The organism is Cardinium endosymbiont of Philonthus spinipes, from assembly GCF_964030745.1.
Lineage (GTDB): Bacteria > Bacteroidota > Bacteroidia > Cytophagales > Amoebophilaceae > Cardinium.
The window spans coordinates 807,398-1,038,083 of sequence record NZ_OZ034918.1 but is presented as its reverse complement, the minus strand read 5'-3'; the positions used below and the strand labels follow the sequence as shown (position 1 = coordinate 1,038,083).

At 39.4% G+C, this 230,686-nt stretch carries 187 protein-coding genes, 5 tRNA genes, 1 rRNA gene and 2 pseudogenes (2 of these 195 cut by a window edge); 83 read left to right on the top strand and 112 right to left on the bottom strand.

Annotated elements, in window-relative coordinates; all coding sequences use genetic code 11:
* The 4 genes from AAHM81_RS04415 to AAHM81_RS04400 all read right to left on the bottom strand — a co-directional run.
* On the bottom strand, nucleotides 1–1,036 hold the 5' portion of the coding sequence (locus AAHM81_RS04415; protein WP_342265291.1) for an AAA family ATPase. Its footprint begins 635 nt before the window's first position; 1,036 of the gene's 1,671 nt are visible here — the first part of the coding sequence; its start codon is at nucleotides 1,034–1,036; its stop codon lies off the left edge, out of view.
* 107 nt (nucleotides 1,037–1,143) lie between these two features.
* The gene (locus AAHM81_RS04410) at nucleotides 1,144–1,740 is read right to left on the bottom strand and encodes an integrase core domain-containing protein (protein ID WP_342265290.1); all 597 of its coding nucleotides are present in this window, start codon (nucleotides 1,738–1,740) and stop codon (nucleotides 1,144–1,146) included.
* 68 nt (nucleotides 1,741–1,808) lie between these two features.
* Nucleotides 1,809–2,165: an ankyrin repeat domain-containing protein gene (locus tag AAHM81_RS04405; protein WP_342265289.1), complete on the bottom strand. Its 357-nt coding sequence runs from the start codon at nucleotides 2,163–2,165 to the stop codon at nucleotides 1,809–1,811.
* Nucleotides 2,166–2,182: 17 nt separating this feature from the next.
* The gene (locus AAHM81_RS04400; protein ID WP_342265288.1) at nucleotides 2,183–2,710 is read right to left on the bottom strand and encodes an NUDIX domain-containing protein; all 528 of its coding nucleotides are present in this window, start codon (nucleotides 2,708–2,710) and stop codon (nucleotides 2,183–2,185) included.
* A gap of 35 nt (nucleotides 2,711–2,745) precedes the next feature.
* On the opposite strand from AAHM81_RS04400, the gene truB reads away from it, so the two are divergent.
* Complete coding sequence (gene truB / locus AAHM81_RS04395) at nucleotides 2,746–3,420, top strand: tRNA pseudouridine(55) synthase TruB (protein ID WP_342265287.1); 675 nt, start codon at nucleotides 2,746–2,748, stop codon at nucleotides 3,418–3,420.
* Between the two features lie 534 nt (nucleotides 3,421–3,954).
* Here the strand turns inward: truB and metK are convergent.
* Nucleotides 3,955–5,106 carry a methionine adenosyltransferase gene (gene metK / locus AAHM81_RS04390; protein WP_342265286.1) on the bottom strand — a complete coding sequence of 384 codons (1,152 nt, stop codon included), beginning with the start codon at nucleotides 5,104–5,106 and terminating at the stop codon, nucleotides 3,955–3,957.
* A gap of 224 nt (nucleotides 5,107–5,330) precedes the next feature.
* Nucleotides 5,331–6,125, bottom strand: a complete 795-nt coding sequence (locus tag AAHM81_RS04385) for a biotin--[acetyl-CoA-carboxylase] ligase (protein WP_342265285.1) — start codon at nucleotides 6,123–6,125, stop codon at nucleotides 5,331–5,333.
* Nucleotides 6,126–6,232: 107 nt separating this feature from the next.
* Between AAHM81_RS04385 and radA the strand changes: the two genes are divergently transcribed.
* Nucleotides 6,233–7,570 carry a DNA repair protein RadA gene (gene radA / locus AAHM81_RS04380; protein ID WP_342265284.1) on the top strand — a complete coding sequence of 446 codons (1,338 nt, stop codon included), beginning with the start codon at nucleotides 6,233–6,235 and terminating at the stop codon, nucleotides 7,568–7,570.
* Between the two features lie 503 nt (nucleotides 7,571–8,073).
* Here radA and AAHM81_RS04375 read toward each other — a convergent pair.
* The 4 genes from AAHM81_RS04375 to AAHM81_RS04360 form a co-directional block, all read right to left on the bottom strand.
* Nucleotides 8,074–8,145: transfer RNA gene (locus AAHM81_RS04375), tRNA-Glu, on the bottom strand.
* A 100-nt stretch (nucleotides 8,146–8,245) separates the two neighbouring features.
* Entirely contained in the window at nucleotides 8,246–8,983 is a 738-nt protein-coding gene (locus tag AAHM81_RS04370; RefSeq protein WP_342265283.1) for an outer membrane beta-barrel protein, read from the bottom strand.
* A 184-nt stretch (nucleotides 8,984–9,167) separates the two neighbouring features.
* A complete protein-coding gene (tsaB, locus tag AAHM81_RS04365) occupies nucleotides 9,168–9,836 on the bottom strand; it encodes a tRNA (adenosine(37)-N6)-threonylcarbamoyltransferase complex dimerization subunit type 1 TsaB (RefSeq protein ID WP_342265282.1) in 669 nt (222 codons plus the stop codon).
* A 58-nt stretch (nucleotides 9,837–9,894) separates the two neighbouring features.
* Complete coding sequence (locus AAHM81_RS04360) at nucleotides 9,895–10,791, bottom strand: DUF3822 family protein (protein ID WP_342265281.1); 897 nt, start codon at nucleotides 10,789–10,791, stop codon at nucleotides 9,895–9,897.
* A 152-nt stretch (nucleotides 10,792–10,943) separates the two neighbouring features.
* Here AAHM81_RS04360 and AAHM81_RS04355 point away from each other — a divergent pair, with 152 nt between their 5' ends.
* The 4 genes from AAHM81_RS04355 (at nucleotide 10,944) to AAHM81_RS04340 (ending at nucleotide 13,996) form a co-directional block, all read left to right on the top strand.
* Complete coding sequence (locus AAHM81_RS04355; protein ID WP_342265280.1) at nucleotides 10,944–11,297, top strand: DUF4296 domain-containing protein; 354 nt, start codon at nucleotides 10,944–10,946, stop codon at nucleotides 11,295–11,297.
* A gap of 25 nt (nucleotides 11,298–11,322) precedes the next feature.
* Entirely contained in the window at nucleotides 11,323–11,619 is a 297-nt protein-coding gene (locus tag AAHM81_RS04350; protein WP_342265279.1) for a Smr/MutS family protein, read from the top strand.
* 64 nt (nucleotides 11,620–11,683) lie between these two features.
* Complete coding sequence (gene gyrB, locus AAHM81_RS04345; protein WP_342265278.1) at nucleotides 11,684–13,633, top strand: DNA topoisomerase (ATP-hydrolyzing) subunit B; 1,950 nt, start codon at nucleotides 11,684–11,686, stop codon at nucleotides 13,631–13,633.
* Between the two features lie 156 nt (nucleotides 13,634–13,789).
* Nucleotides 13,790–13,996 carry a hypothetical protein gene (locus tag AAHM81_RS04340; protein WP_342265277.1) on the top strand — a complete coding sequence of 69 codons (207 nt, stop codon included), beginning with the start codon at nucleotides 13,790–13,792 and terminating at the stop codon, nucleotides 13,994–13,996.
* 986 nt (nucleotides 13,997–14,982) lie between these two features.
* Here AAHM81_RS04340 and AAHM81_RS04335 read toward each other — a convergent pair.
* On the bottom strand, nucleotides 14,983–15,750 hold the full coding sequence (locus AAHM81_RS04335) for an ankyrin repeat domain-containing protein (RefSeq protein WP_342265276.1): 768 nt from the start codon (nucleotides 15,748–15,750) through the stop codon (nucleotides 14,983–14,985).
* Between the two features lie 264 nt (nucleotides 15,751–16,014).
* Between AAHM81_RS04335 and AAHM81_RS04330 the strand changes: the two genes are divergently transcribed.
* On the top strand, nucleotides 16,015–16,326 hold the full coding sequence (locus tag AAHM81_RS04330; RefSeq protein ID WP_342265275.1) for a DUF167 domain-containing protein: 312 nt from the start codon (nucleotides 16,015–16,017) through the stop codon (nucleotides 16,324–16,326).
* 7 nt (nucleotides 16,327–16,333) lie between these two features.
* Here the strand turns inward: AAHM81_RS04330 and AAHM81_RS04325 are convergent, their stop codons facing one another.
* Nucleotides 16,334–17,086, bottom strand: coding sequence for a hypothetical protein (locus tag AAHM81_RS04325; RefSeq protein WP_342265274.1), 753 nt, complete (start codon nucleotides 17,084–17,086; stop codon nucleotides 16,334–16,336).
* Nucleotides 17,087–17,129: 43 nt separating this feature from the next.
* Nucleotides 17,130–18,530: a sodium:proton antiporter gene (locus AAHM81_RS04320; protein ID WP_342265273.1), complete on the bottom strand. Its 1,401-nt coding sequence runs from the start codon at nucleotides 18,528–18,530 to the stop codon at nucleotides 17,130–17,132.
* A gap of 306 nt (nucleotides 18,531–18,836) precedes the next feature.
* Between AAHM81_RS04320 and AAHM81_RS04315 the strand changes: the two genes are divergently transcribed.
* The 4 genes from AAHM81_RS04315 to AAHM81_RS04300 all read left to right on the top strand — a co-directional run bounded on the left by AAHM81_RS04315 (nucleotide 18,837) and on the right by AAHM81_RS04300 (nucleotide 23,247).
* Nucleotides 18,837–19,310, top strand: coding sequence for a YcxB family protein (locus AAHM81_RS04315; RefSeq protein WP_342265272.1), 474 nt, complete (start codon nucleotides 18,837–18,839; stop codon nucleotides 19,308–19,310).
* A 113-nt stretch (nucleotides 19,311–19,423) separates the two neighbouring features.
* Nucleotides 19,424–21,190 carry a SurA N-terminal domain-containing protein gene (locus AAHM81_RS04310; protein WP_342265271.1) on the top strand — a complete coding sequence of 589 codons (1,767 nt, stop codon included), beginning with the start codon at nucleotides 19,424–19,426 and terminating at the stop codon, nucleotides 21,188–21,190.
* Between the two features lie 71 nt (nucleotides 21,191–21,261).
* A complete protein-coding gene (locus AAHM81_RS04305; RefSeq protein WP_342265270.1) occupies nucleotides 21,262–22,266 on the top strand; it encodes a DHH family phosphoesterase in 1,005 nt (334 codons plus the stop codon).
* A 9-nt stretch (nucleotides 22,267–22,275) separates the two neighbouring features.
* Nucleotides 22,276–23,247 (top strand): FKBP-type peptidyl-prolyl cis-trans isomerase, encoded by a 972-nt coding sequence (locus AAHM81_RS04300; RefSeq protein ID WP_342265269.1) that lies wholly within the window; start codon nucleotides 22,276–22,278, stop codon nucleotides 23,245–23,247.
* A 60-nt stretch (nucleotides 23,248–23,307) separates the two neighbouring features.
* Here the strand turns inward: AAHM81_RS04300 and AAHM81_RS04295 are convergent, their stop codons facing one another.
* From AAHM81_RS04295 to AAHM81_RS04285, 3 genes are all read right to left on the bottom strand, one after another.
* A complete protein-coding gene (locus AAHM81_RS04295) occupies nucleotides 23,308–24,996 on the bottom strand; it encodes an ABC transporter ATP-binding protein (RefSeq protein WP_342265268.1) in 1,689 nt (562 codons plus the stop codon).
* A gap of 138 nt (nucleotides 24,997–25,134) precedes the next feature.
* Complete coding sequence (locus tag AAHM81_RS04290) at nucleotides 25,135–26,148, bottom strand: NAD(P)H-dependent glycerol-3-phosphate dehydrogenase (protein ID WP_342265267.1); 1,014 nt, start codon at nucleotides 26,146–26,148, stop codon at nucleotides 25,135–25,137.
* Entirely contained in the window at nucleotides 26,123–27,748 is a 1,626-nt protein-coding gene (locus tag AAHM81_RS04285) for a 1-acyl-sn-glycerol-3-phosphate acyltransferase (RefSeq protein ID WP_342265266.1), read from the bottom strand. The genes AAHM81_RS04290 and AAHM81_RS04285 overlap by 26 nt, the downstream gene beginning before the upstream one ends.
* 99 nt (nucleotides 27,749–27,847) lie before the next feature.
* On the opposite strand from AAHM81_RS04285, the gene ybeY reads away from it, so the two are divergent.
* Entirely contained in the window at nucleotides 27,848–28,288 is a 441-nt protein-coding gene (gene ybeY, locus AAHM81_RS04280; protein ID WP_342265265.1) for an rRNA maturation RNase YbeY, read from the top strand.
* A 4-nt stretch (nucleotides 28,289–28,292) separates the two neighbouring features.
* Here the strand turns inward: ybeY and AAHM81_RS04275 are convergent, their stop codons facing one another.
* A complete protein-coding gene (locus tag AAHM81_RS04275; protein ID WP_342265264.1) occupies nucleotides 28,293–28,436 on the bottom strand; it encodes a hypothetical protein in 144 nt (47 codons plus the stop codon).
* A 98-nt stretch (nucleotides 28,437–28,534) separates the two neighbouring features.
* On the opposite strand from AAHM81_RS04275, the gene rnr reads away from it, so the two are divergent.
* The gene (rnr, locus tag AAHM81_RS04270; RefSeq protein ID WP_342265263.1) at nucleotides 28,535–30,682 is read left to right on the top strand and encodes a ribonuclease R; all 2,148 of its coding nucleotides are present in this window, start codon (nucleotides 28,535–28,537) and stop codon (nucleotides 30,680–30,682) included.
* A gap of 18 nt (nucleotides 30,683–30,700) precedes the next feature.
* Here the strand turns inward: rnr and AAHM81_RS04265 are convergent, their stop codons facing one another.
* On the bottom strand, nucleotides 30,701–31,447 hold the full coding sequence (locus AAHM81_RS04265) for a YebC/PmpR family DNA-binding transcriptional regulator (protein ID WP_342265262.1): 747 nt from the start codon (nucleotides 31,445–31,447) through the stop codon (nucleotides 30,701–30,703).
* Between the two features lie 416 nt (nucleotides 31,448–31,863).
* Between AAHM81_RS04265 and AAHM81_RS04260 the strand changes: the two genes are divergently transcribed.
* Nucleotides 31,864–32,298, top strand: a complete 435-nt coding sequence (locus tag AAHM81_RS04260; protein WP_342265261.1) for a hypothetical protein — start codon at nucleotides 31,864–31,866, stop codon at nucleotides 32,296–32,298.
* Between the two features lie 121 nt (nucleotides 32,299–32,419).
* On the opposite strand, the gene ruvB is transcribed toward AAHM81_RS04260, so the two are convergent.
* Nucleotides 32,420–33,442 carry a Holliday junction branch migration DNA helicase RuvB gene (gene ruvB / locus AAHM81_RS04255; protein WP_342265260.1) on the bottom strand — a complete coding sequence of 341 codons (1,023 nt, stop codon included), beginning with the start codon at nucleotides 33,440–33,442 and terminating at the stop codon, nucleotides 32,420–32,422.
* A 253-nt stretch (nucleotides 33,443–33,695) separates the two neighbouring features.
* On the opposite strand from ruvB, the gene AAHM81_RS04250 reads away from it, so the two are divergent.
* Both AAHM81_RS04250 and murD read left to right on the top strand, forming a co-directional pair.
* The gene (locus tag AAHM81_RS04250; protein ID WP_342265259.1) at nucleotides 33,696–34,502 is read left to right on the top strand and encodes a type II CAAX endopeptidase family protein; all 807 of its coding nucleotides are present in this window, start codon (nucleotides 33,696–33,698) and stop codon (nucleotides 34,500–34,502) included.
* Nucleotides 34,493–35,806, top strand: a complete 1,314-nt coding sequence (gene murD, locus AAHM81_RS04245; protein WP_342265258.1) for a UDP-N-acetylmuramoyl-L-alanine--D-glutamate ligase — start codon at nucleotides 34,493–34,495, stop codon at nucleotides 35,804–35,806. Before AAHM81_RS04250 ends, murD begins: the two co-directional genes overlap by 10 nt.
* A gap of 17 nt (nucleotides 35,807–35,823) precedes the next feature.
* Here the strand turns inward: murD and AAHM81_RS04240 are convergent, their stop codons facing one another.
* The 6 genes from AAHM81_RS04240 to AAHM81_RS04215 form a co-directional block, all read right to left on the bottom strand.
* Nucleotides 35,824–36,138 carry a hypothetical protein gene (locus tag AAHM81_RS04240; protein WP_342265257.1) on the bottom strand — a complete coding sequence of 105 codons (315 nt, stop codon included), beginning with the start codon at nucleotides 36,136–36,138 and terminating at the stop codon, nucleotides 35,824–35,826.
* Nucleotides 36,139–36,182: 44 nt separating this feature from the next.
* Nucleotides 36,183–36,338 carry a hypothetical protein gene (locus AAHM81_RS04235; protein ID WP_342265256.1) on the bottom strand — a complete coding sequence of 52 codons (156 nt, stop codon included), beginning with the start codon at nucleotides 36,336–36,338 and terminating at the stop codon, nucleotides 36,183–36,185.
* A gap of 60 nt (nucleotides 36,339–36,398) precedes the next feature.
* Nucleotides 36,399–37,817, bottom strand: coding sequence for a sodium:solute symporter family protein (locus tag AAHM81_RS04230; RefSeq protein ID WP_342265255.1), 1,419 nt, complete (start codon nucleotides 37,815–37,817; stop codon nucleotides 36,399–36,401).
* Between the two features lie 22 nt (nucleotides 37,818–37,839).
* Nucleotides 37,840–38,202 carry a phage holin family protein gene (locus AAHM81_RS04225; RefSeq protein ID WP_342265254.1) on the bottom strand — a complete coding sequence of 121 codons (363 nt, stop codon included), beginning with the start codon at nucleotides 38,200–38,202 and terminating at the stop codon, nucleotides 37,840–37,842.
* An 85-nt stretch (nucleotides 38,203–38,287) separates the two neighbouring features.
* Nucleotides 38,288–39,010 (bottom strand): rhomboid family intramembrane serine protease, encoded by a 723-nt coding sequence (locus tag AAHM81_RS04220; protein WP_342265253.1) that lies wholly within the window; start codon nucleotides 39,008–39,010, stop codon nucleotides 38,288–38,290.
* 51 nt (nucleotides 39,011–39,061) lie between these two features.
* The gene (locus AAHM81_RS04215) at nucleotides 39,062–39,622 is read right to left on the bottom strand and encodes a transposase family protein (protein ID WP_342265252.1); all 561 of its coding nucleotides are present in this window, start codon (nucleotides 39,620–39,622) and stop codon (nucleotides 39,062–39,064) included.
* A gap of 508 nt (nucleotides 39,623–40,130) precedes the next feature.
* Between AAHM81_RS04215 and AAHM81_RS04210 the strand changes: the two genes are divergently transcribed.
* From AAHM81_RS04210 to AAHM81_RS04170, 9 genes are all read left to right on the top strand, one after another.
* Nucleotides 40,131–40,847, top strand: a complete 717-nt coding sequence (locus AAHM81_RS04210; protein WP_342265251.1) for a hypothetical protein — start codon at nucleotides 40,131–40,133, stop codon at nucleotides 40,845–40,847.
* 733 nt (nucleotides 40,848–41,580) lie between these two features.
* Nucleotides 41,581–41,958, top strand: a complete 378-nt coding sequence (rpsL, locus tag AAHM81_RS04205) for a 30S ribosomal protein S12 (protein ID WP_342265250.1) — start codon at nucleotides 41,581–41,583, stop codon at nucleotides 41,956–41,958.
* 20 nt (nucleotides 41,959–41,978) lie between these two features.
* On the top strand, nucleotides 41,979–42,449 hold the full coding sequence (gene rpsG, locus AAHM81_RS04200) for a 30S ribosomal protein S7 (RefSeq protein ID WP_342265249.1): 471 nt from the start codon (nucleotides 41,979–41,981) through the stop codon (nucleotides 42,447–42,449).
* Complete coding sequence (gene fusA, locus AAHM81_RS04195; RefSeq protein WP_342265248.1) at nucleotides 42,450–44,591, top strand: elongation factor G; 2,142 nt, start codon at nucleotides 42,450–42,452, stop codon at nucleotides 44,589–44,591. It begins immediately after the preceding gene.
* 26 nt (nucleotides 44,592–44,617) lie between these two features.
* Nucleotides 44,618–44,923, top strand: coding sequence for a 30S ribosomal protein S10 (gene rpsJ, locus AAHM81_RS04190; RefSeq protein WP_250238908.1), 306 nt, complete (start codon nucleotides 44,618–44,620; stop codon nucleotides 44,921–44,923).
* Nucleotides 44,924–44,976: 53 nt separating this feature from the next.
* Nucleotides 44,977–45,900, top strand: a complete 924-nt coding sequence (locus AAHM81_RS04185) for an Rpn family recombination-promoting nuclease/putative transposase (protein ID WP_342265247.1) — start codon at nucleotides 44,977–44,979, stop codon at nucleotides 45,898–45,900.
* Between the two features lie 18 nt (nucleotides 45,901–45,918).
* A complete protein-coding gene (gene rfbD, locus AAHM81_RS04180; RefSeq protein WP_342265246.1) occupies nucleotides 45,919–46,809 on the top strand; it encodes a dTDP-4-dehydrorhamnose reductase in 891 nt (296 codons plus the stop codon).
* A 303-nt stretch (nucleotides 46,810–47,112) separates the two neighbouring features.
* A complete protein-coding gene (gene der, locus AAHM81_RS04175) occupies nucleotides 47,113–48,423 on the top strand; it encodes a ribosome biogenesis GTPase Der (RefSeq protein WP_342265245.1) in 1,311 nt (436 codons plus the stop codon).
* A 298-nt stretch (nucleotides 48,424–48,721) separates the two neighbouring features.
* Complete coding sequence (locus AAHM81_RS04170; protein WP_342265244.1) at nucleotides 48,722–49,645, top strand: MlaD family protein; 924 nt, start codon at nucleotides 48,722–48,724, stop codon at nucleotides 49,643–49,645.
* Between the two features lie 41 nt (nucleotides 49,646–49,686).
* On the opposite strand, the gene AAHM81_RS04165 is transcribed toward AAHM81_RS04170, so the two are convergent.
* Nucleotides 49,687–51,375 (bottom strand): ABC transporter ATP-binding protein, encoded by a 1,689-nt coding sequence (locus AAHM81_RS04165; RefSeq protein ID WP_342265243.1) that lies wholly within the window; start codon nucleotides 51,373–51,375, stop codon nucleotides 49,687–49,689.
* A 365-nt stretch (nucleotides 51,376–51,740) separates the two neighbouring features.
* Here AAHM81_RS04165 and AAHM81_RS04160 point away from each other — a divergent pair, with 365 nt between their 5' ends.
* Together AAHM81_RS04160 and AAHM81_RS04155 are read left to right on the top strand one after the other, a co-directional pair.
* Nucleotides 51,741–51,992, top strand: a complete 252-nt coding sequence (locus tag AAHM81_RS04160) for a hypothetical protein (protein ID WP_342265242.1) — start codon at nucleotides 51,741–51,743, stop codon at nucleotides 51,990–51,992.
* Between the two features lie 235 nt (nucleotides 51,993–52,227).
* Nucleotides 52,228–53,034, top strand: a complete 807-nt coding sequence (locus AAHM81_RS04155; RefSeq protein WP_342265241.1) for a glycogen/starch synthase — start codon at nucleotides 52,228–52,230, stop codon at nucleotides 53,032–53,034.
* A 164-nt stretch (nucleotides 53,035–53,198) separates the two neighbouring features.
* Here the strand turns inward: AAHM81_RS04155 and AAHM81_RS04150 are convergent, their stop codons facing one another.
* The 7 genes from AAHM81_RS04150 to AAHM81_RS04120 all read right to left on the bottom strand — a co-directional run bounded on the left by AAHM81_RS04150 (nucleotide 53,199) and on the right by AAHM81_RS04120 (nucleotide 64,135).
* Nucleotides 53,199–53,375, bottom strand: coding sequence for a hypothetical protein (locus AAHM81_RS04150; protein WP_342265240.1), 177 nt, complete (start codon nucleotides 53,373–53,375; stop codon nucleotides 53,199–53,201).
* 728 nt (nucleotides 53,376–54,103) lie between these two features.
* Complete coding sequence (locus AAHM81_RS04145; protein ID WP_342265057.1) at nucleotides 54,104–54,247, bottom strand: hypothetical protein; 144 nt, start codon at nucleotides 54,245–54,247, stop codon at nucleotides 54,104–54,106.
* A 130-nt stretch (nucleotides 54,248–54,377) separates the two neighbouring features.
* Nucleotides 54,378–57,023, bottom strand: coding sequence for an alanine--tRNA ligase (gene alaS, locus AAHM81_RS04140; protein ID WP_342265239.1), 2,646 nt, complete (start codon nucleotides 57,021–57,023; stop codon nucleotides 54,378–54,380).
* A gap of 299 nt (nucleotides 57,024–57,322) precedes the next feature.
* Complete coding sequence (locus tag AAHM81_RS04135; protein ID WP_342265238.1) at nucleotides 57,323–59,440, bottom strand: hypothetical protein; 2,118 nt, start codon at nucleotides 59,438–59,440, stop codon at nucleotides 57,323–57,325.
* A gap of 234 nt (nucleotides 59,441–59,674) precedes the next feature.
* Nucleotides 59,675–62,416: an excinuclease ABC subunit UvrA gene (gene uvrA, locus AAHM81_RS04130; RefSeq protein WP_342265237.1), complete on the bottom strand. Its 2,742-nt coding sequence runs from the start codon at nucleotides 62,414–62,416 to the stop codon at nucleotides 59,675–59,677.
* Between the two features lie 78 nt (nucleotides 62,417–62,494).
* Entirely contained in the window at nucleotides 62,495–62,854 is a 360-nt protein-coding gene (mscL, locus tag AAHM81_RS04125; RefSeq protein ID WP_342265236.1) for a large conductance mechanosensitive channel protein MscL, read from the bottom strand.
* 156 nt (nucleotides 62,855–63,010) lie between these two features.
* Nucleotides 63,011–64,135 carry a Fic family protein gene (locus AAHM81_RS04120; protein WP_342265235.1) on the bottom strand — a complete coding sequence of 375 codons (1,125 nt, stop codon included), beginning with the start codon at nucleotides 64,133–64,135 and terminating at the stop codon, nucleotides 63,011–63,013.
* Nucleotides 64,136–65,015: 880 nt separating this feature from the next.
* On the opposite strand from AAHM81_RS04120, the gene AAHM81_RS04115 reads away from it, so the two are divergent.
* Entirely contained in the window at nucleotides 65,016–65,510 is a 495-nt protein-coding gene (locus tag AAHM81_RS04115) for a hypothetical protein (protein ID WP_342265234.1), read from the top strand.
* 72 nt (nucleotides 65,511–65,582) lie between these two features.
* Here the strand turns inward: AAHM81_RS04115 and AAHM81_RS04110 are convergent, their stop codons facing one another.
* On the bottom strand, nucleotides 65,583–65,747 hold the full coding sequence (locus AAHM81_RS04110; protein WP_342265233.1) for a hypothetical protein: 165 nt from the start codon (nucleotides 65,745–65,747) through the stop codon (nucleotides 65,583–65,585).
* Nucleotides 65,748–66,185: 438 nt separating this feature from the next.
* A complete protein-coding gene (locus AAHM81_RS04105; protein WP_342265232.1) occupies nucleotides 66,186–66,365 on the bottom strand; it encodes a hypothetical protein in 180 nt (59 codons plus the stop codon).
* A gap of 379 nt (nucleotides 66,366–66,744) precedes the next feature.
* Here AAHM81_RS04105 and AAHM81_RS04100 point away from each other — a divergent pair, with 379 nt between their 5' ends.
* From AAHM81_RS04100 to AAHM81_RS04090, 3 genes are all read left to right on the top strand, one after another.
* Nucleotides 66,745–68,022: a hypothetical protein gene (locus AAHM81_RS04100; RefSeq protein ID WP_342265231.1), complete on the top strand. Its 1,278-nt coding sequence runs from the start codon at nucleotides 66,745–66,747 to the stop codon at nucleotides 68,020–68,022.
* 740 nt (nucleotides 68,023–68,762) lie between these two features.
* Nucleotides 68,763–70,280 (top strand): hypothetical protein, encoded by a 1,518-nt coding sequence (locus tag AAHM81_RS04095; protein ID WP_342265230.1) that lies wholly within the window; start codon nucleotides 68,763–68,765, stop codon nucleotides 70,278–70,280.
* A gap of 242 nt (nucleotides 70,281–70,522) precedes the next feature.
* Complete coding sequence (locus AAHM81_RS04090; RefSeq protein WP_342265229.1) at nucleotides 70,523–71,605, top strand: hypothetical protein; 1,083 nt, start codon at nucleotides 70,523–70,525, stop codon at nucleotides 71,603–71,605.
* A 346-nt stretch (nucleotides 71,606–71,951) separates the two neighbouring features.
* On the opposite strand, the gene ruvX is transcribed toward AAHM81_RS04090, so the two are convergent.
* The gene (gene ruvX, locus AAHM81_RS04085; protein ID WP_342265228.1) at nucleotides 71,952–72,380 is read right to left on the bottom strand and encodes a Holliday junction resolvase RuvX; all 429 of its coding nucleotides are present in this window, start codon (nucleotides 72,378–72,380) and stop codon (nucleotides 71,952–71,954) included.
* A 12-nt stretch (nucleotides 72,381–72,392) separates the two neighbouring features.
* Nucleotides 72,393–73,505, bottom strand: a complete 1,113-nt coding sequence (gene lpxB, locus AAHM81_RS04080) for a lipid-A-disaccharide synthase (RefSeq protein WP_342265227.1) — start codon at nucleotides 73,503–73,505, stop codon at nucleotides 72,393–72,395.
* Nucleotides 73,506–73,801: 296 nt separating this feature from the next.
* On the opposite strand from lpxB, the gene AAHM81_RS04075 reads away from it, so the two are divergent.
* The 5 genes from AAHM81_RS04075 (at nucleotide 73,802) to gltX (ending at nucleotide 81,395) form a co-directional block, all read left to right on the top strand.
* On the top strand, nucleotides 73,802–74,764 hold the full coding sequence (locus tag AAHM81_RS04075; protein ID WP_342265226.1) for a hypothetical protein: 963 nt from the start codon (nucleotides 73,802–73,804) through the stop codon (nucleotides 74,762–74,764).
* 19 nt (nucleotides 74,765–74,783) lie between these two features.
* Nucleotides 74,784–77,504: a DNA polymerase I gene (gene polA / locus AAHM81_RS04070; protein WP_342265225.1), complete on the top strand. Its 2,721-nt coding sequence runs from the start codon at nucleotides 74,784–74,786 to the stop codon at nucleotides 77,502–77,504.
* A gap of 792 nt (nucleotides 77,505–78,296) precedes the next feature.
* A complete protein-coding gene (locus AAHM81_RS04065; RefSeq protein ID WP_342265224.1) occupies nucleotides 78,297–79,136 on the top strand; it encodes a phosphatidate cytidylyltransferase in 840 nt (279 codons plus the stop codon).
* A 48-nt stretch (nucleotides 79,137–79,184) separates the two neighbouring features.
* Nucleotides 79,185–79,841: a phosphatidylserine decarboxylase family protein gene (locus tag AAHM81_RS04060; protein WP_342265223.1), complete on the top strand. Its 657-nt coding sequence runs from the start codon at nucleotides 79,185–79,187 to the stop codon at nucleotides 79,839–79,841.
* 30 nt (nucleotides 79,842–79,871) lie between these two features.
* Nucleotides 79,872–81,395, top strand: coding sequence for a glutamate--tRNA ligase (gltX, locus tag AAHM81_RS04055; RefSeq protein WP_342265222.1), 1,524 nt, complete (start codon nucleotides 79,872–79,874; stop codon nucleotides 81,393–81,395).
* Between the two features lie 17 nt (nucleotides 81,396–81,412).
* On the opposite strand, the gene AAHM81_RS04050 is transcribed toward gltX, so the two are convergent.
* Genes AAHM81_RS04050 through metG form a run of 3 tightly spaced genes read right to left on the bottom strand, consistent with a single transcriptional unit; the run spans nucleotide 81,413 to nucleotide 87,774 of the window.
* Nucleotides 81,413–83,260, bottom strand: coding sequence for an AAA family ATPase (locus AAHM81_RS04050; protein WP_342265221.1), 1,848 nt, complete (start codon nucleotides 83,258–83,260; stop codon nucleotides 81,413–81,415).
* 36 nt (nucleotides 83,261–83,296) lie between these two features.
* The gene (gene ppdK, locus AAHM81_RS04045; RefSeq protein WP_342265220.1) at nucleotides 83,297–86,101 is read right to left on the bottom strand and encodes a pyruvate, phosphate dikinase; all 2,805 of its coding nucleotides are present in this window, start codon (nucleotides 86,099–86,101) and stop codon (nucleotides 83,297–83,299) included.
* Nucleotides 86,095–87,774: a methionine--tRNA ligase gene (gene metG, locus AAHM81_RS04040; RefSeq protein WP_342265219.1), complete on the bottom strand. Its 1,680-nt coding sequence runs from the start codon at nucleotides 87,772–87,774 to the stop codon at nucleotides 86,095–86,097. Before metG ends, ppdK begins: the two co-directional genes overlap by 7 nt.
* Before the next feature lie 569 nt (nucleotides 87,775–88,343).
* On the opposite strand from metG, the gene AAHM81_RS04035 reads away from it, so the two are divergent.
* Nucleotides 88,344–90,338, top strand: coding sequence for an ankyrin repeat domain-containing protein (locus AAHM81_RS04035; protein ID WP_342265218.1), 1,995 nt, complete (start codon nucleotides 88,344–88,346; stop codon nucleotides 90,336–90,338).
* 175 nt (nucleotides 90,339–90,513) lie between these two features.
* On the opposite strand, the gene AAHM81_RS04030 is transcribed toward AAHM81_RS04035, so the two are convergent.
* Nucleotides 90,514–91,722 (bottom strand): FtsX-like permease family protein, encoded by a 1,209-nt coding sequence (locus AAHM81_RS04030; protein WP_342265217.1) that lies wholly within the window; start codon nucleotides 91,720–91,722, stop codon nucleotides 90,514–90,516.
* Between the two features lie 198 nt (nucleotides 91,723–91,920).
* Here AAHM81_RS04030 and AAHM81_RS04025 point away from each other — a divergent pair, with 198 nt between their 5' ends.
* The 6 genes from AAHM81_RS04025 to AAHM81_RS04000 all read left to right on the top strand — a co-directional run bounded on the left by AAHM81_RS04025 (nucleotide 91,921) and on the right by AAHM81_RS04000 (nucleotide 95,475).
* Nucleotides 91,921–92,142 carry a DUF2795 domain-containing protein gene (locus AAHM81_RS04025; RefSeq protein ID WP_034576849.1) on the top strand — a complete coding sequence of 74 codons (222 nt, stop codon included), beginning with the start codon at nucleotides 91,921–91,923 and terminating at the stop codon, nucleotides 92,140–92,142.
* 85 nt (nucleotides 92,143–92,227) lie between these two features.
* The gene (locus AAHM81_RS04020) at nucleotides 92,228–93,757 is read left to right on the top strand and encodes a hypothetical protein (RefSeq protein ID WP_342265216.1); all 1,530 of its coding nucleotides are present in this window, start codon (nucleotides 92,228–92,230) and stop codon (nucleotides 93,755–93,757) included.
* A 24-nt stretch (nucleotides 93,758–93,781) separates the two neighbouring features.
* Nucleotides 93,782–95,086 carry a UDP-N-acetylmuramoyl-tripeptide--D-alanyl-D-alanine ligase gene (locus AAHM81_RS04015; protein ID WP_342265215.1) on the top strand — a complete coding sequence of 435 codons (1,305 nt, stop codon included), beginning with the start codon at nucleotides 93,782–93,784 and terminating at the stop codon, nucleotides 95,084–95,086.
* Between the two features lie 101 nt (nucleotides 95,087–95,187).
* A tRNA-Ser gene (locus AAHM81_RS04010) sits at nucleotides 95,188–95,276 on the top strand.
* Between the two features lie 22 nt (nucleotides 95,277–95,298).
* A tRNA-Pro gene (locus AAHM81_RS04005) sits at nucleotides 95,299–95,373 on the top strand.
* A gap of 29 nt (nucleotides 95,374–95,402) precedes the next feature.
* Nucleotides 95,403–95,475: transfer RNA gene (locus tag AAHM81_RS04000), tRNA-Arg, on the top strand.
* 180 nt (nucleotides 95,476–95,655) lie between these two features.
* Here the strand turns inward: AAHM81_RS04000 and AAHM81_RS03995 are convergent.
* The 10 genes from AAHM81_RS03995 to hemW all read right to left on the bottom strand — a co-directional run bounded on the left by AAHM81_RS03995 (nucleotide 95,656) and on the right by hemW (nucleotide 105,724).
* Complete coding sequence (locus AAHM81_RS03995; RefSeq protein WP_342265214.1) at nucleotides 95,656–95,808, bottom strand: hypothetical protein; 153 nt, start codon at nucleotides 95,806–95,808, stop codon at nucleotides 95,656–95,658.
* A gap of 82 nt (nucleotides 95,809–95,890) precedes the next feature.
* Nucleotides 95,891–96,187 (bottom strand): hypothetical protein, encoded by a 297-nt coding sequence (locus tag AAHM81_RS03990; protein ID WP_342265213.1) that lies wholly within the window; start codon nucleotides 96,185–96,187, stop codon nucleotides 95,891–95,893.
* Nucleotides 96,184–97,725, bottom strand: a complete 1,542-nt coding sequence (ltrA, locus tag AAHM81_RS03985) for a group II intron reverse transcriptase/maturase (protein ID WP_342265212.1) — start codon at nucleotides 97,723–97,725, stop codon at nucleotides 96,184–96,186. Before ltrA ends, AAHM81_RS03990 begins: the two co-directional genes overlap by 4 nt.
* A 395-nt stretch (nucleotides 97,726–98,120) precedes the next feature.
* Nucleotides 98,121–98,303: a hypothetical protein gene (locus tag AAHM81_RS03980; RefSeq protein ID WP_342265211.1), complete on the bottom strand. Its 183-nt coding sequence runs from the start codon at nucleotides 98,301–98,303 to the stop codon at nucleotides 98,121–98,123.
* Nucleotides 98,284–98,895 carry a hypothetical protein gene (locus AAHM81_RS03975; protein WP_342265210.1) on the bottom strand — a complete coding sequence of 204 codons (612 nt, stop codon included), beginning with the start codon at nucleotides 98,893–98,895 and terminating at the stop codon, nucleotides 98,284–98,286. The genes AAHM81_RS03980 and AAHM81_RS03975 overlap by 20 nt, the downstream gene beginning before the upstream one ends.
* Nucleotides 98,896–99,157: 262 nt before the next feature.
* On the bottom strand, nucleotides 99,158–100,186 hold the full coding sequence (locus AAHM81_RS03970; RefSeq protein ID WP_342264943.1) for an IS5 family transposase: 1,029 nt from the start codon (nucleotides 100,184–100,186) through the stop codon (nucleotides 99,158–99,160).
* 130 nt (nucleotides 100,187–100,316) lie between these two features.
* The gene (locus tag AAHM81_RS03965) at nucleotides 100,317–101,141 is read right to left on the bottom strand and encodes an AAA family ATPase (protein WP_342265209.1); all 825 of its coding nucleotides are present in this window, start codon (nucleotides 101,139–101,141) and stop codon (nucleotides 100,317–100,319) included.
* Between the two features lie 481 nt (nucleotides 101,142–101,622).
* The gene (locus AAHM81_RS03960) at nucleotides 101,623–102,555 is read right to left on the bottom strand and encodes a hypothetical protein (protein WP_342265208.1); all 933 of its coding nucleotides are present in this window, start codon (nucleotides 102,553–102,555) and stop codon (nucleotides 101,623–101,625) included.
* A 145-nt stretch (nucleotides 102,556–102,700) separates the two neighbouring features.
* The gene (locus AAHM81_RS03955) at nucleotides 102,701–104,539 is read right to left on the bottom strand and encodes an ABC transporter ATP-binding protein (protein ID WP_342265207.1); all 1,839 of its coding nucleotides are present in this window, start codon (nucleotides 104,537–104,539) and stop codon (nucleotides 102,701–102,703) included.
* Between the two features lie 24 nt (nucleotides 104,540–104,563).
* Nucleotides 104,564–105,724: a radical SAM family heme chaperone HemW gene (hemW, locus tag AAHM81_RS03950; protein ID WP_342265206.1), complete on the bottom strand. Its 1,161-nt coding sequence runs from the start codon at nucleotides 105,722–105,724 to the stop codon at nucleotides 104,564–104,566.
* A gap of 516 nt (nucleotides 105,725–106,240) precedes the next feature.
* Here hemW and AAHM81_RS03945 point away from each other — a divergent pair.
* Both AAHM81_RS03945 and AAHM81_RS03940 read left to right on the top strand, forming a co-directional pair.
* On the top strand, nucleotides 106,241–107,941 hold the full coding sequence (locus AAHM81_RS03945) for a hypothetical protein (RefSeq protein WP_342265205.1): 1,701 nt from the start codon (nucleotides 106,241–106,243) through the stop codon (nucleotides 107,939–107,941).
* A gap of 870 nt (nucleotides 107,942–108,811) precedes the next feature.
* Nucleotides 108,812–109,294 (top strand): hypothetical protein, encoded by a 483-nt coding sequence (locus AAHM81_RS03940; RefSeq protein ID WP_342265204.1) that lies wholly within the window; start codon nucleotides 108,812–108,814, stop codon nucleotides 109,292–109,294.
* A 632-nt stretch (nucleotides 109,295–109,926) separates the two neighbouring features.
* Here AAHM81_RS03940 and AAHM81_RS03935 read toward each other — a convergent pair.
* The 3 genes from AAHM81_RS03935 to AAHM81_RS03925 form a co-directional block, all read right to left on the bottom strand.
* Nucleotides 109,927–112,542: a valine--tRNA ligase gene (locus tag AAHM81_RS03935; protein ID WP_342265203.1), complete on the bottom strand. Its 2,616-nt coding sequence runs from the start codon at nucleotides 112,540–112,542 to the stop codon at nucleotides 109,927–109,929.
* A 136-nt stretch (nucleotides 112,543–112,678) separates the two neighbouring features.
* A complete protein-coding gene (locus AAHM81_RS03930) occupies nucleotides 112,679–116,215 on the bottom strand; it encodes a sodium:solute symporter family transporter (RefSeq protein ID WP_342265202.1) in 3,537 nt (1,178 codons plus the stop codon).
* 277 nt (nucleotides 116,216–116,492) lie between these two features.
* Complete coding sequence (locus AAHM81_RS03925; protein WP_342265201.1) at nucleotides 116,493–116,891, bottom strand: hypothetical protein; 399 nt, start codon at nucleotides 116,889–116,891, stop codon at nucleotides 116,493–116,495.
* Nucleotides 116,892–117,598: 707 nt separating this feature from the next.
* Here AAHM81_RS03925 and AAHM81_RS03920 point away from each other — a divergent pair.
* From AAHM81_RS03920 to AAHM81_RS03825, 20 genes and pseudogenes are all read left to right on the top strand, one after another.
* The gene (locus tag AAHM81_RS03920) at nucleotides 117,599–118,441 is read left to right on the top strand and encodes a lysophospholipid acyltransferase family protein (RefSeq protein WP_342265200.1); all 843 of its coding nucleotides are present in this window, start codon (nucleotides 117,599–117,601) and stop codon (nucleotides 118,439–118,441) included.
* A 330-nt stretch (nucleotides 118,442–118,771) separates the two neighbouring features.
* Entirely contained in the window at nucleotides 118,772–119,488 is a 717-nt protein-coding gene (locus AAHM81_RS03915; protein WP_342265199.1) for a hypothetical protein, read from the top strand.
* Nucleotides 119,489–119,719: 231 nt separating this feature from the next.
* Complete coding sequence (locus tag AAHM81_RS03910) at nucleotides 119,720–120,868, top strand: hypothetical protein (protein WP_342265198.1); 1,149 nt, start codon at nucleotides 119,720–119,722, stop codon at nucleotides 120,866–120,868.
* Between the two features lie 59 nt (nucleotides 120,869–120,927).
* Nucleotides 120,928–122,016, top strand: coding sequence for an IS481 family transposase (locus tag AAHM81_RS03905; RefSeq protein WP_342265051.1), 1,089 nt, complete (start codon nucleotides 120,928–120,930; stop codon nucleotides 122,014–122,016).
* 35 nt (nucleotides 122,017–122,051) lie between these two features.
* Nucleotides 122,052–122,822: pseudogene (locus AAHM81_RS03900) on the top strand (Rpn family recombination-promoting nuclease/putative transposase); the annotation flags it as partial.
* Between the two features lie 340 nt (nucleotides 122,823–123,162).
* The gene (locus AAHM81_RS03895) at nucleotides 123,163–123,543 is read left to right on the top strand and encodes a hypothetical protein (RefSeq protein ID WP_342265196.1); all 381 of its coding nucleotides are present in this window, start codon (nucleotides 123,163–123,165) and stop codon (nucleotides 123,541–123,543) included.
* Entirely contained in the window at nucleotides 123,527–124,501 is a 975-nt protein-coding gene (miaA, locus tag AAHM81_RS03890; RefSeq protein ID WP_342265195.1) for a tRNA (adenosine(37)-N6)-dimethylallyltransferase MiaA, read from the top strand. The genes AAHM81_RS03895 and miaA overlap by 17 nt, the downstream gene beginning before the upstream one ends.
* Nucleotides 124,502–124,614: 113 nt before the next feature.
* Complete coding sequence (locus AAHM81_RS03885; protein WP_342265194.1) at nucleotides 124,615–125,292, top strand: ATP-dependent Clp protease proteolytic subunit; 678 nt, start codon at nucleotides 124,615–124,617, stop codon at nucleotides 125,290–125,292.
* Between the two features lie 19 nt (nucleotides 125,293–125,311).
* Nucleotides 125,312–126,577: an ATP-dependent Clp protease ATP-binding subunit ClpX gene (gene clpX / locus AAHM81_RS03880; RefSeq protein WP_342265193.1), complete on the top strand. Its 1,266-nt coding sequence runs from the start codon at nucleotides 125,312–125,314 to the stop codon at nucleotides 126,575–126,577.
* 37 nt (nucleotides 126,578–126,614) lie between these two features.
* A complete protein-coding gene (locus AAHM81_RS03875) occupies nucleotides 126,615–128,009 on the top strand; it encodes a hypothetical protein (protein WP_342265192.1) in 1,395 nt (464 codons plus the stop codon).
* A gap of 266 nt (nucleotides 128,010–128,275) precedes the next feature.
* Nucleotides 128,276–128,695, top strand: coding sequence for a single-stranded DNA-binding protein (locus tag AAHM81_RS03870; RefSeq protein WP_342265191.1), 420 nt, complete (start codon nucleotides 128,276–128,278; stop codon nucleotides 128,693–128,695).
* Nucleotides 128,696–128,848: 153 nt separating this feature from the next.
* Complete coding sequence (locus AAHM81_RS03865; protein ID WP_342265190.1) at nucleotides 128,849–130,336, top strand: leucyl aminopeptidase; 1,488 nt, start codon at nucleotides 128,849–128,851, stop codon at nucleotides 130,334–130,336.
* Nucleotides 130,337–130,412: 76 nt separating this feature from the next.
* Nucleotides 130,413–131,597 carry a prolipoprotein diacylglyceryl transferase gene (locus tag AAHM81_RS03860; protein ID WP_342265189.1) on the top strand — a complete coding sequence of 395 codons (1,185 nt, stop codon included), beginning with the start codon at nucleotides 130,413–130,415 and terminating at the stop codon, nucleotides 131,595–131,597.
* A 144-nt stretch (nucleotides 131,598–131,741) separates the two neighbouring features.
* Nucleotides 131,742–132,269 (top strand): translation initiation factor IF-3, encoded by a 528-nt coding sequence (gene infC / locus AAHM81_RS03855; RefSeq protein ID WP_342265188.1) that lies wholly within the window; start codon nucleotides 131,742–131,744, stop codon nucleotides 132,267–132,269.
* Between the two features lie 258 nt (nucleotides 132,270–132,527).
* The gene (gene rpmI / locus AAHM81_RS03850) at nucleotides 132,528–132,728 is read left to right on the top strand and encodes a 50S ribosomal protein L35 (protein WP_342265187.1); all 201 of its coding nucleotides are present in this window, start codon (nucleotides 132,528–132,530) and stop codon (nucleotides 132,726–132,728) included.
* Nucleotides 132,729–132,821: 93 nt separating this feature from the next.
* Nucleotides 132,822–133,166: a 50S ribosomal protein L20 gene (rplT, locus tag AAHM81_RS03845; protein WP_342265186.1), complete on the top strand. Its 345-nt coding sequence runs from the start codon at nucleotides 132,822–132,824 to the stop codon at nucleotides 133,164–133,166.
* Nucleotides 133,167–133,336: 170 nt separating this feature from the next.
* Nucleotides 133,337–134,410 carry a peptide chain release factor 1 gene (gene prfA / locus AAHM81_RS03840; RefSeq protein ID WP_342265185.1) on the top strand — a complete coding sequence of 358 codons (1,074 nt, stop codon included), beginning with the start codon at nucleotides 133,337–133,339 and terminating at the stop codon, nucleotides 134,408–134,410.
* Between the two features lie 426 nt (nucleotides 134,411–134,836).
* Nucleotides 134,837–134,909 (top strand) — tRNA-Lys (locus AAHM81_RS03835).
* A 124-nt stretch (nucleotides 134,910–135,033) separates the two neighbouring features.
* A complete protein-coding gene (locus AAHM81_RS03830; protein WP_342265184.1) occupies nucleotides 135,034–137,538 on the top strand; it encodes a bifunctional UDP-N-acetylmuramoyl-tripeptide:D-alanyl-D-alanine ligase/alanine racemase in 2,505 nt (834 codons plus the stop codon).
* A gap of 220 nt (nucleotides 137,539–137,758) precedes the next feature.
* Nucleotides 137,759–137,908, top strand: a complete 150-nt coding sequence (locus AAHM81_RS03825) for a hypothetical protein (protein WP_342265183.1) — start codon at nucleotides 137,759–137,761, stop codon at nucleotides 137,906–137,908.
* Between the two features lie 165 nt (nucleotides 137,909–138,073).
* On the opposite strand, the gene dnaB is transcribed toward AAHM81_RS03825, so the two are convergent.
* The 10 genes from dnaB to AAHM81_RS03775 all read right to left on the bottom strand — a co-directional run bounded on the left by dnaB (nucleotide 138,074) and on the right by AAHM81_RS03775 (nucleotide 149,890).
* Entirely contained in the window at nucleotides 138,074–139,513 is a 1,440-nt protein-coding gene (dnaB, locus tag AAHM81_RS03820) for a replicative DNA helicase (protein ID WP_425286268.1), read from the bottom strand.
* A gap of 64 nt (nucleotides 139,514–139,577) precedes the next feature.
* The gene (locus AAHM81_RS03815; protein ID WP_342265181.1) at nucleotides 139,578–140,033 is read right to left on the bottom strand and encodes a SufE family protein; all 456 of its coding nucleotides are present in this window, start codon (nucleotides 140,031–140,033) and stop codon (nucleotides 139,578–139,580) included.
* Nucleotides 140,014–141,264 carry a SufS family cysteine desulfurase gene (locus AAHM81_RS03810; RefSeq protein ID WP_342265180.1) on the bottom strand — a complete coding sequence of 417 codons (1,251 nt, stop codon included), beginning with the start codon at nucleotides 141,262–141,264 and terminating at the stop codon, nucleotides 140,014–140,016. Before AAHM81_RS03810 ends, AAHM81_RS03815 begins: the two co-directional genes overlap by 20 nt.
* 35 nt (nucleotides 141,265–141,299) lie before the next feature.
* Nucleotides 141,300–142,571 (bottom strand): SufD family Fe-S cluster assembly protein, encoded by a 1,272-nt coding sequence (locus AAHM81_RS03805; protein WP_342265179.1) that lies wholly within the window; start codon nucleotides 142,569–142,571, stop codon nucleotides 141,300–141,302.
* Nucleotides 142,568–143,317, bottom strand: coding sequence for a Fe-S cluster assembly ATPase SufC (gene sufC / locus AAHM81_RS03800; RefSeq protein WP_342265178.1), 750 nt, complete (start codon nucleotides 143,315–143,317; stop codon nucleotides 142,568–142,570). The genes AAHM81_RS03805 and sufC overlap by 4 nt, the downstream gene beginning before the upstream one ends.
* Before the next feature lie 101 nt (nucleotides 143,318–143,418).
* A complete protein-coding gene (gene frr, locus AAHM81_RS03795) occupies nucleotides 143,419–143,979 on the bottom strand; it encodes a ribosome recycling factor (protein ID WP_342265177.1) in 561 nt (186 codons plus the stop codon).
* Between the two features lie 47 nt (nucleotides 143,980–144,026).
* Nucleotides 144,027–144,668, bottom strand: coding sequence for an outer membrane lipoprotein carrier protein LolA (locus tag AAHM81_RS03790; RefSeq protein WP_342265176.1), 642 nt, complete (start codon nucleotides 144,666–144,668; stop codon nucleotides 144,027–144,029).
* Nucleotides 144,669–144,830: 162 nt separating this feature from the next.
* The gene (locus tag AAHM81_RS03785) at nucleotides 144,831–145,352 is read right to left on the bottom strand and encodes a gliding motility lipoprotein GldH (protein WP_342265175.1); all 522 of its coding nucleotides are present in this window, start codon (nucleotides 145,350–145,352) and stop codon (nucleotides 144,831–144,833) included.
* Between the two features lie 126 nt (nucleotides 145,353–145,478).
* Nucleotides 145,479–146,102, bottom strand: coding sequence for an ankyrin repeat domain-containing protein (locus AAHM81_RS03780; protein WP_342265174.1), 624 nt, complete (start codon nucleotides 146,100–146,102; stop codon nucleotides 145,479–145,481).
* 236 nt (nucleotides 146,103–146,338) lie between these two features.
* Nucleotides 146,339–149,890, bottom strand: coding sequence for a sodium:solute symporter family transporter (locus AAHM81_RS03775; protein WP_342265173.1), 3,552 nt, complete (start codon nucleotides 149,888–149,890; stop codon nucleotides 146,339–146,341).
* A 539-nt stretch (nucleotides 149,891–150,429) separates the two neighbouring features.
* On the opposite strand from AAHM81_RS03775, the gene AAHM81_RS03770 reads away from it, so the two are divergent.
* The 3 genes from AAHM81_RS03770 to AAHM81_RS03760 all read left to right on the top strand — a co-directional run bounded on the left by AAHM81_RS03770 (nucleotide 150,430) and on the right by AAHM81_RS03760 (nucleotide 152,693).
* Entirely contained in the window at nucleotides 150,430–151,167 is a 738-nt protein-coding gene (locus AAHM81_RS03770; protein WP_342265172.1) for an FAD-binding oxidoreductase, read from the top strand.
* Nucleotides 151,168–151,238: 71 nt separating this feature from the next.
* Nucleotides 151,239–151,874: a site-2 protease family protein gene (locus tag AAHM81_RS03765; protein ID WP_342265171.1), complete on the top strand. Its 636-nt coding sequence runs from the start codon at nucleotides 151,239–151,241 to the stop codon at nucleotides 151,872–151,874.
* 57 nt (nucleotides 151,875–151,931) lie between these two features.
* A complete protein-coding gene (locus AAHM81_RS03760; protein ID WP_342265170.1) occupies nucleotides 151,932–152,693 on the top strand; it encodes a hypothetical protein in 762 nt (253 codons plus the stop codon).
* Here AAHM81_RS03760 and AAHM81_RS03755 read toward each other — a convergent pair.
* A complete protein-coding gene (locus AAHM81_RS03755; RefSeq protein WP_342265169.1) occupies nucleotides 152,668–154,194 on the bottom strand; it encodes a tetratricopeptide repeat protein in 1,527 nt (508 codons plus the stop codon). The two genes, AAHM81_RS03760 and AAHM81_RS03755, sit on opposite strands and share 26 nt — an antisense overlap.
* 268 nt (nucleotides 154,195–154,462) lie before the next feature.
* On the opposite strand from AAHM81_RS03755, the gene AAHM81_RS03750 reads away from it, so the two are divergent.
* On the top strand, nucleotides 154,463–154,609 hold the full coding sequence (locus tag AAHM81_RS03750) for a hypothetical protein (protein WP_342265168.1): 147 nt from the start codon (nucleotides 154,463–154,465) through the stop codon (nucleotides 154,607–154,609).
* Between the two features lie 37 nt (nucleotides 154,610–154,646).
* On the opposite strand, the gene gyrA is transcribed toward AAHM81_RS03750, so the two are convergent.
* Nucleotides 154,647–157,178 (bottom strand): DNA gyrase subunit A, encoded by a 2,532-nt coding sequence (gene gyrA, locus AAHM81_RS03745; RefSeq protein ID WP_342265167.1) that lies wholly within the window; start codon nucleotides 157,176–157,178, stop codon nucleotides 154,647–154,649.
* Between the two features lie 254 nt (nucleotides 157,179–157,432).
* Here gyrA and AAHM81_RS03740 point away from each other — a divergent pair, with 254 nt between their 5' ends.
* A complete protein-coding gene (locus AAHM81_RS03740; protein ID WP_342265166.1) occupies nucleotides 157,433–157,969 on the top strand; it encodes a hypothetical protein in 537 nt (178 codons plus the stop codon).
* 725 nt (nucleotides 157,970–158,694) lie between these two features.
* Entirely contained in the window at nucleotides 158,695–159,126 is a 432-nt protein-coding gene (locus AAHM81_RS03735) for a hypothetical protein (RefSeq protein WP_342265165.1), read from the top strand.
* 455 nt (nucleotides 159,127–159,581) lie between these two features.
* Here the strand turns inward: AAHM81_RS03735 and aspS are convergent, their stop codons facing one another.
* From aspS to AAHM81_RS03645, 18 genes are all read right to left on the bottom strand, one after another.
* Nucleotides 159,582–160,982 carry an aspartate--tRNA(Asn) ligase gene (gene aspS, locus AAHM81_RS03730; RefSeq protein WP_342265164.1) on the bottom strand — a complete coding sequence of 467 codons (1,401 nt, stop codon included), beginning with the start codon at nucleotides 160,980–160,982 and terminating at the stop codon, nucleotides 159,582–159,584.
* A gap of 34 nt (nucleotides 160,983–161,016) precedes the next feature.
* Nucleotides 161,017–162,006: an oligopeptide/dipeptide ABC transporter ATP-binding protein gene (locus AAHM81_RS03725; RefSeq protein ID WP_342265163.1), complete on the bottom strand. Its 990-nt coding sequence runs from the start codon at nucleotides 162,004–162,006 to the stop codon at nucleotides 161,017–161,019.
* Nucleotides 162,007–162,013: 7 nt separating this feature from the next.
* On the bottom strand, nucleotides 162,014–162,997 hold the full coding sequence (locus AAHM81_RS03720; protein ID WP_342265162.1) for an ABC transporter ATP-binding protein: 984 nt from the start codon (nucleotides 162,995–162,997) through the stop codon (nucleotides 162,014–162,016).
* Nucleotides 162,998–162,999: 2 nt separating this feature from the next.
* Nucleotides 163,000–163,860 carry an ABC transporter permease gene (locus AAHM81_RS03715; protein ID WP_342265161.1) on the bottom strand — a complete coding sequence of 287 codons (861 nt, stop codon included), beginning with the start codon at nucleotides 163,858–163,860 and terminating at the stop codon, nucleotides 163,000–163,002.
* A 7-nt stretch (nucleotides 163,861–163,867) separates the two neighbouring features.
* Nucleotides 163,868–164,809, bottom strand: a complete 942-nt coding sequence (locus AAHM81_RS03710; RefSeq protein WP_342265160.1) for an ABC transporter permease — start codon at nucleotides 164,807–164,809, stop codon at nucleotides 163,868–163,870.
* Nucleotides 164,810–164,936: 127 nt separating this feature from the next.
* Nucleotides 164,937–166,679: an ABC transporter substrate-binding protein gene (locus AAHM81_RS03705; protein WP_342265159.1), complete on the bottom strand. Its 1,743-nt coding sequence runs from the start codon at nucleotides 166,677–166,679 to the stop codon at nucleotides 164,937–164,939.
* Between the two features lie 186 nt (nucleotides 166,680–166,865).
* The gene (locus AAHM81_RS03700) at nucleotides 166,866–168,050 is read right to left on the bottom strand and encodes a hypothetical protein (protein WP_342265158.1); all 1,185 of its coding nucleotides are present in this window, start codon (nucleotides 168,048–168,050) and stop codon (nucleotides 166,866–166,868) included.
* Nucleotides 168,051–168,315: 265 nt separating this feature from the next.
* Nucleotides 168,316–169,086, bottom strand: a complete 771-nt coding sequence (gene lpxA, locus AAHM81_RS03695; protein ID WP_342265157.1) for an acyl-ACP--UDP-N-acetylglucosamine O-acyltransferase — start codon at nucleotides 169,084–169,086, stop codon at nucleotides 168,316–168,318.
* Nucleotides 169,073–170,497 carry a bifunctional UDP-3-O-[3-hydroxymyristoyl] N-acetylglucosamine deacetylase/3-hydroxyacyl-ACP dehydratase gene (locus tag AAHM81_RS03690; RefSeq protein ID WP_342265156.1) on the bottom strand — a complete coding sequence of 475 codons (1,425 nt, stop codon included), beginning with the start codon at nucleotides 170,495–170,497 and terminating at the stop codon, nucleotides 169,073–169,075. The genes lpxA and AAHM81_RS03690 overlap by 14 nt, the downstream gene beginning before the upstream one ends.
* A gap of 16 nt (nucleotides 170,498–170,513) precedes the next feature.
* Nucleotides 170,514–171,515, bottom strand: coding sequence for a UDP-3-O-(3-hydroxymyristoyl)glucosamine N-acyltransferase (gene lpxD, locus AAHM81_RS03685; protein ID WP_342265155.1), 1,002 nt, complete (start codon nucleotides 171,513–171,515; stop codon nucleotides 170,514–170,516).
* A gap of 69 nt (nucleotides 171,516–171,584) precedes the next feature.
* The gene (gene thrS, locus AAHM81_RS03680; protein ID WP_342265154.1) at nucleotides 171,585–173,489 is read right to left on the bottom strand and encodes a threonine--tRNA ligase; all 1,905 of its coding nucleotides are present in this window, start codon (nucleotides 173,487–173,489) and stop codon (nucleotides 171,585–171,587) included.
* Between the two features lie 9 nt (nucleotides 173,490–173,498).
* Nucleotides 173,499–173,963 (bottom strand): PD-(D/E)XK nuclease family transposase, encoded by a 465-nt coding sequence (locus tag AAHM81_RS03675; protein WP_342265153.1) that lies wholly within the window; start codon nucleotides 173,961–173,963, stop codon nucleotides 173,499–173,501.
* A gap of 117 nt (nucleotides 173,964–174,080) precedes the next feature.
* On the bottom strand, nucleotides 174,081–175,910 hold the full coding sequence (locus tag AAHM81_RS03670; RefSeq protein WP_342265152.1) for a hypothetical protein: 1,830 nt from the start codon (nucleotides 175,908–175,910) through the stop codon (nucleotides 174,081–174,083).
* Between the two features lie 20 nt (nucleotides 175,911–175,930).
* Nucleotides 175,931–176,707: an aspartyl/asparaginyl beta-hydroxylase domain-containing protein gene (locus AAHM81_RS03665; protein WP_342265151.1), complete on the bottom strand. Its 777-nt coding sequence runs from the start codon at nucleotides 176,705–176,707 to the stop codon at nucleotides 175,931–175,933.
* A gap of 319 nt (nucleotides 176,708–177,026) precedes the next feature.
* Nucleotides 177,027–177,686: a CPBP family glutamic-type intramembrane protease gene (locus tag AAHM81_RS03660; protein WP_342265150.1), complete on the bottom strand. Its 660-nt coding sequence runs from the start codon at nucleotides 177,684–177,686 to the stop codon at nucleotides 177,027–177,029.
* Between the two features lie 149 nt (nucleotides 177,687–177,835).
* Nucleotides 177,836–178,027, bottom strand: a complete 192-nt coding sequence (locus AAHM81_RS03655) for a hypothetical protein (protein WP_342265149.1) — start codon at nucleotides 178,025–178,027, stop codon at nucleotides 177,836–177,838.
* Nucleotides 178,028–178,183: 156 nt separating this feature from the next.
* Nucleotides 178,184–178,828 (bottom strand): CPBP family glutamic-type intramembrane protease, encoded by a 645-nt coding sequence (locus AAHM81_RS03650; protein ID WP_342265148.1) that lies wholly within the window; start codon nucleotides 178,826–178,828, stop codon nucleotides 178,184–178,186.
* 60 nt (nucleotides 178,829–178,888) lie between these two features.
* Nucleotides 178,889–179,548 carry a CPBP family intramembrane glutamic endopeptidase gene (locus tag AAHM81_RS03645; protein ID WP_342265147.1) on the bottom strand — a complete coding sequence of 220 codons (660 nt, stop codon included), beginning with the start codon at nucleotides 179,546–179,548 and terminating at the stop codon, nucleotides 178,889–178,891.
* Nucleotides 179,549–179,661: 113 nt separating this feature from the next.
* Here AAHM81_RS03645 and AAHM81_RS03640 point away from each other — a divergent pair, with 113 nt between their 5' ends.
* Nucleotides 179,662–180,750 (top strand): IS481 family transposase, encoded by a 1,089-nt coding sequence (locus AAHM81_RS03640; protein ID WP_342265051.1) that lies wholly within the window; start codon nucleotides 179,662–179,664, stop codon nucleotides 180,748–180,750.
* Nucleotides 180,751–180,827: 77 nt separating this feature from the next.
* Here the strand turns inward: AAHM81_RS03640 and AAHM81_RS03635 are convergent, their stop codons facing one another.
* A complete protein-coding gene (locus tag AAHM81_RS03635; protein WP_342265146.1) occupies nucleotides 180,828–181,025 on the bottom strand; it encodes a hypothetical protein in 198 nt (65 codons plus the stop codon).
* Between the two features lie 246 nt (nucleotides 181,026–181,271).
* Between AAHM81_RS03635 and AAHM81_RS03630 the strand changes: the two genes are divergently transcribed.
* Nucleotides 181,272–183,077: an AAA family ATPase gene (locus AAHM81_RS03630; RefSeq protein ID WP_342265145.1), complete on the top strand. Its 1,806-nt coding sequence runs from the start codon at nucleotides 181,272–181,274 to the stop codon at nucleotides 183,075–183,077.
* Nucleotides 183,078–183,277: 200 nt separating this feature from the next.
* Here the strand turns inward: AAHM81_RS03630 and AAHM81_RS03625 are convergent, their stop codons facing one another.
* Complete coding sequence (locus AAHM81_RS03625; protein WP_342265144.1) at nucleotides 183,278–184,498, bottom strand: IS256 family transposase; 1,221 nt, start codon at nucleotides 184,496–184,498, stop codon at nucleotides 183,278–183,280.
* 61 nt (nucleotides 184,499–184,559) lie between these two features.
* Complete coding sequence (locus tag AAHM81_RS03620; protein WP_342265143.1) at nucleotides 184,560–185,069, bottom strand: AAA family ATPase; 510 nt, start codon at nucleotides 185,067–185,069, stop codon at nucleotides 184,560–184,562.
* Between the two features lie 364 nt (nucleotides 185,070–185,433).
* On the opposite strand from AAHM81_RS03620, the gene AAHM81_RS03615 reads away from it, so the two are divergent.
* The 3 genes from AAHM81_RS03615 to AAHM81_RS03605 all read left to right on the top strand — a co-directional run bounded on the left by AAHM81_RS03615 (nucleotide 185,434) and on the right by AAHM81_RS03605 (nucleotide 191,100).
* Nucleotides 185,434–186,009, top strand: coding sequence for a recombinase family protein (locus AAHM81_RS03615; RefSeq protein WP_342265142.1), 576 nt, complete (start codon nucleotides 185,434–185,436; stop codon nucleotides 186,007–186,009).
* A gap of 96 nt (nucleotides 186,010–186,105) precedes the next feature.
* Nucleotides 186,106–187,134, top strand: a complete 1,029-nt coding sequence (locus AAHM81_RS03610; RefSeq protein WP_342264943.1) for an IS5 family transposase — start codon at nucleotides 186,106–186,108, stop codon at nucleotides 187,132–187,134.
* 414 nt (nucleotides 187,135–187,548) lie between these two features.
* Entirely contained in the window at nucleotides 187,549–191,100 is a 3,552-nt protein-coding gene (locus tag AAHM81_RS03605) for a sodium:solute symporter family transporter (RefSeq protein ID WP_342265141.1), read from the top strand.
* Between the two features lie 15 nt (nucleotides 191,101–191,115).
* On the opposite strand, the gene AAHM81_RS03600 is transcribed toward AAHM81_RS03605, so the two are convergent.
* The 18 genes and pseudogenes from AAHM81_RS03600 to AAHM81_RS03515 all read right to left on the bottom strand — a co-directional run bounded on the left by AAHM81_RS03600 (nucleotide 191,116) and on the right by AAHM81_RS03515 (nucleotide 210,421).
* Nucleotides 191,116–191,367, bottom strand: a complete 252-nt coding sequence (locus AAHM81_RS03600) for an endolytic transglycosylase MltG (protein WP_342265140.1) — start codon at nucleotides 191,365–191,367, stop codon at nucleotides 191,116–191,118.
* 136 nt (nucleotides 191,368–191,503) lie between these two features.
* On the bottom strand, nucleotides 191,504–192,949 hold the full coding sequence (gene tnpC / locus AAHM81_RS03595) for an IS66 family transposase (RefSeq protein ID WP_342265139.1): 1,446 nt from the start codon (nucleotides 192,947–192,949) through the stop codon (nucleotides 191,504–191,506).
* 395 nt (nucleotides 192,950–193,344) lie between these two features.
* Nucleotides 193,345–194,319, bottom strand: coding sequence for an IS110 family transposase (locus AAHM81_RS03590; protein WP_342265138.1), 975 nt, complete (start codon nucleotides 194,317–194,319; stop codon nucleotides 193,345–193,347).
* 259 nt (nucleotides 194,320–194,578) lie between these two features.
* On the bottom strand, nucleotides 194,579–196,150 hold the full coding sequence (locus tag AAHM81_RS03585) for an RING finger domain-containing protein (protein WP_342265137.1): 1,572 nt from the start codon (nucleotides 196,148–196,150) through the stop codon (nucleotides 194,579–194,581).
* 256 nt (nucleotides 196,151–196,406) lie between these two features.
* Entirely contained in the window at nucleotides 196,407–198,176 is a 1,770-nt protein-coding gene (locus AAHM81_RS03580; protein ID WP_342265136.1) for an AAA family ATPase, read from the bottom strand.
* Between the two features lie 362 nt (nucleotides 198,177–198,538).
* Complete coding sequence (locus tag AAHM81_RS03575; RefSeq protein WP_342265135.1) at nucleotides 198,539–199,198, bottom strand: division plane positioning ATPase MipZ; 660 nt, start codon at nucleotides 199,196–199,198, stop codon at nucleotides 198,539–198,541.
* Nucleotides 199,199–199,320: 122 nt separating this feature from the next.
* On the bottom strand, nucleotides 199,321–200,004 hold the full coding sequence (locus AAHM81_RS03570; protein ID WP_342265134.1) for a VapE domain-containing protein: 684 nt from the start codon (nucleotides 200,002–200,004) through the stop codon (nucleotides 199,321–199,323).
* A gap of 460 nt (nucleotides 200,005–200,464) precedes the next feature.
* Nucleotides 200,465–201,733: pseudogene (locus AAHM81_RS03565) on the bottom strand (IS5 family transposase); the annotation flags it as partial.
* A gap of 103 nt (nucleotides 201,734–201,836) precedes the next feature.
* On the bottom strand, nucleotides 201,837–202,367 hold the full coding sequence (locus AAHM81_RS03560) for a CPBP family glutamic-type intramembrane protease (RefSeq protein WP_342265133.1): 531 nt from the start codon (nucleotides 202,365–202,367) through the stop codon (nucleotides 201,837–201,839).
* Between the two features lie 265 nt (nucleotides 202,368–202,632).
* A complete protein-coding gene (locus AAHM81_RS03555; protein ID WP_342265132.1) occupies nucleotides 202,633–202,833 on the bottom strand; it encodes a hypothetical protein in 201 nt (66 codons plus the stop codon).
* 156 nt (nucleotides 202,834–202,989) lie between these two features.
* On the bottom strand, nucleotides 202,990–203,649 hold the full coding sequence (locus AAHM81_RS03550) for a CPBP family intramembrane glutamic endopeptidase (protein WP_342265131.1): 660 nt from the start codon (nucleotides 203,647–203,649) through the stop codon (nucleotides 202,990–202,992).
* Nucleotides 203,650–203,817: 168 nt separating this feature from the next.
* Complete coding sequence (locus AAHM81_RS03545) at nucleotides 203,818–204,009, bottom strand: hypothetical protein (RefSeq protein ID WP_342265130.1); 192 nt, start codon at nucleotides 204,007–204,009, stop codon at nucleotides 203,818–203,820.
* Nucleotides 204,010–204,251: 242 nt separating this feature from the next.
* A complete protein-coding gene (locus AAHM81_RS03540; protein ID WP_342265129.1) occupies nucleotides 204,252–206,012 on the bottom strand; it encodes an ABC transporter ATP-binding protein in 1,761 nt (586 codons plus the stop codon).
* A gap of 14 nt (nucleotides 206,013–206,026) precedes the next feature.
* Complete coding sequence (locus AAHM81_RS03535; protein ID WP_342265128.1) at nucleotides 206,027–206,329, bottom strand: hypothetical protein; 303 nt, start codon at nucleotides 206,327–206,329, stop codon at nucleotides 206,027–206,029.
* Complete coding sequence (locus AAHM81_RS03530) at nucleotides 206,313–207,605, bottom strand: GNAT family N-acetyltransferase (protein WP_342265127.1); 1,293 nt, start codon at nucleotides 207,603–207,605, stop codon at nucleotides 206,313–206,315. The genes AAHM81_RS03535 and AAHM81_RS03530 overlap by 17 nt, the downstream gene beginning before the upstream one ends.
* Before the next feature lie 3 nt (nucleotides 207,606–207,608).
* Nucleotides 207,609–208,139, bottom strand: a complete 531-nt coding sequence (locus tag AAHM81_RS03525) for a hypothetical protein (protein WP_342265126.1) — start codon at nucleotides 208,137–208,139, stop codon at nucleotides 207,609–207,611.
* A gap of 178 nt (nucleotides 208,140–208,317) precedes the next feature.
* Nucleotides 208,318–208,653: a hypothetical protein gene (locus tag AAHM81_RS03520; protein ID WP_342265125.1), complete on the bottom strand. Its 336-nt coding sequence runs from the start codon at nucleotides 208,651–208,653 to the stop codon at nucleotides 208,318–208,320.
* Nucleotides 208,654–208,896: 243 nt separating this feature from the next.
* A 16S ribosomal RNA gene (locus AAHM81_RS03515) occupies nucleotides 208,897–210,421 on the bottom strand.
* Nucleotides 210,422–211,045: 624 nt separating this feature from the next.
* Between AAHM81_RS03515 and topA the strand changes: the two genes are divergently transcribed.
* The 3 genes from topA to tsaE all read left to right on the top strand — a co-directional run bounded on the left by topA (nucleotide 211,046) and on the right by tsaE (nucleotide 216,075).
* Nucleotides 211,046–213,367, top strand: coding sequence for a type I DNA topoisomerase (gene topA, locus AAHM81_RS03510; protein WP_342265124.1), 2,322 nt, complete (start codon nucleotides 211,046–211,048; stop codon nucleotides 213,365–213,367).
* 122 nt (nucleotides 213,368–213,489) lie between these two features.
* Nucleotides 213,490–215,652: a MutS-related protein gene (locus tag AAHM81_RS03505; RefSeq protein ID WP_342265123.1), complete on the top strand. Its 2,163-nt coding sequence runs from the start codon at nucleotides 213,490–213,492 to the stop codon at nucleotides 215,650–215,652.
* Between the two features lie 6 nt (nucleotides 215,653–215,658).
* On the top strand, nucleotides 215,659–216,075 hold the full coding sequence (gene tsaE / locus AAHM81_RS03500; protein WP_342265122.1) for a tRNA (adenosine(37)-N6)-threonylcarbamoyltransferase complex ATPase subunit type 1 TsaE: 417 nt from the start codon (nucleotides 215,659–215,661) through the stop codon (nucleotides 216,073–216,075).
* A 56-nt stretch (nucleotides 216,076–216,131) separates the two neighbouring features.
* Here tsaE and AAHM81_RS03495 read toward each other — a convergent pair whose 3' ends face one another.
* Entirely contained in the window at nucleotides 216,132–217,679 is a 1,548-nt protein-coding gene (locus tag AAHM81_RS03495; RefSeq protein WP_342265121.1) for a hypothetical protein, read from the bottom strand.
* 869 nt (nucleotides 217,680–218,548) lie between these two features.
* Here AAHM81_RS03495 and AAHM81_RS03490 point away from each other — a divergent pair.
* Nucleotides 218,549–219,946, top strand: coding sequence for a sodium:solute symporter family protein (locus AAHM81_RS03490; protein ID WP_342265120.1), 1,398 nt, complete (start codon nucleotides 218,549–218,551; stop codon nucleotides 219,944–219,946).
* 23 nt (nucleotides 219,947–219,969) lie between these two features.
* Here the strand turns inward: AAHM81_RS03490 and tilS are convergent, their stop codons facing one another.
* Nucleotides 219,970–221,298, bottom strand: coding sequence for a tRNA lysidine(34) synthetase TilS (tilS, locus tag AAHM81_RS03485; RefSeq protein ID WP_342265119.1), 1,329 nt, complete (start codon nucleotides 221,296–221,298; stop codon nucleotides 219,970–219,972).
* Between the two features lie 175 nt (nucleotides 221,299–221,473).
* Here tilS and AAHM81_RS03480 point away from each other — a divergent pair, with 175 nt between their 5' ends.
* From AAHM81_RS03480 to rsmG, 3 genes are read left to right on the top strand one after another with little or no spacing between them, the layout of a single operon-like run.
* Nucleotides 221,474–222,721, top strand: a complete 1,248-nt coding sequence (locus tag AAHM81_RS03480; protein ID WP_342265118.1) for a dihydrolipoamide acetyltransferase family protein — start codon at nucleotides 221,474–221,476, stop codon at nucleotides 222,719–222,721.
* A gap of 22 nt (nucleotides 222,722–222,743) precedes the next feature.
* On the top strand, nucleotides 222,744–223,304 hold the full coding sequence (gene hslV / locus AAHM81_RS03475) for an ATP-dependent protease subunit HslV (protein WP_342265117.1): 561 nt from the start codon (nucleotides 222,744–222,746) through the stop codon (nucleotides 223,302–223,304).
* 20 nt (nucleotides 223,305–223,324) lie between these two features.
* On the top strand, nucleotides 223,325–223,963 hold the full coding sequence (rsmG, locus tag AAHM81_RS03470; RefSeq protein ID WP_342265116.1) for a 16S rRNA (guanine(527)-N(7))-methyltransferase RsmG: 639 nt from the start codon (nucleotides 223,325–223,327) through the stop codon (nucleotides 223,961–223,963).
* A gap of 7 nt (nucleotides 223,964–223,970) precedes the next feature.
* Here the strand turns inward: rsmG and AAHM81_RS03465 are convergent, their stop codons facing one another.
* The 5 genes from AAHM81_RS03465 to AAHM81_RS03445 form a co-directional block, all read right to left on the bottom strand.
* The gene (locus tag AAHM81_RS03465) at nucleotides 223,971–226,577 is read right to left on the bottom strand and encodes a UvrD-helicase domain-containing protein (RefSeq protein WP_342265115.1); all 2,607 of its coding nucleotides are present in this window, start codon (nucleotides 226,575–226,577) and stop codon (nucleotides 223,971–223,973) included.
* Between the two features lie 18 nt (nucleotides 226,578–226,595).
* The gene (locus tag AAHM81_RS03460) at nucleotides 226,596–227,774 is read right to left on the bottom strand and encodes a hypothetical protein (RefSeq protein WP_342265114.1); all 1,179 of its coding nucleotides are present in this window, start codon (nucleotides 227,772–227,774) and stop codon (nucleotides 226,596–226,598) included.
* A 3-nt stretch (nucleotides 227,775–227,777) separates the two neighbouring features.
* Nucleotides 227,778–229,547 carry an ABC transporter ATP-binding protein gene (locus AAHM81_RS03455; RefSeq protein WP_342265113.1) on the bottom strand — a complete coding sequence of 590 codons (1,770 nt, stop codon included), beginning with the start codon at nucleotides 229,545–229,547 and terminating at the stop codon, nucleotides 227,778–227,780.
* Between the two features lie 34 nt (nucleotides 229,548–229,581).
* Nucleotides 229,582–229,908 carry a thioredoxin gene (gene trxA, locus AAHM81_RS03450; protein ID WP_342265112.1) on the bottom strand — a complete coding sequence of 109 codons (327 nt, stop codon included), beginning with the start codon at nucleotides 229,906–229,908 and terminating at the stop codon, nucleotides 229,582–229,584.
* Nucleotides 229,909–230,148: 240 nt separating this feature from the next.
* Nucleotides 230,149–230,686, bottom strand: the 3' portion of a protein-coding gene (locus tag AAHM81_RS03445; RefSeq protein WP_342265111.1) for a CCA tRNA nucleotidyltransferase. It continues 860 nt past the right edge of the window; the window shows 538 of its 1,398 coding nt (coding positions 861–1,398); its start codon lies off the right edge, out of view; the stop codon is at nucleotides 230,149–230,151.

Here is a 230,686-nt window from a genome sequence, read left to right as displayed (position 1 = left end):
CTCTAGCGGCCTCTATTTGGAGGCTTTCCATATTAATATCAAACCTATCAGGATCTGTTAGCATCTGATTAATGAGTAAGCTTGGACTGCCTGACTCGTACCAGTAGTTGGCTAGTTCGCCATGCTTAAGAAATTTTAAAGTAGACCAAGGATTATAAACAGATACGCCATCCTTATGAAATCTATATCCATTGTAATAGGTTGCTATGCGGTTCATAACTTCTAGATCTGTTACTTGTCTACCCTCTTCTTTACTCCATTGTAAACCAATAGTATCTATATTATCTGAAAAAGTGGATAATATTTCTTCTTGCGTATAGCCAAACATGGCATCAGCATCTTTGGAAATAGTAATATCGTCTAAATGATTGGCACCTGAAAATACATCAGATAAACTGAATTTGCTTACGCCAGTGATAAAAGTGAGTTGAAAGTAGTCATTTAGTGACTTCAAAGTCATAAAGAAATCTTTCATGACTTTAATATTGGATTGCTCTAGATCGGAGCCTTTGGTTAGATGAACAATAGGGGCATCATACTCGTCTATTAATACTACTATTTTGGAGGCATAATTAGATGATCTGATCTCTTTATTGGAACTAGTGCGGGTTAAATTAACCAACTGCAAGACTAAATTCTCTAAAGTGTCTTTTATAGTATGGTCCTCTATTTCTAGTGCATATAGTAATGCTATTTTTTTTAGGGCGCCTTTGATGGAGGTTTTTAATTCCTCTGGTGTGTCGTTGGTCAACCTAGATAGGTCCAGCCTAATAATAGGATATTTCTTCCACTCATATCCGTTTTTTGGCTTACCTATATGATAATCTTTAAATACTGCTTCTTCTCCATTGCATATGGTAGCTAGTGTATTGATAAATAGAGACTTGCCAAATCGCCTAGGCCGGGCTATGAAGATAGGATTTCTTTTTTCTATTAAATCTTGTGCATACCTGGTTTTATCTACATAATAACCTGTTTCAATCACTGATTTAACATCTGAGTAGCCAATCGGTAGTGCATCTATCTTACGCATCATTTTATATCATTATATTGATCATTTGTTATAAAACAAACTATACCAAGACGAATATAGGGTAAAATTTAGATGTATGAATTTTTAGATCGGTATATCGTTGTGAAGTTTCAACAGAAGTGAGACATTTTTCTTTTCCATTTTAGGTATTTGCTAGACCTTGGTAAAATATGCTCATTACTATCCCAGTACATTTGAGTGACATCTGGTTGAATAGATGTTTTTGGTTCTAGTTCTTTAAATTTTTCCCAAGGAGTTTTGCCTCCTAACGCGGAGTGCGGCCGTTTATGATTGTAAAAATATTCCCATTCTGCAAGAAGTTTTGGTAAGTTAATCGCAGCATCTTTAAGATTTAGCAAATTATAAAACTCTACTTTATCGGTTTGTTGTGATCTTTCTACCTTTCCGTTTAGGTGCGGACTGCTAGGTTTAATGGGTCTGAACTTTATAAAGTGAACCATTAACTCTTCTTGAAAGGAAGCATTAAAAAATTCAGTTCCCCAGTCAGATTGAACACGCTGAATCGGGAAAGGAAAATGCCCTAAGATTTCATGCAAAAATAAAACTGAATTTTTAGCGGTTTTATTAGGATATAGCCTTAACACTCTAAGTCTTGTACAATCATATACAGCAGTAAACTGATAGCACTGATTACCCACCTTTGTCACATCAACTACTACATATAATTTTATATTTTTATAAATCACTTGTTGTAGCGTTTCTGTTGAAACTTCACATGGGCTAAAGAACTGCCCTGCAGCTATAAACAGTGCTTTTATATTTTATTATAATTATCAAGCCACTCGACTACTTCTTCATGATATTGATCGTTTGCTAGATCACGTGGTGTGTCGCCGTCTTTATTTTTCTCATTGTGTAAAATCCCTGGGAATTTCATTAATGCTTCCACTACGTTTGTAAGCGCATTAAAGGCTGCTGTCATATGAAGCGGGGTATTACCATTATTATTTTTCAAATTGACTAAAATGCCTTTGGCACTTCGTAACATATTTATTATGGTTGTAAAACCATATTGCGCTGCCAAATGCAACGCAGTATATCCTTCATCATTCAGTTGATTGATTACTATCGGACCAGACTTTTTATCGAAGGAGATATGGGGACCAGCCACAGGTGTGAATAGATAACCTAATGGTGGTGCTGCATGTATTCCAATACTTCATAACCACCTGGTATTAGGTTGAGTTGCTTTGCTGCTTGTAGATCAACCCATAGGTAATCAGTATGTTCCTGATTTAGGGTAACTTTATAGTCAGATGGTTCTGATCCAGAGAAAACTGCCTTGAATAGATGCAGTATATAATCCTGTTTTGATGCAAAGATCCTTATATAGATGGTTTGAATAAAAGCAACCTGCTCTGGAAGGAGTATAATACCTACTTCTTCTGCGACCTCTCTTATGACCGCTTGGAGTGGCGTTTCGTTTTTTTCTAATTTTCCACCAGCCATGCACCACCTATTGCCTAAAATTGCGCCATCCTCTCTTTTCAATAACAAGACTTTTTCATTACATACCATGTAGCATGTGGCTATTGCGTTGGTAGGGCTAAAATGGTCTATGAACAATGGATCAAATGCAAACATGCCTTCTTCAAATAGAACTGTTCTCATTTTTAATTTAAAATAGGTAAATTGAGCCAATGTATGGTTATACATTTTTACTATGCTAATAATATAGATTTTTTAACAATATGCATGGACCACAAGGTGACTTTTCTGAAGCCATTTTCATGGTAAACAAGCCTTTGGGTTGGACTTCCTTTGATGTGGTCAAAAAGGTTCGCTATGGCTTACAAATAAAAAAAATAGGCCATGCGGGCACCTTAGATCCTCTGGCTACAGGATTGCTTTTGCTATGCAGCGGCCGGGAAACTAAAAAAATCAGTAGCTTGCAGGCATTGGATAAGGTCTATACGGGTCAAATTGTAATTGGCAAGACAACGCCGTCTATGGATTTAGAAACACCTTTTAATAGTCTATCTAGCTATGAGCACATCACTGAAGAGATGGTAAAGGCTGCTGCAGCTACCTTTGTAGGACCTCTGATGCAAATACCCCCTATCTATTCAGCGGTTAAAGTGGATGGAAAAAGGGCATATAAAATGGCTAGGAAAGGAGAAGAAGCTAGGCTTCAGCCGCGCTCGATTACAATTCACGATTTTTCGATTATGTCAATAGCACTACCCTCCATCACTTTTAAGGTAGTTTGTAGCAAGGGAACCTATATTCGGCGGCTTGCCTATGACTTGGGAGAAAAATTAGGTGTTGGGGGGTACCTCCATGGCTTATGCCGCACTCAAATAGGTAGTTATTGTTTGGATAATGCTTATACTTTAGAGGGATTGCTAGGCACCAATAGCCGATAGACTGCTCTGGCAACTCTACTTCTGCTGGTAATTTGCAGATCGACCCCGGTGCTCAAATCTTCACGGTACCTATTCACGCCTGTGGTTGGGTCCCCTTATCTCCTTCGATAAAAAGTCTGGCCCGATAGTAAATAGATGAATCGATATGTTTTTTAGCGGGAAAATCGTAAACTCAGCCCGCAAGCGGGCTTCAAACAGACGATTTTCTAATCCGCTAAAAATATATCGCTCACCTGTTAGTGTTTTACTAGACCTCTTGCAAAACCTATTTCTAATGGAAATTTTGGTGTCGAAGCTTGTCTATGCTCCTCAAATACATTAAGTATTCTGCGGTGCTCGACTACACTTCTCCTAAAAATTGCTCATCACAAAGTAGGTTTTACAAGAGGTCTACTAGAGCGCCATTTTTTATCGAAGGAGACGCGGGGCTGACAATGATAAGAAAAGCTATTGTGGCCGCCGATAAAGGAATGCGACGCTTCAGTAAAGCGGAAGTTTTTAAACAACCTGTTTTTCATATGCAAACACCTTGTTTTAAAGGGCTGAGCGTAATAGTTCTATTTTGTCTGTTGTTTCCCAAGGAAAATCTCCCTGCTCACGTCCAAAATGACCATAGGCTGCCGTTAGTTTATAAATAGGTCTTAGTAAATTAAGCATTTCAATAAGTCCATACGGTCTCAAATCAAAATGTTGATGAATCAGTTCAATAATGCGCTCATTCGACAGTTTACCTGTGCCAAATGTATTAATGGTAATAGATGTCGGTTGCACAACACCAATCGCATAGGAAATTTGCAATTCACAACGATCGGCTAAACCTGCGGCAACGATATTTTTTGCAACATAACGTGCCGCATACGCTGCAGAACGATCCACTTTACTGGGATCCTTACCCGAGAAACAGCCACCGCCATGTCTAGCCATGCCGCCATAAGTGTCCACAATAACTTTACGCCCAGTCAACCCTGTGTCTCCTAGCGGTCCGCCAATAACAAAACGTCCAGTTGGATTGATATGGAAAGTCGTTTTCGTTAACCATTCCACTGGAAATACAGGTTTTATAATTTCTTCAACAATAGCCTCTTTTAATTTAGCATAGGAAATCTCAGGCGCATGCTGCGTAGAAACCACAATGGTTTCAGCTGCAATAGGCTTCCCATCTCTATAACGCAGTGTCACTTGGCTTTTTGCATCAGGCCGCAACCAATCTACAATCTTATTTTTTCGCAGCGCTGCCTGTCGCTCCATAAGCCTATGCGCATAGGTGATAGGTGCTGGCATTAGTACATCCGTCTCATTACTCGCATACCCGAACATCATACCTTGATCACCCGCACCTTGCTCCGCTTTATCTAACTTATCTACGCCTTGTGCAATATCAGATGATTGCTTACCAATCGCTAATATAACAGCACAAGATTCCCAATCAAAACCTATAGAAGAGCTGTTGTAACCAATTTCTTTCACCGTTTCTCTAACAATTTGCTCTATATCAACCCACGCCTCTGTCGTCACTTCACCAGCAACTAATACCATTCCGGTTTTAACAAGTGTTTCACATGCAACACGTGCATATTTATCTTGTGCTAAAATCGCATCGAGAATCGCGTCAGAAATTTGGTCCGCCATCTTGTCAGGATGTCCTTCAGATACAGACTCAGAAGTAAATATCGTGTAATTATCCATTTTTAGTCTCAATTATAATAAATGACGCAACATAAATAGACCCTATAGTAGCGACTATTATCCAAAGTAAAATAGGTAAGGCACCTACTAACGCAACAAACAAATTTTCCAAGTTTAAAACTTTATCTAGTATAAAACAAATTTTACTTCTACATGCAGTAGTAGATAGCCTTAAGGAAACTACAAACGACCTATAACACCTATGCCCTTACCTCCAGACTGTACTATACAAAAGCAATCTCTTTAGCTTTGTAGCAATACTGTCTACCATTGCGGGTCGCTATCACCAACTCCCCTAGCCTATTCACGGTTACAATACGCGCTTCTAATGGGCCATGTATGGTTGCAAAGGTGTGAAATCCTCTGTTGCGGTAGAGTACATCGGTATACTTTTTCCAAAGCAAGTTTAGACTATTTTGCAACTGCGCATAATAGCCACCAAAAGCATCCATGATATGAGCAAGCAGCAGTGGTCTATTCAAGGAAGCTCCCCTTTGTATGGCTAAAGAAGTGCATGTTGAAGATTCAAAATGGAGCTGATTGACGTTTAAACCAACACCGATTACCGCTGCCTTTATGGTATGGCACGCTCCTATTTGGGTTTCAATCAATATACCACCCAGTTTCTGATCTGCATAATAGATATCATTGGGCCATTTTATAGAAAGTTCCTTGGGCAAATAGGCTACTACTATATCATAAATGGTTAAACTAGTAATAATGTTCAAGGCAAACACTGCATCTACTGTTAACCATTCTGGATATAGGATAAACGAAAAAAGAAGATTTTTGCCCGCTTCAGATGTCCAACTGTTGCCCCGTTGTCCTCGCCCCTTATACTGATGTTCTGCAATAAAAAGGGTTCCTTCTGCTGCATGTAGCAGCTGTTTTTGAGCCATGTCATTGGTAGAAGAGCAGCTTTTATAGTAAAATGAAGCCCTGTCAAATAGTGGATTAGGCTGAATAGAACTGGTGAATGGGTCGAATGCATCATCCATGGGAATATGATCTATAAACATTACTTTTATGGATAGACCCAAATATAGTGCATGCAGTTGGGAAAAAGTTATACAATAGCGCCCCTAACACATCATAAATACCTAAAAATCTAAACAACATTTATTATATGGCATATGTCTGTACAAACTGTGGGCTTGAATATGTTAAATGGCAAGGAAAGTGTGACGGATGCAAGGAATGGAATCGGCTAACCCTATTTACTACAAAAAGCAGCACTAAACGGGGTATAATGGAAAATCAGCCAGCTGCCAACCAACCTAAAAGATTAGATGAGATTCAACCGACTACTAATAAACGACTGCTATCTGAAGATGCCGAATTCAATAGGGTGCTGGGTGGAGGCATTGTGCCCGGTTCGTTGGTGCTATTAGGCGGTGAACCTGGCATTGGCAAATCAACGCTTTTGCTCCAAATAGCGCTACAGTTAAAAGAGGCTAAAGTATTATATGTATCTGGAGAAGAAACAGAAAGTCAAATTAAAATACGTGCTTCTCGTCTAGGGTTATCCTCAACCAATTGCTTTCTAGTACAGGAATGTGCACTGGTACAGATCCTCAACCATGCAAATGATTTGGAGCCCACTTTATTGGTTATAGACTCCATTCAAACCCTATATGCTGAGGAAGAGGAAGGTGGAATAGGTAGCATCAACCAGATTAAAGCTTGTACCACACGATTGTTGCATTACGCCAAAAGTTCGGGCGTGGCTATATTTTTAATAGGCCATATCAATAAGGATGGAGCTTTAGCAGGCCCTAAACTATTGGAACACATGGTAGATACGGTATTGCAATTTGAGGGAGATAAACCATGTTTATACCGAATGGTTCGGACAATAAAAAACAGGTTTGGTCCTACATCAGAATTAGGCATATATGAGATGAAAGTCAGTGGCCTCCATGGTGTAAAAAACCCCTCTTCTATACTGCTTTCTGGGCAAGACTATGCTTTAAGTGGCATAGCAATTGGTTCCTGTTTAGAGGGAACCAGACCCCTAATGGTTGAAATTCAAGCATTGGTAACAGCGACCAGATATGGCCATCCTCAACGCAATGCTACAGGTTATGATCCTAGACGCCTCAACATGTTGCTGGCTGTATTAGAAAAGCGCACAGGCTTGCGTCTGCATGACCGGGATGTATTTTTAAATATTACAGGAGGGCTTAGGGTAGATGATACTGCACTAGATTTAGCCATCTGTATGGCAGTTGTAAGCGCTTTAAAAGACAAGGTGCTCTCAAACCTGAAATGTTTTATAGCAGAAATCGGGCTAGGCGGTGAGCTTAGGAACGTACAAAGAATGGAATATAGAATAGCAGAAGCAGCAAAACTAGGGTTTAAAGAGGTATTTATAGCGCCCCATCCCCAACAACTTGCCCAATCCTTTGATATAAAAATCACCCTAATGAGCAACCTCAAAGAAATGGTAGGCCAGCTAAACTAAAAAGAATCGCTTCTGTTTTTAGGAAAGCGCCTTGAATAAGTTAAATGGGCAGCAATGGTGGTATCCATTCACGCCTCTGGCTGTCCGCCTTATCTCCCTCGATAAAAAATCTGGCCCGATAGTAAATAGATGAATCGATATGTTTTTTAGCGGGAAAATCGTAAACTCAGCCCGCAAGCGGGCTTCAAACAGACGATTTTCTAATCCGCTGAAAATATATCGCTCACCTGTTAGTGTTTTACTAGACCTCTTGCAAAACCTATTTCTAATGGCAATTTTGGTGTCGAAGCTTGTCTATGCTCCTCAAATACATTAAGTATTCTGCGGTGCTCGACTACACTTCTCCTAAAAATTGCTCATCACAAAGTAGGTTTTGCAAGAGGTCTACTAGAGCGCCATTTTTTTATCGAAGGAGACGCGAGGCTGGTACTTGGTTAGCTATTTGCTTTTTCAGAAAAACGTAACCACAGTGATGAATGGATACCAATGGTGAGTTGAAAACGTAGCCCGTAGGGGAATCGAACCCCTGTTTCCAGGATGAAAACCTGACGTCCTAACCCCTAGACGAACGGGCCATATCAAGCAATAGCTAGCTGCTTAAATATTCAATCAGCTAGCTGCTGCTAAAGCCAGGTAAAAGAAGGCCTTGCAAACGCTACACCTCCTTTACTGAGCTTACTCTGATAACAAAGAGGCAAAGTTATAACCTAGAGAAAGCATAGCATTATGGATATGCACCTCCTTTAACCCCTCAATACCAGTATTGCCCGCTGTCAATATTTGTTGGTCTGCTTTAAACTTATTCATAATACCATAACGATATCCAGCTTCAACAACAAGGCCCATAGGGAATTCATATCCAACACTACCCAGTGCAGCTACATCAAAAGATGCTTCCTTGGTTTTTTGCTCAGATGTAAGTGTTAAATCTGTACTCCCTTTTTTATAAGTTGTATGGAGTGGGACATAAGCAACAGCGCCTAGCTTAACTTTCAAAATACCTTCACCCTCTTCACGACCTAGTGGGTAGATGCATAGATTCAATCCAGCAGCAATATTGTGGCTAGCCATGCTAACAGATGAGTCGGTAGAGTTGCTGGTCTCACTTGCCTCTTTCCCTGACTCTGGCTCTAAACTAGCTCCTTGCCTGATCCACCCAAGCTCTCCCCCAATACCTACATAACCTGTAATTGGACACTCACCATAAAAATTAGCACCATAAGCCATGTCACTAAAGAAACTCCCCTCTGCTTTTTTACCACCAATCTTAGCATCATTATCATACCCTATAGCAGAAGAAGTGCCTCCACTAACATGGATACCATAACCCCATGAACTAACCTCCGCGCGTGCTCCTTCAACCCCAGCGAAAGCCAATAAGCCCGCCATTAAAGTTTTTTTGATTCCTTTCATAATAATATTAAAAAATTGTGTGTGTTATGAACTCCTTTTATTTACTTACTATAAACTTCTATTAATTATATGTGAAAAACAAGCTGGTCTTAAATTACAAGGCCAAACCGCCCCACCAAATGACTTAATAGCAGCAATATTAAGGTTAATCTAAAAAAAAACCAAATAAATATTACATATTCCTTTATTTTTCTTGAAACTGGCTTAAATAATAAGGTGTATAGCTGGCAATATTTTTCCAAAGCTGTTGCTGAAACTGCTCAAAGGCTAAATAACCTATCTGTATAGCAGAAGGGACTACCTGTTCTATAAATTGAATATGCTGATAGTCGACCAGGAATGGTTTACATTTTAATACCCCATCCCCAAAAAAAAGCAAAGGGCCACCCGGAAGTGCAGCATGATATTCCTTACTATCCAACAACGCCACATGTGCAGGTCGTTGCAGCTTCCCTGATTGGTCAGCTATAAGGGTATAAATAGCGTTGCGTCGCGCATCAATAGTCGGGCATAATAGCATATTCCCATCAACAAATGGACGCATGCCATAGGCCATAGCTTCTAGCGTGCCAACCGAGATAAGTGGAATATCTAGTCCATAGCAAAGGCCTTTAGCTACTGCAGTACCAATCCGCAACCCAGTGAAGGAACCAGGTCCACTAGAAATGGCTATAGCAGCCAGCGATTTACGATCATAACAGCTATTTTTTAGTAAATCTTCTATAATGGACACTAAATACTCCGAATGAGATCGTTCCATGAAAAGTTCGGTATGCGCTATAAGCTTACCGGCGTCATGCAATGCAACAGAGCAAACAGCTGTAGCGGTTTCAATGCTTAAAATAAGGGACATACAGACATATTTGTCTAAATATAATAGATTTTACCGACAATCGAGTTTTGCAAGCGCACTATTGCCATGCGCTACTATGGGTATGACAAAGAAAACTGCTGATCAGATCAAAATACAACATAGGCGAGGTACCACTTTTTTTAAAAACATATGGATTTGCGTGTAAGAAATTAATCTTAGTTTTTAAGGTGGTCTTGGGAATATATGCCTTTAACTGACGATAGGCAGGTGACCCTTTTTCAATGCATCCACCTACCAATAAGGCACAAGAGGTGCGTTCTAAGTGCATAACCTGGATGACAGCCGATAAATAACTTAAAAAATCATCAGATGATTTATAAGTAAAAAGGTTACAGTAAAGTAATTTTTTTTTGTTATGGACAATGATATACAAATAGTCCTCCGCCAACCAAACAAATAATTCTGGCTTAGATACGCATTCTATTTGGTATCCCTCTATAATGGCATTAACCTGATGGATAATATGAAAATTACTACCAGTGTAGCGCTTTCTAAACCAATCCAAGACAGCAGCATTTTCTGCAAATACAACAGACACTTTTGCCAATGCATGGGTAAAAGAGATGACTTCATCAGTGGGGTCTACACCACAAGCAACATGCATATAGGTAAATAAATCCTTTGTACTGAGCAACAAATGGGGCAAAATGGTAAACTTTTGATTGGAGATAGATAAGGTAACAGAACGCCAATTCTTTTTAATCAAAAAAAAATCTTGATTATAAAATTGCTCCAAACTTTTGATATAGCTGACGTGGTTTTTATCCAACGGAAGTGCATATATACCCAATAGCAAGCATTCTTGTGTCGTCCGTTCTATGCAACATATTTTAATAAAGCCATAGCCTATATTAATAGACAAGTGGTAGTTGATGCTTTTATCAAAGTTGAATTTGTGAATAACAGAAAGAATTTTTCTTGGGAAAACTTCCATAATCAATCTTTATATGCGCTATCATTCCTTATATACAAACATGTAATGAGGCTCCTGAAAAACCTAGTTACCTTCTAGGGAATAGTATGGCCAATATAGGGGTTTTTACTTAACTTTACATGAAATACATTATCATACCTCTTGTTTACAGCATGAACAAAATAGCTACTATTCTTTTAGCCTCATTGGTATTATATGGGGTAGGTAAGGCCTCATTTACAATGATCTCTACCAAACATCCACCCACTACGATCATCCATGAAGAAGTTTTTATCCATGTGGTAAGAGATCTAGAGCTACTCAATAATTGGTTGCTACATAGCTCCTATCCTCAAAAAGAGCAAGATATATTGCGCCACCAACACCATCAAAAAATACTAGCACTATACGCGGTAGATCCGCAAGCTTTTAAGGAGAGTGTAAAATATTATCTAGAAGATTCTTTAGAGAGGTCACTTGAAGTATATGAAAAAGTATATCTAGATTTAGAAGCACACGCTCTTTAGTTTTTAACAACAATTTCCTCCATCTATGCAGAAAAAAGCTAAGTCATCGAATGCTATTACGATGCGTCTGCCATCTAAACAAGCTGATCCAATACTTGATCTGCATGGTCTCAACAAAGCCCAAGCACTGTTGGCATTGGAAAAATTTCTAGATCGTTCCTTGTTATTGGGCCACAGCCGATTAAAAATCATCCATGGGCAGGGAAAGGGGATTTTGCGTAGCGCCATACGGGACTATTTACACCATCACCCCTTGGTAAAAGAGATAGTCCTCCAAAGCCCCATATACTGTATGGCTGGCATGACAATAGTTGAAATATAGTGTTCCTTTCGGCTAAACCTATTATCTTCGTATATACATTTTTTGTTTAAACCAGCTTTTAAAGATGACCCGAACCGTTAATGACTATTCAGCAGATAACATCCAAATCCTAGAAGGGCTAGAGGCTGTTCGCAAGCGTCCTGCCATGTATATTGGAGATGTAGGCATCAAGGGGTTGCACCATCTTGTTTGGGAGGTAGTAGATAACTCCATTGATGAGTCTTTAGCAGGCTATTGTAGTAAAATTGGCATTATTATTCACGAAGACAATGCAATTACCGTATGGGATGATGGTCGTGGTATCCCTACTGAGATACATCCCAAAGAGCAAAAATCTGCTTTGGAAGTGGTCATGACGGTATTGCATGCAGGTGGTAAATTTGATAAGGATACCTATAAAATTTCTGGAGGCCTACATGGTGTAGGGGTTTCCTGTGTGAACGCATTATCGGCCCACCTAGAGGTCACCGTATACCGAAATGGAAAGATCTACAAACAAGCATATGCCCAAGGCATTCCTGCTTATCCTGTTAAAGAAGTAGGGGATACAGATCTACGCGGTACTACTGTCCATTTTGTTCCAGATAGCTCTATTTTTACCACTACGGTCTATAACCTCCATACCATTGTAGGCAGGTTACAGGAGCTGGCCTATTTAAATATAGGGCTAAAGATGGAGTTAGAAGATCGCCGTGAACGAGATGAGCAAGGCAATCCTTTTCAGCAAACCTTCCATTCTGCAGGAGGGTTACTGGAATTTGTCGCCCACTTAGACAGTACTAAAGTGGCCATTATGCCTGCTCCCATTCTTGTAGAAGGAGAAAAAAATAATGTAGTGGTGCAGGTCGCCATGACCTACAATACAGGCTATTCTGAAACAGTAGTCTCCTATGTCAATAACATACATACCATTGAGGGGGGCATGCACGTCACTGGATTTAAAAGAGCCCTGACCCGTACTTTAAAAAACTATGCAGATAAATCTGGTTTATTAGAAAAAGCCAAAATAGAGATTATTGGAGATGACTTTCGAGAAGGGCTAACCGCTGTAATCTCTGTAAAGGTGGCAGAACCGCAGTTTGAAGGACAAACCAAAACCAAACTAGGTAATGCAGAGGTGCAGAGCGCCGTAGAAAGCTGTGTAGCCGAAGTATTACATTACTACTTAGAAGAACATCCCAAGGAAGCCAAATTGATTATCAATAAAGTGATCATAGCGGCCCAAGCCCGCCAAGCTGCTCGAAAAGCACGTGAAATGGTACAACGTAAAAATGTGCTCATGAGTAGCAGCTTGCCTGGTAAATTAGCAGATTGCTCCGAACGAGACCCTGCCCTTTGTGAACTATTTTTGGTAGAGGGTGATTCTGCTGGCGGTACAGCTAAAATGGGTAGAAACAGAAGATTCCAGGCTATTCTTCCACTAAAAGGTAAAATTCTCAACGTAGAAAAAGCTCAAGCATACAAAATATATGAGAATGAACAGGTCAGAAATATGATCACCGCACTAGGCGTAGCCATGGGCACCGATGGGAACGACCAAGCCATTCATCTAGATAAATTACGCTACCACAAAATTGTGATTATGACCGATGCAGATGTAGATGGCAGCCATATTCGCACCCTTATTTTAACTTTTTTCTTTCGCTACATGCGAGACATTATAGAAAAGGGATACCTTTATATTGCCTCTCCCCCACTCTATCTAGTGAAGCGCGACAAAGAAGCACAATATTGCTGGACAGAGTCAGAAAAAGAAGCATGCGTAGCCCAATTTAGCCTGAAAGATGGAAAAGCAGATGCCGTATTTGTACAACGTTATAAAGGTTTGGGTGAAATGAATGAAATCCAACTCTGGGACACCACCATGGATCCAAACCGCCGAAACCTAAAACAGGTAACCATAGCCTCTGCGCTGGCTGCAGAACATCTTTTCTCTATGTTAATGGGCGATGAAGTACCACCCCGCAGGGAGTTTATAGAACGGTATGCTAAATATGCTAAATTAGATGTTTAGTTTTCAACCAATTTTGCACATAGGGATCTATTAGAGGCTACTATATTTTATCTTTTTATAGTATATTGGTATGGTTTCATTGCATTGAGTTGTCTCAATTCAATAAATTGTTTCATATATATTTAACGATTCAACGCTTTATATCAAAGTAAAATTATGTCTAAAAATGTATATTACCTAGGATTTGGCCTAGTATTAGGCGCCATATTGGGGGTGTTGGTCTGCGACGACACTAAAAAAAGAGTAACCAAAACAATCCAAAATAAGGCTAAGCAGTTTTCTGGTTGTGTGCAATCATCTTCTAAAAAAGCTGAAGAAGCAATTGATGCTGTTAAAAGCACAGTTAAGGACTATTTGCATTAGGCTAGTGGAATGCAATAGGGAAGCACAGGGGATCCATCGTTCTTTGTGTTCCCCTGAGCCCCTATATTTAATTTCTATAACTTATGTCTAATAAATTATTACTATGTGGCGGAACACTTTTTGGTGGACTTTCCCTATGGTGCTTTTTTAAAGCTAAAAAAGAAGTCAAAAAAGAGTTATATGGTTCTGTGCAGGGGGGCTTCTTAGCTATGCTAATGAAATTTTTATTGAAGCCTTTGATAAAAAAGGCTATTCCGCTGCTGTTTTAGTAGCTGAGTAAGGATTCAGGTTTCATTGTTTCCAAATTAAGTACAAAGAGATAACGTATTGAATGGAAACTATTTTTTAGTATCTACTCACGTCACTGGTTAGTAATGAATTGTATTCCACTTTTTTCTTGATAAAGAAGTGGACAAAAATCAAGCCCTCGGTAAAAAGTGGGGGACCTCACCGCCATAGCATTGAACACACAATAGCGTCAACTTAAGAGTGATATATTATTGACTATTAAATAGAACAGCATTTTTTACATGGAGTATTGGTATATGCAGTACTTTTCGCCACCGATAAAAGATTTGGCGCGCAGTAAAGGCAATGAAACAATCTATTGTTCAGCGGGAAAAACAGAACTTGCCCACTTTGTGGGCTGCAAACAGACTGTTTTTCTAATCCGCTGAACAATAGATTGTTTAAAAACTTCCGCTTTACTGAAGCGCCGCATTCCTTTATCGGCGGCGACAATAGATTTTCTTATCATTATCAGCCCCACGTCTCCTTCGATAAAAAATGGCGCTCTAGTAAAACACGAACACCTGAGCGATATCTTTTTCAGCGGATTAGAAAATCGTCTGTTTGAAGCCCGCTTGCGGGCTGAGTTTACGATTTTCTCGCTGAGAAAGATATCGATTCAGCTATTTACTATCGGGCCAGACTTTTTATCGAAGGAGATAAGGGGCCCCAACCACAGGCGTGAATAGATACATTTTTTAAAGCCATATTTGAACTTTTAACTGTCCATCCTGATTATTCGATGTAGCACCATAGGCCAATAGTAGCTGAACTACTTCCTCCCGGTTACAATTTTCTGGGTTACACATTTTTACTAGATCTAAAACAGTAGCCCCGTTCTGATCTGGAGCATTTACATCAGCACCACCATCCAGTAACATCTTAACCAGTTCTAGGATATGTGGACGAAACGATGCTAAATGCAAAGGCGTATCTCCCTTGGAACTTTTAACATTTACACCAACACCTTCAGCCAATAACAAACTATATGCTGTAATTAACAGCTTAAAAAGCTTCGCTTCACACGGCTCTTTTACATTAAAAGTTTCCACTCCCCAATGTACAGGGGTATATCCAGATTCATCTAATATAGATAATGATCTCCTGTGATTATAAATAAACTTAGAAAGCCATAAGGTATATTGGACACATAGATCGAACCACTCCTTCTCCTCATATAAGAGTTTCAACCCTTCTCGATAAGCGCCTATATTTTTGCACAACCCATGTAAAAATAGATGCTTCTTATGCTTATATCGCTTACTAATATCCATAATAGGAGACAAAAAAGTATGCTTTAGTCTTTCTACCCTTTCAAAATTGCCTGGCACGGATGTTTTGGGAGTGCCATACTGCACAGGCAACTTGCTACAGCCTAAAATCGTGCATAAACCACTTGCCCACATAAGGACTAGCAAACTGACAGACTTAATGCTCTGTATATCTATATTTTTTATGAAGCGCATATTGATCAACGGTTGAAAAAAGAGGGAGAAGAAGCAATACTATAATCATACCTATATAAAGAATAAGTCTTTTTTTAACTTATAACTTAATATGAATACTTAACCCTAATAGCCAAATGCATTTGTATTTATCCTATAATATAGTTATATTTATAGATATGGTGCAAGAGAATGCATCAACTTTTTACTGTTCTTTTATTAAAGAAAACACACTTTAGCCTATCACTTTTCTGAATAGCGCTCCTTTACCAGGTTATAGATTTGATGGATAACTTGCACTCAGCCTATTTTTTGCATATCTATGCAAAGCCTAAAAGCCACCAGGACAAAATTGAAGGCTGGATACAAGAAGGAGGGAAATATATACTAGAACTTCGTGTTATGGCGCCTGCTCAAGAAGGTAAAGCCAATAAGGCGATTATAGCGCTATTGGCCAAAACATTGAATATAGCCAAAAGCAATATTACCTTAGTAGGTGGTGCTACTGCGCGTCATAAAATTTTTAAGATAGCATCCTGGTCTGACCGATTGGCTGAAAAACTACCGAGGAAAACCCCACTCCTTACCCTTTTTTAATATCGATTCAGGTACAAATCAATTGGCCTTCAAAGGCTACATTTACACAACGGTAAGCTTTCCACCCCTTATAAGGAATAACCTGGCTATAGAAAAGCCATAATTTCTCAAATTTTTCCTCTATGCGCGCTGCCTTTCCAAATATTACTTGATGCCCCCCTACTTGTGTGCCAAGTATGATTTTGCCAGTAGCATCTACCTGCAAACTTGTAATCTGACCCCTCCAAAATGGATCCTGATAAATATATTGCAACAATACCAACAAGTCGTGATCGTATAACCTTTTGTGCGCTGCAACTATATGGTCATCGGTTACAACAAGTAGTCGAAGTAGGGGCAGTCCTTTGGCTGCTATCAAGCCACCTTGTTCATCCAGGTAGCAGGGTATATCATTAGGGTTTGAAAGAGGTCTAACAATACGAGCAATCAAACATTTGGTTGCCAACCAAATGGTTAAAGTACCACGCCAAGTTTTATAGACCAATACCTTTTTTACAAGCGGGTGGCTTTTAAGCTGCTGTTGTATGGCATACGCATCAATATTTTTGAGCAGTGTTTTTTGTAAAGAAATGGTATGGGTGGATTGCAACAGATCTATTATCTCTTTGGAGCGTATCAAAGACTGGCCTGCATGGTCCTTGATAACGATTGCTATCTCCTGGCATACCAAAGCAGCATGCTTTTTTTGCGCCCATAATAGCGATAAGCATAGACCAATCGTTAAAAACAAAGCGACCATCCTGCGCACTATTTTCCCCATTTCGATGATGTATAGCTATGATCCCAGAAAGACCCTTATTGGTTTACAATGCAAAGAAAAAGACCCAAATCATAAAAAGCAAAGGAAGCAAAATAGGCATAGAAAACCGAAAGATATACTTCCCAAAAGAAGGCATGGTGATGCCTGCCTGCTCAGCAATCGCTTTAACCATAAAGTTAGGACCATTGCCAATATAGGTCATAGCACCAAAAAAAACAGAAGCCAAAGCAATTGCGCTTAATCGAATGACTGAATCAGGATAGATGCCTCCTGCTGCATATGCTTGCACATTGGCCACCACTTCAATATTGGCCCCTTGTGCCGCCATACTAGCCGCTACAAAGTTGAGATAGGTAGGTGCATTATCCAAAATAGAGGAAAAGATCCCCGTCCCCCAGTATAAAGTAGTAGGCGTAATCAACTGTTTGCCTATTTCAGATGCAGCAAAGCTACCAATTAATTCCAGTGCTGGGATCATGGTACCAAAAATACCTATAAAGATTAAACAAACCTCATTTAAAGGGGCAAAACTAAATCCATTTGCCAGCAACAGCTCCTTGTTGGTAGTATAATAAGCAATGGTGGCTATGCTTAGCATGATCAACTCACGTATACAAGAAATGGGATGGCCATGGTAATTAATAGTAGGCAACCAAGGAAAAATCGTTGGATCTAAAAAGACCGCGCCAATAATCATCACCAACCAAATAATGTTTTTACTGCCTGCAATAGAAATGCGTCCTTGGTAAGGATTACCATCCAAGGCCATCTTATTGTTGCGCTCAAAAAAGTAAAAAATAGATAACAGCATCAAAAGCATCACCATCCAAGGGAGGCTATTGTGTAACAAAGTCCATTTAAAAGGGACCCCTTTAAGAAAGCCCAGAAACAAGGGAGGATCTCCAATAGGGGTTAATGCGCCTCCTATATTACTAACTATAAAGATAAAAAAGACAATATGGTAAGCCTTAATACGACCTTTATTTAAGCCTAAATAAGGTCGGATAAAAAGCATAGAAGCACCCGTTGTACCAATTACGTTAGCAGATAAGGCTCCTAAAAAGAGTAAAATCATATTGGCCAGCGGGGTAGCACGTGCATCTACTTTAATAGCAATACCACCAGTTGCAATATACAAGGCAGTGATTAAAGCCATAAACTGTATATATTCGGCCGCTGCTTCTATAGGCTTCATCGTGTTTTTTAACACGATACAATAGTAACCCATTACAAATGCAGCCAACAATATGGCTATTTTAGGGTAATGCTTATGCCAAAAATCAGCAAAAAAAAGGGGAGCAGTAGCAATCATCAATAACAAAAGTATAAAAGGCAACGCGAGCCAAAATGGAGGAGCCATTGGGCTACTAGCTGCAGCAATGCCATGATGACCTCCATTGGATAGGATATCCATAGCAGGTTTATGGGATAATAATGGTAACATAGCAAACATAGATTCTAGACTTTATGGTCAACTCATCGTGATAACTAAACGCAGGCAATATAGTTAAGTTATGGGTAAAATCACTATATTCATCGGGTGTTTTAAGCAAAAAACAATAGCCCCTTTTCGAAACCTATTTCTAATGGCAATTTTGGTGTCGAAACTGGTCTATGCTCCTCACATACATTTAGTATGCTGCGGTGCTCGACTGCGCTTCTCCTAAAACCTGCTCATCACAAATAGCTTTCGACAAGGGGGCTAATCGTCTAGCCAACCAGGCTTTTATAAAATTAGCATTCAAATATTATGATTGTCAAAACAAAAAAGTATAAAATGTCGAGCAGCCTGTATGTAAAATTAGGCATGCAAAATATTTTACGCATGCAATGGTGGATTTTTCCCATTCTGGCGCTTTTTATGAGCAGCACCTTCTTTATAAGAACGATCTGGTTTGTGGTAATTGGTATAATAGGTTTGATCTGTTATCTAATTTTTTGGGTGATTCAATTCTATGGACTCACCCAGCTAGATAGCAGTCGTCCTATGTTTGAGCGCGTAGCTTATGAAATCAATAATCAACATATAATGATGCAGCTCAATACCAAGCAAACGATGCCCATACCATGGATAGAAATTACAAAGGCCTATAAAAAAAAGGGATATTTTCTATTGGTATTATCTAAGGTGCAGTTTTTTTACCTTCCATTTAAAATCTTTCATGGAGATAATGAGATCAAATTTTTTACAACTGTACTGCAACGCAAGGGACTATTGAAGTAACCACCACTGGCCAGGTAGCCGCTATTTTGATTCTATCTCATTAGGCGGTAAATTCGTAGTTATGCTGGGTGCAGCTTACCCAGATTAGGTCTAAATTTAAATGATGTATATAAATGGCAATTCTTGGAAATATTAGAAAAAGTGGCAATACTTTTGTAGTGATAGTCATAGCCTTTTTGGTGATCATGTTTTTAGGTGGTGAACTGGCACGTGTAGTGCCCTATCTTTTTAGTAGTAAAGGTACAATTGGCAAATTATCTGGTAAAAAAATCAGTTATATCGATTACCGTAAAGTTTATGAAACCATCCAGCATAATCTCTCCAGGCAAAATAATCAACAAGCAACAGAAGACCAAATTCGTGACTATGCATGGTCTAAATTAGTTGAAAACATGCTTTATATCAGAGAAATAGATCAAGCCGGCCTTACGGTAGGCACCCAAGAACTAATCGACTTGGTACAGGGAGAACATATTGATGCAAAACTTAAGCATGCTTTTAAAGATCCCAAAACAAATGCGTTTGATAAACAAAAATTATTGACTTACCTGAGCAATTTATCTAAAAGTCAACAAGAGTGGTGGTGTCAAGTGGAAAAAGAACTTGCACTAGAAAGAGCCAAAGAGAAATTGCGTCAACTTATGATACAAAGTTGCTTTACGACCACATTAGAAACAGCGCAAACTGCAGTACATGCCAGTCTGTTTTGTAATGTGGATTATCTACACATTCCTTTTCATTCCATTAAAAATGATGTAGTGCGGCTGACCAACCAGCAACTACTGGATTACATGGTTGCCCACAAAAGCCACTATACAGCTTTATCAGAAAGCAGAACCATTAAGTATATTACTTTCCCCATTCAACCAGATGAAAAGGATAATGCAGATTTTCAAAAAGCACTCACCTCCCTTACAGCGCAATTTGCCACTACTACCGATCCTTATGCCTTTGCCAAACAACATACAGATGGCAATCTTTCAGCTACCCGCTTGGTCTGCACAACGGAGACACTTCCTACTGCTTTTACCACTATAAAGCACACCTTAAAAAAAGGGATGGTGGTAGGCCCCATTGCTGGCGATTCCTTTCATATCATCTATAAGTTGGTTCAAGAAGAGAAAGGTAATTATGAAATTGCAGTCATTGAGAAAAAGGCTATGGTTAGTGACCATACACGAAATAAGCATTTTAGGAAGGTACAACAGCTTACTGGTAGCGTAAAAAAAACAGTTGACTTCGATAGATTAGCTACCGATGCGAACCTATCCATTCAACAAGAAACTGTTGCACCATCTGATGGCTCTATCGGATCCCATACAAATGGCCGAAAGGTAGTACGCTGGTTGTACAATGAGGGACGTATAGGTAAAATTTCTCCGCTTTTTGACTTAGGGAATGTTTATCTATTGGCTGTTATGGTAGACCAAGTAAAAGCAGGTGATTTGGTTCCTTTAGATTCAGTTTTTCGAAAAGTATATCAAAAAGTACTCCATCAAGAAAAATCCAAAATTATTTTGGATAAGCTAAAACAAATTGAAGCTACTACCCTCCAGGGTATAGCAGAACAATATGGTCAAGATATAACCGTACAATCGATAGAACGGTTACACTTTTTAGAAAATGATGCCCCTCATCTCAAAAAAGCTCATGCCTTTATAGGTAAATGTTTTGGCTTAGGCTTAAATATAATCAGTGATCCGATTATTGATGATACAGGCATTTACCTTGCTTATGTAAAAAGCAAAGATCAAACAGCCATTCAAGAAAATCATCACACCCAGATAGGTCAGATAGAACGATGGATGCAAACCTATTACATCAGTACTGCTATGGAAGCATTGGCAGAAGTTAGGGATGAAAGGTATAAGATCGAATAAGCTGATTGGTCCATGTTGGTAGAGATACGCTCATTTTTCCATATCATAAATTTTTATTAGATTGCCTGTATATGTACGATATATCTATTCTAAAAGAACAATTAGCTAGTCCTAAGCAGATTGCAGTGGTCATGCATGCCAGACCTGATGGGGATGCACTTGGAACTTCGTTGGCTTTGGCTTTATTTCTAAGGGCACAAGGACATTCCGTTCATGTAATTGCGCCAACCGAATATCCTACTTTTCTATCGTGGCTACCGGCAATAGATACTGTAGTAGTAGCTGCCCACCACACACAAGAAGCCCTATTGGCGCAAATAAAGGACATGGATCTGCTTTTTTGTGTAGATTTTTCTACTGCTAGCCGTTTAGATGAATGGGCATATATCTTGAAACAACCTGATCTGTTTAAGATTATCATTGACCATCACACAGAGCCGGAAAATTTTGCCAATCTGTTATTATGGGACCCTAAAGCAGCTGCTAGTGCAGAGGTATTGTTTCAAATTTTTGAAGCATTAGGCCAAAAAGACAAAATAACCCTACCCGTTGCCACTTGTTTGTATACCGGTCTTGTAACCGATACCAACTCCTTTAAAAATCCAAATACCAGGCCTATAACCCATCGTATTGCAGCAGATTTAATAGAATATGGCGTAGATGCCTTTAGCATACAACGGCTTATTTATGACAACAAACCACTCAATAGGCTTCATTTTTTTAGCTTTGCAGTGAGCCAGCGTTTGGTTGTACTACCAGCACTACGCGTAGCCTACTTTGTTATTCAAAAAGACGATTATAAAAGGTACGATTTAAAGAGTGGCGATACAGAAGGGTTAGTAGACTATGCACTTTCGCTAAAAGGAATATCGCTAGCTGCTGTGTTAAAGGAAAAAGATGATATGGTATATCTTTCCCTTCGATCTGTTGGTGAGCTGCCAGCTAACTTAATTGCAAAAAAATACTTTAATGGTGGAGGGCATAAAAATGCTGCAGGAGGTATTTCCCATTTAAGTTTAACTGAAACAGTAGACCGTTTTGAAAAAATATTAAAAGAGCTTCCATTCAAATTCTAACTAAATCATATGAAACGTAAAATAATATACGCTTGGATATTGCTAGCACTAGCCATAGGGCTGGCCTGGTACAATCATCAATACCATTCTTATGGCTATCCTTTTCTAACCACCCCATCTGGTCTTTCTTATAAGTCGATAGGTAGGCAAGGCAATGGACGCACCGTCAAGGAGGGTGAATGGATCGGGCTCTCTCTTATCATGAAAGCAGTACCTAAAAAAAGGGCAAAAGACAAACAAAATAGCCAAAAGGAATTAGTGTTCATCAACAAACCGGAGCCTTTCTTCTTGCGATTTGACAAAACCTTTCAATCCAAAAGTAAGCAGATCGCTCATATGGTTGGTATGATGCAAGAAAAGCAACGCATGCTCTTTAAATGCACACCTCAATACTACCTAGGAGAAGAAAATCTAGAACAGTTGGAGCAAACTTTAAAAGCACTGAATTTAAATAAAGAAGACGAACTAGTAATGGATATTAAATTAGATAAGATTATGACCGATGAAGCATACAACCAAATGATAGAAGCACGTCGTACTACACAACTAGCTAAGGATAAACAGCTCATTACCGACTATTTAGCCAAGCATCACATTGAGGCATCTTCCACAGATTCTGGTCTTTTTTATATTATTGACCAGCCTGTTAAAGAGGCTACACCTGTTCTTGAGGGCAAGACCATTAAAGTTCATTATACCGGTAGGCTATTAGATGGTACTATTTTTGATACCAGCGTAGAGGAGGTTGCCAAAGCGCATAACCTGTATAATCCAAAAAGACCTTATCAGCCACTTGAGTTTCAGGTAGGTGTGGGTTATGTTATTAAAGGATGGGACGAGGGTTTGTTATTACTCAAAAAAAATGAAAAAGCACGTTTTTTTATACCATCTGCTTTAGCCTATGGTCCAGATGCTATAGGCAATCTTATTCCTGCAAATTCCATTCTATTATTTGAGGTTGAGGTCATAGATGTGCGCTAATGCAATCGTCTTGCTTATGGCCGTTTATAAAAATTTCTTCTATAAACGGCCATACTATTTTCACACCCCCATTCCATCCACCTGGTGCTCCCAAAGCAGCTTAAATTTACCATCTGGAATGGCCAATAAGTCCAAAAAACTTCCATCTTCAACAACCCTTCCCCCTTCCATAACCACAATTCTATCCAAATGTTTGATAGTCGAAAGACGATGTGCTATGGCAATAACGGTTGCATGATGTAGTTCCAAGATGGCATGAATAGACCTTTGGATTTCTTGTTCCGTATCGCTATCAAGCGCAGAAGTAGCTTCATCTAAAATCAAAATAGGCGCATTTTTTAGCATAGCCCTGGCTATGGCAATGCGTTGACGTTGCCCACCGCTTAGTTTAACTCCCCTTTCCCCTACCAGGGTATCATATTGATCAGGAAGTGTTTCTATAAAGGCATGGATGCCCGCTACTTCTGCCGCATGCACAATTTCAGCTTGTGTAACATCGGCTTTAGCATACCCAATATTTTCTCCAATAGAACGATGGAATAACATGATATCTTGCGGAATGAGTGCTATCTGCGCACGCAAACTATCGGAAGAAACATCATAGATACTCTGGTTATCAATAATAATGTTTCCACTTTTTGGTTTAAAATTTTTAAGCAACAAAGCCATTAAGGTAGACTTTCCAGCTCCAGAAGCTCCAACCATACCAACCTTTTGACCAGCTTGGATGGAAAGATTCAGTTCTTGAAAAATAAGATGGTCATCACTGTAACCGAATGATAGATTCTGGAATAAAATCGCACCTTTTGAAACCTTTAATTCCACTGCATCAGGCTTATCAATGGTATCTTTAGCCATTTGCATAATGGTAAATGCCGAACGAAAAGCAGCAATATCTTCCAAAAAATCTTTAAGTTGACAGGTTGTATCCCAAGAATTTTCACTAAATGAAAAGGTAAGCGAGATAATAAAAGCAATATCTCCAACGGAGATTTGGCCACTATTACGCAAGCAAATCACATAACAAAATAGCCCAATCAAAAATATCCAATAGAATAAACTTAATATAATAGATACAATTAAATCATATTTATAATATTTGATGAGTAATGGTTTGTGTATATCATTATAATAATCTTGAATTTTTTGTAACTCACGCTTTTTAGTAGCAAAAGAAAAGATCGTGAAGATGTTAATCATACGATCAGCAACTGTTCCAAATAGGTAGTACCAAGAATTTTGTTTTGCTTGCTCCATTCTAGCAAGTTTTGTAAAAAATCCACAGGCTATTGGTGCATAGATAATAATAAATATGAGTACAAAAAAGAATATTTTTATATTGGTAAAGGCTAGTGCCATTCCAGAAAATAATGTAACCAACAACGGTTTACTAAACTTATATTCAACTGCCTGATGCAACTTAAAGTAGTTATCAGCAATCCCCTTCATCTTACCTACAATAGAACCTGAAAGATTTGTTTGAAAATAATTATAAGGCAGATCAAAACAGTGGGTACAAACCTGATATAGAATACGCTGTACAATGCCAGGCATACATTTTAATTGAGCCCAATTATGTGCACGCCATCCACCATCAAGAATCACTTGGGCCCCTAGAAACCAGGCTATGGGTCTGTAACTATTTTCAATAGTAATCTGTTCATGTTGAGTAAATAAATCAATTAATAGCTTGACAGCGTAGCTGTAGATAATCGGATAGATGCCACTACTAAATGGCGCAATAAACATGATGAGATATTGGTATTTATATGGCTTTATAATCGACCATAAAAATGAAAATGGATTCGTCTGCATGGAGATAATGTATGTTACTACAGAGGTTGATTTTTCAGCTACTGCTTGCTCAGGAAACCCAGTACCTTACAATTACAGACCAAGCAGCCCATCAACTCCTTGCTTCAATGAAAATTCCTCAAAAAGCATGCGGTAGATAGTTTCCGTTATAGAAGCCTTGCTTCCATAAGATTGCATCAAATGGTAAATGGCTTTAACCGTTTGCACCCCTTCAGAAACCTCTTTTGTAGTAGTTAAGATATCGGTTAGCCTTTCTCCTTGTGCCAAACGGTAGCCAATGGTATAGTTCCTACTAGCTACACTACCACAAGTGGCCAACAAATCTCCTAGACCCGCTGGTCCCAATAACGCACACTTACCAATGCCCATCGTGTCCATGATAGAAGACATTTCTGAGATAGCCTTGGTAATGAAAAAAGCATAGGTATTAGCCTGATAACCCATACCTCCTATTATACCCGCACCAATGGCAAAAATATTTTTCAGCACACTACCTATTTCTACACTGAGCAGCTCTTGACTCGTGTAGACGCGAAACCAGTCACTGGTTAAAAGCGCGCTTCCCACAGATAAAACCTTAGGCGTAGTACTGGCAACCACTGTAACAGCTGGGTGCTTTTTCACCAACTCTGTAGACAAATTAGGGCCAGCCAGACAACCAATTTGTCGCACTACCGTTTCTTGAAAGATGACTTCACTCATAGTAGTCACCCCCCTATTGGGCAACAGGACACCATCTTGGGAAAAATCCAATCCCTTAGTACCATGTATCAATATATGATCTGTGCTAAGATCTGAGGCAATCTGCCGCATCAATCCACGAAACTTAGCAGCAGGTACTACTGGAAAAACAACAAAACAAGTATGTAAGGCCATAGCCAAATCATTCGTAACCACCACATTAGCCGCCAACGGTTGCCCCGAACTGGTCCGGTTCATTTGTGATGCAAGGGCACGTTCCGCTTTATGGTCATAGAGCCATACACACTTTGCATTGGGTGCCACTAAATTTGCAACGGCAGTGCCAAATTTCCCTGCCCCTAAAACCGCTACCATTTTACTAGGAAAAAATTGCTTCGAGTCCATAGCCAGTCAGCCTATTATGATAATAATATAATGTCAAAAGATCTTGAATCACCAAATCGCCACTTTCTGTTGCCACCAATGGCCTTCGCGCATGGTATACCCCCAATTTAGCCAATCCATCTTTGGCAATATCCTCCAACGAACCATTTTGTAGAATAGGGGTAAAATCGATTTTTTTTGACATATAAAGCAATTGCAATGCCTGATAGGTATGCTCAAAAGCCACCATAAAATCAGTATAATGAACTGTGATATGGGGCAGGTCCATTGAAAACCCTTCGCGCTTTTGCGCCAATTCATAAGCAACAAAAGCTACTAGATGGCTGCTAAGCACCGTATTAATAGCGTAATAAGCTGCTACAATTTTACGACTAAGCGTTTTAACACAATCATCTGAACGCTTTCTAGCAGCCGTCTTTATAGGAAGATCAAGAAACTGCTGGTATAAATCTATTTCTTGGCCCTGATCATCATAACTACGCCCTTGGCTATCTACCCTATTTCCCATTACATCTAAGGGGGCGCCTATATTAACAAATATTTCCGAACCCTTAAGTAATATATTTTTACTAAACAGTAAGTTAGTAGCACAACAACCTTGCTGCACCAGAGAAGAGGCCACATGCTCCATTTGCACCGATTCACGTATCAATTGATAGGCTTCTAAGACACAATGGTAATTGAGTACCATTGGAACAATAAACAGCTTCCTAGCAGTTACCCCTTGGTTGTGAAAGTTACCTTCTTGTGCCTCAAAAGGAGTACCTAACAAACCTAATTTTAAATCAGCCTCTATAGCCCCCAAGCGGCTACGGGTGCCACCCGGATAAAATAATGTATGACAGCCCCATTCCAGCGTCAAACAAGCATAATCTTTCTGTGCTTGTAAGTAGGGGATGGTCTTTTTACGTCGATCTACCTTATACGTACCTAGCTTATTAAAAACATAACGAAACCCCTTATTATTAAACAAATTCAGTCCCGCACCCCAAGTCAAGGGCGGCAACCCCAATTGCTTCATAGCCAATCCTATCACAACAGAGTCCCAATTGCTCGTATGAGTAGGTACGATCACAATCGTACCTATTTGCGCCAATGCACGCATCATATGCGTCTGCCCCATCAAATGAAACTTTTCCTGTAACCCTTTGTGGCGCAAATTCCAACGTTCTGGTCCAAAGCCAACACAATGAGGCTTAAGCAGGTGCATAAAGGTATGGTGTACCCCTCTAGCGATACACTGATAATGACGCACACTAAAATGGCTACAAATCTCCCTTACATAGCGTTCTATAACCATTCTTAAAAGCTTAGTAGCTTCTATTTTATTTTCAATGGAAGTTACCATAGCCTCCCAAAAGGAACGGTCATCCTTAGGGTCACAGCTCCATGGATCTGACTCCATTCTAGCCAATTCTCTAGAAGCTGTTTGCGCCAATATTCGGTAAAGTTCCCCATCCATTGGGTAGCGTGCATACAAAGATTGAAAAGTTTTGTCCACCACCTCCCTTAAAAAGGCTTTTTGGTTTTGATGGAGTATGGTAATAGGCCAACGACTGGCTTGCGGCTCAATAGGCATAAACTGATCTTGGGTAGACATATTGTATCTTTTGAACAGAATAAGCCGTAATTTACGGCCAAATGGATTACATGAAAGGGTTTACCTGATCATTTGGTATTGCAAGATAATAAGATCATAATGAATATTTATTATTTTTCAGAAGAAATTAATTTTAGGCTAAAACAAAAAAGAAAAATCTCTGCTTGGTTACAAGACGTCATCTGGCAAGAGGGGTACGGGCTAGACCAGCTCAACTTTATTTTTTGTACAGATAACTATTTATATGGTAAAAACATCACCTACTTGAGCCATGACACCTTAACAGATGTCATTACATTTCACTACGCCACAGGTACAAAAACCATCTTAGGGGACATCTATATAAGCATTGAACGGGTTCATGAAAATGCTAAGACCTATAACCGAAAAAAAACAGAAGAACTCTATATGGTCATGGTACATGGGTTATTACACCTACTGGGCTATAATGATCATAATTCAGAAGAAAAATTGATTATGAGATCAAAAGAAGATTTTTACCTCAACCAACTCAGACCAATTTTAGCGTTAAAGGGTTAAAGGGTTAATGAAAATAACCATCTCTATTAACTGTAAAATTTTTACGAGGCATCACCTGAAAATTGTTTGTATCATCCTTTTCATGCACTTCAACAGCTGCCTCTGTCATATTGAGCTTTGTAGCATCACAGGTTAGGCCGATAAGCACCTTTTTACAACATGTGCCATAAGGATAGTATACAATTGGTTTTTGAAAAAAATATGTAAATCCCGTATCTTACGAAACACTTTTTTATCTTCAAAATTATGCCTATACACACCTCCACCCCTAAGACCAAAAACACCATGGAAGTGCAAGACTATACTAAGTCTATTATAGACACCTTACAACAAGATTCCAACCAATCCTATACGCTACAACAACTCTGTATGGCACTAAAGGTCAAGGAAAAATCAGATAAAGCAAAAGTAAAAAAAGCTTTATCAGCCCTTTTGCATAAAGGTAGCATTAAAAAAATAAGCAGAGGGCGCTATCTGCATGCCAACGCGCCTACTTGTTATGTAACAGGCCGAGTAGATTATGTCCGTCCTGAATATGCTTACATTGTAGCACCGGATCAACCCAAAGATGTATTGGTACAGCAAAAAAACCTATTATCTGCATTAGATAAGGATTTGGTTAAAGTGCGTTTGCTGCCAACTGGGCGTCGTAAGCGACCAGAGGGCATTGTAGTGGAAATTATTGAGCGCAATACGGCACCGGTAATCGGGCGCATCATCGCCACTGGAGAGCAGCCCCAAGCAGTGGTTGAACAAAAACGGATGACCTACACTGTTTTATTAAAAGAAGCAAAACAGGCTATACTTAAAAAAAATGATAAAGTGGTCATTGCATTGACCTCGTTTACCAACCTCAATAATCAATTGACTGGTAAAATAGTACAGCATCTTGGTCAGGCTGGTCTGCATGAAGTAGAGATGCATGCCATTATGGCGGAGTTTGGTTTAAAAGACACTTTCCCAGAAGAGGTGCTTTCGAGTACTAAAAATATACCTAGAGTTATTCCAGAGGAAGAAATAACCAAAAGAAGAGACTGTCGAGGCATACCCACCTTTACCATAGATCCAGCAGATGCCAAGGATTTTGATGATGCCCTCTCCTATCAACCATTAGCCAATGGCCGCCATCAAGTAGGCATTCATATTGCAGACGTAAGTTATTATGTATTGCCAGACAGCTTGCTAGATAAAGAAGCCTATGCCCGTAACACTTCTGTCTATCTCGTAGATCGTTGTATTCCGATGTTGCCAGAACTCCTTTCTAACGAGCTATGTTCTCTACGTCCAAACGAAACCAAGTTAACTTTTTCAGCAATTTTCGAATTGGATGCAGCAGGAAAAATCTATGACAAATGGTTTGGGGAAACCATTATTTATTCGAACAAAAGATTTGCTTACGAAGAAGCCCAAGCAGCAATAGATAACCAAACAGGAGATTTTCATCAAGCACTTACCCTATTGAATAATCTAGCCAAACAACTGCGGGCAAAACGGCTTGAAAAAGGAGCCATTAATTTTGAAACCAGAGCACTGGTATTTCAGCTAGATGCCGATGGCAAACCACTACAGGTGATACCAAAGGTCCGTACAGATGCCCATAAACTCATTGAGGAGTTTATGTTACTGGCCAACAAAGAAGTAGCCACCTATGTAGCCAAGCTAAAACAAAAACAGGAAAAACTAGGGCCTACTTTTATATATAGAACCCATGATCATCCAGATCCAGATAAGCTCAATGAGTTCTTTTTATTTGTAAAGCAACTAGGATATAAAATAAAGGTAGGTAAAGCACCTATATATAAAGCCATGCACGCATTAGAAAAGGCTATTCAGGGCAAGCAAGAAGAAAACATCATCCAGTCACTGGCCATTCGCTCTATGGCCAAAGCGCTTTACACCACAAAACCTGATCCTCACTTTGCCCTAGCCTTTGCCCATTATAGCCATTTTACCTCACCCATTAGAAGGTATGCAGACCTATTGGCACACCGTCTTTTGAAAAAATATTTAAAAGGCGAACGCATTTATGACATAGCATTTTACGAACAAAAATGTCAATACGCTGTAGAACGGGAATGCCTTGCTGTAAATGCAGAACGGGCCTCTATAAAGTATAAGCAAGTAGAATTTATACAAAATTTAAAAGACGAAATATTTGAAGGCATCATTAGTGGCATAACAGAATGGAATATGTATATAGAAATTATATCTAATGCATGTGAAGGCATGGTACGTTTATCAGACCTTACCGATGATACCTATATCTTTGAAGAACACAACTTTCAAGTAGTAGGACAACACTCCAAAAAATGTTACCGCTTAGGGGATATGGTCAAGGTAAAAGTAAAAAGTTGCGATTTAGATAAGCGCTATATTAATTTTTGGTTATGTTAGCAGCGCAATGTATACCTTCTATTCCCATAAAGCTTCCTGCTCTGGCTGAATATCAATGTTATGGTAAACCATTTGCACGTCGTCATCATCCTTTAACGCATCTATAAGCTTGATCAGTTTAAGCAATGCAGCATCATTGACCTGCACCAGGGTATGAGGAATATATTGTAACCCTGCAGCAATTGGTGCCACAGCAACTGCTTCCAACTGTTTTTGGACTTTTCCAAAGTCTTCTACCGCACAAATCACATGGGTAGATGCGCCATCATTTTCCAATGCTTCTGCCCCTGCATCTATCAACCCCAATGTAAAATCATCCAGATCTTTAATATCTGCTGTAGGAATGGTAAACACTCCTTTATAGTCAAACAAAAAAGTAATCGAACCACTTTTTTCCAAACTGCCACCATATTTAGCAAAAATAGCCCGCACATTAGCCACCGTTCTAATCATTTTATCGGTCATACAAACCACCATGATGGCCACACCATGGCTACCATATCCCTCATAGGTGACTTCATGATAGGCTGCTACATCATTCCCACCAGCCTTACTAATGGCACGCAGTATAGCCTCTTTAGGCATATTGGCTCCCTTGGCATTTTGAATCGCCAAACGCAATCGCGGGTTAAGTTCTGGTTCAGCCCCTCCACTTCTGGCAGCCACCGTTATCTCCTTAACCAGTTTTGTAAAAATTTTACTTTTTTTTGCGTCATTTACACCTTTTTTACGCTTGATATTAGACCACTTACTATGTCCTGCCATTGTATTGCTTCAATATGAATAAAATAAAGAATAAGCTGCACCAGCAGCCCAGATAAGCTGCATGCAACCGTTACTATAATGGATATTATATACAAATATATAATATCCATCGGTAGTATGGACAGCAAACTAAATGAATGCATATGCATTTGATATAATGGGCTGAAGCATTCGGACATTTTTTTCTTACTTTTCTTTCCTGTTTTTTCCCATTTGCTATGCTGCTATTTTTAAACTATTTTTTATACAAGTAATCCAGAACGCACATTAGTAAAGCATACTATTCAAGGGAAGTTAGATTGGAATGGAAGGTTATAATTTGCTTATTACAGAATAATTTAGGACATCTGCAAAACGTTATTTGTAAGATACACAATATACATGTCTTGCATATTTTTATTCAAAATAAATCTATCATGAACATAAAAAAATATTTAGTTGTTTTGCCTTTCCTGGCATCTTGTAGTGGGGTCGGTCAGTCTAATATGGGGTTGACTTCTTCTAAGAAGAAGAAAGATATAAATAAAGAAAAACCCACGAAACCACCTCAGAAACCAGAAAAAGAAATTGGAACTGGGGCATATATGATTGATGGGGAAATTAGGGTATTTGAAAATGGAATAGAATATCCGAAGGAAGCAAAAAAAGCATCTGAGACATATCAATTTGATCTTTTCAACAAACGCGTTAAACGACTAAATCCGGAAGAAGAAATTGAAACTGGGATATATATGATTGATGGGAAAATGATGAAATTTAAAAATGGACTAGAATGTTGGATCGAAGAAGAAGAAAAAGAACCATCTGGGACATATGTAGTAGTTGATAAGTCTTTTGACAAGATTGTGTAAAACATATCAGTGATTTAAATTCTTCCTTCAAATTTGATCATAAAATGTGGCATAACGCTATTTCAATTGTGAACTGGGTGCCCCCACTTATCAAGGCAAAAAACGCCATAAAAACTCCTTTTTATTTCTCAAAAAGATCAGCCGTATAAGGCAACCCTAGATGTTTATAAGCCGCCTCTGTTGCGACCCTTCCCCGTGGGGTACGTTTGATATAGCCTTCTTGAATAAGAAATGGTTCATATACCTCTTCTATCGTTTCTGCCTCCTCCAAACAAGCGGTTGCAATAGTAGTAAGGCCTACAGGCCCCCCCTTGAATTTTTCAATAATATTGGTCAGAATACGTTTGTCCATTTCATCTAGCCCATGCTCATCTACATTCAAAGCTGCCAAGCTTACTGCAACCATATCCTTGGTAATCCGTCCATCCCCTTTAACCTGAGCAAAATCGCGTGTACGTTTCAGCAGATTATTGGCTATACGGGGCGTCCCTCGACTTCTCCTGGCAATTTCATAAGCAGCCTCTTGGTCAATAGGCGCACCCCATATACCACTGGCACGCTGAACAATTTTGGTCAACAAAGTAGCAGGATAATAATCTAACCGCGCATTAATACCAAAACGGGCCCGTAACGGTGCAGTAAGCAAACCAGAACGGGTAGTAGCCCCAATCAAGGTAAAAGGGTTCAACGCCAACTGTACACTACGTGCATTGGGACCAGCATCCAACATAATGTCTATTTTAAAATCTTCCATAGCTGTATATAGATATTCTTCCACTATCGGATTAAGACGATGGATCTCATCTATAAAAAGCACATTGGTAGGTTCTAAACTAGTCAACAACCCCGCTAAATCCCCAGGTTTATCCAATACAGGACCAGATGTAACTTTTATATTAGTATTCAACTCATAAGCAATAATATAAGCCAATGTCGTTTTGCCTAAACCAGGCGGGCCATGCAACAATACATGATCCAACGCTTCTTTTCTTTGCTTGGCAGCTGCTACAAATATTTGAATATTCTCCACCAGCTTTTCTTGTCCAAAGAAGTCATTGAATTGAAGCGGACGTAGCGCTTTATCAAGTTGTTCTTCTGGTTTCTTCAGCACACCGAAGGGACCATTGATCAGATCATTCTCCATTTTTTCTATCTTTACTAGGCCAAAATATACGCAAAAAAATAAGACCTTCTGCAAAAGCTATTTGTGATCAGTAATTTTTAGGAGAAACGCAGTCGAGCACCGCAGCATACTAGATGTATTTGAGGAGCGTAGACAAGCTTCGACACCAAAATTGCCATTAGAAATAGGTTGTGCAGAAGGTCTATAGACTTCTTTCGAAAGAGGCTTATGCTCAGGAATTTGTAGGAAACCTCAAAAAGAGCTAATATCAACCATGAGATCAAACATTAAACTACTGATGCTATTGACCCTATCATCCATAGGGCTTTACCTAGGGTTTTCCACCATGTTGATAGAGCCGACCATTCGTTACCTACTGCATCGCTCTGTGCTGAGAAGCTTTATGGCACGGATCATCATTTGTTCCGCTGCTTTGGGCTACTATGTACAGCTACAGAAACAACAAAGCATGCAACACTCCATAGCGCCACCTGCACCTCTCTATAGGTTAACCATTGGCACGATACTGGCTCAACTGATGATGACATTTGCCTTAACATTGCTCAGCAGCATTAAAGAAGCATTATGGCATCCCAGCGTACAGCCCATATTACATTTTAGTAGCAACATCGACTTTGTATACCGTGGCATTGTAGAAATAAGCTGTCTAACGGCTATTCTAGAAGAACTACTCTTTCGAGGTATTTTAGAAAAACTACTCAGCAAAATCACCTCAAGCAGACGATGGATCACCGTGATCAGTGCCATAGCATTTAGTTTAATGCACTGCAATATGAGCAATAACCTATTGTATTTTGTAATGGGCTGCTTTCTCAGCTACCTATACCACCAAACCAACCATATTATCTACCCTATGCTCGCTCATGGACTACATAACTTATGTGCCACATCCATCATCTACCTCGCATTAGATAAAAGATTAGATGTAGCCATCAATAACTTACCTATTGTAACACGTGGCCTATTAGCTATTGGAACACTCCTAGCAGTTTATACCTATGTAACCCATATGTTCGTCAGTCAAAAAACAAAAAAAAGCACTAAACAAAGATGCGATTAGCAATATTAGGTGGCGGAGAAAGCGGAACCGGTGCAGCCCTCTTGGCCAAACAACAAGGAATAGATGTCTTCCTGTCAGATGCTGGCATCATTAAAGCAGACTATAAACATTTACTGACCACCCACCAGATTCCATTTGAAGAGGGAGGCCACACCATAGAAAAAATACAATCAGCAGATGAAGTCATCAAAAGCCCCGGGATACCCCATACAGCCACAATCATCAGGAAACTCCAAAATATACCCATCATAGATGAAATAGAATTTGCAGCACGCTACGCAAAGGGAAAAATTATAGCTGTAACAGGCTCAAATGGCAAAAGCACAACAGCCCACCTGATTTACCATTTGCTCCATGCAGCAGGGTACCAGGTCGCTTTAGCTGGGAATATAGGATATAGCTTTGCTAAGTGCCTCACACAATCAACCTATGCCTACTACGTATTAGAGCTTTCCAGCTTTCAACTGGAAGCAATCAAAGATTTTAAGCCAGCCATTGCTTGTCTACTAAATATTACACCTGACCACCTAGATAGATACCATAGCTCCATAGAAGCCTATGCCCAAGCCAAGTTGAACCTATTGCGCAACATGACCCCATTAGACCACTTTATTTACAATAAAGCCGATCCAATCACCACACAATATCTGCCAAAACAGAAGATTTTACCACAATTACATCCTATATCTCCTATTGATAATCCTAACAACCTATTGCACCTTAATGGGCAGGACTACACCCTGTCTACTAGCAGGGAGCAAGTAGCCTTACTAGGCAGGCATAACCAGTATAATGCTATGGTTGCGGCTACAGCAGCGGCTTTAGCAGGCCTCTCTTCTGAAACAATTGCTACTGCTTTACCTACATTTTGTGGGTTACCCCATCGACTGGAATGGTGTGGCGCACCCCAAGGCATAGATTGTTACAACGACTCAAAATCGACCAATGTAGCCTCTACAACAGCTGCATTGCTTAGCTTTAGCCAACCCATTATCTGGATAGCCGGTGGCATAGATAAAGGCAACAACTATGCCCCCCTCCTACCCATTGTACAAGAGCAGGTCAAAGCAATCATCTGTTTGGGAAAAGATAACAGCGCTATTATCAAATCCTTTCGCCCGCTAGGTCTGCCTATAAAAGAGACCGATAACCTCTCTTCAGCCATAGACAACGCCCTATCTATTGCATTACCGGGGGAAGTCATCCTCTTATCCCCTGCATGTGCCAGCTTTGATTTATTTAAAAACTTTGAAGATCGAGGCAATCAATTTAAAGAACAGATAAACGCACGGATTCAAAAATAAAGCCATATTTACCCCTTTTATTCTAAATCAGTCCTTTTATTAAAACGCTTAAATAGGCCAACAAGCTGCTTAAGTCGTTTTTGTTGCGGATTTAGCCCAATCCACCCCATACCGGGTGATTGAGGCAATAGGTAATGCGCAGCCATCATACCCAAACCATTAGTGGCGGCCGATAGAGAGGTAATAACTTCTTTTAAAGAACTATTGTTAGCGGTTAATACGGCAATCTCTCCACGCAATGCGGCATTATCTGCCTCTAGCACGCTAATACTCGATTTGAGAAGGCTAATTTCTGATTGTAAGGAAATAACTATCGAGGATAAAGAATCCATCTCTTTGATGTGGAATGAAACTAAAGAAAACTAAACTTAAAAAGTTATTTGAGATTTTGCAACCCTAAAAAACCACACCGCTGAATCGTTACGAAAAATGCCCCTGTAAAAAGTTGGGAAATAGGCCTCATCCCTTGCAGATGATTAGGAAAAACAGATTCCTTTGAAGCCCGCGCAGCGGGCGACTTCTGTTTTTCCATCTGTAAGGGATGAGGTCCCCAACTTTTTACCGAGGGCTTGATTTTTTGTCCACTTTTTTATCAAGAAAAAAGTGGAATACAATTCATTATTAACCAGTGACGTGAATAGATACAACCATTAGCTACCATAGAAGCTACACAAGCAGGAATACCTATTAAAAACCTAAATTTTTTACAAGCCAAACTCATCAATATAGCCATCGCCATCCCTACTAAAGCAGTTCGAGCACTACCTCGAAAGCCAAAGCAAGCTAAGATAAAAGGGGCAGAAACTACAACGTTATAAAGTGTATACACGTAAAAAACAATACTACTAAAACTCTTCCATAGATCATTGGAATAAATAGCCATGATCATAGAGAATAGCCCGATACCTAGTATCGCCAATCTAGCCACCCGAATCTGAAGTCTATCCACAATTGGCTTTACCCCCGGAATGCTTGCCATCAGATCATGAACCACTATAATAGAACAAAGATGTAAATAAGAATCAGCTGTAGACGTGGCCATAGCTAACACACAAGTGACAATAGCACCTTGTAAAAAAGATGGCAGACTGGTAACTATATAACCCCAAATTTCTTCCATCGATAAAGTTGAATTGCTTGAAAAAACAAATAGACCAATCAGGCATATAAAAAGCATTATAAGCACATATAAAAAGCTACCATACAAAAAAACCTTTTTTACCTGAATAGGACCAGAGCACATGTACATCCTCTGTATAATGGCAGGATCAACAATACTCAAAAGGCAAAATAGAAAATATACAATACAATCCCATAGATGGCTATCAGGATAGCATAAGCTGCTAAGTTTAAACTTTTCTTGTTTTCGTGCAAACCATATAATTTCCAAAAAAGATTTACCTGTTTTTACAAACATAAGTTTAGCAACAATAATAATTATAATAATAAAAGTTATAAATTGAAGCACATCTGTATTGGTAACAGAACGAATTCCTCCAAAAGCAGCATAAGTAATAATCACCAAAGCTGCCAATACGATCATGCTATTAGGATCAACCGAATGTAAACAGGCAGTGACAATATAGGAAATCGCATTGATTTGAAAAATAAGAGTAGAAATAGTATACCATATACTCAACAAAGCAGTAATAATCCTTGGATAGTTTCCATATACGCTACCTATTGTTTCTGCAATAGAAAGGTGATGCATAAATGGAGCCATCCGCACCCATGCCAAGCTAGTCAACCACAAAGCGATAGCATTAACAAACATTAAACAAAACTGCAATAAACCATAGCTATAACATACTTGTACAGGAGACACAAGTACTACCCCACAAAAAGAAGTAGCCAGTAGTGTAGCCAGCAACTTAACCGTAGAAAATCGCTTGTCATCCACAGCATAGGCTCGAAAGGTGGTTGCTTTTCTGCTCGCTAAGCCTACCCCTAGGTTTAATAATAAAAATGAGGCTATCAAGAAGTATGGTATAGAAAATGAAGATGATAACATAACACAGTTGCAATAAAAACAGCTACGCACCATCCTTCATATGACCCTGGTCCGCTTCCTGGCTACTGATTTTATTGCGCAACATAAGGACCATAAACATAACCATTAAAAAGCAAAAAATTGAAACCAAAAAAAAGCCAAGATAAGCACTAGAGAAAACAGTATTTAACCAGTAAGCCAAACCAAGTAATAAAAAACGCAGCCCCAAACCAAGTAATATAAAAACCAGGGAACCAAGTAAAAATATTTGGATTATTTTCTTAGCCTTCGTCTGAAGATTATGCTGGAATGTATGGGCAAATACACCTAGTTTTTCTCTTACTATGCCCACTATACAAGCCATTCCAAATAGTTTGCATAGCATCTTTATCATTCTAAAAAACATTTCGTTCAGGTATGGTAAAATAAAAATTAATACTGGCCAACTTAGCTGCACCACTATAAGCAGCGATTAAGATAATACAATTATCCTATGTTTTAGTAACACGAAGCGTCATCTTGCTGCTGCGAACACCATGCAAGCTAAAAAAAGAATGGTTAATATCCAGATCATTTTTACAAAACCTAGCATAGACATATCCAGCCAATGCACCACCCAACTGTGCCAAGTAATATCCCGCATGTTGGGTAGGCAAATGCATAAATGCTATTGCCAGCAAAGCAACCACAACATATTTTAATGGTAAAGAGAAAAAGAAGCAATATAGCCGCAAATTAGGCATCAACACACAAACCGCTACCATGATAGCATAAATAGCCGCTGAAGGCCCTGCAAGCTCAGTGGCAACACCTTTAAAGGGAGGTGAGAATTGGTAGAGGATAAAAAAAAGAATCCCACCTACGGCTTGCCCTAAACAATAAAGCCGCAATATATGTTTGGAGCGTGCAATGGCCCGTATTCTTTGACCAAAAACGTATAAGACAAGCATATCCCAGAATAAATCTACAATACCCTTATGGACAAAAGAGTAGGTAATAATGGTCCACGGCTGCTTTATGAATAATGGGTAAAGAGAAGGAAGTGCCAATTTTCTATAAAGCCATGTACTATATGCTTCATAACCGCAAATATAACATCCAGTACTAAACAAAAACAGCAATAGAAAACTTAAAATATGGAGCAAAATAAGTTGCACAAACCCATTCCCAGGCTGTTTAAAATGATTGCGAATATAAGCGTAAACACTATGCATAAGACAAAAAAAATGATTTAAGAATTACTTGTAAGCCTCGCCATGCTAAGCTTAAACCAAGCTTAATTTATAAAAACTGATTTTATATTTAAAATAGTACGCAGAACAACGCCTACTACACTGTTTGCCTGCACTAGACCCTCTTCGAATCGGATGGAAAGCATGAGTGAGGAAGTGTTCACTTGATTCCATAACAATTTCTATTTTCATGGTGGTCATTTGCTTCTTACTAAAATAGCTTTTCTTACATTTTAGGCTCTCTTGGAGACGCTGGGTCGGTTGCTCTGTGGCACCTACTAGAAGCCCTAAAATCTTATCAGAAGTCATGGATCTATCTTTCTTAATTTTTATTACTTTTTGCCAGTAAAGGTTCCATTTTTTTAGCAAGCGGCAGATATTAGAATTGTGTAAATTGAATAAATAACCCCAAAATATGTGTATGAGATACGTTCTGTAGTATATCAGTACGCATAAAACCCTGTCTTGAAGCGTTGCTACATGAGACTTTCTTCCATGACATTTCTTCTGTTCTACAATTTTTTCCCAAGCTGGAGCTAATCTCTTAACAACTTCTGAGAATTCTATAACTGCCCAACCTGTAAGACATGACATGGGGTATTTTCGATAAGCCTTTGAAATCTATTGCCATCTTATGGTAAGATAAAATTTCAATAGTACACCTTTTATTACAATCATGCAACTACTTTTTAGCATTTCGCAGAGGGTCTAAAGTCTAATCCAGAACTGACGTTCATACATTAGTTATGTCTCTAGCATACAGAAAACAAAATTGGTTAAACAATTTTGTATCATCAGGCGCACATTGGGGCCATTGTGATAGATTGATAGTATAGTTTTTTACTACGCTTCTAGGGTTATTTTTGATACTCTTGTGGTACAAATCCTATTATTTGTTGATTTTCAGGCTAATTTTAGTCTATTTTGGATAGATCATCCCCATAAACACCTCTTAATATTATGGTATTTGGCACCCCATATAAGTTATACGTTATATTAACGTAACTATTTATATATTCTGTAATATGGGTTAATGCTAATTTCTTAAAATTAAAATCATAATAGCAAAAATTAGCTTAATTTTAAATTAAACTAAATAAAAATGAACAAGAATAAATTTAAAGTTCTATTATGTTGTTATATAATGGGAATAGCTGGGTGTAACAAAATAGACAATCCAGGTTATGCGATTAATCCTTATCAAAAATTTTTTGCGTGGTTCAGAACTAGTTTTGCGTGGTTCAGAACTAATAATGATCCGTGTAAGAATTCTCAAACTAATGTTGATATGGCTGCCACTAAAGCTGCGAGAGCACGATGTGTATATGATCACATTAATTGTATAGCTGATGGTATCGATAGCCTTGTTGAAAATTATAAGTCTCATAAAGAAGACGTTCTGACTAACGTACAAGATGCAGTAGCTTCGCATAGTAAAGAGTCAGAACGTTTTAAAAAACTTGTGCACATGGTCCGTTTTGATAGTTTTGAAAAATTTTCAAACAAGGCCTATCGTATTAAGTTTGCTGCTAACAATGCTTATAATCAATGTAAAGATGCTGAAAAGATGGTTTGTGATAAACATAATGAGATTCTGAAAATAGCAAGCCCAATGAATCAACCGAATATTAATTTCCGTTTACCATATATTCAACATATTCAACAGCATCAAAAGGATGCTTATACCAAACTTTGTAATCAAGTTGAGCTAATTGATCAGTCTTACAAAACTATTTATTTACTACGTAATATCCTTCAATATCGAGTTGAAGAAGAACTCGAACTTCTGGAAGAAATCATTAAGCTGAGCCGTTCCTAGATAAGAAAGCGCTAGAATTGCGCTAAAGAGGAAAAGATATGTGTGCCCAGTGAGACTAGTATGTGCCAGTAGGTGAAAGTTCTACTAGGTCAAAAGTTAGAAGCCTACAGCTCGCATAGCAGTATCACAAGAAATCAAGATGCTGAAACCTATTGACGGGCTTATCTAAAGGGTAAAGCTCAGATGATCAGGCCGCAGCGCAAACGAACAGTCAATAGCGTCCATTTAAGACATAAATATTATTGACTATTACATAGAACAGCATTTTTTACATGGAGTATTGGTATACACAGCACTTATGGAAACCGATAAAAGATATTGAAAACTTCCTATACTTATTGCAAATCAGTCATATATATAGAAAATCTGCGAAAGAATATATTGGTTACGGATGATGACTATAGGAAAAATTTTTAGTGTGTTTTTAAGGAAAATGGTTACAAAATCTGAACTTATAAGCTTAAAAAATGACCCCAAAAAGCCTAAGAAGCATATGTTTCTTGGGCATGTAAATGGGCCTCAAGTTTCGCAGAGAGTCTACTGTTGCTAGAAATGGCACACCACAAACAGCTTTCAAAAGGGATCTAATATTAGAAATAATCAATATTAATGCCTAAATTTATATAATAGACCGGTAGCAGACCGCAAATAGCGATCCAAGCTTTTGATAAAGGTCCATAAATTTTTTAAATTTGCACACCTCTAGGTGTAAAACAAAAATTATAAGTAGTACATGTTAACCATACAACAGCTCGTAAGAAAAGGTAGAAAAAAACCCTCTTCTTCATCAAAATCTCCAGCGCTTTCCTCCTGTCCACAACGGCGGGGCGTATGCGTCAAAGTTTATACTATGAAGCCAAGAAAGCCAAACTCCTCTATGAAGAAAGTAGCTAGAGTGCGCTTAACAACAGGGAAAGAAATCAACACCTACATTCCTGGAGAAGGCCATAACCTACAAGAGCACTCTATCGTCCTGATTAGAGGAGGAGGTGTAAAAGACTTATCAGGCGTCAGCTACTCTATTATTCGTGGCGTGTTGGATACTTCAGGTGTTAGTGGAAGGTGTCAAGCAAGGTCCGTATATGGAACCAAGAAGCCTAAGAAAAAATAAATTTAATACCAAGGAATAATATGAGAAGGAAACAAGCTATAAAAAGAGTATTAGCACCTGACTATAAATATGGAGATCCGTTAGTAACTAGATTTGTAAACGGATTGATGCAACAAGGAAAGAAAAGCCTTGCTTTCAGTATTTTTTATGATACCATTGCCTCGGTCTCCCAAAAGACACAAGAAGAAGGTTTAGAAGTTTGGCGCAAAGCGCTGCATAATGTAACCCCCACTTTAGAGGTCAAACGGAGGCGTGTTGGAGGGGCTACCCTTCAAGTTCCTATTGAAATACGGCCAGACAGAAGGATATTTTTAGGCATGAAATGGCTGATTGACTATGCAAGATCCCGTGGAGAAAAGACTATGAAAGAAAGACTAACCAACGAAATTATTGCAGCTGCTAAGGAAGAGGGAGGTGCTTTCAAACGTAAAGTAGACACCCATAAAATGGCAAGTTCAAACAGAGCCTTCTCACATTTTAACTTGAGATAAATGGCAAACGAACTAACCTTTTTAAGAAATATAGGCATCATGGCCCATATTGATGCTGGTAAAACAACCACCACGGAGCGCATTCTATATTATACCGGTCTAACCCACAAAATAGGGGAAGTACATGACGGAGGAGCTGTAATGGATTGGATGGCTCAAGAGCAAGAACGGGGGATTACCATTACCTCTGCTGCCACCACTACATTTTGGAAATATCCAACCATACAGGGCAAAGCAAATGACAAGACTCAAACCTATAAAATCAACATCATCGATACACCAGGCCACGTAGACTTTACCGTAGAGGTAGAGCGTTCTTTACGTGTATTGGATGGTGCCATTGCTTTATTTTGTGCTGTATCTGGTGTAGAGCCTCAGTCTGAAACTGTTTGGCGTCAAGCCGATAAATACAGGGTACCCCGCATCTGTTTTGTAAACAAAATGGATAGAGCTGGTGCCAACTTCTTTAATGCGCTGAATGAAATCAAAGAAAAACTAGGTACCAATCCCGTTCCATTACAAATTCCTATTGGCAGTGAAACAGCCTTTAAAGGGGTAGTAGACCTGATTACCAATGAAGCGATCGTTTGGAACGAAAATGACTTAGGTATGACCTACCAAGTAATACCTATTCCCGAAGATTTGGTAGAAACGGTTGCAGAGTGGCGTCAAAACCTCATTGAGAGTGTAGCCAGTTATGACGAAGCATTAATGGAAAAATTCTTTGATCATCCAGATACCATTACACCAGATGAAATCAGAGCAGCCATTCGCAAAGCGGTTATCGACCTCTCTTTTTCCCCTGTCCTCTGCGGTTCTGCTTTTAAAAACAAGGGTGTTCAAGCACTCTTAGATGCAGCATGTGCCTACCTACCTTCTCCACTAGATCTACCTCCAGTAGAATGCACCCATCCAGATACGGGAGCAGTCATGCTTAGAAAGCCAGAGAACAGTGAACCCTTTACCGCACTAGCCTTTAAAATTGCAACTGATCCGTTTGTAGGCAGGCTAGCCTTTTTGCGTGTCTACTCAGGCAGCCTAGATGCTGGATCTTACGTTCACAACAATAGAACCGGCAAAAAAGAGCGCATTGCCCGTTTGATGCAAATGCATGCCAACAAACAAAATCCTATTAACGCAGTACAAGCAGGAGACATCTGTGCAGTAGTAGGCTTCAAAGAGATTAAAACCGGCGATACATTAACCAATGAAAAGCAAAAAGCCATATTAGAAGCCATCACCTTTCCAGAGCCGGTAATCGGGTACTCTATTGAGCCTAAAAAACAAGCAGACCAGGATAAATTAACCCTATCCATTGCCAAGCTCATGGAAGAAGACCCAACCTTACGCATGGAAACCAGCCATGAAACTGGGCAAACCATTCTAAAAGGCATGGGTGAGTTACACCTAGAAATTATTATTGACCGGCTTAAGCGCGAATTTAAACTTGAAATCAACCAAGGCGCACCACAAGTTGCCTATAAGGAAGCGCTTACCGCTACTGTAGAACACAAAGAAGTTTATAAGAAACAAACAGGTGGTAGGGGTAAATTTGCAGATATTGTTTTTGAGATAGGACCTAGAGAGCTTGTGGAGGGCGAACCCGTTAAGCCAGGATTGGAATTTGTGAATAAGATTGTTGGAGGGGTTATTCCCAAAGAGTTTATTCCAGCCATTCAAAAAGGATTTACAGCAGCTATGGAGAATGGACCACTGGCAAACTATCCTGTAGAATCGATGCGGGTTAAAATCTTTCATGGCTCCTATCATGACGTTGACTCAGATTCTTTATCTTTCGAATTAGCCGCCAGAGCTGGTTTTAGGGCTGCCGCGCAGAAGGCTTCTCCTGTACTTTTGGAACCCATTATGTCTGTAGAAGTAGCTACCCCTGACGAGTTTACAGGTCCGGTAACAGGAGATCTTAATAGAAGAAGAGGTATTATGAAAGGCATGCATGGAAAAGGCGGCGCACAAATTGTTAAAGCAGAGGTGCCATTAGCAGAGCTATTTGGCTATGTTACCGACCTTAGAACCATTACCTCAGGGAGGGCGTCTGCTTCATTAACTTTTTCGCATTATGAGCCAGTCCCTAAAAACTTAGCAGAAGCTGTTATCAACAAGGCAAAAGGCATAACGGTATAGTATTCTAAATATAGCAACCAAACATCATGAACCAAAAAATTCGAATCAAGCTTAAATCATTTGATGCTGCCCTCTTAGATAAATCGGCAGATAGCATTGTTAGGGCTGTAAAAGCTACCAAAACAGTAGTAAATGGTCCCATTCCACTTCCAGGTAAAAAAGAGGTATATACGGTACTACGTTCTCCACATGTAAATAAAAAGTCGCGCGAGCAATTTCAGCTTTGCACGCATAAAAGGTTGATCGACATTTATTCCAGCAGTTCAAAAGCGGTAGATGCATTAACCAAGCTAGAGCTGCCTAGTGGCGTAGAGGTTGAAATTAAAGTGTAAACCTTATATTGCAACCGCCGATAAAGAAATTTGGCACGCAGTAAAATTAAGCTATGGAAAAAATTACCCCAAAAGTAGATTTAGCGTTCAAAAAAATATTTGGTGTAGAAGAAAATAAGGATCTACTGATTGCCTTAATAAATGCGACTGTTGCACCGGAAGATCAAGTGGTGGATGTTACCCTATTGAACCCCTATAATCCAAAAAATTTTAGAACAGATAAACTATCTATATTAGATATTAAAGCAGTAGGAGAAACAGGAAAAAGATTTAATATAGAAATTCAAATCACAGATGAATCAGATTATGATAAGCGGGCTTTATATTACTGGGCCAAGTTGTATACAGAACAATTACAATCTGCTCATAGTTATGGTAGTTTGAATAAAGCAATAGGCATTCACATTCTTAATTTTATTTCTATCACAGATAATAAGAAGTATCATAATGTATTCCATATCACAGAAAAAGAGAGTGGACTGCCTGACTTTACCGATTTAGAATTGCACACCATAGAACTGAGTAAGTTCAGTAGCGACCCCAATGAAGATCTAAAAAGCTTATTGAGAAAGATACAAAACGGACTAGATATCTGGACCGCTTTTCTTACTAGAAACGATTTACTCAACAAAGACAATTTGCCTGAGTTGCTAAATAATAATAGCCTAAAAAAGGCTTTGTATGTCTTAGAGACGATGAATTTTACTGATGAGGAAAGGATGGCTTATGAAGACCACTTGAAGTGGCTCAGAATAGAAGCCAATACATTAGAAAAAGTTCAAAGGGAAGCAAAAGAACAAGGCATCCGAATAGGGGAAGAAAAAGGTAAACTAGAAGGCATCCAAATAGGGGAAGAAAAAGGTAAACTAGAAGGCAAGCTAGAAATAGCCAGACTACTTTTATCAGAAGGAGAATCGATAGAACGGGTTCTTCAGTTAACTGGTCTATCTCATTCTTATATTGCGCAACTCAAGTAGATCATTAGGACAGCACCCATGTCTATCCCCACTGTTTTAGTGACCGGTTCAGAAGGTCTGTTGGGTAGTGCATTACAAGCAACCTTTCCGACCTATTCCTTGCTTAGGCCGCTCTTTTGCAGTAAGTCCATGATGGATATTACTGATCCAGACCAAATAGAAGCCTACATCCAGACACATGCCATCCGATACATCATCAACTGTGCTGCCTATACAGATGTGCAGCGAGCAGAGCAAGCAGCCGAGCACTGTTTTAAAGTAAATAGCATAGGAGCAGGCCAGTTGGCGGCATTAGCTGCAAAACACCATGTTGTACTCTTTCATATCTCAACAGACTATGTTTTTGGCGCTACTACAGGGCGTCCATTAAAGCCAGACGACCCTACTGGTCCATGCAATACCTATGGCCGGTCCAAACTAGCCGGAGAGCAACAAATAGCTGCATATGCTGCCCAATTTTACATCATTCGAACAGCCTGGCTGTATGGCGAAACAGGGAATAATTTTTTTACAAAAATAGTGGCATTGGCCCAGAGCGGCCAGACCATTCAAATGGTTGATGACCAAATAGGTAGCCCCACCTATGTCTATGACCTAGCAACCGCCATTTGGAAGATCATTGAAAAAATAGACAACCATGGCCCAGCGCACTACCCACCCGGTATCTATCACTATACCAATGAGGGAGTAGCCAGTTGGTATGACTTTGCCCATGCTATTCTAACTACTGTGCCCAGTCGTTGCGCCTTAGTGCCCATTTCTTCCCCTGCAATAGCGCCTAAAAGACCCTACTACAGTGTATTAAGCAAGTCCTCCTTTCGAGCAGTATTTCAGATTAAAATCCCCCATTGGTTGGATAGTCTTGCCATCTGCTTGCAAAAATGGCAAGCCCTCGAAAGCTATTTCTGATGGCAATTTTGGTGTCGAAGCTAGTCTACGCTCCTCAAATACATCTAAGTATGCTCCGGTGCTCGACTGCGCTTCTCCTAAAAATTGCTCATCACAAATAGCTTTGGCAAGAAGGCTATTACAGCCAACTTTTGCTTTTAGCTATTATTTATTCTAAATTTAGACAATCTTTCTGGCATCTACTACACCCTTACGCCCCACAAAAAGGTACCACATCATGTAGGTTATAGGATGATCCACTAGAAGTACCAGGTTATTTAGGCGCCATGGTCGCCTTCAAATTACTTATTTTAACGCTTTTTTATGGCAAATGTTGTTGCAATTGTAGGAAGATCCAATGTGGGTAAGTCTACTTTTTTTAACAGATTAATCGAAGCAAGGAAAGCCATTATGGATGGATCTGTTCATACGACCCGTGACCGCCATTATGGTTATGCACAGTGGGGGGATAAATCCTTTACCGTTATAGATACCGGTGGTTATATGTGTGGTACAGACCATACCTTTGAACATGGCATTCGGGAGCAGATTGAACTCGCATTGGGTCAAGCCAATGTAGTACTCTTTATGGTGGACTGCATAGAAGGCCTAACCGATACAGATAAGGAATTTGCAACTATCTTACGCAAAATCAATAAGCCCGTTTTTGTAGTAGCCAATAAAGCCGAAAATGTACTGGCTGCAATGGTTGCACCCAGTTTCTATGCCTTAGGCTTTGGCACACCCTTTCCCATAGCTGCCATCAATGGTTCTGGAACCGGTGATTTGCTAGATGCTTTATTGCCTTACTTAAAAGAATCAGTCCCTGTTGATGCAACAGCAGATAAGCTGCCTAGGCTCACCATTTTAGGCCGGCCAAACGTAGGCAAGTCATCTTTTTTAAATGTGCTATTAGATGAAAATAGAAGCATGGTAAGCCCTGTCTCTGGCACCACGAGGGATGCGATAGATACGGAGTACAATCGTTATAATAAAAGGTTTATCCTTACCGATACAGCAGGCATACGCAAAAAGTCCAGGGTAAAAGATGCCATTGAATTTTATTCCGTGTTGCGTGCTGTAAAAGCGATGCAAGACGCTGACATCTGTGTCATCATGATAGACGCCCAGCATGGCATAGAAGCACAAGACATTTCGATTATTGCACTCGCACATCGGTATAAGAAAGGCATGGTATTGGTAGTCAACAAATGGGATTTGATCGATAAGGAAGCAACAACCGCTGACGCCTACAGAAAACATCTCTTGCGCAAGCTAGCTCCTTTAGACTATCTACCCATTCTCTTTGTTTCAACCATAAAGAAACAAAGAGTCTATCAAACCCTTGAAAAAGCACTTGCTGTTTATCAAAATAAAATAAAAAAAATTCCCACTTCTGAATTAAACAAAGTGATCTTACCCGTTATTGAAAGAAACCATCCACCCGCTGTAAAAGGCAAATATATTCAAATTAAATATTGCACACAGGTTAGTGGCAGTGCCCCCACATTTGCTTTCTTTTGCAACCATCCAGCCTATATTCAACCCAATTACAAAAGCTACTTGGTCAATCAACTTAGGGCTCATTTTAACTTCGAAGGCGTCCCTGTTCAAGTAGTCTTTAAGAAAAAATAGTCTGGTTGTATAGATTCGCTATTAAAAAACAGGGGATGGCTCCAACTCATTAACTTATTTTGTAAATTGCACACGATAAAGCAGTAGTAACGTTTCGAAAGAGGTCTATTAGACCTCTTTCGAAAAGGGTTTATTAGACCTCTTTCGAAAGCGATTTGTGGTGAGCAATTTTTAGGAGAAGCGCAGTCGCGCACCGCAGAATACTCAGATGTATTTGAGGAGCATAGACCAGCTTCGATACCAAAATTGCCATTAGAAATCGAATTTCGAAAGAGGTCTAATATCAAAATATACCAATATGCAAATCAATAAGAACTACATGATCGGCTTATTAGCCTTAACCTCCATGGGTATTTTATATTATGGTTTTTTATTCCTGAAAGGCCACAATATATTTTCTAAATACAACGATTATCGGGTTTCTTATCCTGTGAATAAGAACCTATATGTTTCTGCCCCTGTGAAACTAAAAGGCCATATAATAGGGATGGTTACCAAAGTAGAAATTAAGCCTAAACAAAATTACAGTACATTGGTGACCATTGAAGTAGACAAGCAATTTCCTTTGACCCATACCAGTAAAGTTTTATTGAACAATGCAGGTATGATGGAAGGCAACGCTTTAGAAATTGAGCTGCACAAAGGCCGTCCTATTAGCAAGCATGATATTATCACGGGCCAACTCCATCCAGATTTTAATGATATTGATCTTAAAGCGATGACCACACAAGTGGCAACGGTTACACAAAACCTTATCAAGACAACAGAGGGAGTGAATGCCATTCTGGTCAATCTTGAAAAAACCAGTTCCACCTTAAACACTGCTATTCACGGCCTCGAGCACAACATAAATGCCATTGCACAAAATATCATTACCATTTCTTCGGTATTGGCAGATTCCAAAAAGGGTATTCCAGCCATATTGCCTACAATGCACAGCCTGCTTTTAGAAGTAAAATCTATTCCTTTTCAGGATATTACTTGTAGAGTTACCAACATGTTGCAAGAGATAGAAAAATTGATAGCGCATACCTGCAGCAATCATGGAAGCTTTGGGCTATTCATACATGATCCAGCACTCTATCATAACCTCAATGATAGCGTAGCCAACTTGAACGCATTAATTTGTGATTTAAAGAGCCGGCCATCACGCTTTCTAAAGCTAGGATTTTCTTTTTTGGAGTTAAACTTAAATAAGCAAAAAAAACTAACCAATCGTTAAACCAGCTATTCGATCACTATTTTTATTTCAAAAGCCTAGTCCTATTCTGGCAAAAACCCACCCGCTTGCATATGCCAAAGTTTGGAAAAATGTCCTTTTTGCGCTAAAAGTTCTGACACTGTACCATCTTCAACAATTTTCCCCTTATCAAAAACCAAAATCCGATCCATATAGTTTAAGGTAGATAAGCGGTGTGCAATCACCAGTGTAGTGGCATGCTCCATCACGCTTTTCAAGCTCGTTTGAATAAACTTTTCTGTAATGGAGTCCAACGCAGAAGTAGCTTCGTCCATAATAAGAATAGGCGCATCTTTTAAAATAGCACGTGCAATCGCAATACGTTGCCGTTGGCCTCCTGAGAGCTTTACACCACGCTCTCCCACCATCGTTTGGAGCCCCTTATCGAGCTGTTCTATAAAATCCATACAATGGGCCAATTTCGCTGCTTCCACCACTTCTGCTACTGTGGCATCCAAACGTCCATATTGGATGTTTTCAAAAATCGTACGGTGGAAAAGCAAGGGATCCTGCGGAATCATAGCAATCTGGCTATGCAAAGATGCTTGTGTGACTTTTGAGATATCCTGACCATCAATAGCTATCTTTCCACCATCTAGGTTATACAAACGCAATATCAGATGGACAAAAGTAGTCTTTCCTGAGCCAGACAAACCGACCAAACCAACCCTTTCCCCCCCCTTAACCTGAACAGAAATTTGGCTAAAGACCCTAGATAGTGGTTTATAATGAAACGTAACCTTATCCAAACAAATGGCCCCTTCCTGAACCATTAGCTCAGTTGCATCAGGGTGATTGCAGATCTCATGTGGCTCACTTAAAAGAGAAAGCGCTGCTTTAGAAACCCCCACTTCCTTAGCAATTTGCGTGATATGCAAAGAGCTATGCCAAATCAACCCCATAAGGTTAAAGAAAGTCATGGTAATAAGCGAACAATCCCCTATGGTAATCCAACTGTTATTCCACGCATATACCAATGTCAAGAAGGTAATAATCAGAAATAGCAAAGTAAGCAATCCCTTATAAAAGCTAGCTTTTTCAATAGCCCAAGAAGCCTTTTCAGATTTTTTTATTTCATCTATTTGGTATCTATTCAAATATTTTAGTTCATAGGCCATACGGGCAAACAGCCGCACCGCCAACATACAGCCCAGACTATCTACAATTTGGCCATCCAATGCAGAGATCGCTTCTGCATGTATTTTAGCGGTTTGGTTGATATTACCAATATTCAAAATGGTTAAGATCACAAAGGTAGCTACAAAAACAAACAATATCAGACCAAAAACAGTACTTACCTGAAAGACCAGCCCCAATGAAATACAAAAAGTAAGCATGGTGCAGCAAAAATTACCGATTAAAATATCTAAAATATGTTCACACGCGCGGGGTAATTCTGCAATTTTATTGGCCAATCCTCCTGTAAAATGGTCAGAAAAATAGCCATGCGATTGCCTTTGGGTATAGGCAATTACACTTTCTCGAATAGCTTTTCGAAAGCCAGGCCAAACATAAATAGATACAACACCATAAGCTCTAATGGAAATTTCCATAAGCAGCCAAGATGTTAACAACCCCACCAACGGAAAAGCCAGTGCACGAAAAGGCGTATCGATAGCTGGTTGAAGCTGTACAAGCCTATTGATTAATATTTTAACAAAGTAAGGACATAATGCCTCATGCAGTGGCCAAAATATAATGGCAAAGAACATAAAACCGAAACCGACTGGTTGCCGTTTTACGAAATAGAAGATAAAAGCGAAAAGGGTTCGGGGTAAAGCGTTTATTTCTTTAGCCATTGTAATAATTTTATGGTTCCCTAGTAGCCAAAAGGGATGCGCATGCTACTTTTATGGAAACCATATATTAAAATGAATATCGTTAAACGCATCACGAAAGCAAGGCAGCAGATTCATCTTATGGCTATACATAATTTTTTTACACAACACACCTCTTGGTTTTTTTTTCAAAAAGTACTATTATATAGAAGCTCAACAAGCAATTTAAACCTTTTAAAGGATAAGATATAAAAAGATCAAAGATATTACCCATATAAATAACCCACAAATAAGAAGATATGTTCTTAAACATTGGTACCATGTGTACAGTATTGTTGTTATTCCTCAATTGTAACTGCCTACGGTTAGGAAAAAAAGAGGAAACAAGAAAGGTTCCAGTAGTGCCAATAGCACCATCGACTTCCCCTTATAAAGGTGCTAACGCGCCGCCGCTTCCTTCTACACAAGTTGCCCTCCCTCCTACTTATGAAAAAGCTATCGAACCACCTCCTTCTTATGAAGAAGCCATGGCAGACCAAAACTACCCTTAGCAAAAATAAAGGAACCAATCAACGCAGTTGCCTACACATGTAAAGGCAGATTTTCCACCTTTAAGCATAGGTTTGCAGTGATTTTTTAACCAGCCCATCTATAGCTATATAAAGGCATTAAAGCAAAAAAATATTGATCATGAGTATCTTTTAAAAAAGAGAAAAAATGATTATATTTAGAGTCTGTTTGCTAAGGTGCCTATATTAAATTATTAAAAAAAAAGTATCTTCCATCATGTCTTTACAAAGGATACTATATGTTGCAAGTGAAATATCTCCTTTTTTGGAGACCTCTCTTGTATCAAATTGTGTACGCAAGCTACCTGAAGCCATGCAAAGCAAACAGATTGATGTACGGATTGTAGTGCCTAAGTTTGGTACCATTAACGACCGTATGAATAGGTTACACGAAGTATTGCGTTTGTCAGGCTCTATTGTTTCCATAAATGATGCAGACCATTCTATTTCTGTAAAAGTAAGTACCATACCCAGCACACGGCTACAGGTTTATTTTGTAGACAACGATGATCTATTTGGGCGCAGGAGGTCGGTTTTTGAAGACCACAACAATAATTTTTTTGAAGACAACGACCTGCGTATGATTTTTTTCTGCACAGGTGTAATGGAAACGCTTAAAAAATTAGAGTGGGAAGCAGACATTGTACATTGTCATGATTGGATAACTGGTCTTATACCTATTTTTTGGAGGAAGCTCTATCAGGACCATCCACTGTTTAGAAAAGCCAAGTTGGTTTTTACCATTTATAATAATGCCTTTTCGCATCATTTTCCTTGTCTGGCAGAAAAAATAGTAAAGGCAGGAATTGCCCAAGAAGATGTAGTATGGTTAACCCCTGGTGGTTTTCGCAACATCATTCAGCTTGCTATGGACCATTCGGATCTGGTATTACGCGGCGAACCACTTGATGCAGTTGAGTTCGAAGATTTATTCAAAGAAAACGAGCTGCCATGGGTTGAAAACGACGATCAATATCACGAAGGATACTGGGCCGTTTACAACCGACTGCTCTCTGCTACATAACGGATCCGCATATTACTTACTGGCCCCACTACACAAATCGTATCTATTCGCGCCTGTGGCTGGGTCCCCTTATCTCCTTCGATAAAAAGTCTGGCCCGATAGTAAATAGCTGAATCGATATCTTTTTCAGCGGGAAAATCGTGAACTCAGCCCGCAAGCGGGCTTCAAACAGACGATTTTCTAATCCGCTGAAAAAGATATCGCTCAGGTGTTCGTGTTTTACTAGAGCGCCATTTTTTTATCGAAGGAGACGCGGCGGCTGGTAATGGATTAGCCACTTGCTTTTTCAGCCAAACGTAGCCATAGTGATGCATGGATACCATTTTTCTATCGGCGGACATAAGCTGGAGTGGTGTATCCATTCACGCCTGTGGCTGGGCCCCTTATCTCCTTCGATAAAAAGTCTGGCCCGATAGTAAATAGATGAATCGATATGTTTTTTAGCGGGAAAATCGTAAACTCAGCCCGCAAGCGGGCTTCAAACAGACGATTTTCTAATCCGCTAAAAAACATATCGCTCAGCTGTTAGTGTTTTACTAGAGCGCCATTTTTTATCGAAGGAGACGCCGGACGGGTACTTGGTCAACTATTTGCTTTTTCAGAAAAACGTAATCACAGTGATGAATGGATACTCACGAAAAGCTAGAAAAAACGTATTTTCTGCCACAGTGGTGAATAGATGCATTTGTTATTCTGAATAAAACGTTAAATAGTTTACTAATGTTCTTTAAAAAGTTAGTATTGGACTGGTCAAGATTTTGCCTGAAAGAAGTATAGAAAGACCCGAATCTCTAGCCTAAATAGACTACAAGAAATATCACTTAATCCTTAACTTGACGCATATGGTTTAGTGAACACTTCCGATTCAGCAATGGAATAATCTCCTAGCCACTCTTTCATTCTAACAATAATGAACCGAGAGGCTAAATAAAATCTAAGTGGACTACCTAGACTTAGTATTAACATATATAATCCTTGATAGTAATAACCGGTTAGTTGAGTATGTAAAAAATTCCCTCCATATATGGTAGTATACTGGACTGAATAATTCGGACAAAAATTTTTCACTTTATTTTCGTATCTGTTCAACACTATGGCCATAGTGATAAAATGCCCCTGTAAAAAGTTTCGAAATAGAAGCCACCCCTTGCAGATGATTGGGAAAAACAGATTCCTTTGAAGCCCGCGTAGCGGGCGACTTCTGTTTTTCCATCTGTAAGGGGTGGGTTCCGGAACTTTTTGCCGAGGGCTTGATTTTTTGTCCACTTTTTTATCAAGAAAAAAGTGGAATACAATTCATTATTAACCAGTGACGTGAATAGATACGGAGTGGTAGTTGGGTTTTATGCAGTTGGCATGGTAAGCATGCTGCTTGCTGCTTTTAATGCAGCTGATATACCTGCAGGATTATTGCCTTTTGCAGTGGCAAAAAAAGGTTGACCGCCTCCCTTGCCTCCAATAAGCGGCGCAATGGATTGCATCATCTCATGGGCGTTGTATTGTTCTAATCGCTCTGATACCATCAACATCAGGTGGGCCTGCTGTTCAAAGGTAGTAGCCAACAGTATAACTATTTTTTTATATTGGTTTTTATAGTGCCTTGCAATCTGTTGCAGTGCATGGGGATGGGGCAACTCCACAGCTTGTACCACCAGATAAACATCACCAACCTGTTCCAATTGGAGTGCCTTCGTGGCCTCTTCTATAGCTCTGGCCTGGTAGGCCATTAATTGCTTCTGTAGCTGTTTTTTTTCATGGACCAGCTTGTCTACTGCCTGCACCAAATCTTTAGGCTGTTTGAGTAATGCAGCTATACTGGTTAAAGTAGTAGATTGTTGGGTTACAAACTGGTGGGCACTACTAGCCGTTAACGCTTCTATTCTGCGTATGCCGCTACCTATAGCGGTTTCATGGATGATCTTAAAAAAACCAATTTGTCCTGTAAAAGGCAAATGGGTACCCCCACAAAGCTCTATAGAGTAAGCTGGGTCAAAAGTAATCACCCGTACTGCCGCACCATATTTTTCACCAAATAGCGCCGCTGCACCCATCGCTTTGGCTGCTTCGAGTGGCACATCACGTTGTTCTATACAGGCAATATTTTCCCTAACCTTTTGATTGACAATAGCTTCCACCGCTTCTATTTGTGCAACAGACAACTTAGTAGGATGGGCAAAATCAAATCGCAATAGGCTTGGTGTTACCAAAGAACCCTTTTGGACCACATGGTCCCCAATCACCTGTTTTAAAGCAGCCTGAAGCAGATGTGTGGCAGTATGGTTAGCCGTTGCCAAAGTACGTTTGACCGGATCCACACGCGCCTCTATAGGCGCTTTCAGATCAGCAGGCAACCGTTGAACGGTATGCACGATTAGCCCATGTTCTTTTTGTACATCTGACACCTCAATGGCCTGGTCACCAGATAGATCCGAAAGAGGTCTAATTATCCCTGCATCCGCTACTTGCCCTCCCCCTTCTGGATAAAAAGGAGTTGCTTCCAATACCAATTGGTAAGCAGTTCCCTGTTTGTTGGTAATGGTGCGCCATTGTACAATAGAGGTGGTTACAACCAATTGATCATAGCCTACAAAACGGGGTTGAACCGCTGTGTTGACCAGTTGCCAATCTCCTTGGCTGACGGCAGCATCTTTTTGAGAGCGTCTTTTTTGTTCTTGGAGTGCCTCTTGGAACCCCACTTCATCTATCATGAGTCCCTTCTCTTTAGCCATCAATAGGGTAAGGTCTAAAGGAAAGCCATAGGTATCATAGAGTTCAAAGGCTACACGGCCATCTATGACTCCTTGATGGATCTTACTTGGGTCAAGCTGATTAAAGAGCTGCAACCCAGTAGCCAATGTCTTTAAAAAAGCAGTTTCTTCAGCTTGAATGCATTGTGCAATATAGTGTTGTTGCGCAGTCAGATTTGGATAGACTCCTTCCATTTGTGCCACCAAGACAGGAACCAATTGGTGCATAAAAGGGGTTTGTATGGCCAAATGGCTATATCCATAGCGAATGGCCCTACGTAAAATACGGCGTATCACATAACCCGCTTTGACATTCCCAGGGGCTTGTCCATCCGCAATGGCAAAGGCTACTGCGCGGAGGTGGTCGGCGATCACGCGCATGGCTATTGAATTCGGAAGAGGTCTATTAGCTTCATTTTGGTCGTAGGCTTTACCAGAAATCTCTTCTATTTTTGCTATCAGGGGCGTAAAAATATCGGTGTCATAGTTGGATGTTTTGCCTTGCAATACCATTGCCAACCGTTCAAAGCCCATACCGGTATCGATATGTTTATGCGGCAGGTCAACCAATTTACCAGAAGCCTGTCGGTTGTATTGCATAAATACTAGGTTCCAGATTTCTATGACCTGGGGGTGGTCTTTGTTTACCAATTGGGCAGCCGGTAGCGCTTCGCGTTCGGCATCCGAACGAATATCTATATGGATCTCAGAAGAAGGCCCACAAGGCCCCTGTTCACCCATTTCCCAGAAATTATCTTTCTTGCCACAGGAAAGGATATGGGTTGCAGGAAGGTATTTTGTCCAAATAGCCGCAGCTTCATTGTCTTGTTCCAAGCCATCCTGCTGATCCCCTCCAAATATGGTCACATAGATACGCTCCTTAGGCAGCTGATAGACCTCTGTGAGCAATTCCCATGCCCAGGCTATGGCCTCTTCTTTAAAATAGTCCCCAAAGGACCAATTGCCCAACATTTCAAAGAAAGTATGGTGGTAGGTATCCACCCCCACCTCTTCCAGGTCATTGTGTTTACCAGATACACGCAAACAAGGCTGTACGGTAACCACACGCGGCGTAGCAATCGGTTGATTGCCTAGAATGATATCCTTAAAGGGATTCATACCCGCATTCACAAAAAGCAAAGAAGGATCCTCTTTGCCTACAATAGGCACTCTGGGTTGATGCCCGTGCCCTTTTTGTATAAAAAACTGGAGAAATTTTTCTCTTATAAGTTTGGATTGCATTGATAACTTACGGGAAATAAGGGCTTGATTGTGGAAATAGCTATATGATCACCATATAGGATAGAATGGCTGCTTGAGTCAGATCCATCTTGCTTACAAGTCATAGAGCGCAGCCTCGAGACTCACTAAAATAGAAGCAACCAATAAGGTTAGAAACCTAGTTGTATCATTTAATACAATTTACAAAAGAATAATATCTTATTGTGTTTAGCTTAATATAAAAAAAATGGGAGCCAGCAAAAGCTAGCCCCCATTTTGGAACACTTAATCTAAAAAGATAGAATAAAAACCAAAAGATTTTACTTCCCTTCTTTATTATGATAATTTTTCCTTACTTCATCAAGATTTGAATAATAAGCTTCAGAAAGCCCCTGTACATCAGGGAGCTCAGCTATATAATTTACTTTCTGATTAAGAGGTCTCTCAATAAGAGGTTCCACACGAGCTGCAATAACACCTTTAAGTGCTTTGCAATCACTTATGAAACATTGACGAACTTGCTCAATTTGAAAACCTGTAGCAGCCTTTTCAAGGTCGTGATAAGAAACAGAAGCACTATTATTCTTTATCTTTAGTTGCTCATCAAATTTATGAATAGCTGCGGCGATCAATTTAGTATTTTGAGTAGGAGCATAGGTCCCTGATTTAGATACCAGAATTGCATAGCTTGATGCCGCTTGAATGAAGGCAGTTACATTATCTACAATATTTTTTGCTGATCCATCGCTAGTATCAGTAAGGAATGATGCTGATTGGATATTCTTAGCAAGGCCAATGCAGACTCGCTGCTCAAAAGTCAAATCTGCCCCTAGTGCTTGTGAATTCTGATCCAGCTTCGCCAATTCGCCAATTTTTTGCAACAATTGAGCTGGGCTTCCAGTAGTTATTTGATTGCTCGAGAAAACACTCAAAATATTCTCCAACAACTGCACGGATTGACTACTTTGACCCAGTGTTCCTGGCTTACCCTGAACTACAACTGCTCCAGTTGAATCCTTTACATCCTGTGTTGCTGGTACAGCGCCGAAGCCACTATTTGCTGGCTTATCAGGGAATATACCATTTAGTAGGTTATCCTCAAGGCGACTAACATCAGGAATAACAAATAACTCTTTTAGTTCATTATTCGAATTAATATGTTTACCCAAACAATCAGCAAAATAACCTAACTCTTTCTGAGATGCATCTATCCAATACTGGTATTTTTCATTATCGGTAGTAACCTTTACAGTGTCGTCTGCGTGAGAAGAAGGTTCTAGGAGAACGCAATCTCCCTTCGAATTCCCCTTAAAAATCGAAAAGAAAAGCTGACCAAAACTTATATTCTCTTTCACTATAGCAGCTTGTGAGTTAAATCCAGAGTTATTAGTAGGGGTAGCAATCGTTTCAAAGCAGTCATTTGGTACAATATCCGTATCGGTACCAGCAACATGCTTGAACTTTTGCTTCAATACATTATCAGCACCATTCATGTGATTAGCAATAGCGACAACTGGAAGCATAGTATCTTGATTCTCACCACCTTCTACTTTCCATGTTAGTATAGCAGCCCCTCTTTTATTTAAAACATCACCTGCACGAGCATTGTCTAGATCCGGTTTAGGAAACTCTTCTGGTTTAAACTTAACCCACAACTTGGATAATGTCGGCTTGTTGAATAAGATAGGAACTTCAGGATAAGAACTGCCTTGTCTACTTCTACCATTCAACAACCTAACAAATCTAGGACCTTTAAGGAGTTCATGTTTTTTTGTTGGATTATCTGCAAATTCTTTAGAAGACACAAAAATTTCATTTGCACTTTTCATTAATGCATCGACTTTTTCGATTAAAAAACTCAAGCTATCCTGTGGCATACAACTGGTAATTTTTTTCACCATATCCGAATAAATACCATGTAGCCCCCCCCAGTGTACAGGAATTTCTCGGATAGACAGAGCATATGCATAAGGATATTTAGCATAGGCCTTCTTCTTAACAAGCTCCTGTAGAGCAGCAAAAGCACTCTTCAAGCCCTTAGGATAAGCCAATGCGGCAACATTCTCATCATGGAGACTAATCAATAGACCCTTAGCTTTTTCAGCCATCTCCTTATTATCCTTGCCTTTAAAGTCAACTAGATCATAAGACAATGGTTTTTTCTCACCTGCTAAGTGACTTAAACCTGAACAATTGATAAGGGCCCTTTTAAACGCTTGAACTGCCTCTGCAAGATGCGAACTAAGCTTTTGACCAGTATTATCAGCTTCCTCTTGTTTGCCTGCAGGCTTAGAAGTATCACCTTCTAACATACTCGGATCGTCCTTAACCCCAGAGTCAGGGTCACCACTCTTACATTTACCAGCAGTAAACAATGCTCCAGCCAAGAGCAGGCTGGATAAAGAAGGAATTTTATCTCCAATTTTTTTATAAACCATTTTTACTCAATTTATTGATTAAGAAACTACTTATTAAGTTAACTATTTTTAACCGTTAAAACACTTAACGATACACTGCTACAATGGGCTTTTACACAAAAATAACATATAACCAAACACCATCCAAATATACCACCTTAGCTGCAGTTACCTACACACCTATTGGTAGCTTTGTAGGAAGCCTTTAAATTTGCTACAATAATAACATAAAAAAAAATAACATGCAACTATTTATTACATTTTTTGTTTTAAATAATGGGCGGTATGGTTCCCATCTTCTTGGATCAATGCCTCTGGCGTGCCGGTAAATACGACTTTACCGCCTTGCTTGCCCCCATCAGGGCCCATATCAATAAGCCAATCTGCACTTTTCATTACATCGGTATTGTGTTCAATAACGACTACGGTATGGCCTTGATGGATTAAAGCATGCATCGCCTTTAACAACTGCGCTACGTCATGCATATGGAGCCCAGTAGTGGGCTCATCAAATATAAACAATATGGATTGATCTGCCAGCTCTTTTTCTAAATAATAGGCCAACTTAAGCCGCTGCCCCTCTCCGCCACTTAATGAACTGGAAGATTGACCCAATTGTATATAGCCCAATCCTACTTGTTGCAATACCTTTAACTTATGTAAAATAACAGGATGGCCGCGAAAAAATACCAACGCCTCGTCTACAGTCATGCTGAGTACTTGGGCTATGTTCTTGCCAGAATAGGTGACATCGGCTATCTCTGCCTTAAAGCGGCTTCCCTTGCAGCCTTCACAGGGCAGATAAATATCTGCCATAAACTGCATTTCTATCTTGCACTGACCCTCACCGCGACAAATGGGACATTGGCCTTTTTCTGAGTTAAAAGAAAAGTGACCGGTCTGGTAATGGCGGGAACGGGCTAGATCGGTTTGGGCAAAAAGCTCTCGAATAGGATCATAAATGGCTAAATAGGTGGCTGGATTGGAACGGGAAGATTTTCCTAACGGGTTTTGATGGACCAGCTCTACGGCGCAAATACAACTGAGGTCACCCTCGAGCAGCGTAGCGGCAGCAACGGGTAACCCTAAAACGGCTGAGGGCTTGGTCAACTGTTGCACCAAGGCGGGATAAAAGACTTCTTTGATTAAAGTGGACTTGCCGGATCCGCTGACTCCTGTGACAACAGTTAATACATTGAGCGGAATGGTAACGGAAACTTGCTGGAGGTTGTGGAGGCTAGCTTCTTTAATACGCAAACTATGGCGCCAAGAACGTCTGCGGTTGGGCCATGCAACGGAAGCGGTGCCATTAAGATATTGTGCTGTATGGGTAGTAGTTCGCAACAATGATGGAAAGGTTCCCTGAAAGACCAATCTACCACCACCAGCACCTGCTTGGGGCCCTATCTCAATAAGTAAATCAGCAGCACGCATGACCAATTCTTCATGCTCTACAACAATAACGGTATTGCCCTGGTTTTTTAAATCTAAGAGGAGCTGCACCAATCGATCGGTATCACGGGGATGGAGCCCAATGGTAGGTTCATCCAAAATATAAATGGTGCCAAAAAGGGGGCTCCCTAAGGCAGTGGCCAATTTAATCCGTTGATGCTCACCGCCAGATAAGGTGGTAACAGGCCTACTAAGGGTTAAATAGCCCAATCCTACCTGGACCAGGTAACGAAGCCTGTTTTTAATTTCTACTAGAATTCTTTGGGCAATAGCTGCCTGCCGGGCTGTAAGGGATAATTGATCAAAAAAAGGAATGAGATCCTGAATGGGCATCAACAATAGGTCAATGATAGAATGGTGGTCTATTTTAATATAATGGGCATCTGAACGCACACGGCTGCCCCGACAAGCAGGACATGGGGTTTTACCCCGGTAACGGGATAGCAAAACCCGATATTGTATTTTATCAGTTTGACTGGCGCAAAAATCAAAAAATCGATCAATGCCTATAAAATCGCCACTGCCCTGCCATAAAAGTTTTTGCTGGTCGGGAGTCAAGCTACTATAGGGGACATCAATGGGGAAATGAAAGGTTTTATGTGCAGCCAAAAGAGGGGCCAACCACCTAGACATAGTAGGTCCATTCCAAGGGGCTATAGCGCCTTCTATTATAGAAAGTGCTGGATTGGGTACTACTTTATGGGGATCTATGCCAATCAGCTTGCCTAACCCTGAACAGGCTTTACAAGCACCATGGGGGGTATTAAAACTAAAAAAAGAAACGGTAGGCAAGGCAAACTGCATGCCATCTAGCTCAAATCGATCTGAAAAAGACTGCTGGCCTAACCCAACCAGCTCTACAACAGCATGGCCCATCCCTTCAAAAAAGGCTACTTGAACAGAATCGGCTATTCTATATTGGTTGTCCCGGTCTTCTTTTTTTACTATAATGCGGTCTACCAATCCATAAATAGGCTGGTCTAAGGACAACACTGCTTTGCCGGCTAATAGCTCCTCGATATAAAAGAGAACGCCGCCCTGCATGACTCTGGTAAACCCTTTGCCCTGCTCAACTTTTAACTTCTGTCTTAAAGCCTCTTGATCGGCTACTGTTATGGGATAAAGGATCAATGTCTTAGTGCCATCCGCCTGTTGTTGAATGTAATCCACTACATCAGAAACGCTATGTTTTGTTACTTGTTGCCCACTGATCGGAGAATAGGTGGTACCGATGCGGGCATAGAGCAGATGGAGATAGTCACAAAGCTCTGTGAGCGTACCTACCGTAGAGCGGGGATTTTTGTTGGCAACATTTTGCTGAATGGCAATAGCTGGAGAAAGGCCTTGAATAGAATCGACCGCGGGCTTTTCCATTTTACCTAGAAACTGCCGCGCATAGGCGCTGACACTCTCTATATACATACGCTGGGCTTCTACAAAAAGGGTATCTAAAATCAAAGAAGACTTTCCAGAACCAGATAACCCAGTCACTACTACCAGCTGATTGCGTGGAATGGCTACATTGATGTTTTTAAGGTTGTGCATTTTAGCACCCCTTATAATAATAAAATCTTTGGGATTGAGGCTATCTAAGTTTAAAAAGTGCATGAATGTTATCTCCTACTATTTTTTTAGTGCATCCCTTATCTCTATCAAAAGCTTTTCAGTAACGGTAGGAACTTCAGCTTTTGCCTCTGATTTTTTCAGTCTATGTATGAGCCGTATCATGGCAAATATGATCAAGCTAATTACTAAAAAGTTGAGCACAGCTGCAACAAAATGGCCAATTTTAATACCAGGACCAATTTGTATGGATTGCCAATTCCGCTCGGTTATCAATAATGGATTGATCATAGGCATAACCAAATCTTCTACTATAGAAGTAACAATCTTACCAAATGCACCACCCATAATAACCCCTACAGATAAATCTACTACATTGCCCCTCATAGCAAATTTTTTAAATTCTTTTATAAAGCTCATGACCCGATTACAATTAGTGTGATTATGTCACTTTCAACCAACTAGATGGAATATAGTGGTATTGCATCATAGATACAACATTAGACCTTTTTCAAAACCCATTTCATAATAGCCATGCTGGTATCGAAGCTGGTCTATGCTCACTTAAATCATAAACTAGACATATTCTTTTTCCAAAAGTGTAAGATAGGGTTGAAAGCGATAGATTTTATTCCTTTTATACACGGTTTCTTCCACTAGAATACCCAATGCGACAAATGGCTTAAATATATTACTGATTGTGTTGTATGCTTTATCTGTAGCTTGGCTCATTTCAACAATCGTAGTAATAGGTTGTATAAACAAAAAGTTTAAAACAGTAGCTGCTGTTTCTCTGATTTTTACAAATCTTGCATCTTGTTGAATAGTCTTTTGTAAGCTGATTTCCAATTGCTCTATTGCCTTGGCTCTTGTATAGCCATCTCTGGCACTATCTCTTATAGCTTTTAAATAAAAGACCATCCAACCTTCAAAATCACCAGCTGTTCGCACTCGATCTAACTTTTGGTAGTAGTCCAAATGGTATTTTTTAAAATAATAGGAAGGATAGAGAATAGGTAAATGTAGGAGATCTTGATCCATTAACATCAATACAATCAATAATCTTCCTATTCGTCCATTTCCATCTAAAAAGGGGTGAATCATTTCAAATTGTACATGAACCAACCCTGCTTTAATAAGCGCTGGTATGCCATCGACTTCATGGATATACGCTTCTAACGCAGCCATAAGATTGGGCACTTCTGAGGCAATTGGTGGAATCAGACTGCCAACCTGTACTGCTTGCTTACGGTAGCAACCTGGAGCAGCTTTATCTCCCTCTCCGTTGGAGAGCAGCAGCCTATGTGCAGCCAAAATAACCCGAGTAGCCAACGGGAACCCTTCCTTGGTTAACATCGTTAATGCCTTATCCAAAGCTTTGGTATAGTTCAGCACAAGTTGAACATTCTTGTCTGGCTGTGATGGATTTAAAGAATGGGTTAAGACATCTATAAATGTAGTATGAATCCCCTCAATAGCAGAAGACAAGAGTGCCTCCTTGATGACATAAGCTTTTATAAATCGATTGATATCGGGCAAACGCTGACTCATTTCATTGAGTTGCCCTAAGGCAAAACTAGCCTCCCCATATAACACCATGATAGCTGCATCAAATGTTAGGGGCGGATCTTTAGGTGGCAATGGATGGGGCATAAAATAATCTAGGCCGCCCAATGACTGATATATACCTATTGTGCGCATGATCTTTGTTGCTTGGGTAATTTGGCTAAATAACTTATTCAGTATAGAGCGGTATCTTGAAATAAATGGTGCAAAATAATGAATTTATTTCAGCTTAACCTGCTATTTTGAAATATGGGTAGTCCATATACCTCCCCGTGTATGACTGGCGATAAGAGATTGGGCGCGCAGTAAAGGTATTGAACGTGCACTCAATGGCGCGGGCTTAAGAGATAAATATTATTGACTATTAAATAGAACAGCATTTTTTACATGGAGTATTGGTATACGCAGCACTTATGGCCACCGATAAAAGATTTGGCGCGCAGTAAAGGCAATGAAACAATCTATTGTTCAGCGGGAAAAACAGAACTTGCCCACTTCGTGGGCTGCAAACAGGCTGTTTTTCTAATCCGCTGAACAATAGATTGTTTAAAGACTTCCGCTTTACTGAAGCGCCGCATTCCTTTATCGGCGGCCACAATAGCTTTTCTTATCATTACCAGCCCCGCGTCTCCTTCGATAAAAAATGGCGCTCTAGTAAAACGCTAACAGTTGAGCGATATCTTTTTCAGCGGATTAGAAAATCGTCTGTTTGAAGCCCGCTTGCGGGCTGAGTTCACGATTTTCCCGCTGAAAAAGATATCGATTCAGCTATTTACTATCGGGCCAGACTTTTTATCGAAGGAGATAAGGGGCACAGACACAAGCGTGAATAGATACTTATAATCAGGTAAAAATAAGACAAATTCCTTAAGTTAACGCCATTGAACGTGCACTTACTAGCAATTGCCTTTTATAAAATTTTTAACTATTGTTGAAACATAATAGTCAAAAATAAAAAATGAAAAGTCGCATACAATATTTCTATAAAGCCACCTTATTGTGTCTCGTAACATGTATGGGAGCTAGGTGTGCAGTTGGCACTAATCATATTGATAAGCAGCAGGATGCACAAAGTGAAACTCATAGTAACGAAGAGAAGCTACAGGAACTACAATCAACAATCGTAGAGTGTTTCAAAGAAAAAGAAGATCAGCAGTGGCGTCAAGTAGCAGAGAAGTTTTTCGAAAGCAATAAAGAGTTTTTAATAGAACTATATAATAAGTGCAATCAGAAGCGCAACGAGCGGCGGCAAGCTGATGATTCATATGTTAACAACATAGAAGAACCGGTTAAATGCCAAGTTAAACTAGTTGAGATACTTTGGCAATATTTTGCTAAGTGGATACGACAACCAGGAAGCTTAGAGGGATTTCCAGAGGAAATGCAAGAAGATCTCCTAACAATATTTCCTCTGGAAATGCCAGAGAAAGACCGTGAAGAAGTGCGTAAGAAGGCCAAAAAGACAATGCTAAACAAAGCCATAGACAGAATGATGAAAAAAATTCAATAGAAAATCGATCCGAACTACACGTCAGCCAGGCTGACTTTCTGATCAACATAGAATCAATTAGAACATATGGATTTACTCCTCCCACTCTTCCTGGCTATATTGAGCAGTTAACATAATCACTCCAGCCTGCTTATGAAGCAGGTCATAAGTAGCGTAAGCCGCTACAACCGATTTCTCTGAAAAGGCAACACCGCATTCCACTACTTCATCTATATAAGGGTAATTCAATAACTCCATATGGTAGGCTTGGGCTTGAATTTGTTGTAGTGCAAGCTTTGCTACATTCTTCCCCCAAAAGCACTTTCTCTATTGGAGCGTATGTAGTATCGATCACTGATGCTAGCTAACATAGCTAAGACAAAACCATCGAATTATTGTATCTATTCATGCCTCTGGCTGGCCGCCTTATCTCCTTCGATAAAAAGTCTGGCCCGATAGTAAATAGCTGAATCGATATATTTTTCAGCGGGAAAATCGTGAACTCAGCCCGCAAGCGGGCTTCAAACAGACGATTTTCTAATCCGCTGAAAAAGATATCGCTCAGGAGTTAGTGTTTTACTAGACCTCTTGCAAACCTATTTCTAATGGCAATTTTGGTGTCGAAGCTTGTCTATGCTCCTCAAATACATTAAGTATTCTGCGGTGCTCGACTACACTTCTCCTAAAAATTGCTCATCACAAAGTAGGTTTTGCAAGAGGTCTACTAGAGCGCCATTTTTTTATCGCAGGAGACGCGGCGGCTGGCAATGGATTAGCCACTTGCTTTTTCAGCCAAACGTAGCGTATGCGTTTAACGCTAAGGCCATAGCAGTAAAATGCCCCAACTTTTTGCCCAGAACTTGATTTTTTGTCCACTTTTTTATCAAGAATAAAGTGAAATACAATTCATTATTAACCAGTTACGTGAATAGATACGAATTATTACAGCTTATGCAATCAGCTTGGTAACTTGCTTGATTTTTATAGTGTATAAAGCTACATATAATCGATAAGTACTCAAAAAGATCAGTATCAGATCGAAAAAATGCATAGAAGATATATCTTCTATGCATTTTTTTATAAATTTGTCGGAGCCTTAGCTTAAGGAATCGCCGATCATGTCTTTTGTTTGCATCAAATATGATCAAAAAGAAGCTAATTATATAGTAGTGCATGCTCATGCATTTTTTTAAATAAAGCAATAACCACCTCTACAGTAGTATCTATGTTAGCTTTTTTGATATTATAAAATTATATGAAACATTCTTATACAGCGACTGTGCTCTGTTTGTCCACAATCTTATTTACAAGTTGTAAAGATGGAGATGAAACTTCATCCATGGAAATTGCAGAAAGTAACCCAAGCGAAGCTGCACAACAGCATCTAGCACAGGAAAAGGTCAAAGTTCTATGGGAACAAAAAATGACTAATACTCAACAGAACATACTAAATATCCTAACTGAATATATGGTAACCATACCCAAATTATCCATAGAACGGCAAAATCAATTGCGCAACCAATTATGCGGTCTTATCCTTAAGAATAATCTCCCTGAGGTAACACAACTAGTAGAACTATATGGGCTTTTTCTACAGCAGTTCAAGGAATGGTGCCTTAGATTGCCCTATAAGCAATTGGAGCTAGTGGTTGCTAGCATAGAAAAGGGTGAGCGTGGATTAAAAAACTTTCTAAGTGGGTATCTTATTGGACCGCAATCAACCGAATACGATATCAGCCAGGAGTTGCAGGAATTGCAGAAATTGCAGCAAGAAATTGGAGACGATATAAGGCAAGAGTTGCGAAAGGTATGGTATCAATACGAAAAAGACAGAGTGCCGCTCCTTATTGCTTGCAGGAACAATCCAGCAACCCTAAAGGAAATACCACAAGAATTTCACCAATCAATAACAGCGGTAAACCAACAGTATATTGAAGGTGACAACAAGCGCATAAAAGATTTAAGCGAAGCACTCCAAAAGCCACTGCAGGAAAAGTTCAAAATGGTATACAATAGCAATGTAAAAATTGGTTATAACTATAAGGATGATGTCATGCGTACCATCAAAGAGATCATAAATAAGCTGCCAGGATTCAATGAAGCATACAAGGCATACCATATATCACTAGATGGTTATCAGCAACTAGCGGATTATTATACTGCCTATCTAGAGAGTCTTCAAGATTGGTGTCTTAGATTACCTGCTAACGAATTAGAAGGGCTGATTGCTTTACTGGAAACTTGCGCTGCATCTACGCCGAACCATAACCGTGTGATACTAGAAATCAATTGTGCAAAAATAAATATAGCCTCTACTGAACCTAAAGAAAAGACATTTTTATATATGCAAATAGAAGCGCTAAAAAAGAGGTGGGAACTGCTTGCTACCTATATGAGGAGGCAAACAATTCTAGCACAAACACCAAAAGAATTCCAAAATGCACTAGAAAGCAAGCTTAATAGTTACGACACAAACAGCATACAAGGCAAGCTAAAACAATGGGAAAATGAATTGAACAAAATTCAGCAATAGCTACTCAACCAACTGTAGTACTTTAAAAGTATCTATTCAGGCCTGTGGCTGGGCCCCTGATCTCCTTCGATAAAAAGTCTGGCCCGATAGTAAATAGCTGAATCGATATCTTTTTCAGCGGGAAAATCGTGAACTCAGCCCGCAAGCGGGCTTCAAACAGACGATTTTCTAATCCGCTTCTAAGAAACTTCATTCTATATTCTATGAAGTTTCTTTTTTGGGTATAACCCACACTGTTGGGTATAACCCGCGGTGTGGGTGGGGGCTGAAAAATATATCGCTCAGGTGTCAGTGTTTTACTAGAGCGCCATTTTTTTATCGAAGGAGACGCTGCGGCTGGTAATGGATTAGCCACTTGCTTTTTCAGCCAAACGTAGCGTATGCGCTCAACGCTATGGCCATAGCAGAAAAATGCCCCAGCTTTTTACCGAGGGCTTGATTTTTTGCCCACTTTTTTTATAAAGGATAAAATTCATTATTAACCAGTGACGTGAATAGATACCCCACTTGCGCGAAGAAAATCAGCTATATAATAGGTATTTTCTATTAATTTTTATAAATTTGCCTAATCTTTTTTGTTGAATTGGATAGGGCATAAGTTACCTGCGCCACTTTATTGCCAGTGGTCATTTTACTTTGCTTGTAAGGCAAAGCAACCAAAAGGTTGAACAAAAATTTTTTTATAAGCCAATAACAGTTTTTAACAACATTAGGCTTTTAAATTTAAAATATAAAATTATATGCAATATTCCTACAAATCGCTCTTAGTTTATTTGATGACAGTAGTAACCATGACTGCTAACAACTGTAGCAAGAAGGAGCCAGTTAAGAGCATAGCACATATATACTCCAAGCCCAAAGAGACCCTGAACGAGGAGAAGAAAAGTGATCCGGAAGAGGAGAAGAACAATAATCCGGAAGCATCCCCCATACAAGAAGTAAAAGAAAATAAGGAAGACGTAGCATTAGAGGAATTGAGACAGCGGTTTGAAACAGTATGGAATGAAAAAGTAACAAATATTCTTGTTACTAAGAACGGTGTAATAGATTGGTTCTGTAAGCAGCTAACAACAACAGAACATGCGGAGTATAATGACCTTAAAAGTTTCCTAGAACAACAAGGGGGTATACAGGATATAGCAGATTATCTTAATAAGGCTAAAGATCATTCTAAAGCTTTGCTGCTTGAATTGCCCTTTGAGGAACTTCGTCAGATAACTGATTACCTAGAGAACGAATATAAGCCGGAAAACAATGGCGACAAGGTATTAACAGTTCTTCACAACCAATGCAATGAACTACAAGTTAACTGGCTCCCTCCTACAAGGGAGAAGTTTAATAACCTAATAGCAGACATGGTTACAAATCGCGAGCTGAAATGTAGTAGTTTGATTCTAAATGCTAATGATATAGAGAAGAGCAGGAGCCTAATTGAAGATACATTCAAGCAACGTGTAATAAATTACCAGAAAGACATTATCAGTTTAATAACAGGTTTTAAAGACTATGATCTGTACAAAACCAACCAAAGATTGGAGGAATTGGAACAAAGGGAAGAAGAGAAGAAAAAGCGAACAGAAAAAATGTTCGCTGGAACAGAAAATTACCCTATGGATGAGCTAAAAAAGTCGGTAAACGAACGCATCAATGAAGCCGTAACGGAAACAAATAGTGAGCTCAACACGAAACAGCAGTTATCCCCCGAGAAGGAGGTAGTACTTAGAATAAAGCAGGCATGCAACCCAATAGTCTTAATGGAGTCTAAGAATACTCATATTATACAATTCATAGATTACTGCAAGCAATATATAGAGCATATCAAAGGGTGGTATAATAAATTGACCGATGAAGAGCAGGGGAGGCTGTTTGATCTATATACTAAGCAGCCCAATCAACCGCCTTATATTATAGCATGTGTAAAGCAGTTGGTTAACGATGCCCTAAAAGGCAAGAATTCTACATTGATTTCTAACACAGAATTAAGAAATCTATTACAGATAGAGCAGGCCTATGCGAATGATATAGCTAAATGCGCTTTCGGTTACGGTTATCTTAAAGAGCCAGAAGATCTGCTTCTGGTGTATAATCTAAAACAGGATGGCTTCAAAACCACCGATCAGGCTATAAAAATATTTACTCCAAAATTAACGCAAAGCATAACAACACATGAAGAGACGCATAAGAGGTATCAGGAGAAGTTAAATAGCACAATAGCTAAGCTAGTTATCAATATCAAACAAGCACCCAAAACACCATAACCACCGATAAAGGAATGTAGCACAATACCCTTAGGGACTTGATTTGATTGAGCATCAAATTATTTGTATCTGTTCGGACAATGGTGTCAACTTAGGACATAAATATTGTTGATTATTAAATAGAACGCCATTTTTTGTGGCCATAATAGATTAATCCTTATGACAACTCTTTAAACTTAATTCTACCAACCAAATAACAATTTTTAAAAAGGTACGCTTTTGATATTAAAGTATAAAATTATATGCAATATTCCTATAAATCAACTTTAGTTTATTTGGTTACAGTAGTAAGTGTAGTGGCTAGCTGTGATAAGTCTAGTGAGAAGGAAAAGATCCAGAGCGTATCATATGGATACCCCAAGCCCAAAGAGACCCTGAACGAGGAGAACAAAAGTAATCCGGAAGAGGAGAACAAAAGTAATCCGGAAGAGGAGAAGAACAATAATCCGAACCAAAATCAGGAAAAGGACCCGAACGAGACTACAGAAAATAGAATATTGCAGGAATTGCAGGGCAAGTTCAAAACACTGTTTGATAGCAAAATAGAAATATGTTATAAAAAGGCAATAATGGCTAGCATCAAGAGTCTAATATATCGGATGAACGCATCCACTCAAATCCAGAATAAAGAGAACAATTTGTACGCTGAACAACTAGATATTAACTCTATAGATGATAAGTTAAAAAAGCGAATGGGGGATCATTTTTCCTCTTTTAAACAGAAAGTTAAGGATTGGTGCCTTACGCTACCACTTAAAGAACTGGAGCACCTTGTTACTTGCCTGGACAATTATCCTCCTCCACCTGAAACTAGTGAGACGAACAAGCAAGCTAATAAATTCCTAGACAAGTGTCACGAAATAGCTTCGGGTCCTGCATGTCAACAACTAAACGACTTAACGATTGAACAGTTCAATACAAAATGGGAACTCATTGCTGATTACTTCAAGGATCCAGAAATCCTAGCGAAAATGCCTCCGGCATGCCAAGATACCATACAAAACAGTGTTAAGGAATGCGGAAAAAAATTGATGGAGGAACTGATGGAGGAACTGATGAAGGACCTGGAGAAAAGTTTAAAAGCTTGTCAAAAAAATAATGATACACAAGGTAACCTAGCAAAGAGTGATCCTAGCAACGACGAAAAGAGGCCCAAAGAGGAGGAGACGAAAAGTGCCGTAAAGCCAACTAATATTAAGGATCGCCAGAATATTTTAGCAGACAAGAGCCTAATGTCTACCTTTAGCCAGATTCAGGATAGGGAAAAAGATGCAAAAAGAGAATATTGCAAGCAGAATTCAGCTCAACATGGCAAAAGAAAGTAAAAAACTAGTCTTTCAAAAAAATAATCAAATCACGTATCTTAAAAGCACATCTAACAAACTAAATTTAACTGACATGTATACATTCTAAATTTTTACTGCCTGTCAGATTAAATATCAACTACTACACAACTAAAAGAGACAAAGGATAGCGACTTCATAATGGAGAAAATAAAGGAATGCCGGGAGCATGCTAACGAAATATTAAAGGATCCTACTACCACGCCATACTTTTTATTGAAGGAGAGACAAGGTTATCAAAAGAAATAAAGAGGCCGAGCCACAGGCGTGAATAGATACCTTTAAACCATCTGTTTTCTTATTTTTGCTGCAGCGCTAAATGCCTTTATCAGCGGTCATAAACATTTAAAAAAGACTGCAAGATAATGGCAGCGCTTACCTTATCTATATTCCCTTTCTCCCCCCTATCCTTTTTAGAATAGCCGGCTTGATAGAGCCCCTGCATGGCCAGTTTAGAGGTAAACCGCTCATCCTGGTAATAGAGCGTTTGCCCTGGAAATGCCGCTTTTAATTGCACACCAACCCTTTCCACTACGCCACTCATTTTAGAGGGCTGACCATTTAACCCCTTGGGCATACCCATTACAAAGCTGACGACTTTTTCTTGTTGCAAATAGTCCTTTAAAAAAGAAAACAAAGTAGAAGTCGCTATGGTCGTAAAAGGCATAGCAATGACCTGTAAAGGATCGGTTACAGCAATGCCCACCCGCTTGAGTCCATAATCTATCGCTACAATCCTACCTGTTTTTTTTTCCATTATTTTTTAGGGTTAAACCGTCCGTTTTGTATGGGCTACTATACACTTGGCTACCGCTCCAGCAGCATGTTGTTGCCCTAGTAACCGGCGAACCACTGCATAGGCTTCTTTTTGTTGGACACGGCCATGGCCTGATAAAAGATCCTGTAAAGCAATACAAAGCTTGTTACCAGTGAGTTGGTATTGAATCAATTCTGGCACAACTGGGTGATGCATAAGCAGATTGACCAAAGAGATATGTTTTACCGTGACAACCCATTTGTAAAACCAATAAGCGAAGGGATGGGTCTTATAGACCACTATTTGGGGTAAGTCAAACAAAGCAGCTTCTAGACTAGCTGTTCCAGAAGCAATAACCCCGGCTTGTGCAACAGCCATTAGGTCGTAGGTTTGGTCATAAACCAGTTGCACAGTAGGTGGGCATATGGCTTGATACAAGCTGGCTGGCATGGCACGCAATCCAGCTACTACAAATTGATAGGCTTTAAAATGCTCCGCTTGCGCAACCATAAGCGGCAATAGACGCCGAATTTCATCCAATCTACTACCAGGCAATAAGGCTACAATAGGCCGCTCATCGAGTTTATTTGCTGCTCTAAAATCGGGGTTGATAGCATAATCAGCTACGCTTTGTACCAGCGGATTGCCTACATAATCGATGGCATCATAGCCCTGAGCGTGGTAATAGGCTGCCTCAAAGGGCAATATGGACCAAACATGGTCTACATACTGCTTGATCTTTTCTATTCTTTGCCGGCCATGTGCCCAGATCTTGGGCGGTATATAGTAGTGTACTTGAAATCCATGCCGCTTGGCAAATGGAGCCAGCCGCATATTGAAACCACTATAGTCAATTAAAATGACTACATCAGGCCGATAGTCAAGTAAGCTTTTTTGACAAAATTTTAGCAACTTCCATAGGGTATACCACTTTTTTAAAAAATCTATCCCCATATAGGCCATCGTTGAACCATCTACCCTACAAGGCTCTCCTATAGCTTGGGACATCTGGCCACCTCCACAAGCCCAAAAATCGGCATGGCCATCTATCGCTTTGAGCTGCCTAATCAAATCAGCCCCATGCATATCTCCCGAATGCTCACCAGCAATAATATAATAACGCATGGGTATTTTTATGAGACCTTCTGCAAAAGCTATTTCTAATGGCAATTTTGGTGTCGAAGCTTGTCTATGCTCCTCAAATACATCTAGTATGCTGCGGTGCTCGACTGCGCTGCTCCTAAAAATTGCTCACCTCAAATAGCTTTTGCAGAAGGTCTATGGTTAAATGCTACGCCAGCCATTCCACAAAGCACTCCATAAACCCACTGGCAGATAGCGCACATCGACTGGTTTAAATTAGGAAATAAAGGTAAAAAAATCTAATTTTAAGGGCTATTGCAGAGGAAAAAAAATTAAACATGCATCTCTTGAAGTTTCGCTTAACTTTCTTACTTTGGCTTGCCCCATTGACCGCATTGCAAGCAACCAGCCACTCCTTTTGGAACAACATTCAGCTACACAGTAGCTTTTGTATCAAAGCAGATAGCTATACAACCCATATTAGTGGCATGCACCCTGGTAGACAGGATGGTGAAATGGAAATCAATGGTGCACCCATAAATGGCACTACGATACAAGCCTACCGCATACGTTGGCACCATGCGCCTTCTATTTATTTTGAAAGGGATAAGGATAAAGATGATTCCGAACAAATTGGTTATGATCCTAAAGGGATTTTTGGTTTTACAGGAAAAGGTATAACCCTTGCCGCCCAACTTTTGGCATCTATAGACCTCTACCAGTTACGTATTGGCGCCGGTACAGCTATACGATGTTCTTTTTTAAAAAACATGACGGGCCAATGGATTGGTAGCAAAGCCTTACATGATGATCCAAATAACGAAACCAAAGGGTTCAGCTATATACCTGAACATGGCTACTATTTTACTTGGACCCCTTTGCTGCGAGTAGGATTTAAAATAGTTAATAGTCAATATTATACTGTATTAATAGATACTACTTGGGCACCCTGCATCTATAACTTTTCTGAACTAGGTAAACGGGGTTATTGGGTCTACCAACGTAATTTGGATTTGGGGAGTACATGGGAAAAACAGCTTTCGCGTTACCTGAATTGGAACCTTCGCCTTGCTTATGGTTTTTGTTTATACAATGAGTTTTTAGAAGCATATGAACCATCCAGCCCGGATCATCTGATTAGCGTCAGCCATTATACAGGTGGTATAGTAGCGCAAGTGGGCATCAGCCTATGTATGCCTGGATTCAACAAATGCCCTGTAGTAGGATGTCATGCCACACTAGACCATACACATGGTGGCAGGGAGTACAGAGGAAGTGGATTTTTTACCGACTCATGGTAAATGATAAAACCGTTGCAATATGTCCACAAACCAAAGCGATGAGCAAGTATATTCACCTAAAAAGCTCTTTTTAATAGATGGTATGTCGCTCATCTACAGGGCCTATTTTGCCCTTGGAAAAGCAGCTCCTACTACCACACAAGGTGTTAAAACAGGCGCCATACTGGGCTTTGTCAATACCCTAGTAGAGGTATTACAAAAAGAAAAGCCGACCCACTTGATCGTTGCCTTTGATAGCAAAGAGAAAACCTTTCGACACAAGCTATTTCCAGCCTATAAATCCCACAGGCCAGCGCAACCAGAAGAGCTCTCTCTAGCCATTCCCTATATCAAATCGATTCTAGAGGGGTTTGGCATTGCATCTATAACCTATAGTGGCTATGAAGCAGATGACCTGCTGGGCACATTGGCCCAAAAGGCGGTAGGGGCTACTACCTACATCATGTCCACAGACAAAGACTTGGCCCAAATGGTGCAAGAGGGTGTTTACCTATATAAACCCAGCAGCCATGGTCAAAGCGCAACCATACTCGGCGAAAAAGAAATCTTGGCCCAATGGGAGATTGCTAGACCAGCACAAATCAAAGATATTTTAGCGTTAGAAGGAGATCCCTCTGATTTTATTCCAGGTATTCCCTCTATTGGCAAAAAAACTGCTCGAAAGCTTATAAAGGAGTTCGATAATCTGGAAAATTTACTAGCACATAGCCATCAGCTAACGGGCAAGCTCCAAGCCGCTATCGTGCAATATGCAGACCAAGCGCTGCTTTCCAAACAGCTGGCCACTATTTGCACAGATGTCCCCATTACACTAGATTGGGACCAATGCCATTACCGAGGGCCCAATAGAAGCAAATTGGAGCCGCTGTTTACCCTACTGGAATTTAGACAACTCAATAAGCGACTATTTGGCACGCAAACAGCAAATCTATTTGAAACAGCACAAAAGGCAGGCTATACCCTTATAGAGACCCTGGCAGACTGCCAAGCATTGATGCAAAAGCTGCAAAAAGCAACCATATGGGCCTTTGATATAGCCACCACCAATATGGATGCACACCTGGCTGATTTATTAGGCATTGCTTTTGCTTATCAAACTGGCCAAGCGGACTATATAGCCATACCTACAGATGCAACAGCAGCCAAACCATTTTTATCGCTACTCAAGTCCCTATTTGACCAAACAGATGCGGTCAAAATAGGACATAACTTAAAACATACACTGATCGTATTGCAGCGCCATGGACTCAGCATGGCCCCTCCCCTATTTGATACAATGATTGCGCATGCGTTGATTGCACCAGATAGACCGCACCATTTTGCTGCATTATCTGCACAATATCTAGACCATACCCCTAACCCAATCCATATAGCAGCAGCAACCTCCCAGCGGCTCAAAGCAGCGGTAGGCGAGCAGGCCGACCTCGCCTTACAAATGTACCCAACTATTGCCCAAGCACTAACAGAACAAGGCGTGGCCGACCTATTTTACCGGGTTGAAATGCCATTGGTACAAGTATTGGCAGCCATGGAACAGGAAGGGGTTTCCATTGATTTGCCCTTTCTAGCCACCCTAGGGGAAAAGATGAAGTGCACCACTGATGATCTGACGCAAAAGATTTACACATTGGCCCAAACCAGATTCAATATTGATTCTCCCAAACAACTGGGTGAGGTATTATTTGAAAGATTGCAGCTGCAGGCAAAACCGATTAAAACCAAAGGAGGGCAATACGCCACAGGCGAAGCGGTATTGGCCAAGTTAACCAAAACGCATCCTATTATTGCAGCCATTATGGAATACCGTGGCTGGCAGAAGCTCCGTTCTACCTATGTAGATGCATTGCCAAAAATGGTCCACCCGATAGACAAGCGGCTGCATACCACTTATCACCAAACCGTGGTAACTACAGGCCGGTTGAGTGCTACAGCGCCTAATTTACAAAACATACCAATTAGAACCCCCATAGGGCGCGCATTGCGCAAAGCATTTATTCCACACCAGAAAGGAGCGCTGCTCTTTGCTGCCGACTATTCCCAAATAGAGCTACGGATTATGGCAGCTTATGCACAAGATGCCACAATGATCATGGCCTTTCAGGCAGACAAAGACATCCACCGAATCACTGCTAGCAAACTCTTTAAAACAGAGGAGGTAGATGAAGAAATGCGTCGAAAGGCTAAAATAGCCAACTTTGGCATCATATATGGCATTTCTCCCTTTGGCCTATCGGAACGAATGGGCAATTTATCTAGACAAGAAGCAGCTGAGTTGATTGCTGCCTATTTTCAAGAATTTCCAGGTATTAAAAGATATATGGAAACAACCATTGCCAAAGCCCAAGCAAATGGCTATGTAACCACTCTACTGGGTAGAAAACGTCCACTACCCGATATACACGCCCGCAATAGCATGCTGCGCAGTGTTGCAGAACGCAATGCGATCAATACCCCTATTCAAGGCAGTGCTGCCGAAATGATTAAGCTGGCTATGATTCAGATTCACCATTGGCTAGAAAGCCATAAACTGAAAAGCAAACTGATTATACAAGTACACGACGAACTGGTTTTTAATGTACCAGCAGCAGAAGTCGCCGACCTGCAGCACCATATTCCGCTACTCATGGAACAAGCCTTGCCACTGGAAAATGTACCCATTAAAGTAAACTGGAATATAGGCAGCAATTGGTTGGAAGCACATGAGCCAGTTGCACCTATAAAAGATCGAAACTTTATGTAAATTACGTGTCCACATTGTTTTTAACCTATTAGCGGTTAATTTTGTATAAAGGTTATGCAGTAGCATCTGTCCTTGCAATAGCGCGGGCTTAAGAAATAAATATTATTGACTATTAAGTAGAACAGCATTTTTTACATGGAATATTGGTATACGCAGCACTTGTGGCCACCGATAAAGGAATGCGGCCACAATAGCTTTTCTTATCATTATCAGCCCCGCGTCTCCTTCGATAAAAAAATGGCGCTCTAGTAGGCCTCTTGCAAAACCTACTTTGTGATGAGCAATTTTTAGGAGAAGTGTAGTTGAGCACCGCAGAATACTTAATGTATTTGAGGAGCATAGACAAGCTTCGACACCAAAATTGCCATTAGAAATAGGTTTTGCAAGAGGCCTAGTAAAACACGAACACCTGATCGATATCTTTTTCAGCGGATTAGAAAATCGTCTGTTTGAAGCCCGCTTGCGGGCTGAGTTCACGATTTTCCCGCTGAAAAAGATATCGATTCAGCTATTTACTATCGGGCCAGACTTTTTATCGAAGGAGATAAGGGGCACAGCTACAGGCGTGTAATGAAGTTCCTTAAAAAACTAGAAAAAATGCGTTTTCAACCACAGTGCTGAGTAAAAAATAAGGCAAATTCCTTAAGTTGACGCCATTATCTGTCCTTGTACGTTCACGTCGCTGGTCAATAATGGATTATTTTATTCCACTTTTTTATCAAGAAAAAAGTAAGACTAAAAATTCCCATTAAATTTTATATCATTGTAACAATCTAACCAAACCCTACACCTATGTTGAAAACACAAAGCAATTTTGTACAACGTTTTTGTTCGATTGTCTTCTTTACGCCACTTATTATTTTTGCCATATTTTGGTCTGCATGGACCTATTTTTTTCTTTTCTTTTATGTAGTGATGCTCACCATGTTGGAGTTTTATAAATTGCTCAAACAAGCAAATGTAGCCCCAATGCGTGGCTATGGGGTTTGGCTAGGGTTGCTTGTATATACCATAGCCTTTTCCTATTACCTGCAAGGTAACTGCTCGCCAATACTTGGCTATGGTTGCATTCCATTCACTATTCTAATATATATAGCTGCACTTTATAGCCGAAAAGCCTCAAACCCCTTTTTAGATATCGCAGCTACTTTTTTAGGCATCTTGTATATTGCCATTCCCTGTAGTATGCTCCATTACCTAGCCTTTTTTAAAGGTAGCTATTCCAACCAGTTGATATTAGGCTTACTAGCCATTGTGTGGAGCCAAGACACAGGAGCCTATCTGGTAGGTTCGACCATAGGACGATTGAAACTTTTTAAACGAATTTCTCCTCAAAAAACATGGGAGGGATTTTGGGGAGGCGCTTTATTTGCAGTTATGGCTGGCTATGCGATCGCCTATTTTTTTAATATTTTACCCCTATGGCAATGGCTTTCGATCTCAGTAATTACCATTTTTACAGGAACCTATGGAGACTTAGTCGCCTCATTGCTTAAAAGAAGTGTAGATGTAAAAAATGCTAGCGAAATGATTCCAGGCCATGGAGGACTCTTGGATAGAGTCGATAGCCTATTATTAACCATTCCTTCAGTAGTTGCGTTTTTAAAAATAACGGTACCATGTGGGGCATAAAACAGCCAAATCATGCCACGATAACGCTAGGTTTTAATTTTTTTAGTAATGAGAATTCATAAAGAAGGAAAAGAAATTTTATTATGGACACCTGTTCTACTGCTGCTTATCTATTATGGTATGCATAAAAAAGTGGTGCTTAGTTACCATCAATCCATAGGGTTTGCAGTAGTAAGTGGCGCTTTATATTTTTGGTTGATCTACTTTTTTAGAGATCCATACCGTATCATCCATACGCAAGATCAGTACATATTGGGGCCAGCAGATGGTAAAATCATTAGCATTCAAAAGGTATATGAAGAAGAATATTTAAAGGAGGAACGCATCAAAATCAGCATCTTTATGTCTCCTTTTAATGTGCACGTCAATCGGTTTCCCATGTCTGGAACAATTGTCTTTTTTAAATACCACCCAGGAAAGTACTTAGTGGCCTTTCATCCCAAAGCCAGTACGCATAATGAAAGAACTTCTATTGTTATTGAAAATGAGAATGGACAGCAAATTCTTTTTAGGCAAATAGCAGGTTTTATGGCACGCCGCATCAAGTTTTATTTTAAAGAGGGTGAAGAAGTACAACAGGGTGAGAAATGTGGTTTTATCAAGTTTGGTTCAAGAGCAGAGGTTTATTTACCGATAGATGCTGATATTCAAGTAGCGGTAGGTGATAAAATAAAAGGGGGTATTACGGTTTTGGCAAAAATATAATGCCTTATTTGTTACATTTTTTTAAATTATATGGCGGTACATGTGCGCTTTGCCCCTAGTCCAACCGGGGCTTTACATATTGGTAGTGTAAGAACCATTCTCTATAATTACCTTTTGGCCAAAAAAGAGGGGGGGCGGTTTATATTGCGCATTGAAGACACCGATCAAAAACGTTTGGTGGCTAGTGCAGAAGCCTACATTCTAGAAAGCTTACATTGGTTAGGCATGGTGCCAGATGAAGGGCCTGAACAAGGAGGGCCATTTGCCCCTTACAGGCAATCGGAACGCACTGCGATCTACCAGCAATATATAAAAAGCCTATTGCATAGTGGCCATGCCTATTATGCATTTGACACACCAGAAGAGATCGAAGCCATGCGGGAACGGCTTAAAGCAGCCAAAGTGGCCCACCCACAATACAATGCCATAAGCCGTGAATGGATGCGCAATGGGCTGACCATGCCTGCAGAACAAGTGCAAGCATGGATTACATCGGGGAAGCCCTATGTCATTCGACTGAAAATACCCCATAAAGAGCTTATACGCTTTCAAGATGGCGTCCGTGGATGGGTCAAAGTAGATACCTCTGTGTTGGACGATAAGGTATTGATGAAATCAGATGGCTTACCTACCTACCACTTTGCCAGTGTAGTAGATGACCACCTCATGCAAATTACCCATGTCATCCGTGGTGAGGAGTGGCTACCCTCCACCCCCATCCATATATTGTTATACCGTTACCTAGGTTGGGCAGATCAAACACCCCAGTTTATACATTTGCCGCTGTTGCTAGCACCCAATGGTAGTGGCAAATTAAGCAAACGCCATGCCGACCAATATGGCTTTCCTGCATTTCCAATCACCTGGAACAGCCCCGACCTTACCGTTGAAAAGGGATTTAGAGAAGCTGGCTATTTGCCAGAAGCATTGTTAAACTTCTTAGCTTTACTGGGGTGGAACCCAGGTACCCACCAAGAGCTATTTACGCTAAAAGCTTTAATAGAAGCTTTTTCTCTCGAGCGCCTGGGCAAATCAGGGGTTAAGTTTGATATTGCTAAGGCAAAATGGTTTAACCAACAGCATATTAAACAACAAGGGCTGGCTGCGTGGGCTGACTACTTTAGCAAAGAAGCGGCTAAAGAGGGTGTAAGCTGTAGCCAGGAAGAGGCGATAGCAATTTGTAACCTGGTCAAGGATAGAATTACCTTTCCAAAGGATTTTTGGCAAGAAGGCCGGTTTTTCTTCTTTGAGCCTCTCGATTATGAGGCTGAGCTGATCGAGAAAAGGTGGAATCAGCAAACCAAAGAGGGAATGGTGGCTTTTACGGAAAGTCTTACAGCCCTAGCAGCATGGAATGGAGATCAGATTAAACCATTGTTACAAAAAACGCCTGGTATCATGCCCCTCGTACGTATGGCCCTTACAGGAAATATGGCTGGTCCAGACCTTACAGAAATTATTATTTTACTAGGTAAAGATAAGGCCTATAAAAGGCTCATAGCTTTTTTGCAACATTCTAACTGTTCAGCCAATCGCTCCCCTGTTTGTACCTAGCATGTAACCCTTGCTCCTTACTTGAAGACATCGTTGTTTTGTGCTCCTATTTCTTGAAAATAGCCAACAGCATTAACGGCGAATTTTTTACGTGGCATCACCTGAAAAGTATGCTGCGCATCACGTTGATGTACTTCAACAACTGCCTCCGTAATATTAAGCTTTACAGCATCACATTTTAAGCCTATGAGTACCTTCTTATGGCATAAATCATATTGAATACTATAATCTTTATTACCTATTTGCTCGAGCGCTTCTAAGGCTGATTTACCTACTTTTAACTCAAAAATATAGATGGTTCTGCTGTCATTATATTGGTCCTCCATAATGATATCTGTACGGCCTATGCCACTATCTCTTTCAGCACTGGCCCACGTATCATAGGTAGCATGAAAAGCACCATTGAGCAAGGAATATAAAGCACCCTGAAAGCTCCTTTCAGATTTATCTAGAAAGCGATAACCTGCTTTGGCCAAACAACTACTTCTAATGCGGTTAAAGAAAGCAGACCAGTTATCCGTTCTTACATCATCTAGCATAGACGCGCTATATGCTCTTCCTGCTTCTTGTTGTTTTTGAGCTATAAAATCAGATAATATAAGTTTTAAAGCAGATTTTACTTCCTGGTTGGGAAACTTTAAATAATAGGTGAGATTATTTTTATCTTGCACATGAGATGGGGAGAGATCCATCGTGAGGTATCCCGTTTGGTACATCAAGGGAAGTAAAGGCATTTCATGGAGCGAAGGATGTACCAACTTAAACCGTATCTTATCTATTGGGAAACTACATTTATCCCAATCCATATTAAACCGATCTATGTTTTGCTTCATTTGTTGCAATAAGATGGTAGGACTTCCCGAGTTAAACCAGAAATTCTCAAAATCTTTTGCATAAAAGAATCGTAATATGGAATCTGGGTTGTACACACCATGCTTAGCACTTCGACTAAAATAATAGCCATTATAATAATCCTTCAGCTCTTGCTTTAATTGCGCAGATGTATACCCCTCACCTTTTCCGCACTCTACTTGTAGATTTTGTATAACGGACCAAATGTTATCTTGCTTATCATTAAAAAATAGTTTATCTATATCCTCCTCTGTATAGCCCAACATTCCAGCATAATCTTCATGCAAAGATATGTCATTAGCCGAATTGGCCCCTGAGGTAAGACCAGACAAGTGAAATTTAGTGACACCCGTTACAAAAATAAATTTACAGTCCTTCTGACGGGCTTTTAAAACTTTAAAAAAGGAACTCAGGACAGAAAGCACCTTTTCATATTGTTCTTTTTCAGCGGAAATTAATGGACTGTCGTATTCGTCTATTAACACAATGGGCTGTGGTGCATAGCCATTGCCTAATTTTTTTAATGCATCAATCAACTTACCTAGTGTTCCCTCTACCGTCGGCTCACCTATAATAGGATCTATTGCACTGCTATCTATAGTATAGTTTTTAGCAATGGTATATAATACATCTATTAAGTTGTTTTGTAGTTTTTCTGTACTATTATCTCTAGCTAATTCCGACAAATTCAACCAAATAACAGGATATTTTTGCCACGTATAGGTTGAGTCTTTATAAATAGCACATGTTTTAAACAATGCTTTATTACCTTTTGCTATTTGATCTATAGTATCTAGGAGCAGAGATTTACCAAATCTACGTGGTCTTGCAAAAAAGTAATAGATGCCATTCGTTTTAAAGAGCTTAGTGATATAGGCTGTTTTATCTGCATACAACTTTTGGGCGATCATCTCTTTGACATCAGCACTGCCAATGGGGATTTGCACAGTTTCTATACTATCTCCTGGTCGTTTCGTTCTTTTTAGTGCTTGATCTGCTTTTTTGTAATCCATATCCTGTTTCTGTATTTTTACTGGATGCCAAATTTTTTATCGGCGGACATCAGTAAAGCGCATAGCCTTTGCAGCAGCCAGCTTTGCAATAGCTACTCTATAAGGAGAACAGGATATATAATCTATCCCTATCGACTCAAAAAATTCAATAGAGCGCGGATCGCCTCCATGTTCGCCACAAATGCCTATTTTTAAATTTGGATTAGCCGACCTACCCTCTACTACCGCCATGTGAATCAATGCGCCAACCCCTTCCCGATCCAACGTAACAAATGGGTCATCCTGAAGCAACCCTTTTTGTTGGTAACTGTCTAGAAATTTGGCCCCATCATCACGTGAAATACCAAGGGTGGTTTGGGTTAAATCATTGGTTCCTATACTGAAAAAATCGACCAATGGTGCAATGGTTGCCGCCTGCAAGGCTGCTCTTGGCAGCTCTATCATTACCCCAACCTTATAGGGGATGTGAGGGGCTGTTTTTTGATGCACTGTTTCTATGATATTTTTAATAAAAATTACCTCTTTGGCATCAAAAACAAGGGGCAACATAATTTCTAATGCTACCTGCTCTACCTCCAATGCCGCCTCAAATAGCGCTTGAACTTGCATGGCATACATCTCTGGAAAAGTAATGGCCAACCTAGCGCCACGATGGCCTAACATTGGATTTACTTCATCCAGCTCCTCTATACGCCCTGCTACTTCATCAAGTGGACAACCTAGTTGCAACGCAAGTTCAGCTATCTCTTTTGGATGGTGGGGTAAAAATTCATGTAAAGGGGGGTCTAGTAATCTGACCGTAATGGGTAGACCATGTAAGGTTTGAAAAAGCGCTTTAAAATCTCTTTTTTGTACCACCAGCAATTCCCTTAGGCTATTCAGTCGTGCTGTTGCATCGCTCATTAAGATCATTTTTCTAAACAGACGCATGTCATCAACATTAAAAAACATATGCTCTGTTCTACAAAGACCTATACCTGCAATGCCAAAGGATAACGCTACTGTTGCATCCTGTACGGTTTCTGCATTGGCCCTTACCTCCATCCTTTTGAGCTGATCTACCAGCCCCATAAAGGTTACAAATTCAGGAAAAGGCTTTTGCTGAACAGTGGCCACTTTGCCCTTTATAACTGCTCCCGTGGTACCATCAATAGTTACATAACTACCCATTGGAAGCTTTGTCTGACCAATAAGCAGCAGCCTATTTTCCATATCTATCGTAATACCACGTGCACCACATATACAAGGCTTGCCCATACCCCGTGCCACTACGGCAGCATGTGCTGTCATGCCCCCCTTGGTGGTTAAAATACCTGCTGCCTTAGCCATACTACCTATATCATCTGGACTGGTTTCTCCTCTAACCAATATGACATTTTCAGTTTTTGAAAGAGCGGCTACTTCTTCTGGTGCACAAACAATTACCCCAGAGGCCACACCTGGTGCAGCGGGCAGCCCATGGGTTAATATTTCTATAGATTGGTGCGCATCTAATGTAGCATGCAATAGCTGTTCTATCTGATTATAATCTATTCTTTGTACCGCTTCCTCTGCATCTATCTTACCCTCGCACACCATATCAACAGCTATTTTAACAGCTGCCTTAGCACTTCGCTTGCCATTTCTGGTCTGCAACAGCCATAATTTACCCTGTTCAACAGTATACTCAATATCTTGCATCTCCTTAAAATGGCTTTCTAACTCCATAGCCAAGTGACGCAGCTCGTTAAAAACAACAGGGTATGCCTCCTCCAAGGAGGCCTGCTTATCTTGAATGGCTTGTCGCCCTTGTCTGGTAATTTGCCGAGGTGTGACTAGACCCGAAACCAATTCTTCGCCTTGTGCATTGATTAGATATTCACCAAATAAAGTAGGTTCACCAGTGGATGGATTTCTGGTAAATAGCACGCCTGTTAGGCTATCTGTACCCCTATTGCCAAAAACCATAGATTGAATGGTAACCGCTGTGCCTGCTTGATCATTTATATGGTTTAGTGTTCGATAGGTAACAGCTCTTGGACCATTCCAAGATGCAAAAATGGCCACTATGGCCTTGCGCAACTGTTCAAAGACATCCTGGGGATAGGTAGTACCGGTATGTGCCCAGACTATTTTTTTATAGCGATCAATAACTGCATGGAGCGCGCCCAGACCCAGCCCTGCCTCATGGTGGACATTTTCTGCTGCTTTCATCTCCTCCACTACCTCTACAAATAGATGATGGTCGATGCCCATAATGATGCTGCTATACATTTCTATAAAGCGACGATAGCTATCATAGGCAAATCTAGCATCTTGGGTGGCATGGCCCAATAGTTCTGTGGTTTCATCGTTTAGACCGAGATTCAACAGGGTATCCATCATACCTGGCATAGAAGTTTTAGCACCAGAACGGACTGATAAAAGGAGGGGGAAAGGAGCAGATCCAAACTGCTTGCCTGTAGCCTTTTCAAGCAGTTTAATCTCTGCAACCACCTGATCCCAAATGGTTTCAGCAAGCGTTTGACCCTGATCATAATAGTTTCTACAACCATCGGTTGTAATGGTAAATCCCGGAGGAATCGGAAAGCCTAAATAGGACATTTGTGCCAACCCATATCCTTTATTGCCCAATAGAGAGCGATCGGCATGAGCCCTCTTTCGAAACTCGATTTCTAATGGCAATTTTGGTGTCGAAGCTTGTCTATGCTCCTCAAATACAGCTGAGTATTCTGCGGTGCGCGACTTCGCTTCTCCTAAAAATTGCTCATCACAAATCGCTTTCGAAAGAGGGCTGTTAGCATAATCTGTATCATAACCAAAACGATAGAGCCAATTTTTGATTTGCTTTTTATTCAACATGTTTCATTATGATCTAATTTTTTTCTTTGTGCTTCGATGGCATCATCTTCAATTTTTTCAAACAATACAGTGGGAGACGCCAAAGCATCACCTGGTTGTACCAGTTTACTGACATCCACACCATGCCAACCGCTTTCTTGTAACCCGAGCATATGGGCTATTTTATCACTGGTGGTAGGCAGAAAAGGTTTGATCAACAAGCTTACAGTAGCAATCAATTGCAAGGTAACATGCAATACCGTTCCAGCTTCTTCTGGATTGCTTTTTACCAAATGCCAGGGTCTTCTATCGGTTAGATATTTATTCCCCAACGTAGCATAACCCATACATAATTGAAGCGCTTCTTTAAATTTAAACTGTTCTATGGCATTCCCTACTGCTGTAAAAGAAGTCATTAAGGCAGTCAGTACAGCCTGATCGGCTTCATTAGGGGCCATACTAGGTGGCACTAATCCACCAAAGTATTGATGGACCAAACTTAAAGTTCTATGGACCAAATTGCCAAGATTGGCTACCAGTTCACGATTGTTTTTATCCTGAAAATCTTGCCAGGTAAAGTCACTGTCTTTGTTTTCTGGTGCAATGGTACAGAGTACATAGCGCAACACATCTGCTTTACCAGGGAAATCTGCTAAATAATCATGGAGCCAAACCGCATGGTTACGCGATGTGGAAATTTTTTGCCCTTCTAGATTTAAAAATTCATTGGCTGGCACCTGCTGCGGCAAAATAAACTGGCCATGGGCTTTGAGCATCACAGGAAATATAATACAATGAAATACAATATTGTCCTTTCCAAGAAAATGGACCAGTTTGGTACTCGGATCTTTCCAAAAAGGTTCCCAATCTGTCTGTTGTTTTTGAGCCCATTCTTTGGTTGCACTGATATAGCCAATGGGTGCATCGAACCAGACATACAGTACTTTTCCGCTTCCTTCGGGCAGCGGAACAGGAATGCCCCAAGATAAATCTCGGGTAACGGCACGGGGTTGTAACCCTTGGTCTAACCACCCCTTGCATTGACCATATACATTGGTTTTAAAGTCTTTATGCTCTTCTAAAATCCATTTTTTAAGCCAATTTTCATACTTATTCAGAGGAAGATACCAGTGTTTAGTGGACCGTAAAATAGGTTTTGCGCCACTAATAGCAGAAATGGGATCAATCAACTCTTCTGGACTTAGTGTGCTGCCGCAAGCTTCACACTGATCACCATAAGCAGCTGGATGGTTACAGCTAGGACAACTGCCTTTTATGTAACGATCAGATAGAAATTGGTTACAAACAGGATCGTAGTATTGTTCTGTTTCATATACCTCAAATATGCCTTTTTGATGCAATTCCTTAAAAAAGTCAGCGGCTGTCTCATAATGGGTAGGTGAGGAAGTTCTTGCAAAGATATCAAAGCTGATGTCCAGCCCTTCTAGTGATTCTTTAATGAGTGTGTGGTATTTATCCACTACTTTTTGAGGCGTAGACCCCTCTTGTTGGGCACGAATCACCACAGGTACACCATGTTCATCAGAGCCACTGATAAAAACTACAGTAGCCTTTTTTTGTCTTAGATAGCGAACATAAATATCAGCAGGAAGGTAGGCTCCTGCCACATGACCTAAGTGAACCGGCCCATTTGCATAGGGAAGCGCAGCGGTAACTGTATATCTTTGAACCATTTGTGTAATAAAATTCAGTAAGCATGATCAATCCATTATCCACCCTTCCCATCCAACCAACTGGCTTTACTGGCCATCTTTAAAAGATGGCTTAATGGTGCCAATTTAGGGAATTATATTTTATTAAACTTCTTGCGCAACCAGCTTATGATGAAGAATTTACAGGAACTTTATAGTCCATTACATTTCTCTGTTTACTATTTCATATGCCCAACTATCTATCATTAAAAACTGACGTTTCCAATTTTGAAGAATTTTGCTAGTGACACCATATTTGGACGCTAGCTCAACTAGCGTTAAATCTTCTTTTAAGTAAAGCTAATACTATTTTAGTCTTTTCTTCCGAACTAAATTGCTTAATCTTTTTCCTGCCCATCTGATTAATGTATTGTATGACTTTAAAACTAAACCATACGGAAAATAAAGTAAAATATTTTTGCAGTCCAGTATAAAATTTGTATAATACAATTATTTTTATAAAAATGCAACTAGCACCTAGCTTTTCGCAGAGGGGCTGCTAATTTTTATTATGAAATTGATCCATAAATTTCATGTATTATTAAGATACAATGTTGATATTTCTTTTATTATTTATTGCTTGTAAGCACATTTCTAGATATGGCGCAGAATATGAAAAAGCTATTAATAGTAGCCCTGAGCCGCTAACAATCATACTTTTAAAGCAAAAATATCGTTATGGGTACCTTCTTCATCAGTTTGTGATGGACTCTGCTAACTGGCCGGAGAACAACACTCTAGAGAGTATAGAATTTACATTGCCTCATTTTGGCAATGATCCTCTGGTAATCAATAAACTGAATGATGAAGGATATGCTGCGTTGCATTTGGCAGCGTTGAATAATGATCATCATATGGTACAAGCATTGCTGTCTTCTTTTAGAAATAGTATTGATGTGAATGCTAAGGATAACAATTATATGACCCCGCTTCATTTAGCAGCGAAATATGACCATGTAAATGTTTGTGCCAGGTTACTGGAAAATCAGGGGATTTTAGTCAATGCGCAAGATAAGGAGGGTTATACCCCGCTTCATGTGGCAGCGCAATATGGCCATGTAAATGTTTGTCCCAGGTTACTGAAAGAGAAGGAGATTTTAGTCAATGCGCAAGATAAGGAGGGTAATACCCCGCTTCATGTGGCAGCGCAATATGGCCATGTAAATGTTTGTCCCAGGTTACTGAAAGAGAAGGAGATTTTAGTCAATGCGCAAGATAAGGAGGGTAATACCCCGCTTCATGTGGCAGCGCAATATGGCCATGTAAATGTTTGTGCCAGGTTACTGAAAGAGAAGGAGATTTTAGTCAATGCGCAAGATAAGGAGGGTTATACCCCGCTTCATGTGGCAGCGCAATATGGCCATGTAAATGTTTGTGCCAGGTTACTGGAAAATCAGGGGATTTTAGTCAATGCGCAAGATGGGTATAGTAAGACCCCGCTTCATTTAGCAGCGAAATATGACCATGTAAATGTTTGTGCCAGGTTACTGGAAAATCAGGGGATTTTAGTCAATGCGCAAGATAAGGAGGGTTATACCCCGCTTCATGTGGCAGCGCAATATGGCCATGTAAATGTTTGTGCCAGGTTACTGAAAGAGAAGAGGACTTTAGTCAATGAGCAAGATGAGGATGGTAATACCCCGCTTCATTGGGCAGCGCAATATAGCCATGGAAAGGTTTGTGCCAGGTTACTGAAAGAGAAGAAGATTTTAGTCAATGCGCAAGATAAGGGTGGTAAGACCCCGCTTCATTGGGCAGCGGCATATGGCTATGGAAAGGTTTGTGCCGGGTTGCTGGAAAAAAAGGGGATTTTAGTGAATGCGCAAGATAAGGATGGTTATACCCCGCTTCATTGGGCAGCGCAATATGGCCATGGAAAGGTTTGTGCCAGGTTACTGAAAGAGAAGGAGATTTTAGTCAATGCGCAAGATAAGGAGGGTTATACCCCGCTTCATGTGGCAGCGCAATATGGCCATGTAAATGTTTGTGCCAGGTTACTGAAAGAGAAGAGGACTTTAGTCAATGAGCAAGATGAGGATGGTTATACCCCGCTTCATGTGGCAGCGCAATATGGCCATGTAAATGTTTGTGCCAGGTTACTGAAAGAGAAGGGGACTTTAGTCAATGTACAAGATAAGTATGGTAATACTCCGCTTCATCTGGCAGCGAGATATGGCCGTGGAAAGGTTTGTGCCAGGTTACTGAAAGAGAAGGGGACTTTAGTCAATGTACAAGATAAGGATGGTAATACTCCGCTTCATTGGGCAGCGGCACATAGCTATAGAAATATTTGTGCCGGGTTGCTGGAAAAAAAGGGGATTTTAGTCAATGCGCAAGATAAGGATGGTAAGACCCCGCTTCATTTAGCAGCGACATATGGCTATGAAAATATTTGTGCCAGGTTGCTGGAAAAAAAGGGGATTTTAGTCAATGCGCAAGATAAGGATGGTAAGACCCCGCTTCATTTAGCAGCGCAACATGGTTTTACAACCATAATAAATATGTTACGAAGCGCTAAAGGAGTTTTAGTCAATTTGAAAAAATAATAATGGTAATACCCCGCTTCATATGACAGCAGCCTTTATCGAAGGAGATAAGGGGCCCAGCTACAGGCGTATTCGGTATAGCTTATTGATAGAGGAACGAGTGCAGGATAGGAAGGTATGGGGCCTAGTTGATGAAGACCTGATGAAAACCCTGCAACCAATCTGAACCTGACAACTACCTCTTTAACAGCTTACTGGCCAACTGCATAGCACGTTTGGCTGGCCAAAGGGAAGCTAAAAAACTAAATAGGATGGTTGCCATAGCAGTATATAAGCCATCAACTCCATGCATGGCTATAGGATAAGGGCTCCTACGACCCGACCTAATAAAAGTAACAAGGCCAAACTTTTGTTGCAAAAAGCCCAGCACACACCCAATGATAAGACCATATACCATCCCTTTTAAGGATACCAAAAGTCCATTATAGAAAAAAATCTTACCTATTTGACCCGGTGTAGCCCCGAGTGAAGCAAGTATGGCAATATCTTTTTGCTTGTGTACAATCAACATACATAACATAAAGAAAATATGGAGCGAGGCCAACAGCAATACCAAAGCAAAAATAAAAGAGACAGAAAGCCGTTCAATGAAAATAGCCCTGAGACGTGGCTGATTTTGTTCATCTCGATTGGTTGCCTCATAGCCGTCTGGTAGTAATTTTTGTATGGTTGTTTGTATGGTTGCCAGATCGGCTCTATCGTTGATGACAACCTCCCAATAGCTCCGTTTATGCCATCCATCTGTCAAACTTTCTACAAAGTGTATAGGGGCAATCATATAGCTGCGATCTATTTGTTTTGCTATAGCAAAAAGCCCATTTACGTCTAAGGTCATGCGCTTGTAGGGGCTCTGTAGATGGTAACTACCCTGCTTTGGATAAAATACCTCTACCCTATTGCTATGAGGCGCCCATTGTAGCCATTGGGCAACCTGTATACCTGCAATAGCACGAGGCCTATCCTCCTCCCAAAAAGCAACCGCATCCATACGGGTACAATTTTTATAAAAGTCACTTGCCGTGAAATTAGACGAAACACCTTTAATGGTCACAATGGCTTGCTGGCCATGCAACCGTACCAGAGCGGTTGCTTCTAATACCTCCACGATAGCTGCTACACCCACCACACCCATTATATTGCTTTTTAATTTGGGATCATAGACAAACGTTTTACCTGTCTGAGATGCTATTTTTAAGGTAGGGGTATAGGCATAAAATAAAGTAGATAAGAGCTTTTCCATACCATTCATGGTAGATAGTATCAGCAGCAAAATAGCTGTACTCACTGCCATACTGTAGCAAGCAAGTTTAGACAACCTATGGATCAATGTTGTACTACCATGTTTTTTAAGGTAACGTTTGGCAAGAAAAAAAGAAATTTTCATATAACTTATAATAAGTATAGAATATCAGTGAATGATAACCTTAAGATGGTTATAAAAAACATTACATAGCAGTAACAAAAAGTACTAAGCAAACTGCTTGTATAAATTTAAAAATTACTCTATTTTTGGCTGCTAAAAGCAGGTCCTAAAGCCTATCAAATGCAGTTTTAAATTTAATTTATTTTTCACTTTTGTATTATGTATTGGACACTTGAATTAGTATCGCATCTAGAAGATGCCCCTTGGCCAGCTACCAAGGATGAGTTAATAGACTATGCCAAACGGTCAGGCGCACCTTTTGAGGTGATTAGAAATCTAGAGGAATTGGATGATGATGATTATCCATATACATCTATTGAAGAAATATGGCCTGATTACCCAACAGGTGATGATTTTATCTTCAACGAAGATGAATATTAATCACTAAAATCAGATCTAGGTAATAAGGCGTTATGGGTTGAATTATAACGCCTTATCCTAGCAACGCTTTAAATGGGTTACATTCATGCACAAAAAAGACAAACGCATTGCACCATCTATAGGCTTAACAATTGGATTGTTGCTTTCTTATTGTATGCCATGTATGGTAAAAGCAAATCCTACGTATAGCGTTAGAAGCATAACCATAACCGCTACAGCTGCTATAGCACCAATAACAGTAAAACGCTATCCCTGCTTACGTTTGGTACAATGGCTGGCCCCTACAACAGATGCCACATTGATCCGCAGATACATCGGCTTGGAAGCTGGTGCAGATTTTGATGGACCAACCCTCTTGGCTATCAAGCGCAGGTTAATGGCACTCCCCTACTTTTCAATGGTATCCATTACACGCAAAAGGGTTGAGGAGGATAGCACAGCTATGCTAGCTGATCTGATGATAGAAACCAAAGATCGATTTCCTATAAGCGTAGGCTTCAACCTAGATGAAGGACCATTGTTTACCCTAACCCATCATAATGCATGGGGCTATGGACACCGTTTGAGCCAGCATTTTTTTCTAAAAAAAAGATGGGGGTACGGAGTGACTTACGAGCTGCCTAAACTGCATAGCAACTATTTTTTTGGCGGACAACATTACAACCAAAGAGGCAATGGCTGTGGCAACGAGACTAAAAGTAGCTATAGATTCAACTACCAAAACCTATGGATGGGCCAATTATTGGCTATAGAAACAAAGGAACCCTACGCTCCTTACTACTGGATCACTGGGCTAAGTGGCGCCAGGAAACGGTTTATGCCAGCTGTTTGGGAAACTGAACATAAAGCCAATTATACCTTTATCTTGGGTAAGGTAGGATGGGTAGCAGATGACTACACAACGATACGAAGCGTCTACAGCCTGCATACCTTGGAAAGGTTACCAAAGGGTGGATCTATAGAAATCCTATATGGTTACCAAAAGGGTGCCTTGAACAATAGACACTATATGGGTATCAGTTGTATTAAAAACATAGCAAGCCCCACGCTTCGATATTTGCATTTAAGCTGTGAATCGGGAACTTTTATGCATAAAAAAAGACTCGAAGAAGTGATACTGAAGCTAGCATTGGCCTATGCTGGTCCGCCTATAGAGACATGTAATGGGGCACGGCTGTTTATGGCCATAGATTATATAATGGGTTGCCGCATGCCTAAGGAACGCATGTTAGGTATCAGGCGCCGTGATCCTGAAGCCTTAGAGCCCCCTGACAGCAAGAATAGCATGCAAGCGCCCATCCATGCACGCCTCAATGTTCACCTAAGCAGCTCCTTGCACATGCCGATTATGGTAGCTTCTATTCGTTTTGTTTGCCTGGGCTTTACTGATTTTATAGCGCTTTATAATCAATACAATGCACTATTGAATCAAACATTTATAGACAGCTTTGGGGTAGGCTTACAGCTAGAGCATGCTACCATGCCATGGCTGGCAGCAATTTTTAAATTGGGGTATAATCCTTTATTAGGCAAAGCGGTACCATCGGTACAGTTTGCTATGGGCCACTTTAAAAATAAAACAGATCCTAAACCTACACAGGTTGCCTACAGCTAATCATCTTGTTCTATTTACTTGCCTATGGTGGCCATAGAAGCACTTTACCAAAAGTATTTAACGACGCAATCTGTAACCACAGATACACGCCATTTGGCTCCAGGTGCACTTTTTTTTGCCATTCGAGGTCCTCACTTTAATGGCAATGCCTTTGCAGCAGAGGCCTTAGCAAAGGGCGCCCGTTATGTAGTGATAGATGACCCTACCTATCGCATCTCTTCACCTGCTTATATCCTAGTAAAGGATAGCCTAGCCACACTGCTACAATTAGCGCGTTACCATCGGTCGCAATATTGGGCTGATTTTCCAGTTGTAGCCATAACTGGTTCTTATGGTAAAACCACCACGAAAGAGCTTATCTATACCACTTTGCGGACTACTTATAGAGCAGTAGCTACCAAGGGAAATTTAAATACACCTATTGGCGTTGCATTAACCCTTTTGTCGATGCAGCCAGACACCCAAATAGCGGTTGTAGAAATGGGGGCTACGCAATTAGGTGATATTGCATTGTGCTGTAAAATAGCCAGCCCCACACATGGCCTCATTACTGCTATTGGAGCAGCGCATCTTGAAGGATTTGGGAATATAACAGGTGTGATGCAAGGGAAAGGCGAGCTATATGATTACCTTTATCTTACTGACGGAACCATTTTTTTGAATACTGCAGACCCTTTGTTGTCTACCATGAGTAAGCGATTTACAAAACCTATTACCTACCCACAACCTAATGACTTTGCACCGCTAGCATTGGCCGGACAGGAGCCTTATTTGCGCTATAAATCAGCAGAAGGAGGGGTATTTACCACCCATTTATTAGGGAAAGCGCATATCAGCAATATCGCAGCAGCCCTTTGTGTTGCCAAATACTTTAAGGTAGCCAGTGCAGCAGCCCATCAAGCCATTCAAGGTTATATCCCGAACAATCAACGGATGCAATTGGTGATTAAAGGGAGCAATCAATTGATTATAGACAGTTATAATGCGAGTCCTGCTTCGGTTCAGGCAGCACTAGATACGTTGGTACAGTTAAAGGTGGGCTACCGGGTGGTTATCTTAGGGGACATGGCTGACTTAGGGAACGAAACGGCTGTTTGGCACGACCAAATTGTTCAACAGCTTTGTGCGCCCCACTATGACCGTGTACTGCTATGTGGTCCTTTTTTTACCCTTGCTGCGCAAAAGCAACCCAATACCAAAATTGAGTGTTTTCCTGATAAAGCAGCATTGGCAGATTATCTAGGTAGGCATACCTATCAAGGTAGTGGTATTTTATTAAAAGCGGCGCATGGTATGGCCATACATACGCTAGTAGAGCAGTTGAAATGAGGCCTACGATTTGATAATTCAGGCTAATTTTTAGCGATTATATGCGCTTTTTTGTTATAATTTCAGTAAATTTACATACCTTATGTTTGTAAGGCCATATTGGATAGGTGGGTGAGTGGCTTAAACCAGCAGTTTGCTAAACTGCGGTATGGATGATTCTGTACCGGGGGTTCGAATCCCCCCCTATCCGCGTATTATTTTGCTTATCTATTCGGGGCGTAGCGTAGCTCGGTTATCGCGTCTGCTTTGGGAGCAGAAGGTCGCAGGTTCGAATCCTGCCGCCCCGACGAAAGGTAGCCAACCTACTTTCGTTTTAGGTTCCGTAGCTCAATGGATAGAGCAACTGCCTTCTAAGCAGTAGGTTGAAGGTTCGAGTCCTTCCGGGACCACACCATATTGATCAATTCGCCAGCTTTATTTTGTATCTATTCACGCCTCTGGCTTGGCCCCTTATCTCCTTCGATAAAAAGTCTGGCCCGATAGTAAATAGATGAATCGATATGTTTTTTAGCGGGAAAATCGTGCACTCAGCTCGCAAGCGAGCTTCAAACAGACGATTTTCTAATCCGCTAAAAAACATATCGCTCAGCTGTTAGTGTTTTACTAGAGCGCCATTTTTTTATCGAAGGAGACGCGGCGGCTGGTAATGGATTAGCCACTTGCTTTTTCAGAAAAACGTAGCCATAGTGATGTATGGATACAAAGAGGTAGGTGTAGGTCAAAGGTGTAGGTCAAAGGTGTAGCCATAGTGATGCATGGATATGGCAGAAAAGTAAATTTTAGCCGCAGTGGTGAATAGATACTTTATTTTTTTAGATGTGCTTCTTGTATATCATAGGCCCAGTTATCGACCATCCTAGTTGACTCATTGAAGTTAAGGCCTAGTAGTATAATGGCTTTTTGTCTGAGCAAATAAGGCTTGTAGTAGCCATTTTCTTGGATTTGTTGCAAGGCTATTTTGCCACTGGATTTATATTTGTTAGGTAGGAGGAGGGTATTGCTATCCTCCTCCCCCTTAGAAACGCAGCTTGCGAGTTTCCCCGCACTACGCTTGAGCCCCTTATCTAAGTCCTGTTGTTCTAGAACCGGCTTGTCCATCATATGTTTTCAACTTTTGGTTTCTTTTGTGGTGACACTAGTAGTAGTGAACCTTCTTTTGAGCATGGGCTCTGCAACATTTTTGTACGCATCGCTCTTTCTTCAAAATACTTTTTCCATCTTATATCTAGAGGATTTGCATCAGCTCTGATTTTAACATGTCGTCTTATAGGTATATCGCTTAGTTTTAGTAAACGTATTTCCTTTAAATGGTTTCCTGCTATAGATGAAGCAAAGACCCACTGGCGTAGACCCCTTACTTTAAAGTAACGGTGCTTTATCCAACGTAATCCTTTGCATGGATGTCTTCTCTTTGCCCATTTCCATAGTGACTGCATAATTTCATGGTCTATTTTTCTAAAAGCCTGCTTTGCGCATACATGGCGATAATAGTTACCCCAGCCTCTTAATAGAGGATTGAGTAATTTAATCATTATTGCTTGTGTATTTGCTATGTTTGTTTTTATTGATGTACGCGCTTTCTTAAGCATGTTCTTAATACCTTCTTTTGAAGGTTTTATGATCAATTTCTTATTGTATTTACGTACATTACAACCAAGAAAATCGAACCCTGTATTAATATGAGTAATCTTTGTCTTTTCTTCTGATAGAGTAAGACCTCTTTCAGAAAGGAAAGACTCTAGTAGTGGTTTGACTTCATTTTCCAGTACTTCACGTGTGTTTCCTGAAATAATGAAGTCGTCCGCATACCGGATTATGTTTACTCCACTTCTGATCTTTACTCTTTTTGTACTGCCAATTTTTCCAAAGCGTTCTTCTAATAATTTTTCGAGTCCATCTAAAGTCAAATTAGCTAATACTGGAGAGATGATACCGCCTTGAGGGGTACCTGCAGTTGTGTGATACAGCTTTTTCGATTCTATGTAACCTGCTTTTAGCCAACTAGTAAGCATCCGCTTTTCCATAGGAATGTGCTTAATAAGCCATTGATGGTTGATGTTATCAAAACAGCCTTTGATGTCACCCTCTAATATCCATTGCGGATGTTTATCTGCTGCAAGCAATATATGACTCGCTTTGATAGCATCTGCGCAAGATCTTTTCGGTCTAAAGCCATAGGAATGTCGATCACTGGTTGTTTCAGCTATCGGTTCCAGCGCAAACAGATACAGTGCTTGCATGGCCCTGTCTTTCATCGTAGGTATTCCAAGAGGCCTTCTTTTGCCATTGGTTTTACTAATGTAGATCCGTTTGAGCGGAGAAGGCTTGTATCCTCTCTGTTTTAATTGCTTGATGCCTTGAAATTTTGTCTTATCAGTGGACCATAGTTGACGATCTACTCCTGATGTCCTTTTGCCTTGGTTTTCCGTTACTCTTTTTACCGCCAAGGCTTTCCCACTAAAAGACCGTGTTAGAAGATGTTGTAAGACTTTTACCTTACCCCATCTTCCTTTTTGGACCGCCTTAACAATACGTCTTTGTAGCCGCATAACAACTTTCTGACACTTTTTCCAGGGTAGCTGGTTCCATGCCGAGGGGTTATCGGTAGGTGCACTTACTGTGTTTAGACAGGTAATCATCTGCTTTCCTCCCTTAAGTGGTTAACAAAGTTTCTTGTCACGAGGGACCTAGTGGAAGTCTGCCTGCTTTCGCATGGGTTAATATTACAAACCCTATCCATTCCGTTACAGAGTGGCATTCGCTTGCTCCACTTTCCTTTACCTGCATGCTCAACAGTTTTCCTTGCGGTCTACCTGCCTTTTAATAAGGCGAGCATACAGGCTTACCCTGTTCCTTCTATCATACTTGAGTGACTTAGGTGGCTTCAATATGCCGGTGGGTTGACTGTTTGCGTACATCCAGAAATCTAAAATGTATCCTACCCACATACCTTTTTGGTTAGAGCTTGTCAGCATCTTTAGCTCTTTTATCATAACGGCACTTGCTTAAAGCTTCACTTATGTTCACCATATCACTAGCCTAGCCCTCCAACCGCATGATGCTTGCAGTTTATGCCCATCTCGCGATGCGGCATTTCCTTCTTTTCAAGAAGAAGAGGTTCATTGTCTGTATCGCTTAGCACCAATCGGTTGCCCCATTCGCACCGATACGTAGGCTCAGATGGCAAAACATCTGGTTTAATAAGGGGATGATTCATTGTTTTTTTGTTCACAATTTAATGTCTCCCCTTTTAAACAATACGGTAGAAGACTTTCAGGTCGCACGATTTCTATAATGTAGATTGCTGTTTCTAATTCTAAAACGATATCTGATCTGCCTTGACTAGAAGCGGATTCGCTATACATTTGCATTTTCCTGCCCCCTAGAAATCCCAACCCTTGCAGCAGCATATGTAAATTGCTATGGTATTGTTTTTCCTGTTTTGTATCGATATAGTAAGGAAGCGTAGCAAAAGCGATATTGATATGCTCTATAAAGGTTTCAATCTTCTTATCAGATAATGCCTTTCTGATTGTATCTCGCGCTTGTAGGAAGTAATCTTTTACGCTCTTTTCTAAACTCGACTGAATACTTTTTTGAAAGGATGCTTCTATTTCTTTATTAGGAAATTTTAATCTATATAGACCGGTAGATTCATCATAGTGATCAATAGTCAGATAGCCTGTTTGAAACATCAGAGACTTTAAACTAATCTCATTTCTGCTTTCTGTATACATTAACTCTTCTCTGGTGGCCTCTATTTGGAGGTTACCCATGTTCATATCAAACCTATCAGGATCTGCTAGCATCTGATTAATAAGTAAGCTTGGGCTGCCTGATTCGTACCAGTAGTTGGCTAGTTTACCAGAGTCTAAAAATCTTAGCGTAGACCACGGGTTATATACACTTACCCCATCTTCATAAAATGAGGCCGTTGTGATAGGTTGAAGGTATAATTTTGATTAATCTTCCAGGGTTATTTCCTTGCCATATTTGATGTTATAGTGGTATAAAACTATTTATTTACTGATTTTTTAGTCATTTTCAATCTATTTTGGACACACCATTCCCCTAGATACCTCTTAATATGATGTTTGGGGACCTATATAAGTTATAGGCTATTGCCTCCATAACATGTTGCGTATGGGTTTTAGCAAGGCCTATATATCTGGCTCCTGAGCTACGGAACCAACTTTTAATACTTCCAAATACCCGTTCTACTTTATAGCGCGTTTTAGATACTAATTTATTAAACCGTTTAGCAGTGGGTGATAAAGGATTGTTTCTAGCCCCTTTTTTCTGAATAGCTGATTTTAACTTCTTTTTCTTTAGTAAATTTTCGTTGGGCGACCCGCTATAGCCTTTATCTGCATAGAGTCTGCTGCCTGATTTTAGCCTTACTTTATCCAATAATACCTGTAAATGCCCACTATCATGACTAGATGCTTTTGTGGTACCTACGGCTAGCACCAACCCCTCTTTGCTTTCCACAAGAACATGCCGCTTATAGCCATAGTAGAGATGATGGCCTTTTTTTATCCAACTTGCTTCTGGATCTACTCCTTTTTGATAACTTTCAGCTGTGGTTATGGTTCCATCTTCATGCAGATCGTAGCTTTTTTTACCTTTAGGGCGTCTAGGGGTAGGGGTAATAGAAGCATCTACAGCTGCTGAACCGTTTTGAACCAATACACCATGATCAGATAGCTGATTATTAATGATATGCAATAACTTTTCTAAAGCATTCTTCTCTGTAAGGGTAGTTCTAAATCTACTTAGTACACTATGATCTGGAACAGAACTATCCATCGAAATACCACAAAATCTGCTAAAAGTGATACGATCATTCACTTCTTCTTCGACTGCATAGTCGCTCAAGCCATACCACGTCTGTAGCAATAGCATTTTGAATAGAAGCAGAGGACTATAGGCCGGTTTGCCTGATAAACGTAAACCTTTAGGATAATGTAATCGGAGTGCTTTTTCTACTACTGACCAATTAACTAGCTTGTTGATTTGATCAAAGAAAGTGTGTTTGCACTTACGCTTATTGGCGGAAATATCTGAAAAACTTAATTGCTTAGTTTGCTTGAGCGACATACACAATATTATTAAAAGTTTTAAGCATCAATACCTAAAAAAATCAATAGAATTTAACCTTTTTTTACCTTCTTCTAAAAAATAAAAAGATACTTTTTATGGCAAATCGTAAAGGTCTATTGCAACGGCCTCAAAATTTATAACCATTGTAATAAGTTGCAATAGATCTCATTACTTCTGATTCAGTGATTTTTTTATTTGCTTTTTCACTCCAATTTTTAGCAATATATTCTAAATTTTTTGAGAAAATAGTTAGGATTTCTTGTTGTGTATAACCAAACATGGCATCAGCAGATGCATCAATGGTAATATCTTTTAAATGATTAGCGCCTGAAAAAACATCGGATAAGCTAAATTTGCTTACACCAGTGATAAAGGTGAGCTGAAAGTGGTCATTTAGTGACTTTAAAGTCATAAAGAAGTCTTTCATGACCTTGATATTGGCTTTTTCTAGGTCGGAGCCTTTGGTTAAATTAACAATAGGCGAGTCATACTCGTCTATCAACACGACTGGCTTAGGTTCATAGCCATTGCCTAAATTTGAGAGTAGGCGAACCAAATCCTTTAGTCGATCTTGTATATCTCGATCTTGAATGGCTACCTTATATGCATCAGCTATTCTACTCAACTCATTTTTTAAGCTGCCTTCTAGTTTATTAGGATTGTTGTTCAGGCTAGAAAAGTTTAGGTTAATCAGTGGATATTTCTTCCACTGATAGCCGTTCTCTGGTTTACCTATATGGTAATCTTTAAATATTTCTTGTTCTCCGTTACAAATGGTAGCGAGTGTATTAATAAAGAGAGATTTGCCAAATCTACGAGGCCGAGCTATAAAGATAGGGTTTCTCTTTTCAATTAACGCTTGGGCATACCGAGTTTTATCTACGTAATAGCCTGTGTCAATAACTGATTTGACATCTGAATAACCAATAGGTAGTGCATTTATCTTAGGCATAGAGATAGATCGTATTTAGGTAAGGGGGAAACATGGTATCTCAATGTTACGGAAAAAATGTATTTTAGGACAGCGGTGCAAAAAGTGGTTTATATATGATTAACATGCCCGTCGCTTATAGCCGTCAATAAAGAAATTAGGCACTTTCAGTAAATTGTAGTTTTTAAAATATCTATTTTCCAGCGGATCAGAAAATCATTTTGTTTGAAGCACGCGCAGCGGGCTGAGTTTATGATTTTCCCGCTGGGAAATAGATATTTTCATTACTTTTACTGCGTGCCTAATTCTTTTATTGACGGCCATAATACCCGTATAGCTCAATTTTATTGAATAGAAAATTATGTATCTATTCAGCACTGTAGCAGACAATGCGTTTTTTCTAGTTTTTTACCAAAATTTAGTACAAAGCTTACGCGTTTATGCTAAAAAGCTATCCTAAAAGTATACTTGTAATAGGCCGAAAAGCAAATTTCGGCCTGTGCTACATCAACTTAAGGATCTGCTCCAGCTCCTCACATAGCCATTCGTCCAACTTCTTACTCAATTCCTTATCATCCATCTGGTTCAGTTTTTCCTTTAGCTTCTCAATCAATTCCTTATCTCCCTTAAGGATCTGATCCAGTTCCTCACATAGCGATTGGTTCAGCTTCTCACTCAATTCCTTATCTCCCTTAAGGATCTGCTCCAGCTCCTCACATAGCCATTGGCCCAGCTTCTCATTCAATTCCTTATCTCCCTTATCATCCATCTGGTTCAGTTTTTCCTTTAGCTTCTCAATCAGTTCCTTATTGTGCTCATCATACGCCTTCTTTAGCGTCTCACACTTTACTTCTTGCAGCTTTTCATATATCTGCTTCAGATTCTTTTCCGCATTCTCATACTTCTGCTTCAGATTGCCCAGTTTATCATCGCATTCTTGTTTCTCCCTTGTATGCTGCTTCTTCAATACCATATCCTCACCAGCCCCATACCTCTGATCCATATACTCAGCTAGCTCGTTACCCAGCTTCTTGTGCTCCTCAGAAAATTTCTGAGACAGTTGTTGCTTCAAGTTCTCACAATTCTCATTCAGGTTACGCTTCACTCTCTCCTCCACCCATTCATACATCTGACTCAGCTTCTTATTCAGCTCATCTTCCACCTCTTTCTTTTTTCCGACTTTCTGATTAACGTGATGAATAGGAACATACGTAGACTGGTTAGACGCGTGAACACTATGTTGATCATTATCAACAGTTGATTTAGCAACTGGCTCCTGTTGCTGATTATCCCTACCTCCAGCAGCAGAGATTTTCGCTTGATTTCCCGGTTCTAGCGGTGTGGGTGTGGTTTTACCACTAGGGTAGCTACATCGAGTAAATAAGATCAGTGTAAAAAAAAGGAGGGAAAAGCCTCTTTTGAATAAAATTTTCATTTTAGCTTCTGTTTTATTATTTTGAATGTACTGTAATCTATAAGCTAACCGATAGGCCAACCAGATTACCAAAGCTATAAAATTTTTCTATAACTAGCCAAATTTAAAAAAAAGCCAAATTTTTAAAAAACAAAAGAACTGTGCACTAACCTTGCTGCAAGAGAAACAATTGTTTATAGACTCCTCCTTGTGCAAGTAAACTGGAATGGGTGCCTTGTTCTACTATTTTCCCTTGCTCCAAGACGATAATTTTATCGGCATGATAAATGGTACTGAGCCTATGGGCTACTATAATAGAAGTCTTATCTTTAATAAGTAATTGAAGACCTTCCTGTACGCTTCGTTCAGAAGCGGTGTCTAAAGCTGAGGTGGCTTCATCTAATACCAAGATAGGTGGATTCCCCAATACCGCTCTAGCAATGCAAATGCGTTGCCTCTGACCCCCAGAGAGCTTGTTGCCGTTTTCTCCAATAATGGTATCGTATCCTTTCGGCAACCGCATGATAAAATCATCTGCGCAAGCTACTTTAGCTGCTTTTATAACCTCCTCCTGACTGACTCCTTGCCTATTTAGCAAAATATTATTCAAAACAGTATCGTGAAATAAAATAGACTCCTGGGTGACCACACCCATCAAATGATGGAGCGATGGAGCACTAATCTGATCAAGCGGTAAATGATCTATTTCAATAACACCATCATCTGGTTGGTAAAGGCCGGATAAGAGCGCTAAAAGGGTAGATTTACCTGAGCCAGATGCACCAACCAATGCCACAGTTTCGCCCTTTTGAAGGGTAAAATTAATCTGATGTAAGACCTCCTTGCTACCGTCATAGGAAAAAGAGACATTTTTAAAAGCTATTGAGGCTTTGAAGGTGGTGCAGGTATGTTTCCCTGTCACCGCTTTAATCTGTGGTTTTTGATCTAATAAATTAAAAATACGTCTTCCAGCAGCTATGCCACGTTGAATATGTCCAATAGATCTTGAAATCATTTTGATCGGTATAAGGGTTTGGGAACAAATAATGATATAAGCAATAAAAGTACTAGGGGTCAGCGCACTGCGATCCAAAAGGACCAAATGGCCACCATAAGCCAACATAATGGAAACTGCTACTAGGCTTAAAGATTCAGATAGCGGCGCCATCATACAGGATTTTTTGGCTACAGCGCTATTGGTATGGGCATATAGCTTGCTTTCTTTACTAAACTGCTCCACAGCATATTTTTGCGCTCCAAAAATTTTGATGATAGCCATACCACTTATGGTTTCTTCAATCAGGTTCATTAAATTCCCCAGCGACTTTTGGGTTTCATCTGTCCATTTACGCAGGGATTGTATAATCGCAGCTATGGCCCACCCCACAATGGGTAAAAATAATAAGGTAAAAAGGCTAAGCTTTGGAGACATATAAAATAACACAACTATATAACAAAAAAGTTGAGTGGGTTCCTTTAAAAATAGCCGCAATGCATCGGCCACAGCATGTTCAACTTCTTGAATATCAACTGTAATGCGTGCCATCACATCTCCCTTTTTAGTATCTGTAAAGTACTGCACCGGAAGGTCCAAGCTTCTTTGAAAGAGTGCCAAGCGTAGGTTATGGACAAGATGGATGCGTACCTTGGCCATGGTAAGGTCTGCTATGTATCTAAAAAATCCACTCATAGCATTGGAGAGCATAAATAAACATGCCAAGAGACAGAGTGCATTGATTTTACCGTAATCAACAATGATTTTTACAAAAAAATAATTCAATAAGGCGGTAAGATAGCCGATGTCTAGCTGCCATTTTGGCCTTATTGGTGCTGCTAATAGCAAGCGGTTGAGCTCCTCTTGGTTAAACAGCACCTTGAGCAAAGGAATTACTAAGCCATAGGTAGCCAATCCAAAAAAAATGGATAGCAAAATGGCAAAAAAATAAACAAAAGCGCGCTTCCTTAAAGAGCCTGCGTAATCTAAAATCCTAGCATAAATGCGCATGAAAAAAGGTTTTATATAAGGATCTCAACCATCCACAAAAAGATCACCCGCTATTTTATCAGCTAGCAATTTACCACTATTTGTTAAATAAAGGGTATGACCGATCCAATAGGCTAATTTCAAAAGGGTTATTTTTTCTAAATAATCCTTTTGGGTGACCAACAGGTCAATAGCATATTTTTCACGAATCCAATCGAGATCACATCCCCAACAGGTTCTGATGCTGGTCATAATATATTCATTTACATGATTGGCTATGGTTAAGGTTTCGGAGGTATAGGACAGTTTACCATTTTGAATGGCTTTACTATACAGCGCATTATTGGCAATATTCCATTGTCTTTGCAGACCATTATAGCCATGTGCACCGGGTCCTATACCTATGTATGGGCCGGATTTCCAATAGTTTGTATTGTGCCTGGAATATTTTCCCGGTTTACAAAAATTAGAAATTTCATAGTGGACATATCCCTGTTTGCTACAGACTTCGACCATTAATTCAAACTGTTCGGCTGCTAAGCTTTCATCTATTTCGATCATACTGCCTTGTTGGTGCCAATAGCCAAAGACTGTTTTGGGCTTAATGGTCAAACAATAGGCAGAGATATGCTCTGGTTCTAGCAATAGGGCTTGTGTGAGATCGGCATGCCAATCGAGGGTAGTTGTACCCGGCATCGCGTAGATGAGGTCTATACTTAAGTTATCGAAGCCAGCCATACGTGCCCATTCTACACTATTTTTTGCCATGGAACTGGTATGGGCTCGATTCACATAACGCAGTGTCTGATCATTAAAAGACTGTATGCCTATGCTAAGTCTATTGACACCCATATGGTGCAGTCCTTGCAATTTTGCAAGGGTTAAGTCATCCGGATTGGCCTCTAGGGTAATTTCTGCTCCTGGCGCTATGGGAAAGCATCGTACCACTTGGTGAAGCAACTGTTCTATTTCAGTAAGGGTTAAGAGAGAAGGTGTACCACCGCCAAAATAAATGCTGGTAATGGGTGTGCCTTTTAAGTAATCCTGACGGAGTGCGATTTCTTGAAGCATACTATCGACTACCAAGGATTTGAGTTTCAAGTTTGTACTAAAATGGAAGTCACAATAGTGGCAAGCTTGCTTGCAAAATGGAATGTGGAGATAGATGCCTGCATGGCTTTTTGGCTGTTCTTGGATCAAGGGCATCTGATGCGTATGGTACAAATTTGTAATGATAGCTATTTTTTTATAATAATACCTATTTATAGCCACCGATAAAGAAATTTGGCGCACAGTAAAAATAATGAAAATATCTGTTCCCCAGCGGGAAAAACAGAACTCGCCCACTGCGTGGGGCTTCAGACATGCTGTTTTTCTGATCCGCTGGGAATCAGATCTTTTAAAGACTACAATTTTACTAAAAGTGCCAAATTTCTTTATCGGCAGCCATAATACTCCTAATAGCTTAATTTATATCCGTATATCCATTCAGCTCACTAGCCGAGCTACCTACAATAAAAAAGGGTATTGTAACAACTTGCAGATTTTGTGTAAAAAACATAAATTTGCATAATCTTTTACACGGCTAGTAAGGTGTATAAAAGAACCCATACATCAAGTGATCGTTTTACTGTCAGGTGCATGCTGCGCACACTGGTAGCGTCTCTCAATGCATGGGTCTAGACGAGACTATAAACATATAATTGCAAACCAATTACACGCATGAATTTAAACAAAAATAAATCAATCCGCAAGGGATTTTTCTTTTCAAAAAAGAAATTTCCGATAATGCTGACTGTATCTAATGGTTTGTTGATCCATTTACTGGGGTGTAATAACCAGGTTAAGAATGGGTTTATTCTTGAGAAAGAACAAACAAACAATGTGGGTTCTTACAAAGAATACGGTCTTGATGGAGAATCCTATATAATATCAAACCAACCTCTAAAAGACTACATACTCAAGGTTTGCGAATTTCTTTGTGAAGAAAATAAAAGATCTGATCTACAATATAAAGGGCTAGAAGAGCTACTAAAAATTATAGAAAATCAAAAAGACTGCATACAAAAGAACAGAATTCTCTTTGTAGTAAATCAAAAAGGACCTGGTTACCCGATCCTAGATGCTGTGGATTCGACGGAAACAGGCCAATTAATAAATTGGGTGAATAGATTTGTAAAGGCAAGCCGTAACATACTGACTAATGAAAAAACTATTGATAAAAACTTGATGACTGATTTCGAAACGAGCTTCTATGCTATTCTATCGTATTTTCCAGCTCTAAATTGTACAGACAAAGCGTACAAACTCTACAAGATGCTTTATGAAAAAGTACACGAATATGATGCAATAGAGGAAATTAGCAATCAAAATTTAGAACGCTTATTAAGCGGTATAGAAGAGCTAGCAACAAAATTGGTTATCAAGTTAACGAAGCTTATATGCAAGCCGTTTTACGATGCTGCAACCAATATACGGGGCATCCTTCATTCCAGAGACAACAAAATACGCGCAATCAAAAAGGATGCTATCAAAAGGAATGATGATGACACATTATTCTATGCGTCTCTTTATAGAGAAGTCCACAAACTAGCAACCCGGAATATTGACGCTTTGTGCAAGAGCTTTTATAAAGGAGCCCAGCAGTGTATAAACCCAAAATCGCTAGAAAATCTTGATAATTTGCACAAGATTCTATATAAAAAAATCTACAAACGTGATCGATATTCGAATATAGATAAAGAACCAAAAGCGCTATTAGAGGATATACAAGTTCTAACAAACGAAGAAAATATTAAGAACCAATCAGCTTTATCCCCCCACGAGCAAGATTCATTAATAGTGTTGGTTAGGAAGCTTGACCCGATTGTAAGGTTCATGCTATCTATGGTTTTTTTACAAGAAGAAGAAGCGCAGGAAATTGGAAGAAACCAAAAATATGCTAAGGAAATGGCATTAAACGTTGCATATGCTTTGGCAATACAAAGCCTATGCAAGCTCGATACTATTCTTTATAATGACATTATCAATAGATATAAGCCAGTAGCGTCATATGGAAATCAAAAACCACAATCGCCATCACACGTTCTAGAAGAGTTAACAGAAAAATGCGCTACCGAGTTCAATAAACTAGCTTCATTAATACAAAATATTAATGATTTTGTAGAATCTAGCCGTAAGGTACTTACTAACCCTCAAGATTATTCTGATTGGGAAACAAAGTTCTACGCTGTGTATGACGACTTGGTGGTTAACGTTTATAGTGAACTACAACCTAATACAAAAGAGAACCTATTGAAAAAGGTGAAGTGCAAATTGAGTAAATTAATTGGTGCCGTATCTCTGCTTCCTCATAAAAAACAAAAATTCGGTCCAAAATGCACTAAATATTCCCCTATGGATTCAGATTCAGATACCAACTAAATCGATTCAGGATATGATGCATCTTCATTTACGGCTTCAACCTCTGATATCGATGCAAGATTCGATGAGTTGCCGTTTATCGATTCAGGCTCTGATACCGGTTCAATTGATTCAGGAATTCGAGTAAGATAACCTCTAAACTATTCCTTGTACTTTGTTTAGCCATAACGATATATAGAGCTAATACATGAATCAACGTATCTATTCACCATTGTGGCTAAAATTTACTTTTCGACCTATTTCAGACATGATTTTAGGGCAGTTATTGTACATAACTGCCCAATTTTTGGTTAAAATTTTCATAAAAAGCTAGAAAAAATGCATTTTCTGCCACAGCAGTGAATAATACGAACTGACCAATTTACCTTTAAGTGTAGCGTACACCTAAAGGTATCGCCTCTTAATGCATGGACCTAAACTAAAATTATAATTAAAAACCAATTACACATATGAGTATAAACAAAAACAAATCAATCCGCAAGGGTTTTTTCTTTTCAAAGAAAAAATTTCCGATAATGCTGGCTGTATCTAATGGTTTATTTATCCATTTAGTTGGGTGTAATGCAAGCCAAATAAAGAATGAGATTAGAGAGCTAGAATCCACATCTTATAATAATAACAACAACAATGACACACAACCGAATGAATTACCTTACCTATCGATCATCGATTTAAAAATGATCTGATTAAATATGACAAACCTTCCCTAGAAAATTGTGTAATGAAAATACACCAGATTTACACGATACTTTGTAAAAAAACCCTGTATTTAGTGTACTGAATTCAAGTCAAAATAACAACCCAAAAGAGTTACTAGAAGCTATAAAAAAGCTGCAAGCCATCAGATTAACAGAATGCGAACAGTTAAAAATGCATAAGCATATTAGCGATTTTGTAACAGACAGCCATGATATACTCAATTCGACAGAAGATGAAGACGTAAAAATCGAATTCATATACGATATTTATAAGATGCTTTATCAGCAAATCCATGGACCTGATGCAGAACCAAATATGGATATAAATCTATATAAAAAAGAACCAAAAGAGTTACTAGAAACTATAGAAAAGCTAGAACAAACTAGGTGGTTGAAGCAATTAGACGTATTAGTGAATTATATTAATACGTTTTCAACGCGTAGCCAGTACGTACTTAATTTGAAAGTGCATAATAGCTCATTTATAGAGCAAGAGCAAGAATATATTAAAAAGTTTATGAATTGGTTGTCACTGTTCCATATTACTCTTATACGTGACTGGATCCCTAACATCTCTACGGAAACAGAACCTAACACAGAATCGAATTATCCCAATTCCTTGCAAATTCTTGAAGAACTCCCCCCTTCTTATTAAAGAGTTACACTCAGAAAGTGTGTCCTCAATGGCGCGAACTTGATGGATTAACTTACTCTAATTAATAATTAGATATCTAGTCAAGTTAAGATGTCAATGCTATTACAGCCGCCAATAAAAAATGAGACACGCAGTAAAAAAAATGAAAATATCTGTTTCCCAGCGGTAAAATCATAAACTCAGCCCGCTACGCGGGCTTCGAACAAGATGATTTTCTGATCCGCTGAAAAACAGATATTTTAAAAACTACAGTTTACTGAAGTGTCCCATTTTTTATCGGCGGCTATAAGTCCGTATCCATTCATCACTGTGATTACGTTTTTCTGAAAAAGCAAATAGCTGACCAAGTACCCGTCCCGCGTCTCCTTCGATAAAAAATGGCGCTCTAGTAAAACACTAACACCTGAGCGATATATTTTTCAGTGGATTAGAAAATCGTCTGTTTGAAGCCCGCTTGCGGGCTGAGTTCACGATTTTCCCGCTGAAAAATATATCGATTCAGCTATTTACTATCGGGCCAGACTTTTTATCGAAGGAGATAAGGCGGCCAGTCAGAGACGTGAATAGATACATAAGTCCTTTAATAGCTATAAGCCCCCCCTAATAGCTTTATTTGATTGAAAACCAAACCCTTACCCCCACACAATCCCTATCGCACACTGTTTACCCACCACCTGCAACTCCATACCATCCAACGCCAGGTCACCAAACACAACCTCTGTAGCAGCCGTCACAGCTTGAAGGTCTTCACGTAAATCCTCATCTAAAACCGTACCCCTAATGGCCAACAACTCAATCGGCGCCTTTATAGAACGCTTACCATCAGCTTTCGCCTTACGTACCAACCCAATGATTTCCCTAAGATGGGCAACCTGGTCTAATTCCGCTTGACTGAGCATAGTATCCAATGGCCATTTGGGCCAATTACCCCTTTGGTGAATAGAGCCTTTATGGGGATACATCCCCTGAGCAAGTTCTTCCGTGATATAGGGTAAAATAGGCGCAAAAAGCTGTAACAGACCATAAAAGGCATGGTAAAGCGTTAGCATAGCGCTAGACTGCCCCTGCCTATCCTGCTGCAACCCAGCCCTCTTTCGAAACTCGATTTCTAATGGCAATTTTGGTGTCGAAGCTAGTCTATGCTCCTCAAATACAGGCGAGTATTCTGCGGTGCTCGACTGCACTTCTCCTAAAAATTGCGCATCACAAACCGCTTTCGAAAGAGGGCTATCATAAACCCTGGCTTTACTAATCTCAATATAATCATCACAAAACACAGACCAAAAAAATCTTTCTACCGACTCCAACGCCTCGGCATACCCATAGGATAGGAACTGCAGATGAACCTTTTTAGTCAGTTCTGCTAGTGATTGTAACAGCCATTTATCTAGCGTATGGGTGATCTTTTGCCACTCAAACAGCTGATTGAACCCTTCTACTTGATCAAAATGGCTCAAAATAAACTTGCCGGCATTCCATAACTTCGTAACCAACCGTTTTCCATTTTTCATCACATTATCACAATAGTGCGTATCTGCACCCAAACGCGCATTGGCTGCCCAATAACGGATAACATCCGCCCCATATGTTTCTAAAAGCTTTTCAGGTAGCAACACATTGCCTTTAGACTTAGACATTTTCTGCTTATCTGACGCCAGACACCACCCATGGATCATAACATTTTTCCAAGGCAGACTATCCTCATGCAAATGGGCTTTCAGCAAGGTATAAAAGGCCCAAGTCCGTATAATTTCATGGGCTTGTGGCCGCAAATCCATAGGAAATAACTGCAGATGTCTATTATAATCCACACTATAGTCCTTATCAATCGCATGAGAAGAAAGCTGTGGCGAAATACTACTCGTTGCCCAAGTATCCATCACATCATAGTCCGGCTCTACCTCTTCCCTTGTATAGCCTATCGGCAGATCCTCAAGAGGATTCACAGGCAGTTGGGCTATAGTGGGCAACAAAACTTTACCTTCCTCTCCAGCCCTCTTAGAATACCAAACAGGAAAAGGTACGCCAAAATAACGCTGGCGGCTCATACACCAATCCCAAGCCACACCACCTACCCATTCCTTGAGCCTATGCTGCATCGAAGCAGGGTGCCATTTGAGTTGATCAATTTTAGCCAACAGTGCTGCTTTATGGTCTATGGTCCGTACGAACCATTGAGGAGTCGTCAAAATCTCTAAGGGCGCGCCAGAACGTTCTGCACATTTTACAGATTGATGCACGAGCGTTTGCTTGACCAAAAACGACTGCTCTTTTAAGATTTGAATGATTTTTTCACGTGCTTCTGTGACCTTTAACCCTTCCAATGGACCAGCATGCGTAACCCTACCCTGCTTATTCAGAATGATACAAGTAGGTAGTTGATGCTTTTTCCACCATATAATATCAGTTTGGTCTCCAAAAGTACAACACATCACCAAACCAGTTCCCTTATTGGGTTGCACCAAGGTATCTGCTAAAATAGGAACCCTGATGTTAAATATAGGGGCAATGGCATAAGTATGGGCAAGCTGTTGGTAACGCGGGTCATCTGGATGGTAGAACAAAGCCACACAAGCAGGCAACAACTCCGGCCTGGTCGTAGCAATGGCTAAGGGAGCCTGCGTCGCTTCATGTGTAAATAGGATCTCATGCATATAAGCAGTACGCTCCTTATCTTCAATATCCGCTTGTGCCAAAGCAGTACCATCTACTGGATCCCACAACATAGGCTGTGCACTACGGTATAGCTCACCTTTCTTTAAAAGTGACAAAAAAGACATCTGCGAAAGCTTACGAGACAATGGGCTAATCGTCTGATATTCTAGGCTCCAGTCAACAGACAATGCCATAGCCTTAAAAAGATTCCTAAAATGTTCCTCTTGTGTAGCCACTACCTCTTGACATAACCCTATAAAAGCTGCCCTATCCATACTGGCTGCACGCACACCTTTTTGTTTTTCTACCAACCGTTCTGTAGGCAAACCATTGTCATCAAATCCCATCGGATAAAAAATATTTTTACCCAACATGCGTTGAAAGCGTACAATAAAATCAGCTTGTGCATAGCTGCAAGCATGGCCTATGTGCAGCTGCCCAGAAATAGTAGGAGGCGGTGTGTCTACTACAAAAGTATCTGAACGAGAAGCAGTGGGGTCCCAGCTATATAACGCCTCTGTTTCCCAAAAGCGGCGCCAATGGCTTTCCCGTTCTAAAAAATTATACCGTTGTGGCAAGAAGGGCTTAGTCATTTCGAAAGAAGGCTAAAAAGTTGTAAATGTTAAAAACATCACAAATATAATGGGCTTATAGCCATTATCCTACATTTGAATCATCTATAGGCAAACGCCCTCTTAAAAATGAGTAGCCAGTTCCCATACCTACTACCTATTTTGCCCCTTTAGCTTGCCTAATCTCTTGGCCCATCTTTAGTGCCTTTCTAGCTGCTACTTCTAATACTGTAGCTATCTCTGGGCCTAAGTACGTATTGGCCAGTTTCACATCTATAGCCAATGTTTCTTGTGCCATATGTTGCACCTCTGTTGGATGGATATAACCTGCTGCATGGCGTAGGTCATAGAGCCGTTCTGCCAGTTTAATAAATAGAACAGAAAGCTGTATATGTTCTTCCTTGATCGCTTCTTTCAGTCGATTCTGCACATATAGCAAAGAAGGATGGTCTAGCGATTGCCGTTTATCGATCCCTACCACATTCAAGACAAAAGCATAGACGCCTAAGTTATAATGTTCCTTGACATAAGAAAGCGGTAAACAGGTGCGACGCACCAGTTCATACAACAAAGCAGCATAGATCACTTTAGGAGAATGAAAAGCCCACTCTACTACCAATTCAGCAATGCCTACCGCCCGTACATAAAGCAATTGACCAGAAACATGTCGTTTAAAACCAAAATGTTGCCGCAGCAATAAAAGCAATCCAGAAATAGTGCCTACATCCACAGGATCCATCTGATAAGAGGACTTGCAAACATAATCATGGAACTTCATGAGTGCCATCATCGAATCGGCTTGCTCCTTAGGGGTGGCAGGTGCTTCTAAGGTTAAGGCATCTAGAGGGAGTGTAGTAGTCATCCTACCTAGGATATCTGTCACATCATTAGGCAATACCAACAACATGGTTGGTTGTTTTTCCCCACCCAACGTTTCCCAATAGCCATAATGGGCACCAACAATACTGGATAAGGTTTCCTGTTGCAAGTCTATAGAGGGTGGTGTTTCTGGTTTACCTTGAGGGCCGATTGCATCTATAGCATCACGATAGGTCTGTTTCACTGTAGGTAGTGTTTCAGGAGCAACAGTAGCCTGGCTGATTACCAACGCAGTAGCTTGAAAAAGAATGCATACAGGCTGGCTGCCATCAACAGGATCGGCTAGCTTAAACTGCAAAGCAGTGGAATGGAGTTGTATCCGCACAACGGGCCTAACCGCCTCCTGTAGCTTACCGACACGTAAAACAGCCTTAACCAATAAGTAGACTACTTGATGGATATCACATACCATATAAGGGGATGCCCCCCCATTGGCACTAGTTATGGTTTCTACCAGTAGTCTAGGCGGATCAGCCACCTCTTGCAGCAAGGCCAACTCTACCTTACGGATTAACTTATCTAATGTAATCTGCGTAGGCTTCAACAACGCATGCTTTTTGGCTTTGGCCCTTCTATTGAAATAAGCTACCCAATCATAAAGCTTATTGATAATACTCTGAAAATCCTGTTTATAAAGCGGAATATTGCTATCTAAAAAAGAAATAGATTCCTCAATCTTACCTATTACTTGCGTTAAAATAGCGCCATACCCTTTGGCCTTACCAGCGGTAGGTACCGCAGCTGCATCATAAAGATAGGCTTTTAGCTGCTGGGATTCTCTGATTTTTTCCTGATTTTCAAGGTAAAGAATTTTATTTGTGTAAATATTTTGGTTGACTTTAAACCAAACAATAATCGCAACCATTAATAGGCTCACCACAAATAGTGGCAACAAGGTACACAACATGGGCAGCGTCAAGCCCACAGAGATGGGGTAAAGCGCTAGTAGTAATGTGCCAGCTACAACCCCTATACCCAGATAGAGGGGAAAGAGCGATAAGATTACTCCACAATGAGCCAGCGACAAGGATGTGGTAAAGACCGGGTCTACCAGATTCCACCAGTGCTCAAGTAGATTTACAGGGAGGTAAACCGCTAGTCCTATTAGCCAACACAAACCCATGCACCAAGCTGGAATGGTTTTGCTAAAAAAGGTTTTAGAAGAGGTAAAAAGCGCTCCCACAAGGACTTGACAAATCGCCCAATAGATGTGATCGGGCCTAATAAACCAATAATCTAAAATGGCAGTAGCAACCATATAAAGCCCTGTTAAGCGTATGGTACGATCACTGGGTATCAGCTTGGATAAGCTAACTTTTTTATTGGACCAACGATTCTTAATAGCTTCTTTTCGTTCCACGCGCTTACGTGCATCTGCTTGCTGCAGTTGTTTAAATTGGTAATCTGGACCAACCCAACCTGCACCTTTGGGCTGTTTGAATAAATAGTGGGCTGACATCATAGCTAGGCCATTTGCTACCATAGCAAGGAAAGAGCCATCCATCCCTGTTGAAGGCTTAACCCATGTGTTCCAAGCTAAAATAGCTAGTCCACCAGTTGCCATACCGATCAACGCTGTACGACAAGTACCCCGAAAGCCAAAAACAGCTAATGTAAAAGGAGCAACTGTTATAGGTATCTTACAAGCAAGAGACCAATACATGAGTTTTAATAGGTCTCTACACTTAAAAGCTAAAAGCATAGCCAATAAGCCCACTACTAACGTGGTCCATCTAGCTATTTTAAGTTGACGTGCATCAGCTATTTCTTTTTGTGAGCTTTGCACTATATCATGACTAACCATAACCGCACAAGCATTTAAGCAAGAATCAGCTGTAGACATAGCCATAGCCAGTAAGCTAATAGCAACAAATCCTTTAAAAAAGGGGGGAATATTGGCCATTATATATTCCCAAACTGCTGCTTTGGGTAAATCTGGCGCTCCTGCAAAAACAAATATTCCAGTTAGTATTATAAAAATTTTTATAATAATCATAAAAATAGTTGTATACGAAAAAACATTTTGGGCTTGGACACAACCAGAAGCCATGTAAATCCGCTGTACCATCTGAGGATTTATATAGGATACCAAACAACTCAACGCAAGTAAGATCATACTTACCAACTGCATGCTAGAATGAAATAGAGTGCCAAATTGAAACTTAGTTTGACTCTGTAGCATAGGAAAAATCTCCGCAATTGGCTTGCCTGCTTTTCTAAAGATAAACCAACAGAGTAAAGGGATAATAATCGAAAAGGTGATAAATTGTAATACATCTGTAAAGGTAACGGCACGAATACCTCCAAAAGTAGAATAGAAAACAAGAAGTAAAGTAGCCAATATAGGCATTACATAAGGATTACCTAAGCTTATACACATGCCAATAGCCTGGGACATTACAGTGATTTGCATAGTAATTATAACGATACTACCACAAATACCAATCAGTGCAGCAATAACCCTTGGGCATCTTCCATAGATGTGGCCTATTGTCCCTGCCATAGAGAAATGTTGCATAAATGGCCCCATACGTAATACTAACTTACTAACAACCCATACACCAAAACAATCTAAAAATCTAAGTATTATCCACCATAAGCCAAGTTCATGCACACACTCTACGTTACGCACCAATCCCCCCCCCCCAAAAGCAGTAGCCAATACTGTAGCTACTAAAGTAGCGGTAGAAAACTGTTTACTTCCCACCGCATATTCTCGAAAGGTGGTTTTTTTTCTACTAAAGTAAATACCTACCATCAAGGTTAACGCTAAAAAAGCAGAGACTATCCATAGAGAGATATTAAAGCAGATCATAAAGAAAAACCATTAAAAAGGTTAGGTAATGGGTTACAGCAATGGAACCATTGCTCATGGTAAGGACTTTTAGTTAAAAATCAAAAAAAATAAAGGGGAATAGGGCATAGATACCATACATATTTTATTTTTTATTTGATCAAGAGCAGGAAAAACAAGTTCTGTTTTTTATAAGATGGTTGTTTGGAGGTAACAGGATAATAGATTCCACCTGGCGCTTGGTCAAGCGCCAGGTGGAATATGATGTGGGCCGTTTATGCCACTACTATGTCAGGCATCAATCCTTGTGTGCATCAGGAAACATGGTAAAATCGTGGAAGCTTCCCCCACGCCCATCCTTTGGTTTTTCTTCTCCCCACAATCTCTTCTTCAACCATGTCAGCCTAGATAGGAATCCTCCCCCTTTCTTTGGTGACGTTTCAGTAGGCTGCTGGTGCTGGTTGTTTGTTTTATACCCATCCTCTATATTGTTGCCTTCAGTACCATCTCCTTGGTTGTTAGCCATATTGGGCTGCTGATCAATTGGCAACTGATTGGTTTTTGGGGATATACCTGTAGGTGTAGCTGGCTGGTGTGGTACTACTCCTACTGACGGTGATGCTGCTGGTTGTAATGATACCCCTCCTACTAATTGCAACGCTGCTGATGTTTCTGGATTTGTCTGGTTAGACAGCACATTTTTTGAAGTAGAATTTTTAGAGCATTGTGATTTTGGGTTAGTTGATCTTTTTTTATAGTATACTTTAGGTATAATTGCACTGGTCTGCGTAGTAGATTTTGATTTTAACGGCTTTACCGCTCCGCATGCATCTGATGCTGACAGCAGTATAAGTAGTAAAACCATTGGCGCTTTAGTAGATATGGACATAATAACATAAATTTAGATCGGTTAAGTTAACAGAATGTATATGCACCCAGTAACGCACTATTTCTGCTGCTATTTGGATAGAAGACCCCCTGTTTGTGCTCAAAAAAGCAATAGCAGGCTCTATTAGGTAATCCTAGCCAGTTATGTAAAAATGGATGATTGCGTTACTGAAATAGGCTCAGATAATGGGCAATGGCTACCCATTATGTTTATTTTGTCTTGAAAAAGTAACATAGGCTTTTTGTTTTTTGTTTTTTTATAAATTTATCGTTTGCACGCATCATAAAAGGGTAGTTACCTAAATGAGCGGCTGGAGACCACTTCTACTGGTGGCAACGCTGTTGCTTGCGCGTTTGCTAACCTTAATGGGATTGCTCCATACCTAATGGTAATAAAAAAAATATATTGTTGCAATGTTTTTTAATATTAATTGTGCTGCATGCTTTTTTTTGCTATTTAATGCTCTACTACTGCTCCATCCATAGACCTACGTGGCTACAATTTATATTTTGGTTATGTCTATTATATGCGCTTTATGCTATCTACTTTCTTTGTTGCCGCTTTGGCTATTATACTGTATGGCAAACTTATGCTATATAGTACTCTACTACTTAATAGGTTATAGAAACAAAGTGGTAGTGCAAAACTTAATCCATGCTTTTGCCCACCAAACGCCCCAAAAACGCCAAGAAATAGCAAAAAGCTTTTACCAGCATCTATGTGACTTGCTAGTAGAGCATATAAAAGCTTTAACCATATCTCCGAGGCTGCTGTTGCAGCAAGTTACCATTAAGGATATAGAAAGTATAGAAAAGTTTTACCGGAAAGGACAATCGATTATACTGGTTGCTGGCCATTTTGGCAATTGGGAGTGGATTGCAGATGCGCTTGCATTGCAAACATCCTATACAATAACTGCAGGTTATCAACCTTTACACCATAAAGAGATAGACCGCATTGTGCTCCATTTAAGAACGCGTTTTCAACGAAAAGCCATCCCACTGACTGCCCTATTCAAGCATATAAAAAGTCACAAAGGGGCCCCTGAGGCTACCACACTCTTAATAGACCAAGCCCCATTGCATAGTGGACATGGCTACGCCACCACCTTTTTAACGCAACCAACAACTATTGGAGTAACCGCTGCCAAGCTGGCTCAGCAATGCAACCAACCTATTTTTTACATCCACATAGAGCGCATCAAACGGGGCAAATACCAAGCAAAACCGATATTACTAGCAGAAAAGCCTACCCAACTATCGATTCAAGAAATCGCAGCAGGCTATACCAGGAGGCTAGAAGCAAATATTCTAGAAAATCCAGCCTTTTGGCTTTGGTCACATAGAAGGTGGAAATAGGCATAAAAAGAATAAATTACCCCCATACAATAGTAGACCTTCTGCAAAAGCTATTTGTGATCAGCAATTTTTAGGAGAAGCGCAGTCGAGCACCGCAGAATACTAGATGTATTTGAGGAGCATAGACAAGCTTCGACACCAAAATTGCCATTAGAAATAGGTTTTGCAGAAGGTCTAGTGTGAAGTTTGTATAACCGCATCAATTTATTTAAGATTAATTTTTTGATTACTGCAAGAAGTCTTGTAACTTTTGGCTTACAAACTTACTTACCTTAAGTGGTAGATAAGCATAAACTAAAGCATTAAAATAATATAGCCAGATTATTAAGTATGGAAATCAATATAAAATATTATGCAAGCAGCGCTTTACTCTACTTATCTATAGTAGGTTTAGCTGGAGAAGGATGCAAGTGTAAAGGAAAAACCACACCAAAAGCAGATATCAGTAAAGTCAAAAAATCTAATTACACCATCGATCAGGATAAGCAAGCACCAACACCAAGCCAAGTCTCAACAAAAAACCAAACAGGTCAATCTGATTTAGCACCTATAATCCCTGATAACCAAACGCCTGGTAGCCAACAGGCTACTCTGCCTGTTCAGAATCCCCCTAAAGCTACTGATACCACAACAGAAGATCTTAAAAAAGGAGCCTCTATTCCATCTGGATATCAGAACAAGCGGAATGTTGAAAAGACTAGCGAGGCTACTGAGGCTGTTAGTAGTACTGCTAAGCTCCTAACAAACACAGAATTACAAAAATGGTGTAGTGAGACTAAAAAAAAAATAGCGGAACGTAAAAAGGTGATAGCAGAAGAAGAGGTAAAGGGAATAGAAAACAAAGCAATTGATGCCAATCTATGGAAGACAATGCATAAACAATTTCAAGATTTAATCAAAGAATTAGACAGTTATGATAACTACATAGACAGGTTAAAAAAAACTGGTATAATAGAATCTTATTTACCATTGTTAGACGAAAAAATAGATGATATAATCAGCAAGACATTACCAGAAATCCCTATACCAGAGGAAAGAAAAAACTAAAAGTTTAGCAAAAAACATAAAAATAAGCGATAGCCAACACGCACTAATTGCATCATGCTACTAAGTATACATTACAGTAATGTTTTTGCTTAACTTTAATAGCAGCAGCTAAAGCTGCCCTCTATACAAGCCGTATGCCAAATCTAAGCAATCAAAAGGATTGGCCAGCGCACCATTTTGGCTGACCATATTAGTGTAATGGATACCATTAAATCTATAGTAAAACTATGTTTGTGCTTAACGTTTTTAATAGCAGCTGCATGCAAAAACATTAAGAAATACAACTTGCCCCGCCCACCCATTCTAAACGGTCAGGAATATATTCAGGATCATATAACAATTTCATCAAGAGGTAGGTTGGCATGTATTGGATCAAACAATACCATCATTAGTGAAACAGCCATAACTGATCAAGCAACGCAGCGCAACAAAGGTATACCTACTCAACAAAGGAAAGAGCAGGCAAACAAGAATAATAACGATGAAGGCGCAACTGACCCAAAAACTCAATACAACCAAGAGCAAGAGATAAAGGATGTAGATAAGAACAAGCCAAACCAACAGCATACAACAACACTAGAAAAGGAAGGAGGTGAAGAAGAAGTAAAACAGATAGAGCATGCGAACAAGACAGCGCAAAGGATAGAAACAACGCAGGATATAGCAAAAAAGGGAAACACAGAGAACAAGAACAAGGACAGGAACAAGAACAAGGACAGGAACAAGAACAAGAACAAGAACAGGAACAAGGACAAGAACAGGAACAAGAACAAGGACAAACAGAAACAGAAACAGAAACAGAAACAAAAACCAACGCAAAAAGGACCTGATGTAGTATTTGTTACACCTAGTGTAGAAACTGATAGTCAACTACAGGAATGTAAAAAATTAGTAGAACAAACAATAGGTACGATAAAAAAATTAGAAATCAAGTTCAAAGAAAAAGAAATAAGTAGTATCATAGAACAACTACAAAACTCAACGAAGTCTAATAAGGTGCAAAGAAGGGTCGAGTGCATAGAAAAACATGAAAAATCTTTACAAACTCAAAAAAAAGAGGCGCTAGAGCTAGGAAAAGAAATAAAAGAGCTAGGAAAAGAAATAAAAAAACCAGAGAATCAGATAAAATTACAACCAACATTAAATTCAATAGCAGAAGCATTAAAGACCAAGGCATTAAACCAATCTAGAGATATAAAAAAAACAGAAGAAGCTATAACACAAGCAATAACCAATGTAACAGCAGCAGCGAAAGAAATCAAAAATAAGAAAGCAAGAGAACAAGAAGAAAATGAACTATATGATATGTACCCAAGCAAGCGAGCTAACAATAAAAAGAATCCTAAGAGTATGATGAGTAAGGGTAAGGGTAAGGTGTAGTAGTTGATATTTAATCTGACATTTATTAATTTGTGTTGATATAAATACCGACTACTATTATGAATTTACATCAAAAAATCATCAAGCCGAAAGTAGGCTTATTGGAGCTAGCAAAAACGTTGGGGAACATTTCATCGGCGTGTAAAACTATGGGTTATAGTAGAGATAGCTATTATCGCTTCAAAGCCTTGTATGAAACAGGCGGTCAAGAGGCTTTACAAGAGATAAGCCGTAGGAAGCCGATTATGGCTAATAGAGTAGATCCTAGTATAGAAAAAGCAGTAGTAGATATGGCGATAGATTATCCAGCCTATGGCCAGCTTAGAGTATCTAATGAACTAAAGCAACAAGGTATCCTGGTCTCTCCTGGCGGTGTCAGGTCTATCTGGTTACGTAATGACTTAAATAATATAAAAAAACGTCTTAAAGCCTTAGAAGCTAAAATGGCTCAAGATGGCCTTGTTTTAACGGAATCTCAGCTATCCGCATTAGAAAAACGTAAGCATGAACAAGAAGCATGTGGAGAAATAGATACAGAACACCCTGGTTATTTAGGCTGTCAAGATACTTATTACGTTGGTAACTTTAAAGGGATAGGTAAGGTTTATACGCAAGTATTTATAGATAGTTATTCTCGGGTAGCTCATGCAAAACTCTATACTGATAAGACAGCCTTGACAGCTGCTGATATGTTAAATGATAGAGTATTGCCTTGGTATCAAGAACAAAGCATACCCCTCTTGCGCATTCTAACAGATCGTGGTACTGAGTATAAAGGTAAAATAGAGCATCATGCCTTTGAGTTGTTTTTAAGCATAGAAGGCATAGAACATACTGTTACTAAAGCCTATTCACCGCAAACCAACGGGTTCTGTGAGCGGTTTAATAAAACGATGAAACAGGAATTCTTTGATACAGCTATGCGTAAGAAGATCTATACAGACCTGGATGTCTTGAAACAAGATTTAGATAGCTGGTTACATTATTATAATCATGAGCGACCACATTCTGGAAAGTACTGTTACGGTAAAACGCCTATACAAACTTGGGAAGATAGTAAAAAACTAGCCTTTGAAAAAAATAATCAAATCGCGTATCTTAAGAGCATACCTGACAAACTAAACTTAACTGACATCTATACAGTCTAATTTTTACTGCCTGTCAGATTAAATATCAACTACTACAAGATCAAGTGGTAGATGTTACCCTACTAAATCCCTATAACCCAAAAAATTTTAGAACAGATAAACTTTCTATATTAGATATAAAAGCAGTAGGAGAAACAGGCAAAAGGTTTAATATAGAGATCCAAATCACAGATGAATCAGATTATGATAAGCGTGCCTTATATTACTGGGCTAAGCTGTATACAGAACAGTTAAAAACTGGAGCAGGATATGATACCCTTAATAAAGCAATAGGGATTCATATATTGAACTTTACTTCTATTGTCGGTGCAGATAAGTATCATAATGTATTTCATATAAAAGAAAAAGAGAGTGGGCTGCCTTATTTTACCGATTTAGAATTGCATACCATAGAGCTGATTAAATTCAGCAACGATCCCAATGAAGATCTAAAAACCTTATTGGCAAAGGTAAAAAATGGATTAGACATTTGGACTGCTTTTCTTACCCGCAACGACCTACTCAACAAAGATAACTTACCTCAACCCTTGAATAACGACAGCCTAAAAAAGGCATTGCATGTTTTAGAGACGATGAACTTTACCGATGAGGAAAGGATGGCTTATGAAGATCACTTGAAATGGCTCAGAATAGAAGCCAATACAATAGAGAAAGCTGAAAAGAAAGCGCGACTAGCAGGAAAGCTAGAGGGAAAACTAGAAGAAAAACTGGAAATTGCTAAAGCTATGCTAAAAGAAAGAGACTCAGTAGAAAAGATTATACGTATTACTGGCTTATCCATTAAGCAGATAGCACAACTAAAATAGAGTTCTGTCTCTGAACCATACCCAATCTAAACGATCAAAAGATAAAAGGATGATATGGAATATTTTTGTAAGTTTGCAAAGGAAAGATTGGCCAATTTCTTAAAATTGGCCAATGACATGCTATAGTCTGACCTTCTAACGAAGGTCTATGTAGATTCAGCCATAGCAATAAACATTTAGAGCAAAAAGCTTTAAAAATCAAAAAAAATAAGAATTTACCAACCAAGCGCCTTGACCAATAATATTTAGTGCAATGCATACCACGAAATTTATACTAAAAATATATTTTTGCTTTACTTTCTTAATAGCAGGCGCATGTGACAATGAGATCAGACCCAAAATGGAATTACCCGAGCCCCGTCCAGAAAATCAGAAAAAAAATAGCAACCGATCTGTAAACATTACATCAAAGGGTACGGTTGTATGCGTGGGGCAGTACAATACCATTGAGGTCAACCAAACTGATGAAGCAATACAGACCAACAAAAGCATAAAAGCTCCAGATGATAGCACACCAGATAATAAAAAAAATACACCAGCTGATGAGCACACATCTATAACCATCACCTTAGACAATCCTGATGGAATTACAGTGATAGGATCTAATAATACCATCATACAGAGACCTGTTCCGCAACCAGTAACTAAAGACAACAACGACGAGGAAAAAAAGGAAGACGAAGAAGACAAGGAAGACGAGAAAGATGCCAACCAAGCGTAAACATTTAATCGTTATAGTTGGCCCAACCGCTATAGGAAAGACTGCGCTTTCCATTCAACTGGCTGAAACACTGCAAACAGAGATTCTATCAGCTGATTCCAGACAATTTTATCGTGACCTAGTAATTGGCAGCGCACAACCTACTCAAGCTGAAATGAAAGGCATCCCCCACCATTTTTTAGCCTTCTTGCCCATTCAAGCAACCTACACAGCTGGTAGATTTGCTCAAGAAGCCTTACAGAAGCTTGACACGCTGTTTACCCATCAAGATATAGTAATCGCAACGGGTGGCTCCGGACTTTATCTAAAGGCACTTTGCGAAGGATTAGCTGAAATCCCCCCCCTATCTCCTAGCCTACGCGCCACTCTAAACACCCATTTGGCCGAAAAAGGGCTCCCCTACCTGACCCAGCTGCTGGCAGAAAAAGACCCCAATTACTATAACATAGTAGACCTGCACAATCCCAACAGAGTCATCAGAGCATTAGAAGTCTGCCTAGGTACAGGACAACCCTATTCTACGCTACGCAAACCAGCCAAAGCAATCAGACCATTTAACATCATTACCATAGGCCTTGCCCAAGACAACCCACTGCTACACAAACGGATTGACCTGCGTGTCGATGCTATGATGGAACAAGGATTGCTGCAAGAAGCTGAAAAATTATATCCCTACAAAACAACCAATGCCTTACAAACATTGGGCTATAAAGAATTATTTGGCTACATGGATGGCGCATATAGTTTAACAACCGCAATCAACCATATCAAAACCCACACCAAACAGTATGCAAAAAAACAAATGACTTGGTTTAAAAAAGATAAAAATATAAGCTGGTTTGGGCCATATGACTTGCCACAAGTACAAAGCCATATTAACCAGATCATAGGCTCATGGCAACCACCTGCTACTTTAGCACCAAAACCAAATAGCCCCCTTTCGAAACTCAACCTCTAGACGACTTTAGACCAAAATCCAAGTATAGATTTGGTTAATACAGTATTTTGTACTACCTTTCCAAAAAACTACCTGTGTAGAAGCCAGGATATACTTTACCCGCCATATTACCTATGTTAGATCAAAAAGAATTTGAAAAATTTGCAGTAAAAAACGGTTATGCAACTGGTTTACAAGTTCATAACTATATATCAGATGTTGAAAACATGACACGCTCGGTCATTGAGCAACGGTCTGCCCACTTTAGAGAAGTGGATGTCTTCTCCAGACTGATCATGGACAGAATCATTTTTCTGGGCACACAAGTGGATGACAATATTGCCAATATTATCATTGCACAGTTGCTCTTTTTGCAGTCTGTTGATGCTAAAAAAGATATCTTGCTCTACATCAACAGTCCAGGAGGGTCTGTATACCCTGGTTTAGGTATTTATGATACCATGCAATATATTTCGCCTGATGTAGCCACCATTTGCACAGGACTTGCCGCTTCTATGGCTGCTGTGCTATTGGCTGGAGGAGCTCCAAATAAACGCTCCTCCCTACCACATGCCAGAATTATGATTCACCAGCCACTAGGAGGCGCTAAAGGAACAGCTGCAGATATGGAAATTACCATACAGCAAATCATTGAAATTAAAAAAGATATTTATAATATTTTATCTAAGCATACCGGTCAGGATTATGCTTCTATAGAGCGCCACTCAGATAGGGATTATTGGATGCGCGCAAACGAGGCCAAAGAATATGGAGTCATTGACTCTGTCTTAGGGCAAGAGCAAAAACATTAATCATGCAATTATTACCATTATGAAAACACATTGTTCTTTTTGTAAAAAAGCTAGTGAGATAGTCAGCATGATGGTAACTGGTCCAGAGGGGCGTATTTGTGACCAATGTGTGACACAAGCTGCACAGATTATTCAACTCCAAAAGGAGGATAACGTTATCAATGATATCAAACCGGTTAATCTATTACGACCAAAGGAAATTAAAGCCTATCTAGATGAATATGTGATTGGGCAAGAAGAGGCTAAAAAAGCATTATCGATTGCTGTTTACAACCACTATAAACGTCTGGCCCACCCAGCAAGTATAGAAGATGACGTGGTGATTGAAAAGTCGAATATCTTGTTGGTTGGCGAAACAGGTACAGGTAAAACCTATTTGGTCCGTACTTTAGCACAGATGCTAGAGGTGCCCTTCTGTATTATAGATGCAACCGTTTTAACAGAAGCAGGTTATGTTGGGGAGGATGTGGAAAGTATTATCAGTCGTTTGTTGCATGCTGCTAATTATGAAGTAACTGCAGCTGAACGGGGGATTGTCTATGTAGATGAAATCGATAAAATTGCACGTAAAGGAGACAATCCATCCATTACCCGAGATGTAAGTGGTGAAGGGGTCCAGCAATCTTTACTAAAATTATTAGAGGGCTCTATTGTCAATGCGCCGCCACATGGTGGAAGAAAACATCCAGATCAGAAGTTAACAGCTGTTAATACAGAAAAGATTTTATTTATTTGCGGGGGTGCCTTTGATGGTATCTCCAGAACCATTAGCAATCGCATCAATTTTAATAGCATAGGGTTTGAATTTTGTGCAAAACGCAGTGCCAAAATAGAGGACAAAGATATGCTTAAGTATGTTTCTGCCTCAGATATAAAAGGATATGGGCTTATTCCTGAACTAGTAGGCCGTCTTCCGGTTATAAAAGGGTTGGAACCACTTACAAAGTCTGACCTGCGCCGCATTCTTACAGAACCTAAAAATGCATTGGTAAAGCAGTACACTAAGTTGTTCGCAATAGATGGCATTACCCTAACCTTTACAGAAGAAACGCTTGATTTTATTTCGGAACAAGCTATATCTCTAAAACTTGGTGCCAGGGGGCTCCGTTCTATCTGTGAAACCATTATGGGGGAGGCAATGTATACTGCTCCATCCCTAAAAGATCAACAAACATTGGTTATTGATAAGCAGTATGCATTAGAGCAACTCAGTAGAACACGATTGGAGCTGCTTAGACAAGCAGAAAAGCAGGGGCAAGGGGGTGCATTAAAAAAGATGGCGTAAAGGATAGGGCTAAAAGTAGGATATACATTCCTTTTTCATGCATAATTGTTTATCATCTCCCATTAGAGTAGGGGTATTTTTTGGCGGGCAGTCCAGAGAACGGGAAATCTCTTTTGCAGGCGGACGTACCGTTTACGACCACCTGGATCGGAAAATATTTGAACCAGTCCCTATTTTTGTAGATAGCCTGGGAAATTTTATCCTCCTTCATAAACAATACCTTTACCAGGGTACCATTCGAGAATTTTATCCAGCTACTCCTGAAGCCAGTTTTGGGGGAATTCCCCTTTACATAGAATCACTACCTATTCCCCTGAATTATGAAGCTGTAAAAATAGGAAAAAAAATAGAGCCTGCTGATTTTTCAAAATACTTCGATATGGCTTTTCTCTGCTTGCATGGCCCTTTCGGAGAAGATGGAACGATTCAAGGGCTACTAGAGTGGTACCAAGTGCCTTATACAGGATCTGATATATTACCCGCTGCACTGGGAATCCATAAAATATGTCAACACAAACTATTGAAAAATGCAGGTTTTGTAGCCCCCCCTTCTTGCATTTTAACACAAAAAGAATGGCTAAACAGGAAAGATACAGGCAAGCTACTAGATCAAATCATCGCTACCATTGGCCTGCCTTTTGTTGTGAAAAGCAGCAGGCAAGGCTCCTCTGTAGGGGTCACCATTGTGCACAACCGTGCACTGCATTCCTTTTCCACTGCTGTTGACAAAGCATTTTTTATCGAAACAATAGGCTATGAGCGCTGGAAAAGCTATACACCAGCTGGCAAAAAAGATTGGTTCAATAACCTTATAGATGTACGCGAAGGCATAGGATTTCCCTTATGGATAGAAGATCAACTGTTCTACACCCCTCACGACTTACTAGACCATATAGAAATTTATTTTCAAACAAAACAAGATGCAATTGTATTAATAAGTGCCCAAGCAGAAGAAGCCATCATTATAGAAGCCTTTATAGAAGGCCGGGAATTTTCTTGTATTGTATTAGAAGCAGAAAAAGGCAAACCCATTGCGCTGCCACCAACTGAAATCCTAAAAGGAAAACTGCATTTTGACTATAGAGCAAAATACCTGCCTGGTATTGTACGAAAACAAACCCCTATGGTATTGTCTGCCCCCCTGCTGGATGCCATTCGTAAAAAAGCAGCCACCTTGTTCCAACTACTGGAGTGTCAAGTATATGCCCGTATAGATGGTTTTATTACCAATGAAAATCAAATCATTTTAAACGATCCCAATACTACAGCCGGCATGAATCCCGCTTCCTTTTTATTCCATCAAGCAGCAGAAATTGGGCTACACCCCACCCAACTGCTCACCTTTATCATCAAACGTTCTCTTGAGGTAAGAAGAGATAAAGGATTCCTTATTGCCCATACCCTTCTAAAAAGAGTTGAAGCTGGCCTATAAATAAACCCCAAAACATTCATTAGGCCTCTTGCAAAACAGTAACGCAACCCGCTTGCAAAGTAGGTATGAATAGCTTAGATTGCTCATAAATAATTAGCCATTAGACTGCTTTCGAAACGCGCTTATGCTCAAGAATTTGTAGGAGACACGGAACGCAAAACCGCAGCGTACTAGATGTACGTGAGGCTTTAAGCACCGGATCCGGATCGACGTGCAAATTACCAGCAGAAGTAGCATTTCCAAAGAAGTCTTTGTAAAGCATCGATATGGCAACCGTTAATAAAGTAATCATTCTGGGCAATCTGGGTAAAGATCCAACCATACACCATTTAGAAAATGGGCGCATGCGGGTACAACTTACATTGGCTACACATGATAGCTATAAAACCAAAGAGGGTGAAAAAGTCAATCATACAGATTGGCACGAAGTAGTACTCTGGACCCCTCAGGCAGAAGTTGCAGCGCAATATTTAAGCAAAGGTGAACAAGTATACATAGAAGGAAAACTAAACCATAGGTTTTATACAGATAAAGATGGTCACCAAAAACATATTGTACAGATTATTGGGCAACAGTTGGTGTTATTGGGTGGCCATAAAGCCAAAAATGAAGGTGTCCATGTAATCAATCATACGCCACCAAACAGGCCATATGCAAAGGATGACATGAATGAGTTGCCACTATAAAACAACCAAGTGCAATTTTCAAGCGTGTAACCATCCATCTATTCTGTATTATTTACTTATATTTAGAGAGGTATTTCTTGTGTACACCTTGTTGTACACCGTTGGGCATACAAACAAAAAATATTTACAAACACTTCAAAACAACTACTTACGATGCAATATCCTGAATTTCAATTTTTGAGCAGCAAAGCCTCGCAAGCAGAACAGCGTTGTTATGCATTTGGTATCTTTGAAAAGAATGATACAACACCTGACACTACCCATCTGACTGGTGAGCCTTTGTATCATGACGTCTTGATGCCTTTGATAAAAGAATCTCAGTTTACTGGCAAACAAGGCACGACCGCTACGGCCAACTGTTTCCATACAGCAGGTAAAGTGATACTGGTAGGTCTAGGCAAACAAGAAGCCATTGATCAGGAAACCATTCGACAAGCAGCAGGCCTAGTTTATAGGACATGTGCCCAGTTACACAGTCCATCTGTAGTAATCCATTTTGCCACCCTATTAACCCAACAAAACCATTTAAAAGCTTTTGCAGAAGGCACCTTACTTGCTGCCTATTTAGATGAACGTTTTAAATCCAAAAAGGATACAACAATCACCCACCTTAAAAAGGTATACCTTTTAAATGCCATAGAGGATGACCAAACCATTCAACTAGCCCAACAAATTATAACAGGGGCCAATTTGGCAAGAGATTTGGTAAATGCTCCGGCCAACCATGTCACCCCTTCCATGTTGGCGGAAACGGCCACTGAATTGGCACAAAGGCACCATCTAACGCTCAATATCTTAGAAAAAGAGGATTGTGCACGATTGGGTATGGGGGCTTACCTTTCCGTTACACAAGGTTCTAGTCAGCCACCTAAATTTATTCATCTCTGTTATAAGCCAAAATCACCTAATCCTCCATCTGCCAAGATTGCGCTAATAGGAAAAGGCGTTACCTTCGATTCTGGTGGGCTCAACTTAAAAATAGGCAATGCTCAGATTGAGTTAATGAAATATGATATGGCAGGTGCAGCAGCGGTGCTTGGCGCAGCAGAAGCTATTGGCGCTATTAAGCCCAATAAAGAGATTCATTTTATTATTGCTGCGACAGAAAATATGATCAATGGGAACGCTACCAAGCCTGGTGATATCGTAACTGCTTCCAATGGAAAGACTATTGAAATAGACAATACAGATGCGGAAGGAAGGCTTACCCTGGCAGATGCATTGGTCTATGCAGAAAAGCTGGGTGTAGATGCCATTGTCGACCTAGCTACTTTAACAGGTGCAATGGTAGTTGCACTGGGCACGCGTATGGCCGGTATATTTGGCACCGATGCACAGCTGATCAATAGCTTGATGGCTGCTTCGCCAAGAACAGGAGAAAAAATTTGGCAAATGCCATTAGAGTCAGCTTATTTTGAGCATATGCATTCCATTGTTGCAGACATGCGCAATACAGGTAGCAAAAAAGGCGCTGGATCTATTACAGCTGCGCTATTCTTGCAACAATTTGTTGAAAAAACAGCTTGGGCCCATCTAGATATAGCTGGTGCAGTATGGACAGAAAAACCTTGGTCCTACTATAATGCAGGTGCCACAGGTTTTGGCGTACGCTTGCTAGTAGATTGGCTACTCAATAGTTGATTGGTTATCTTTTATTCAGCGGCATAGCACCGCTAAAAAAACGTACCTTATATCACTTTATTTATTTTTTATATCTATGCCCAGCGCCATCATATGGGATGTATCTCCAGAGCTATTTGCAAAAGGATTGTTAAAACTTCGTTGGTACAACTTACTCTTTGCTACCGGTGTATTGGGAGGCATTCCCATTTGGTATCGTATGTTTGCCCAAGCTGGTAAACCAAGAGAAGCAGCCGACCAAATCAAGGGGTATATTGTAATCAGCGTAATGGTTGGCGCTCGTTTGGGCCATGTTATTTTTTATGAATGGAGCTACTATAAAGATCACCTATTGGAAATATTTTTACCTGTTGTCTTTTCCCCTACCTTTAAAATAACTGGATTCAGCGGCTTGGCCAGTCATGGAGCGGGTATGGGAATAGTACTTGCTGTTTTCTTATATGCAAAACGGATTAAAATTTCCCTTTCTCCTCCCCGTATCTATTTTAAAAACCGTCGGTCCCCTGGAGAATTTATGTGGATCTTAGATCACTTATCTGTTCTATTTCCTTTAGGTGCCACACTGATTCGTATTGGTAATTTTATGAATTCTGAAATCATTGGCAAACCAACTGGGGGCAACTATGGTATCATATTTGTCAGAGAATTACACGAGGCTTTATGCACAAAATATGACACTACTATTCAGAATTTAACCATAGGCAAACCATCTACCGACCACAGAATAGCGACAAAAACCAATTACCAACCCATTGAACTGACTATTGATTTCAAAAAAGAGATGACAGATGAAATGAAGGTTAAAAAATTCCTTGAAAAAACTTTAAAAAACGATTTAATCCAAGAGTCCTACTTTAACAGCTCTCCTAAGATCTATGAAGCCTATGGAACGCCTTTATCCTACACCTTGGAAAAACAAAATGGAGGCTATCAGGCACGTATCCATACCTGGGGTATTCCAAGACACCCAGCACAACTTTATGAATCATTGTCCTACTTTTTGCTTTTCTTAATGCTACTTCTATGGTGGTACAAAAGAGGTCAAGCCATCGCACCTGGTCGAATTTTTGGCACACTTATATTAGCAGCCGCTTGCATTCGCTTTCTTTATGAATTCTATAAAGAAAATCAAGTTGAGTTTGAAGATACCATGTGGTTGAACATGGGCCAATTGCTTAGCTTGCCTTGGGCAATCGCAGGACTATTTTTTATCTTGCGACCAAGGGCTAAAGTGGCATCCAAGCAAAACCCTGTAACCTAAATAGGCTAAGGAAACAACCAAATAGCTTGTTTTTTGACTTGATTTATTGAAAATTTGTTTAAGTGTTTGTATATTAATGCAGGAAGCTAGGAAGACCCTGGCTCTATTAATGTCTACAACAAATCATAATCAATATTACGCCATTTGAAAAACACAATAAAAGAAGCCCATAACGTAAACGAGCGTATCACTGCATCAGAGGTACGTTTGGTTGGTGATAATGTCGTTTCCGGTGTGTATAGCATTCGTGAAGCTTTAGCCATTGCGGAAGCACAAGAGCTTGACTTGGTAGAAATTACCAAAGCCAGTGATTTTCCTGTATGTAAAGTAATGGATTATGCTAAGTTCAAGTATTTACAAAAACGAAAGCATAAGGAAATAAAAAATAATGCCCAAAAGATTGTTATAAAGGAAATTCGTTTTGGTCCTAATACCAGTGATCACGATTTTGACTTTAAATTAAAACATGCCATTAATTTTTTACAAGCTGGTGCTAAAGTTAAGGTTTGTGTTAAGTTTGTAGGCAGAGAGATTATGTTTAAAGAAAGGGGCGAGCTCATCTTGCTTAGATTTTCTCAAGGATTAGAAGCCTATGGAAGGGTGGAGCAACTACCTAAACTAGAAGGCAGAAAAATGAGCCTAACCATAGCGCCACTAACAGCTAAGAAGTAGGTCCATTTTAGATACAGCTGAGCATGCTGCAGTGCTCATAGGCTACTTCCCCTAAAAATGCGTACCACAAATCACTTTCGCAAGAGGGTATTGCTATTTGAATATTTTTCACTACATTTAGGTGGCTGTATAGGCCTATAATAGGCCAACAAACAGATTGGTTGCCTTGCCCTTGCTTTGAAAAGAAGGGCGAGCAAAGTATCAGCCAGCAAATGAGCTATTTGCGTTAGTTAAACCATTAAACATCCGTTATAACCTATGCCAAAAGTTAAAACACATTCTGGTTCAAAAAAAAGATTTCAAGTAACAGGTAGCGGTAAGATTAAGCGGAAGCATGCTTTTAAGAACCATTGCTTGGCAAAGAAAATTAAAAGTACAAAGCAAAAAAGGCATCTTACACACAGTGCACTGGTACATGAGACCAATGCGCCAACTATCCGCAAACTGCTAGCCATTTAATGGTTGCCTATCTCTACATTTGCCACGCAACTGTAATATTGATTTTTCTGTAGTTTTATACATACTATCAACCTATAAATTTAGAAGATAACCATGCCAAGGTCAGTTAATTCAGTAGCCTCCAAAGCACGCAAAAAGCGTGTATTAAAATTAGCAAAAGGTTACTGGGGCAAAAGAAAAAATGTTTGGACAGTAGCCAAGAATGCTGTTGAAAAAGGGCTCTTATATGCCTATAGAGACCGTAAAACAAAAAAAAGAAGCATAAGGGCGCTATGGATACAACGCATCAATGCAGCTGCTCGCTTACATGGAATGGCTTATGCTCAGTTTATGGGCAAGCTTAAGCAAAACAATATGGATATGGATCGAAAGGTATTAGCTGATTTGGCCATGAACCATCCAAGCGCATTTGAGGCCATTGTACAAAAGGTAGCGTAATGTATTTTACTTTTTTCTTGATAAAGGCAGTGTATCTGTTCAACGCTATGGCTATAGCAAACTGCCCCAACTTTTTGCCGAGGGCTTGATTTTTTGTCCACTTTCTTATCAAGAAAAAAGAGTGGGATACAATCCATTATTTACCAGTGATGTGAACAGATAGGGATTATATGATTGACAAATTAAAATCCATCAAGGAGCGGTTTCACGAGGTAGAGGCAGCTATCCATCAGCCAGATGCGGTACTTGACATCAAGGCCTATGCCGCACTCAATAAGGAATACAGCAAGCTATCTAAAATTGTTGACTTATACAACCACTATGAGCTTGTATTAGCAAATATAACAGAAGCGAAAGAGGTATTAAATATTGAAAAAGAAGAGGGCTTCCGTGAAATTGCCAAACAAGAGCTAGCATCTGCTTTAGATAAAAAATCCAACTTAGAAGCTCAATTGCGCGATGCACTTACACCAAGCGATCCCAATGACAGCAGAAACATTGTTTTAGAGATTCGGGCTGGTATTGGTGGAGACGAAGCAGCCATTTTTACCGGAGATCTTTTTCGTATGTACAAGCGTTTTGCAGAAAAAATGAAATGGGATTTTTCTGTTGTATATACGATAGAAGGTACTGCTGGGGGCTGGAAAGAAATCGTCTGTACGGTAGCGGGTGAAGATGTATATGGTCTGATGAAATATGAATCTGGGGTACATCGTGTACAACGGGTCCCTACTACTGAAACACAAGGCCGTATACATACTTCAGCAGCCAGTGTAGTGGTGTTACCAGAAGCAGGAGATGTGGAAATCAACTTGGATTTAAATGATGTACGGAAAGATACTTTTTGCTCTTCTGGTCCAGGAGGACAGTCGGTAAACACAACCTATTCAGCTGTACGGCTTACCCACATACCCACTGGGCTAGTTGTATCCTGCCAAGATGGGAAATCGCAAATTAAAAATTATGAAAAAGCCTTAAAGGTATTGCGTTCCCGCCTCTATGATATGGAAGTAAAAAAACAACAAGAAGCGATTGGTATGGAACGGAGATCTATGGTCAAACGGGGGGACAGAGGGGATAAGATTAGAACCTACAATTTTCCTCAAGCCCGTGCAACCGATCATCGGATTGGCTATACCGAACATAATTTAGCAGCTATATTAGATGGAGCTATATTGGACATGATCAAAGCGCTGCGTGTGGCAGATAATGCAGAAAAATTACAAGCAGGAACAGAGGAATAGCCTTTAGCCTAGCTATGGCTGGCCCCCTTATCTCCTTCGATAAAAAGTCTGGCCCGATAGTAAATAGCTGAATCGATATCTTTTTCAGCGGGAAAATCGTGAACTCAGCCCGCAAGCGGGCTTCAAACAGACGATTTTCTAATCCGCTGAAAAAGATATCACTCAAGTGTTAGTGTTTTACTAGAGCGCCATTTTTTTATCGAAGGAGACGCGAGGCTGATAATGATCAGAAAAGCTATTGTGGCCGCCGATAAAGGAATGCGGCGCTTCAGTAAAGCGGAAGTTTTTTATCGGTGGCCATAAGTGCTGCGTATACCAATACTCCATGTAAAAAATGCTGTTCTGCGTGAATAGATACAAGTAAGATTGTAATAATTTTTATTTTTGCTAAAAAATGAATAAATTTACAATTATACAGTTCATGTTGATCTCGTAGCTCAGCTGGTAGAGCATCTCCCTTTTAAGGAGAGGGTCCTGGGTTCGAGTCCCAGCGGGATCACACCACCAAGTAGTTTAGCCACTCTATAGCGTTTGGCGCTAGCCATGATATTCGCTTGCCCTTCCCTCCTACTGAATTGCTGCACTTTACAACCTCTTGGTAACACTAGCTAAAAACAAGAAAAATGGAATCAACCATATCCTTCCCACATATTCTGGGCCACTTTAATGACTTAGTAGCGGTTACAGCAGGCTACCCAGTAGCTGAAACAGCCAACTTGCCCATAACGGAATTAAGTATAGACAGCAGAAACAAAACCTTTACGCCATTTCCGCTTTTTTTTGCGATTATAGGGATTAACCATAATGGTCATGATTATATAATAGAGGCTTATCAGAAAGGCATACGCCAGTTTGTAGTCAACCACGCATATAATCATTCCATAATAGAAAAATACAACGATGTAAATATTCTAGCGGTAACTGACCCATTAGAAGCCTTACACCAATTCACTATTTTTTACCGATCAAAATATCAATTACCATTATTGAGCATTACAGGCAGCAATGGCAAAACGATTGTCAAGGAATGGATGCATGAATTATTATCCAGAAAGTACAAAACCGTTAGCAACCCACACAGTTATAATGCTCAAGTAGGCGTACCTCTTTCCATCAGTTTATTACAACCCAACCATGAATATGGCATTTTTGAAGCAGGCATTTCTCAACCCGGTGAAATGGAAAAATTGGCTCGACTCATACAACCCACCCATGGGCTATTTACTAATATCGGCCCTGCCCATAGCCAAGGCTTTCAAACCATAACGCAAAAGATCGAGGAGAAAATAAAATTGTTTGCAGGCTGTAGCACCATTTACTACTGCAAAGACCATCCCCTAGTAGACCAAGTCCTTAGAAAACGATATAAGAACGAACTGATAAACTGGTCTTTTAACAACCCAACAGCAGATTATTTGGTTAGATGCAAGCAGCTAACTGGCCAAACTAAGTTACAAATTACTAGATCAACCCAAAACCATAAGCGCGCCAACACCTTTATAGTCCCTTTTCGAGATAGTGCTTCCATAGAAAACATCACCCATTGCCTGGTCTACTTACTAGACAATGGGCTTGATCCAGCACTACTGCAACGTTCACTATTACAGCTTAAAGCCATACCGATGCGCATGACCCTTAAAGCTGGCATGAATCGCTGCCAGGTTATAGATGATACCTACACCAATGACATCGCCAGCTTAAGACTTGCATTAGATTTTATGCAACAACAACAGCCCACCAAACGAACGGTTATCCTATCTGATATGCTCCAATCTGCTACACCTGACCATCAACTTTATCAGGAACTAGCAGCACTATTGGCCAAACATGCGATCCATCGATTGATAGGTATTGGACCAGTTATCAGTCACCACAGCACACTATTTGAAATACCAGAAACTATATTTTTTAATAGTGTAGAGGCATTTATAGCAGCAAAGCCCTCCTTTAAAGATGAAACCATCTTAGTAAAAGGAGCACGCAGCTTTCGACTAGAACGGGTGGTGCAAACGATGGAAAAAAATAGCCATGGAACCATTTTAGAGATAGATATGCATGCCATTAGGCACAACCTCTCCTACTTTAGAAGCAAACTACAAGTAGGTACCAAAATCATGGCTATGGTCAAGGCCTCTACCTATGGAAGTGGTAGCAATAGTTTTGAGCTCGCTTCTGCACTACAGCGCCATGGTGTAGAATATCTCGGCGTTGCCTATATGGATGAAGGCATCCATTTACGCCAACAAGGGATTACCTTACCCATCATGGTAATGAACCCAACCGACGACCACTTTGATGCCATGCTAAGCCATCATTTAGAACCAGAAGTATACAGCCTGCCCTTATTAGATGAGCTGGCGTGTTTTATATCAGAAAAATCGATCCAATCTATACCCATTCACCTTAAACTAGAAACAGGTATGCACCGTTTGGGAATAGAAGAAACAGCACTAGACCAGCTCATAACGCAATTAAAACAAATACCTGCCCTACATATCGTAAGCATTTTTAGCCATTTAGCTGCTTCACAAGAAGACATGCATGATGCATATACGCTTTTGCAAGCCGATAGGTTTATAAAAATGACGCAATATATAGAACAGCAGCTCGCCATCAAACCTTTAAAACATCTTTTAAACACCAATGGCATACTACGTTTTCAGCAGTTTCAATTTGATATGGTGCGGCTAGGGATTGGGTTACATGGCGTAGGTGTTGATCAAACCATTCAGCCGTATCTCCTACCAGCTAGCACACTGAAGACGACCATCTCACAGATCAAATCGATTCAAAAAGGGGAAAGTATAGGATATGATCGAAAAGGGATAGCCCAGCAAGATATAACGATTGCGACCATACCAATAGGGTATGCAGATGGTTTAAGCAGATCATTTGGTTGTGGTAAAGGAAGGGTTATCATTCAAGGTCATGCATGTCCCATTATAGGAAATGTATGCATGGACATGGCTATGGTTGATGTGACCAATATAACCGCACAACGTGGCGATGAGGTGATTATCTTTAATGCAGTACACTCAATAGATGCACTAGCCGAACAGCTGGGTACGATTCCTTATGAGCTATTGACCCAAATCAGCCAAAGGGTGAAACGGATTTACTATACCTAACCATACTTTTTTTAGTGGAGCATGGGGAGCATCAGTTCCCTTATATAGCAAAATCTACGTATCTATTCATCACTGTGATTACGTTTTTCTGAAAAAGCAAATAGCTGGTATCTATTCACGTCACTGGTTAATAATGAATTGTATTCCACTTTTTTCTTGATAAAAAAGTGGACAAAAAATCAAGCCCTCGGCAAAAAGTTCCGGAAGCCACCCCTTACAGATGGAAAAACAGAAGTCGCCCGCTGCGCGGGCTTCAAAGGAATCTGTTTTTCCCAATCATCTGCAAGGGGTGGCTTCTATTTCGAAACTTTTTACAGAGGCATTTTATCACTATGGCCATAGTGTTGAACAGATACGAAAAAGCAAATAGCTGACCAAGTACCCCTCCCGCGTCTCCTTCGATAAAAAATGGCGCTCTAGTAAAACACTAACAGCTGAAAAATATATCGATTCAGCTATTTACTATCGGGCCAGACTTTTTATCGAAGGAGATAAGGCGGCCAGCCAAAGGCGTGAATAGATACGTAGCTTGCGCTTAGAACAATTCGAATGAATCATCTACCGCATTGGCTTTACTCGACCGAATGACAAATTGTTCCGGCCCCCCGGCAGCAGGAGGTATATCGATATCCATAAATTTCATATATCGGCCCATAAACTGCAAATGAACCTGATCTAATGCACCATTTCGGTGTTTGGCAACAATAACCTCTGCTAGACCTTGTGTAGGATTACCCGACTCATCCTCTGTTAAGCCATAATATTCTGGTCTATATAAGAATAAAACCAGATCTGCATCCTGTTCAATGGACCCTGACTCACGTAAATCAGATAACTGAGGTCGCTTACTGCCTCCACGTGTTTCCACCGCCCTGCTTAATTGAGAAAGTGCCACCACCGCAATGTCCAACTCTTTGGCAATGCTTTTAAGAGCGCGTGAAATCGAAGCAATCTCTTGCTCACGATTTCCACCTCCCTTACTCTGATCACCTGACATAAGCTGTAAGTAGTCGATAACGATGAGTTGAATATCATGTTTAGCCTTAAGCCTTCTACATTTGGTGCGCAATTCAAAAACAGAAAGAGCAGGTGTATCATCTACATAAATCGGTGCATTGGAGAGTGCAGCCGTCTTATGAAGCAATTGTTCCCATTCATGATCCATTAATTTGCCTTGCTTGATTTTTTCACCTGCTAACTCTGCTTCAGCTGATATCAGTCGATTGACCAACTGTAATGCACCCATCTCTAAGGAAAAAATAGCTACGGGTGTCTTATAATCTATGGCCGCATTGCGTAAAGCAGAGAGTACAAAAGCAGTTTTACCCATACCAGGCCTAGCTGCGATAATAATCAAGTCAAACTTTTGCCAACCAGAGGTAATGCGGTCTAAAGCGGTAAAACCACTTGGAATACCGGTAAGTCCATTGGCACGCGTACGACGATTGGATAAACTATCAAAAGCTTCTACCAATAAGGAACGCATCTCTAGGTAACTCTTACGAATGTGTCCATCAGATACTTCAAATAGTGCCTGCTCGGTACGATCCAACGTGTTAAAAACATCCATAGTAGGATCATAGGCATGCTTCTGAACCATAGTGGAAATTTCTATTAACTTTCTGCGCATAGCATATTCTAAAATAGCTCTGGCATGAAATTCAATATTGGCTGAAGAACTAATACGGGTGGTGAGGTAACTGACATAATAGCTTCCCCCTACTGCAGCCAATTTACCATCCTTGCGTAACTGATTGACTACTGTGAGCATATCTATAGGCTCTGAATCATTAAAGAGTTGTATGATCGCTCGATAAATTTCCTGATGGGCTTCTTTATAGAAACTTTCAGGCCGTAAGAGATCAACGACACTGACCAGTGCTTCTTTCTCCAACATCAATGCACCCAATACGCCCTCTTCTAGATCTAAGGCATGTGGAGGATATTTTGCATTTACAGCAAGCGCATCCGACATAGTAGATGGTTCCAAATTTTTTGCATACGTTTTCATACTACATCATACTTAAACTAGCCCAAAATCAGGCATAAGATGAGTGGTCCTCACTAAGTTTAGCTAGACCTCTTAGTTTCATAGTTTTAATCATATGCGCCAAGCCGCTGGCGCGTTGAAATCCGATCAACGATCGCATGCCCATTGCTTCTATAAAGTATAGTTCTGCCGCTACAACTGCTTGCACGGATTGACCAGAAAATACCTTTAACAACAAACTAATAAGCCCTTTTGTAATGGCTGTATTGCTATCGGCTTGAAAAAACAGTCGCTCTTGTATCAGCTGATCGGCTACCCATACCTTAGACATACAGCCTTGGACCAAATAGGGATCCGACCTATACAAGGGATCCATAGGGGCCAATGCATTCCCTAAATCAATCAGATAGTCCAACATAGCAACCCTATCACCAGATAAGCTGGTAAAGGCATCTATGATTTCATCTTGGTGCTGATCAATCGTTTTAAATGCTATTTTTACCATATGAACGGTTTCCTTTATCAATAATTTCTTGTAATGCTTCTAAAAATAGATCTATTTCTTCAATGGTATTATAAACGGCAAAAGAAATCCGTACTACACCTTCTATGCCAAATCTGTCCATAAGAGGCTGGGTACAACAGTGGCCTGTACGCACAGCAATCCCTTTGGCATCTAAAAATAACCCTACATCTAAGTGGTGCATATTGGCCACATTAAAAGCAATAATAGCTGCCTTATGGGTAGCGGTACCCACCAGTTGTACTGCTGGCATACGGGCCAAGCCGGCCAATGCATAAAGTAGTAAGCTTTCTTCATGGGCAGCTAGTTTGGAATGGCCTACGCTTGCCATAAACTTAAGTGCTTCTGCAAAAGAGACAATAGCAGCTAGCGGGGGGGTGCCTGCTTCAAATTTATAGGGGGGATCGTGATAGATGGTCTCTGTTAACGTAACTTGTTTGACCATGCCACCACCGGTTTGATAGGGAGGCATAGCTTCTAACCATTTTTTTTTACCATACAGAATGCCCAGTCCAGTAAGACCATACATTTTATGCGCAGAAAAAACAAAAAAGTCACAATCTAAATCGGTGACGTTAATGGGCATATGCGCTACTGCTTGTGCCCCATCGATGACTACAATGGCACCTTTTTCATGGGCTTGGTCTATAATGGATTTAATAGGATTAATGGTACCTAATGTATTAGACACATAAGTTAATGCAACCAGCTTCGTACGGGTTGTAAAAGAGAACTGACTAAGGTCCAACTGCCCCTTATCATCTACAGGTATCACTCTTAAAATGGCTTTTTGCTGCTTACAAAGCAGCTGCCAAGGAATAAGGTTGGCATGATGCTCCATTTCAGAGATGACCACTTCATCTCCTTCCCCTACTGCCATCGCGCCATAAGTGGCGGCGATTAAATTAATCCCTTCTGTAGTACCTGAAGTAAAAACAATAGTTTCTACCTCAGGGGCATGTATAAATTGTTGTACAGCCAAACGGGTTTCCTCTAAAGCTGTAGTAGAACGGGCAGACAGGGCATGGACACCACGATGGATGTTGGCATTATCTTGCTGATAAAAATGGTTTGCACGATCTATCACTGAAAGGGGCTTATGCACCGTAGCAGCATTGTCAAAATAGACTAAGGGTTGATTATAAACTTGTTGATTCAGAATAGGAAAAAAAGCCCTAATCTGGCCTATATCCAAAGGACGCGTAGCAAACATCAGAAGTAGTTGACTAGGTTAATAGGGTCAAGATACTATAATTTTACAAGCTTTGCTATAAGCTGATCGTATAAATAATCCTGCAATGCGGCTAACTCAACAGCGTCAATGATTTCCCTACCAAAAGCTTCTAATAATAATCTTTTGGCTAAGGGAGCCGCTATGCCACGTGTTTGTAAGTAGAATAGTTGCCCTTCATCTAATTGCCCAGCCGTTGCTCCGTGGGAGCATTTGACATCATCTGCATAAATTTCCAATTGTGGCTTGGCATAATGGTGGGCCGCATCAGATAAAATCAGTACATTATTGGTTTGATAGGCATTGGTTTGCTGTGCAGCAGGTGTGAGGTAAATTTTACCACTAAAACTACCCATTGACTGACCGCCTAAAATAGATTTGTAATGTTGTTTACTAAGGCTATGGGGCTTACTATGGATGACTTCAATCTGTTGTGTTACATTTTCTGTTGCAGCAAGCGTAGAGAGACCATATAGACCAGCATGGGCATGACTACCATTTATGTGCGCCCTAATATACATGCGCAACATAGCGGCACCAAAGGAATAAGTATGGTGCACAAAGGTGCTATGGTCCTTTTGATGACAATAAAGGCTGTTGACTTGGTAACATGATGGCGCATCGGTATAAAGGGTATGGTAAGATAGATGGGCAGCTTCTTCTAATAGAATATGGGTAAAGGCGTTGACAAAAGGCTGCACTTTAGGCGCTGCCGTATGCCAGTTCTCTATGATGGTTACGTGGCTGGACCCACCTACTTTAACCAACAACTGAGGCACTACATGGCAAAGGGAATCGGTTACAATATGTTGTAGGTTCAGCATTTTTGGATCTTCTCCTGTAATTTCCAACAGATAGCTTTCTTGCGCCAACATCCTATTCAACAAGACAAAAAGATCTTCACTTGAGCCCATATCAGCCCTATAAGCAGTCAATAGCTCTTTTTGTTTAAACAGTGGTAGGGCAGAGAACCTATGTAACTGAACCCCTGAATGGATAGCTTCAGATGGACGCCATATACCATCTACAAAGGTTAAAGTGATTGCCTGGGTAGCACCATATCCAGCCACTTGCACCGGTAGCACCGGCTCAACAGGTAGACTGAAATGGTAAGCCTGGCTTGTCAATAGTGCAAGGGTTGCTCGAAGATTTCTATAGCTTTCCTTCTGGCCTTCTATAAAAGTAGCATGCGTTAGTTTGTTAAATGCCCATAGGCGTTCTGTATAAAAAGGAGCTGTAACAGGCAAAGTTGCAAAGGCCTCTTGCAACCAATTTGTAAATGCCATCATAATGGAAGTTGTGTAATCCAGGCATACCCTTCTTTTTCCAACCGTTTGGCAAGTGTACAATCGCCCGATTGGATGATTTTTCCATCATAAAAAATATGCACGAAATCGGGAACCACATGATCGAGTAGTCTTTGATAATGGGTAATCAATACCATCGCATTGGTTGCGCGACGCAACTGATTAATGGCTTGTGATACAATGGTTAAAGCATCAATATCCAGCCCAGAATCGGTCTCATCCAAAATGGCCAAAGAAGGGTCTAATATAGCCATTTGTAACATTTCATTTCTTTTTTTTTCACCTCCTGAAAAACCTTCATTTAGGGAACGCTGCACCAAGGAATGATCCATATGAAGCAACTTGCGTTTCTCTTTTAAGAGCTCTAAAAAAGCAATCGCATCTAAAGGGGGTAAGTCCCTCTGTTTTCTTATCTGGTTGATAGCGGTTTTTAAAAAATTAGTGGTGGTTACACCTGGAATTTCAACAGGGTATTGAAACGCTAGAAAAAGACCAAGTGCTGCTCTAGCTTCTGGTGCTAGCTGCAATAGCTCCTGACCATGCAATAAGATACGCCCCTTTACAATCTCATAGCCTTCTTTACCAGCCAAAACAGCCGCCAAGGTACTTTTACCTGCACCATTGGGTCCCATAATGGCATGGACCTGCCCTGCATCTACTTGAAGATTGATGCCATTGAGTACTTTTTTATCGCCTACATTGACATGTAAGTCTTCTATTATGAGCATTATCTCTATGTATTGGTTTAAAATAATGGGATGCTTGTTCAGCGCTATGGCCATGCTGCACAAAAACGTCCCTTGTAAAAAGTTGCGATGAGCAAGTGCAGCTATACGGCCATCACATCTGCCTCTTTAAGCGTTAAAAGATGGTTTATTTTATCAATGTAGCCATCTGTTAGCTCTTGTAATTTTTTCTCTGCTCTTTTTATGGCATCTTCTGGTATACCATCTTTTTGTGCAGCTTTTAATATTTCTTTGTAATCACGACGAAGGTTGCGAATCACCACCCTGCCTTTTTCTGCTTCACTTTTAATAAGCTTAACCAGGCTCTTACGTCTTTCCTGAGAAGGAGGAGGCAGTGTAACCATCACCATACGCCCATCATTTCTAGTAGAAAATCCAAGCTGACTTTCTGCAATCGCCTTTTCTATATGGGGAATCGTACTTTGTTCCCATGGTTGCACAGTCAAAGTACGTGGATCAGCAGTAGTAATAGCAGCAATTTGATGGAGTGGTGTTGGATTCCCATAATAGGCTACCATTAAATGGTGTAACATGGTAGGTAGGGCACGCCCAGCATTAACTTTTGCAAAAGCATCCTGTGCATGGCTATAAGCTTTATCCATACTGCGTTCAGCTTGATCTAAATGTTGTTGAATGATTTCCATAAATGGTAAATTATTTGGATGAAGGAAATGAGATGATCGTCTACCTACTACTCACCTAAATCAATCTCTTCTTCACCTTCTCGTAGATCTATTACCTCTAAGTCTCCATGTGCACCTATATCAAATGTAAAATAAGCATCTGATAGCGGCATATTGACAGAAAACTTACAAACTGTACAAATATACCTTGTTTCTTCGTTTTGTACTACTTCCCATCTATGAATTTGTGAGGTAGTACGGTCCACTTCCAGTGTAATACTTTTAAAACTACTCTCCTCTTGAACAGGCGTTAACTGGACGATATCACGTATTATATTTTTGGTTTTGTGTACGATACGTTCTCCTAGATAAACAGATAGATAGCCTTGTTGATAGATATTATATAATTCAGCAAAGTTTAAATCAGAATCTGTTTTAGCATATTCGCTAATGGTCACTTCTTTTAGTGCTTTATCATATACCCAAACCGTTTCTCCATCTGTTATGGTCTCTTTTTGGTCATAGGAGAGCCTATATTGTTGCCCTCTAGCCGTGATGCGCATTTTATCATGCCGAACCGCATCCTCTTCTGGATATTTAATAGTCAGATTGTAGATGGCACTAAAATTCTCTAATCCTTGATAGTAAGCAGAAGTTTTTTCAAGAATTTCAAGTGCTTTTTCATCCACCGCTGCAAAAACAGGGGGCATTGAAACAATGCACCATAAAAGCGATCTAAATAGTACTACTAGAAAGTTCCAAAGCTTAGCGGTCAGCATAACCATTCATACAACATATTTATTACCAATTATAAGGAAAAAGGATGCATCTAAACAATAGACCGCTTTTTTTCAAATTCCTTCGCACTAAAATTATACTAGGCTAGATCTCTTATTGGTCTTAGCATGAGGCTTTATGCTTAGCACTATACGCACTATGCCTGCTAAAGTATCTTGGCGCATAGCATGTACCAACTGAACGGTATAGGCAGCCGTTTTTTTAAAATTATAACCAGACAATAGACACAATTGATAGCGCTTGCATGCTCCCCAACCAGATCCCAACGGCCAGCCCCGCTTCCTATCAAACAATTGCAATGCTACCACGCCACTTTCTGAAGTTTCTGCTCCTTCCAAATCATATTTTATATAGAGATTTTGATAAGGATAGGTAGCTGTGTAATCAACAGATATAATTATATCATAGGATGGCTTCGTATCACTCACCTGGCATTCAAAAAGCAATCCATTGGCTATATGCCACTCACTTTTAGGAAAAGTATAGACCTTTTGTATGCCACCCTCTGTGCCACATCCACCCATAACAAAGGAAACCCAAAAAACATACAAACAGGTTGTCTGTGGTATATACTTCACAAAACGAAGAAATGCCATCAAGAAAAGTGTGAATGATAGATACAAAGAACATTACAGACCCAAATCACTTCCATAAATTTAATTGTAAACCTTAAGTTATCGAAATTTTTTAGGGATTTAAAGGCTAGTCAGTTGAAATAACCACTATATCTCTTTTTGATGCACTGCATTATACAACACATCCAAACAACCAAAATGGTTGTTCCAGGTAGCTGTATCAAGTGGCGTTCTACCATACTTATTTTTTACCATTATCTGAATACCTGTAATATCCACTAATGTCTTAACGACCTGCAGATGACCTTTAGATGCTGCATAATATAATGGGGTATTCTCATGTTGGTTTTTAATATTGACATCAATATCCTTGCTTGCCAGTAACGCCTTAAGCACCTCTAGATGACCTTCAAATGCTGCATAATGCAATGGGGCATTTTCATACTTATCTTTGATATTTACATCAATATTTGTATTCTGCAACAATGCTTGGGTCATCTCTAAATGACCTTTGTATGATACATAATGAAGTGGCGCGTAGGTATCCTTATCTACTGCATTTACATCAATAGCGGTTGATCCTTCTAACAGTGCCTCGAGTACCTCCACATGTTCCTGGGAAACGGCATAATGTATCGGTGTGTTGTCATAGTTATTTCTTGCATTCACATCATTGCTTTTATCTTGCAACAATAATTGAGCTTTTTGTCGATCACCTTCAAAAGCTGCCACATGCAGTGGAGTATCCCCATGTTTGTTTTTTTTATCCATATCGATACTTAAACTTTATGTCAGGAGGTGCTTATAGGTTGCTAACCATTACAGCACCTTGCCTAGTATAGGAACATGAATTGGGACCTTAAAAAGTGCTACAAGGAGCTGAATAATGATTATGCCTGCACTAAAAAAAAATCAGGACATATAATCTAACAATTTTTTATAAAAAATCCTTTTGAAGCATTAAAATAAAAATCAGACTAACCCCGAGTTAAGCCTATAAAGGCAACCTATCTCATTGTTTTTCGATGGCAGATCTGCAATGCCTGACCGGCTGCAGCAGCCAATGCTGCTGCTATTTCAGGAGCCAAATATTGCTTAGCCAGTTCAACATCTACTGCCAGGGTTTCATGAGCCATATATTTAACCTCCTCCAGCATGGTATAACCTGCTGCATGACGTAGGTCATAGAGCCGTTCGGCTAGTTTAATGAAAAGAACAGAAAGCTGTACATGATCTTCCTTAATAGCCTCTTTCAAACGATTCTGCACATAAAGCAAGGAGGGATGATCTAGCGCTTGGCGTTTATCTATACTTATCACATTCAATACAAAGGCATATACACCCAAATTATAATGTTGTTTAACATAAGAAAGCGGTAAACAGGTATGACGCACCAACTCATAGAGCAAAGAAGCATAAATTACCTTAGGAGAATGAAACACCCACTCTACGACCAGTTCAGCAATGCCTACCGACCGGACATAAAACAGTTGGCCCGAAGCATGACGCTTAAGGCCAAAGTACTGCCTGAGTAATAAAAGCAGATTTGAAATGGTACTTGCATCAATAGGATCTACTGCATAAGAGGATTTGCAGACATAATCATAGAATTGCATCAATACCATCATCGAATCAGCTTGCTCCTTAGGCGTAACAGGAGCTGCTGCGTGTAAACAATCCATAGGTAGCTTGACCATCATCCTATCACGAATTGCTGTAACATCATTAGGTAGTACTAAGAGTATAGCTTGTTGGTGGCCACTAACAGGATATTCCATATACCCATAGTGGGCATGAATCATACTGGATATGGCTTCTTTCTGCAAGTCTATCGATGGGGCCACTCCCTGCTCCTCTTCAAAGTCGATCTCCCCTACCCTATCATCGTACAAAGGCTTAACCTTAGGCAGGACGTTAGAAGCGACAGTAGCGTTACTTACTACTAGTCCAGTAGCTTGAAAAAGCATAAAAGAGGGATAGCTACCATCAATAGAATCTGCTTGCTTAAACTGCAAAGAGGTGGCATGCAATTGTATGCTAACCATTGGCGGGCTTGGGCCATCTAGCCGCTCACTAACCCGTAGAACAGCGTTAACCAACGAATAAACCACCTGGTTTACATCACATATAATATGCGTACATAACCCACCACTAACGTCACTTGTTTTTTCTACCAATAGCCTAGGTGGACGGGCCGCCTCTTGCGACAAAGCAAACTCTAATTTATGCATCAACTTATCTAAGCTAATTTTAGTAGGCTGTAACAATAGATGATATTTAGCCTTTTCTTTCTTATTGAAATAGGCTATCCAATCATATAACTTATTTATAATACTCTGAAAATCTTGTTTATAAAGAGGCATATTGCTATCTAAAAAGGAAATAGATTCCTCAATTTTATGCACTACCTTTCCTAAAATAGAACCATATCTTTTAGGCGCACTAAAGCCAGTAACAGGCACCATAGCTGCATCATAGAGCGCTTGTTTGAGTTGTTTAGATGCACCAACCTGCTCCCTATCCCTGAGATAGCCTACTTGCTCAAAGCAGCTATTTATCTTCGCCTTCATACAAATAAAAAAGCTAAAAATCACCAAACCTAAACCCAAACAGAGCAACAGCACCCATACCACACCTGATGGCGACAATGCCAACACCAGTGGCTTGGTATAATAAATGGAACTGAGACAGATAATCAGGAATAGGGTAATCCCTAAAAAACGCACACCCAAATGTAACGGAAGCAACAATAAGGTAACCGCTAAATGGACTAAAGACAAGCCTATATTCAAGAAAAGCGGGGTGCCATGCCACCAATGCCAAAGCAGATTGATAAGAAGGCAAAAAGATAATCCCATTAACCAAAGTAGACCAACCACCCAACCCGGAACAGCTTTGACCTGTTCTGCAAAAAATGTGTTACACCCTAAAAAACACGCACCTACTAAAAGTTGTGGTATCAGCCAATCGGCATGATCTGTAATAGCGGCTACAAAATAAACCAGCAAATTCGTGATGACCACATAAAGCCCTAAAAATATTAGCTGCTCTTTACTGGGTTGCAGCTTAGCCAAAGCATGTTTGATACATACCAATTTATTTTTAATGGCCTCTTTCTGCGCGTTCTTCTTACGGGCATGGACTTGTTTCATTTGGATCCAATCATTATCTGGCCCAACCCAGCCTGCACTTTCTGGTTGTTTGAGTAGATAGTGTGCAGCTAGCATAGCCAGACCATTGGCCAACATACAAATAAAAGAACCATTGATGCCTGCTTGGGGCTCAATCCACCTGTCCCAAGCTAAAATAGAAACAATACCAGTACTCATACCAATCAAAGCGGTTCTGGAAGTACCCCGAAAGCCGAAAACCGCTAATATAAAAGGAGCAGTTGCAACAGGTAGTGACAAATCTAAACTTAACTTGAGCAAATTCAATAGATCATTACAATAAAAAGTCAATATCATGGCCAACAGACCGATCAGGACACTGGTACACGTAGCCAACCGAAGCTGGTGGACATAAGGAGCTTTCTTAGGGCTTCGGATGCTTTGTAGCATGTCATGGCTAATCATAATCGAACAAGAGTTTAATTTAGAGTCAGCTGTGGACATCGCCATAGCCAGTAAACTGATACAAACCATTCCTTTAAAAACAGGTGGAACATGTGCCATGATATAGCCCCAAATAGCAGTTACTGGTAGTTCTGGCGCACCTGCAAAGACAAATAAACCAATGAGCATGATAAAAATGGTTATTACAAAGCTGAAAAGCGTAGCGTATGAAAAAACCTTTCCAGCTTGAATGGAACTAGAAGACATATAGACCCGTTGTATGGTTGGCGGCTCTATATAACCCATTAAAAAGCTCAGTACAAGCAACCCCATACCTAGCAAATTCATGTCAAAATGAAAAACTTTACTAAATTGAAATTTTTCTTGACTTTGTAAAAAAGGAATGATTTCTGCAACTGATTTGCCTGTACTTTTAAACATAAACCATGCTAAAGTGGGAATAATGACCGTAAAGGTTATAAATTGTAGTACATCTGTAAAAGCAACCGCACGAATACCTCCAAAACTAGAATAAAAAATAAGGATCACTGTAACCATAACGGTAATCGCTTTGGGATGTACCGAATCTAAACACATGCTGATAGACAAAGACATTACACTGATTTGCCCAGCAATTATCGCAATAGCATCACAAATACCAGATAGCGCTGTAATCATTCGTGCATATTTACCATATACACTACCTATTGTTTCTGGCATAGAAAGATGACACATAAACCGACCCATATATAGCGCTAGCTTACTAATAATATATAGATCAAATCCAGCCAAAAGATCCAAAATGATCCAGTAAAGGCCAAGGTTATGTACTTGCTGTACATTACGTATTAACCCTCCTCCTCCATAAGCAGTAGCCAATACAGTGGCCACCAAAGTAGCTGTAGCAAACTGTTTGTCTCCTACCGCATATTGCCGAAATGAGGTGATTTTTTGACTAAAATAGACACCTACTACTAAAGTCAATAACAGAAAAACAACCACCATATAAAGTGGTATATTAAAAAATGGTACCATAGCTCAACCAGTTAATAGATTACGAATTAGTCCAGTGAAATATCTTTTCACAAAGTATAAGTACTAATTTGTATATATACAATACTTTAATAATTTTTTGATAAAAAAAAGTATAAAAAAATACATTTTTGTTATTAACACCCTATTATTTTCCAATATAGGATGATGTTTATATAGATAATTAAGACTATTTTCAAGTAAACCAACAAACATTTTAACCAATTTTGTACGAAACAACGCTATACAATGACATGTTGTAGCTGCTTATGCAGCGAAGCCTGTTGCTTAAAGCTGTACAACATCCCAATGGGTTAATCTTTATGATGGGTTTTGGCCTTCTTATAAAAAGTTTCGATTCATGGCTAGTTTTTTTTAGCTTTGGTGTGGAAATACCGAATGGCAACAGGTAGCAAAGCAACTAGTAGTATGGTAGTGGCTTCTAGCCAACAGTAGATGAAAAAAATCAGGGATGTCACAATCGGTATACCACAGACAGTATAGATACAAACATGGAACAAAATCAATTTAAAGTTAAGTATATAGGATCCAGAATGCTTACACCTAGTGTAGCAGAATTAACTTTTATACGCTCTGATCAGCTGCCTTTCCTATTTATACCGGGTCAGTTTATTACTTTTTTATTGCCCCACGCTTCTGGTAAAATAGTGCCACGCAGCTATAGCTTAGCCAATAGTCCAGGAGATAGGTTGGATATCGCCATTGCACCAGTTGAGGGCGGATTTGCTACTAAAATTCTTTTTGACTTAAAAATCGGAGATGAATTGTGTTGTGTAGGGCCTAAAGGGAGACTGATTCTTCAAGAAGCAGAAAGGCCTACTCAGTATATACTAGTAGCTACTGGAACAGGCGTAGCACCTTATCGTTCTATGTTGCCTACCATTGCCAAACAACTCGAAGCGGATGAGCAGTTGAAGGTCACCTTACTATTGGGTGTGCGTTATGCCAACGACCTGCTCTATGTAGAAGATTTTATTGATTTTGCTAAAAGGTACAAAAATTTTGATTTTCGGGGCCACCTAAGTAGAGTAGATACACCAACCACCTCTTACCACTACTCAGGATATGTACAATCGGCCTTTGAAGCACTTAACCTAAATCCAGTCACTGATTTGGTATACCTCTGCGGAAATCCATATATGATCGATGATAGCATAGAAAGGCTACAAAAAATGGGCTTTAACCCACAGCGCATAAAACGTGAAAAATATATATCTCGTGGTGTATAAAAGGAGCATGTTTTCTTGTTTTATAACGCCATTTAATCTGTTAGGTTGATCACCTAAAATTATATAGCACCGTGTTAAACTTTAGATTTTTAAAAGTTCCAGTATCTATTGATTTGAGTTACTGGATTTTTTTATTGTTGGTAATGGGTAGTGCAGGGGGGAACTATAGGGAAAGCCTATTGTGGTCTAGTATCTTTACCTTTAGTATCCTCATACATGAATATGGCCACGCGTTAACTGCGCTTTATTTTGGTGCAGCCCCCATGATTGTATTACAAGCTTTTGGTGGAAGAACGCTCTTCAATACATCCCACATAACAGATAAACAACAGTTTTTAATTACCCTTTCAGGACCGCTCTTTCAAGGACTATTGACGTTGACAGCCTATTTGCTGCTTCAATTTAATATTGTGCATAGTTATTTATTGAAATATTTGCTTATTGTAACGATGTATATCAATACTAGATGGTTGTTGCTAAACTTACTACCCATTGCACCGCTTGATGGTGGCTGGTTGATGCGTTATATATTAGAAAAAAGTTTTGGCCGTAAGGGATATCTGGCTAGTATTATAGTCGGCTTGATGGCTGCTGCCATTGCCATTCCTTATTTCTATTTTCAAGGATATCACTGGTTTTTTATCATGCAACTCTTTATGTGTGGATGGCAATACTGTAAGCTTTGGCAAAAGGAGCGAGAATTGTAATAAAATAAACAAAAAGCCCATCCTACTGCTTTAACTTTTAAAACGTAGCTTACTTATATGAAATGGAAATTGGGTTTGTTCAGCAAAGTGCCGCTAGGAGTTATAAGCCTATTGCCAATGGTAGTGATGGCTTGCAAAAGAAGCGCTCCTAGAGAGGAGCCTGATCCTATTGATCATAAAGATGATAGAAAAGCGCCCATCAGTAATCCAAGTGGGATGCCAACACCAAATACAAGTATACCCAACGGCCTGCAATCCCATGGCTCATTTGGGGATATACCATCTGTACATTACAACCCTTCACCAATAGTAAGGAATTTTTTAAAGGAGATAGATTATAAAAACGCCTTGACTGTACATCTGCCCGCAGCAGGACAACGCCAACAACATGACTTCAGTACGTTAATAGAAGCTAGCCGAACAACAGATCATGTCAAAGGTCAATCTCATGGACTACCCAATACACTATATATCCTTTTGGCAAGGGATCAGCACAAGGGTACCCTAGATACATGTAGGTTAGTTGACGTAGCATCTATAACCCTTAGATCCAATCCAGCTTCAACCGAATCGGCCAACCATTCCTTTGCTTTAACAAAATTTTTAGCAAATGTTCCAAAACTTATTAATGAGGGCAAAGACAATAAACTAGTTGTTTTCTTAAAAAAGGATAACCAGTGGTTTGTTAAAAATGACGATGGTACGGAAACGGCTTTTAATACCCAACAAATAATCCAGATCGCATCAGAGATAGGCACAATCTTTGTTTACCAAAAAACGGATACAAAGACTGCTACTCCCTCTCTTGATTCCCCCTAAATGGATCATCTTCAAGATATTGTTTTTGCTTTTGCATCCTTTGTAATACCCTATAAGCAGCCCCATACTTTTTTAAATGGTAATAACTATAGTACAAAGCTTGGGCAACTGCTTTATCTTTTTTATCCTGCGCACGCGCTATTTTTAGGTAGTACAAAGATTTTTTGAGATACTTTTCTAAGTCTACCATGGTTTGTGCCCACTTATTACGGGCCAATGCAGCGGAATTTTTTGCATGAATGTATCCATACAAAGGACTTGCATAGGGTAGGTTACCTGCTTGCAATAGATCCCTCAAACTGCTGGAGCTGCTATGTTGAACAAGGGGATGATCGTATACTACCCATATAGGACGAGCAGCAAATAATGGCTCCTGAAGTACCCCCCCCCTAAATAATACATAGTTACTCCCTGTCCACCCGATACCGTTGGCTAAGCAGCGCCTCACCGTTACATGCATCAACCCACACCAATCTGCCAGTGCAACATCGTCTAACTGCGTCTTACTCCCCATCGATTTTAGGGTATAGGCATATAATTTTATAGCTTCATTATAAAATATAAAACCCATTTGACGGAGTGCTTCATAGTGGGCCGGATGGTCCTTTAAAAGCTGTTCATAATAACCAATGGCCTCCTGAATCCGTCCTTGATGTTGGAGAACATAAGCATATGCATAGCATAGATGTGGCGCTTTATGTTGCAGATCAACCGCTAAAGAAGCAGCATACCCATCTATGCTTCCAGCAGCTTGGTGAATCAAGCATTTTTCTTCTAATAACTCATTATTAAAAGGAAATTGAAGCAATGCCTCATCCAGAATAGCCATGGCCTTATCAAAATTTTTAAGCTTATGGTAATGAATAGCCGCCATAGCACGTGCAACAGCAAATTGGGGGCCATCTACTGCTAGATAGTCTTGATAATAGCGCAATGCCTCCTCTGGTTGATCAGCACTATGATAAACAATAGCCATATACAACAATGGTGTAGGTTCCTCTGGTAGGATACGCCTACAAATAGCAAAGTGCTCTATTGCTTGATCAACCGCCTCTTGCCTATAGTAGCCCATGCCTCTATTTAAAAAATAACGCCATAGAGCAATCAGGTTCTCAACGGAGAAACTATAAAACTGTTTGCTTTTTGATGCACTTAATTTTTTAGCCTGCGCATAGGCTGCAAGTGCCTCATTCAAGAAAGTAGATGGTTGAGCAACATGCTCCCTTAAGAGACGATCATAAATAACCCCTCTGTAATACCAAGTAGCCGGGTGTTTGGCCAGCTTACTATTTTTAATCGCTTCATCTATAGCTAAACGGGCCTGCTCCACATTAGACAAAGCAGCTACCTGAGTTGTCTGTAGATCATTGGCTTGATCATCTCCTGATACAACTTTAGCCTGTCCATCCTTTGGCTTAATCCCTTTCTGCTTATGCCCGCCTTCAAAGATACGCACAATGCGTGCTATAGCTGGCGGTATAGCAAAAAGCTGTTGGGGCATCACCCAAAGCATACATAGAAAACAAAATTGATATAATTTACACAACCTCCCATACATTACATTCATAGGCAAACTTTCTGATCAAATTTTTGTAATTAATAAACAACCCACTGGCCATTCAAGCCCCATATAGACCATGGCAATTTAAAAATTTTTTCATCACTTTTTTTAATCCATTTAATTTGACATAGTATATTGCATGAAAGCAGTTGTATATAAAAAAAGGGATAGTCACGAGCCTATTTTTTCATAGCCTAACCTACCTAAAATGGAAAAGAAAAATGGCTCACTTCTGTTGCAGTATCACACGTTAAAATCAGGGGAACTTGATAAAACAACCGATCTAATATTAGCATTAGCTGACTTTGATAAAGACATCAAACTAACTCCAAACCCAAAGGAATATGATCTCTAAAAAATGCTAAGGGATTTTATAGAAGGGCCAGTTAACGTTATAGACTCGCTTCGCCTGAGGTTGTAGCTAATGCATCCAAAGGCTGGTCTATATTGCTCACCACTTTATGATCTTCCCCATCTTCTAAAATATCTATTCTGGCCACAGAAGCAATTTTATCATTTTGCCCCAACCGAATCAGTCGAACACCCTGGGTAGCTCTGCCTATAAGGGGCAATGTACTTACTTCAATCCGAATGGCCACACCAGACTGATTCATAATCATCAATTCATCCTGGTTTTTCACCGCATGAATGGCTACTAACTTTCCAGTTTTTTCAGTAATCTGAATGGTTTTCACTCCCTTGCCACCTCTTTTGGTAATACGATAATCTGCCAGTGCAGAACGTTTGCCATAACCATTTTCAGAAACCACCAACACATCTAAATCCGATGTTGGAAAACAGGCCATGCCAATTACACGGTCTTGCTCATGGGCTAGTGTGATGCCCCTAATGCCAGAAGCCACACGCCCCATAGGACGGACATCTTGCTCATTAAACTGTGTAGCCCTGCCAGACTCTAATGCCAATACAATATGATGGGTGCCATTGGTTAACTGTACATCTAATAGTGAATCGCCTTCACGAATTACAATGGCATGAATGCCATTGGCACGTGGCGTAGCATAGGCGCGCAGAGGGGTTTTTTTAATGATGCCTTTCCTGGTACACATCACCACATAATGGGCATCCACATAACCATTATCTTTCAAATCCCTAACCTGAATAATACTACGCACCTGATCTCCAGGAGCTATATTGATTAAGTTCTGTATGGCTTTGCCTTGCGTAGTCTTTTTAGTTTCTGGTATCGTATAAACTTTTACCCAATAGATCTTACCAAATTCAGTAAATATCAACAAATATTGGTGGGCAGTAGCTATAAATAAATGCTCTGTAAAATCATCTTTTTTGGTGATAATACCCCTGGCACCTACGCCACCTCGGCCTTGTAGGCGATAGTCAACCAATGGCGTTCTTTTAATATAACCTTGGTTGGAAATCATGATTACCATTTCCGTATCTGGAATCATATCTTCCATGGTAAATGCATCTGCTTCATACTCCACTTCTGTTCTACGCGCATCGCCATAACGCTCTTTCAGCGCAATCAATTCCTCTTTAATCAACTGCATACGCAGCGATTTATCAGCCAACACTTCGAGTAAATGGTTAATCAGTTTCTGCACCTGCTCGTGCTCTTCTACTATCTTGGCACGCTCTAGACCCGTAAGCCGTTGCAAACGCATCTCTAGAATGGCTTTTGCTTGTACTTCACTCAATGGAAAGGTTTCCATCAATGCGGTTTTGGCTACTTCTGGATCTCTTGAACCACGAATCAAGGCAATCACCCGATCTAAATGATCTAATGCTACCAAATAGCCCTCTAATAGATGAATTTTCTTCTTGGCATGCTCTAGATCAAAAGTAGTTTTCCGGACCAATACTTCATGTCTATGGTCTACAAAATGAACAATGAGTTCTTTAAGGTTTAAAATTTTAGGTCTACCCTCTACCAATGCTACATTGTTCACACTAAAAGAGCTTTGTAGCTGGGTCTGTTTGTAAAGGTTATTGAGGACGACATGGGCAATTGCATCCCGTTTGAGATCATAGACAATACGCATACCCTCTTTGTCTGACTCATCTCGAATATCAGCAATACCCTCTATTTTCTTTTCATTCACCAGCTGTGCTGTCCTTTCTATCATGACCGCCTTATTCACCTGATAGGGTATTTCCGTTACAATGATTTGCTCTTTTCCATTAGCCGTCACTTCAACGGTAGCTTTCCCACGCAATAAGACGCGTCCCCTTCCCGTTTGAAAGGCTTCGCGCACCCCACTATAACCATATATAATACCCCCAGTAGGGAAATCAGGTGCAACGATATATTCCATCAATTCAGAAATGGTTATATCATGATGCTCAATGTAGGCAATAATAGCACTTAATGTTTCTGATAAATTGTGTGGGGCCATATTGGTGGCCATACCCACTGCAATACCAGACGCACCATTTAAAAGCAAGTTGGGCAGTTTGGCAGGCAATACAACGGGTTCCTCTAAGGATGCATCAAAGTTCAACTGAAAGTCAACAGTATCTTTATTAATTTCTTTAATCAGCTCTTCAGAAATACGCACCAACCGGGCTTCGGTATAACGCATCGCTGCAGGTGCATCACCATCTATAGAGCCAAAATTACCTTGACCTTCTATGAGTGGGTAACGGAGTGACCAATTTTGGGCCATACGGGCCATCGCTTCATAAATCGCCACATCACCATGTGGATGGTACTTACCCAGTACTTCCCCTACAATTCTGGCAGATTTCTTATAAGCTTTACTCTGGCTGAGACCTAGCTCATACATACCATACAATACCCGTCTGTGTACAGGTTTTAACCCATCCCGAACATCAGGAAGCGCCCTGGCGACAATAACCGACATAGAATAATCTATGTAGGCATCGCGCATTTCATCCTCTATATTGATTGGTATAATACGATCCGTCGATGTTACATCCATAGGTAGGGAATTAAAAATTTAGGAATGGTTAAAAATACAAATAAAATGAAGAAAAAAGGATATGACATGTGGCAAAAAAGTAGGTTACATGGCTATAAAATATATACACTTTATAAAACCTTGGCTAACCTATTGTAAAATATACAAACATTTACTAGTATAATATTTTGTTGGTTATGCCTAATTAACATAAAGAGTCGCATAGAAAATATGCGAACCTCTATAAGAAGTCTATTAATAAACACCAAATTTATATGTACAGTAAAAAAGTGTATTTATTGCATTTACTGATGCTAGGGGGATGTAACCATGTAGTGCACCAACATATGCATAGTGGCTCACAACGGAGCAATAGTGATTGTGATTCTGTTGTCAGCAGAGATGAGACAAGGAAGTTAGCATATCTTATTTTTAAGTTTACATCTCACAATCAAACTGAATACTTTAAGGACGAGCTAGTTGAAGTACTTATTCAATGTGGAAAAAGAACAAATGTGGCAAGTAAAGACGATCCGGAGGAGGCTGTTAAGTTGTTTCGCGATCTTATAAAGCCTACACTACCTCAGACTATTATTGATGAAATCAGCCATAACCTTATTGGCAGCCTAATTACACATATAAGTATTCCAAAAAGAATGCCCTTCGCCAAGACATGTGCGAATGCCATAGCTGAACGCATTATTCAAATACTGGAAACCAGTCCAAGTGATCGCTCCTTAAGATCTTCTAGCAATGACGCCTTGATAAACTGTAGCTGTATAATTTTTTGCAGTAACCGTTCGCACCACTAGTAAGTATCTATTCACGTCTCTGGCTGGCCGCCTTATCTCCTTCGATAAAAAGTCTGGCCCGATAGTAAATAGCTGAATCGATATCTTTTTCAGCGGGAAAATCGTGAACTCAGCCCGCAAGCGGGCTTCACACAGACGATTTTCTAATCCGCTGAAAAAGATATCGCTCAGGGGTTAGTGTTTTACTAGGCCTCTTGCAAAACCTACTTTCTAATGGCAATTTTGGTGTCGAAGCTTGTCTATGCTCCTCAAATACATTAAGTATTCTGCGGTACTCGACTACACTTCTCCTAAAAATTGCTCATCACAAAGTAGGTTTTGCAAGAGGTCTACTAGAGCGCCATTTTTTTATCGAAGGAGACGCGGGGCTGGTAATGGGTTAGCCTAATTGCTTTTTCAGAAAAACGTAGCCATAGTGATGAATGGATACCAAAAATCAAACCAGCTGTAAAAAGTTGGGGACCTCACTCCTTTTAAAAAATTTAATAATCCAGAATACAGGTTGATATGCAAACTTAAGTTATTTCAAACTTTATAAAACTTTGATTGGTTTGTTGCAAACAAATTAAAAATATATTATATTTTGTTGAAAATCAGTTTATTATATATAAATCAAGCAATAGGTTTGCATTGAATGTGTAAATCTTTAGTTTAGACCTCTTTTAGAAATCTAGTTTTGAAAGAGGTGTATTGTAGACTCATAATTTAAACACCAAATATAGTATATGTATAGTAAAAAAATCTGTTTATTGCCTCTAATGATGCTAGGGGGATGTAGGCACACCATGCCTCAACCTGTGAATGATAACTTAAACCCAGATGAAGTAAAAGAAACGGCCAGTGGTATAGATGTACCTAGGAGCGATTCTACACCGTTAAAGGAGATCACGATCCAGAGTATTATGGATTGCGCTGAGCATACAAATATATTACTAAACAGCAATCGCTCGCAGGACCCCTATGAACTATTTGTTAGAGCAATGCGTACTAAATTTTATTTTCTGCCCGCCAAGGTGGTTAGTGGCTGCATAAAATCTATAAAGAAGGAGTGGATTAACGGTTTGGTTCATAGTATCGATCTCAATGAAGATCAAGCTAGGCTATATGCTCGTTATATAACTGAAACTATAATTGATATTACTATACACAAAGAATAGCCCAGTCTGATAGACAGATACAAATTGTATCTATTCACGTCACTGGTTAATAATGAATTTTATTCCACTTTTTCCTTGATAAAAAAGTGGGCAAAAAAATCAGTATCCATTCATCACTGAGGCTACGTTTTTCTGAAAAAGCAATTAGGCTAACCCATTACCAGCCCCGCGTCTCCTTCGATAAAAAAATGGCGCTCTAGTAAAAGACTAACCCCTGAGCGGTATATTTTTCAGCGGATTAGAAAATCGTCTGTTTGAAGCCCGCTTGCGGGCTGAGTTCACGATTTTCCCGCTGAAAAAGATATCGATTCAGCTATTTACTATCGGGCCAGACTTTTTATCGAAGGGGATAAGGGGCCCAGCCAGAGGCGTGAATAGATACTAAAAACCATTGTGGTGAATAGATACTAAAAATTCACTATGTCTATTCAACTAGCTATTTTTAAAAACAGCGGCTATGGATGCAGCCGCTTAGGATCACGGGGAAAGAGGTTGCTATACCGTACATCTGGTAGCCCCAAAAAATACTTTAACATACGTTCCAGTCCCATGCCAACTCCTGCATGGGGAGGAGCTCCATATTTAAAAGCATTCAAATAATGGGCTATGCTAGCGGGTGCTATACCCAGCTCAGCAACCCGCTGAGATAACTTGGTGTAGTCATGTATGCGCTGTGCACCAGAAAGAATTTCTGCACCCCGTAACATAAAATCATAGGCATGGGTATAACGACCATCATTTGGGTCAACCATCGTATAAAAAGGACGCACAGGAGATGGGTAACGGGTAATTACATATAAGTCTGTATGATATTTTTCTTTTACAATAGCACCCAGTTGCCTTTCCTCTTCCGTAGACAAATCTTCTAATGCCCCCCGCGCTTTGCCGTGGGCCTGCAATAAGACAACCGCCTCGGGAAAGGGCACCACAACCAACTCTGATGCAAAGGTTAATGCAGGCACATCAAAAAAAGATTGTACAATGGAAATTTCGCGCTTATATTTTTCGTTTAATGCCTGAAACAGATCAACCAATAGCTGATATACCAAATGGACTACTTCCATATAATCCTGATCTATAACCATTTCAAGATCAACACCTATAAACTCCGTAAGGTGTCTATTGGTATCAGAGTTTTCTGCACGAAAAACAGGCCCGACCTCAAATACCCGTTTAAAATCCCCTATAATCGCCATTTGTTTATACAGCTGAGGACTTTGTGCCAAGCAAGCAGGCTTGCCAAAATAATCTACCTTAAATACATCTGCACCACCCTCAGAAGCACCTCCTATTAACTTAGGCGTTTTGATTTCGACAAACCCACGGCTACGCAAATATTGCTGTATATAGAAAAGCATACCATCATTGATGCGAAAAATAGCCTGCGCCAAATCGGTACGCAAATCCAATACGCGATTGTCCAGCCGTTTCACATACTGTACCGCATCAAATGATGCCCCCTTGCCTTTTTTCTCTTCTGTAATGGCTGCTTCTTTTAAGGTAATCGGCAAGTCTAAAACAGACCTACTAAGTACTGTATAGCCCATTATAGCCAACTCAATCGACTGTTGCGAACAGGCCAATACGGGGTTTTCAGCAGCATAAATCTGACCAGTGAGTTCAATAAAAGATTCATTTTCAATCTTACGCAACAGATTATAGTCCTCTATAGATAGATGCGTAGGAGTTCCTTCTGTATTTTTTACGAGCACCGCCTGTAAGGTATCGATACCATCACGTACAATCAAGAATAACACCCGACCACAATCTTTCTTAGAAAAGACCCTTCCCCTAACCCTAACAACTTCCTGACTATGGACAACAGAAAGATTTTTTATCTCTGAAAGTGGATACATATGTTTGATAGGCTAATTATAAATTTAAGAGCATCTAATTTGTTTCTGGAAAGTGACAAGCCACCTGATGGTTTGCCTCTTCTATTTTAGTCAATTTTGGATGGATCTGCCTACATTTTTCTGTCGCTTTCCAGCAACGTGGATGAAAGTAACAGCCACTAGGCAACTCCATTGGACTCGGCACATCTCCTTGTAGGATAATCCGCTCTTTATGTTTAGATGGACAAAGCGTCGGTATGGCAGAAAAAAGCGCCCTGGTGTAGGGATGTTTAGGGTTTTTATAGATTTCTGCTGCTGAAGCAGCTTCTACAATTTTGCCTAAATACATCACCGCAACATGATTGGCTATAAATTCTACTACTCTTAAGTCATGTGAAATAAAAAGATAGGTCAACCCAAGTTCTTGTTGCAAATCCATTAAAAGATTGATCACTTGAGCTTGTACAGAAACATCTAATGCAGCAATCGCTTCATCACAAACAATAAAAGTGGGTTCAACGGCTAACGCTCTTGCTATGCAAATACGTTGCCGTTGCCCTCCAGAAAGCTCATGGGGATATTTGTACAAAGTAGCTCTAGGCAGTTGTACATAATCGAGTAGCTGATAAATGCGCTGGATAGAAGCTGCTTTGCTATCAGCCAAATGATGAATCTTTATGGGCTCCTCTAGAACCTGCCTAATAGCCATTCTAGGATTTAAAGCAGCATAGGGGTCTTGAAAGATAATTTGCATTTTTCTCCGTATGCTGCGCATCTGCTTAGCGCTGCAATGGGTAATATCTACTCCATCAAAAATAATACGACCAGCAGTAGGTTCCACCAAGCGTAAAATGGTTCTTCCCAATGTGGTTTTGCCACAACCAGATTCTCCTACTAAACCTAATGTTTCTCCTTTATATAGAGTAAAACTTACATCATTCACAGCAGATACCTGACCAACCGTATGGCCCAAGAGATGATGCTTTACAGCAAAAGTCGTGCAAAGATGGTCGACTTCTAATAAAACTTCCTTATCAGCTTGCATACTCCTACTACTTAATACCATCTTGCAATGGATAAAAACAGGCAACAGCATGGCCAGCATTAACTTCTTGAAGGGAGGGTTTACTGGTTTTACATCGACCTTGTACGTTGGGGCAACGGTCTTGAAAAGAACAGCCAATGGGCAGATCTGATAAGGGAGGCACCACTCCTTCAATAGTACGTAATCTACGAACACCACCAGATAAAGGGGGAATCGCATCCAGTAACGCTTGGGTATAGGGATGGAGCGGTGCATTAAAAACAGCTTTTACTGGGCTCTTTTCTACAATGCTACCACCATACATAACCGCCACCTCATCACATACTTCAGCTACTATGCCAAGGTCATGTGTAATCAATATAATGCCCATATTGTTTTCTACTTGGAGTCTTTGTATCAGATCGATAATTTGCGCCTGAGTGGTTACATCTAAAGCAGTAGTAGGTTCATCTGCAATCAATACAGATGGGCCACAAGCCAATGCAAGGGCAATCATTACCCGCTGCCGCATGCCACCTGAAAGGTGATGGGGATATTCAAGCATCCGCTGATGGGGAGCCGGTATGCCAACTAGGTTTAACAAGGCGATGCAAGCTGCTTTTGCCACCTTTAGAGGAACCTGTTGATGCAACTGAATGGTTTCCATAATTTGTTCACCAATTGTAAAAACCGGGTTGAGTGCCGTCATAGGTTCTTGAAAGATCATAGAGATGCGATTGCCCCGTATCTCTTGAATTTCTTTTAGCGAAAGTTGTAAAATATCCTTCCCTTCTAGAAAAATACCCTGTGCAGTAATGGTACCAACCGGCGGTTCAATAAGCCGCATCAGCGAAAGAGCCATGGCTGATTTACCAGAGCCAGATTCTCCAACAATAGCAAGTGAACGGCCAGAAAAGAGATCAAACGAAACATTATTGACCACTGTGGTCATCTTCTTGCCCGTATAATACTGCGTTATTAAGTTTTTAACTTCAAGAATTTTTTCTTTCATGCTTATCGACCTTTTAACTTTGGATCTAATAGATCTCGTAGTGCATCTGCCAAAATATTAAAAACAAGAACCAGTACAAACATGGCCATTGTGGCAAAAAAAAGCTCCCACCAAATACCTCTCAATAATCCTGCTTTGGCATCACTAATCATAATGCCCCAACTAGGCTTATTCTGAATGCCAATACCCAAATAAGAAAGAATCACCTCATACTTTATAGCGGTTTGGAAGACCAAAGAAAACTGATAAATAATCAAGGGAAGCATATTGGGTAATAGGTGTACAAAAATTTTACGGCCACTGCCAGCACCAATAGCTGAAGCCGCTTGCATATACTCTCTACCCTTATGACGCATTACTTCACCACGCACCAAACGACAGGTTTCTGTCCATTCCGTTATAACAAGCGCGATACAAATCGTCTGCATACCCTTTCCCAGCACAAAGGCAACTACCATCAATAAAATCATGGTGGGAATAGCAGTTACAACAGTATACAGCCAAACAATACATGCATCTACTACTCCACCAAAATAACCGGCTACTATACCCAAAAGCGCTCCAATCACAACCGTCCATAAGGCTACGACAAAGCCTACACGCATGGCTACCTCAGCACCATGCAAAATCTTAGACAGGACACTTCTGCCCAATACATCTGTACCAAAATAATGGATGCTATTAGGTGGTTCATAAGTAGCACCTACCTCTACATGCCAATTAGCTGCCAGCCATCCTATTTTGGTCAATAGCGCTACTAATGCATAACCCAATAAGGTTAGGAAACAAAAAAGGTTGAGTTTGTTACCCAACAAAGCTTTTTTACTAAAACCAAAGGGATGCCACACATTACGTTTATGCATAATCTTCCTATAACTTTATACGTGGATCAACCAAAGTATACAACAGATCACCCACTATATTACACAAGACACTGAGCACTGCAGCTATTATAGTAACGGCTTTAATCGTTGGAAAGTCACAGCAAGTGATCGCATCTATTACCACATTACCTAGCCCTGGTATGCCAAAAAAATTCTCTATTACGACAGAACCAAATAGCAAAGATGGCAAATCTTTTACAAAGGTTGTAATAATGGGCACCATTACATTTTTAAAGACATGTTTAAATAGCACAACTTTTTCTTGAAGTCCTTTTGCCCGTGCAGTACGCACATAATCTTGATAAATTTCTTCCAACATAATGGTTCTATAAAACCGGTAGTGGTAACAAAAATGAAGCAATACTAAAATAATAGTGGGCAACATGATGTAAGGCACGCAGGCTACAAAGCCTTTTGCATACCCCATTATTGGAAACATTCTTAGCTTGCAAGCAAAAAACAACTGGCCAACTAGAATATATACCAATATCGAAATACTGGTCATGATAATGCAAAAAACGACCAAAAGGCGATCCCAAATGGTTCCTCGATATTGGGTCATCCAAAGCGCAACAGTAATCACCAAGCCATTGCCTATTAGAAAAGCAGGTACTGTAACGGTTAAGGAGACCAAGCCTCCTTCTTGAAGTATTTTTACAATCTGTTGTTTGGTCGTCCAGGAGTAGCCAAAATTAAAGGTAAAAGCAGATTTCAAGACCTCCCAGTATTGTATATACCAAGACTGATCTAAACCCAGTTCATGAGCAAGAAGCGAGACTGCTTCTGGTGTAGCATATTTACCCAGTAAAATATAAGTAGGGTCTTCAACGAGCATATTAAAAATAACAAACACGAAAAAAGTAGCCCCTACAATAACCGAAAGCGCATAGAGCAACCTTCTTAAGAGATATACAAAAAGAGATGTCATAAAAGTGGAAGAGGAGTTACCCTTCGTGTAAACCACCTCTTCCATTTAGCTATATAGCTAAAAACAAATCAAAGATTGAAGCTGTATGATACCCGAAGGGAAGATACGAATCGCTTAGGAAACCAGATCACTTAGTTTCCTTAACTTTTGCAGCCATATCCACTGCAATATATTCATCTATGGATGGAGAAAAGCCATTACAAGCTATATTTTTAACCCAATTGTAGTGTACATATTGCTCAGGGACATGCAGTGCATAAATCATAGGTACTTCCTCAGTTGCGATTTTATGCATCTCTAGATAAAGTGCTTGCCTTTCCGCATCATTGGTTGTAGCCATAGCTTTATCAAAGCATTCATTAAACTGGGCATTTTCATAGAACAAGCCACACAACTCCCTATTGCTAAGCACTTGTAGAAAAGTAGAAGGTTCGGGATAGTCTGCTTGCCATGTCAACAGATGCATCATAGTAGCACCTTTAGAAATCTTACTCCAGTGTTCTGCGGGCACATTGGTGACTACCTGCACGTCTATACCAATAGCAGCCATACACTTAGCAAAAAACTCTGCTTTACTTTTAGAACTTGTTCCCACAATAGCATCAAGTGTAATAGTAGGAAGCCCTTTTCCACCTGGATAACCTGCTTTAACCAGATATTCTTTTGCACGTTCGAGGTCATAGCCATAGGATGCAGTCAAACCATTAGGATCCTCCATTAACACAGGTGGTACAAGAGATTGTGCCAGTTGGGCGGTTCCTTTATAGAAGGTTTGGTTATAGACCGCTCTATCAAAAGCCATAGACATGGCTTGCCTCAAATAGGTATTTTGAAAAACCTTATGGCTATGGTTAAAACCAAAAAACTGCGTACTGGTGCTAGGAGACTCTACCAAGGCTAAACCTTTTTTGCTCCATTTTGGGCTCATGACATTATTTTCAACCATATTCAACGCAATACTAGAACCACTAATAGGCGCCATATCGAGTTCTTTACTTTCTATTTTTAAGGAAAGTGGTTGTTCTTCCGTAATAATATCGGTCACCACCTTGTCCACCAAAGGCAACCTTTTACCAGCATAATCGGACAATATAGACTGATATTCAGCATTTCCTTCAGCAGGGAAGCATTTTTCCCTAAAGGAAGGACTCTTTACAAAAACCAATTGCTTGGCTTGTGGATTAAATCCACCCTCTAAGATAAAGGGGCCTGTACCTACTGGATGATTTAAAAACTCAGCACCATAGTGACTTACAGCCTCTTTAGCAACTACAAAAGCGGCCGGCATGGCTAAAAAGTGTAAAAAAGCTGCCCAAGGCTGGGTAAGGGTAACTTCTAAGGTATAGTCATCCAACGCTTTTAGCCCTTCTACCTCTTGTGTATAATCTGGCTGCCGCCTCCATGCGTCCAAGCCTTTGATTTTACCATCCATAAGACCAAAATAAGGTACTATATTTTTAGGATCTGCTAGCCTTTTCAAACTAAAAACAAAATCAGCTGCTTTGAGTATGCGACCTTTTCCATTTGGAAAACAAGGATCATCTTGGAATACCACACCTTGCTTAATTTTAAAAGTATAGACCAACCCATCTGGAGAAATAGAGGGCATGCCTTCAGCAAGGTTGGGCACCAACTGAAAAGGCTTTTTTAAATAATGATAGGCATATAAGCCCTCATAGACCTTACCAACCACCTCTGCAGAATATTTATCACTTACCCGTACTGGGTCAGTACCATTAATAGAGGATAGTGTGACGTTGTTTAACGTAGGGGTGGCCAAAAGCTTCTGCTTTTTTTGGTACTCCTGATAGTAGATAGAAGCAAAAACCCATACAGCCATCAATAATAATATTGTCCGTTTACTAATCATAATGAATTATTTATAATGTTTATAACTTTAAACTTAAAAAAGCTTCAGCAAACCCCAATCACAACAGACTTACCCAAAGCGCCTTGCACCAGGGCTTTAGCTAAACTATCCATAAAACCACAATGAGCACGCAATTTAATTTATTTTACTTTAACAAGCAACCGAATTCAGACATACAGTCTATTTTCACATAATATCAACAGCAGTAGCCGCACGCGCAGCAGGTAGACGAACAGTGCTAACAAGTGCAGCAGCATTAGCAGCAGCATTAGCAGCAGCAGAAGCAAAATCAACAGCAGCACGAGCAGCAGCAACCGCAGCATCATCAACTGTAACAGCAACCACTGCATCAACAGCAGAAGCAGCGGCATCAGCGGCATCGGCGGCAGCAGAGCGACCACGCGTAACAGCAGCGCAAGCACGGGAAACAGCAGCGCAAGCAATATCTGTATGAATGTTAACAGAAGAAATTTTACGCAGATAATTAACAATCTTACGAAGCATAGGGGTTTCACAATCCTTAATAACACGATCATACGCAAGACGGGCGCAAATAACATTAAGAACAGTATCGGCATACGCACAACAAGCAAAAGCAGTAGAAGAAGCAGCATGCGCTACATGGGCATAGACAGCAGCAGCAGAAGCAGTGTTAGAAGAAGAAGCAGCATGAGCAGAAACTGTACAAGCAGCAAGGTCATAAAAAGCAGCAGAAGACGCATTACTAGAACCAGAAGCACGCCTTATACAATCAATAGTTTCAATAGTATGAGCAGCATAGGAGGCATAATCAGCAGCATCGAAACGATAATCAGCAGCAGCACAAAAACCGCCACCAGCAGCAGTAGCAGCAGCATAGGCAGTAGAGGCAGCAGAAGCAGCAGCAGAACGCATATTACTATTAACCGCATGCATAGCAGAGCAAGCAATAGCGGCAGCACGATCAGAAGCAGCAATGGCAGCATGCGCAGAAGCAGCAGCAGAAGCATAAGCATACTCAGCAGCAAAAGATAGATTAGAAACAGCGTGGGCAAAATTAGCAGAAGCATAGGCAACAATATAAGCAGCCCAACTATAGGCCAAAGGCGTAACAGGAACGCCATCACCACGCATAACGCAAGCACAAGCAATATCAGCCTTAGTACGCCCAACATTAGCACGCTTAACAGAATCAGCAGCCGCACGATACGCCTCCTTAGCATTAGCAGCAATCATGCGAGCAGCAACAAAAGAACCAGGAAGGAAGTTGCTCGCATAAACGACATTGCCATAACCATCTGGTGAAAATACCCATTGGCCAAGAAGCTTGGTATTAGACCTAGCGTCAAGAGGACGATAAACATTAGTGGGTGGACTTGACCTTCTACCCAACAAATAGTGAAAAGGGTTTAGACTGTGCTTAACCCCAGTATTACAGCCACCCAATGTTAGTAAAAGTAAATACCATAAAAATTTTTTTTTATAGCCCATGCCCTTACTCAAGTATACGTTTAGCGTTACACAGCTAAAAGTAGCTGCAATCAACTCTTTTCTTCTATTGTTTTATACCTAGAAATAAAATATTAAACAATAACACTGATAATTTATCAAAAATTTTCTCAAAAATATAACTTCATAGAGGAACATTGTGTGGACGTCACTTTGGGGGGCTTTTTTTTACAATACCTTTATGGCTACTACGTATAAAAGAGAGGATCATTGCTTTTTCTTGGGTATGGTTAACCTGTTTATCCACCTCTTCTAATGCCAGCGGTAATAATAACTGGCTTTGATAAATCAAACGATAGATATGGTATATACCATTGCATTGTTCTTTAGTAAAGCCATGTCTTTGTAAGGCGACTAGATTAATGCCACAATAGCGCAATGGTTCGCGTGCTACTTTAATAAAGGGGGGTACATCTTTGCGCACAATACTTTTAGAAGCGACCATACTATAGGCCCCTACTCGCATGAACTGATGCACCGCTGCCATACCGCCTATTACAGCATGATGGTGGAGGTGTACATGACCTGCTAACTGTGCTGCATTGGTCACAACCACATGATCTTCAACGATACAATCATGGGCTACATGAACATAAGCCATAAGCAATACATGAGATCCTATAACCGTATTGCCAAAAGTACCTCTATTAAGGGTAGCAAATTCACGTATAACCGTATGGTCTCCAACTTCTACATAAGTTTTTAAAGTGGTTGTTTTACGATCCTGTGCAGGCGCTCCAATAACTGCACCTGGAAAAATCTGACAATTTTTTCCAATACGGCTTCCAGACATAATGGTCACATGGGGCCCTATATAGGTTCCATCCCCTACGACCACATCTTCCTGAATCGTTACAAAACTGCCTATGGTTACCGCTTTCCCCAGGATAGCACTAGGGTGGATATCAGATTGTTTCATGTTGCTTGACAATTTGAGCCAATAAGACTGCCTCACACGCCAACTGTTCACCAACAAAAATGCGTCCTTTCACCTTTGCAATGGCTACTGACTGCTTTTCAGTAGTACTAAATTTGATATCTGCCAGCAATGCACAATGCAATACTAAAGTATCTCCAGGCACCACCATACGGCGGAATTTACAGCCATCAATAGCAAGAAAATAGGTTAGATATTGTGCCGGATCTGGTACCTTATGCAACAACAATATACCACCAGTTTGTGCTAAGGCCTCTACTTGTAGCACGCCAGGCATAACAGGGGTTCCGGGAAAATGGCCTTGAAAAAAGGGCTCGTTTATCGTTACATTTTTCACTCCAATCACATAGGAATTACCCAACTCCATGATTTTATCTACCAATTGAAAAGGATAACGATGGGGCAACATGTTACTGATCTGCTTTACATCAAAAAGTGGTTGGGCTTGCAGATCACATATAGGTGCTCCTTTTTGTTCTTGTATCCATAGATGGCTTTTTAAAGCAGCTACAAAACGTATATTGGCGCCATGGCCAGGTTTATGGGCAATAAGCTTCCCTTGTAAGGGCTTACCCAATAAGGCCACATCACCGATCAGATCTAATAACTTATGACGGGCTGGTTCATTGATATAGCGTAAACAAGATGAACTAGACGGATCAGGTGTGACCACATTTTCAACCTGCCTACCAGACAATTGGGCAACCTGCTCCAACCATTCTGTAGGATCGGTATGATCAGAGAAAATAACTGCTTTGGTAGGATCGCCTCCCTGTAGCAACCCCTTGTGATACAAAGCAACAATTTCATCCAAATAGGTAAAAGTACGCGCAGCAGCAATTTCTTCTTTAAAATGGGCTAATGTAGAGAGGTTGGCATATTGATGGCCAATCGGCCACCTATTATAGGCAATGGTCACCTGCAAGTTATAATCGGTATCGGGATAGACTTCATAATGGCTACCGGTATCAGGGTCATCATAGACAAATTTTTCTTTGAGTTTAAAAAACTTTCGTGGTGCTTCCTGCGGCATCAGCCCTGCTTCTAATAGAAGCTCTACAAAAGCCAATGCACTACCATCTAGATCGGGTACCTCTGATCCATCTAGTTGTATACAAATATTATCGACTCCTAACCCTACAATTGCCGCCAACAAATGTTCTACAGTAGCTACCTGAACTTGCTCTTTTTCAAGCGTGGTACCTCTTTCTACTGCAACTACATGGGTTACAGATGCCTCTATGCAAGGCTGACCGGGTAGATCTACTCGTTGAAATTGTATACCTGTGTCAATAGGCATAGGCGTGAATGTGGCCTTAACCTTTTCACCCGTATGGAGGCCAATGCCTTCAAAGCTAATGGTACGTTGAATGGTTTGTTGTTGGCGTTGCATTATATAAATCCCTTTGTTACTTTTTCTTCGACGGTGCCAGATTTTTAAATTGGGCGTAGCAAGATAAGAATTTTTTATGTTCAAAAGCAGGTGTACCGGAAAGGGTAATATTTCCTTTTGGAAAAGATCGGGTAATACCAGCTCGACCAATAGCTGTAATATGGTCTCCCAAATGGAGGTGGCCCGCAATACCTGTTTGACCACCCAACCTGGCGTAATCACCTAGCTTAGTGGATCCAGCGATCCCTACTTGTGCGGCAATCCCCGTATGCTTGCCAATTTGAACATTATGGGCCACTTGAACCAAGTTATCTATTTTAGTTCCTTGTCCTATTACAGTAGCACCTACAGTAGCGGCATCTATGGTAGTATTGGCACCAACTTCTACATCATCCTCTAAGCGCACATTACCAACTGAAGGAATGGCTTTATAGCTACCATCTGAGTGGGTCAAAAAGCCAAAACCAGCACTACCGATTACAGCACCGGAATGAATCACACATCGACTACCTATCTCCGTATAGGCCGCTATTTTAGCCCCACTATAGAGTATGGTATGGTCGCCAATGGTCACATAATCTCCCACATACACATGTGGATAGATTTTTACCTCTTTACCAATGACCACATGATGGCCAATATAGGAAAAAGCAGCTCGGTAAATATTTGCTCCTACCGTAGCCTCTTTGCCTATATAAGAAGGAAACTCTATACCGCACTTAGGGGCCATTTTTTGCTGTTGCACCTCCTCTATAAGCAGGCAAAAACAGCGGTAAGGATCTTCTACACCTATCAAGGAAGCTGCTACTGGCGCAACGGGCCTAAAATCTTTCGCTACAAAAACAGCAGCAGCTTTTGTTTGGTAAAAAGCAGCAGTATATCTGGTATCGGAAAAAAAACCAATGCCACCAGCACGCCCTTCTGTGAGCGTACAGAGATGGGTTAAGGCTACCTGGCTACTACCAGTTAATAGCTCGCCATTAAATCGCTCTATCAACCCTGATATGGTCCATTGCATGATATTCTTTCTTGATAAAACGGGAAACACCCATTGTTTATAACATTTAATCAGCCTGCATGAATCTATCTATACCAACTCTGCACAAACCTGCTGTATAAATTCAGCCAAAGTCATAGTGATTTGCCCCTCTTGTTTGCGAACGGCAACAGTTTGATTTGCCATTTCTTTTTCCCCGACCACTATGATATAGGGAACCTTCCGCAATGTGGTCTCACGAATTTTTTTTCCGATGGTTTCATTGCGGTCATCTAATGTAGCACGCATGCCCTTTTCCAATAACTTTTGCTGTACAGTCGTAGCATAACCATTGTATTTATCAGACAGCGATAAAACGGTTACTTGTTCCGGCGCTAACCAGAGCGGAAATTTTCCACCTGTATGCTCAATAAGAATGGCTATAAATCGCTCTAGAGAACCAAATGGTGCACGATGGATCATAACGGGTCGATGCTTCCCACCATCAGCCCCAATATAGGTCAAATCAAACCGCATAGGCAACTGATAATCCAATTGAACGGTACCCAATTGCCAGCTTCTCCCCAATACATCCTTGACCATAAAATCGACTTTTGGGCCATAAAAAGCTGCTTCCCCAACCACGGTAGTGGTTTGCAAACCCTTTTCTTGGGCAATAGCCTGAATGGCTGCTTCAGCCAAGTCCCAATCTGCCGACTCACCTATATATTTATCACTATTAGGATCTCTAAAAGAGAGTTGCGCAGTATAATCCTTAAAACCCAATAGATCAAATATATAAAGCACCAAATCAATCACTTTAGCAAATTCTTCTGGCACTTGATCTGCACGGCAAAAAATATGCGCGTCATCTTGCGTAAAACAGCGGGTTCTGGTCAACCCATGCAAGGCACCATGTAATTCATAACGATAGACGGTACCAAATTCTGCCAAACGTATGGGTAGCTCTTTATAAGAACGGGGTGCACTATTGTAAATCTCACAATGATGGGGACAATTCATCGGCTTTAAGAGATATTCTTCTTCAGCTTCAGCCGTACGAATAGGCTGAAAACAATCTTCTTGATACTTTTCATAATGGCCAGAGGTGATATAAAGTTCCTTATGTCCAATATGTGGCGTAATAACTGGCTGGTAGCCACATTTGATTTGCTCCTTTTTTAAAAACTGCACCAAGGTATCACACAATAACGCCCCCTTAGGCAACCAAAGGGGTAGGCCCAGCCCTACCTTTTCAGAAAAGGTAAACAAGCCAAGCGCTTTGCCGATCTTTGTATGGCTCCTTTTCTTGGCTTCTTCTCTAACATGGAGAAAATCAGAAAGTTCTTTTTTGGTTGGAAAGGTAATCCCATAGATACGGGTAAGCTGTTTATTTTTTTCATTACCCCGCCAGTAGGCCCCTGAAACATTTAAAATTTTAGCAGCCTTGATCCATCCAGTATGGGGCAAATGGGCACCTTTACATAAATCGATAAAATCGCCTTGCTGATACAAGGTAATGGTACCATCGGCTAACCCTTCTAATAGTTCTAATTTATAAGGATCTTCTTTTTTAGTAAAGAAGTCAACCGCTTCTTGTTTAGAAACTGCTCGACGAATAAATGGATCTTTCCGCTGAGCCAGCGTAATCATTTTTTTTTCTATGGCTTCTACATCTAAGGTGTCTGCTGAATGGGGAGCTAAATCTACATCATAATAGAATCCCTGTGCAATAGGAGGACCTATACCAAATTTAACTCCAGGATAAAGGCACTCCAAGGCTGCCGCCAAAAGGTGCGCAGAAGAGTGCCAAAAGAGCTGTTTTCCTGCATCATCCTCCCATCTAAGAAAACGAATGGTAGCATCTGTTTCAATAGCACGAGCTAAGTCATAAACCGCTTCATTGACTTGAACCGCTAAAATGTCCATTGGCACCCCCATTTGCTGGGCGATATCTAAACCAGTACTCCCTTTGGGAAATGACCTTTTCTGGCCATCTATTAGAATCTGAATCATCGTATTGTATCATCTATTATTATAAGTAAGCAGCATATCATATATAAAGGTGTAGCCTTGCTCCTGGCCTATTCGAATACCTTTCTCTTGGCCTTCTTGGATTCCTTCACGTCTAACTTTCTCTAATGTATTGGCTTCTATTCTAAGCCACTTCAAGTGGTCTTCATAAGCCATTCTTTCCTCATCGATGAAGTTCATCGTCTCTAAAACATGCAAAGCCTTATCTGCTTCATCTATGATTTGAATTTCTATATTAAACCTTTTGTCTGTTTCCCCTACTGCTTTTATATCTAATATAGATAGCTGATCACTTCTAAAATTTTTTGGGTTATAGGGGTTTAATAGGGTAACATCTACCACTTGATCTTCTGGTGCAACAGTAGCATTTATTAAAGAAATTAGCAGATCCTTATTTTCTTCTACACCAAAGATTTTTTTGAAGGAGAGGTCGACTTTTGGGGTGATTTTTTCCATAGCTTATTCTTTACTGGTAAATACAAGATATACATGTATCACACACTGCAAGATAGATATTTTTTGTAGCATTTAATCAACCTGTATAAGTTTGGTTAGATAGAGGTATGTGGAATGCTAATGGTGAACAGGGTCACCTTGCATGATTGTATCACAAATACTTTCTTTGATAGTTACAATTTCATTTTTGCTATAAAACCAATCCCAACCAGGCATTGGATTGGCTTCAAGGAATATATATCCACTAGTTGTTCGGATAAAATCTATACCAATCAGTGGGTTTGCTTCTAGGCGCCTCACCATAAGACAAAATGCTATGATTTCTTTCGGAAGGGTTATTATTTGAATAGAAAAAGCAGCTGCATATCGGTAATCCACAGCATCTTTATGCGTAATTTTTACAGCAAATACTTGATCATGGCATACATGTACCCGTATATCATCCCCTTCTATCTGTTTCTGAAATAAAGTAGGTAGCGTATGTAAACCATTTTGTTCCCACCTGTCAAAAACATGGTTATTCACTACAATAGATCTAACACCAGAAATGGACTTTGTAATATACTGCACACCGCTTGGTTCTGAAATCCCGGCTGGGTGATCCATCATTTTGATGATAGTTGTATCAGGTAATGCAACAGCATGATATGCATGCATAACAGGTAGGACATGGGCTAGTTGCATTGGTTTAGAAGCATTAAGATATTGCGCGCTTCCTCTTCCATATACCAGTCCATCAAAACTATCCAAACAATTATGTAGTAAGTCTAACGCATTATTTTCTTGCCGTGCAAAAGGCCGATAGTAGATGGCAGCTATAGTTTCCAAACAGCTATCTTTTGTAAAAAACCTTAATACACCATTGCTATAAGAAAAATGCCATGTTACGTTACATGCTTCCAAGGGTAATAATACTCCATTTTTATTAAACGACTGGCTTGCTACCAAGTTGTACATGGTGTTATCTTTGGTTGAACCGATCGCAATGACGCTGCCAACTGTACTCGGTATAACACCAAAATTATCATTAACAATCGAGTGTTGAAAGGAATCTAATGGATGATCAGGATTATGATAAGCCAATGGGGTAGTCAGTGCTTGCAGCGTTAATTTTTGAAAATGAGGGGTATGTTGTGCATGAATCACGCGTGGAGTGGCTGCACCAAATGTAACTTGTTGCGGTGCAACAAAAAAAAGTATTTCACCTAATCTAATAGCCAGTTTTTGGCCAATGCTTGTGGCAAAACGCTTTAATAACGCTTCATTGATCTGTTCTGTCCCAGATTCTTGATTAAAAACATGATCCTTTACAACCTCAGCACCTATAGGCGTGATATAGACCAATACAGGTTGCCCAACAGGCCTTTGGTAGGCAAAGACATAATCTTTGTTTGTATGATGATTGACCATTTCAGCTACCCAATAAGTGACATCATACGGATCAGGATTCATTACAGCCTTTGGCCATGGTATCTCGCCATAAGGCCCCACATAATAAGCAGGAACATCTAGACCAGGCAGTCTATTTTTGACGATATCCCATTGCACAAACAGTGGCATAACAGATCCACTAAGCCCATAGTAACTGACAGGTTGTATACGATATTTAAAAGCAGTAAATGCAAAGTGCAAATAAGCAGTTAATTCATTTCGTGCATATTCCCTATCATCAGGATGAAACAAATGATTCCATGTCCCAGGAAACTGATGGCATCGATTGAGCAGATAGGTATCATGATTGGTCCAACATTTGGTACCATTATCTTGATCTTTAAGCGTCCATTGAATAGAGACCCCACGCTCATCTATCTGATCACATACCTGCATTTGCTCAATGAACAATTGTAGCGATACCAATGTAACATGCTGTTTCAGTAGACTTTGCTGGCTGGCTATCAACGAAACGATAGGATCTGATGGATTGTCATGAATCACTAAGATTTTCATAAATGAAACATTTTACATTTTTATAACCTATCTACATAATGATGGTATTCCTTACTAAATAATTTAATAGCAAATACCTCAGCCTGCGTAAGATCTGGATGCCATATCGTGAATAAAAGCACATGCCTATTGGAAGCTCCAAAATTCCAAGCTTCATGCGTAAAACTTGGATCAAAACAGAGCATTTGATCTTCAGGCCATATACGCTGTTGAGCAGCTACTGCAATACCACAACCCCTAGGGACCTCCAATCCTAAATGAACATTTAAACGCACATTATCTTCAGCCGCATGTGGTTTAAGATGGGTTCCTGGAACAAAACAGGAAAAAAATGCATCATCGGCAAGCCCTGGAATAGAACGAAGCAATGCCATGGTTTGCGGTAGTTCCAATTGTCTTTGGGCATACTTATTTTGATCAGGGTCTAAATCACGTATTAAGTGATAGGTATTCATTGATCCGTCCAGATAAGCAGGAGGAAAAGGCTCTGTTACATTTAAACTAAATGGAGTAAATTTTTCTTGAAATAAAATACCTTGTAATTCTGCCTTGATTTTTTCTTTACACTCCATTAATTGGTTTTTTGGCATAAATGTAATATCCCACCAGGGCTGATCCCTTAAGCCAGGATAATAATGGAAAGTGGGGTTTTGCATAGGCAACAGAGGCTTAGGCGCATTCTCAGGGTTTAATAGATGGTGCATGTTTGCTTTGAGACGATGCAAAGCTTCATTGGGAAAGTTAGCAGCAGTACGATCTAGTATTGATTTGCAAAACAGCATTAATTTTTCATTCATAGATATTTACTTTTATGTATGTATAACGCTTATACCAAGCCATCACTGTTTTAAAGCGTTTAACTTAACATAAATTATTTTTTTTATATAAGACAAATTTTTAAGAATCTTCTAAAGATCTATGAGCCTTTTGCCACATCTCGAATATGAAGGGCATAGTATGAACACAATTTAAAAGATATTATGAAGCAAACTATAGGCTATTTTGGTCACAAAGCTATGGCTGTTTATGGGTTAACAACCACAGACTTGAATGGGTATAGATAAAAGGCGTAACAATCACTAGCGTTAATCGAGCTCAACAGTTTGGTTTAAGTATCTACAATGGATATCCTAATTCAGAAGCAATCTTAAGCACCCCGTATAAATTAGAAATAGCATGTATGCTAATAAGCAAGCCTAAGCTTGGCAAAAACCAAAATATACTACAAAGGGTTAACCCAAATAAAAAATGTTCACCTAACTTTGGTAATAGTGTAAACTTTGTGAATAAGGGGGGATCGTAGCCAATATGCATAAGACTAAAGGCTAAAGAAGAAAGAAGCCCTATTACAACATATAACTTCCAGCCATAATAACGCGCTGCATATAGTACAAACCGTGCGACAAGTTCTTCGATAAATGGGCTTACCAAGCAACCATCCAGGATATAATTCCAAAATTTAGCCCTTACAAAAAGGCCACATACAATAGAAATAATAGCCAGTATACTATATCGTATATAAACTTTTTCATAGGTACCATACAGATTAGGCAACAGTTTTTTATAGATACGTCTGAGTATAGACAAGAATAAAAGTGCACAGACTAAATACTTGATCCGATATAGTGGGTAACCAGATAACCAAGTTGGGTAGTGTACATAATTCCTGTGAACAGCTACCAAAATATCACAACCAAACAAGAATAAACCCCATACTATGCAAGGCAATAGCGAAAAGAAAAAGATCACGCGCCGTTCCCTTATCTTTATTCCCATAAAGATTAAGACCCGTAATAAAATATTACCAGATATTGACAGCAATCAATCGAAAGAAATATATTCAATTCCATTGGCCTGTATTAACTGGTTGGCACCTCAATATAATAATATATAGCCCCAACATTACTTCCCCTATCTTCCATTGGCTAAAACTTATAAGAAAGTTGTGATGCACACTGCTCAGGATGCCCATTATAGTTACTCTTACCATAAGTGCCTTTATAAATACTTATCCTATCAGTAGAGTTACTTTTATCTCTCTTACCATTATCATCTTTCGTGCACCCAGAAAAGCTAATCAGCAGCTTTTTGCGTTGGGTTTTAATTTGTTCTTCCATAGCAATTATTTTATTATAAAATATAATTATCTAAACCAATTACCTAGCATAGGGTCTAGTACCATCAGTTATTTAAATAAAAAAAATGACTAAAACAAATTTATAAATTAGGGTAGTATAGCACTATTTTTTAATCTGATGTTCATATTACAAACATTACCATGGAGCACCTAATTCAGAAGACATATTATATACCCACCACAAATTAGAAATAGCATGTATACTGATCAATAAGCCTAATCTGGGATAAAACCAAAATATACTACAAAGGGCTAACCCAAATAAAAAATGCTCACTTAATTTGGATAATAAAATCGGCTTTGTAAGTACAGAAGGAGCACCACCAATATGCATAAGGCTAAAAGATAACGAAGAAAGAAGCGCTACCAAAGCGTATAGCTTCCAACCATGATGACGTGCTCCATATAGTATAAACCGAGCAATAAGTTCTTCAATCAACGGACTGACAAAACAAGTACCTAATATAGCATTCCAAAACTCAATTTTTAAAAAAAACCCACATACAATACCAATAATAACTAGCAAGCTGTAGCTAACATACACTTTTGCATATGTATCATACATACTAGGCAACCATTTTTTATAAACATACCTGAGTAAGGGTAAATATAAAAGTGCACGCAACAAATACAAAGCCCAATAGGCAGTATAGCACAATAATTTTGGATAGCTAACATGAAATCTGAACATTAGAGAAGCAAATAGGGCCATCCCCCATATTATAGAAGGGAACAATGAAAAGGCAAGGAGCGTATACTGCTCCTTTTTTATTTTGTTCATGAAGATAAGGCACGTAATAATAACTAATATTGATAGAGATTAGCAGTTTGGTTTAAGTATCTACAATGGATATCCTAATTCAGAAGCAATCTTAAGCACCCCGTATAAATTAGAAATAGCATGTATGCTAATAAGGAAATCTAACCTAGGAAAAAACCAAAATATACTACAAAGTATCAACCCAAATAAAAAAAGTTCACTCAATTTTGGTAGTAGCGTCAACTTTGTGAATAAGGAAGGATCATAGCCAATATGCATAAGGCTAAAAGCTAAAGAAGAAAGAAGTGCTACTAAAACATATAGTTTCCAACTATGATGTCGTACTGCATATAATATAAACCGGGCAATGAGTTCTTCGATAAATGGACTTACAAAACAACCATCTAGTATATAATTCCAAAATTTAGTCCTTACAAAAAAGCCGAATACAATAGAAATAATAGCCAGTATACTACATCGTATATAAATTTTTTCATAGTTATAATACACATTAGGCAACAACTTTTTATAGATACGTCTGAGTATAGACAAGAATAAAAGTGCACAGACTAAATACTTAATCCGATATAGTGGGTAACCAGATAACCAAATTGGGTAATGCACATAGCTCCTGTGAACGCCTACTAACATATCACAACCAAATAAGAATAAACCCCATACTATACAAGGCAATAGTGCAAAGCAAAAAAGCATGCGCCATTCCTTTTTTATTGTTACCATAAAGATTAAGACTCATAATAAATATTACCTAATATTGATAGAAATCAATTGTAGTAGTTGATATTTAATCTGACATTTATTAATTTGTGTTGATATAAATACCGACTACTATTATGAATTTACATCAAAAAATCATCAAGCCGAAAGTAGGCTTATTGGAGCTAGCAAAAACGTTGGGGAACATTTCATCGGCGTGTAAAACTATGGGTTATAGTAGAGATAGCTATTATCGCTTCAAAGCCTTGTATGAAACAGGCGGTCAAGAGGCTTTACAAGAGATAAGCCGTAGGAAGCCGATTATGGCTAATAGAGTAGATCCTAGTATAGAAAAAGCAGTAGTAGATATGGCGATAGATTATCCAGCCTATGGCCAGCTTAGAGTATCTAATGAACTAAAGCAACAAGGTATCCTGGTCTCTCCTGGCGGTGTCAGGTCTATCTGGTTACGTAATGACTTAAATAATATAAAAAAACGTCTTAAAGCCTTAGAAGCTAAAATGGCTCAAGATGGCCTTGTTTTAACGGAATCTCAGCTATCCGCATTAGAAAAACGTAAGCATGAACAAGAAGCATGTGGAGAAATAGATACAGAACACCCTGGTTATTTAGGCTGTCAAGATACTTATTACGTTGGTAACTTTAAAGGGATAGGTAAGGTTTATACGCAAGTATTTATAGATAGTTATTCTCGGGTAGCTCATGCAAAACTCTATACTGATAAGACAGCCTTGACAGCTGCTGATATGTTAAATGATAGAGTATTGCCTTGGTATCAAGAACAAAGCATACCCCTCTTGCGCATTCTAACAGATCGTGGTACTGAGTATAAAGGTAAAATAGAGCATCATGCCTTTGAGTTGTTTTTAAGCATAGAAGGCATAGAACATACTGTTACTAAAGCCTATTCACCGCAAACCAACGGGTTCTGTGAGCGGTTTAATAAAACGATGAAACAGGAATTCTTTGATACAGCTATGCGTAAGAAGATCTATACAGACCTGGATGTCTTGAAACAAGATTTAGATAGCTGGTTACATTATTATAATCATGAGCGACCACATTCTGGAAAGTACTGTTACGGTAAAACGCCTATACAAACTTGGGAAGATAGTAAAAAACTAGCCTTTGAAAAAAATAATCAAATCGCGTATCTTAAGAGCATACCTGACAAACTAAACTTAACTGACATCTATACAGTCTAATTTTTACTGCCTGTCAGATTAAATATCAACTACTACAAATCAATGATAATAAATATGTTTCAATCCTAGTGGACTATTTAATTGCCTGATTGACCCAATGCAGTAAGTAACCAACAGGGTAAAATAAAAATGAATGGGGAAAGAGAATAGGTGCCTTTATAAATACTTATCCTATCAGTAGAGTGATTTTTATCTCTCTTACCATTATCATCTTTCGTGCACCCAGAAAAGCTAATCAGTAGCTTTTTGCGTTGGGTTTTAATTTGTTCTTCCATAGCAATTATTTTATTATAAAATATAATTATCTAAACCAATTACTTAGCCCTGGGCGCTAGTATCAGCAGTTAGTTTAATAAAAAAAATGACTAAAACAAATTTATAAACAAGGTATAGGTATAGTGGACTGGTTTATCCATTAAACATGTTGAACAGTTAATCGTTCCTAACTAAATGTTATGTAAACTATCTATCTTGCAATGTGTACAACGATTATACATTCCTAAAAATACAAGGAACAGGATATGGATTATAAAAATAAGTCAATAAAAAACTCTGGTAAACAAGCAGATGTTACCTATAGTGTACAAATCCCTATTGGGAAAGCCAGTATTAAGCAGATGATAGATGCTGGCTTTTATGCAGATAAAACCCCTTATATTAACAAACTTTTTAAAGATGATGGTACTTATTTTTTCTTTATAAGACCGCGTAGATTTGGTAAATCTCTGCTGCTAGATACGATAGATCAAATAGCAAAAGGAAATAAAGCATTATTTACAGGGTGCGCTATTTATGAAGATCCAACCTATAAATGGAAAAAATATCCAGTTATTTGGTTGAATTTCTCAGAATTAGTTTCTAAGGAGTCTGATTTATTGGACGAGGAACTACAATATAAGCTTTTAGAAATTGCAGCTAACCACGGTATCCATAAACTAAAAGCACCTTCACTTAGCACGAAATTGGCTGAGCTGGTAAATACTCTAAGGAAACTGCAAGAAGGTTATGAACCTACCCCCATTATCTTAATTGATGAATACGACAGTCCACTAATTTCTTGTAAAGAAGATCAATATGAAGGGGTGCTCTCTGTTCTTAGTTCTTTTTTTAAAGTTTTAAAAGCCCGCCAGAAAGACTGTAAATTTATTTTTGTAACGGGTGTAACTAAATTTCACTTATCTGGTCTTACATCAGGGGCCAATTCGGCTAATGATATATCCTTGCATGAAGATTATGCAGAGATGTTGGGGTATACAGAAGAGGATATTGACAACCTATTCCTTAGCAAGGAAAAAATTATTAATCCAGTACTTGAAAAACTTAACAGAAAAAAGAGACAGGAAGAAAAGTACACACTTATTCAACTCAAGCAAGCGTTAAAGGATTATTATAATGGGTATTGCTTTACAGATGATAAAATCATAAGCGTTTATAATCCAGACTCTATATTAAAATTTTTTAGAGATAAATCATTTGGTAATTACTGGTCCAACTCTGGTAACCCTACCATCTTACTACAACAAATCAAAAATAATATCGGTAGGTTCAACATAGATTGGGATAAAGATGACTTTATAATGAGTCAAGAGTCATTCGAATATGTTGCCAGCACGCTCCATACAATTCCCCTACTGCCTCTAATGTATCAAACCGGGTACCTTACGTTAGATCCTGATGGATTTACAAATGATTGTAGAATGGACAAAAACGAAACTGATTACTATTTAAAATTTCCTAATGGGGAAGTAAAATCTGCTTTAAAACTTGTATTAGCTGATTTTATAGCTCAAAAACAAGAAGAAGCAGGAAGGGTATATAGAGATTCTATTCTAGATTATTTAAGAACGGACAACTGGTTGGCCTTCTTTAACTGCCTTAGAAGTGGTTGTTTGGCCAAAGCAGGCTACCGCTTTCTCGATAAATCTGAAAGAAGTTTTCAGGGTGCTTTATACTCCTTTCTCAACGGTGCTTTTCATACCAGCGATGGTACTTGGGCCAGTGCTGAAAGGGATAGTGGCATAGGCCGTACAGATATCATTATGGAAGACCAATATAATGGAAATAGAACCATCTATATTTTTGAGCTAAAAGTAGATAAACCAGCCTTAGAAGCTTTGGAGCAAATACGTCATAAAGATTATAGCCTTCAATATGATTTATGCCATAAGAAGGTGCTTATAGGTTTAAAATGTGATGCTGCAAAACTCAATATTACAGAGGCAGTTATTGAAATACATCAACGCGATGAGTGGCATACTTTTCAGGTAATGTCACGTAAAAATTTTAACGTTAATGCTGCTGGTTACTTTCAAGAAGCAGGAGTATAAGTTATAGAAATGGAAATAGAGACTTGATGTGTGTGATTCGTATAGTATACTACTCCTTTTTTATTTTGTTCATGAAGATAAGACACGTAATAATAACTAATATTGATAGAGATTAGCAGTTTGGTTTAAGTATCTACAATGGATATCCTAATTCAGAAGGGGTCTGTCTTTTAAAGTGTGTAACTTATTTTTTAGTGTTTTTAGATTCTGTTTTCGAATTTAATTAAAAAATGAGCCATAGCCTCACTCCAATTTTGAACCGAGCTGGTCCATTTTCTAGTCATGTAGTTAATAGTTAAATATAATGTTTTAAACACAGCTATATCGTTAGGAAAGACCCTTTTATTTTTGGTAACTCTACGAAATTGGCTATTTACAGATTCGACGGCATTGGTTGTGTAAATGACCCTACGTATGGCACTAGGATATTGTAAAAACACCATCAGATTATTCCAATTAGCATACCAAGACTTGGCTATTTGTGGGTATTGTTTGTCCCACTTAGTAGCAAAAGTTTCTAATGCCATCAGGGCTTCTTCTTCCGTAACTGCCGTATAAATTGGCTTTAAATCAGCAGCTAATGTCTTTCTATGTTTATAAGAAACATATTGTAAACTATTCCTAATGGCATGAACAATACAGAGTTGGTGATCTGTTTTAGGGTATACAGCAGCGATTGCCTCAGACATACCTGGCAGGTTATCTGTACATGCAATGAGCATATCGTTCATACCCCGATTTTTGAGTTCTGTTAAATTGCCTAACCAAAATTTAGCTCCTTCATTTTCACTCATCCACAGACCTAAAACATCCTTTATGCCAGATCTATCTATACCTAAAGCAACATAGACTGCCTTGTTGATGATACGTTTATCTTGTCTAACTTTAACTACAAAACAATCAAAAAAAACAATAGGATAGACTGATTCTAATGGGCGATTTTGCCATATCTTAACATCTTCAATAACAGAATCTGTGATGTTACTTATGAGGCTTTCACTAACTTCTGCACCATATAATTCCTGTATTTGAATCTGAATATCTGATAGGCTCATACCTTTAGCATACAGAGATAAGATCTTGTCATCTAGACCAGGAATTCTTGTTTGACGTTTAGGTAATAAAACAGGTTCAAAAGTAGAGGATCTATCTCTTGGAACTTCAACCGATATAACCCCATTATCAGTGACAACTTGCTTGCTGGATAAGCCATTACGTGAATTCTCTGAATCACTACGAGCATGCTTGTTATAGCCTAAATGGCTATCCATTTCTGACTCTAATGCTTTTTCTACAAGACGCTTACTTAATTGTTTGAGTAAACCGCCTTGGTCAAATAGGGTCGATAAGTCTACGCCTGAATCTACACGTACATCTATAGCCTTACTTATGCCGTCTTTAGGTATGTCTTTTCTTTTCATCTTTTTAGGGTTAAGCGTTAATGTCTACAAAAATAGACAACCTAAAAATTATTTACACACTTTAAAAGACAGACCCAGCAAGTTTATTTAACAAATTGATTACCCTCTTTAGGTAATCTTCACATGCTTCCTCTACCGAAATATTTATCTTATCGTGTAACTCAAAAAGCTCAGCAATATCATACAATTTTCTGTTAAGGCTCTTTTTTAATTCCGTTGGGTTGTCTTTAGCCAACTCTGAAAAATTCAACCAAATAACAGGATATTTTTCCCATTTGTATGTTTTATCTTCATAAATAGCACACCCTTTAAATAATGCTTTATTCCCTTTTGCTATTTGATCTATGGTGTCTAGGAGTAGAGATTTACCAAATCTACGCGGTCTTATAAAGAAGAAATAAGTACCATCATCTTTAAAAAGTTTGTTAATATAAGGGGTTTTATCTGCATAAAAGCCAGCATCTATCATCTGCTTAACACTGGCTTTCCCAATAGGGATTTGCACACTTTCGGAAATACCTCCTGATTTCTCTGCTATTTTTAGTTCTTTCTCTTCTTTTTTATAATTCATATCCTGTGCCTTTTATTTATGGATGTAGAAGCGTGATGCACACTGCAAGATAGGTAGTTTTTATAGCATTTAATGGTATTTTAGCTAAAAGTCCGATTTGGGATAAACTGGAATATTGGAAATATTGTACGTTCATCCTCTGGTAAAGCCAGTAATAATGCTCTTTCGGACTGAGAAAGAATTTTTCTCCTCGGCATATAATTTACATTGATAATTATTTTTTAGATTAATTTTGATTGGAATGCTTATCGCATAAGGGTATACGCCAACGATATAACAAAAATGTTATGTAATTTCATTAATGAAATAATCTATATGAGATATATTCAATGATATAACCTAAATACGATAAATTCATGAAAATATGTTCATAAGAGCTTATTTGAGAGCTTCAACTCAAGACCAGTTTGCAGATCGCGCAAAACAAATGCTCGAGCAGTTTGTTCATGAAAGAGGACATAAAATCGCCAGCTATTACCGAGAAAATATAAGCGGAACAAAACTGGAAAGACCAGAACTGGGACGGCTATTGATGGACAGTCACCAAAATGATATTTTACTGGTAGAGCAGATAGATAGGCTGACACGGTTGAATAACAGTGATTGGGAAACACTGAAAAAGAAAATTCAACAGCACGAAATAAGAATTGTAAGTCTGGATATACCTACCTCTTGGCAGGCTTTGTCTGACAAAGAACCAGCACAAAATGATCCAGTAACCCATGCGGTAATTTCCGCAATCAATAATATGCTCATAGACCTGATGGCCGCAATGTCGCATAAGGATTGGATTAGCCGTCAGCAACGACAGAAACAGGGAATCGAAAGAGCGCACGAACAAGGTAAATATAGGGGAAAACAGGCTGATCATGAGCGACACCAGAAAGTGATCTACTACCGAAATGAGGCCGTTGCAATAGACCTTTACGATTTGCCATAAAAAGTATCTTTTTATTTTTTAGAAGAAGGTAAAAAAAGGTTAAATTCTATTGATTTTTTTAGGTATTGATGCTTAAAACTTTTAATAATATTGTGTATGTCGCTCAAGCAAACTAAGCAATTAAGTTTTTCAGATATTTCCGCCAATAAGCGTAAGTGCAAACACACTTTCTTTGATCAAATCAACAAGCTAGTTAATTGGTCAGTAGTAGAAAAAGCACTCCGATTACATTATCCTAAAGGTTTACGTTTATCAGGCAAACCGGCCTATAGTCCTCTGCTTCTATTCAAAATGCTATTGCTACAGACGTGGTATGGCTTGAGCGACTATGCAGTCGAAGAAGAAGTGAATGATCGTATCACTTTTAGCAGATTTTGTGGTATTTCGATGGATAGTTCTGTTCCAGATCATAGTGTACTAAGTAGATTTAGAACTACCCTTACAGAGAAGAATGCTTTAGAAAAGTTATTGCATATCATTAATAATCAGCTATCTGATCATGGTGTATTGGTTCAAAACGGTTCAGCAGCTGTAGATGCTTCTATTACCCCTACCCCTAGACGCCCTAAAGGTAAAAAAAGCTACGATCTGCATGAAGATGGAACCATAACCACAGCTGAAAGTTATCAAAAAGGAGTAGATCCAGAAGCAAGTTGGATAAAAAAAGGCCATCATCTCTACTATGGCTATAAGCGGCATGTTCTTGTGGAAAGCAAAGAGGGGTTGGTGCTAGCCGTAGGTACCACAAAAGCATCTAGTCATGATAGTGGGCATTTACAGGTATTATTGGATAAAGTAAGGCTAAAATCAGGCAGCAGACTCTATGCAGATAAAGGCTATAGCGGGTCGCCCAACGAAAATTTACTAAAGAAAAAGAAGTTAAAATCAGCTATTCAGAAAAAAGGGGCTAGAAACAATCCTTTATCACCCACTGCTAAACGGTTTAATAAATTAGTATCTAAAACGCGCTATAAAGTAGAACGGGTATTTGGAAGTATTAAAAGTTGGTTCCGTAGCTCAGGAGCCAGATATATAGGCCTTGCTAAAACCCATACGCAACATGTTATGGAGGCAATAGCCTATAACTTATATAGGTCCCCAAACATCATATTAAGAGGTATCTAGGGGAATGGTGTGTCCAAAATAGATTGAAAATGACTAAAAAATCAGTAAATAAATAGTTTTATACCACTATAACATCAAATATGGCAAGGAAATAACCCTGGAAGATTAATCAAAATTATACCTTCAACCTATCACAACGGCCTCGAAGTTTCTTTTTTGGGTATAACCCACACTGTTGGGTATAGCCCGCGGTGTGGGTGGGGGCTGAACAATAGATTGTTTCATTGCCTTTACTGCGCACCAAATCTTTTATCGGTGGCCATAAGTGCTGCGCATACCAATACTCCATGTAAAAAATAAGGAGCCAATAATTTGTAGAAATACCACAAACTTTGTTTTTTAAACTAAAAATCCTTATTATAAATTTTAACATGCATTAGCCATATAATGATTGTTTTTTTAACCATTCCCTTTATGATCTGCTTGAATATGCCGCTATATATAGTGGCGACTTTTTTGGTATTAACCTTGGTGGTAGGTATCTACTTTAGTAGAAAAAAAACCAATTTTCGAGAATATGCAGTGGGAAATAAGCAATTTGCTACCGCTACTTTGGTGGCTACGGTATTGGCTACTGCTTATAGTGGGGGGGGATTAGTGCGCAATGTGGAGCTTGTTCATAGTCTTGGACTTTACTGGTTAATTGTCTCAATTTTAGGAGATTTAGGCTTGTGGATAGTCGGTTGGCTAGCACTACGCATGGGGCCATTTATGCACAATCTTTCTATGGCAGAAACTATAGGTAACGTTTATGGTAACTGCCCCAGAATTATTGTGGCTCTTTTCAGTATTGCTTCTTCCATTGCCATGGTTGCTATGCAAGTGCATGTGATGGCCTTGTCGATTAAGATATGTATAAGTTCAGTGAACCCTGTAATGATTACAGTTTTTTCTACGTTAATTCTTATCTTTTATTCCTCCTTTGGAGGTATTCGGGCCGTTGCTTTTACTGATATATTGCAATTTATAACCTTTGCAATTATTCTTCCTTTCTTGGCTTGGCTTATGTTTGAGAAGTTGGGCAAGCCGGTTTCAGAAATTATTCCATTTTTATGTAGTCAAGAAAAATTTCAACTCAATACTTTACTCCATTTTGATATGAATCTGCTGGCCATGATTGGCCTAATTTTAGCTATTCTTGTATCCTATATAGATCCAACCATTATTCATAGAATTTATATCTCTTCTAGCCCTATTCAGGCGAGAAGCACTTTTTTGTATGCTGGTTCTTTTGGTATAATCATAAATATTATCATATCGTTAATTGGCTTGTTTGTTTTTGTAGGTGCACCATCGGTGCAGGAAGCAGGGATCTGGGATTATATAATGGAGGGTATGTCTCCTGTTTTTAAGGGTTTCCTTTCTGTTAGTTTACTGGCTATGGCCATGTCTACAGCTGATTCTTGCTTAAACTCAGGCGTTGTTGCAGTTAGCCATGATATGCTGGAAAGTATACGTGGTGCAAGTGAATCTCCTTACCCTTATCAGTTGCGGCTTGCTAGGATTGCTTCTGTTTTTATAGGCCTATTGGCGATGGTACTAACTTTCTACTATAATAACTTGTTGGATTTACTTAAGCTCAATCTTGATCTTTACATACCTATAACAGTTGCTCCTTTTATCTTAGCTATTTTTGGCTTTCGTGGTACTGCCCGTACTGCTTTGATTGGTATGGCTACAGGCGTGCTTACTATTTTAGCCTGGAACAAATGGATTGTGCCCTTAACAGAGATGGATGGCTCCTTTATTGCTATGCTGGCCAATGGATTGGCTATGCTGGTTGCACACTATTTACTCAAGCAGCCAGAAAGTTCAGGTTGGGTTGGTCCGGATCACCAATTTAAACAAATACAACAGGCACATGCGCGTAAGCGGGCGGAACGAAAAGAGGCTTTTAAAAATGGTTGGGCCAATAGAAAAGTTACATTGGCCAGCCTGCTGCCTAGTGATGCTGCCGTACGTTTAACGGGCCTCTATATGGTTACTACTGCTGTTTTGGATTATTGGTTTATTAAACCAGATCATATCTATTGGGCTGTATGCCAAGGCCTTTTAGGTGCGCTTTTTACCTCTTCTAAAACTTTCTTTAGCAAGTCGGTACCTGATTGGTTTGTTGGCCTGGTTTGGCTGATAGGGTTATCGGTTTACCTTCCTGTCCATCTGCTTTGGCAATGGTGGCATCTGATAGACCCAATCTTTACTGCATCTTTATCTTTGACCCATTATGCGATCATCTTATGGGTACTCCCCGTCTACTTGGGTATAGGAATTGTAGCCACTACTTTATCCTTAGCTATTTATCCCATTGCTACTGGATTGTCTTTTCCACTATTATTTTCCCTATTTCCTCTATTTATAGCGAATCTACTAGTGTTTGTTATCATCATTGGATTGAAGGTCAAAATGGGTAGCTATACTACGCAAATTCTTTACTTAAAGCATCAAGAAAAGATTAGAGCAGCCCAAAAGCTAAAAGCCTCCCTCTATGACTCAGCTATAGTGCCGGATGCTATGGTGCGTAAGGCCAAAGGATATGGCACTATTTTAACGCAAGTAATAGGCAAAATTGAGGAATCTATCTCTTTTTTAGATAGTAATGTTCCTCTTTATAAGCAAGACTTCCAGAGTATTATCAATAAACTTTATGATTGGGTAGCCTACTTCAATAGGAGGGCCAAGGCTAAAAAGCATGCCCTGTTGCAACCTACTAAAATTGCCTTAGACAAGCTGCTTCGCAAAGTGGAGTTGGCCTTGTCGCAAGAGGTAGCGGACCCACCTAGGTTATTGGTAGAACAAGCAAGTGATCTGTATGAGCCGTCTTCTGGCCATATTGTATGTGATATCAACCAAGTAGTCTATTTATTGGTTCAGGCTGTTTTGCGTATTGGTAAGCTAGAAGAAGCTTGTGGACCAGTTGTGCGCATACAGCTCCATCCGACTGCTTTGCGGTTTAAGCAAGCTGATCCTGTTGATGGGAACCATCCTGCTTATATGCTTTTTCAAGCTACAGCTTTGTTAATAAGCCAGGCTACTGTGGCTCCTGAGCTGCAAGTAAAGGAGTGCTATGATGATGTGGTAGAGGCTAGCCATCATCAAGCATGCGAAGAAACGTCACTATCCGTAGATCTTCAGCAGGAAACTATTTCAAGTATTGTTGGCGCCCATTATGGCTATTTGGAAATACTGGATACTAGCAATCAACCCGCCATGTTACTGATACTTCCTAATGACGTCACAGATATCTTGAGTAAGATGACTGCTAAACTACCACTAGATTGTTTAAGCTCAGCATCTCCTGTCACCCCTAAGGAACAGGCAGATTCGATGATGACATTGATGCAGTTCTATGACTATGTCTCCAAATCTTCTTATCAATCAGATCCTATTGATGCAGGTACAGTTTCTCATCTGCTTTTATTATTGCGAGAACATTTTGGCTTTAAGCGGCATGCTTCGGGTCAATTGTTTTATGTACGTGCGGTAGGCATTGCTGAATTGGTGGTAGATTGGGTTTTTCACTCTCCTAAAGTGATTTATGCCTCTTTGCTCTATGAATTGGTACGCCATACCTGTTTGCCGCTCTCTTATGTGAAGGAGCATTATAACTTAGGCGTCTATGCCTTTGTATTGAATGTAGTAGGGATAGATAAGCGGCAAGCGCTGGATCACCCTTCATTGCTGTATGTGCAGAATCGCTTGAAGGAAGCACTTAAGGAAGATCATATACAGCTTTCTGTTCTATTTATCAAACTAGCCGAACGACTCTATGACCTACGACATGCTGCAGGTTATATTCATCTAACAGAGGTTCACCATATGGCACAGGAAACCCTTGCCATAGATGTTAAGCTAGCCAATACATACTTGGCTCCAGAGATAGGTGCAGCATTGGAAAATGCAGCTAAAAAGGCACTGGAGCTTTGTAAGGATATCAGCAAAGGTGAAGAAAAAGAGCAAGGCAGTTAGTTGGTCTATCTGCTTTCAGCGCATAATGTTTAGCTTGTTGAGTGCTTTCCTATATTTATGGGCATTTTTTACATGCTCTGTATAATCATGCGTAAAGTAATGTAATCCTGAAAAGTCTTCCTTAGCTGAAAAAAATAGGTAGTCATGGGGTATATAATTAAGTACCGCATCAATCATGGCTATGCTAGGTAAACCAATAGGCCCAGGTGGCAATCCCTTTTTACGATAAGAATTATAAGGGGAGTTGATGTAAGTATCCTTTTGCAACACTCTAGAAATGTTAAAAAACTAAGTATACATGAAACCGCTCAAGCTACCGGGTACAGCGCTTCTCAAGTATGCCGTATTCAACGATTGCATTTTTTTGACAATCAAAAAATGTATCCTTTCAGGGGTGTGGTTTTTAGGCAATAATATTCTGGAGTTGTTTGAAAGGATTTAGGTTTTGTTGTCTCCAGGTTAGGTACAAAGAGATGATTCGCTCTACGAATCTATTGCCCCGTTCGGATTGCGTAAAGTAGCAGTTTTTACGATATAGGACGTAATGCCTGATTTGTCTTTCGGCCAAGTTATTAGTCAGGGGAATGTTTAGTGGATCTTTGCAAAATTTCCACAGCATAGGCTCTGCTCTCATGATATTTCTGGCTACTCGATTAGCATGGACAGCCCCTGGTGTGCTAGCAATAGCTTTTAGGCCATACCAGATCCGTTTACGCAATTTTCTAATGCGTCTTAAAAAGGTAAACAGCTCTATAGTATCTTTGGCAAAGGCTCGATGTAAGGAAAATAGTTCACTAGCCATCTTTTTTAAATAAAAACCCAATACTTTAACGCCACTATGGCAACTATGAGCAAATCTTTCAAAATCTCTGGCTAAGTGTGACCAACAGAGTTGCCGATGGGTAGGTGGAAAGTAATTGTAGGCCGCATATCTATCACTAACAATAATCTGTTTCTTAGGTTTTAATCCACTACTTTCTAAAATTTTCTTGCTTCTGGATTTTGTTAGTTTAAGGAGGGTAACCATAGGATTAGTAAAAATCCAGCACCAACCTAGTTTACCACTATTAAAATGACCAGTTTCGTCTATATGTAGTACCTGACTTGCTCTAATGGCTGCTTCTATTGATTGGTAGGCTGATTGACACTTAGAGGCTACCCTTCCTTCGCTATTAGAGATGCTACCAAGACTGATATCAAGGTTAAAAATATCTTTTAATATATGGCGAACTTCCTGCTTCGAGTTTTTATAAAAGCCTGTTAGGGAACTAATCACTGATTTAATTCTAGGACCAAAGGTATCTGAGGTAACACCTTGAGGAAGAGAAGCAGTATGGCGTTTGCCACATTGTCTGCAACGTCCATGGTGCACATGATAATTGATTACATGTGGCTTGATCTCCGGAATATCTATTTTTTGATGAATATAAGGCTTGGCAGCCATCGATACATGACCACCACAGGAACATGAATCTGAAATAGATAACTCAATAACTTCATCTGCTAACAGCTTGGTACGGGTAGTACCTGGATGGCCAGGTTGACCGCCTCTGTTACGTGTGCTTTTTACTTTATTACGCTTGATCTTATATAATTCCTTGGAACTAGGAATCGAGGAAGTTTTAGAGGTGAGACCTAACTTGTCTTTTAATTTGCAATTTTCTTCACTTAAAGATTTATTGGCGGCCGATAGAGAGGTAATAACTTCTTTTAAAGAACTATTGTTAGCGGTTAATACTGCAATCTCTCCACGCAATGCGGCATTATCTGCCTCTAGCACGCTAATACTCGATTTGAGAAGGCTAATTTCTGATTGTAAGGAAATAACTATCGAGGATAAAGAATCCATCTCTTTGATGTGGAATGAAACTAAAGAAAACTAAACTTAAAAAGTTATTTGAGATTTTGCAACCCTAAAAAACCACACCGCTGAATCGTTACCAAAAAATTGAAGCTAATCACTTGCAGTAGATTCCTCAGAAGTCAGGAAAGTACAATCATAAAATACTGCATCTATCGTACAAAAAATAAGCTTAACGAACTATGTTAATAAGCAAATTTTTTGTTAGAAAAATACTTCGTTTTTAAGGTTTATTTTGATTGGGATGTGGACTTATGGATAACTTGATTAAGTTATCCATAAGTCCACATCATAACTATTATAATTATAATTTATATTGATAATCAAATAATAGATTTATAATCTATTCATTTATGCACTATCATATTTTCTTTCTGACCACACTAAGGGTTAGCCTTGAGTTTAGATAGATGTCCATCTACATAAAAAGTATGGTCTCTCATAATAGCAAATACCTGTCTAATAAGTTTATTAGCTACAGCAATAAGAGCCACTTTACCAGGTTTCCCTCTTTCTTTTAACCTTTCATAAAAGTCTTTACAGGCCTTATTAAAGCGTATAGCTGACCATGAAGCTATATAGAGCAAAGAACGCAATTGCGGGTTCCCATGACGATTAATATGACCTTTTTTTCTTACCGATGAGCCTGAATGCTCATAAATAGGTGCCAAACCGACATATTTAGAAAACTGTTTAGCGCTTTCAAAATAATTACCTCCACCAGTGGAAACGATAAGCTCCATAGTGGTTCTATCGCCAATCCCTTTAATAGAGCTAATGCGTTTATAGAGATCCTGATAAGTTTCCTGTGTAATAGAAAGCATTTGCTGCTCTAATATAACTATTTGTTCTTCCAAATAGGATATAGTGTGTTTGACCATAGTCAAAGATACAGTGTCTGGTTTAGGCAACACACTAAAAGACTCTAGCAAGTTATAACACATCGTCAATTGTTTCTTCAACTGAGCAAGAAGTGTTTTTTGTTGCTTTAAGGCTTGTATACTTGCTACAGGCATTTTGTAGGGTTTAGGCTCCATCTTTGATCCATACAGAGCAATAAGTTCCGCATCTACCTTGTCAGTTTTCGTTATATGGTTCACTACCTTAGTAAAGTGTTTGATTTGCTTAGGGTTAATAACTGACACAGATAGGTCAGCTTCTAAAAGCATCTTTACTAATAAACAACCATAGTTTCCAGTCGCCTCTAAAACACAGTGATCTAAGCATTTATCAAGTTTAGACAAAAAGATTGCAATGCCATTTGGATCGTTCTTATACGTAGCCGTAGTATAGACTTTACCTTTAGGGAAAGCAGCTACAAAACTACTTTTTGCTATATCGATTCCTATGTATTTCATATTATTAGATGTTTGTATTAAATTAATTCATCTCATGAACTATCGTCGCACACACGGGCTTTAATGGCCAGCGAACTATTCAGTTTTTAAGATGAAAAGAGCTGGGGGCTAAACGTTAAGCGCGGTATCTAATACCAGGTACAATGCGACCTTATTCCAGCTCTTTAATAAGATAGTCTTATTTAATACAAACGTACGACGTACAATAATTCCCCATATCAAAGGAGACCCCAATTAAGCTTAACAATTTATTCGAAAGTTAACAAATTTTTCTGCCACAGAATTGAACAGATACGATTCGTGTTCCTGTGATGGTTCTTAAGTTGACGTCATTACCCCTACAAACAGGACAGGATGCATTAATATCTAACCAACCTTTAATGCATTCTTTATGATAATAACACTTACATTTACACGGGAGTTGGCATAGATTACCTGTACTTTCACGGCATATAGCGCATATTTCTTGTAGTAGTGATTCTATCTCGATAAAGGAAGAAAACTCTTCTAAGGCAGAGATCATAGCTGGATTACTTGTTTCTACTACAAACTTGGTTTTTTTGTTAATGCAACGTGTATTATTTTTATCACTTATCGCTAGATTAAATAAGGCCATCAACAACTCTATATGTTCATGCTCTATGGCACATATGATCCCATAAATCCAGCCTTTACCTAATTCACTGGCAGAACATTTAGGATAGTTTTTTAACGCGTTTATGAGGTAATCTAATGCTTTTGAGTTATTTAATAATTTTGCATTTTTTGGTAGATCTGGTAACAATACACTACTATCATTATCATTAGATGCTACTAGAAACTTTATTGTATCAGAAAGGATATTGTAAGTATATAACGAAAAACCAGAATTTGGTCCACTTCTTAAATTAAAAATTAGATTTAAAATATGGCTAACTGTTCCAGTTTTTAACCTTTCTCTATCTACTTCATCTCGATCCGGATAATAACACTTTAATGCCATGGTTAGAATATTAATTTCAGGTTGACTCTGATACATCAACTCTGGACTCGGGACTGGGTTAGCTATAGTATCAACCAGATTACATACCTTATTTGTGATTACACGTAATACTTCTAAAGCATGATTCATTGATGCCCATAACATTGTTGGTAGTACAGGTTTTCCTTCAAAGTTTGATTGATCATTTCCTGGTTTGTTTACATAGAGTATTCTGTCTTGTCCATTCATATTACGCTCAAAAATAAACCCTAACAACGATGAATTATTAGTTTTTATTACGTAACCTTGTATGTTATTTATAAGCTTTCTAAATTTATTGTTATTAATAATAGGATCCGCAAACAGTTTATGGTTGGGTTCCATTATTGAATTTATTATGTCAATTATAAAATTTATATTATTAAATTCAGATTCAGTATTAAGCTTTTTTAATAAGGATAAGCTTTCAGGTTGTATTAGGTCATTGTACTTTTCGACTAGATATTCTTGAACAAGTGGATCAACTAGTGTGGAGTATTGTAAAGTTATACCAAGGTCCTTTAGACTATCTTTATCTTCCCGTATAAGTTGTGCAATTCTTTCTAATGACGTAAAAATATCTGCTTTAGTATCCGAACTTTTTTCTATTCGTATAGAAGAAAAGTATTGATCTATATGTTTCTTGCACAGCTCTAATATTTTGGCTTGTTCGGAGTTATGACCAGAAACAGAACCACTGGGATGACTTTGAGTATTACGATTATCCGAATCAGATCCATCCCTATTATCCTGATTCCCCATCATATTATTAGGTTGGATTAATCCATTACAGGATGCGATAAGAAGCAAAAAAACAAAATACTTTTTCAAGAAGTAGTATTTTTGAATAAAAAGATGAAAATACGAGCAGCTGTATAACGTATAAAAATACGTTGCAATTTTCAAAAAATATTTCGAAAAAAGCAAATAGCCCACTAGAATTTTACCAAAATATCTCCTCTGTCCTAGCCCATTTGCGTCCAAAATCTAACATTTCTATTCACTTGAAAGAATAGTTTCAATACAATCTAAAAATTGTACATAATTTCCCAAAAAATCACGCATCATAGGTCATCTAGTAGTCACCCTATTCCTCCCACTCCTCCTGGCTATATCTACTCGTTAAGTTAACTGAACCAGCTTTTTTAACAATTAAATCATAAGTAGCATAGGCAGCTAATACAGACTTTCCAGAAAAAGCAATACCCACTTCTACTACTTCCTTTACATGAGGATGTTGTAATAGTTCAGTATGATAGGATTGGTCTTTGATTTGTTGTAATGCAAGCTTGCCTGAATTTTCTAATTCTTCCTCTTTGCGAACCTGCTTAAACTCCAATAAAATCGCCTTTGTATCTTCTTTGGGAATTAATAGCACATCATAACGGCCTAAGCCACTTTCTCGATTCGAGCGTATATAGTGGGTTATACCCAAACTGGCTAGCATGCCTAACACAAACCCATGGTAAAAACCTTCGGATGTTTTACTTTGTTTTGTATCAAAATAACTAACACTACGGCGTAAAAAATAGCTAAGCTGTTCTACAAAAGTTGGTACATCACCAACTACCAAATGTTTCAAAAAAGAATCATATTGACGCTTTCGTTCAAACTGACGAATGAACCATTCTTGAAAAAATGTGCTATAGAGTCGCCATATTTCATAATTAGGAACTTTTATCCTACAATCATATACATTCGTATAAGCGCTTAACTGGCTTGTTTCAAAAGTCAAATAGCCAGCAAACAATAAAAGGCTCCAAAAAGATGTATCATCTTTATCTAGGATATCAAAAGCAAGATGTTTGTTGATAGATATATCTAAGGATTCTCCTCGCATCAACTGCTCGAATTGTTCTTTGATATCCGAATGAGCAACAAGTATTTTTTGTTCGATTAAGTTATTATTACCCGTATTGACCCAATAGACATCAAATCGACCTTCCTCACTCAAACAATAAATAATAGACCAAGGATTATACATCACTAAATCTCCTACTCTATAACCATTATACCAACTTTTTACTTGATCCATACAAATAGGAAGATCTTGTTTGCTAAACAAATCTTGAACTTCTACTTCGCTCAAACCAAAATGGCTGCTATAACCTTGATCTAAAATGGTATAAGTTTTCAGGTTATTCAATCCAGATAGCATGCTATCCTTTGAAACACGCAATATGCCTGTTAAGACTCCTTTTTCCAAGTAATCATTATCTTTTAAAGCAGCACTAAAGAGATTGCGCATAAATGCAACCATAGCGTCTAAGTAATCTGAATTACCGTAAGCTTTATTAAGAGGCGTATCATATTCATCTATTAGAATATAAACCTTCTGGCCATGGTGTTGGTAAAGGCATTGACTGAGTAACTCTAAAGAAACTTCCAACTCTTGCTGATTGGCTTCCTTGTTGAGGATAGTATGTAATTGACCTAATTGTATTTCATTGATTTTATCGCTTTTTAGCAAATAAGCATATGAACTATAAACTCTCAAGATCAAACTATATACCGCATTATAAGCCCCTTGAAAACTATCCGCATTAACATCCTTAAAACTTAGCATAATAACTGGGTACTTACCTTGATGTTGATCAATGTATCTACCACCTTCTAACTTGCTAATCGCTAGATTATCAAATAGACCTTTTGTACTTACACCACTAACCTCTGAAGAAAAAAAATGTTGCAGCATAGACATATTCAGCGTCTTGCCCCAACGACGAGGACGGGCTATTAGCGTAACCTCATCACCACTTTTTAGGAAATCAGCAATCATGGCTGTTTTATCACAAAACAGATAATCGTTAGATACCAACTTATGAAAGTTACTAACTCCAATCGGTAATTTTTTCATGATGAGAAGAGTTAAGTATTATTTAGAAATAACGCACAGGTTAATTTATATTTTATTTAAACTAAACTAAACTAGTTTAGTTTAAACTAACTCAATTTAACTTAAACTAGTTTAGTTTAAACTTTTCTACTTCTGAACGTAAAGAATTTAAAAGATACTTCGAACAAAGCTTCCTCCTAGATACATTTTCGTCAAAATAAAGAAATAATTTTTCTAATAGATCTGACATCTCTTTGGTAAATGGTACCGTAATCTCCTTGACATACTTATTACTTACGGAAGAAGGAACTATATCCTCCGCCTGTCTAACTATATCATCACCCTTTTCTGTTATACTAGGAATAACTCTATTTTTTTTAAAACTAGACATAAGATTCTACCTCTTTTTTTAGATTTAGCATTTCAATTTTGGACTTTAAGTCATTCATTTCTATAACCCCTAGACCTTCAGATGAAGCTACTTTATATACTTTTCTATTGTAAACCCTAATCTGAGAAGGAACTAAGATATGTGTATAATCTTTAAAAAAGAGTTCTGCATCACTAATAGATTGATCCAAGTAATGAACTGAACAATTATTTAGTATGTAAAAAGTTTTTCGATTATTATTTTGGAACTGCGTATCTTCTAATAATCCATAAAGCTCTTCTATGACTTCAACATCATTTTGAGAAGGTGTAAATGGGATATATACAATATCAGAAATCAATAGCGCTGTTCTTAAACTCTTACTATCACTACCTTGTACATCGATTATTACAACATCATAATTTTTGGAATCTTCAATAACTGAATTTTTTAAATCATCTACCTGAATAGAAGAAAATATCTTAGGTTTATCTGAATGATACTCATTACGTCTAGATACCCACTTAGAGCAAGTTCTTTGACGTATATCGCAAGCTATAATCTTAACTTTTAGATTACTATGTACGAAAGAAACGGCCAGATTCTGAGTCAACGTCGACTTTCCAGAACCCCCTTTTACTTGTAAAAAAGCCACTATGATCCCTCTTTCCATATTTTAACAAAAAATATTAAACCAAACTAGTTTGGTTTAAACTAATTTAGTTTAGTTTAAACTAAAAACTAATATACAAGGTAATGCTATTCCTATAATTTCAATAACACCAACAACTACATTTAACTCATGTGACGCACAGTCCAGTAACCGTATTCTACTCTAGAATTGATCTTTTTTCCTACCCGTTCAAACCCAATTTCTCTTAGCGCACTTCCAACTAATTTAGTATTCAGTCTGATAGCAGTTCCAATAATATTCTGCAAATATCTAGGTATATCCGTAGCTGTCATAAATTTTCCTTCTCCTTTAGTAGCAGGGGAAAGATACTGTACGATCAACTCAGCCTCTGTAGACTTAGTAGTAAATTGATTAGAACGATCTGCCAATTCTAGCAATTCCGCTTTACTTAATTCACCACTACTCGCATCTAATTTGTACAAATGATAAGCCTGCTCCCATGCTCTCTCTAAAATATACTTTGCTTCATCATCTAAATATTCAATAGAATCTACCTCAAAACTAATCCATCTACTATGACCCAAATCTGATCGTAAAAACTCAACATCATTGATACTACCTAAAAAAGAAGCTATACGAGAAGCGGTTATTTCATCTTCTTGGTAAGGCAAACGGACGTTAACATAACGCTGTGACAACCAAGTTTTGATCACATGGGCATTAGAACGAAGTTGATGCAACTCATCTAAGTTTATAATGAAGTTCCTGATCAACGACTTCTGAGCATCCTTCTCATTACTAAGAATCGGATTGCTATTATAGTACCTTATAAGAGAAGGAGGCATAAAAACTCACAAAAATAACTCTTACCTATGTTTTCTTTTACAGAACATAAAATCAAGGCATGTTTATTAATTCCTTCAGGTTCAAAAACAGTACGAATAGCCCTAATCATCCACTTCTTAAGGTGCGTATACCAATAGCTAGAATGAATAGAAGTAGGATTTTTTAAATTAACGTAACTGGCCAAAATAGATATGTAATCTTTACTTAGATCTAAGATACTATCATCAAAAGACAAAAAATAGGACTCTATCGGATTAAAGCGTTCTACAAAAAAAGATTTTAATATGCAGTTAATTAGTCGCCCCTGAAGTAAGAATACTTCAGGGGCGACTAATTAGACAGACCCTTGCTAGAGAAGAATTCGTGAATCAAATAGAACCAATTTTTTGTACAAAATACCCATATCTTTTTAAATCACTATACATAATTCGCTCAAAACCAGCTTCTCTTAGCGCACTGCAGGAATGTTTTTCTTGTAATAAGGCGTAGATTATGGCTAATAGCACATAGAATAGCATTGAGTTTGTCTCCCAATATTCCTTTCAAGTAGTTAACCGCTAATTTACCATCAGATTTCATATGACCAATATGTGGTTCAATAGCAGATCTTCTTTTTAGTGCTTTTTTGAGACTAGGCGTTATACCTCTTTTAGAGCCGCTTATAAATATATTACATTGACTATTAGGTATATTATGACCTCTGTAACCCCTGTCTACGAAGACGTGTTTTACCTGAGTACCAGATAGTTTTTCTGCTTGTAATAAACTTCTATGCAAGGTATGTCCATCATATTCATTAGGATGTAAAGCTTCCGTTGATACAATCAAGCCTTGTTTATGGGTGAGCGTAAATTGCACCTTACAACCATACTCATAGGGATTTAAAGCCTTACCTTTACTTACGCAGTAAACAGCAGGTTCATGGATACTATAGACTTTATTTTTACTTTTTTTTGATTGGTTAATAATCCTTTTACTTATAGAAAGCAGATGTCTAAACTGGGTGCGTATTGCTTCATCACACGATTGTATAGAGCGTTCTACATCTCTTACCACCCGACCAAGATAGTTTTTTAATGTTTTAACGCCTTTGGCTAAACGTTTAAACTGTTTAGCATGTGCATAGCCATCTACTTTACGTTTGATAGCTGGCCCTAGACGTTGGTAGGTTTGACGGAGTTTAACGCCTGTTTTCTTAGCTATAGCCACTAGTTTTTGTCTAGCCTTATTAAGCAACGAAGAATCAGTTGGATAGCGAATATTTTTCTCCATTACAGTAGTGTCGGATATCACTTTTTCAAGTTCTTTTGGGCAGACTACTTTTTTTTTAATGGCTAATTGTATAGTCATCGATAAGATCTTATTAAGACCTTCTGCTCCCAATCTTTGACGCCAACGAGTTAATGAACTAGGGTGACAAGCTGCCTTAATCTGAAAATAATCATAGCCACAAAGGTATTGCCAATAAGGATTTTCTACCCATCTAGAAACTACTTGTTCATCAGAAACTTGGTACATATGACTGATAATGAGTAGACCTACAATCAAACGAATAGGTAAAGGAGGTTGACCGGGTCCATAGCTAAAGCTGCGGTCTAAATCTGATTCTAAGGATTGCCAAGGAATGGAATCAGCTAACTGAAATAAGGCGTGTTGGGGATTAAGAATCCCAGATAAGCGTTGCTCAAAAAGCCTACCACAAGAATGATTTATCCTCTTAGATTTCATCCCTATTTTGCAAGGTTTTATACAAAAAAACTCTAAAAATGGTTATTATATATAATATAATATACGGGTTTTTATATTCATAAACAAATAAATATATAATATTTCAGGGCCGACTAAATATCCACAATAAATTCGAAACAGCATGTATGCTAATAAGCAAGCCCAAGCTAGGCAAAAACCAAAATATACTGCACAATATTAATCCAAATAAAAAATGCTCACTTAACTTAGGTAATAGCGTTAGCTTTGTAAATAAAGGAAGGTGGTAGCCAATATGCATAAGGCTAAAAGATAACGAAGAAAGAAACGCTACTAAAGCATATAACTTCCAGCCATGATGGCGTGCCTCATATAGTATAAATCGGGCAATGAGTTCTTCGATCAACGGACTTACAAAGCAACCATCTAGTATATAATTCCAAAATTTAGTTTTTACAAAAAAGCCACATACAATAGAAATAATAGCTAGCATGCTGTACCTAAAATAGATTTTTTCATGTATACAATACAAATCAGGCAACCACTTTTTGTAAACAAACCCAAGTAAGGATAAATAGACAAGTGCACGCAATAAATAGGTAATCCGATATATATGGTTGCTTATGAATTCAGGATAATTAAGATGGTAGATCATAATACAACCCCGTGTAACTACCCCCCATACTATACAAGAAAATAATGCCAAAGCAAAGAAGGTGTATCGATCCCTTTTTATTTTTTTACTGAAAAAGAGACTCATAATGACTAGTATTGATAGAAATTGGGAATAATGAATATTTATGGACCTTAGCGGCCTACTCAATTATTTAATTGGCTTAATGTCATAAATAATCACTGGAAGCAAAATCTACAATGGATTAAGGAAGATATAAATACTTCCCCAAGGTTGGAATGCCTATTTAGAATTTATAAGTAAGCTGTAGTGATGAAAGATGCTTACCGTAATCACTATAGTTTCTCGTTCCATAGATCCCTTTGTTAATATTTACCCTATCACTAGAATTATCCTTTTTATCACCTTCCCCTTTATCACCTTGTTTCGTGCACCCAGAAAAGCTGATCAGTAGCTTTTTGCGTTGGATTTTAATTTGTTCTTCCATAGCAATTATTTTATTTTAAAATATAATTATCTAAACCAATTACCTAGTCCTAGGCGCTAGTACCAGTAGTTAGTTTAATAAAAAAAATGACTAAAACAAATTTATAAACCAGGATAGTATAGCACTATTTTTTAATGTAGTGCACACTACAAAGCATTACCATGGAGCGCCTAATTCAGAAGCAATCTTAAGCACCCCGTATAAATTGGAAATAGCATGTATGCTAATAAGGAAACCCAACCTAGGAAAAAACCAAAATATACTACAAAGGGCTAACCCAAATAAAAAATGTTCACTTAACTTGGGCAGTAGAATCGGCTGTGTCAATACAGAAGGATCAGGGGAAATATGCATAAGGCTAAAGGTTAAAGAAGAAAAAAACGCTACTAAAGCATATAACTTCCAGCCATGATGACGTGCTTCATATAGTATAAATCGGGCAATAAGTTCTTCAATAAATGGACTTACAAAACAACCATCTAGTATATAATTCCAAAATTTAGTTTTTACAAAAAAGCCACATACAATAGAAATAATAGCTAATATACTGTACCTAAGATAAATTTTTTTGTGCGTATCATACAAAACAGGCAAGCGCTTCTTATAGATATGGCCGAGTGTAAACAATAACAAAATGGCACGTATTAAATACTTAACACGATATAGTGGATAACCAGATAACCAAGTTGGGTAATCTACATATTTCCTGTGAGCGGCCACTAAAATGTCACAACTAAATAAGCATACCCCCCATACTATACAGGGAAATAATGCAAAACAAAAGAGCGCTCGCCATTCCTTTTTTATTATTCCCATAAAAACTAAGATTCGTAATAAAGTAATACTCGATATTGATAGAAAGGCAACAGTAATAAATAGCTTCTAACCCTAGTAAGACTATTCAATAGCTTAAGGAGGTGCATAGCCCTAAGGAAAATTAAAATATACAAGGAGAGATATTACTTCTCTCCTACCTTTAACTCGTTAAAACTTATAAGACAATTGTGATGCATACTGCTCAGAATGTCCATTAGGATTGCTTATCCCATAGGTACCTTGACCAGTACCTACCCTATCAGTAGAGTTACTTTTATCCGTCTTATCAGTATCATCTTTCGTGCACCCAGAAAAGCTGATCAGCAGCTTTTTGCGTTGGATTTCAATTTGTTCTTCCATAGCAATTATTTTATTTTAAAATATAATTATCTCAACCAATTACCTAGTCCTAGGCGCTAGTACCAGTAGTTAGTTTAATAAAAAAAATGACTAAAACAAATGTATAAACCAGGATAGTATAGCACTATTTTTTAATGCATTATTCATACTACCAGCATTACCATGGAGCGCCTAATTCAGAAGACATATTAAATATCAACATATTCTTCATGAAGTTAAAAAGTTAAAATACTATAGCTAGATTAGCATGAATAATACCTATTTTCCTGTAATGTCCATAACTGTTGATACAAACTGACCGGCTGGTGCATAAGTTGCTCATGTGTTCCTTGTTCAACAATTTTACCGTCATGTAACACAATAATCCGATCCATATGCTTAAGCGTTGACAAACGGTGGGCAATAGCAATCACAGTTTTTTGTTGTTGATCCAAGAGCCAGTGTAGACTATCTTGAATGAATTTTTCAGTTTTACTGTCCAGCGCAGACGTAGCCTCATCTAGTATAAGAATAGGTGCATTCTTTAAGATGGCACGTGCAATGGCCACACGTTGACGCTGTCCACCAGAAAGTTTAATCCCTCTTTCACCCACATAGGTAGCATACTGCTCCGGTAACGTACTGATAAAATCATGGATATGTGCTTTTTTACTGGCTTCTACCACTGCTTCATCTGTAGCATCTAGATTCCCATAACGGATGTTTTCCATAAGGGTACGATGAAATAGCGATATATCCTGCGGAATAACAGCAATCTGCTTTCTCAATGAATCTTTGGTAACCTGTTGAATATTTTGCCCATCGATCAGAATGGTACCCCGCTCATAGTGAAAATAACGTAAAAGTAGATGCACTAAAGAAGATTTCCCAGCTCCGGAATGGCCTACTACACCTATTTTTTCACCAGGTTTAATCGTGAGACTAAGATTTTCAAAAACAGGTTTTTGAGCCACATAATTAAAGTATATGTTTTTAAACTCCAGACCGGGATGTTTAATCTGTAGCGGCCTGGCATTACTGGCATCCACGCTTTTTTCAGAGCACCAAAGTACAGATAATGCACTTTTCAAATTACCCATAACGTGTGCAAAATCTTGTAAAGAAATGGTAATATGCAAAATTTCTTCAGAAGCCAGTAAAAGAATGCCAAATAATTGAGCAAAATCTCCTACCGTAATGCTACCTATCATTTTTAAATGCGTCATATACCATAGCAGGACTGTAAATAACAATAAACGCAACCCACCAGCTACCATCTTAATTTTAAAACTGTGTTGATAGACCCGCACCTGTTTCGGAATGCAATCATTAATAATATAGCAATCTAAAGATTTAAGTTCTTTAGCTTTGGTAACAAAAGCTAAAATATTTACCATATTACTAATATTATCCGCAATCATACCCATAACGGTATGTCTACTTTCTGTGACTGCACAGGAAAGCCGTTTTAAGGTTAAAGAAAATACATACATGCTATAGATAAAAACTATACTCCATACCAAAAAAAACAAACCGATTTTATAATTAATGAACATAAGCAGCGCTAGGTTAACCATACTTTTAAGTATGCGCAAACCTAGTCCACGGTGTAGACCATCCCATAATCTATCATAACCATCTACAATACCTTGCAATTTACTATGAATGGCTCCCGTAAGATTATTTTGAAAAAAGCTATAAACATGATGTTGTATATTGTCATAAGCATAAAGTAAAATAGCCCTTCTTACATAAGGCACTGCTTTACCTTCAGCAAAGTGGTTGATGCGCCAAACCAATTCTAACATGAACTGAGCAATTAAGAAAATTGCTATGGGAAGCGTCATACTGCGATAGGTAAAGGTGGGTAATAGCGTCATGGTATCTAAAAAAAGCTTCAGTGCATAGGTATATGCAAAAGGATAAAAACTAGCTGCAAGAGGCGCTATGCACATTACAAGATAGTACCATTTATAGGGTCGAATATGCCGCCAAAAAAAAGTAATAATTGATCGGTTTTGCATAGCATTAGGGGGCTTTATACCTGATGGTGCTTAAGAGATGCATATACCCCACTATCTACTAAGCCATGGTCTAAGATAAGAAATCCTTGTTCCATAAGCCCTAAGGCCCATGCCCTGACTAAAATATCATATTCAGTAGATGGATCTGCTAGCAAATTAGTGGCTAAAGCAATAGTTAACATTTGCTGATATGGTGCTGTAAGGTCTATCTGCTGGTTGGTTATCAAGTGGATAAGTCTATGCTTATCCTGTCTAACCCAATCAGGATAGATAAGCTTTAAGGAGGGTTGTTCTACTGCGTTAGGATTCGGTTGCATATAATTTAGTTTTAATTTGACGAAGTATTTGATTCCCTTGCGCACTTAATTCTAATAGATCATCTGATCTATGCATCAATCGGGTTCTTTGCGTAGGATCTAGCAACATAGCTGCAAGTGGTAAGGCAGCAGCAGTCCCATAAGGGTTCGTTCCACCAGTATAAGGCCTATGGCTTTTAGGAATAAATGTGCGCAAGAATTTTCTATGGAGTGGCGCAGTATCTATCAAATGGGCAACAAACTTATGTGTCCTTCCATGGTACATGATATGCGTGCAATGAGCATATCGAACCCGCTCTATAGTAGCTTCTGGACAATCCATAAAGCGAATCATAGAAGTAGCGTCATGCGCTATGGTTAACCTTGGCGTATAGTTTTCTGGAACGCTAATGGCTAAGGAGAGGCCTTGCTCATTAAATGTAACTAGTAACGCTACGTGTATATCTTTTGCTAAGGTAGTATACCTAACCTCTAGTCCATTATGCGTATGGTCCCAATAGATTGGTTTTTTGATATCATCTATCGGAATGGTTAGGCCTAGTAAGCTTTGGGAACTTGCTGTAGGTGCATAGATGGTAATTTTCTTTTTTTCATGGATGATCAGTCCAGTTTTGGGATCAAAAGCCCAGCCTTGTGCCAACTTTACATAAGCAGGCGCTGTGTGTAGGCGCAATCGATAAGCATCTGGCAGGGTGATTTGCTTCTTTTGCATTGTGTGCTTATAGCATACTTGCAAGCATTGTTGGTCTATGCTTATTTTGATGACCATATCTTTATTTTCGGCTTGTAAGACACCACCTTCAAACGTTGTACGAAATGGAAATGCTATATCTATGGCATCCGTTTTAAAAAAGTAGTTGTAAGCAGTTACCAAAGAAAGGGATTCCCAGGAATTGATAGATACTATGCCCCAACGTGCGTGTAATGAAGTAATGCGATCAATGGGATTACAAAATCCCCATGGAACACGATTGGCACAATAGTCTAATGCATATTTATAAAGCGCTGTGGAAGCCCCCTGGCTTTGAATAGCAGGGTCTACGAAGATATTAGTTGCCCACATAGCATTATGCCAACGTTGAAAAAGCATAATACCGCCTTTAATGCTATTAGCTATTTCGAGAATGGCTATATGCTTTGCTACCGCAATTGCTTGCTTAAAGCAAGCGATATCCTGGAGATTGCACGAAAGAAATCGTGCTTGAATATTGGCATCTATAAAATGATCGATCTCTGAGCGGAGTAGTGGCCTGACTATAAAACCCTGGTATTCCATAAGCTAACGTATTACTAAACAATGAATCGCCTTTAACGCATGAAAAATATGATAGAAGCTAGAAGGTTCAATCAACAAGCTATTTTTTGCAGCTAATTTTTTGAGGAAAAGATTTTGAACATGTGTAATAAACCCCAATGGGTCAAGTGTACCTGTAGCTGCACAATTTTCTATCACCGGCAAGCCCAAAGCCTTACGTAACAACATACAAATCAACAGTGCAAGTGGAAGTTGAGCAGAAACTGTATCTATGATTTCACAATCATATTGATTATCTAAGTCTGCACTCAATTGAAAGTGTACATTTTTAAGCAAAAATAATATTTCTGGAAAGAGCCTAGATACAATGGCTTTGATGTAGGGCAATTCTTTTACTAAGGCCTTCCCAATTGCACCAACACCCGAATCATTGGCATTGCTTTGATTGGTTTTTCCACACAATTGAATAGGTATGACGATAGCTTGTCCGTTGGCTAAGCCAATTAAATTGATACCTACTGTGGTATTTTCCTGTAAATAAAAGTCACGACACATTATGGGTATATTATTGTTTATAATCTTAATAGCCTTTATTAGTTAATATGCTAATAATTTTTATAACAATAAAATGTCCACTCCACCAATCGATGTCAACCTCTCTTGTAAAGAGGGTAAATTAAGGAAGTTATTGTAGCAAGCTGAAGCCGTTCCAATTAGAAAAAAGGTTTTCGGTTTACAACCCTCTACTAGTCCAATCACCGGCTAGCTGCTCCTGAGCAGCAGCAACAGGAGGAGGAACATCAACAGCAACGGCATCATGATCATTATCATCAGCAGCAGCAGCCATAACAACAGAAATAGCCCCTATACAAGCACCAACAAAATAGCCATAACCAGGACCAAAAAAAGTCATAGGGCCAAGGGCAGTACCACCAAAAACAGCACTAGTAGTCACAACAACAGCAGAACAAATAACCTGGCATGTAGGAGCAGCTAGTATATTTTGCCTAGCTCTAGCACCACATCCAGTAAACAAGATTAGGAACCCGACTAAAAAACGCTTCGTCATTACATTTAAAGACCGTTACAATAAAAATCAAGAAGTTTAGTAAAAGGTCCCCTCTCGTTTTCATAAAAGATTAGGATGGCGCTCATAACCACCATCCTTATTTTAGAAAATAAGGATAGCAAATAAACCAGTAAAAAAACCTTGAATCTTAAAGAAAAAAACCAAAAAGCTTGAACCAAACACAGAAGGGAAATAATATTTAAAATAAATGAGGTAAGAAGAGAGGGAGCGTACTCGCTCTATAAAAGAGATATTCCAGCCACACCTTCCGGTACGGCTACCTTGTTACAACTTAGCCCCAGTCGCTGGTCTAACACTAAACAGCTCCTTTTACGGCCACTGTCTTCAAGCTCTACCAACTCCCATGGCTTGATGGGCGGTGTGTACAAGGTCCGAGAACGTATTCACCGCGTCATTGCTGATACGCGATTACTAGCGATTCCAACTTCATGAGGTCGAATTGCAGACCTCAATCCGAACTGAGACATGCTTTTGAGATTTGCATCTTGTTACCAAGTAGCTTCCCTTTGTACATGCCATTGTAGTACGTGTGTAGCCCTGGGCATAAAGGCCATGATGACTTGACCTCGTCCTCTCCTTCCTCCCGCTTACACGGGCAGTCTACTTAAAGTCCCCACCATTACGTGCTGGCAATTAAGTAAAAGGGTTTCGCTCGTTATAGGACTTAACCCAACACCTCACGGCACGAGCTGACGACAGCCATGCAGCACCTTGTATTCCGTCCCGAAGGAACCCTCAATTTCTCAAGGTAGCAAAATACATTCTAGCCCAGGTAAGGTTCCTCGCGTATTATCGAATTAAACCACATACTCCACCGCTTGTGCGGACCCCCGTCAATTCCTTTGAGTTTCACCCTTGCGAGTATACTCCCCAGGTGGATCACTTAACGCTTTCGCTTAGACACACATGACGCATCATGTATATCGAGTGATCATCGTTTACGGCGTGGACTACCAGGGTATCTAATCCTGTTTGCTCCCCACGCTTTCGTGCCTCAGCGTCAGTCAAAGACCAGTAAGCTGCCTACGCTATTGGTATTCCTTATGATATCTAAGCATTTCACTACTACACCATAAATTCTGCTTACCTCTTCTTAACTCAAGCCTAATAGTATCAATCGCAGTTCTAGCGTTAAGCACTAGGATTTCACAACTGACTTAATAAGCCGCCTACGCACCCTTTAAACCCAATAAAACCGGATAACGCTTGCACCTCCCGTATTACCGCGGCTGCTGGCACGGAATTAGCCGGTGCTTATTCTTACAGTACTCTCAAGAGCCCCCGCAGGGGCTTTTTTGCTCCTGTACAAAAGCAGTTTACAACTCAGAGAGCCTTCATCCTGCACGCGGCATGGCTGGTTCAGGCTTGCGCCCATTGACCAATATTCCCTACTGCTGCCTCCCGTAGGAGTCTGGCCCGTATCTCAGTGCCAGTGTGGGGGACCTTCCACTAAGAACCCCTACCCATCGTAGCCTTGGTGAGCCATTACCTCTCCAACTAGCTAATAGGACGCACGCTCATTTTACACCGCCTGAGCTTTCATCTTTCTAGCATGCGCTAGTAAGATTATATGGGGTATTAATTCCCGTTTCCGGAGGCTATTCCCCAGTGTAAAGTAGATTGCATGCGCATTACGCACCCGTCCGCCGGTCGCCGGCAACACCGAAGTGTCCCGCTGCCCCTCGACTTGCATGTATGAGGCCTGCCGCTAGCGTTCATCCTGAGCCAGGATCAAACTCTTCTTTCTATATTTATTAACGTTATCCCTAATTATGAAACCAGGAATGATTTTCTTGAGTCACACACTTCCCTCTCACTCATATCTAAATGAGCCTCTTACCTACATCTATTTCAAAGAACTTAAAAGCTAACCCAGAACCAAATTTGCCGCCTCTTAATTTAGCTGCTCACCCGTTCTGATCAACTCTGATACAAAGGTACATACTTTTTTTTAATTTGCAATAAATCTTTCAGAAATAAAGAAGTAAAAACTTTTGTTTTTTTATAAAACACTTAATAATCAATTAATTAACCTTATATTTTTTGGTAGAACCAGGTATAGCTGCATTGAACTACCCAAAGGTAAAATGGATATAGTACCATAAAAACAGTATGCGCACCACAATCATTTTTAGGGTTTCAGTAGGCTGATTATATGCATTTTTTTAACTTATTTTGGAAACAGCGATATGTTATAATCAAGCAACCATTTGTAAATTGGAAGCACACCACTCTAATGTAGAGTAGCTCAGTTAAGATTAAACAAAAAGCAAGGCGCGGGTTAAGTGAACACTTCCCCCAACCCTTCTATGACTTGGTTAACATAATGCTATTGTAGCAGACTATATTATTTATTACAACGAATACCTCTATGGCAAAGAATCTAGTTATTGTTGAATCACCTGCAAAAGCCAAAACAATTGAGCGCTACCTAGGCAGTAACTATCAAGTAGCCTCCTCGAATGGTCATATCAGAGACCTTATTAAGGGCAATAACGCTATTAACGTGGAGCAAGGATTTTTGCCTATCTATGAAATCACTCCTGGCAAGGAACGTGTGGTACAACACCTAAAAAAACTGGCCAGTAGTTCTGACTGTGTATATTTAGCTAGTGACGACGACCGAGAAGGAGAATCTATTTCGTGGCATTTAAAAGAAGCCCTTGAGTTAAAAGATGAACAAGTGCAACGAATTGTTTTTAGAGAAATTACCAAAATGGCTGTTTTAAACGCATTGAAACAGCCACGTACCATCGATTTAGCCTTAGTCGATTCACAGCAAGCCAGGCGTGTTTTAGATAGGCTAGTAGGCTATGACTTATCGCCATTATTATGGAAAAAGATTAAACCAGGCCTTTCTGCAGGCCGCGTGCAATCCGTTGCGGTCAGAATGGTGGTAGAACGAGAAAGGGCTATTGACCGTTTTGTGTCGACTGCTCATTTTGCTGTATCTGCTTTTTTTATTTTACCAACAGGGCAATTGTTAAAAGCAGATGGTGCAGAGAAGTTTAAAACAGAAGAAGAGGCCTTTTCATTTTTAGAAAAATGTAAAGAGGCCCTTTTCTCGATTCAAGCATTAGATACCAAAGCATTAAAACGCTCCCCCTCTCCCCCTTTTACCACTTCTACCTTACAACAAGAGGCCAGTAGAAAGCTGGGGTACTCAGTGAACCGCACGATGGTACTGGCGCAACAACTTTATGAAACAGGTAAAATTTCTTACATGCGAACAGACTCTGTCAATCTTTCTCAAGAAGCCATTCAAAACATCTCAGAAATGGTCTCAACAACGTATGGAGCCGCCTATTTCCAAGCCAGAAAATATGCCACCAAATCATCTACTGCACAAGAAGCCCATGAAGCGATACGGCCTACTGATTTTTCATTAAAGGTAGCTAGTAGCCATAAAGATGAGCAACGGTTATATGAACTCATTTGGCGTCGAGCTATGGCTTCTCAAATGGCTGATGCACAGATAGAAAAAACCATAGCAACCATTCAAATTTCTACAACAGACCAACTACTAATTGCAACAGGAGAGGTATTAAAGTTTGAAGGCTTTCTAAAGGCATATGTACGTGATCAAGTAGATGAAGAAGCATCCGATGAGGCCAAAGCGATGTTGCCTCCCCTCCACATAGGCCAACCACTCACTTTGGACAAAATGTTGGCCAGAGAACGGTTCACCAATCCACCTGCTCGGTATACTGAGGCCACTTTGGTAAGAGACTTAGAAGACAAAGAAATCGGGCGTCCATCTACCTATGCACCCATCATTGCTACTATTCAGAAAAGGGGATATGTGAAGTTGGAATCTCGTGAAGGGGTTCCGCGTGGCTATCGGTTATTAACATTACAAAACAACCTGGTTCATACAGAAAAATTAACTGAAATCGTTCGTGCAGAGAAACAAAAACTTTTCCCAACCGATATGGCAGCGGTAGTCAATGACTTTTTAGTCAAACACTTTTCTGATGTAACCGACTATAATTTTACCGCACAGGTAGAAAAAGAGCTGGACAAAATTGCACAAGGAACCAAGATCTGGAATCAGATGTTAAGTGAATTTTACAGTGGTTTTTATCCTAAAGTGCAATCTACTGCTGGCATAGATCGATCCATGGTCAACTATACCAGATTTTTAGGGAAAGACCCCGTAACCAATGCTTCTTTAGTGGCTCGATTGGGTAAATATGGCCCATTGGTTCAGTTGGGCATTGAAGCAGATGGCCGTGAGGAAGCGCCTCGTTTTGCAGGGCTACGGGGCAATCAACGTATGGAAACCATTACATTAGAAGAGGCCTTGGAACTTTTTAAACTACCACGTGTAGTGGGAACATTTGAAGCACTACCACTTGCCATTAACATAGGCAGGTTTGGCCCATATATTAAACATGGAAACCTATTTTATTCGATACCTAAAACAGATGATCCATTTACAATTAATGAACCGAGTGCAATAGCGATTATTGAAGCCAAACGGAAAGCAGATGCTGAAAAGTTGATCAAAGCTTTTCCTGTAGATCCAACCATACAGATTTTACATGGAAGATGGGGGCCATATATCAAACATGGTAAAAAACATGCTCGGATTCCCAAAGATGTTTCAGACCCTACCTTGCTCAGTTTAGAAGAATGTATAGGCATTGTAGAAAATAATTTAAAATCAAAAAAAAGTAAAAAAACACCATAGCCTGCCAATAAAACAGTAACTTTGTCTTTTTAATGAATAATATCTTATATTGAGCTGTGTAGTAAGGCAAGGTGACTGATTGATGCTCAGGACATGCAAAAATAAATTTTATTTTTTCCACTATGAGACGTAATAACAACCGTACAACGATAATTACATTTTTTTTTGTCCTATCGTTAAGTTTTATTAGCAGCAACTGGGAATTTGCCTATTCAAAAGTAAATTATGAATCGGTTACTGCAAAAATTTCACGCAACTACCTTAGGTCTTTTCCCATTGTTTCGCTCGCTTCTACGCTACCATCTTCTAAGGTAAAGCAAAAGGCTATTCTACAAACGGATAAGATTAAGCTAGCACAAAGTACACAACGTAAAGTTGTGTTGCGCACCATATTTTCTGACGTTGATGCCAACGTTGCAGCAGAAAGCAAGGGCATATTGAACGATAATGTTTGGACAGATTTAATGCTTTTTTGTGGTGGATCTACCAATCCAGCGCATCACTTCCTCTCTCGCATTAACAGAACTACTACAGTACTAGGCGAATGTGCATTGGCTACACTTTTAGTAACCCCAACTAGTGATATTACCACACTATCCAACCGCCAGCGTACATTGCAGGTATTATTGGAAGACCCAGCCTGTTTAGCAGCTTTAAAGCAATCTTTGGAAGCCTATCGAAACGTAGAGCAAAGTTTACTTTCTTTATGGACCTATACAGATCCCCTCTATACCCATGCATATAGAGATTACATGGCCAAACGGTTCCTTTCAACTAATCCTACTACAAATAAAATAGCCAATAAGCTTAATATGCGGATTTTTTTTAGGAACCTTCTAGACATATATGGAGAATTTGTTGCCCTTCCCTTAGTAGGTCTATTCTGGTGCGAAGCCAGCCACTGGATGACTTGCATTTCAAAAGGTGGTTGGATGGAAGGCAACAGACGCGATACCTATGCTCCCTTCCCCTTCTTTGTCCCGATTATGTCGATTGCCTCTGTGGTCAATGCTTATAATCATACTGATGGCAAGCCCTTGCTTTTACCTTTTTTAGGTGTAGCAGCCACGCATGCAGCAGCTATATGGCGAGGTTATTGCGGAATAAAAAGTTATCAAGAATATAGTGCTGTTTTTTGCAACCTGGCCAGCCGTATGCGGGATGTTCAAATTTTTATGAAGACCATTCAACAACTAAGCAATATTGTAGCAGCTCACCAGGAGTTAGAAACCCATTACGGCCCCTCCTTAAGCGCGATAAGGGAACTATTGGCCAAACGCAAGGAACCAACTGAAATAGGCGTTATGGTCAGTAACCTTTTGGATATGAAGTTAGATAATTGGTCTTATATTCGTAGCAATAGTGGAAAGCTATTGGCTACATACAACTTATTTATAGAACACAAAGATTGTTTAAAGCCTGCTATGTATGCATTGGGTCAATTAGACAGCTTTATGGGTATAGCTACTTTGGTAAGAGAAGCCAAAGAAGCTTTTCCAGCACACTGTTACACCTTCACTAAGTTCTTAGATCGCTCTAAACAAAAAACACCATGCATACAGCTAGAGGCTATGTGGAATCCCATGCTTAATCCTGCAACGGTTGTAGACAACGAGGTAGACCTAGATGCCACAAAGACCCGTAATATGATTCTTTGTGGGCCCAATGCAGGTGGAAAATCCTCTTTCATTTCTGGTGTGGCCAGTAGTATATTGCTCAGTCAAACATTTGGCATTGCAGCCGCTAAAAGCGCGGTTATTACCCCTTTTAATAAGATCAATACCTATATTGAGCTCAGAGACGATATTGCATGTGGTGCTTCTCTGTTCATGGTAGAGGTAGCACGTATGCAGCGTTACATCCATATGCTTGAGCAGTCTAAACCAGATGAGTTTATTTTTACCATTGCGGATGAACCTTTTGCCCGCACCAACCCAGTTGAAGCTAGTGCTGCAGCATACAGCATACTGGCTTCTATAGCCCAATACAACAATGCGCTACATATTGTTTCCACACATTATCCTATTTTAATGAGCCTAACCAATAAGTTTAAAGACAGAGGAATTAGAAATTTTAAAGTTTTTATAGATGAGGCAGCTAATGAAAAACTACACTATACCTACAAAGTGGTCCCAGGCGAAGCAGATCAAGCTATTGCTTTAAAGATACTTGCACAAGAGGGGTATGATCCAGCATTGTTGAAACAAGCAGAAGATATTGTTCAAAGCCCACAAAAGTGGCCTTTACTCAATTACCTTCAAGAGAAAAACAAAAAGAAGCGTTAAATACAGATGGTCTTAAAAAGTTCTTTGAAGGGCCTCAAGGATATAGCGTATGAATTGTTAAGCTATGCAGGTGACCATACCATATGGCTATTAGAGGGTCCTATGGGATCAGGTAAAACCACGTTAGTCAAGGAACTTTGTAGGGCTCTGCAAACAGTTCATACTGTGAATAGTCCCACCTTTTCAATTATCAATGAATATGCAACGATAAATCATACGACTATTTACCATGTTGATTGCTACCGGCTGGATCATATAGATGATGCAATTGCGTTAGATTTTGAAAGTTATTTTGCATCTGGCTGCTATTGCTTTATAGAGTGGCCCTCAAAAATTAAAGCCATTTTGCCTCTGCATTATTTTTTAATTACTATAGAAATAGAAACAGCTTCCAGTAGAACGTTGATTTGTACGCGATATTAATATGATTATCTTGTATATAGCTATATAAGTTGGGGGCTTGATTTTTATCCACTTCCTTACCAAGAAAAAAAAATACAAAACCCTGGACCATTGACTAACTGCCACAATTCATTATTACATTTTTTACGCAACTTTCTAGGTATGCCCTTCTTTCTAATTTGCTGAGCTGTTCGCTTCCACTTTTGAACCTTTGAGTTTAAAAGCAACTCATGATTATTATCCTTGCTATCTTTTCGAGTTTCCAATTTTTCAACATTTAATGATGCGCATGACTGTTTGGAACTAGTGCTTTGAGTAGGTTTTGAACCTATTAAAGACTTCCACCTTCTAATAGGTGATGATACCAGTTTTAAGTCAGGCTTTTTTCCAGAATTAGTGTCTTTATGATCTCTTTGAAGTGAGGGTTTCCATGTTTTAACACTATTTAATGATGCGCATGATTGTTTGGAACTAGTGCTTTGGGTAAATTTTGAATCTATTAAAGACTTCCACCTTCTAATAGGTGATGATACCAGTTTTAAGTCAGACTTTTTTTCCGAATTAGTGTCTTTATCATCTCTTTGAAGTGAGAGTTTCCATGTTTTAACACTATTTAATGATGCGCATGACTGTTTGGAACTAGTGCTTTGGGTAAATTTTGAATCTAAGTCAGACTTTTTTCGCGATGAGGATCTAAATGTTTTAACACTTGAGGGCTGATTGAAATCATCCTCCGCTTTTTGAATTAGCCCACATCTTCTTTCCTCAAATTGCTTTACTTTATCCCAAAGCGATACAACAGGAGGTGAAGCACTACATCTACTTTCAGATTTGAAAAACATTTGTAGTTTCTTAGGAAAATACCTAGAAAACCTGTTAGAAGAAGTTAAAACTGAATTGCTAGATTGATGTATAATAGGACTTATACGTATAAATGCATAATCACAATCAGCTCTTTGAAGCAATTTGGGATCGGGACTATAGCTTGATACTACTACACCATACACCGGTTTATTATGGTTGATAGGGTTGATACGGATTAATTGCTCAGCATGCCATATATGCTCTGAACACATAAAGTTGTTCAGTTTATTTATTGGGTTATAATTATTAAATACAATACAAATGGCATCTATCTGCTCCTTAGTCAACCCAATTCCATGTGATAACACAATAGGAATAAAATCAGGGTATTCTATAGAAGTATAAATGATAACTTTATAGTTTGCTTGTAGGAAATGATGCATCAACTCTTTAAAACCATTAGGATCATATAAATTATCCCTCATTCCCTTTAATGACTCTTCATCTATATGGCCTACATCTATTCTAGGATAAAGCGTATCTAAAGGTCTAAAATTATGATCAAGAACCTTTATATACCCATCAGATATAATCAAATAATCAGCATTATATCTATTACTCAAGCTATTCAAACCATGCATAGATGTTTTCAGATATTTTATCATGGCTTTTTCTAAGCCTTCCCTTCCTTTTTGAAATAAACGAGCAAATTCAACACAGCATAATTTTAGATATTCCTGTTGTAGGTGATTAACTACTTCAATACTGCTACCATCTTGATCTGTTGAGAGACGATTTATAGGTAACCCTCTACGCAACATAACGCATTGCATAAACTGAGTGATACCTATCAACAAAAAAACAAACCCTTTTATATATTCTCTACACATTAGCTAGACCAGTTTAAAGATGAAAATTAGGTTAGCCCAAATGAAAGCCACCCCTTGCTAGGAAATATGAAATAAATTATACAAAAGCAAAAATGGACGTATTTAAACAATCTGTATAATGAAAATTATACCATCAACCTATCACAACAGCCTCATTTTATGTAAAAAAAGCATCTGTCCTTGCGATGGCGCGGGCTTAAGAGATAAATATTATTGACTATTAAATAGAACAGCATTTTTTACATGGAGTATTGGTATACGCAGCACTTATAGCCACCGATAAAAGATTTGGCGCGCAGTAAAGGCAATGAAACTATTGTTCAGCGGGAAAAAGATATCAATTCAGCTATTTACTATAGGGCCAGACTTTTTAGCGAAGGAGATAAGGGGCGCAGCCATAGGCGTGAATAGATACAAAAAAATACTTTTATGTTTAATAAACAGCAATATTTATGTATTAAATTGACGATATTGAGTGCACACTTCCAGTTGAACAGATAGGTGTAACACAATTCCTTGATTCCTTTGCAAAAAATGCTTATAATTGGGGTCCTAATATGCATTAGGAGATTACAATCATTATATATATGACTATAGATATAGATTTTATTTCACTAAATAAAACAGATTTTTTAAAAAAATTTGATTGGAACAAGCACCCTTGGTTTGATCACTCTTCTGATTAATTTTATATTTAACCCTGATTATTAGCATAATAATTTATCCCACACCTATATCGTACAATATACCCTTATTTTCTCTGTTGGTATAGTTGAATCTAGTTATTTATTTACATTTTTATGAGCGTTCTTAATATTCCTCTGCTGATGGTAGGGGGTTTTTTGTTGTTAACCTTAGGTATTGGTGTTTTCTTTACCAGAATTTCGACTTCGTTTCGAGAATATGTTCTGGGGGATCAAGCATTGAATACGGCACCTTTGATTGGTACGTTATTGGCGTTAATCTATGGAGGAGGAAGATTAATGATTGGTGTAGAGCAGATCCATAATTTTGGGATTTTATGGGTGATTTTCATGCTTTTGAGCAGTTTTTTACCCTACTGGGTCATCAGTTGGCTGGCTTTACATATGAGGCCATTTATGCGCAACCTATCTATGTCAGAGAGTATCAGCCGTGTATATGGCCAGTATCCCAGAATTGTGGCAAGCCTATCCAATATTTGTTTTTCCATTGTAACCATTGCCATTCAAGTTAATGTGATGTCCCGATCTATTGGTATGTGCATAGATTGGGTGCATCCCAGTATGATCACGCTGTTTGTTAGCTTAATTTTGTTTTTCTATTCCCGTATCGGGGGTATTCGCATCATTACTTTTACAGATATCACACAAACCTTTGTCTTTTTTCTGATCATTCCATTTCTAGCTTTCTCGATATTTGAGGCAACTGGCAAGCCAGAAATCCTCGCTTTTTCAGCCACACAAGAAAATTTTCAGTTTGATAAGTTGTTTCAGGTTGAACCCAAAAAATTGACTATTTTGACACTTTTCCTCTCTAGTCTAGTGGCCGGTATCAATCCTCCGACTATACAGAAAATTTATATGTCGGCCAATTGTTTGCAGGCCAGTATGGTTTTCTTCTTTGCTAGTTTTTTAAGTTTGTTTGTAAGTTTTTTTATAATCTTACTTGGACTTTATACTTATGTAGCTGCTCCCGATTTATTGGTAGAAGGAGTTTGGAGTTATATAATGGCCCATATTTCGCCCATCTGTAAAGGGTTTGTGGTTATGAGTTTGTTAACGATGGCTATGTCTACAGCTGATGCTTACCTAAATAGCTGTTCGGTTATGTTTAGTAATGATATCGTGTGTAGTATTATGAATAAAAAGTCGGTGCCTTACCATCGTCAGCTTCGATGGGCTAGGCTAACTGCTTTATGTATAGGTATCATTACGATCCTACTCAGTTTATACTGCAGCGATTTGTTTGTCTTGTTACAGTTGCGTTTTGATTGCTTCATACCAATCGTAACGGCTCCTTTTATCTTAGCAGTTTTAGGGTTTAGAGGTAGCTCACGTAGTGCGTTGATAGGCATGGCTACAGGGATGTTGACTATTTTGGCTTGGAATAAATGGATAGAGCCAGTTACCGCTATGAATGGTGCTTTTATGGCTATGTTGGCCAATGGACTCGTTATGGTGGTGGTCCATTATTTGCTTCCTAAAGGAAAAAAATAAAGGCAAGGTGGTAGTTGTGAATATTACAGCGGGCTTGCGACTATTTCAAATACTGCTTTTGTCCTCTGGGTTACTTTAAAACGTTCATCTATTCGGTGGCCTACTACCCATATGATCTGATCATTACTGGTAACCACTGGTATCTTCTGTTTAATGGCCATTGGTATTTTAAGATCGATCAATAAATCGCTAACTTTTTTACGCCCTTGCATGCCAATGGGATGGAAAACATCTCCAGCTTTCCATGGACGTATGATTAGTGGAAACTGTAACCTATGGTAATCAAATGCACCGATCATTGCTGTTTTTTTGAGCACATAGTCGGCGCTATCGTAAACTTGAATAGCTAAAACGTGGCCGCCATATATGATGGATCGTCTGGTATCCGAAATGGTTGCTTGGTGAAGACATGAGCTACTTTTTTTGATAATCAGCCAATTTTTTCTATCTACATAGAGCGTATAGTCTGTTGTATCGATCCGTTTTCCACTATTCATAGGGGCTGTGATCAGCTTTTTAATTTGCTGAAAGGTAAAGCCATAAGGGCGCAATAGCTCAAATGCGATAGTAGCAGCCCATGGCTGATGGATGATCCGGTGGATGGCTAGGTAATGGATGCCATCTTTAAAAGTGCTTAGCTCTTTTTTAATCTGAGCCAGATGATGGTCAAAGAAGGCACCTGTCTCTTTTAATTTTGTAGCTGTTTCCCACGTAGTTGCTTCAAAGTTTGGATTGACTTGATGCAAAAGGGGAATGATTTTGTTACGTATAAAATTTCTTTGATAGTGGTTGCATCTATTGGAGCTGTCTTCATGCCAATGGAGTTTTTCTTGTTGTGCGTAATCTATTATTGCCTTTTTTCTAGCAAACAACAAAGGGCGTATAACCTGTCCATATATGGGTTGTATACCATAAAACCCCTTAATACCTGTTCCTTTAATAAAGTTTAATAGAATCGTTTCAGTAGCATCATCCCAGTGGTGTGCAGTGGCGATGCGATGCCATCCCTCTTGTTGCAGCAGCTTATGGAAAAATTGATAGCGCAAGCTTCTAGCAGCCATTTGTATGGAAATTTTTTGGCTGGATGCAAAGGTGGCAGTATCAAATCGGGTACTATAAAAAGGCACCTGATAGGATGCCGCTAACTCTTCTACAAATGCGGTTGCAGCCTCTGCTTCTGCACCACGTAGGTTGAAATTACAATGGGCTATGGCAAAAGGCAGGCCTGCTTTTTTAAAAAGATGCGCCAGTACCACAGAATCTACGCCACCGCTGACCGCTAAAAGGGTGGTTTGGTCGCTATCTGCAATCAACTGATGGCGTTGTAGAAAGGATAAAAAAGATGTTAACATTGGTGTAAAGTAAGGAATTTGTATGTTACCTTTGGCTTGATAAAGAAGTATGCCATATAAGTTCCTTATAGTTGCTAAATTATATGTAAATTTATTCTAAATTTAATGAATATGCATCCTGTTCTAGCTATTCAAAGTAGTATGAGATTATTTTTAATTTGTTATATAAAAGCATATGGCAGAGTTCATTAGGATGCCTAAAATGAGTGATACCATGCAGCAAGGTATCATAAGCCGTTGGGTAAAGCAGGTGGGAGATAAGGTGGCGGCCGGGGATATACTTGCTGAAGTAGAGACTGACAAGGCTACTATGGAGTTGGAAGCCTATGATGATGGTACACTGCTCTATATAGGTGTAGCTGAAAAATCAGCGGTACAGGTGCATGATATTATTGCTATTATAGGAGAAGCGGGAGAAGATATTAATGCTTTGCTGGCCAGTATTGCTTCTGCAAGTGGGGCTGCTGATTCGGCTGTTTCTACTGATTCTGTAGATGAGGTTGCTGGTCCGGGTGCTGCTATAAATGAGGCTACCGGTGCTGCTGTCGCACTGCCACCTGCTGAGCCGCTTCCCTCTTCAGATCGGTTTTTTGCTTCGCCACTAGCAAAAAAAATAGCTAAGGAAAAAGGATATGACCTCACGCAGATTCAAGGTTCTGGTGAAGCAGGACGGGTGGTTAAAAAGGATGTGATGCAATTTGTTCCCAGTCCTTTGGATCAAACTTGGATGGGTGGACAGCCTACTGGACCATCGCATCAAGATTTCTCTATTTCTGCTATGCGTCAGACCATAGCCAATGTGCTGACAGACAGCAAAATGAATATTCCACATTTCTACTTAACCATTGGCATCAATATGAATAAAGCTGTTGCATTACGTGCAGAGCTGAACCACCATACAGAGACCAAAATTTCCATTAATGATATGATTATTAAAGCTACTGCTTTAGCCCTCACCCAACATCCCAAACTAAATGCTGCATGGTTAATCGATAAGATTAGACAGTATCAACATGTTCATATCGGTATCGCAGTAGCGGTAGAAGAAGGTTTAGTCGTGCCTGTTGTTCGTTTTGCAGACCAAAAACCACTCGTATCCATTAGTAAAGAAGTCAAAAGACTATCTGACCAATCCCAAAAGCTAACTGCTAAAGATTATATAGGGGCTACCTTTACCATTTCCAATCTAGGTATGTTGGGTATAACCTCTTTTTCCGCTATTATCAACCCACCAGCGGCTTGTATTTTAGCGGTTGGTGCGGTGCAGCAAATACCTATTGTTCAAGACAATCAAATTATTCCTGCGCATATGTTACAAGTTACCTTATCTTGTGACCATCGTGTTGTAGATGGCGCAGTAGGGGCATCCTTTTTGTCCACTTTAAAAGCGTTGTTGGAAGAACCACTGCGTCTATTGTTATAAACCTTTAGCCCATACCAATTATATGACCCAAGTGAAGTCGACCACTGTTTTAGCGATGATCCATCATGGAGAAGTAGTCATTGGTGCAGATGGCCAGGCTACATTTGGCCATACTGTTGCCAAGCAGCATGTTAAGAAGGTAAGAAAGCTTTTTGGCGGAAAGATTTTAGCCGGTTTTGCTGGTTCTACAGCTGATGCATTTACCTTGTTAGAGCGCTTTGAAGAAAAGCTGCAAAGCTATCATGGCAACATGAAACGGTCAGCCATTGAATTGGCTAAGGATTGGCGTACAGATCGCATGCTCAAGCGGTTAGAAGCGATGTTAATAGTAGCCAATCGAGAAGCATTGTTAATCGTTAGTGGTACAGGTGATGTATTGGAACCAGATTATCCCTTAGCAGCTATTGGATCTGGCAGCATGTATGCACAATCTGCTGCCATAGCTTTGATGAAACATGCGCCTCATTTAACCGCTATGGAAATGGTTCGAGAAAGCTTGACCATAACAGCAGATACTTGTATTTATACCAACCACAATTTTGTATTTGAAACTTTGCAAAATCAGGATGATGTAACCGTCTGATGCGCTCAGCTTATAAAAAAATGGATTTACCAAAAAATTTGTATACAGCTTCCATTGTATGCCATTATTTTCCTGACTTATCACCCACTCAAATAGCTCTTTTTGACCGTTTAGGTGCTATATATGCCGATTGGAATGCCACCATCAATTTGATATCTCGCAAAGATATAGACCATCTTTACCTCCACCATGTCTTGCATTCCTTGGCTATTGCTAAGGTTATTACTTTTACTGCCCATACTAGGATTTTAGATTTTGGCACAGGAGGAGGCTTCCCTGGTATTCCTTTGGCCATCGCCTTGCCAGAGGTGGATTTTCATTTAGTGGATGCTACATTAAAAAAGATACAAGCAGTAGAAGCAATCGCAGACACACTTGGATTAAAGAATATTAGGGTTTCTTGGGCAAGGGGAGAACGCATAAAAGGAGTCTATGATTTTATAGTGGGCAGGGGCGTTACCAATCTAAACTTGTTTTATAGTTGGGTAAAAGATAAAATAGCTCTAAAAAGTAAAAATAGTTTGCCTAATGGCATCCTCTATCTCAAGGGAGCGCCATTTGAGACCCTTCCATTATCTATGGATCTATATCCAATCAAGCGGTATTTTACCGAGCCCTTTTTTAGAGAAAAGTATTTGGTGCATGCTTATGGTATGTAAATGTATCTCACCTAAAAGAAAACTTTATGCCTGCAGCTGTCTCTTGTACAGCTGCTTCTCCACATAAACAATCTGTTTCATCACCTACCAATGACTGGTAGATTAGATCCGCAATGGTTGCCATACCTTCCAACTTATCTGGAAGGGGCGCCGTAACATAGAGTCGTGATTCGGCCCTTGTAAAAGCTACATAGAGTAAATTGAGGCTATCTAGATGTATTTGCATCTGCTCTAGGTAATAGTCTTTTGCATAATGGGTTTCTTTTAAATCTGTGCCATAGCTGATGGGCCATATAGGGAAATATGCGGGTTGTGGATGGTGTACGCTCCATAATATGGGACCATTCTGTGCTGAATGGTCCAACCCCCAACTACAAAAGGGCATGATGACTACCTTAAATGCCAATCCTTTAGATTGATGAATGGTCATTACCTTGATCACATCTTCCTGATCACTTGTGGGTAACTTTATCGCTCGACCTTTTTTTTCCCACCAAACTAAAAATGCCTCTATAGAAGGAGATTCTGTAAGAAAAAAATTTAAAACTACACTCTGAAAAAAAGCCAACACATCGCCAAAGTCATGCGGAATTTCAAATAAACAGGCAATCAATAACTCCACACAGGTATAGACAGATAGCTGTTTTAAAAAATCCTTTTGGGCCCAAAATGACCCAGGAAAGCGCTTTTGTATCCCACCATCTACGGCTGCACAATATCTAGCATGGTGCCCCATAGCGGATGGGTAACAACTATCATATGCCTCTATCCAGGCAACTGTATTGATCAGATCATCTTCATTGCTAAGATAGTATAATGCATGTATCAATACCTTTATGGCTATATGGCTGCCTAAAGAATGGGCCTGGTCCGATACTACCTTATAGGGGACAGCAGTATGCAAACTGGTTAGCAAAATAGCTTCGCTATTATTCCGAACCAATACAACGATATCCTTTGCTGGAATGGCCGCTTTTGCCAACTGTTCTAGTGTAGATATAAAGGCTTTTTGTGCATTTATTTTCCAATCAGTAGGATGGTTTGCTGTTGTATCAGAACGGAGCAAAAATAGTTCTACACAACCTCCTTTCTTAGGATTGGTTTGTTGTGCTACGTCGTCATAGGCCCGTCGCATTTGGGCCAACTCATAGGGCAGTGGATCCATAGCGGGAACATTAGATGCGAGATAATCAACCAGTTGACCTGCAGCTCTCTTAAAGAAATAATTGTTAAATAACACAATAACTTCACAACTTCGCCTATTGGTTGTTAAACCATGCAGGGTGCTTTCTTTAAAGGTTGCTGCCACTTGATGGTTCAAAAGCTTCCAATTACTTCCACGCCAACGGTAAATAGATTGTTTGACATCTCCTACTAATAAACTAGAATAGCCTTCTGCAAGGCTATTGCGTAATAATGGCTGAATATTCATCCATTGAAAAAGAGAAAGGTCTTGAAATTCATCTATGAGAAAATGATGAAATTGATGGCCTATTTTTTCATATAGATAGGGTGTATCGTTTCCCTGAATGGCTTGATACAGTAAGGCGGCAATATCTGACATAAACAAAAGATGCTTTCTAGATCTATATTGCGCCAATCCTATAAGCAATGCGCCAATCATACCAAAGGCATAAGTAAAACGGCTTCCCACGATAGCAGTTCTGTAGGCTAAGCCCTCTGCTTCATATAAGGTTACCGCCTCCATCAGCAAAGGATGGAGTAAATGCGCTACTACCTTAGCGATATGGCCGGATGTATTGGTTTTTTGTTTGGGATACCAACTGGTCAGATCGCTGCTTCCTATAACAGCCCGTTTGGTCGGTCTCAAATCTTTTTTGCTGGCTAATTTTAAAAAATAGCCTATTACTCCTTTGGTACCATAGGTAAAATCTGCTGGTGTAAGGCCCTCCTGTTGGACTATATTTAAAGCAGTTTGGCCTATTGCCTGCATCCTTTCTTCAAAGGAGCGCACCACTGCTTGTGTTTCTAATAAGCAGTGGGGCCATGCCTCCTGCAAAACGGTTAATAGTGCGCTTTCATGTAGCTTAAAGGATTCATCAAAAAGCGCTTTACCCAACTCCTGAATGTGACTTTTGATATTCCAATTTTTACCAGCCAATAGTTTGGTAAGTGCAAAATCCACCATCCACTGTTGAAGCAGTGGATCATCCAAGGTAGTCAATGTATCTACGGTTTCTTGCAAAGCGAGTGGTTCATCCATTTCAATAGCAAAATGGTGCTGTAATCCCATCTCTTTAGAAAAGGATTGAATGATCTTATAAAAGAAACTATCGATGGTGACTACTGACAAATCGCCATACTGATAGACCATCATGGATAGTACTTCCTTGCTGCGCAGCTGTAGTTGCTCAGGTGTCCATCCTGCTTGGCATAGCGTTTCTTGTAAATCAGTTGCTTCCCCAATGGATAGGCTGTGTAAATAGTCCAGCATCCGCTGTTTCATTTCTTGGGTTGCACGATTGGTAAAGGTTACCGCCAAGATATGCTTAAAAGCATCTGGATAACGTAAGGCCCATTGAATATAACGGGTTACCAATATATGGGTTTTGCCAGAACCTGCAGAAGCACGATAGATCAATAACTCAGCCATAAGATACATTGGTTAGCCCTACGCTTTGCTCATCGGAACATCTACATAACGCAAAGTAGTGAGCTGAACCTTTCTAGAATAAACCAATTTACATGAAAAACCATACTCTAACAGTCGGTTGCTAAAATCGTAATAGGGCCTCAAAACAACTTGAAGCGTTATACCTGATTGGAGCACCCAATCCCTATATATAGATAAAAATAAAAGACTTCTGATAGGTTCATAGTAGATCGCCTTATGATTTTCTATACGCATAGATTGATAGAGCAGATGGCCCATATTTTCAGAAGAAAAATGATATCCATACCAATAACTCAGTGATACGCCCAGAAAATTCATGCGCCAGTCGATCGTATGCAGTTGCCCCCACCCTGCTTTAAAAGGTCGATCTATTTCTTTTACATATTTATTGAATAATAGATAACTAGCCCCGTAAATGGGGCCGCTAAAGCTATTGGGCAAACGCAAGGAAAGACCACCCGCACCACACCATAGACTATAATCTTTTACCGAAATGCCCTGGCCACCTAAATGATAAACAGCTAGTTGAAAGGGTATGGTACAGCTTATCTTTTGGCTTGAATGGTCCTGGCACCATGCTCCATCCAAATACAATGTAAAAGTTTCTGGTTGGTTATCTTGCTTAGCTAGTAACGTGCGCCAATTGAGCCAACCTGATAGATAGCTTTTATGTTTTGCTAGTTTAAAATGGAATCCCTCCATAAAAGGCTTACGTCTTACATAGAGGGGCTCTAATAAGGTAGGAGGATAGTCTTGTAGATCAAAAATACCCAATACACAACTAGTTTGTTTGTGGCTATAATAGATGGATAGCGCAGGCCTAATACCAAACCATGGTTGCATATGGCCAAAGTGTTTCTCCCAGATGAGCCCCAAGTTAAGCCCTATCTCTTCAGCCATTAAAAAGGTTAAACCAGGCAGAAAATGAAACCCAAACAAGGTCTCCCCTTCCATAATTTTATTGAAATACTCTGTATTGTCTATAAAGCTCTGGCCATTTATGGTGCACAGCAGCTTAGCTGAATAGTTGCTGGCTAAGGGAGGTGGCTCGCTACCATCACAAATAGCTGATGGTTTACTATATGCAAAAAGGGGCAAGAAAGAAACAAGCCCCAGAAGCAATAACCTTAGGTATGCAAACCATGCTTTTTGACCCAGCAAAAAATGCATCACCATGCCCTATTGTAACGAACGCATGCCATCAAACTGAAGCCTACACATATTTGCATAGAGCGGGCTAATCTTTAAAAGCGTCTCATGGGATCCACTTGCGATTATTTTACCACCATTAAATACCAGCACCCGATCCATCGCAGCCAAAACCGCCAATCTATGCGCAATCACAATAGTTGTTTTATTAGCCATAATCCTAGAGAGGCTTTCTTGAATTTCAGTTTCAGTAACAGCATCTAATGCAGAAGTCGCCTCATCTAATATTAAAATAGGGGCATCTTTTAATACAGCACGTGCAATAGCAATGCGTTGGCGCTGTCCACCTGAAAGCTTTGATCCTCTTTCACCCACCAATGTATGATATCCTTGTGCCAAACCCATAATAAAGCTATGACAGTTTGCCTTTTTGGCAGCGGCAACAACTTCCTCATCGGTTGCATTTTTGCGACCATAACGAATATTTTCTAAAATACTATCATGGAAAAGCACCGTGTCTTGAGGTATAAGGGAAATAGCCGCACGCAATGATTCTTGCGTAACAGTGGATATATCTTGACCATCAATGGTAATCACCCCTTTATTCAAATCAAAAAACCTTAACAATAGATTAATAAAAGTAGTTTTACCACTACCAGATAAGCCAACCAAACCTACCTTTTCACCAGCTGCTATATCAATGCTTTGATCTTCAAATATAGGCTTATCGGGCACATAAGCAAAGGAGACATCTTTAAAGGCAATAGAGGCAGATTGGCAGGTAAGCACAGCCGCATCAGGGGCATCCAAAACAGCATGTTGTCTTTGTAATAATTTTAAAGCCTGTTGGCAATAGCCAACTTCTTCAAAAAAATCAGGAAACTCTGCCACAGAAACCCAAACCAAGTTGCAAATATTATTGCCCGCATAAAAAATGTAGGTGACTTCAGAAATAGAAAGCTTACCAAGCTGCCAATAATAGATCATATAAGCAAGCATGCCTACACCCATAAAGCCAATAGAAAGACCACTAATGATAAAATGGAGCTGCATAATAAGCTTTAAAGCTGATTCATGTGCACGTTTTTCTCTTGCTTGTGGAACCAATAAATGGGTGGTTTCTTGATTTTTTCGTGCAAAAAGCTTAATGCTTAAGATATTGGTAAAGCCATCTACAATGCTTCCAGATAAACGACTACCTTTTTCTGCATGCATTGCTACACGATGACGACACTTTTTTGAATAGACAAGATAAGTGGTCGTATGCAATATCAACCAAGCCATTAACATCGCACCAAAAGTAGGCTGTATATAGGCAAAAGAAAAGACACCCGCCAACATGGTGCAAAATGTAGGCAAAAATGATGAAATGATAATCATCATGATCTGACTGATGCCATCTGTTAAGTCGTTGACCCGTTTTACCAAATCACCAGAAAAATGCTCTGTAAAAAACTGATAAGAATGACCTTGCAGATACTGTACAATCCAGATACGTATTTTTGCCTCAAAAGCAGGAATCGTCCTAAGCTTCATGTAGTCAAATAAACGAAAAAAAAGCTCTATGAGGACAATTACACCCAATAAAGCGATCAGTGGACAACCCAGCTTGATCCAAACAGCTGTTCTATCGTCGGCTAATGCTGTAAGTTGTGTGACCAATACCTTAAAGGCATAAGGAACTACTAAATTATCCAACACAAAGCACATGCGCAAACAAGCCATAGCAAGGAAATGCCATTTGTATTGGCCTACAAAGTGCCAGATAAAAGTTTTTAGATTTTTAGTAATGGATTGCATGAGTGGAAAAGTGTAAAGAGGCTACACAATTACATTAAGGTAAATATCTATCTAGGGATGCCTGAATTTGGCTAATCGGTACATTGCCAACCAAACGATCTACTTGTTGACCTTCATGAAAAAACAACATAGTAGGTATGGTAGTAATGAAATACTTAGAAGGTGCTTGGCTATTTTCGCTGATATTCAGCTTAGTGACATATACTTTCCCTTTATACAGAGCAGCAATCTGCTCTATAACGGGAGCAAGCTTTAAGCAAGGCCCACACCAAGGTGCCCAAAAGTCTACCAAAACAAGTTTATGCTGGCCAATAGCCTCATCAAACTGCACATCTGTAATCTCTATAACGTTTTGATCCATAGTTTAAAATAGTTTTATACCAAACATTAGCCTTTTCGCGAAACTGCTACCGCTACCAAAAGCCTAAGCGTTTTTCCACAGAAGGCCATACCCCGGAAGTTTGATTGAAAATTTCAAGCACCCTCCCATAATATACAAAGATCTATAAGGAAATGGATCTATGCAAGTGCAGGTCTAATAGCCTCCTTCGAAACTCGATTGCGAAATAGCCATTTTGGTGCCGAACGAGGTCTCATAGCATTAACATAAATGCCTGCCAACCATCAACATATAATCAAATGCCTCTTGGTATTCATTTTTAATTTTACCCTCTAATATAGCCTCTTTAACAGCCTCTTTAATAAGGCCTACCTGAGCAGATGGTTTGAGTGCAAATGTTTCCATAATAACCGCACCGGTAATAACGGGTTGAAAATTTCTAATTTTATCACGTGCCTCTACTTCCAACACCCGCTTATGCACCTTATCCAGGTTAGACAAATATTGCTGCACCTTTATTTCATTTTTAGAGGTAATATCAGCCCTACACAACAAAAACAAATCCTCTAAATCATCTCCAACCTCATATAAAAGTCGGCGTATAGCAGTATCCGTAACCTCCTTTGCCAAGGCTATAGGGCGTAAATGCAATCTAACCAATTTTTGTACATAGCCCAGTACCTCCTTGCTGACGGGAAATCGCATTCTTTTAAATAGCCTAGGCAACATTCTAGCGCCCAGATCTTCGTGACCATGAAAAGAAAAACCATGTACAGGATCAAATTGTTTAGTCAACGGC

Excerpts from the sequence above, each read along its gene's own strand:
- AAHM81_RS03875 (WP_342265192.1), top strand. The coding sequence starts at position 126,615 with ATGCATAATTGTTTATCATCTCCCATTAGAGTAGGGGTATTTTTTGGC.
- rsmG (WP_342265116.1), top strand. The coding sequence starts at position 223,325 with ATGGATTTACCAAAAAATTTGTATACAGCTTCCATTGTATGCCATTAT.
- topA (WP_342265124.1), top strand. The coding sequence starts at position 211,046 with ATGGCAAAGAATCTAGTTATTGTTGAATCACCTGCAAAAGCCAAAACA.
- AAHM81_RS03815 (WP_342265181.1), bottom strand. The coding sequence starts at position 140,033 with ATGGTAAAAATAGCATTTAAAACGATTGATCAGCACCAAGATGAAATC.
- AAHM81_RS03760 (WP_342265170.1), top strand. The coding sequence starts at position 151,932 with ATGAAATGGAAATTGGGTTTGTTCAGCAAAGTGCCGCTAGGAGTTATA.
- AAHM81_RS03870 (WP_342265191.1), top strand. The coding sequence starts at position 128,276 with ATGGCAACCGTTAATAAAGTAATCATTCTGGGCAATCTGGGTAAAGAT.
- AAHM81_RS03790 (WP_342265176.1), bottom strand. The coding sequence starts at position 144,668 with ATGCCCCCTGTTTTTGCAGCGGTGGATGAAAAAGCACTTGAAATTCTT.
- ruvX (WP_342265228.1), bottom strand. The coding sequence starts at position 72,380 with ATGGAAAAAAAAACAGGTAGGATTGTAGCGATAGATTATGGACTCAAG.
- AAHM81_RS04090 (WP_342265229.1), top strand. The coding sequence starts at position 70,523 with ATGCAATATTCCTATAAATCAACTTTAGTTTATTTGGTTACAGTAGTA.
- AAHM81_RS04295 (WP_342265268.1), bottom strand. The coding sequence starts at position 24,996 with ATGTTTATTGCGCCATTTAGTAGTGGCATCTATCCGATTATCTACAGC.
- gyrA (WP_342265167.1), bottom strand. The coding sequence starts at position 157,178 with ATGGATGTAACATCGACGGATCGTATTATACCAATCAATATAGAGGAT.
- metK (WP_342265286.1), bottom strand. The coding sequence starts at position 5,106 with ATGGATAATTACACGATATTTACTTCTGAGTCTGTATCTGAAGGACAT.
- lpxB (WP_342265227.1), bottom strand. The coding sequence starts at position 73,505 with ATGCGTTATTATATTATTGCTGGTGAGCATTCGGGAGATATGCATGGG.
- AAHM81_RS04110 (WP_342265233.1), bottom strand. The coding sequence starts at position 65,747 with ATGGAGTTATTGAATTACCCTTATATAGATGAAGTAGTGGAATGCGGT.
- AAHM81_RS04015 (WP_342265215.1), top strand. The coding sequence starts at position 93,782 with ATGGTGGCCATAGAAGCACTTTACCAAAAGTATTTAACGACGCAATCT.
- AAHM81_RS04035 (WP_342265218.1), top strand. The coding sequence starts at position 88,344 with ATGTTGATATTTCTTTTATTATTTATTGCTTGTAAGCACATTTCTAGA.
- fusA (WP_342265248.1), top strand. The coding sequence starts at position 42,450 with ATGGCAAACGAACTAACCTTTTTAAGAAATATAGGCATCATGGCCCAT.
- AAHM81_RS03530 (WP_342265127.1), bottom strand. The coding sequence starts at position 207,605 with ATGGAATACCAGGGTTTTATAGTCAGGCCACTACTCCGCTCAGAGATC.
- AAHM81_RS03575 (WP_342265135.1), bottom strand. The coding sequence starts at position 199,198 with ATGGAAAGAGGGATCATAGTGGCTTTTTTACAAGTAAAAGGGGGTTCT.
- AAHM81_RS04330 (WP_342265275.1), top strand. The coding sequence starts at position 16,015 with ATGGATAACTTGCACTCAGCCTATTTTTTGCATATCTATGCAAAGCCT.
- AAHM81_RS04025 (WP_034576849.1), top strand. The coding sequence starts at position 91,921 with ATGTATTGGACACTTGAATTAGTATCGCATCTAGAAGATGCCCCTTGG.
- gyrB (WP_342265278.1), top strand. The coding sequence starts at position 11,684 with ATGACCCGAACCGTTAATGACTATTCAGCAGATAACATCCAAATCCTA.
- AAHM81_RS03975 (WP_342265210.1), bottom strand. The coding sequence starts at position 98,895 with ATGCTAGCAGATCCTGATAGGTTTGATATGAACATGGGTAACCTCCAA.
- AAHM81_RS03650 (WP_342265148.1), bottom strand. The coding sequence starts at position 178,828 with ATGAACAAAATAAAAAAGGAGCAGTATACGCTCCTTGCCTTTTCATTG.
- AAHM81_RS03980 (WP_342265211.1), bottom strand. The coding sequence starts at position 98,303 with ATGAATCATCCCCTTATTAAACCAGATGTTTTGCCATCTGAGCCTACG.
- AAHM81_RS03990 (WP_342265213.1), bottom strand. The coding sequence starts at position 96,187 with ATGATGGACAAGCCGGTTCTAGAACAACAGGACTTAGATAAGGGGCTC.
- AAHM81_RS03940 (WP_342265204.1), top strand. The coding sequence starts at position 108,812 with ATGCATAAGCATATTAGCGATTTTGTAACAGACAGCCATGATATACTC.
- AAHM81_RS03460 (WP_342265114.1), bottom strand. The coding sequence starts at position 227,774 with ATGGTGATGCATTTTTTGCTGGGTCAAAAAGCATGGTTTGCATACCTA.
- AAHM81_RS04335 (WP_342265276.1), bottom strand. The coding sequence starts at position 15,750 with ATGCGCTTCATAAAAAATATAGATATACAGAGCATTAAGTCTGTCAGT.
- tsaE (WP_342265122.1), top strand. The coding sequence starts at position 215,659 with ATGGTCTTAAAAAGTTCTTTGAAGGGCCTCAAGGATATAGCGTATGAA.
- AAHM81_RS04210 (WP_342265251.1), top strand. The coding sequence starts at position 40,131 with ATGAACAAGAATAAATTTAAAGTTCTATTATGTTGTTATATAATGGGA.
- AAHM81_RS04120 (WP_342265235.1), bottom strand. The coding sequence starts at position 64,135 with ATGCGCACAATAGGTATATATCAGTCATTGGGCGGCCTAGATTATTTT.
- AAHM81_RS04065 (WP_342265224.1), top strand. The coding sequence starts at position 78,297 with ATGTTGAAAACACAAAGCAATTTTGTACAACGTTTTTGTTCGATTGTC.
- AAHM81_RS03690 (WP_342265156.1), bottom strand. The coding sequence starts at position 170,497 with ATGCAACGCCAACAACAAACCATTCAACGTACCATTAGCTTTGAAGGC.
- AAHM81_RS04235 (WP_342265256.1), bottom strand. The coding sequence starts at position 36,338 with ATGGAAAAACAGAAGTCGCCCGCTGCGCGGGCTTCAAAGGAATCTGTT.
- radA (WP_342265284.1), top strand. The coding sequence starts at position 6,233 with ATGGCATATGTCTGTACAAACTGTGGGCTTGAATATGTTAAATGGCAA.
- AAHM81_RS03545 (WP_342265130.1), bottom strand. The coding sequence starts at position 204,009 with ATGGAAGAACAAATTGAAATCCAACGCAAAAAGCTGCTGATCAGCTTT.
- rpsJ (WP_250238908.1), top strand. The coding sequence starts at position 44,618 with ATGAACCAAAAAATTCGAATCAAGCTTAAATCATTTGATGCTGCCCTC.
- AAHM81_RS04115 (WP_342265234.1), top strand. The coding sequence starts at position 65,016 with ATGGGAGCTAGGTGTGCAGTTGGCACTAATCATATTGATAAGCAGCAG.
- rplT (WP_342265186.1), top strand. The coding sequence starts at position 132,822 with ATGCCAAGGTCAGTTAATTCAGTAGCCTCCAAAGCACGCAAAAAGCGT.
- alaS (WP_342265239.1), bottom strand. The coding sequence starts at position 57,023 with ATGCAATCCAAACTTATAAGAGAAAAATTTCTCCAGTTTTTTATACAA.
- polA (WP_342265225.1), top strand. The coding sequence starts at position 74,784 with ATGTCCACAAACCAAAGCGATGAGCAAGTATATTCACCTAAAAAGCTC.
- AAHM81_RS03740 (WP_342265166.1), top strand. The coding sequence starts at position 157,433 with ATGTACAGTAAAAAAGTGTATTTATTGCATTTACTGATGCTAGGGGGA.
- AAHM81_RS03660 (WP_342265150.1), bottom strand. The coding sequence starts at position 177,686 with ATGGGAATAAAGATAAGGGAACGGCGCGTGATCTTTTTCTTTTCGCTA.
- gltX (WP_342265222.1), top strand. The coding sequence starts at position 79,872 with ATGGCGGTACATGTGCGCTTTGCCCCTAGTCCAACCGGGGCTTTACAT.
- AAHM81_RS03655 (WP_342265149.1), bottom strand. The coding sequence starts at position 178,027 with ATGGAAGAACAAATTAAAACCCAACGCAAAAAGCTGCTGATTAGCTTT.
- AAHM81_RS04075 (WP_342265226.1), top strand. The coding sequence starts at position 73,802 with ATGCATCTCTTGAAGTTTCGCTTAACTTTCTTACTTTGGCTTGCCCCA.
- AAHM81_RS03590 (WP_342265138.1), bottom strand. The coding sequence starts at position 194,319 with ATGAAATACATAGGAATCGATATAGCAAAAAGTAGTTTTGTAGCTGCT.
- AAHM81_RS03945 (WP_342265205.1), top strand. The coding sequence starts at position 106,241 with ATGAATTTAAACAAAAATAAATCAATCCGCAAGGGATTTTTCTTTTCA.
- AAHM81_RS04135 (WP_342265238.1), bottom strand. The coding sequence starts at position 59,440 with ATGGTTTATAAAAAAATTGGAGATAAAATTCCTTCTTTATCCAGCCTG.
- miaA (WP_342265195.1), top strand. The coding sequence starts at position 123,527 with ATGCCAACCAAGCGTAAACATTTAATCGTTATAGTTGGCCCAACCGCT.
- AAHM81_RS04300 (WP_342265269.1), top strand. The coding sequence starts at position 22,276 with ATGAAACGTAAAATAATATACGCTTGGATATTGCTAGCACTAGCCATA.
- rnr (WP_342265263.1), top strand. The coding sequence starts at position 28,535 with ATGCCTATACACACCTCCACCCCTAAGACCAAAAACACCATGGAAGTG.
- frr (WP_342265177.1), bottom strand. The coding sequence starts at position 143,979 with ATGGAAATCATTCAACAACATTTAGATCAAGCTGAACGCAGTATGGAT.
- AAHM81_RS04230 (WP_342265255.1), bottom strand. The coding sequence starts at position 37,817 with ATGTTATCATCTTCATTTTCTATACCATACTTCTTGATAGCCTCATTT.
- AAHM81_RS03610 (WP_342264943.1), top strand. The coding sequence starts at position 186,106 with ATGTCGCTCAAGCAAACTAAGCAATTAAGTTTTTCAGATATTTCCGCC.
- AAHM81_RS03705 (WP_342265159.1), bottom strand. The coding sequence starts at position 166,679 with ATGATTAGTAAACGGACAATATTATTATTGATGGCTGTATGGGTTTTT.
- AAHM81_RS04285 (WP_342265266.1), bottom strand. The coding sequence starts at position 27,748 with ATGTCTACCCAAGATCAGTTTATGCCTATTGAGCCGCAAGCCAGTCGT.
- lpxD (WP_342265155.1), bottom strand. The coding sequence starts at position 171,515 with ATGCAATGGACCATATCAGGGTTGATAGAGCGATTTAATGGCGAGCTA.
- AAHM81_RS03505 (WP_342265123.1), top strand. The coding sequence starts at position 213,490 with ATGAGACGTAATAACAACCGTACAACGATAATTACATTTTTTTTTGTC.
- AAHM81_RS03675 (WP_342265153.1), bottom strand. The coding sequence starts at position 173,963 with ATGGAAAAAATCACCCCAAAAGTCGACCTCTCCTTCAAAAAAATCTTT.
- AAHM81_RS03965 (WP_342265209.1), bottom strand. The coding sequence starts at position 101,141 with ATGCCTAAGATAAATGCACTACCTATTGGTTATTCAGATGTCAAATCA.
- AAHM81_RS03725 (WP_342265163.1), bottom strand. The coding sequence starts at position 162,006 with ATGCAAGCTGATAAGGAAGTTTTATTAGAAGTCGACCATCTTTGCACG.
- rpmI (WP_342265187.1), top strand. The coding sequence starts at position 132,528 with ATGCCAAAAGTTAAAACACATTCTGGTTCAAAAAAAAGATTTCAAGTA.
- AAHM81_RS04310 (WP_342265271.1), top strand. The coding sequence starts at position 19,424 with ATGGCAATTCTTGGAAATATTAGAAAAAGTGGCAATACTTTTGTAGTG.
- AAHM81_RS03550 (WP_342265131.1), bottom strand. The coding sequence starts at position 203,649 with ATGGGAATAATAAAAAAGGAATGGCGAGCGCTCTTTTGTTTTGCATTA.
- AAHM81_RS04030 (WP_342265217.1), bottom strand. The coding sequence starts at position 91,722 with ATGAAAATTTCTTTTTTTCTTGCCAAACGTTACCTTAAAAAACATGGT.
- AAHM81_RS04400 (WP_342265288.1), bottom strand. The coding sequence starts at position 2,710 with ATGTATAACCATACATTGGCTCAATTTACCTATTTTAAATTAAAAATG.
- ppdK (WP_342265220.1), bottom strand. The coding sequence starts at position 86,101 with ATGTTGAATAAAAAGCAAATCAAAAATTGGCTCTATCGTTTTGGTTAT.
- AAHM81_RS04315 (WP_342265272.1), top strand. The coding sequence starts at position 18,837 with ATGATTGTCAAAACAAAAAAGTATAAAATGTCGAGCAGCCTGTATGTA.
- AAHM81_RS04060 (WP_342265223.1), top strand. The coding sequence starts at position 79,185 with ATGAGAATTCATAAAGAAGGAAAAGAAATTTTATTATGGACACCTGTT.
- tnpC (WP_342265139.1), bottom strand. The coding sequence starts at position 192,949 with ATGGATTCTTTATCCTCGATAGTTATTTCCTTACAATCAGAAATTAGC.
- AAHM81_RS03495 (WP_342265121.1), bottom strand. The coding sequence starts at position 217,679 with ATGTTGCGTAGAGGGTTACCTATAAATCGTCTCTCAACAGATCAAGAT.
- hemW (WP_342265206.1), bottom strand. The coding sequence starts at position 105,724 with ATGCCCTTGATCCAAGAACAGCCAAAAAGCCATGCAGGCATCTATCTC.
- AAHM81_RS03785 (WP_342265175.1), bottom strand. The coding sequence starts at position 145,352 with ATGGCATTTCTTCGTTTTGTGAAGTATATACCACAGACAACCTGTTTG.
- mscL (WP_342265236.1), bottom strand. The coding sequence starts at position 62,854 with ATGAGCTTTATAAAAGAATTTAAAAAATTTGCTATGAGGGGCAATGTA.
- rpsG (WP_342265249.1), top strand. The coding sequence starts at position 41,979 with ATGAGAAGGAAACAAGCTATAAAAAGAGTATTAGCACCTGACTATAAA.
- AAHM81_RS03895 (WP_342265196.1), top strand. The coding sequence starts at position 123,163 with ATGGAATTACCCGAGCCCCGTCCAGAAAATCAGAAAAAAAATAGCAAC.
- AAHM81_RS03825 (WP_342265183.1), top strand. The coding sequence starts at position 137,759 with ATGGAAAAACAGAAGTCGCCCGCTGCGCGGGCTTCAAAGGAATCTGTT.
- dnaB (WP_425286268.1), bottom strand. The coding sequence starts at position 139,513 with ATGTCGGATGCGCTTGCTGTAAATGCAAAATATCCTCCACATGCCTTA.
- AAHM81_RS03645 (WP_342265147.1), bottom strand. The coding sequence starts at position 179,548 with ATGGTAACAATAAAAAAGGAATGGCGCATGCTTTTTTGCTTTGCACTA.
- AAHM81_RS03665 (WP_342265151.1), bottom strand. The coding sequence starts at position 176,707 with ATGAATGAAAAATTAATGCTGTTTTGCAAATCAATACTAGATCGTACT.
- AAHM81_RS03780 (WP_342265174.1), bottom strand. The coding sequence starts at position 146,102 with ATGGATAAAAAAAACAAACATGGGGATACTCCACTGCATGTGGCAGCT.
- AAHM81_RS03915 (WP_342265199.1), top strand. The coding sequence starts at position 118,772 with ATGGAAATCAATATAAAATATTATGCAAGCAGCGCTTTACTCTACTTA.
- rfbD (WP_342265246.1), top strand. The coding sequence starts at position 45,919 with ATGTCTATCCCCACTGTTTTAGTGACCGGTTCAGAAGGTCTGTTGGGT.
- AAHM81_RS04100 (WP_342265231.1), top strand. The coding sequence starts at position 66,745 with ATGAAACATTCTTATACAGCGACTGTGCTCTGTTTGTCCACAATCTTA.
- AAHM81_RS03970 (WP_342264943.1), bottom strand. The coding sequence starts at position 100,186 with ATGTCGCTCAAGCAAACTAAGCAATTAAGTTTTTCAGATATTTCCGCC.
- AAHM81_RS04385 (WP_342265285.1), bottom strand. The coding sequence starts at position 6,125 with ATGTTTATAGATCATATTCCCATGGATGATGCATTCGACCCATTCACC.
- AAHM81_RS04240 (WP_342265257.1), bottom strand. The coding sequence starts at position 36,138 with ATGGATTCTTTATCCTCGATAGTTATTTCCTTACAATCAGAAATTAGC.
- AAHM81_RS03775 (WP_342265173.1), bottom strand. The coding sequence starts at position 149,890 with ATGGTGGTTGTTTTTCTGTTATTGACTTTAGTAGTAGGTGTCTATTTT.
- uvrA (WP_342265237.1), bottom strand. The coding sequence starts at position 62,416 with ATGCACAACCTTAAAAACATCAATGTAGCCATTCCACGCAATCAGCTG.
- AAHM81_RS03640 (WP_342265051.1), top strand. The coding sequence starts at position 179,662 with ATGAATTTACATCAAAAAATCATCAAGCCGAAAGTAGGCTTATTGGAG.
- der (WP_342265245.1), top strand. The coding sequence starts at position 47,113 with ATGGCAAATGTTGTTGCAATTGTAGGAAGATCCAATGTGGGTAAGTCT.
- AAHM81_RS03455 (WP_342265113.1), bottom strand. The coding sequence starts at position 229,547 with ATGCAATCCATTACTAAAAATCTAAAAACTTTTATCTGGCACTTTGTA.
- AAHM81_RS04095 (WP_342265230.1), top strand. The coding sequence starts at position 68,763 with ATGCAATATTCCTACAAATCGCTCTTAGTTTATTTGATGACAGTAGTA.
- murD (WP_342265258.1), top strand. The coding sequence starts at position 34,493 with ATGCGATTAGCAATATTAGGTGGCGGAGAAAGCGGAACCGGTGCAGCC.
- AAHM81_RS03525 (WP_342265126.1), bottom strand. The coding sequence starts at position 208,139 with ATGTGTCGTGACTTTTATTTACAGGAAAATACCACAGTAGGTATCAAT.
- AAHM81_RS04225 (WP_342265254.1), bottom strand. The coding sequence starts at position 38,202 with ATGTTTTTTAGAATGATAAAGATGCTATGCAAACTATTTGGAATGGCT.
- ltrA (WP_342265212.1), bottom strand. The coding sequence starts at position 97,725 with ATGATTACCTGTCTAAACACAGTAAGTGCACCTACCGATAACCCCTCG.
- AAHM81_RS04220 (WP_342265253.1), bottom strand. The coding sequence starts at position 39,010 with ATGCATAGTGTTTACGCTTATATTCGCAATCATTTTAAACAGCCTGGG.
- AAHM81_RS03960 (WP_342265208.1), bottom strand. The coding sequence starts at position 102,555 with ATGAAAATTTTATTCAAAAGAGGCTTTTCCCTCCTTTTTTTTACACTG.
- AAHM81_RS04215 (WP_342265252.1), bottom strand. The coding sequence starts at position 39,622 with ATGTCATGTCTTACAGGTTGGGCAGTTATAGAATTCTCAGAAGTTGTT.
- AAHM81_RS03480 (WP_342265118.1), top strand. The coding sequence starts at position 221,474 with ATGGCAGAGTTCATTAGGATGCCTAAAATGAGTGATACCATGCAGCAA.
- hslV (WP_342265117.1), top strand. The coding sequence starts at position 222,744 with ATGACCCAAGTGAAGTCGACCACTGTTTTAGCGATGATCCATCATGGA.
- AAHM81_RS04145 (WP_342265057.1), bottom strand. The coding sequence starts at position 54,247 with ATGGAAAAACAGAAGTCGCCCGCTACGCGGGCTTCAAAGGAATCTGTT.
- AAHM81_RS04155 (WP_342265241.1), top strand. The coding sequence starts at position 52,228 with ATGTCTTTACAAAGGATACTATATGTTGCAAGTGAAATATCTCCTTTT.
- AAHM81_RS03635 (WP_342265146.1), bottom strand. The coding sequence starts at position 181,025 with ATGGAAGAACAAATTAAAACCCAACGCAAAAAGCTACTGATTAGCTTT.
- AAHM81_RS03735 (WP_342265165.1), top strand. The coding sequence starts at position 158,695 with ATGTATAGTAAAAAAATCTGTTTATTGCCTCTAATGATGCTAGGGGGA.
- AAHM81_RS03865 (WP_342265190.1), top strand. The coding sequence starts at position 128,849 with ATGCAATATCCTGAATTTCAATTTTTGAGCAGCAAAGCCTCGCAAGCA.
- AAHM81_RS03920 (WP_342265200.1), top strand. The coding sequence starts at position 117,599 with ATGTCTATTATATGCGCTTTATGCTATCTACTTTCTTTGTTGCCGCTT.
- AAHM81_RS04290 (WP_342265267.1), bottom strand. The coding sequence starts at position 26,148 with ATGGACTCGAAGCAATTTTTTCCTAGTAAAATGGTAGCGGTTTTAGGG.
- clpX (WP_342265193.1), top strand. The coding sequence starts at position 125,312 with ATGAAAACACATTGTTCTTTTTGTAAAAAAGCTAGTGAGATAGTCAGC.
- aspS (WP_342265164.1), bottom strand. The coding sequence starts at position 160,982 with ATGTATCCACTTTCAGAGATAAAAAATCTTTCTGTTGTCCATAGTCAG.
- ybeY (WP_342265265.1), top strand. The coding sequence starts at position 27,848 with ATGAATATTTATTATTTTTCAGAAGAAATTAATTTTAGGCTAAAACAA.
- metG (WP_342265219.1), bottom strand. The coding sequence starts at position 87,774 with ATGGTTCAAAGATATACAGTTACCGCTGCGCTTCCCTATGCAAATGGG.
- AAHM81_RS03710 (WP_342265160.1), bottom strand. The coding sequence starts at position 164,809 with ATGACATCTCTTTTTGTATATCTCTTAAGAAGGTTGCTCTATGCGCTT.
- AAHM81_RS03615 (WP_342265142.1), top strand. The coding sequence starts at position 185,434 with ATGTTCATAAGAGCTTATTTGAGAGCTTCAACTCAAGACCAGTTTGCA.
- AAHM81_RS03935 (WP_342265203.1), bottom strand. The coding sequence starts at position 112,542 with ATGACTAAGCCCTTCTTGCCACAACGGTATAATTTTTTAGAACGGGAA.
- AAHM81_RS04265 (WP_342265262.1), bottom strand. The coding sequence starts at position 31,447 with ATGGCAGGACATAGTAAGTGGTCTAATATCAAGCGTAAAAAAGGTGTA.
- tilS (WP_342265119.1), bottom strand. The coding sequence starts at position 221,298 with ATGTTAACATCTTTTTTATCCTTTCTACAACGCCATCAGTTGATTGCA.
- AAHM81_RS04020 (WP_342265216.1), top strand. The coding sequence starts at position 92,228 with ATGCACAAAAAAGACAAACGCATTGCACCATCTATAGGCTTAACAATT.
- sufC (WP_342265178.1), bottom strand. The coding sequence starts at position 143,317 with ATGCTCATAATAGAAGACTTACATGTCAATGTAGGCGATAAAAAAGTA.
- AAHM81_RS03905 (WP_342265051.1), top strand. The coding sequence starts at position 120,928 with ATGAATTTACATCAAAAAATCATCAAGCCGAAAGTAGGCTTATTGGAG.
- AAHM81_RS04340 (WP_342265277.1), top strand. The coding sequence starts at position 13,790 with ATGTCTAAAAATGTATATTACCTAGGATTTGGCCTAGTATTAGGCGCC.
- AAHM81_RS03670 (WP_342265152.1), bottom strand. The coding sequence starts at position 175,910 with ATGAAAATCTTAGTGATTCATGACAATCCATCAGATCCTATCGTTTCG.
- AAHM81_RS03490 (WP_342265120.1), top strand. The coding sequence starts at position 218,549 with ATGAGCGTTCTTAATATTCCTCTGCTGATGGTAGGGGGTTTTTTGTTG.
- AAHM81_RS03465 (WP_342265115.1), bottom strand. The coding sequence starts at position 226,577 with ATGGCTGAGTTATTGATCTATCGTGCTTCTGCAGGTTCTGGCAAAACC.
- AAHM81_RS03885 (WP_342265194.1), top strand. The coding sequence starts at position 124,615 with ATGTTAGATCAAAAAGAATTTGAAAAATTTGCAGTAAAAAACGGTTAT.
- AAHM81_RS04170 (WP_342265244.1), top strand. The coding sequence starts at position 48,722 with ATGCAAATCAATAAGAACTACATGATCGGCTTATTAGCCTTAACCTCC.
- AAHM81_RS03830 (WP_342265184.1), top strand. The coding sequence starts at position 135,034 with ATGGAATCAACCATATCCTTCCCACATATTCTGGGCCACTTTAATGAC.
- truB (WP_342265287.1), top strand. The coding sequence starts at position 2,746 with ATGCATGGACCACAAGGTGACTTTTCTGAAGCCATTTTCATGGTAAAC.
- AAHM81_RS03930 (WP_342265202.1), bottom strand. The coding sequence starts at position 116,215 with ATGATCTGCTTTAATATCTCTCTATGGATAGTCTCTGCTTTTTTAGCG.
- AAHM81_RS04320 (WP_342265273.1), bottom strand. The coding sequence starts at position 18,530 with ATGTTACCATTATTATCCCATAAACCTGCTATGGATATCCTATCCAAT.
- AAHM81_RS03955 (WP_342265207.1), bottom strand. The coding sequence starts at position 104,539 with ATGCGCATTTATGCTAGGATTTTAGATTACGCAGGCTCTTTAAGGAAG.
- AAHM81_RS04305 (WP_342265270.1), top strand. The coding sequence starts at position 21,262 with ATGTACGATATATCTATTCTAAAAGAACAATTAGCTAGTCCTAAGCAG.
- AAHM81_RS03755 (WP_342265169.1), bottom strand. The coding sequence starts at position 154,194 with ATGCCCCAACAGCTTTTTGCTATACCGCCAGCTATAGCACGCATTGTG.
- AAHM81_RS03625 (WP_342265144.1), bottom strand. The coding sequence starts at position 184,498 with ATGAAAAGAAAAGACATACCTAAAGACGGCATAAGTAAGGCTATAGAT.
- AAHM81_RS04260 (WP_342265261.1), top strand. The coding sequence starts at position 31,864 with ATGAACATAAAAAAATATTTAGTTGTTTTGCCTTTCCTGGCATCTTGT.
- AAHM81_RS03715 (WP_342265161.1), bottom strand. The coding sequence starts at position 163,860 with ATGCATAAACGTAATGTGTGGCATCCCTTTGGTTTTAGTAAAAAAGCT.
- AAHM81_RS03750 (WP_342265168.1), top strand. The coding sequence starts at position 154,463 with ATGGAAAAGAAAAATGGCTCACTTCTGTTGCAGTATCACACGTTAAAA.
- prfA (WP_342265185.1), top strand. The coding sequence starts at position 133,337 with ATGATTGACAAATTAAAATCCATCAAGGAGCGGTTTCACGAGGTAGAG.
- AAHM81_RS04350 (WP_342265279.1), top strand. The coding sequence starts at position 11,323 with ATGCAGAAAAAAGCTAAGTCATCGAATGCTATTACGATGCGTCTGCCA.
- AAHM81_RS03570 (WP_342265134.1), bottom strand. The coding sequence starts at position 200,004 with ATGCCTCCTTCTCTTATAAGGTACTATAATAGCAATCCGATTCTTAGT.
- tsaB (WP_342265282.1), bottom strand. The coding sequence starts at position 9,836 with ATGTCCCTTATTTTAAGCATTGAAACCGCTACAGCTGTTTGCTCTGTT.
- AAHM81_RS04355 (WP_342265280.1), top strand. The coding sequence starts at position 10,944 with ATGAACAAAATAGCTACTATTCTTTTAGCCTCATTGGTATTATATGGG.
- AAHM81_RS03720 (WP_342265162.1), bottom strand. The coding sequence starts at position 162,997 with ATGAAAGAAAAAATTCTTGAAGTTAAAAACTTAATAACGCAGTATTAT.
- AAHM81_RS03810 (WP_342265180.1), bottom strand. The coding sequence starts at position 141,264 with ATGTTTGCTACGCGTCCTTTGGATATAGGCCAGATTAGGGCTTTTTTT.
- AAHM81_RS03520 (WP_342265125.1), bottom strand. The coding sequence starts at position 208,653 with ATGACGAAGCGTTTTTTAGTCGGGTTCCTAATCTTGTTTACTGGATGT.
- AAHM81_RS04050 (WP_342265221.1), bottom strand. The coding sequence starts at position 83,260 with ATGGATTACAAAAAAGCAGATCAAGCACTAAAAAGAACGAAACGACCA.
- AAHM81_RS03535 (WP_342265128.1), bottom strand. The coding sequence starts at position 206,329 with ATGCAACCGAATCCTAACGCAGTAGAACAACCCTCCTTAAAGCTTATC.
- thrS (WP_342265154.1), bottom strand. The coding sequence starts at position 173,489 with ATGATTCAGATTCTAATAGATGGCCAGAAAAGGTCATTTCCCAAAGGG.
- trxA (WP_342265112.1), bottom strand. The coding sequence starts at position 229,908 with ATGGATCAAAACGTTATAGAGATTACAGATGTGCAGTTTGATGAGGCT.
- AAHM81_RS04165 (WP_342265243.1), bottom strand. The coding sequence starts at position 51,375 with ATGTTCTTTGCCATTATATTTTGGCCACTGCATGAGGCATTATGTCCT.
- AAHM81_RS03560 (WP_342265133.1), bottom strand. The coding sequence starts at position 202,367 with ATGATCTACCATCTTAATTATCCTGAATTCATAAGCAACCATATATAT.
- lpxA (WP_342265157.1), bottom strand. The coding sequence starts at position 169,086 with ATGAAACAATCTGATATCCACCCTAGTGCTATCCTGGGGAAAGCGGTA.
- AAHM81_RS03580 (WP_342265136.1), bottom strand. The coding sequence starts at position 198,176 with ATGAAAAAATTACCGATTGGAGTTAGTAACTTTCATAAGTTGGTATCT.
- AAHM81_RS04370 (WP_342265283.1), bottom strand. The coding sequence starts at position 8,983 with ATGAAAGGAATCAAAAAAACTTTAATGGCGGGCTTATTGGCTTTCGCT.
- AAHM81_RS03805 (WP_342265179.1), bottom strand. The coding sequence starts at position 142,571 with ATGATGGCATTTACAAATTGGTTGCAAGAGGCCTTTGCAACTTTGCCT.
- rpsL (WP_342265250.1), top strand. The coding sequence starts at position 41,581 with ATGTTAACCATACAACAGCTCGTAAGAAAAGGTAGAAAAAAACCCTCT.
- AAHM81_RS03555 (WP_342265132.1), bottom strand. The coding sequence starts at position 202,833 with ATGGAAGAACAAATTAAAATCCAACGCAAAAAGCTACTGATCAGCTTT.
- AAHM81_RS03630 (WP_342265145.1), top strand. The coding sequence starts at position 181,272 with ATGGATTATAAAAATAAGTCAATAAAAAACTCTGGTAAACAAGCAGAT.
- ruvB (WP_342265260.1), bottom strand. The coding sequence starts at position 33,442 with ATGGAGAATGATCTGATCAATGGTCCCTTCGGTGTGCTGAAGAAACCA.
- AAHM81_RS03540 (WP_342265129.1), bottom strand. The coding sequence starts at position 206,012 with ATGCAAAACCGATCAATTATTACTTTTTTTTGGCGGCATATTCGACCC.
- AAHM81_RS03770 (WP_342265172.1), top strand. The coding sequence starts at position 150,430 with ATGGAACAAAATCAATTTAAAGTTAAGTATATAGGATCCAGAATGCTT.
- AAHM81_RS04250 (WP_342265259.1), top strand. The coding sequence starts at position 33,696 with ATGAGATCAAACATTAAACTACTGATGCTATTGACCCTATCATCCATA.
- AAHM81_RS03620 (WP_342265143.1), bottom strand. The coding sequence starts at position 185,069 with ATGAATTATAAAAAAGAAGAGAAAGAACTAAAAATAGCAGAGAAATCA.
- AAHM81_RS04150 (WP_342265240.1), bottom strand. The coding sequence starts at position 53,375 with ATGTCCGCCGATAGAAAAATGGTATCCATGCATCACTATGGCTACGTT.
- AAHM81_RS04160 (WP_342265242.1), top strand. The coding sequence starts at position 51,741 with ATGTTCTTAAACATTGGTACCATGTGTACAGTATTGTTGTTATTCCTC.
- AAHM81_RS03605 (WP_342265141.1), top strand. The coding sequence starts at position 187,549 with ATGATCTGCTTGAATATGCCGCTATATATAGTGGCGACTTTTTTGGTA.
- AAHM81_RS04185 (WP_342265247.1), top strand. The coding sequence starts at position 44,977 with ATGGAAAAAATTACCCCAAAAGTAGATTTAGCGTTCAAAAAAATATTT.
- AAHM81_RS04360 (WP_342265281.1), bottom strand. The coding sequence starts at position 10,791 with ATGGAAGTTTTCCCAAGAAAAATTCTTTCTGTTATTCACAAATTCAAC.
- AAHM81_RS03860 (WP_342265189.1), top strand. The coding sequence starts at position 130,413 with ATGCCCAGCGCCATCATATGGGATGTATCTCCAGAGCTATTTGCAAAA.
- AAHM81_RS04325 (WP_342265274.1), bottom strand. The coding sequence starts at position 17,086 with ATGGGGAAAATAGTGCGCAGGATGGTCGCTTTGTTTTTAACGATTGGT.